Here is a 230686-nt window from a genome sequence, read left to right as displayed (position 1 = left end):
GGGCGCCGCAGCACCACGAGGCGGCGCAGCACCACGAGGCGCCGGAGCGGCCCGACGGGGCGGCGGACGCGCACGGCACCGGCGGGTGGACGATCCCGGGGGCCGAGGGTGAACAGCAGGACGATTCGGGCGAGTTCGCGTTCACCGACACGGGCGGGCCCGTTGCGCCTGGGGCCTCCTCCTCGCCCGTTTCATCCGCCTCGTCTGCCGGACCGGGTGCCAACGGCCTCGCGGCCGCCTTCCCGGAGCGCGTGAAGCACGGCGAGCACACCGAGTCCGGTCGGCCCACCGGCCCCGACGACCTCGCGGGTCCGGCGGGTGCCGGACACGTCGGCGAGGATGCCGGGGCGGACGAGGGCGCCGGGACGAATGAGAGCGCCGGGACGGACGAGAGAGCCGACGGACTCCGTCGTGCCGGCATCGCCGGCCGGGCGGAGCCCACCGAGGGTGCCGGAGCCACCGGTAACGGGGGCCCCGCCGACGCCGAGGGCTCCGCCGATCCCGGGGGCTCCGCTGACACCGGGGGCTCCGCTGACACCGGGGGCTCCGCCGACACCGGGGGCTCCGCCGAGCTCGTCGACGCCGCCTCCGCATCCGCCTCCGCTTCCGCATCCGTTTCGGACCTCGCGGACGACCCCGGCATCGACACCCACGACGAACACCCCGCCGCCTCCTACGTCCTGCGGGTGAACGGCATCGACCGCCCGGTCACCCACGCCTGGATCGGTGAGTCCCTGCTCTATGTGCTGCGCGAGCGGCTCGGCCTGGCCGGTGCCAAGGACGGCTGTTCGCAGGGCGAGTGCGGGGCCTGCTCCGTCCAGGTGGACGGGCGGCTGGTGGCGTCCTGCCTGGTGCCCGCGGCCACCACCGCCGGCAGTGAGGTCCGTACGGTCGAGGGGCTCGCGGAGAACGGTGTGCCCTCCGACGTGCAGTGCGCGCTCGCCGCCTCCGGTGCGGTGCAGTGCGGCTTCTGCGTACCGGGGATGGCGATGACCGTCCACGACCTCCTGGAGGGCAACCACGCCCCCAGCGAGCTGGAGACCCGTAAGGCGCTGTGCGGCAACCTCTGCCGCTGCTCCGGCTACCGGGGCGTGCTGGACGCCGTCGACGAGGTCGTCAAGGCCCGCGCGGCGGCCGCGGAGGCCGCGGAGGCCGCCTACGCCCCGGCGGACGACGCCGAGGGGGCGGCGCCGCCGGACACCGCCCGTATCCCCCACCAGGCGGGCCCCTCCGACCCCACGGGCCACGCCCCGCACGACCAGGATCCGCACACGGGAGGCTCCGCATGAGTGGCACGTCCGATGGCGCAGGTGCCGTCACCGCGACCCCTGCGGCGGGCGTCCAGATCCCCGACGAGCAGCCGGCGCACGGCCTGGGCGTCTCCCTGCCGCCCGCCGACGCGTCGGCCAAGACGGAAGGCACCTTCCCGTACGCCGCCGACCTGTGGGCCGAGGGGCTGTTGTGGGCCGCGGTGCTGCGCTCACCGCACCCGCGCGCGCGGATCCTGTCCCTCGACACCAAGCAGGCCGAGGAGATGCCGGGCGTCCGGGTCGTCGTCACACACGAGGACGTTCCCGGTGACGCGGGGCACGGCCGGGGCACCGCCGACCGCCCGGTCTTCGCCAAGGACGAGGTCCGCCACCACGGCGAGCCGATCGCCGCGGTGGCCGCCGACCACCCCGACACGGCGCGGCTGGCCGCCGCCGCCATCGCCGTCGAGTACGAGATCCAGGAGGCGGTCACCGACCCCCAACTGGCTTTCGAGGCGGAGCCGTTGCACCCGGACGGCAACCTCATCCGGCACATCCCGCTCCGCTTCGGCGACCCCGATGTCGTGGGCGAGGTGATGGTCGAGGGGCTCTACCGGATCGGCCGCCAGGACCCGGCGCCCATCGGGGCCGAGGCCGGGCTCGCGGTGCCGCGCCCCGATGGCGGCGTGGAGATCTACACCGCCTCCACGGACCCGCACACCGACCGTGATCTGGCCGCCGCCTCCTTCGGCCTGGAACCGGAGCAGGTCAAGGTCGTGGTGACCGGCGTGCCCGGTGCCACCGCCGACCGCGAGGACCCCGGCATCCAGCTGCCGCTCGGCCTGCTGGCGCTGCGTACGGGCTGCCCCGTCAAGCTCGCCGCCACCCGCGAGGAGTCCTTCCTCTCGCACGCCCACCGCCACCCCACGCTGCTGCGCTACCGCCACCACGCGGACGCCGACGGCAAGTTGCTCAAGGTGGAGGCGCAGATCCTCATGGACGCCGGCGCCTACGCCGACACCTCCGCCGATGCGCTCGCCGCCGCCGTCTCCTTCTCCTGCGGCCCGTACGTCGTCCCGCACGCCGTCGTCGACGGCTGGGCGGTGCGCACCAACAACCCGCCGTCCGGCCATGTGCGCGGCGAGGGCGCGATGCAGGTCTGCGCCGCCTACGAGGGCCAGATGGACAAGCTGGCCGCCCGGTTGGGCCTGGAGCCCGCCGAGATCCGGCTGCGCAATGTCATGGCCACCGGCGATCTGCTGCCCACGGGGCAGACCGTGACCTGTCCGGCTCCGGTCGCCGAACTCCTGCACGCCGTCAAGGAAGCGCCGCTTCCCGAGCTGCCCAAGGACGCGCCCGAAGCGGAGTGGCTGCTGCCGGGCGGCCCCGAGGGTGCGGGCGAGCCGGGCGCGGTGCGCCGCGGCGTCGGCTACGCGCTGGGCATGGTGCACATGCTCGGCGCGGAGGGCACCGACGAGGTCTCCACCGCGACCGTCAAGGTCAGCGGCTCGGTCGCCACCGTCATCTGCGCCGCCGTCGAGACCGGATCCGGGTTCTCCACGCTGGCGCGGCAGATCGTGCAGGAGACGCTCGGCGTCGAAGAAGTGCATGTCGCGGGCGTCGACACCGACCAGCCGCCGGCCGGCCCGGCCTGCCACGGGCGGCACACCTGGGTCTCCGGTGGAGCCGTCGAGCGCGCCGCCAAGATGGTCCGTACGCAGCTGTTGCAGCCGCTGGCCCACAAGTTCGGGATGTCCCACGAGCTGCTCCAGATCAACGACGGCAAGATCACGTCGTACGACGGGGTGCTCAGCACCACCGTCGCCGAGGCGCTGGACGGCAAGGAACTGTGGGCGACCGCCCAGTGCCGTCCGCACCCGACCGAGCCGCTGGACGAGGGCGGCCAGGGCGATGCGTTCGTGGGGCTCGCCTTCTGCGCGATCCGCTGCGTCGCCGATGTCGACATCGAGCTGGGCACCATCCGGGTCGTGGAGATGACCGTCGCCCAGGACGTGGGCCGGGTGCTCAACCCCCGCCAGCTGCGGGCCCGTATCGAGGCCGGCGTCACCCAGGGCCTGGGCGCCGCCCTGATGGAGAACCTGCGCACCACCCGCGGTCAGGTCCGCCATCCCGACCTGACCGGCTATGCGCTGCCGACCGCCCTCGACGCTCCGGACATCCGCATCGTCAAGCTCGTCGAGGAACGGGACGTGATCGCCCCCTTCGGCGCCAAGCCCGCCAGCGCGATCCCGGTCGTCACCTCACCGGCCGCCGTGGCCTCCGCTGTCCGCGCCGCCACCGGCCGCCCCATCGGCCGCCTCCCGATCCGCCCGCAGGCGGCGGTGGCGCAGGTGGTGCAGCAGTAGGAGGGGGTGGGGGAGGCCGGTGCGGGGCGGGCCGGGACTCGGGCTGGGTTGGTTGGGGTGGGTCCCGGCTGATCTGGGGCTGAAGGTTCGTGACCGCAGTGCGTGACCGCAGTTCGTGACCGCGGTGCGCGACCGCAGCGCCCGACGGCGTGGGCGCTCACAGGTCGCGCAGGCTCTCCTTCTCCGCTGCGTTCTGCCGCGCGTGCACCAGCCCGGCAACAAGGTCCGCCCGCTCGGCCATGGCGCCGATCACCAGATACTCGTGGTCGGCGTGGGCGCCGCCCCCGACTGCTCCGAGGCCGTCGAGGGTGGGCACCCCCAGCGCGGCCGTGAAGTTGCCGTCGCTTCCGCCGCCGACTGCCATGCCTTCGATGCCGGGAAGCAGTCGCCGTGCCACCGCAAAGAGTTCTGCCGCCGCCGACTCGGGCATCGGGGGCCGGCTGACGGCTCCCTGAACCGCGATCTCCGCCTCGTCGAGATGCGGAGCCAGTCCCGCGAACGCCGCTTCGATGCGGTCCTTCTCGTCGGCCGACTCGACCCGGACGTCGACGATGACGGTCGCCTCCGCGGGAACGACGTTGTCCAGGGTTCCTGCGGACGCGACGGTCGGGGTGACGGTCGTGCCGATGTCGGGCCTGTCGAGCGCTGCGATATCCAGTACCTGGTGGGAGGCCTCGATCAGGGCGTTGACCCCGGCCGCGGGCTCAAGGCCTGCGTGCGACGCCCGGCCCGTGACGGAGACTTGGAACGTGCCGCAGCCTTTACGGCCGGTCTTCAGGCCGCCGCCCTCGGCAGCGCCCTCGCACACCAGTACCGCGCCGCAGGCAAGGGCTCGTTCTTCGATGAGGGCTCGGGAGGAGCGGGAGCCGACCTCTTCGTCGGCGGTCACCAGGATCTCGACGCCCGACCGGTCATCGAGCGTCGCCAGGCCGTGAATGGCCTGCACCAGACCGCCCAGCATGTCAAAGACCCCGGGGCCGGTGGCATGCCCGTCTTCGACCGTGAACGGGCGCCGTTCAAGGGTGCCGAGGGGAAACACCGTGTCATGGTGACCGAGGATCAGCACTGCGGGATCGCCACCGGCCGACCAGTGGACGTGCGGCCCGGCGTCGCTCGCAATGAGGTTGGACCGCCCGCCCAGACGGCTCTCGATGACGGCGGCGACGGCTTCGGCCGAGGCCGTCAAGGCGTGGAGATCGCGCGAGGGAGACTCGATTTCGACGAGTGTCCTGAGGTCCGCAAGCATCGCGTCAACACTCACGTTTACGGTCTTGTGCATCGTCACGCCGCAAGGGTACGCGGCGCGCTGCCTGCCACTTGTGCACAGGCCGACACCAACTCCGTGTGCCTGACGCTGATTTCCTTCTCTCTCTCCGTGCAGGAGCCGGTGATTGCCAGGCTCAGGACGTGAGCCGTTGCCGGAGTGCCGGCCGGGGTGCGTCTTTAGATGAAGTCGCATACTTGCCTTACGAGACAGCTGTATTGGGTCCAGCGAAGCCAGCTTGCGGGCCGTGAAGCGTAGGTGGAGCCTGGAATTACAGCACGTTCAGGAATATTTCCCAAGAGATGGAGCCGTTGCCATGGCCAGCAAAATGTGGCGGCGAATAGCCGGAGTCCTTGGCGCCTGTTGCGCAGCGTCGGCAATTGCCTTTTCAACAGCAGCCCCGATGGCTAGTGCAGTTTCCCAAGAGCGAACGGTAGCCGCCTCCTCTGACTCACCGAACAGAAGCTGGTGCGATCGCCACCCGGGCAGGTGCGGTCAGAACCAGAGGAATAACCAGCGGGATAACAACCAGAGGGATAACCAGAGGGAGAAGCCGCCGAGGTGCTTCACGACTGAGAGGTTCGACTCCGCCACGGGTCGGGTCGTGTCGAGCAAGGTGTGCATCCCGCAGTGACGAAGTCCGCCAGAGGACGGCTTGTCCCGCCCGCCGGGTGTCAGTTGGGATTTAATGGCAAATCCCCGCTCGCCCCGGCGGGTTGGTTGCGTTCCGGGGGATCGTCATAGGGATTGCGGTGAGGGAGGCCCTCCGTTGGGAGAGCCTCCCTACTTGCAGCCTGTGCAGGGGCGTTGGAGGCCGTGGCGGGAATCGAACCCACGTAACTCGCTTTGCAGGCGAGTCCCTAAACCACTCGGGCACACGGCCGGGTTGCTGTGCTGATCCCGACTGTAGGCCGCCGAGTGGGGTGTCCGGCAAGGGGACGGGGCGGGGTGCCATGGAGCTGTCATGCGGGGCAACAGGGGGCAACATGCCGTTCATGAAGCCGGGCCTGTGCCGTCGGGGCGGGGCTCCGGTGGGGCTCCGGTGGGCGCCCCTGTCCCTCAAGGCGTCGTCCCTCAAGGCGTCGTCCCTCAAGCCGTCCCTCAGGCCGTGTGCAGGAACTCCTCCACCACCGGTCCGAACATCTCCGGTGCATCCACCCATGGGTAGTGGCCCACCTCGTGCAGCTGCCGCACCCGCGCGTCCGGGAACGACGCGGCCACCAGCTCGCCCGCCCGCATACCGGTCACCGCGTCCCGGTCACCGGTCACCACCAGCACCGGGCAGGTCACCTCCCGCAGCCCGGCCGCCAGCGCCGTCCGCAGCTGCTCGTCCACGCCCTGCCAGAACCCGGCCCGGGGTACCGGCCCCAACTGCTCGCCCTCCGTGGCGGCATGGGCCCGCTGCGGCTCGTCCCACCGTCCGTAGGCGAGCGGTGCCGCGGCGAACAGCAGCTCCCGTACTTCGCTCAGATCGGACGCGTCGGCCAGCTGCTGTACGGCCGCCGAAGCCTGCGGCCACCACTCCTCGTGCGCCCGCGACGCGAAGATCTCCTGTGCGTCGTCGGGAAGTTCGCCCTGGAGACGGGAGCCGGGGCAGACCAGCACCAGCCGGCTCAGCCGTTGCGGATGCCCCGCCGCGTACGCCTGCGCGACCGCGGCACCCGCGTCGTGCGCGAGCAGCGCGAACCGCTCCAGGCCCAGGTGCTCGCGGAGCGCTTCGACATCCTCGGAGAGCTGCGGGAAGGCATAGCGGGACGGGTCGGCGGCGGACGGGGAGTCGCCGGTGCCGCGGCTGTCCGGGATGATCAGCTGCCGGTGTGCGGCCATCCCGCCGAGGTCGCCCAGGTACGCGGCGTCCCGCCCGGGGCCGCCGGCCAGGCACACCAGGGGCGGCAGGGGCGAGTCGGCCGGTCCGAGGACGCGGTAGTGGAGCTCGACATCGTCGTATGTACGGAAGTGCGGCATACGGACAGCTTGCCCGGCGTGCGGCAAGGAGAACTCGCGGCAACGACGACGAAGGGGCGCGCGGCGTCGGAGGCGAGGGAGAGCCGCGCCGGCCACCGCGAGGCATCGCCGACCACCGCGGCGCAGGACCGACGGCCACCGCGACGTAGGACCGACGACCGACCCGATCCCCGTCTCCCGACAGGGGCACAGCCGCCATACGGCCCTTACGCTGGCTCGATGACCGCTGACCGCCCCCGCGGCGCCGACCCCGACCCCGGCGCCGAGATCGATCCCCCCGCTGCCCCCGCCCCCGACTCCGCCACCAGCACCGTCGTCGCCGCCACCACCACCCACCCGACCCACTCCGCGCCCCCCGGCGACGCGCCCGATGGCGCCGGCATCCTCGGCCGTGCCCACCGCGCGCTCACCTTCGGGATCATCTCCGTCGTCTCGGTCGTCGCCTTCGAGGCGAGTGCCGTGAACACCGCGATGCCCGTCGCCGCCCGCGCCCTGGACGGCATCGGTCTGTACGCCTTCGCCTTCTCCGCCTTCTTCACGGCGAGCCTGTTCGCGATGGCGCTCGCGGGGGAGTGGAGCGACCGGCGCGGCCCGCTCGGACCGCTGTTCGGCGGGATCGCCGCGTTCGGGGTGGGGCTGCTGGTGGCGGGCGGTGCCCCGAGCATGGGGATGTTCATCGCCGGCCGCGGGGTGCAGGGCATCGGCGGCGGGCTGGTGGTGGTATCGCTGTATGTGGTCGTCGGCCGTGCCTATCCCGAGCGGTTGCGCCCGTCGATCATGGCGTCGTTCTCGGCGGCCTGGGTGGTGCCGGTGATCGTCGGTCCGCTGGTCGCGGGGGCCGTCACCGAACAGCTCGGCTGGCGCTGGGTCTTCCTCGCCATCCCCCTCCTGATACTGCTGCCGCTCGCGGTGATGCTGCCCGCGTTGCGCAAGCTGCCCCGTACACCGCCCGGCCCGCGCGGCGGCGCGCGGCAGGTGCTGGGCAACCGGCGCTGTCTGCTCGCGCTGGCCGTCGCCGTGGGCGCCTGCCTGCTCCAGTACGCGGGCCAGCATCCGGCCTGGTTCGCGCTGCTGCCCGCGGGCGCCGGACTGGCCCTGCTGGTACCGGGCATCGTGCGGCTGCTGCCCCGCGGCACGTTCCGGGCGGCGCGCGGTCTGCCGAGCGTGGTGCTGATGCGTGGGCTGGCCGCGGGCGCGCTGGTCGCCGCCGAGAGCTTCATCCCGCTGATGCTGGTGACCCAGCGCGGACTGTCCGCCACCCTCGCCGGCCTCTCCCTCACCGGCGGCGGACTGACCTGGGCGCTCGGTTCGTACGTCCAGAGCAGGCCGCGGATGGAGCCGTACCGGGAGCGGCTGATGGGCCTGGGGATGGTCCTCCTGGCGGCGGCCATCGTGACGGTGCCGCTGGCCCTGCTCGACGGCGTGCCGGCCGCGATCGTCGCGGCGGGCTGGACGGTCGGGGGGTTCGGCATGGGCCTGAACATCTCCAGTGGCGGCGTCCTGCTGCTGAAGCTGTCCCGGCCGCAGGAGGCGGGCAGCAACTCCGCGTCCCTCCAGATGTCGGACGCACTGGGCAATGTCACCTTCGTCGGCCTCAGCGGTGTGCTGTTCGTGGCGTTCGGCGGTGGCTCGATCGCGGTGGACGGGCCCGCGGCCGCCGCCGGTGCCGGTTCGGTGAGTCATCCGGCGGCCTTCGCGGCCGTGTTCGCGGCGATGGCGGTGGTGGCGCTGGCGGGCGCCGGTGTAACAACCCGGTTGCGGCCGGAGCGGGGTTGAGGGAGCGGCGCCGACGGCCGCGGCACCGCCCCCACCACGGGAACCACCGGCATCCAGGGCCGGATGGCGACTGTGACCTCGGTCCCACCCCGGGGTGACCCGGCGTCGTAACCCCGGAGCGTGAACCGGCGCACGGGTAGGCTGACGCGGTTGCCGATCGCCGAGTTCAGCCGACGGAGACCGTGACTACCACCACCAGCGCCACCAATAACCATCATCTGTCCCCGGCCTTCCCGGGACGGGCCCCTTGGGGTACCGCGAACAAGCTGCGTGCCTGGCAGCAGGCGGCCATGGACCGCTACATCCAGACCCAGCCGAGAGACTTCCTCGCCGTCGCGACGCCCGGAGCCGGCAAGACGACGTTCGCGCTCACGCTCGCCTCGTGGCTGCTGCACCACCACGTCGTGCAGCAGGTGACTGTCGTCGCACCGACCGAGCATCTGAAGAAGCAGTGGGCGGAGGCGGCGGCGCGGATAGGGATCAAGCTCGACCCGGAGTACAGCGCGGGGCCGTTGGGCCGCGAGTACCACGGCGTCGCGATCACCTATGCCGGTGTGGGCGTACGGCCCATGCTGCACCGCAACCGGATCGAGCAGCGCAAGACGCTGGTCATCCTCGACGAGATCCACCACGCCGGTGACTCGAAGTCATGGGGCGAGGCGTGCCTGGAGGCTTTCGAGCCGGCCACCCGGCGGCTCGCGCTGACCGGTACGCCCTTCCGGTCCGACACCAACCCGATTCCGTTCGTGACGTACGAGGAGGGCAACGACGGCATCCGGCGTTCCTCCGCCGACTACACCTATGGATACGGGAACGCGCTGGGCGACGGCGTCGTCCGGCCGGTCATCTTCCTCTCCTACAGCGGCAACATGCGCTGGCGGACGAAGGCGGGCGACGAGATCGCGGCCCGGCTCGGCGAGCCGATGACCAAGGACGCGGTCTCGCAGGCCTGGCGTACCGCGCTGGATCCGCGCGGCGAGTGGATGCCCAATGTGCTGCGCGCCGCCGACCAGCGGCTGAGCGAGGTCCGTAAGTCCATCCCGGACGCCGGGGCGCTGGTGATCGCCTCCGACCAGGAGCAGGCACGGGCGTACGCCAAGCTGATCCGGGAGATCACGGGCGAGGGCGCCACCCTCGTCCTGTCCGACGACTCCGGGGCCTCGCAGCGCATCGACGACTTCGCGTACTCCCAGGACCGCTGGATGGTCGCGGTCCGGATGGTGTCCGAGGGGGTGGACGTGCCGCGGCTGGCGGTCGGGGTGTACGCCACCACGATCTCGACGCCGCTGTTCTTCGCGCAGGCCGTCGGGCGCTTCGTGCGCTCCCGCAAGCGCGGCGAGACCGCCTCCGTCTTCCTGCCCACCGTCCCGATGCTCCTCGGCTTCGCCAACGAGATGGAGGTCGAGCGCGACCACGTCCTCGACAAGCCGAAGAAGGACGGGGAGGAGGACCCGTACGCCGAATCCGAGAAGGAGATGGAGGAGGCGAACAAGGAGCAGGACGAGGACACCGGCGAGCAGGAGCAGTTCTCGTTCGAGGCGCTGGAGTCGGAGGCGGTCTTCGACCGGGTGCTCTACGACGGTGCCGAGTTCGGGATGCAGGCCCACGCGGGCAGCGAGGAGGAGCAGGACTACCTCGGCATCCCCGGACTGCTGGAGCCCGACCAGGTGCAGATGCTGCTCCAGAAGCGGCAGGCGCGGCAGATCGCCCACAGCAAGAAGCGGCCGGATGCGGAGGCGGATCTGCTGGAGCTGCCGGCCGAGCGGCGTCCCGTGGTCACGCACAAGGAGCTGCTGGAGCTCAGGAAGCAGCTGAACACGCTGGTGGGGGCGTATGTCCACCAGAGCGGGAAGCCGCACGGTGTGATCCACACCGAGCTGCGGCGGGTGTGCGGCGGGCCGCCGAGCGCGGAGGCCACCGCCGGGCAGCTGGGTGAGCGGATCAAGAAGGTACGGGAGTGGGCCACGCGGATGAAGTGAGTCCGCCTGTGGCGCGTAGGGGCGGTGTGCCGGTTGCGGCGCGCCGCCCCTTGCTCGTTCGTTCCCCTCGGTCGTTCCCCTCGGTCGTTCCTCTCGGTCGTTCCCTCCCCCCGTTCGTTCTCGCCCCGCTCGTTCTCCCCCCTCTCCTACGACGGGGCGAAGCGGAGTGACGCATTCCCATAACGCCCGGATGGCGCTGTAGCCCAACCTGAAACACAACGGGCCGTTGTGAGCGGACCTACAGGGATATTCCGGGCGGGAAAGCCCGGATTCTGGACGGACTCTTCCGCTCACCGGACTGGCTCGCTACTGTCCCGCTCACGCACACGCCCCGTGGCAGCGCCGCCGCGGAGCGCAGCCGGTGCCATGCGGCCGGCGGCCTCTAGCGCGCGCTGCTCCGGGACCCTCGTAGCGCGTCGCGTCCGAGTGCCGCCACTCACCCAGGAGGCGTCGTGACCGCAGAGACCTCCCAGACCCTCGACCGAGGGCTGCGCGTCCTCAAACTGCTTGCCGACACCGACCACGGGCTGACCGTCACCGAGCTCTCCAACAAGCTCGGCGTCAACCGCACCGTGGTCTACCGTCTGCTGGCCACGCTGGAGCAGCACGCTCTGGTGCGCCGCGACATAGGTGGCCGGGCCCGGGTCGGTCTGGGCGTGCTGCGCCTGGGCCGTCAGGTGCATCCGCTGGTCAGAGAGGCCGCACTGCCCGCGCTGCGGTCGCTCGCCGAGGACGTGGGGGCCACCGCGCACCTCACCCTCGTCGACGGTACGGAAGCGCTGGCCGTCGCCGTGGTGGAGCCGACCTGGACCGATTACCACGTGGCCTACCGGGCGGGGTTCCGTCATCCGCTGGACCGGGGCGCCGCCGGGCGGGCGATCCTCAAGGCCCGGCAGGGCCGCACCCAGGACGCCGGACTCGCCCTGACGCACGGGGAGTTGGAGGCCGGCGCGAGCGGCGCGGCGGCGCCGCTGCTCGGGGTGAGCGGCATCGAGGGGAGCGTGGGCGTGGTGATGCTCGCGGACACCGTCTCCGAGCGGATCGGACCGCGGGTGGTGGACGCGGCCCGGGAGGTGTCGGAGGCGCTGCGCTGAGGCCGTGGGTGCGCCCGGGGTCACGGGGTGTGAAGGGGCGGTGGCCGTGTCGTGAGGCCACAGCGCCTTGAGGCTCTGTTGGAGCGGCTGTCAATTAGGGTGGCGGAGTGTCCTCACGCACCCGCGCCCTGGCTTTCTGCGCCGCCCTCGTTCTCGCCCTCATCCTCGCCGCGGCGTTCGCCCCGCTGCCGTATTCGGTCGCCTATCCGGGCATGACGGCGAACGTCCTCGGCAACGACAAGGGCAAGCCGGTGATCACCATCACCGGCGCCGGGACCCGTAAGACGAGCGGGCAGCTGCGCATGACCTCGATCGTCGCCACCGGCCCGGACGCCTCGGTCCATCTGCCGGACATCCTCAAGGGGTGGCTGAGCACGGACGAGGCCGTGATGCCGCGGGAGGCGGTCTACCCGGTGGGGGAGAACACCGAGGAGATCGCCGAGCACAACGCGAAGCAGATGGAGGAGTCCCAGGACACCGCCACCAGCGCCGCGCTCGGGCGGCTCGGCAAGTCCGCCAAGGACATCAAGGTGAAGCTGAGCCTCGCGGACGTGGGCGGACCCAGCGCCGGACTGATGTTCGCCCTCGGCATCGTCGACAAGCTGGACGGCGACGGTGCGGGCCACGACCTGACCGGCGGGCGCACCATCGCCGGTACGGGGACCATCACCGCCGGTGGCAAGGTCGGCGCGGTGGGCGGGGTCCCGCTGAAGACCCAGGCCGCGCACCGGGACGGCGCCTCGGTCTTCCTGGTCCCGCGCAAGGAGTGCACGGACGCGCGGGCGGAGCTGCCGAAGGGGATGCGGCTGGTCCCGGTCACGACGCTCGACGGCGCGGTGGACGCCCTGAAGGCCCTGCGGGCCGGGGGCAAGGTTCCCAGCTGCTGAGCGGCGCCACCGCCCGCGTTCCGCCGCTCCCGTCTGCGCCGCGCCGCCCCTGCCTCACCCCTCCTTGATGAACCCCTCCTGGATCAGCCAGTTTTTGGCGACCTCGTGCGGGTCCTGGCCGTCCACGTCGACCCTGCGGTTCAGCTCCTGGGCGACGGTGTTGTTGAGGGCCTTGGTGACCGGGGCCAGGACCTCGGCGATGGCCGGGTACTTCTTCAGGGCCTCGGCGTTGATCTCGGGCGCGACGTTGTAGTTGGGGAAGAAGTGCTTGTCGTCGGCCAGGACGTGCAGATGCATCGCCTTGATCCGCCCGTCGGTGGTGAAGACCTCGCCGAACGCACAGGTGCCCTTCTGCGTCTCGGTGTAGACGACGCCGCCGGTCATCTTGCGGACATTGGCCGACGGCACCTGCATGCCGTACGCCCGCGCCATGCCCGGCAGACCGTCGTTGCGGGTGGCGAACTCGTTCTCCACGCACATCGTCACGGCGCTCGGCTTCTTGTGGGACAGCGCCGCGACATCCGAGAGGTCGCGCACCCCCAGCTTCTTCCAGTTCGCGGAGTTCAGCGCCAGCGCGTAGGTGTTGTTCAGGGTCGAGGCCGGGAGCCAGACGATGCCGTTCTTCCGGTCCTCGTCGCGGACCGCCTGCCACTGCTTCTGCGGATCGACGATCGGCTTGGTGTGGCCGAGGTAGGTGATCCAGCCGGTGCCGGTGTACTCGTACGCGGCGTCCGCCGTGCCGGACTTGACGGCCTCGCGGGCGCCGATCGAGCCCTGGATGCTGGTCTTGTCGATGACCTTGGCGCCCGCCGCCTCGAAGACGATGCCCATCATCTGGCCGAGGACGATCTGTTCGGTGAACTCCTTCGAGGTCACGGTCAGCTGCGCCCCGGTGAGCGGCCGGCCCGGGTAGCCGGCCTGTGGCCCCGGCCGCACGTTGTCACTCATCACACTGCCGCTGACCAGGCCGCATCCGCCGAGCACGGCGGTGACGAGCAGGGCGGTGGCGAGCAGGACCGCCCGGCGCCTTCCGGGGCGGCGGCGCGGATCCTGACGCGGGTGGTCCCTCATGTCGTCGCCTCCAGTCCGCGCGGCCGCAGCAGCAGTTCGGCCAGAGACGCCAGCCATTCGACCAGCAGGGCCAGCGCCACGGTGAGCACCGAACCGAGGATCAGGACCGGCATGCGCTGGGTGACGATGCCCGCCGAGATCAGGTCACCGAGGCCGCCGCCCCCGCCGAAGGTCGCCAGGGTCGCGGTGCCGACGTTCAGCACCAGCGCGGTGCGGACGCCGGCCAGGATCAGCGGTACGGCCAGCGGGAGTTCCACCTTGGTCAGCACGAGGGTGGGGGACATGCCGATGCCGCGGGCGGACTCGGTCAGCGTCGGGTCGATGCCGCGCAGGCCGGCGATGGTGTTGGCGAGGACCGGCAGCACGGCGTAGATGACCATGCCGACGATCGCCGAACGGGCTCCGATGCCCAGCCAGATGACCAGCAGGATCAGCAGACCCAGGGCCGGGATGGCCTGCCCGAGGTTGGCGAAGGCCATGGCGACCGGGGTGGCCCGGCGCAGTTTGGACCGGGTCAGCGCGATGCCCAGCGGGATCGCGATGATCAGTACGAAGAAGGTGGAGATCACGGTGAGCTGGATGTGCTGCCGCAGCGCGATCCACACCTTGCCGTTGTCCACCGCCTGGTGGGCGATGGAGTCCAGACGGGCGCCGCGGAACCACAGCCAGGTGGCGAGCAGCGCGGCCACCAGAAAGACCGGCATGAAGGTCCACTTCTGCCAGCTGATCCGGCGCCGGGCGGACGGCGCCGACGGGGTGGGCGCCTCACCGGACGCCAGCTCCCGTTCCTCCATCTCGACGTCGTCACGGAAGGCCAGGGCCTCGTGGTCGCTCGGGCGCCGCCCGTCCCGGTGCGGGCTGTCCTCGCCGCGTGGGCTCATGCCTTGACCCCCTGGCCGCCGTCCGCGCCGTCCACGCCCTCCTGCGCCAGATGTGTCTGACGGGCGCGCTGCTCCTGGAGCTGGTGCTGGTGCTCGACGGCTTCGAGGTGGTCCGCCTCCAGCAGCTCCTGGACGTTGTTCATCAGCGTCTCCATGTCGACCACGCCGATGTACTCGCCGCGCCGCCCGGTGACCGCGACCCGGCCCGCGCTGTCGGTGAGCACTGCCTCCAGCGCGTCGCGCAGTGTCGCGTCCCGGCTCACGCTGTGCTGCACCGGGGCCCCGGCCCGCGCCAGCGACCCCTTGGCGCGGGACAGATCGCCCCGGCGCAGCCATTTGTAGGGCCGGCCGTTGCGGTCCAGTAGCAGCATTTCGTTGTGCGAGCCGGAGCGCATCAGCTCGAAGATGGACTCCAGCGGGTCGTCGATCCTGGCGGTGGGGAAGTCGACCACGCCCACGTCGCGTACGCGGGTGAGGTTCAGCCGCTTGAGCGCCGCCCCCGCGCCCACGAAGCCGGAGACGAAGTCGTCGGCGGGGTTGGTGAGGATGGCTTCGGGGGTGTCGAACTGGGCGATGTGCGAGCGCTCGCGGAGCACCGCGATGCGGTCGCCGAGCTTGATGGCCTCGTCGAAGTCATGGGTGACGAAGCAGATGGTCTTGTGCAGCTCGTGCTGGAGGCGGATCAGCTCGTCCTGGAGGTGGTCGCGGGTGATCGGGTCGACGGCGCCGAACGGCTCGTCCATCAGCAGGACGGGCGGGTCGGCGGCGAGGGCGCGGGCCACGCCGACGCGCTGCTGCTGACCGCCGGAGAGCTGGCGGGGATAGCGGCCGTGGAATTCGCCGGGGTCCAGGCCGACCAGGTCGAGCATCTCCTCGACCCGGTTCTTGATCTTCGACTTGGACCAGCCGATCATCTTCGGGACCAGCGCGATGTTCTGCGCGACCGTCATGTGCGGGAAGAGGCCTGAGGCCTGGATGGCGTAGCCGATCGTGCGGCGCAGCTTGACGGGGTCCATGTCGGTGACGTCCTCGTCGCCGATCCGGATCCGTCCGGAGGTCGGCTCGATCAGCCGGTTGATCATTTTCAGGGTGGTGGACTTGCCACAGCCCGAGGGCCCCACGAGGATCACGATCTCGCCGGCCTTGATCTCCATGTCGACGTTGTCCACCGCGGGGACGGGGTTCCCCGGGTAGAGCTTCGTCAGGTTCTCCAGATGGATCCTCGCCCCGGTGGTGGCGGCGTTCTCTGGCGTCTCAGGCACGGATCCCCCTGGAGATGGTCAGGCGTCCGATCAGGACGTATGCGGCGTCGAAGAGAAGAGCGAGGATGGCGATCCCGACGGTGCCGGAGAGCACCTGGTTGAGGGAGTTGGCGCTGCCCAGCGAGGCGATCCCGCGGAAGATCTCGTTGCCCAGGCCGGGGCCGGAGGCGAAGGCGGCGATGGCGGCGATGCCCATCAGCATCTGGGTGGCGACCCGGATGCCGGTGAGGATCGGCGGCCAGGCCAGCGGGAGTTCGACGCGCAGGAGCTGGGAGGTGCGGGACATCCCGATGCCCCTGGCCGCGTCGACCAGGTCCGGGTCCACCCCGCGCAGTCCGACGATGGCGTTGCGGACCACCGGCAGCAGCCCGTACAGGGTCAGCGCGATCACCGTCGGGGGGACGCCCAGGCCGACGATCGGGATCAGCAGACCGATCAGGGCCAGGGAGGGGATGGTCAGAATGGTCGCGGTCGAGGTGGTGGCGAGATTGCCCGCCCATTCGCTGCGATAGGTCAGCACGCCGATGAGGACCCCCAGCACGGTGGCGAGCACCATGCACTGGAAGACCGCGCTGGCGTGCTGATACGTATCGGTCAGCAGCTGGGCGTGCCGGGTGCCGACGTACTCCCAGAAGCTCACTCGGTCTCCTCGGTCAGTCTCCCGATGCCTGTTTCACCAGCGGGACGATCCGCAACGGAACCGGATTTTCCATGACGATTGCCGTCGATGCCCGCACGATGCCATCAAAGCCCACAACCCGGTCGATCACACGCTGTAGATCGGCGTTGGACCGGGCGACAAGCCTGCAGAGCATGTCCCCATGTCCCGTCGTTGTATGCAGCTCCAACACCTCGGGAACGGTCGTCAAGTGGGCGCGTACGTCATTGCCTTGCCCCTGTTTGATCTCAAGTGTCGCGAAAGCGGTCACGGGATAGCCGAGCGCCGCCGGGTCCACATCCGGTCCGAATCCCCGGATCACTCCATTCGACTGAAGCCGGTCGAGCCTGGCCTGGACCGTCCCGCGGGCCACCCCCAGCCGGCGGGACGCCTCCAGGACGCCGATCCGCGGCTCCTCGGCGAGCAGTTCCAGCAGGGCTCCGTCCAAATGATCGATCGCCATTGCTCGCACCGTCCCTTTTGGTGGTCATCATGTACAGATAGCTCGGCGGCTGCGCCTTTTCGCTATACATAATGCCCAGAAAATCCGCGAACTATTGCGCACCTTGTGGATCGGAGGGACTCTGCGACCATGGCAGACACCACGATGCACACCCAGCCCACCCACCCCGGCGCGACCCGGCAGGCGGACCCCTTCCCGGTCAAGGGGATGGACGCGGTCGTCTTCGCCGTCGGGAATGCCAAGCAGGCCGCGCACTATTACTCGACCGCCTTCGGTATGCAGCGCGTCGCCTACTCCGGTCCGGAGAACGGCAGCCGCGAGACCGCGAGCTATGTGCTCGAATCCGGCGGCGCCCGGTTCGTGTTCACCTCGGTCATCAAGCCCACTACCGAGTGGGGCCACTTCCTCGCCGACCATGTCGCGGCCCACGGCGACGGTGTCATCGACCTCGCCCTGGAGGTCCCGGACGCCCGCGCCGCCTACGAGCACGCCGTCGCCCACGGCGCCACCGGCCTGGAGAAGCCCTACGAGCTCACCGACGAGCACGGCACCATCGTGCTGGCGGCCATCGCCACGTACGGCAAGACCCGGCACACCCTCGTCGAGCGCTCCGGTTACCACGGCCCCTACCTGCCCGGCTTCGTCGCCGCCGAGCCGCTGGTGGAGACCGGCCCGCGGCGCTTCCAGGCCATCGACCACTGCGTCGGCAACGTCGAACTCGGCAAGATGAACGAGTGGGTGGCCTTCTACAACAAGGTCATGGGCTTCACCAACATGAAGGAGTTCGTGGGCGACGACATCGCCACCGAATACAGCGCGCTGATGTCGAAGGTCGTCGCCGACGGCACCCTCAAGGTGAAGTTCCCGATCAACGAGCCCGCGATCGCGAAGAAGAAGTCGCAGATCGACGAGTACCTGGAGTTCTACGGCGGCCCCGGCGTCCAGCACATCGCGCTGGCCACCAACGACATCGTCGCCAGCGTCCGGGCGATGCGCGCCGCCGGCGTGGAGTTCCTGAGCACCCCCGACTCCTATTACGACACCCTCGGTGAGTGGGCCGGCGAGACCCGGGTGCCCGTGGAGACGCTCCGCGAGCTGAAGATCCTGGTCGACCGCGACGAGGACGGCTATCTGCTCCAGATCTTCACCAAGCCGGTCCAGGACCGGCCGACCGTGTTCTTCGAAATGATCGAGCGGCACGGCTCCATGGGCTTCGGCAAGGGCAACTTCAAGGCCCTCTTCGAGGCGATCGAGCGGGAGCAGGAGCGCCGCGGCAACCTCTGACCGCGGACGGCGCTGCTGACGGCCGCTCGCGCCACCCCGTCACGGGCCGTACACGATCTTCCGTGTACGGCCCACGGATGCGAGGCTGAGGGTATGGACCTCATCGCACGGCTGCGCGCCGGACTCCCGGGTGAAGCGATCCTCACCGACCCCGACGTCACCGGCTCCTACGCCAACGACATGGCGAGCTTCTGCGAGGCCGGGACACCCGCCGTGGTCGTCCTGCCGCGCACCGTCGAAGAGGTCCAGCACATCATGCGGACGGCCACGGAACTGCGGGTTCCGGTCGTCCCCCAGGGGGCGCGCACGGGCCTGTCGGGCGCCGCCAACGCCTCCGACGGCTGCATCGTGCTCTCCCTGGTCAAGATGGACCGGATCATCGAGATCAACCCCGTCGACCGGATCGCGGTCGTCGAACCCGGCGTCATCAACGCCGTCCTCTCCCGCGCGGTGAACGAACACGGCCTCTACTACCCGCCCGACCCCTCCAGTTGGGAGGAGTGCTCCATCGGCGGGAACATCGGCACCGCCTCCGGCGGGCTGTGCTGCGTCAAGTACGGCGTCACCGCCGAGTACGTCCTCGGCCTGGACGTCGTCCTCGCCGACGGGCGGCTGCTGACGACCGGCCGGCGTACCGCCAAGGGCGTCGCGGGCTACGACCTCACCCGGCTGTTCGTCGGCTCCGAGGGCAGCCTGGGCGTCGTCGTACGCGCCGTCCTCGCCCTCAAGCCGGAGCCGCCCGAACAGCTCGCGCTGGCCGCAGAGTTCCCCTCCACCGCGGCCGCCTGCCGAGCCGTCTGCGAAATCATGGCCCGCGGCCACGCCCCCTCGCTGCTGGAGCTGATGGACCGTACGAGCATCCGCGCCGTCAACGACATGGCGAAGATGGGCCTCCCGGACAGCACCGAGGCGCTGCTGCTGGCCGCCTTCGACACCCCCGAGCCGGCCGCCGACCTCGCCGCCGTCGGGGAGCTGTGCACCGCGGCGGGCGCCACCGAGGTCGTGCCCGCCGAGACCGCCGCCGAGTCCGATCTGCTGCTCCAGGCCCGCAGGCTGACCCTGACCGCGCTGGAACGGGTCAAATCCGCCACCATGATCGACGACGTCTGTGTCCCGCGCTCCCGGCTCGCCGAGATGCTCGACGGCACCGCCGCCATCGCCGAGAAGTACGGCCTGACCATCGGCGTCTGCGCGCACGCAGGAGACGGCAACACCCACCCCACCGTCTGCTTCGACGCCGCCGACCCCGACGAGTCCCGCCGGGCCCGCGAGTCGTTCGACGACATCATGGCCCTCGGCCTGCACCTGGGCGGCACCATCACCGGGGAGCACGGCGTCGGCGTCCTGAAGAAGGAGTGGCTGGCGCGCGAACTGGGACCGGTGGGCGTGGAGTTGCAGCGCGGTATCAAGGACGTCTTCGATCCGCTGGGGATTCTCAACCCCGGAAAGCTGTTCTGAAGCACGCGGCCCCCCGGCGCTGTTCCTTACCGCACGGTCGGGGAATTGGTCGCGAGTATTTTACTCGTCGTGGCGAGCGCATGCAGAAAGGGGGATTTCCCGCCGGGGTTCCGGCGTGGATCGGCGTGGCGAGAGCGGGCCTTTCCGCATACGCTGAACAGGCATATCTTCGTCCGTCGGTCTGCAGCGAGAAGTTCGGCCGCGGCGGCCATGGATGGACTCCGTCGCTTGAGGTTGCGCCGTTCCCCGCGCGCACGATTTTCGTCGTGAGGGAGATCAGTTCCCATGGACCTCAACACCATCACCGAAGTCGTCCGGCGACCGTCCGGCAGGCCAGGCGCGGACTGGCGGGCGGGCGATGCCTGGCTCGCCGGCGGGACATGGCTGTTCTCCGTCGAGCAGCCGGACCTGCGCCGCCTGATCGACCTGACGGCGTTGCGCTGGGAAACTCTCGTCCCGAGCGGAGCGGGCCTCGGGATCGGCGCCACCTGCACCATCAGCGAGCTGTATGCCTGTGCGCTGCCGGATGAGTGGATCGCCGGCAGCCTCTTCGCGAAAAGCTGCGAGGCATTCTTGTCCTCGTTCAAAGTGTGGAGTTCGGCGACCGTCGGCGGCAATATCTGCATGTCCTTGCCGGCCGGCCCGATGATCACGCTGACGGTCGCCCTTGAGGCACAGTACGAGCTGTGGGCTCCTGACGGATCCGCGCGCACCGTCGATGCCCTCGCCTTTGTGACCGGCGACCATCAGAACATTCTCACCCCCGGGGAAATCCTGCGGCGCATCGACATTCCCGCGCACGCCCTGCAAAAACGCACCGCGCACCGTCGCTTCTCGCTGACCCGCCTCGGCCGTTCGACGGTCTTCCTCATCGGTACGCAATCGCCGGGAACGAGGGACCTGCTGCTCACCGTCACCGCCGGCACCACACGGCCGGTGCGCATGGCCTTCGACACCCTGCCCGACGCCCGGACGCTGGAGCAGAGCATCGACGCCCTCCCGGCCGGCGTCTGGTTCGCCGATCCCAACGGAACACCCGGCCACCGCCGCCACCTCACACAGCACTTCGCCGAGGAGATCCGTCGCGAACTCATGGCCGGGGGCCCGGCATGAGCTACCTCGTGAACGGCAGCAGATTCGACGAAGAACCGGACCCCGGTCAGTGCCTGCGCACGTTCCTCCGCGCGCTCGGCCACCACGGCGTCAAAAAGGGGTGCGACGCGGGCGATTGCGGCGCCTGCACGGTGTGGCTGGACGGCAGTCCGGTCCACAGCTGCATCACCCCCGCCTTCCGCGCGGACGGCCATGAGGTGACGACGATCGAAGGGATCGGATCCCCCGGGAACCTGCATCCGGTGCAGCGGCAGTTCCGCGACGCCCCGGGGTTCCAGTGCGGCTTCTGCACCGCAGGGATGATCATGACGTCGGCAACGTTCACCGAGGCCCAGAAGGCGGAACTGCCACGGGCGTTGAAGGGAAACCTCTGCCGCTGCACCGGCTACCGGGCGATCGAGGATGCCGTGAAAGGCGTCGCCGGCGTGGCGCGGGCCGCGCCGGGAAAGGCCGTCGGGACGAGCGTCGGTGCGCCGGCGGCCGAGGACGTGGTGACCGGCCGCGCCGAGTTCACGATGGACACGCACCTCGACGGCATGCTGCACCTCAAGGTGCTGCACTCACCCCACGCGCACGCCCGGATCGTCTCGATCGACAAGTCCGCCGCACTCGCGGTTCCCGGCGTGCAGCGCGTCTACACCTGGGAGGACGTGCCGCCCCGGCGCTTCACCACGGCGATCCACACCGACCATCTCGTGGACCCGGACGACACCTACCTCCTCGACCACACCGTCCGCTTCGTCGGCCAGCGCGTCGTCGCGGTCCTGGCCGACTCCGTCGGGGCGGCAGAAGAGGGCTGCCGGCAGGTCGTCGTGGAATACGAGGTGCTGCCGGCGGTATTCGACCCCGAAGAGGCCATGTCCGAGGGGGCGCCGCCACTGCACGGCGCGGTGGACCCCTTCGTCCTCGACCCCGTCCACAACATCCTGGTGGAGATTCATTCGCAGATCGGTGATGTCGACGCGGGGTTCGCCGAGGCCGATGTGATCCACAAAGGCACGTACTTCTCCCCACGGGTGCAGCACGCGCATCTGGAGACCCACGGCTCGATCGCCTGGATGGACAACGGCCGCCTGAACGTCCGTACCAGTTCGCAGTCGCCGTCGATCGCGAAGGTCAAACTGGCCCATCTGTTCGCGCTGCGCCCGGACCGGCTCCGGGTGTTCTGCACACGCGTGGGCGGCGGCTTCGGCGGCAAACAGGAGGTGATCTCGGAGGACCTGGTCGCGCTCGCCGCCCTGGACACCGGGCGGCCGGTCTCCTTCGAGTACACCCGGGAGGAGGAGTTCACCACCGCTTCGCCCCGGCACCCGATGACGCTGACGGTCAAGCTCGGCGCGAAGACGGACGGCACGCTGACGGCGCTCCAGGTCCGCAACGTGTCGAACACGGGCGCCTACGGCAACCACGCCGGCGAAACGCTGTACGCGGGCGGCGCCGCCGTCATGATCTACCGCTGCCGCCACAAGAAATACGACGCGTTCTCCGTCTACACCAACACCGTGCCGAGCGGGGCACTGCGCGGTTACGGGATGACGCAACCGGCGTTCGCCGTGGAATCGGCGATGGACGAACTCGCACGCGCCCTGCACATGGATCCGCTCGCCCTGCGACGGCGCAACATCGTGCGACCGGGCGAGCCGCTCCTCGCCATGCAGGAGGGCCCTGACGACGTGGTGTTCACCGAGGACGGTCTTGCGAAGTGCATCGACCTGGTGGACGAGGCCCTGGCCCGTACCGCCGACGAGCCGCCGCCCGGTCCCGGGTGGCTCGTCGGGGCCGGTGTCGCCAGTTCCCTGCACGAGACCGCACCGCCGACCGAGCACCTCTCCGAGGCATGGGTCACGCTGGGCGACGACCTCGTCTACGAAGTGGCCGTCGGCACCGTCGAATTCGGCGAGGGCACGTCGACCGCGCATGTCCAGATCGCGGCCCACCAGTTGGGTACGACGCCGTCGCGGATCCGTCTGGTGCAGTCCGACACCGACCGCACGGGATTCGACACCGGCGCCTTCGCGAGCGCGGGCCTGTTCGTGGCAGGCAACGCGGTGCTCCGCGCGGCCGATGCCGTGCGCGACCGCATCCTGGAATTCGCCGCCGCGCACACGGGCGAGCATCTGGTGATGTGCTCGATGGACGACGAGAGCGTCCGCTGCGGTGACCGGCAGGTTCCGTTGGCGGAGCTGGTCGCCTCCGCCCGAGCGCGCGGGATCCGCTTCACCGCCGCCCGCAAGGCCCACGGCTCACCCCGCAGCGTCACCTCCAATACGCAGGGTTTCCGCATCGCCGTCCATCCGGTGACGGGCGAGATCCGCATCCTGCACAGCGTCCAGGCGACCGACGCCGCCGTCATCATCAACCCCGCGCAGGTCCGAGGACAGGTGGAGGGCGGTGTCGCCCAGGGAATCGGCTTCGCACTGACCGAGAACCACCATGTCGACGCGGACGGTGCCATGGTCAACCCGAACTTCCGCAACTACCGCATCCCCGCCTACGCCGACATCCCCCGCACCGAGGTGCTGTTGGTGGACTCGGCGGATTCCGTCGGGCCCCTGCGGTCGAAGGGGATCGCGGAATGCTGTATCAACCCGGTGGCCCCCGCGCTGGCGAACGCGCTCCATGACGCCACCGGCGTCCGCTTCCGCGCACTGCCCCTGACACCGGAACGCCTCTACCGACGGCTCGGCGACAGCGCGTCGGTGACGACGGGCCGGCGCACATGACCACCGAAAAGTCGCACGGTGCCGAGGCGACGGTCATCATCGGCCAGAAGGTCCGGCCCGGAAGGGAGCGGGAATTCGAAGCGTGGCAGGAGGATCTCAACGCCGCTGCCGCCGACTACGCCGGTTTTCTCGGCGCCGAGATCTCCCCGCCGACGCGGCTGCAACCCGACTGGGTGGTCGTCTACCGGTTCGACTCGATCGCCCATCTGCAAGCGTGGATCAACAGCTCCACCCGGCAGGGCTTCCTCGACCGTGGTGGTGCGTATCTCGACGGTCCGCCGACCCAGCAGGTCGTCAGCGGCGGGATACGGCCACCGGACCCGCTGGTGACCGTCGTGGTCACCCACCGCGTCCACCCGGATCACGTCGACGCCTTTCTCGCCTGGCAGCGCCGTATGGACCAGACGGAGAGCGCCTTCGAGGGCTTTCGCGGAACCGAACTGTTCCGCCCGGTCGAGGGGCTTCAGAACGAATGGACCACGCTGTACCGCTTCGACAGCGCCGAGCACCTCGATGCCTGGCTGACGTCGGCGGAGCGGCAGGAAGTGCTCGCCGAGGGCGAGAAGTTCCACGACTTCCGCATGCGCACGATCGACAACTCGTTCGGCAGCTGGTTCGCCTTCGAGGAGAACGGCAAGGAAGCGCCGCCGCCCTCGGAGACCAAGACCTCCGTCGCGGTCTGGGTCGGCCTGTACCCGACCGTGGTGCTGCTGACGCTCGCCCTGTCACCGCTGAAGATGCCGCTCTGGCTCGGGCTGCTCGTGGGCAACCTGCTGTCGAGCTTCATCATGAGCTTCGTGACGATGCCCTTCTATGTGAACCCGCTGCTCAGACGGTGGCTGCGGCCGCGCCCCGACGCACCGGCGGCGAAGACCCACCTCGTCGGCCTCGGCACCGTCGCCGCGGTGATGGTGTTCTGGGCCGTGGTCTTCTACCTCGTGACGACGCAGATCCTGCATCTGCCCTGACCCGGCGCCCCCGAACGCCGCCGCACGGGCCACGACCCGGATGTACACGGCACGGGAAGAACGGTTGACTGCCCTTATGACGATCAATGATCCGCACAGACCCGGCGAGGGCATGGTCACCTTCCGCGTGAGCGGCCAGGGTGTCGACGAGCTCAGCTACGCGGTGCAGGCGCCGGGCGACTCCGGCGGCGAAGAGCAGGTGCTCCGGCCCGAGTTGCCGTGGTTCGCGGTGACCGACGCGCGGGGCGTGGGCGCCATGCCGATGCTCACCCTCACCCTCGAGGGGCCCGACGCCCACGCGGAGTGCGAGATCCTCACCGACGGCGCACCGGCCGTCCGCGGCACCGTCCACGGCCCCGCGGCGACCGCCGTGTTCATGGCACGCGCCGCCGCCTCATAGAGTTCCGCCATGGACTCCTTTCTCCCCGGAATTGCCCTCCTGGTCCTCTCCATAACCCTCGTGGCCTCCACCACCGACCGCCGCTCCAAGGCGGTCGACCGCCGGCTCCAGCGGCTGGAGCGCAAAGTGGACCTGCTGCTGGCCCATGCGGGTGTCGCCGAGCCCGAGGACCCCAAGATGGCCGAGATCGACGACCTGCTCGCCCAGGGCAAGAAGATCCAGGCCATCAAGGTGCACCGCGAGGTGACCGGTTCCGACCTCGTCGAGGCCAAGGAAGCGGTCGAACGCCGGATGCGCTGACGGGCCGTTGGGCAGAGGATGGCCAGAAGGCCCCGCGGGGCCCCACCCGGCCCCCTCATGCCCACCCAGGAAGCGAGAGCCGATGGCAGCGACCGAAGCGACCAAAGCCGCTGATGAGGCGTATGACGTCATCGTGCTGGGAGCCGGGCCGACCGGTGAGAACGTCGCCGACCGGGCGCATGCCGCAGGGCTGAGCGCGGTGCTCGTGGAGAGCGAACTGGTCGGCGGCGAATGCTCCTACTGGGCGTGTATGCCCAGCAAGGCCCTGCTGCGCCCGGTCACCGCCCGCGCCGAAGCGGGCCGGGTCCCCGGCCTCAAGGACACCGCGGACGTGCCCCTGGACGTGCCCGCGGTGCTCGCCCACCGTGACGAGTTCACGTCCTACTGGAAGGACGACGGACAGGTCCGCTGGCTGGACTCGGCCGGTATCGACCTGGTCCGCGGCCACGGCCGGCTGGCCGGGCCACGGCGGGTGGTCGTCGACGGCGAACGGGTGCTCACCGCCCGCCATGCGGTCGCCGTGTGCACCGGCAGCCGCGCGGTGGTGCCCCCCGTCCCCGGGCTCGCCGAGGCCAGGCCCTGGACCAGCCGCGACGCCACCAGCGCCAAGGCCGTACCGGGCCGCCTGGTGGTGGTCGGCGGCGGCGTGGTGGGCGTCGAGATGGCCACCGCCTGGCGGGCCCTGGGCTCCTCCGTGACCCTGCTGGTGCGCGGCGACGGGCTGCTGCCCCGTATGGAGCCGTTCGCCGGCCACCTCGTCGCGGAGTCGCTGGCCGAGGCCGGTGTCTTCCTGCGGACCGGTGTCGAGGTGCGCGAGGTACGCCGGGAAGCCCCCGGCGGACCGGCCACCGTCCTGCTGGACTCCGGGGACGAGATCGTCGCCGATGAAATCCTGATCGCCACCGGCCGGGCCCCGCGCACCGACGACGTCGGCCTGGAGACGGTCGGCCTGACCCCCGGCTCCTGGCTGGACGTCGACGACAGCCTCCGGGTGACGGGGGTGACCGGCGGCTGGCTCTACGGCGTCGGCGACGTCAACCACCGCGCGCTCCTGACCCATCAGGGCAAATACCAGGCCAGGATCGCCGGTGCCGCGATCTCCGCGCGCGCCCGGGGCGTCCCGATCCTGGAGTCCGACCGCTGGGGCGCGCACGCCGCCACCGCGGACCGCCTCGCCGTCCCGCAGGTCGTCTTCACCGACCCCGAAGCCGCCTCGGTGGGCCTGACCGCCGCCGCGGCGGAGCAGGCCGGGTACCGCATCCAGGTGATCGACCAGGACGTGGCGGCCGTGGCCGGGGCCTCCCTGTACGCGGACGGCTACCGCGGCCGGGCCCGGATGGTCGTCGACCTGGACCGTGAGGTCGTGCTCGGCGCCACCTTCGTCGGGTCCGGCGTCGGCGAGCTGCTGCACTCCGCGACCGTCGCGGTGGCCGGCGAGGTCCCCATCGAGCGGCTGTGGCACGCCGTGCCCTCCTACCCGACGATCAGCGAGGTGTGGCTGCGGCTGCTGGAGGCGTACCGCGGCTGACGCGGCGCGCCCGGTCCCTCGCGGTCAGGCGCCGTCCGCGCCCAGGGCCGTGGCGATCCGCAGCTGCCCGGCGGCCTCGCCGGCCCGCCCCTGGCGCTCCAGGGTGCGGCCGAGCATCAGCCGGGCGTACTCCTCGACCGGATCGCGCTCCAGGACGGCCCGCAACTCGGCCTCGGCGCGCCCCAGTTGGGCGGAGTGGTAGTAGGCGCGGGCGAGCAGCAGCCGCGGGGCGACCGGCTGCGGGTCCTCGTCCACCAGCCCGCGCAGGATCCGGGCCGCGGCGGTGAAGTCCTTCGCCTCGAAGAACAGCTGCGCCCGCGCCCAGCGGTCGGCGGCGACGCCGTGCTCGTAATAGCCCTCGTCGTACGGCGTCGAGCCGGTGTCGTACGCCGCGACACCGGTGCCGTACGCCGTGAAGCCGGTGTCCTGACCCGTCGGTGCGCGGTAGCTCTTGCTCATACCGGGCCCAACAGCGCGGCCCGGTGGAACATTCCACCGGTCCGGCCGGCGCAGCGCAGCGCGGTGCGGCGCCCGCCTCCCCGTCGAGGCCCGTCCCCCCGGCGGCCCGGTACGTCACCCCTGCGCCCCGGGCTCGGGGGACTCCTCGGAGGGCAGGGCGCCGCCCGGCCGCAGGTCGTCCGACGACGCCATGGCGAGCAGGTCGCTCAGCCCTTTGTCGAGGCTCAGATGCCCCTGCTCGGACCCCGGCGGGACCACCCGCAGGGTGCGCTCCAGCCAGGCGGAGACCGCCGGGGCCGGTGCCTCCAGCAGCGCCCGGCCGTCCGGAGAGTCGAGCTCGACGCAGACCAGGCTGCGGCCGTCGGCCTTGGTCGGCCACACCCGCACATCACCGTCGCCGCACGGCCGGAACACCCCCTCGACGAGCAGCTCGCGGGCGAAGGTCCAGTCGACGGGGGAGTCCGAACCGATGTGAAAGGTGACATGGACGGCGTACGGGTCGTCCGTCCGGTACGTCAGCCGGGCCGGCACCGGAACGCTCCGCTCCGGCGATACGACCAGGCCCAGCTCCAGCTCACGTTCCACCACGGTGTGCATCAGGTCCGCCTCTCTTCGCTCCCCGCGGACACCCGGTACCGGGCCCGCACAGAGGAAGAGGCGCCGGACGCCGGACCATTACACGACTTCGTACAACTTTTTTCCCGCGCCTCTTCCAGGTGGTCGTGGGCGGGCATGAGCACCGATGCGACCCGGGGTCTGATAGATGTGGACGCCGCGTTGCGGCAGACTGCACCCCACACCCACCAGGCCGAGTACAGATACGGGACTTCGGACATGAGCGCCCCTACCTCAGGATCCGCCGGCGGTAGCCCCACGCCAGGCTTCTACCCGGACCCGTCCATCCCCGGCTACATCCGGTACTGGAACGGTGCCGCATGGGTGCCGGGCACCAGCCGGCCCGCCCCCGCCGAGGGCGAGGCGATGCCCGCCCCGCCGCCCGGCGTGGCCCCGTCGCCCGCCGTCGAGGAGACCGGCCCTGTCTTCTTCGACGAGGAGGAGGCGGCCGGCGGCTCCGCGGTGCCGGCCGTACGCCGGAGCGGCGAGGTCGAGGCCCGGCCCGCCATCGGCTGGGACGACCCGGCCCGGCTGCACGGCAGCGGCCCCGAACCGGCGGCCGCCTGGCAGGCCGATGCCTCCCGGCAGGGCGGGTACGGCGGCGAGAACGACCGCCGGATCTCCTGGGGCTCCCCGGACCAGCCGCCCGCCGGCACGCCGTCGGGCGGCGCCTCGTGGGGCACGGTGCCGCCGCAGCGCGAGGAGCAGGGCGGTGCCGAGGCCCCGGCCGGCGAGACGCCCGCCGCGCGCCCCGAGGGCCCGTCCGACGGGACGGTCGCCATCCGGGCCGTGAACCCGGCCGCGCGCCGCGGCGGGAACTCCGGCGACCAGGGCACCACCGCGATCCGTGCGGTACGCCCCGAGGCCGGCAAGCCCGCCAAGGGCGGCGAGACGATGGCGATCCGCGTCGCGGGCGCCGGCCGCGGCCCGTCCGCGGCGCCCGGTGACGGCTCCCCGCAGTCGCTGCCGTCCGTCGGCGACCCGCAGCAGGGCCACCCGGCCCCGCAGAGCCCCGCGCCGCAGCAGAGCACGGGCCCGGCGGCCCGGAACCAGGCCCCGCAGAACCCGGCCCCGCACAGTCCCGCACCGCGTCCCGCCGCGCAGAGCCCGGTGCAGCAGCCCCCCGCTCAGCAGGCGGCCGCGCCCTCGGCAGGCTTCCCGCCGCAGGGCGGTGCCGCACCGGCCGGGGCCGCCGCGCAGGGCACCGACGCCGACGGCGTCATCCCCTGGAAGCCGCCGGCCGCCGCCGACCCCTTCTCGGCGCTGGCGCAGGCCGCGCAGGGCCATCCGGCCGGCCTCGGCCGCAGGCTGGCGGCCCGGCTGATCGACACCCTGGTGCTGGGCGGGCTCACCGCCGCGGTCGCCGTCCCCATGTGGGGCACGGTCACCGACCACCTCGACGCAAAGGTCGAGGCGGCCAAGCAGTCCGGCCGCCAGGTGACGGTCTATCTGATCGACGGCACCACCGTCCCGGTCTTCGCCACGATCCTGGCCGTCCTGCTGATCGGCGGTGCCCTCTACGAGGCGCTGCCGACCCTCAAGTGGGGCCGCACCCTGGGCAAGAAGCTGTGCGGCGTGCGGGTCCTGGACATCGAGAGCCATGACACGCCGACCCTCGGCGCCGCGCTCAAGCGCTGGTTCGTCTACAGCGTGCTCGGCGTGCTCGTCGTCGGCGTGCTGAACGTCGTCTGGTGCCTGTTCGACAAGCCGTGGCGCCAGTGCTGGCACGACAAGCTGGCGCGGACGTTCGTCGCCTCCGGCTGAGGCCGTCCGCCGGGCCGTTCACCGGGCCGTTCGCCCGGTCCCGACTTCCGCCGGACCGCCGCGGTGGCCGAGCGCCGCCGCGGCGCACCGCGGTGCCGAGGCGGGAGGGACGTTGAAGACAGCCCTCGGGGAGCGGCATCCTTCCCCCGAACGGACTTCGCCGGATGCGGCGGGCCGCGCCAAGGGGTCGACTCGGGCCATGAGTACCGACCAGCCCCCCGGTGAGCCGCCGGAGAACGACCCGTTCCTGAAGAAGCCGCAGGAGCCCCCGGCGGGCGGCGCTCCCCGTAACAGTTCTCCCCGTGAGAACGGCGCCCCTCGTAACCACGCGCCGCGCGGCAACGGTGCGGGTGCAGGCGGTACGGGCGCTGGTGAGGGCGGTACGCCACCCCCGGGAGGCCCGCCGCCCGGTGGCACCCCGCCGCCCTATGCGGGCGACCCCTACGGCAGTGGCCCGTATGCCGGTGACCCCTACGGCGGGCAGCCCGGACCGGCCGACCCACTGGCCGGGATGCCGCCGCTGGCGAACCGCGGCCGCCGCCTCGTGGCGCGCATCATCGACGCGATCATCATCGGGGTACCGGTGTCCGTGATCATGACGCTGATCGTCGGTGGCGTGGACTACTTCAGTACCGACAGCGTGGAGGCCGGTAGGCAGTCGACGGTATCGGGCGTCACCATGCTGGCGTATCTCATCTACGACGGACTGATGATCTCCAGCCGCGGCCAGACCCTCGGCAAGATGGCGATGAAGATCCGGGTGGCGATGCTCTCGAACGGCTCGACCCCGACCGCCCAGGCGAGCTGGATCCGGGCCGCGGTCTATACGTTGCCGGAGATCGTGCCGTGCTGCGGCTTCATCTTCTGGCTGGTCAACGTCCTGTGGTGTACCTGGGACCAGCCGTATCACCAGTGTCTGCACGACAAGGCGGCGAAGACCGTGGTGGTGTCCACGGAGACGGGTGGCGCCCGCTCGGCGTGAGTTCCCGCTCGGCGTGAGTGCCCGCTCAGCGTGAGTGCTCGCCGACCCGGGCGTCCGTGGCGGCGGCCGGGCCGGTGAAGCTTCCCCAGCGGGTGCGGCGAGGTCCCGCCACGGGCCGGGCGGGCTCGGGCGGTGTCGGTACGGACCTCAAGGGGGCGGGCGCGGCGGGCGATCCGTCCCGTACGAGGCGCCGGCGGACCACCCGCGGCACCGCGGGCATCGGGACCGTCATGGCGACCAGCAGCCCGAGCCCGAGCCCGGCGATGGCGATGACCGCGACTCCGACCCCGGTCTGCGTCTGCGAGAGCAGCAGCATCGCGAGGGTGGAGAGAAAGACGGTGGCCGAACCGTAGGCGAGCTGTGCGGCAGTCGGACGAGGCATGGCGGAATCCGTCCTCGGAGGGTCGGCAGGGGGTGTCGGTCAAGGGCGCGCCATCAAACGAGCCTACGGTCCTTTTTGCCCGGGCGGAACGCCAAGTAAGCGTGACCTAACCCACGGTTCCGGTGCACAGGGGGCGCACCGAGCGGCCGTGTCTACGCATGCCCGGCGCCGTCATGGCTGTTGGGGACGGGGGCGCATGCCCGACGGGCATATACACCGGGTCCCTGCCCGCCGCGGTGACGTCCGGAGCGCCGCTGCCGCGCGGCGTCCGATACCCGTAACTCACGGACCGAGAAACGTACTTCGCTGACGTGCCCAAGTCAAGATCTGTCTTTTTCCCCGTACTTCCGGTCGAATGCCGTCGAACAGTGACCGGTTCGAAGGGGAGGACAGCGCCAAGTGAGAGACAACAGAACGGTGTTCAGATCGGCCGCCCTGGCCACGGCAATCGCCGCGATCGGGGCGGCCGCTTTGTCTTCGGGGGTGGCTGCGGCCGACGCGCAGGGACCGTCGCCCCTCGCCAGGCGCCATGACCCCGCCCCCGAGCGGACCGTGGACCACGACCTCAAGGGGCCGTTCAGCGAGCGGCAGGCGGCCGAGCGCAAGGAAGCGCTCCAGCAGGTCATCTCCGGTGACGCCAAGACGACCGAGCGGAACGGCTCCAAGGTCGTCAAGCTCGGCAAGAGCAAGTACGTCGAGCTCGCCCGGCAGAAGACCGACAAGATCTTCACCGTCCTCGTGGACTTCGGCGACAAGGTCGACGACACCACGATGTTCGACCCGGACGGCGACGGCCCGAAGCCCCCGGTGAAGAAGTACGGCGGCGACCCCGGCCCGGCGCACAACAAGATAGCCGAGCCGGACCGTGCCGAGGACAACAGCACGGCCTGGCAGAAGGACTTCAACCAGAAGCACTTCCAGGACCTCTACTTCTCGCACGACAAGAAGAAGCAGTCGCTGGCCAAGTACTACGAGAAGCAGTCCTCGGGCCGCTACTCGGTCCAGGGCGAGGTCTCCGACTGGGTCAAGGTCGACTACAACGAGGCCCGTTACGGCTCCAACTACTGCGGCCAGACCAACTGCGCCAGCGCCTGGGACCTGATCCGCGACGGCGTCAACCAGTGGGCCGAGGACCAGAAGGCCAAGGGCCGTACCGACGCCCAGATCAAGACCGACCTGGCCAAGTACGACCAGTGGGACCGCTACGACCACGACGGCGACGGCAACTTCAACGAGCCCGACGGCTACATCGACCACTTCCAGATCGTGCACGCCGGCGAGGACGAGTCCGCGGGCGGCGGGGTCCAGAAGACCAACGCCATCTGGGCGCACCGCTGGTACGCCTACGGCACCGACGCCGGCCGGACCGGCCCCGGTGCGAACAAGGCGGGCGGCACCCAGATCGGCGACACCGGGATCTGGGTCGGCGACTACACCATGCAGCCGGAGAACGGCGGACTCGGCGTCTTCGCCCACGAGTACGGCCATGACCTGGGCCTGCCGGACGAGTACGACACCAGCGGCACCGGCGAGTCCTCCGTGGACTTCTGGTCGCTGATGTCGGGCGGCTCCTGGCTCGGCACCGGCAAGAACAGCATCGGCGACCTGCCCGGCGACATGAGCGCCTGGGACAAGCTCCAGCTGGGCTGGCTCAACTACGGCAAGGCGAAGGCCGCGAAGAAGTCCACCCACAAGCTGGGCGTCGCGGAGTACAACACCAAGAACAAGCAGGCGGTGGTCGTCGAACTGCCCGCCAAGAAGGTCAAGACGGACATCGTCGCGCCCGCGGAAGGCTCCCACCAGTGGTGGAGCGGCATGGGCGACGACCTCAAGAACACGCTGTCCCGGCCGGTGGACCTCACCGGCAAGGCCAAGGCGTCGCTGACGCTCAAGGGCTGGTGGGACATCGAGAAGGACTACGACTACCTCTACGCCGAGGTCTCCACCGACGGCGGCGCCAACTGGACCGCCCTGGACGGCACCGCGAACGGCAAGGCCCTGCCGCGGGACGGCAGCGACAAGCCCGCGCTGACCGGCACCGTCGGCGCCTACCAGGACCTGGCCTACCCGCTGGACGCCTACGCGGGCAAGAAGATCGACCTCCGCTTCCGCTACCAGACCGACGGCGGCGCGGCGCAGAAGGGCTTCGCGGCCGACAGCATCGGCGTCACGGCCGACGGCAAGCCGCTGTTCAGCGACAACGCCGAGGGCGACGACAACGGCTGGACCAGCAAGGGCTTCTCGCGCATCGGTGCGTCCTTCACCAAGGACTACCCGCAGTACTACATCGCCGAGAACCGCCAGTACGTGTCGTACGACAAGACCCTCAAGGTCGGCCCGTACAACTTCGGCTGGACCACCGACAAGCCGAGCTGGGTGGAGCACTTCCCGTACCAGAACGGCGTGCTGATCTGGCTGTGGGACACCTCGCAGGCGGACAACAACGTCGGCCAGCACCCCGGCTACGGGCAGATCCTGCCGGTGGACGCGCACCCGAAGGCCGAGCGGTGGGCCGACGGCAAGCTGATGCGCAACCGCTTCCAGTCCTACGACTCGACCTTCACGCGCTACCGGACCGATGCCCTGACGCTCCACAAGGACGGCAAGCAGGTCAAGATCAAGTCGAAGCCGGGCGTGACGCTCTTCGACGACCGGCACGGCGTCTACTACGACAAGGCGAACCCGACCGGCGGTGTGATCGTTCCTGACACCCACACCCGGATCAAGATCACCAAGGAGGCCCGGGACGGCTCCACGGTGACGCTCCAGGTCGGCCGCTCCGGTAAGTAAAAGGTAAAACCACAGGTCAGATGCTATTCGGCCGTCGCCCCCTAGCGGGCGGCGGCCGATTCGCGTTTAGATGCGTTCTACAGTTCCTTGTTGACGCGAAGTCTCACGGGGGAGATATGACGATGTCCGGTGGCGGTTTCATCAGGCTTCCTGGCGGAAGCGTGGTGGTCGCCCTCTCGCTGCCCAGACCGCCCCACGGGGCGCGCGGCGGCCTCTACGACTGCGGTTGCCGGGTGCGGGTCCTGGTCCACGCCGTGAACCGACAGCGCGCCCTGACCAGGCTGCGCAACCTCGGGCTGCGGGCCGTCTACCTGCGCGGCAACAGCGAGCCGCCCACACCCGACGAGATCACGGCCGTCCTGCACCATCCGGACGGCCTGGTCTGGCGCGAGGCCCCGGAGGACGACACCGAGTCCTGGCACCCGATACGGGCGCTGCTGCGGAACCCTGCGCTCCCGGTCAGGGGGGAGGGCCCGGACGGGGACGACGAGCGCCCCGCATCGGCCGCCTGACGGGCTCCGCGGCCTCCTCAGGGCGTGTCTTCCGGATCACCCCTATCCGCCGAGGACCACCGGCTTGCCGGTCAGCTCGGCGCCGGCCGCCCGCAGCTCCTCCAGCGCCCGCTCGGTGGTGCGCGCGGCCACACCGGCGGTCAGATCCAGCAGGACATGGGTGCGCAGCCCGGCGCGGACCGCGTCCAGGGCGGTGGCGCGTACGCAGTGGTCGGTGGCGATGCCGACCACATCGACCTCGCTGACGCGGTGCGCGTGCAGCCAGTCCGCGAGCGGGACGCCGTTCTCGTCCGCGCCCTCGAAGCCGCTGTAGGCGCCGGTGTGGGAGCCCTTGTCGAAGACCGCGTCGATGGCGCCGGAGGCGAGCGCCGGGGCGAAATTGGGGTGGAAGCTGCTGCCCTCCGTGCCGGCCACGCAGTGCACCGGCCAGGAGTGCTCGTAGTCCGGGGTGTCGGAGAAGTGGTCGCCGGGATCGATGTGGTGGTCCCGGGTGGCCACGACATGGCGGTAGCAGCCGCCGGCCGCCTGGCCGATCAGATCGGTGATGGCCGCCGCGACATCCGCACCTCCCGCCACCGCGAGGCTGCCGCCCTCGCAGAAGTCGTTCTGCACATCAACGACGATCAATGCCCGGTGCATGGTGCGTGCCTTCCGGCTGGAAATCGGGGGAGGGGCGCGGAGCGGTGGTGTGACCGAGGGTAGCCACTGCAAGGGGATTGCGGGAGTGGTGCGGAGCCCGGCGGGAGGTGCGGATGCCGGGCACGGCGTCCGGCAGCCGCCGCCCGGCACCCCGCTCGCGGGCGACGGCCCCCGGTCAGACGTACTCGGTGGGCAGCACGGGCTCGCCGCGGGAGAGCTGGGTCGCCGACAGCGGCAGCCGGTCGCGGGCGGCGATGTGCCGGTCGCGGGCGGCGTCCAGCGGCTCGCGCGCGACCACCTTGCCGGCGCTCACCAGCGGCACCAGCAGCTGCCGGTCGGCCAGCTCCGCCGGGACCGGCCCGGTGCCGATGACCTCGGCCACGGCCACACCGTCCTCGTCGACCCGGCGCGCGGCCCACTTACGGCCGCCGTGCGAGGTCTTGGCGCCCATCGACTTCTTCGCGACCGGCCGCAGCGGCGTGCCGGGCTCCTCGCCGTCGGCGCGGGCGACCAGCTTGTAGACCATCGAGCAGGTCGGGTGCCCGCTGCCGGTCACCACCTGGGTGCCGACGCCGTACGCGTCCACCGGCGCGGCGGCCAGCGAGGCGATGGCGTACTCGTCCAGATCGCTGGTCACCACGATCTTGGTCTTCCCGGCGCCCAGCTCGTCCAGCTGGTGGCGCACCCGGTGGGCGATCAGCAGCAGATCGCCGGAGTCGATCCGTACGGCGCCGAGACCGGGCCCGGCCACCTCCACGGCGGTGCGCACCGCCTCGGTGACGTCGAAGGTGTCCACGAGCAGGGTCGTACCGCTGCCGAGGGTCTCGACCTGCGCGGTGAAGGCGTCCCGCTCGGTGTCGTGCAGCAGGGTGAAGGCGTGGGCGCTGGTGCCGACGGTGGGGATGTGGTAGCGGAACCCGGCGGCCAGGTCGGAGGTGGTGTGGAAGCCGCCGACGTACGCGGCGCGGGACGCGGCCACCGCCGAGAGCTCATGGGTGCGGCGGGCGCCCATCTCCATCAGCGGGCGGTCGCCGGCCGCCACCGACATCCGGGAGGCGGCCGCGGCCACCGCGGAGTCGTGGTTGAGGATCGAGAGGATCACCGTCTCCAGGAGGACCGCCTCGGCGAAGGTGCCCTCGACCCGCATGACCGGGGAGCCGGGGAAGTAGACCTCGCCCTCCGGGTAGCCCCAGATGTCGCCGCGGAAGCGGTAGTCGGCCAGCCACTCCAGCGTCGGCTCGTCGAGGATGCCGCGCTCGCGCAGGAAGCCGAGGATGGTCTCGTCGAAGCGGAAGTTCTCCACCGCGTCCAGCACCCGGCCGGTGCCGCCCACCACGCCGTAACGGCGGCCCTCGGGAAGCCGGCGGGTGAAGACCTCGAAGACCGAGCGCCGGTCCGCGGTGCCGGACCGCAACGCGGCCTGCAGCATGGTGAGTTCGTACTGGTCGGTGAAGAGCGCAGTCGACGGCACGGCCACCGGCAGCCCCAGGTCTGCTGTGTTCATGGAGGAAATGCTACCCCCGATACTCGTCACTCTGACGATAGTGCTCCGGGGCGGACAAAAGGCCGCTCCCGGCCTCGGTACGCAGCTGGCCGACGCGGCCCGCGCGAGGGGCATTTGTGCGTCGCCCGCCCCCGGGTGGCAGCATGGGGCCTGTGAGCGCCCACCCGTCCCCCACGATTACGCTCCGGCCGCATCGCTGCACCCTCAGTGTCCCGGTCGAGGTCGAGCGTCCCGAGTCGAGCGAGGCTCCCTTCGAGGTCCCCGAACCCGACCTCCCGTGGGTCACGATCGTCCACAACGACCCGGTCAACCTCATGAGCTATGTCTCGTACGTCTTCCAGTCGTACTTCGGCTACTCCAAGGACAAGGCGCACCAGTTGATGCTCGACGTCCATCACAAGGGACGCGCGGTGGTCTCCAGCGGCAGCCGCGAGGAAATGGAACGCGACGTGCAGGCGATGCACGGCTACGGCCTGTGGGCGACCCTCCAGCAGGACCGCAAATGACCGGGCACTTCGAGCCGCTGCCCGGCGGCGGCGCCGCCGTACCCCTCGACGAGGTCGAGATCTCCATCCTGCGCAGCCTCGCCGTCCAGCTGATAGAGCTGCTCGGTCCGGGCGAGGAGGCCGGGGAGAGCGAGAGCGACGACCTGCTGGCGTCGATCTTCAACGACGGCCCCAGCGAACCGCCCGCCGACCCGGTCCTGGCCCGGCTCTTCCCCGACGCCTACGGCGGGCCCGACCTCGTCCCCGACGACGACGTGCGCGCCGCCTCCGCCGAGTTCCGCCGCTACACCGAGAACGACCTGCGCTCCCGCAAGCGCGAGGACGCCCTGGCGCTGATCCGCGCGCTGGACACGCTGGCGCCCGCCGGTGACCGCGCGACGCTCCGCCTCGACCCGGGTGAGTGCCGGCAGTGGCTGGGGGCCCTCAATGACCTCAGGCTGGCCATCGGAACACGGCTTGAAGTGACCGATGAAGAGGACGGCGGCGAGCTGCTGCGGCTGCCGGACAGCGACCCGCGCAAGCCGATGGTGATGGCTTACCTCTGGCTCGGCGGGCTCCAGGAGACTCTCGTCGAGTCCTTGATGGGCTGAAATCCGGGCGTACTACCCGCTCTGTTGGCGCAGTGTTCGCTCAGCGGATGCTCAAATCCGGATAACGATCGCATCACTGCCCCCATGTGAATTGCGGCACTTAAGGGACCTTGTCCCCTTTCTCTCATGGTTTGATTCACGCCATCCCTAGGCGGTCCGCGAATCGCCGTGATACATGTTCACGACCTGCCGTGAGCGACGCCACCCCTGTCGCCGCGGGAGCGCTGTGCCGGCCGACCGTCGGCGTGCAGGAACTCCATCCGGGGGGATCGGGACCCGATCCGGACAGACCGGGTCGGTATGGAGAAAGGCGCACCACACATGACCTCTATGCAGGTCGACAAGCAACACGACGGCAATGAGGCACCTGGCGAGGCCCCCGAAGAGGGCTATCAGCGGGGTCTGGGAAACCGTCAGATCCAGATGATCGCCATCGGCGGCGCCATTGGTACCGGCCTCTTCCTCGGAGCCGGCAAGGCGATCTCCATGGCCGGGCCGAGCATCATCCTCGCCTACGCCATCGTCGGTCTGGTCATCTTCTTCATCATGCGGGCCCTGGGCGAGCTGCTCATGTACCGCCCCGTCTCCGGATCCTTCTCGGAGTACGGCCGCGAGTTCCTCGGCCCCTTCATCGGCTTCGTGACCGGCTGGACGTACTGGCTGTTCTGGGTCGTCACCGGCATCACGGAAGTGACCGCCGCGGCCACCTACGTGCAGTACTGGAACAAGGACATACCGCAATGGGCTGCGGCGCTCGTCTTCACGTGCGCGCTCTTCGGTATCAACCTGATCTCCGTGAAGATCTTCGGTGAGCTGGAATTCTGGTTCTCGATGGTCAAGGTCACCGCGATCATCGGCATGATCCTGATCGGCCTCGGCGTCATCACCCTCGGCTTCTCCGACGCCGGTGACACCGCCTCCTTCACCAACCTGTGGTCCCACGGCGGCTTCTTCCCCAAGGGCATCGGCGGCACGCTGATGACGCTGCAGATCGTGATGTTCGCCTTCCTCGCCGTCGAGCTCGTCGGCGTGACCGCGGGCGAGGCGACCAACCCCAAGAAGGTCCTGCCCAAGGCGATCAACACCGTGCCGTGGCGGATCGGCCTCTTCTACATCGGTGCGCTGATCATCATCCTGTCCGTCGTCAGCTGGACGGTCTTCGAGCCGGGCGTCAGCCCCTTCGTCGCCGCCTTCCAGCAGATCGGCCTGCCGGCCGGTGCCGGCATCGTCAACTTCGTGGTGCTGACCGCCGCACTCTCCTCCGCGAACTCCGGCATGTACTCCACCGGCCGGATGCTGCGCGACCTCGCGCTCAACGGCCAGGGCCCGAAGTTCTTCACCAAGCTCAGCAAGAACGGCCTGCCCACCTGGGGTACCGGCGTCTCGGTCGCGATGATGCTGTTCGGCGTCTACATCAACTACCAGTGGCCCGGTGAGGCGTTCAACTACGTCGTCTCCTTCGCCACCATCTCCGGTATGTGGGCGTGGATCGTCATCCTGGCCTCGCAGCTGCGCTACCGCGCCAAGGCGAACCGCGGCGAGCTGCCGCAGTCCGACTTCAAGGCGCCCGGCAGCCCCTACACCTCGATCTTCGCGCTGGCCTTCATCGCCATGGTGATCGTGATGATGGGCGTCGACCCGGACGCCAGGATCTCGCTCTACGCGGCTCCCGTGTGGGCGCTCATCCTCGGCGTGGGCTACCTCTGCATCAAGCGGCGGGACGCGGCGAACGGCCTGACGGTCGGCGAGGCACCGAAGGATGCCCCCACCAAGGACACCAAGAGCTGAGGCAGTAACGGACGGAAGAGGGTAAATCCCCCCGACAGTCCAGCATGCGGGCCCGTGCGTACCACTCTTCGGTACGTGCGGGCCCGCTGTCTATTCTTGGCGCCATGCTGACCCTCACCAAGGCGCTCTTCGACCAGATCGTCGAGCACTCCCGCCAGGACCACCCCGACGAGGCCTGCGGCGTGGTCGCGGGCCCGGCGGGCAGTGACCGCCCCGAGCGGTTCATCCCGATGCTGAACGCCGCCCGTTCGCCCACGTTCTACGAATTCGACTCCGCGGACCTGCTCAAGCTCTACCGCGAGATGGACGACCGGGACGAGGAGCCGGTGATCATCTATCACTCGCACACCGCCACCGAGGCCTACCCCTCGCGCACCGACATCTCCTACGCGAACGAGCCCGGCGCCCACTATGTCCTGGTCTCCACCGCCGACACCGACGACGCCGGGCCCTTCCAGTTCCGCTCGTACCGGATCGTGAACGGCGAGGTCACCGAGGAAGAGGTCGAGGTCGTGGCGGCGTACTCCTGAGCGCGTCCCACCTGGCGTACACCAATCGTCCACATCATGGGACGAGGTTCCAATACCCGGACCGGGAATCGATACGATGACCGCATGGTTGACCACGACGTGAGCGAGAAGAGGCCGGGCATGCTGCTGCTCGCTCCGCTCGCCACGCGTCGCTCGGCATCCGCACTACTGGGCGCGTTCGGCTGCGGAGCCGCACGGCTGCACGTGGATCTGTGCCGCCTTTCCAGCGCCATCTGTCCGCGCTGCGCCGCCGCCTGACCGGGCCCGTACCGGCCGCGCGGCGCGCGCGCCGCCCCAGCCCCGTACTTCCGGCGTCACCCGACGCCCTCCCGGCACGCCGTAGCGCCGTGCACACGGGACGCACAGCCCCCGCCACCGCACTCCGACAGGAGCACTCTCATGGCCATCGAGGTCCGAATCCCCACCATCCTGCGCACCTACACCGACGGTCAGAAGGCCGTCGAGGGCAGCGGAGAGACCCTCGCCGACCTCTTCACCGACCTGGACAGCCGGCACACCGGCATCCGTGAGCGCATTGTCGACGGCGAGCAGCTGCGCCGCTTCGTGAACGTCTACCTCAACGACGAGGACGTCCGCTTCCTGGAAGGCATCTCCACCAAGCTCGCCGACGGCGACAACGTGACGATCCTCCCGGCAGTGGCCGGCGGAATGGTGTGACGTGCGGTACGACTCCCCGCTGGCGGCGGTCGGGAACACCCCTCTCGTCCGCCTCCCGCGCCTGTCACCCTCCGACGACGTCCGCATCTGGGCGAAGCTGGAGGACCGCAACCCCACGGGTTCGGTGAAGGACCGCCCCGCGCTCCACATGATCGAACAGGCCGAGAAGGACGGCCGGCTCACCCCCGGCTGCACCATCCTCGAGCCGACCAGCGGCAACACCGGCATCTCGCTCGCCATGGCGGCCAAGCTCAAGGGCTACCGCATCGTGTGCGTCATGCCGGAGAACACCTCGTCCGAGCGGCGTGAGCTGCTCGCGATGTGGGGCGCCGAGATCATCTCCTCGCCCGCCGCGGGCGGCTCCAACACGGCCGTCCGGGTGGCCAAGGAGCTGTCCGCCGAGCACCCCGACTGGGTGATGCTCTACCAGTACGGGAACCCCGACAACGCCGGTGCGCACTACGCCACCACCGGCCCCGAGATCCTCGCCGACCTCCCCTCCGTGACCCATTTCGTGGCCGGTCTGGGCACCACCGGCACGCTCATGGGCGTCGGCCGCTATCTGCGCGAGCACGTCCCCGGCGTCCAGATCGTCGCCGCCGAGCCGCGCTACGACGATGTCGTCTACGGTCTGCGCAACCTCGACGAGGGCTTCATCCCCGAGCTCTACGACGAGTCCGTGCTCACCACCCGCTTCTCGGTCGGCTCACAGGACGCGGTCCGCCGCACCCGTGAACTCCTCGCCGAGGAAGGCATCTTCGCGGGCATCTCCACCGGCGCGGCGCTGCACGCCGCGATCGGCGTCGGCAAGAAGGCCGTCAAGGCGGGCGAGAGCGCCGACATCGTCTTCGTCGTCGCCGACGGCGGCTGGAAGTACCTCTCCACCGGCGTGTACACCGCCGAGTCCACGGAAGCGGCGATCGCCACGCTGCACGGCCAGCTCTGGGCGTAGGGGGCCGCACCTGCCCGCCGTGCCCGGCACGTGTACCGCCGGGCCCTCGCCGTCGTGGGGGCGTACCGCGGCGGCGGGACTCTTTCCCGGGGGTGCACCCGCGAACGGCGGGGCACCCCCGCACCACCTTCCGGCCGTGACGATCCGCTCTCCTGACGAGGGCCCGGCGGAATGCCCGGCGGGACCGGCGACTACGTACGGGCGTACGGGGCGACAGCCCAGACTGGTGATTCCGCCCACAGCTCGCCCCGCTGGAGGAGCCACAGGACCTTTTGCGCCTTACGCTCGTGGGCACCGCACCGACCGCCCAGGACCCGGCACCACCCGGCAAGGCCCCGCCGGGAAACCCCGCATGGACCCTTCCCCGAGCTCTCGACGGGATGCCAGCAGGGGAGACCCCTACACCGCCGCCCCCGCCCACGGAGGTTCACGCCCGCTATGAAGCTCACTGTCGTCGGATGCTCGGGGTCGTTCCCTTCCATGGAATCGGCCTGCTCGAGCTACCTCCTGGAGGCCGACGGCTTCAGGCTGCTCCTCGACATGGGCAACGGCGCCCTGGGCGAGCTCCAGCGCCACATCGGCCTCTATGACCTGGATGCCGTACTCCTGTCGCATCTGCATGCCGATCACTGCATCGACCTGTGCGGCTATTTCGTGGTGCGCTATTACCGCCCGGACGGCGGCCGTTGCGCGCCGATGCCGGTCTACGGGCCGGCCGGCACCGAGCGCCGGCTGACCGTCGCGCACGCCGATCTGCCGTACGACGGCGCGATGAGCGAGGTCTTCGGGTTCCGCACCCTGACGCCGGGCACCTTCACCATCGGGCCGTTCACGATCCGCACGGAGCGGGTCAGCCACCCGGTGGAGTCCTTCGCCTTCCGCATCGAGCACGGCGGCCGGTCCCTGACGTACTCCGGGGACACCGGCCCGTGCGACGCGCTGGAGAGCCTCGCCGCGGGCGCCGACTTCTTCCTGTGCGAGGCGTCCTTCACCTACGGCAAGGAAGACATCCCGGACCTTCACCTCAACGGCCGGGAGGCCGGCGAGATCGCCCAGCGGGCCGGTGCGGGGCGGCTGGTGCTGACCCACATCCCGCCGTGGACCGACCCGGACATCAGCGTCCGTGACGTCCAGAAGGTCTATGACCGGCCGGTCGAGGTGGCCAAGGCGGGCGCGGTCTACGAGATCTGAGCGGGCGGAGCCCCGCGGCACGGCGAAGGGCCCCGGAGTCTGTCGGCTCCGGGGCCCTTCGCCGTTCCGTACGGCTCAGGCCTTGAACTGCGCCTTGTCCAGCTCGGCGATCTCCTCGTCGGATTCGCGGCCCGGTGTGGGGAGATTGAACTTCGTGATGGCGAAGCGGAAGACCACGTAGTACAGCGCGGCGAAGCAGAGCCCCACCAGCGCCAGCAGCCACGGCTTGGTGGCGATGCCCAGGTTCAGCGCGTAGTCGATGGCGCCGGCCGAGAAGCCGAAGCCGTCCTTCATGCCCAGGGCCCAGGTCAGCGCCATCGAGATACCGGTCAGCACCGCGTGGATCGCGTACAGCACCGGGGCGATGAACATGAACGTGAACTCGATGGGCTCGGTGACGCCGGTGACGAAGGCGGTCAGCGCGAGCGAGAGCATCATGCCGCCGACGACCTTGCGGCGCTCGGGGCGGGCGCAGTGCACGATCGCCAGGCAGGCGGCCGGGAGCGCGAACATCATGATCGGGAAGAAGCCGGTCATGAACTGGCCGGCGTGCGGGTCGCCGGCGAGGAAGCGGGCGATGTCACCGTGCTTGCCGTCGAAGTCGCCGGCCTGGAACCACGGGAAGGAGTTCAGCAGGTGGTGCATGCCGACCGGGATGAGCGCGCGGTTGGCGACACCGAAGATGCCCGCGCCGACGGCGCCGGAGCCGACCAGCCACTGGCCGAAGTCGTGCAGGGCCGTGCCCAGGACCGGCCAGATGTAGCCGAAGACGATGCCGATCACCAGGCCGGCGAAGGAGGCCAGGATCGGCACGAGGCGCCGGCCGCTGAAGAAGCCCAGCCAGTCCGGGAGCTTCTTGCGGCTGTAGCGCTGGTAGAGCAGGGCGACCACGATGCCCATCACCACACCGCCGAGCACGCCCGCGTCCACCGGCGGGGCGACGTCGGCTATCTTCCCGTCGACGACCTTCTGGATCTTCGGCAGACTGGCGTCGCCGAAGGTGCCCAGCACCTTGCTGAAGACCAGGTAGCCGACGACGGCGGCCAGCGCGGTGGAGCCGTCCGCCTTCTTGGCGAAGCCGATGGCGATACCGACCGCGAAGAGCAGCGGCATGTTGTCCAGGAGCGCGCCGCCGCCCGCCGCCATGAATTCGGCGATCTTGTTCAGGAAGGCGGGGAACGACTCCCGGCCGAGCATGTCCGGCTGGCCCAGGCGGACCATCAGCGCGGCGGCGGGCAGCGTGGCGATCGGCAGCATGAGGCTGCGGCCAATGCGCTGGGCTACTGCCATGGCGCCGGAGCCGCGGCCCTTCTTCTCGGGGGCCGCCGTGGCGGTGGCCGAACTCATCGGATTCCTCCTGGTGAGGCGGGCACTCGCAAGGGGGGACGGCCCGCTCGTTTGGTCTACACCTTGGTCTACACCACTGGTGGTTTAGACCATTCTTAGCACGTAGCCCCGACATAAAGGAATCCATTCTTCCAAGTGGTGTGGACCACATGGCGACCGGCCCCTGGGTCACGGGACCCAGGGGCCGGCAGATGCGCCAACAAAGGCTGAGGTGGGGGCCGGTACGGCTGCCCCGGCGGGGAATTCCCGCGGATGGTGCGCCGCCCTATTTCACGTTCTCCTGCTCCATCGCGTCCCCCACTTCATCCGGCTCGCGGCCGGGCGTCGCCAGCTTGAATTTCGTGATGACGAAACGGAAGAGGGCGTAGTAGACCACCGCGAAACACAAACCGATGGGAATGATCAGCCAGGGCTTGGTCGCCAGTCCCCAGTTGATGACGTAGTCGATCAGACCCGCCGAGAAGCTGAAGCTGTCGTGCACCCCCAGCGCCCAGCTCACCGCCATCGACACACCCGTCAGCACGGCATGGATCGCGTACAGCGCCGGCGCCACGAACATGAACGAATACTCGATCGGCTCGGTCACACCCGTCACGAACGACGTCAGGCCGACCGACAGCATCATGCCCGCGATCTCCTTGCGGCGGTGCGGCTTGGCGCAGTGCACGATCGCCAGCGCCGCGGCCGGCAGCGCGAACATCATGATCGGGAAGAAGCCGGTGGTGAACTGCCCCGCATCCGGGTCGCCCGCCAGGAACCGGTTGATGTCACCGTGGACGACCGTGCCGTCCGGTTTGGTGAAACTGCCGAACTGGAACCAGACGAAGGTGTTCAGGAACTGATGCAGGCCGATCACCAGCAGCGCACGGTTGGCGACACCGAAGATTCCCGAACCCCCCGCGCCCAGCCCCGACAGCCACTCGCTGAAGCTCGTCAGCCCGTCACCGACCGGCTGCCAGACGAACAGGCACAGCACCGCGAACACCAGGCCCACGAAGGCCATGATGATCGGAACCAGCCGGCGGCCGTTGAAGAACCCCAGCCAGTCCACCAGCTTCACCCGGTGAAAGCGCTGCCAGAGCCAGGCCGTCAGGAACCCCATGACGATGCCGCCGAACACCCCCGGGTTCTGGAAGGCGGCCTGCGTGACCGTCTGCGTCCTGTCCACGCACACCCCGCTCCACAGGCCCGCCTGCGTGTACGTCTGGCCCGAGGCGCAGCCGGACGGGAACGCGTGCAGCACCGAGAAGTAGACGAGGAATCCGGTCACCCCGGCCAGCGCCGTCGACCCGTCCGCCTTCTTGGCCATGCCGATCGACACACCGATGCAGAACAGCAGCGGCAGCCCGAGCCCCGAATCCAGCAGCGCACCGCCCGCGGCCGCGAAGACCTTGCCGACGGCGTCCCAGCCCAGCCCGTCCGCGCCGAACACATCCGGCTGGCCAAGACGGTTGAGAATCCCCGCAGCGGGCAGTACGGCAATCGGCAGCTGAAGACTGCGCCCCATCTTCTGCAAGCCCTGGAAGAGATTCGACGCCCAGCTCTTCCACGGTGCCGCCGCCGCTGCGTTCGAACTCATCGGTGTCCTCCCGGCAGTCGGCCCGTCGGCAACCGACCTCGTGCTTGCCGCATACTGGTGGTGTAGACCACTCGTGGTGCACGCCGTCCCGGTGCGCACTCCGATGATCGCCATCCTTCGTCAGACAGCGGACAAACGCCCACATAGTTGGGCTGAACGTGCGTTACGGTGTGAAAACCGCACGGCGGGACCGCCGGCGGCCGAGACAAGCAGGAGTGGACATGGCCAGCAAGGCTGAGAAGATCGTCGCCGGGCTCGGCGGACTCGACAACATCGAAGAGGTCGAGGGCTGCATCACCCGCCTCCGCACCGAGGTCGTCGACTCCTCTCTCGTCGACGAGGCCGCCCTCAAGGCCGCCGGCGCCCACGGCGTCGTCAAGATGGGCACCGCGATCCAGGTTGTCATCGGCACCGACGCGGACCCCATCGCCGCCGAGATCGAAGACATGATGTGAGCTGACGAGCCGGCCTCCCGGCCGCTCCCGAAGGCCCCGCCCCGGACGATCCACCGCCCCGGAGTGGGGCCCTCGTCGTTCCCGATAGGGTCTACGCCATGTCTCGCATCGACGGCCGCACCCCCGAACAACTCCGCCCGGTCACCATCGAACGCGGCTGGAGCAAGCACGCCGAAGGCTCCGTCCTCATCTCCTTCGGCGACACCAAAGTCTTCTGCACCGCATCCGTCACCGAGGGCGTACCGCGCTGGCGCAAGGGCACCGGCGAAGGCTGGGTCACCGCCGAATACTCGATGCTGCCCCGCTCCACCAACACCCGCGGCGACCGCGAATCCGTACGCGGCAAGATCGGCGGCCGGACCCACGAAATCAGCCGCCTCATCGGCCGCTCCCTGCGCGCCGTCATCGACTACAAGGCCCTCGGCGAAAACACCATCGTCCTGGACTGCGACGTCCTCCAGGCCGACGGCGGCACCCGCACCGCCGCCATCACCGGCGCCTACGTCGCCCTCGCCGACGCCATCACCTGGGCCCAGGGCAAGAAGCTCATCAAGCACGGCCGCAAGCCCCTCACCGGCACCGTCTCCGCCGTCAGCGTCGGCATCGTCGACGGCACCCCCCTCCTCGACCTCTGCTACGAGGAAGACGTCCGCGCCGACACCGACATGAACGTCGTCTGCACCGGCGACGGCCGCTTCGTCGAGGTCCAGGGCACCGCCGAAGCCGAACCCTTCGCCCGCGAGGAACTCAACTCCCTCCTCGACCTCGCCGTGGCCGGCTGCGCCGAGCTCGACGAGGCCCAGCGGGCGGCGCTGGCCCGCACGCTCTGAAGCCACCCCAGGACACAGGGGGAGGGCCCGGAGGACCCGGAGGGCCCGGTGGGCCCCGGAAACCTCCCCCTGTGACCCTTTTCTCATGGGACATCCATCTCTGGAAAAGCCTCCCGGCCCCGTCGCATGGTGGAGCCATGCCCACGACTGCCGTGACCGCGCCCCGCGCCCGCGCCCGCACCGGCGGGCCCCAGGACGACTCCCGACTCCTCGAGCACGTCCTCGGCTGGACCCTCGTCGTCGTCCTCGCCATGCTGCTCACCCAGACCGGGCTCGTCTGACGGCGGGGCCTGTCCGACTGCGGGCCTTGTCTGCCCGCCTGCCTCATCTGACCGCGGGTCCTGCTTGACGGCCGGCCTCATCCGACCGCGGGTCCTGTCCGACCGCAGGCCTCAGCTGGCCGCCGATTCGTTTCGCGGCGCCCGGCTGGTCCTGCGCGGCCCCAGCGAACCGGCTCCTGTCCCGCACCGCTGCCGTCCGGTCTCCGGTCCCGCCGTCCAGCCCTGCTGTCCGGTCCTCGACCCTGTCGTGGCATCGGGGCAACCAAAACACCCCCGCCCGGCGTTTCTTCCTTTGCCCGAGCATGACCCAAGGGAAGGAACCGCACCATGGCCCCGCGTACGCGCCGGCACCGTCGCCCCGCCACCACCGCACTCGCCGCATTAGCCGCCGCCACCCTCGCGATACCGCTGCTCTCCGCCTGCGGAGCGGTCGAGAAGGCCATGGACTGCGCCAAGACCGCCACCTCCGTCGTCAACGCCGTCGACAAGCTCCAGCAGGCCGCGGACAACTCCCTCACCGATCCGCAGAAGGCCGAGCAGGCCCTCGACAACATCGACAGCAACCTGAAGAAGCTCAGCAAGGACGCGCACGACCCCGAGCTGTCCAAGGCCATCGACAAGACGAACAACGGCATCAAGGCCGCCCGCAAGGACCTCGACAACAACAAGGCCCCCGACATCCAGCCGATCGTCGACGGGACCAGTGCAATGACCAAGATCTGCACACCGGGATAATCACTCCCCATGCAGCCTCACACCGGTGGACGCCCCACAGCCCCTCGTCGCCTCATCCTCGCCACCCGTAACGCGGGCAAGGTCATCGAACTCCGGGCCATCCTGGAGGCCGCCGACCTCGACGTCGACCTCGTCGGCGCCGACGCCTACCCCGACATCCCGGACGTCAAGGAAACCGGCGTCACCTTCGCCGAGAACGCCCTCCTCAAGGCCCACGCCCTCGCCGAGGCCACCGGTCACCCCGCCGTCGCCGACGACTCCGGCCTCTGTGTCGACGTCCTCGGCGGCGCCCCGGGGATCTTCTCCGCCCGCTGGGCCGGCAAGCACGGTGACGACCAGGCCAACCTCACCCTGCTCCTCGCCCAGCTCGCCGACATCGCCGACGAACACCGTGCCGCCCACTTCGCCTGCGCCGCGGCCCTCGCCCTCCCCGACGGCACCCAGCGCGTCGTGGAAGGCAGGCTCGAAGGCACCCTCCGCCAAACCCCCGCCGGCACCGGTGGCTTCGGCTACGACCCCATCCTCCAGCCCCTCGGCGAGAGCCGTACCTGCGCCGAACTGACCCCCGACGAGAAGAACGCCATCAGCCACCGCGGCCAGGCCTTCCGGGCGCTGGCACCGGTGGTGCGGGAGTTGTTGGGCTGAGCCGGCCCGTACATGAATGGCGAAGGCCCGGCCCCGCGTTTCGGCGGGGCCGGGCCTTCGAATCCGAGGTGTGCGGCCGGAGGGACTCGAACCCTCACGGGTGTTACCCCACTGGCACCTAAAGCCAGCATGACTGCCAATTCCATCACGGCCGCTTGCCACGGCCATGATACTTGTTGGTCGGCGCAGCGGGGGGTCTACCGCCGGTGCCGACCGCCGCGACACCAAGTATCGGTCACCGCATGGCAGTTGGGGCAGAGAAGGCGCACATTCTCGGGGCGGTCGTCGCGCCAATCGCCGTTGATGTGGTCGATCTCGAGAGTCATGGGCTTGCCATGCCAGGCGGGGCCTGTCCCGCACTCGGCGCATCGCTCCGGCACGCCGATCTGCCGCAGGGCTCGCCGTAGCATCACGGTTCTTGTCCGGCGCTTCCCGCAGTGCTTCACAAGTATCTGCTCAGGACCCTTGACCGGTGTGGTCCCCGGCTTCCCGCGCATATGTGCCTGCCCCAGGAACTGGCTCGTGTCGATGCCGTAGTCGGATACCCACTGGTGGAACAGCGCGCGGGTGCGAGAGTTGTCGGGCCTCTCCAGATGCCGCAGGGCAGCAGCGATGGAGGGCGAGGCGCTGACGGCTTCCTGAAGGGCGTCCCTGCTGGGGCGGCGGAGGTGGGTGGCGCGCCGTGTGACGGGCTTGAAGTGCGATACATCGATTCCGAAGTGCTCGAAGCGCCTGAACAGGTGCCGCCGCAGCTGATGGTAGGAGCGGCCGCCGCAGAATGCGATGACTTCGTCGATGTTCGTGCAACGCCCTGCGGCTTCGGTCAGCAATTCCCGGGTGTAGCGCATGCTGTAGCTCATTGCGCCGTTCCGGTGGGGCGGGCGCGGATGCCCTTGTTGCGCCCCCGGTAAGTATCCGTGGCAGAGTGGCAGTTGGGGCACAGGAACCGCAGGTTCTCCCGACAGTTGTTACGCCAGTTTCCGTCGATGTGATCGACCTCCAGCGGCAGCGGGCGGTCGCGCCAGACGGGCCCGGTACGGCAGGCGGCGCACCGCTCGTCCGCCCCGAGCGCGAGCATTGCAGCCTTGAGGCGATTGCTCGGCATTCGTCGACCCGGGTTTTCCTCGTGCACAAGGAGCTCCTCGGGGCTGCACCGCCGACGAGCCTTGGTCTTCCTCCGGCCGACCGGAGAAAAGTGCGAAGTGTCGATCCCCAGGTTCTGGATGCGTCGGCTGATGTGGGAGTGCTGGCCCCCTACGGGGTCGAGACCGAGCCGTCGTAAGACCTCGCACACGTTCGTCGACAGTGCCACCACCTCCTCAAGGGCTTCCTTGGACCAGCGCGTCCCCTCACGCTCAAAATGTGAAGTATCTACGCCCATTGCCCTCATTCGATCATGGACGTAACGCCGCGACGCCCCCTTCGGATCCACCCCGAGTTTGATTAACGCCTCCGAGAGCGTCCGCGAAGACGAAGCCACCTCCACGAGCCGCTCCCGGGTGTACGGACTGACCGGCATGAATCCCCCCGTCCCGCGCACCAGGCCCACCCCCGCGCGCCTCTCGAACAGAACAACGATCGAACGTGGGGCCGGTTACGGCGGGTGGCGGAAAAGGAGGGGGGTCGTGGAAAAGGAGGAGGCGGAAAGGGCGAGGCGGAAAAGGAGGAAGGGGCCTCGGGAGAGGATTCCCGAGGCCCCTTGGGTGCTGTGCGGGGCAGGTCAGAAGCGCGGTTCCGGTGTCTGGGACTCGATGAGTTCGACGGCTTCTTCCTTGGTGGCCACGGAGGGCGGGGAGCCGTCGAGGGGCTGCTGGGCGGTTTCCTTCATGCAGGCCACGGCGATGACGCCGACGAGCGCGGCGCCCATCGTGTAGTAGGCGGGGACCATGACGTTGCCGTGGAAGGCATCCATGAGGGCGGTGATGACCAGGGGGGTGGTGCCGCCGAAGAGGGAGACCGCCAGGTTGTAGCCGATGGAGAGCGAGCCGTAGCGGACGCTGGTGGGGAAGAGCGCGGGCAGGGCGGCGGACATGGTGCCCAGGAGGCAGACCAGGGAGAGTCCGAGGAGGGCCATACCGCCGCAGACGGCGGGAATGCTGCCCTGCTTGACCAGCAGGAACGCCGGTATCGCGAAGATGAAGAAGCCGAGCATGCCGGCCATCAGGAGGGGCTTGCGGCCGTAGCGGTCGTTGAGTTTGCCGACGGTGCTGATGACGCACATCAGGGCGATCATCGTGCCGAGGAGGATCAGCAGACCGTGGGACTCCTCGTAGTGGAGGGTGTCCGTCAGGTACGTCGGCATGTACGACAGCAGCATGTAGTCGGTGATGTTGTACGCGCCGACCAGGGCGATGCAGAGGATGAGGGTGGGCCACTGCTGGGTGAAGATCTCGCTGATCTTCTTCTTGGGGGCGTTCTCGGAGAGGTGGGAGAACTCGGCCTCGGCCTCGACGACGGAGCCGGTGGCGCTGTGGGTGTGGGAGGCCTCGAACTTCTGGAAGGCCGGGGTCTCGTCGAGCTTGACCCGGAGGTAGAGACCCACGAGGCCGAGCGGGCCGGCGATCAGGAACGGGAGGCGCCAGCCCCAGTGGAGCATGGCGTCGTCGCCGAGGGTGGTGTTGAGCAGCAGCACGATGCCGGCGGCGCCGGTGTAGCCGATGAGGGTGCCCATCTCCAGGAAGCTGCCGAAGTAGCCGCGCTTCTTGTCGGGGGCGTACTCGGCGATGAAGGTGGAGGCGCCGCCGTACTCGCCGCCGGTGGAGAAGCCCTGGACGAGGCGGAAGAGGATGAGCAGGACGGGCGACCAGAAGCCGATGGTGTCGTAGGACGGGATCAGGCCGATGCAGAAGGTGCCCAGCGCCATCATGATCATGGTGAGGGCGAGGACCTTCTTGCGGCCGACGCGGTCGCCGAGCGGGCCGAAGTAGGCGCCGCCGAGGGGGCGTACGAGGAAGGCCACGGCGAACGTCGCGAAGGACGACAGCAGGCTGGCGGTGTCGCTGCCGCCGGGGAAGAAGACCTTGCCGATGGTGACCGCGAGATAGCTGTAGATCCCGAAGTCGAACCATTCCATGGCGTTGCCGAGCGCGGCGGCCTTCACGGCACGCTTGACGGTGGGTTCGTCGGTGACGGTGATGTCGGTGCGCCGCAGTTTGGGGTTCTTGCGCCGGGCGACGGCACGGAAGAGCACCCGGTGGCGCTTGAGCGCTTCCCGGTCCGGGTCGGGAACGGGTTCTGCTTCGGTGCTGCCGGTCGGCACGAGGCGGTCCTCTCGGTCGGTCAGCGCGCGGTGCGCGGTGGGGATACGACAGGTGCGCCTGCGCAGCGGAGCGCCACTCCAAACCCCTCTGGCCGGACGAAGCGAGATTCGTCACGCGCGGCTGGTTCTCCCGGTGCACCGGAAGGCGCTCTGAGCAGGGTGGGAGCGGGGCAGCGCCAGAGGTACGACAGGGCTTGTTACAGGACTGGTACACAGCCGAGCGGTCACCGCAGCGTTGGGGCAATCAGCCTGTGTCCGGGGCACGGGAGAGTGGGGCGCCGGGTGCGGCATGCGTGTTGCCGGGTGGGGGTACGGGGCGTGGTCCCCGGGAGGAGATCGTGATGACCGACCGCGAAGGGTCCCGCTGGATCCGGGGGCGTACCGCGCTGGTGGCCTTTGCCGTGGTGACGGCGCTGACGGCCGGCGGGGTGTGGTTCGGGCAGGCGTCGGACCGTGCGTCGGCGGTGGATGCCGCGCCGAAGACGTCCGCGGTGCAGGACGTGAAGGAGGACGGCAAGCTCTCGGGGGGCCTGCCGGGTGTCCGGGACTGCGGGATCGGCGCGCCGGAGTCCAAACCTCATGTGATTACGCTGACCTGCAAGGATGCCGGCATGGTGGCGACCGGGATCGCGTGGAAGTACTACGGTTCGCGCGAGGCTCTGGGGGTCGGTGTGGTGCAGGTGGAGAAGGCCGGTGCCGGGGTGGGCAGGGACGGTGGTTTCCCGGCGACCTTCCGGCTCTACGGGCCGAAGCCGGTCGACGGCGGGCAGGTGTTCACCGGTCTCGAGGTGACCTACGAGGGCTCGACGCCGCTCGGTGACACGACGGAGATGTACACCCTCGCGTGATGGGCATTCGAGGCCGGATCGCCCTGGCCATTTCATGTATGACGGCGCTGGCCGTGGTGGTGCTCGGGTTCGCGGTGCATCACATAGCGGATGTCGAGCGCGAGCGGTCGGCGCGGGCGTATCAGGACGACCGGCTGAGTTCGGCGCTGCAGATCTACGAGCGGGACGGCACGCGGGCGCTGGGGGCGCAGGTGGACGATGCGACCTTGCCGTCGCCGTTGCGGGAAGCGGTGTTCAAGAACCAGTCGGGGACGTACATCAGCGGCGGTGAGGACCCCCGGGTGTGGGCGGCGACCGGGGTCGGGGGTTCCGGCGAGGGCGCCCCGACGCGGACGCTGTCGGTGTCCGCGGCCTACCCGCACGACGATCCGGCGCAACTGACCCTGGACCGGGCGCTGCTGATCGCGGGGTGCGGCACGGTCACGCTGATGGCGGTGGTGTCGTGGTTCGTGTCGCAGCGGCTGTCGCGGCGGCTGCGGATGAGTGCGGCGGCGGCGCGGCGGATCGCCGCGGGGGAGGCACCCGACGCGGATGCGCTGGCGAGTCACGGCCGTGACGAGGTGGCCGAGTTGGGCCGCAGTGTGCATCACATGGCGACGTCGCTGGCGGCCCAGGCGCAGGCGGAGCGGGAGTTCACCGCGGATGTGGCGCATGAGCTGCGGACGCCGGTGGCCGGTCTGGTGGCCGCCGCGGAGCTGTTGCCGCAGCCGCGGGCGGTGGAGATGGTGCAGGACCGGGCGCAGGCGATGCGGCGGCTGGTGGAGGACCTGCTGGAGGTCTCACGGCTGGACGCGGGTGTGGAGCGGGCGGATGTGGACGCCTGTGAGCTGCCGTCGCTGGTGCGCGGGATCGTGAAGCGGGCGGCGCGGCAGCGTGGGGTGGACGAGGTGTCGGTGACCGTGGAGGGGGAGCCGCGGATCGTGGAGACGGACCGGCGGCGGGTGGAGCGGGTGCTGGTGAATCTCCTGGCCAACGCGGCCAAGCACGGGAAGCCGCCGATCGAGGTGGTGGTGGCGGGGTCGCGGATCGTGGTGCGTGATCACGGTCCCGGGTATCCGGCGGAGCTGTGTGCGGAGGGGCCGCGGCGGTTCCGTACGGCGGCGCCGGAGCGGGGGACCGGGCACGGTCTGGGGCTGACGATCGCGGCCGGGCAGGCGGATGTGCTGGGGGCGCGGCTGGACTTCGGCGCCGCCGCGGAGGGCGGCGCCGAAGCGGTGCTGGAACTGCCGGACCGGGTGGGGACGGCGTGCCCTACAGCCCCAGGTCCTTGATGATCTTGGCGACATGGCCGGTGGCCTTGACGTTGTAGAGGGCGCGCTCGACCTTGCCCTCCTCGTCGAGGATGACGGTGGAGCGGATGACGCCGGTGACGGTCTTGCCGTAGAGCTTCTTCTCGCCGAAGGCGCCGTAGGCCGTAAGGATCTGCTTGTCGGGGTCGCCGAGGAGCGTGACCCCGAGCTCCTCCTTCTCCCGGAACTTGGCGAGCTTCTCCGGCTTGTCGGGGGAGATGCCGATGACGTCGTAGCCGTGGCCGGCCAGGAAGTCGAGGTTGTCGGTGAAGTCGCAGGCCTGCTTGGTGCAGCCGGGGGTCAGGGCGGCCGGGTAGAAGTACACGATGACCTTGCGCCCCTTGTGGTCGGCGAGCGAGACCTGCTTGCCGTCCGCGTCGGGCAGGGTGAAGGCGGGGGCGGTGTCGCCGGGCTGCAGTCGCTCGCTCATGGCTCTCCTTAGCGTGGATCCGTACGCCCCCGACATTAGCCAGCCGGGGCGCGGAACGGTGCCGGGGGCGTCTCGGGGGTGCGAAACGGGGGTGCTGTGGGGCGCAGGGGGGCATGAGCTGACAGACTGTCCATCACGAATCGGCAGTCAGCCATGTGGCCGGTTCCGTACGGGGCTCGTGCCCGGCCCTCGTACGCATCGGCGCGAGACGACGGAGGCAGCGCGGTGGCGGAAGCCAGGACCCCGGCGCAGATCGAGGCGGATATCGTCCGCAGGCGGCAGGAGCTCGCCGTCACGCTCGACGAGATCGGTGTGCGGCTGCACCCGAAGACGATCATGGACGATGCCAAGGCGAGGGCGTCGGCCGCCGTGGACCGTACGGCCGGGCGGGCGTATGTGGCCGCCAATCGTGCGCTCACGGATGTGCGGGCCCAGCTGGTGTCGGAGGACGGGGCGCCGCGGCTGGAGCGGATCATTCCGGTGGCGATGGTCGGTGTGGCCGTGGTCGGCCTGCTGACGCTGCGCGCTTCCAAGCGGCGCTGCTGAGGGCTGTCCCGCAGGGCGCGCCTGACGGATCGCGGACGGCCCCGGGGCGGCCGGGGGTGCGTTCCGGGCGTCGCCGGGCAGGTACGGTCATGCCGTGAGCCCGAATAACGCCAAGGACACCCACGACAAGCTGCCGATCCGGATGCTGCACGACCGTGTGCTGGTCCGGACGGACATCCCCGAGGGCGAACGCCGCTCGTCGGGGGGCATCGTCATTCCCGCGACCGCGGCGGTCGGCCGTCGCCTGGCCTGGGCCGAGGTGGTCGCGGTCGGGCAGAACGTGCGGACCGTGGAGGTCGGGGACCGGGTGCTGTACGACCCGGAGGACCGGGCCGAGGTCGAGGTGCGCGGGGTGGCATACGTGCTGATGCGCGAGCGCGATCTGCATGCGGTGGCGGCGGAGCGGCTGGAGGGCGCGGAGGACGCGACCGGGCTGTACCTGTAGCCCCGGCACCTGCTGGCCCCGGGACCTGTAGCCCGGGGACCTGTAGCCCCGGGACCTGGAGCCCCCGGAACGGGCGGTGACCGCGGTCACCGCCCGTTCCGCTGCCGTTTGCTAGCCTCGGGACGCACCCGACGAGACGCGCCGTACCGGGTCAGGACAAGACGACGCACCCCTGTTGAAGCTCTTTTCGCGGAGGTGCCCGTCATGGCATGGATCCTGCTCATGGTCGCCGGCCTGCTGGAGGTCGGCTGGTCGGTCGGAATGAAGTTCACCGACGGTTTCACCAGGCTGTGGCCCAGTGTGTGCACCGGCGCGGGCATCGTCGCCAGCATGCTGCTGCTCTCGTACGCGGCCCGGACCCTGCCGATAGGGACGGCCTACGGCGTGTGGGTCGGCATCGGCGCGGCCGGCGCGGCGGTGGTCGGCATGATGGTGCTCGGCGAGCCGGCCACGGCGGCCCGGATCTTCTTCATCTGCCTGTTGCTCGTGGCGGTCGTCGGTCTCAAGGCGACGTCCGGGCACTGACGGTACGTCCGCGCGCTTCTGGCGGCCGCCACCCCGTCCGGCAGATCCCGCATCCCCCGTACGGCACTCCCCGCGTCCCCCGTACGGCCCCCAGCGTCCCCGTGCGGCATCCCCGCGTCCCCGCGTCCCCGTGCGGCGTCCCCCGAACGGGCGCGTGCCCTGCCCGCTGCCCTACCCGTCGCCCCACCTCCACCGCATCCGCTGCTCCAGGTCGTCGCCGCTCTGGGGCGCCACCGTCGGGAAGTCGTTGGTGGGCTCGGTGGTCGGTGCGGGCTCGGTGGCGGGGGTGGGGGTGGGCGGTTCGACGGTCGGAGGGGTCGTCGGGGCGCCGGTGGGCGGGGTGGGGAGGGTGGTGGATCCGGTCGGGCCGGTGGAGGGCGAGCCCGACTCGCTGGGCGAGGCCGAGTCGCTGCCGGACGGCGAGGGCGACACCGGCTCCGCGCCCTCCGCCAGTTGCAGGTCGAAGTCGCGGACCGGGCGCCCGTTCAGCGCGGCCGCGGTGTAGTCGGCCCAGATCTGGGCGGGGTAGTCGCCGCCGTTGACCCGGGAGAGGCCCCCCGCGCCGTACAGGGGCTCCTGGGCGGCGCTCTTCGGGTTCTGGCCCAGCACCGCGACGACCGTGGCGAGATCGGGGGTGTAGCCCGCGAACCACGCGGCCTTGTCCTCTTCGGCGGTGCCGGTCTTGCCGGCCGCGGGCCGCCCGGCGCCCTGCGCGGCGGTACCGGTGCCGCCGTCGACGACGCTGCGCAGGATCGAGGTGGTGGTGTCGGCGGCCGCGCGCGGGATCGCGGTGGTCTCCTCGCGCTCGGGGAGTTCGAGGTCCTCCTCGCTCTTGGTGACCTTGTCGACGAGGCTGTACGGCCGGTGGCTGCCGTGGTGGGCGAGGGTGGCGTAGACCTGGGTCATGTCCAGGACGCTGGGGGTGGCGGTGCCCAGCGAGATCGCGCCCTCGGACGAGGCCAGGCTGGGGGTGTCGGCGGGAATGCCCAGGTCGACTGCGGTGGCCTTGACCTTGGCGGGGCCTACGTCGATGCCCATCTGGGCGTAGACGGCGTTGACGGATTTGTCGGTGGCCTCGCTGACGGTGATCGGGCCGTAGGAGCGGTCGTCCTCGTTGGCGGGCGCGAAACCGGTGCGGGAGCCGTGACTGATCGTCATCCGCTTGTTGGTGCCGTCGTAGACGGTGTTGGGGGTGATCCGGGCGCCGTCCTGGGTGGTGGAGTTGTTCTGTACGGCGGAGGCGAAGACGATCGGCTTGAAGGTGGAGCCCACCTGGTAGTCGCGGCGGGTGGCGCCGTTGACGAACTGTTCGGCGTAGTCGATGCCGCCGTAGAGGGCGACGACCCGGCCGCTCGCGGGGTCGATGGAGGCGCCGCCGGCCCGGACGTAGCCGTCGACCTTCCGGGAGTCGTCGAGGCGGTCCATCACCCGGGTGTTGACCGCTTTGACGAAGGCGTTCTGGCGCTTCTTGCTGATGGTGGTGGTGATGCGGTAGCCGCCGGCCCGCAGGGTGTCCTCGTCGAGGATTTCGTTGTCGGTGAGGTAGTTCTTGACCGCCTCGACGAGGTAGCCGCGCTGGCCGGACAGCCCCGCGGAGGGCTTGGCGGGCTGCGGCATGGGGAACTCCAGCGCGGCCCGGTCGGCCTTGCTGAGCCACTTCTGCGACACCATGCCGTCCAGGACGTAGTGCCAGCGCGCCAGTACCCGTGCACGGTTACCGGGATGGGCGCTGATGTCGTAGGCGCTGGGGGCGTTGAGGAGGGTGGCGAGATAGGCGCCCTGGGCGAGGGTCAGCTGCTCGGCGTTCCGGCCGTAGTAGGACTGGGCGGCGGCCTGGATGCCGTAGGCGTTGCGGCCGTAGTAGCTGGAGTTGAGGTAGCCCTCCAGGATGTTGTCCTTGCTCACCTCGCGGTCCAGCTTGATGGCGATGAAGAATTCCTTGGCCTTGCGGGTGACGGTCTGTTCCTGGCCGAGGTAGTAGTTCTTCACGTACTGCTGGGTGATGGTGGAGCCGGACTGTTTGCCCTTGCCGGTCACGGTGTTCCAGGCGGCGCGCAGCATCGCGGCGGGATCGACCGCGGACTCGGAGTAGAAGTCCCGGTCCTCGGCGGCGAGTACGGCCTGCTGGACGGACTTCGGGACCTGGCTGAGGTTGACGTTCTGCCGGTTGACCTCGCCGTCGCGGGCCAGCTCGGAGCCGTCGGAGTAGAGGTAGACGGTGCTCTGGGCCTTGGCGGCGCTGTTGGCCGGCGGGATGCCGACGAGCAGATAGCCGACGACCAGTCCGCCGACGACGAGCAGCAGGAACAGCAGCACGGTACCCAGCACCATGCGCCAGGTGGGGAGGACACGGCGCCAGCCTGTGCGTTGTCCGCTCATGTCGGTAAGGACTCCTCGGCCGCCGCCGAAGGTTGTACTGCGGCGGTCGTGTCGTGTCGGGGGATTCGCGCGGTACGCCGCCAGAGCAACTGCCGCCCGTTGGGAAACTCTCGCATCTTGTGCCCCGGTCGGGCGGGTTGGCACACACCGAAGTCCGTAGGCCGACCGGCTGAACGGCCGCCACGGCTCACCCGAAGCGGTGATAATGCGATGGCGCCCGCCGCGCCCGCGACATTAGGCTCCGGTGTTTTGTCCGTCCGACGACAACGGGGCTGGGGGAACGGGTCGTGTGGTACGTCGCGGTGGCGGCCGGCAGCTTCCGGCGGTACGCCACCTATCGGATCGCCACCGTGGCCGGCGTGTTCACCAACACCGTCTTCGGCTTCATCGTCGCCTACACCTATATCGCACTGTGGGACGAGCGGCCGCATCTGGGCGGTTACGACCAGGCGCAGGCGCTGGCCTTCGTGTGGACGGCGCAGGCGCTGCTGGCCACCGCGGCGCTGATGGGCGGCGGCGGCCTGGACGAGCTCCAGGAGCGGATCCGCACCGGCGACATCGCGGTGGACCTGTACCGGCCCGCGGATCTCCAGCTGTGGTGGCTGGCCGCGGATCTGGGGCGGGCCGGGCTTCAGCTGATCGGCCGCGGGGTGGTGCCGATGGCGGTGGGCGCCCTGGCCTTTCCGCTCGCGCTGCCCGGCGATCCGCTGACCTGGGGCTGCTTTCTGCTGTCGGTGCTGTTCGGGGTGCTGGTCAGTTTCGCGCTGCGTTATCTCGTCGCGCTGGCCTCGTTCTGGCTCCTCGACGGTGCGGGGCTGGCCCTGATCAGCGGCCTGGCCTGCATGTTCTTCTCGGGGATGGTGCTGCCGCTGCGGGTCTTCCCCGGCGCCCTGGGCGAGGTGGCCCAGGTGCTGCCGTGGGCGGCGGTCCTCCAGGTGCCGGCCGATGTGCTGGTGGGCGCGCGCAGCGGGGGCGCGCTGTGGCGGGGCCTGGTGTTCCAGGCCGCGTGGGGTGTGGCGCTGCTGGCGCTGGGAAGGCTGGTGCAGTCGGCGGCGACCCGCAAGGTGGTGGTGCACGGTGGCTAGGGCGCAACGCCCTGGCGCCGGGCCGGGGGAGTGGGCCGGCGGCGGGAGGGGCCGGGTCGGCCAGGGGCTCTTCGCGTACGGGCTGATCGTACGGATGTGGGTGCGCTCGGCCCTCGCCTACCGGACCTCGTTCGTGATGATGGCGGTCGGCAACTTCGCGGCCAACGGACTGGACTTCGTCGCGATCATGCTGATGTTCTCGCGGATCGATGCCCTCGGCGGCTTCTCGCTGCCCGAAGTGGCCTTTCTGTACGGGACGTCCGGGGTCTCGCTGGGGCTGGCGGATCTGCTGCTGGGCAGCGTCGAGGGGCTGGGCCGGCGGGTGCGGGACGGCACCCTCGACACCCTGCTGCTGCGCCCCGTGCCGGTCTTCGCGCAGATCGCGGCGGACCGCTTCGCGCTGCGCAGGCTGGGCCGGATCACGCAGGCGGTGCTGGTGCTCGGCTGGTCGCTGCCCCTTCTCCCGGTGGACTGGACGGTGGGCCGGGTGCTGATGGTGCCGCTGATGGTGGTGTGCGGAGCGGCGATTTTCGCGGCGGTCTTCACGGCGGGCGCCGCCTTCCAGTTCTGGGCGCAGGACGCGGCCGAGGTGCAGAACTCCTTCACCTACGGCGGCAACGCGATGCTCCAGTACCCGCCGACGGTGTTCGCCAGGGAGCTGGTGCGCGGTGTCACCTTCCTCGTCCCGCTGGCCTTTGTGAACTGGCTGCCCGCGCTGCGGCTGCTGGGCCATCCCGATCCGCTGGGGCTGCCGGGCTGGGTGGACTTCATGGGACCCGTGGTGGCGGCGCTGATGTGTGCGGGGGCGGGGCTGGCGTGGCGGCTGGGGCTCCGGGCGTACCGCAGCACCGGAAGCTGACGGCGCGTCAAGTACGGGCGGGCGCACGCACACGAACGGGACGACGGAGGAGGGCACGTGGTGAGCGATACCGCCGGGGCACAGCAGCTGATCGAGGTGGACGGCGTCGAGAAGGTCTTCTCGGTGCGGCGCAAGGCGGGCCGGCTGCGGCGGGTGCGGCAGGAGGTCCGGGCGGTGGACGGCATCTCCTTCCGGGTGCCGCGCGGTGAGATGGTCGGCTACATCGGCCCGAACGGCGCCGGGAAGTCCACCACCATCAAGATGCTGACGGGCATTCTGGTGCCCAGCGGCGGCCGGCTGCGGATCGCCGGTATCGACCCGGCGCGCGAGCGCACCCGCCTCGCCCGCCGGATCGGGGTGGTCTTCGGGCAGCGCACCACCCTGTGGTGGGACCTGCCGCTGAAGGACTCCTACGAGCTGGTGCGCCGGATGTACCGGGTTCCGGACGCCGTCTACCGCGCCAACCTGGAGCGCTGTGTCGAGCTGCTGGACCTGGGCCCGCTGCTGGCCGTGCCGGTGCGGCAGCTGTCGCTGGGGCAGCGGATGCGCGGCGATATCGCGGCGGCGCTGCTGCACGACCCCGAGGTGCTGTACCTCGACGAGCCGACCATCGGCCTCGATGTGATCAGCAAGGCGAAGGTGCGCGGGTTCCTGCGCGAGGTGAACGCCGAGCGGGGCACCACGGTCCTGCTGACCACCCACGACCTCACCGACATCGAGCAGTTGTGCCGCCGGGTGATGGTCATCGACCACGGCCGTCTGGTCTACGACGGCGGCCTCGACGGGCTGCGGGCGGCCGGTGACGGGGAGCGGACGCTCGTGGTGGACCTGGAGCGGGAACTGCCGCCGATCGAGGGCGTACCGGGCGCCCGTACGGTCAAGGTGGACGGGCCCCGGCAGTGGCTGGCGTTCCCGGCGTCGCAGAGCGCGGCGCCGCTGGTCGCGGCGGTCGCCGCGCGCTATCCGCTGGTGGATCTGTCGGTGCGGGAGCCGGACATCGAGACCTTGATCGCCGAGCTGTACGCGGGCGGCGGGATACGGGCGGATGCCGGGCAGCGCGGGAGCAACGGGGGCTCGGCGCTCTAATGTGTCCGTATGACTGAAGACCTCCCTGAATTGCGCGCCTCCGACGCCGACCGTGAGCGGGTCGCCGAGATCCTGCGGGACGCCGTCGCGGAAGGGCGGCTGGCGATGGAGGAGTTCGACGAGCGGCTCGACGCGGCGTACAAGGCCCGCACCTACGGGGAGTTGGAGCCGCTCACCGCCGATCTGCCGGTGGCCGCGGCGGGCCCGGCGCCGCTGTCGTTGCGCAAGGAGAGCGGGGCGCCGACGCCGTGGTCGGAGCGGATCGTCAGCGGCACGGAAGGTTCCGCGGTCGGTATCGCCCTCCTGGGCGGCTTCCAGCGCAAGGGCCGGTGGACGATCGGGCGCCGGTTCACGGCCGCCTGCCTCATGGGCGGCGGGGAGATCGATCTGCGCGAGGCGGACTTCGCCGGGCCCGAAGTCGTCATCACCTGCTGGGCGGTCATGGGCGGGGTGAACATCGTGGTGCCGCCGGGCGTCGAGGTCGATGTGCGCGGACTGGGCATCATGGGCGGTTTCGACGCGGGTGAGGACGGGGTGCCGGGTGACCCCGGCGCGCCCCGGGTGATCGTCAGGGGGCTGGCGCTGATGGGCGGCGTCGGCGTCGAACGCAAGCTGCTCAGGGCCGAGAAGCGCCGTCTGAAGGAGGAGCGGCGCCGCCTGGCGGACAACCCCCGCAAGGAGTTGGACTGAGGCGGCGTCTGCTCCGTTCGCGTTACAGCGAGGCGGGCGCGGCCAGCTTGAGGTGGGCGAGGTTCACCGCGTCGGCCATCGCCCGGAAGCCCTCGTCGCTCGGGTGGAGATGGTCACCGGAGTCGTAGGAGGGCCGCAGCCGCACCGGTGCCGACGGGTCGCGCAGCGCCTTGTCGAAGTCCACGACCTCGTCGTAGACGGTGCCGGAGCGGATGATGCGGTTGACCCGTTCGCGCACCGAATTCAGCAGGTCGGAGTAACCGCGGTGCCCCCCGAACGGCGTAAGGGTGCTGCCGGTGACGCGCAGCCCGCGCGCGTGCGCCTCCCGGACGACCTGCCGCATGCCCTCGGCGACCTTCTGCGGGTCGAGCTGGCGCGGCGTCTTGAACAGGTCGTTCAGCCCGATCTCGACGATCACCGCCTTCACCCCGGTACGCGACAGCGCGTCGCGTTCCAGGCGGGAGAGCACGCTGGGCCCGTTGTTCGGGGAGAACTTGGAGCCGTTGACCAGCAGACGGTTCCCGCTGATGCCCTGGTTGAGGACGCCGTAGCGGGGCGCGCCGGGCTCGGTGCGCAGCCGCGCCGCGAGGAAGTCCGTCCAGCGGTGGTTGGCGCCGGCGGTGGAGGTGATGCCGTCGGTGATCGAGTCGCCGATCGCGACGACCGAGCCGCGGGCCTGGGTGCTCCACACGTCCACACCGGTCAGATAGCGCCAGTACGGGCTCTGCTCGGTGTAGGCCGCTCCGGTGGCGTCCTCGGCGCGGTCGCCGCGCGCCAGGTAGGAGGTCTGCCGGGCGTACGGGTGATAGGTGGCGGGCCCCGAGGGGGACGGGGAGTACGTCGTGACCAGCAGGTCCGCGTCGCCCGGCACCTTCAACCGGGTCGGGTCGCTGGTGACCGCGCCGCCCGCCGGGATGGTCACCGCCGGCTTGCTGCCGAAGGACAGCCGCCGCATGGTGCCGCTCGCGGCCGTGGGGTTGCTGGGGGCCGCGGCCAGCGCCAGGGTGGCATGGCTGACCACCAGCGGGCGGGTGCCGTAGAGGTTGGAGAGCTGGATGCGGACACCGGAGCCGCCGACGCTGGTGTGCACGACGTTGCGTATCGACATCCCCGCGTAGCCGTTGAGGGTGCCGGGCTCGGCCGCCGCCGCGGCCGCCGACCACGTGCCGACCCACTGTCCGGAGACCGCCGGCGCCGCCGGGTCGCGCGGCTTGTGCGAGGAGCTGCCCAGCCCGTCGTCATCGCCGCCGAAGCCCACGAATATCGCGGTCGAGATCAGCACCACCACTGCCGCCAGACCGGCGAGCAGGGAGTAACCCACACTTTTCTTCATGCGGGAGGGGTCTCCTGGGTAAAGCGGAGCGGCGCGCTCCGGGCGGGCAAGGGCAGCGGATGATCAGCGGCACCGTTGCGGTCCGATCGGTCCCTCATGATCCCACGGACCTCAGGTGTGCCGCAGGGCGCCCCGTCGGTCCTCCATGGCATGGACGCGGGGAACTCGTGGTTCGTTCCAGGAGTAGGTCACAGTGGGACTACGACCGGACCGTCGGCCGGTGTGCGGAGCAGGACGGTCCGGATGGATGGCGGGGGGCACGGTGGGAGCGGTGGAGCGGATGGAACGCACAAAAGCGGATACGGCGCCGAGAGCGGAACGGGTGCGGGCGCCGGACGTGGCGTCGGCGGGCCGGCCCGCGGCGGCCGGCGGTTTCTCCTACGGCGCCGCCGACGAGGAGCGCCGGCGCGCCGTACGCCGGATGAAGACACTCGCCACCGGTCTGCTGCTGGCCGTCGCGCTGGTCTACGTCCTGGCGAAGTGGGCCGGGGCCTCCGGGGCGGGCGGCTGGACCGGGTTCGTCGCGGCGGCCGCGGAGGCCGGGATGGTCGGTGCGCTGGCCGACTGGTTCGCGGTCACCGCGCTGTTCAAGCGGCCGATGGGGCTGCCCATCCCGCATACCGCCATCATCCCCACCAAAAAGGACCAACTGGGTCAGAGTCTGGGTGATTTCGTCGGGGAGAACTTCCTCTCCGGTGAGGTCGTCCGCCACCGGCTGCGCTCCGTCGGCATCGGCCGCCGGGTCGGCGGCTGGCTCGCCGAACCGAGGAACGCCGACCGGGTCACCGCCGAGCTCTCCACCGCGCTGCGCGGCGCGCTGACCGTGCTGCGCGACTCCGATGTGCAGGCGGTGGTCGGCGAGGCGATCACCCGCCGCGCCAACGCCCAGGAGATCGCGCCCGGTATCGGCACGATGCTGGAGAAGATCGTCGCCGAGGGCGGCCACAAGCGGGTGGTGGATCTGGTCATCTCCCGCGCCCACGACTGGCTGGTCGAGCACGGCGACTCCGTCATGAGCGCGGTCTCCGGCGGTGCGCCCGGATGGACCCCGCGGTTCGTCGACCGCAGGGTGGGCGACCGGGTCTACAAGGAGCTGATGCGCTTCGTCACCGAGATGCGGGACATGCCCGAGCATCCGGCGCGCGGCGCGATCGACCGTTTCCTGCGGGACTTCGCGGGTGATCTTCAGTCCGACGCGGAGACCCGGGCCAAGGTCGAGCGGCTGAAGTCCGAGGTGCTGGGACGCGGCGAGGTGCAGGACCTGATCGCCTCGGCCTGGGGCTCGGTGCGCGCGATGATCGTCGCCGCCGCCGAGGACGAGCGCAGCGAACTGCGGCTGCGGGTGCGGGCGGGGCTGCTGTCCCTCGGCCGGCGGCTGGCCGCCGAGGAGCGGCTCCAGAACAAGGTGGACGGCTGGCTGGAGGGCGCGGCCGTCTATGTGGTGACGACCTATCAGAGCGAGATCACGTCCCTGATCACCGACACCGTCGCCGGCTGGGACGCGGAGCACACATCGAAGAAGATCGAGGCACACATCGGCCGTGACCTTCAGTTCATCCGCATCAACGGCACCGTCGTCGGCGCACTGGCCGGGCTCGCCATCTACGCCGTCTCGCAGGCCTTCGGCGGCTGACCCCCGTCCCCGGCCGGACCGTGCGCCGCCTCTGGTGGCTTGTGCCCGCAGGGCTTACGGTGCCCGCGTGCGGGAGCGGATACCGGTAGTCGTACAGGGGCGGCGCACCCGTCGCTCCCGTGCCGCGCGGGCGCTGTGGACGGGTGCGGAGCTGGCCGTGACGCTCGGCGTCGTCCTCCTGCTGCTCGTGGTCCACCAGCTGTGGTGGACCAACCGTCAGGCGCAGCACGCGGCACACGACCAGGTGGCGCGGCTGGAGCGGCAGTGGGACGCCGGGCCGCCGTCACCCGCCGCGCCCCCGGCGGGCGGTGACGACGGGGCAGCGGCGCGGACGCCGGAGAGCGCCCCGCCGTCCGGCAGGCCCGCCCACCGCACCGCCGGCCGGCCCCCGCCGCCCGGCCGGAACCCCGCCTACGCCGTCCTGCGCATTCCCCGGATCGGCCTCACCGCGCCCGTCGCCCAGGGCGTCGGCAAGACCGCGGTCCTCAACAAGGGCTATGTCGGCCACTATCCGCACAGCGCGCAGCCCGGCGAGGCCGGCAACGTCGCGCTGGCCGGGCACCGCAACACCCATGGCGAGCCGTTCCGCCACCTCGACCGGCTGCGCACCGGCGACACCGTCCTCCTCGACACGGCCGAGGCCCGCTACACCTATGCCGTCCGGCGCACCCTGGCGCGGACCACACCGGCCGACGGCACGGTCCTCGCCACGGTCCCATACAGCAGCGTGCACCCCTCCTACCGCTTCACGGCGCCCGGCGCCTATCTCACCCTGACGACCTGTACGCCCGCCTACACCTCCACCTACCGGCTGGTGGTCTGGGGAGTGTTGCGGTCGACACAGTCACGGTGAGGGCGGCGGCGCGTCGCCTAGGCTCTCGCCCCGTGCGAAACGAGTCCCGCGCCGGGCGGCCCCCGGGTTCGAGAAAGCGCCCCGCGCTGCTGTGGCTGCTGCTGCCGTATGTGCTGTTCCTCGCGGTGCTGCCGCTGGTGAACCGGGTGACACCGACCATGCTCGGTCTGCCGTTCCTGTTCTTCTGGATGCTGGTGGCGACGCTGGCGACACCGCTGTCGGTGTGGCTGGCGCGACGCGGCGACATAAAGCGGGGCCGGGTATGAACGCCACGGTGGCCACCGCCGTGTTCGGCGGCTTCATGCTGCTCACCGTCGTCCTCGGCCTGCTCGCGGTGCGCGGCCGCGGCTCCGGCGGGGGGCTGACGGAGTGGTCGGTGGGCGGCCGGAGCCTGGGGACCGTCTTCATCTGGGTGCTGATGGCCGGGGAGAGCTATACGAGCTTCAGCTACCTCGGCGCGGCCGGCTGGGGCTACAACTCCGGTGCCCCCGTGCTCTACGTCCTGGCCTATATGTCCTGCGGCTATGCGCTCGGGTACGTCGTCGGGCCGATGCTGTGGGCCTACGCCCGCCGGCACGGCCTGGTCGGCATCACCGACATGATCGCGCACCGCTACCGGTCGCCCTGGCTCGGCGCCGCCGTCGCCCTGCTGGCCACCGTCTGCCTGCTGCCGTACATCCAGCTCCAGATCACCGGCATGGGCGTGGTCGTGTCCACCATTTCCTACGGAGCGATCAGCCTCAACTGGGCCTATTTCCTCGCCTTCGCCGTCACCACCGGCTTCGTCGTGGTCAGCGGACTGCGCGGCAGCGCCTGGGTGTCGGTGCTCAAGGACATCCTCGTCATCGGCACCCTCGGCTTCCTCGCGGTCTATGTGCCGCTGCACTACTTCGACGGCTACGGCCCCTTCCTGGACCGGATCGTCGCCGAGAAGCCGCAGTGGCTGACCTTCCCGGGCCATGCGTCGGGCGGACTGGGATCGGTCTGGTTCGTCACCACCACCGTGGTCAACTCCCTCACGGTGGTCATCTTCCCGACGACCGTGGCGGGCTATCTGGGTGCCCGCAACGCCGATGCGCTGCGCCGCAACGCGATGTACCTGCCCTTCTACAACGTGCTGTTGTTCGTGCCGATGCTGCTGGGGATGGCGGCGCTGTTCGTGGTGCCCGGGCTGGTGGGCGCGGACTCCAATCTCGCGCTGTTCAAGCTGGTGGTGGACTCCCTTCCGGCCTGGGCCGTGGGGCTGATCGGGGCGGCCGCCGCCCTCTCCTCCATCGTGCCGATGGCCGTATTCATGCTGGTCATCGGCACGATGTGGGGGAGGAGCGTGCTGGGTGCGCTGTCGCGTACGGGCGGCGGGGCAGCCGGGGAGGCTTCCGGGGAAGGACGCCCGGGGGCGTCGGGCGGGCGGCAGAAGCTGTGGTCACAGCTGGTCGTGGTGGTGGCCGGCGCGCTGGCGCTGCTGCTGACCTACACCGCCCCCGACACCCTCGTCCGGCTGTCCTTGATTTCGTACGAGGGCATGGCGCAGCTCGTGCCGATGCTGCTGCTGGGGCTGGTGTGGCGGCGGCTGACGCGAGGCGCCGTGGTGAGCGGCCTGGTGGCGGGCTTCGCTCTCGTCTGTGTCCTGGTCTTCGGGGGACACGACCCGGTCTGGGGGATGAACGCGGGGATCGTCGCTCTCGCCGTGAATGTGGCGGTGGCGCTCCTGGTCACCTGGCTGGGGCCGCGCGATACGGACGAGAGGCCGGACGCCGAGGTGCTGGCGCTGGAGGACGAGTTCCCCCGGGACGGCGCGTTGCCGCAGGGCGGAGCGGTCAGCCCTCCGGTGTCGTCGTGATCTTCTTGCCCTCCTTGGAGACCGCGAACCACAGGCCCATCTTGCCCTGGCCGTTGATGTCACCGGGCTGCTCGTCGCCGGTGAACCAGTAGACCGGCCAGCAGTCGACGGCCAGCTGACGGGTGCCGTCGGGGCGGGTGACGGTGCTGATGAGCTTGGGGGCGATGCCGTTGAGCTTGGAGCGGTCGGCAGGCTTGGCGGGCTTCCAGGTGTCCAGGCAGGCGTCGTTGCAGCCGAACTTCATCGGCCAGGCGCTGTCCTTGTTGAAGCGGTAGAGGGTGCGGCCCTTGCCGTCGACGAGGATGGAGCCGAGCTGGGGGTGGTCGAACACCGAGACGTCGCCGGGCTTCTGGGCGCCGGCCTTCTTGCCGTCGGCGGCCAGCGCGTTCCATGTGCCGCCCACGCCCTGGCCCTTGGTGTCGCCGGGCTTGGTGTCCTTGGCGAAGCGGTAGGCGGGCCAGCCGCCGATGGTGAGCTGCTTGGTGCCGTCGGCGCGGGTGACCGAGCCGAGCTTGCTCTTGTCGATACCGGCCGGGGCGCTGGCGCCGTCGGCGGGGACCACCGGCCAGGTGGTGGCGCAGGAGCCGGAGCAGTTGGACTTCGACGGGTCCGGGGTGTCCTTGTCGAAGCGGTAGAGGGTCATGCCCTTGGAGTCGGTGACGACCGGGCCGAGCGTGGCGTCCTGGTGCAGGGCCAGCGTGCCGGCGCTGGGCGCCGCCTGCGGGGCCTTGCCACCGGTGTTGGCGGTGTCGCCGCCCGCCTGGCCGCCGCCGGAGGAGCCGTAGCCGTAGTCGCTGGTGCCCTGTCCTGCGGGCTGGACGTTGTCGGTGGTGGGGGTGCCGGCGCTCTGGTTGCCGCTGCTGCCGCAGGCGGCGGTCAGGGCCAGGGTGGCGACCGCCGTGGCCGCGAGACCCGCACGACGTCGAGTGATCATGATGTCTCCTCTGTCGGGTGGTGATTGCGTCGCTTGCTGAGGTGGTGGCTGAGAAGGTGGCCCGGGTGCCGTGGTGGCCCGGGGCCCCGGCGGGGTGCCGTCGCCGGGGGAATACGGGCTACGGGGTGCCGGGCGTTCAACGGAGCCGAAGAATTTTCTCCGTGGGCAAAAACCCTGCCCGGCACCTCAGTTGCCGCCCTGTACCCGCAGCGCGAGCGCCGGGCAGCGGCGCACCGCGAGCTGTGCACGACGCCGCATCCGGGCCGGCAGCGGCATGCTGGCCTTCTCCGGATAGCCGTCCGGGCCCAGCTTGATGATGCCGGGCACCACATCCGCGCACAGGCCGTGGCCGCGGCACAGCGTCCAGTCGACCAGCAGTCTCTCCTGCGGCGGCGCGGCCGCCCGGGAGGGGGCGGACGCCGGCTGGGGAACGGTGGACGACAGCGGCCGGCTCCCGGTGACCGGCAGCGCACCGGTCACCGGGCGGCCGCATCCGAACCCCTGCGCATGCCGCTCGAACTCCTCGGGAAAGGCGCCGAGGGCCGAGGCGACGAAGCGCGAGGTGCCGTCCGGATGGCTGCACGCGCCGCGCTTCTCGACGGCCCGCATCCGCGCCTGTACGGCTTCCAGGGCGCCGGCACCGCCGCCCCGTACGGCGCGGTCGAGCTGCTCGGCGAGCGCGGGCAGCCCCAGCACGCAGGGGCCGCACTGGCCGGCCGATTCGGCGCCCATCCACTGTGCGACGCGTACCGTCTCGCCCGCGGGGCAGGTGTCGTACGGCAGCGGCAGCACCGCACCGGCACCGAGCACCGCCTTGTACTCCGCCAGCGACTCCTTCGACAGCTTCGCGGTCAGTGCGTCGGTCGGGGAGACGAAGGTGCCGTGGTAGCCGCCGATCAGCACGCCCTGACCCTGGTCCATGCCGCACAGCGCCAGGACCCGGGCCAGCGAAACCCCGTAGGGGACCTCCACGACCATGCTGCCGGCGACGGTCAGCAGCAGCGTGCCGGGCTCCGTCGGCAGGCCGACGGTGCGGTAGCCGAGCGCACCGAGCCGGGCGGCCACGGCGAGCTGGGCGTAGGTCTCGGTGTTCGACAGCAGGGTCGGTACACCGTTCAGGCCGCGCTCGCTGGAGCGGATCTTGCGGCCCGAGGGGAGGCCGGGGCCGCCGCTCAGCCCGTTCGTCATCGCGGAGCCCTCGCCGGTGACGAAGCGTTCGGTCAGCAGGCTGACCCGTAACGTCGGCCGCACCGGGCCGCGTTCGTCGATCGCGCGCTGCACGGAGCTCAGGACGTCCATACGGGTCACCCCGATGGCGACCTCGTGGGCGCCCAGGGCGTCGGCGGCCAGCAGGGCGCCGTCGATCACCAGGTGCGGTGCGTGCAGCAGCATCGCGGTGTCCTTGAGGCAGCTGGGCTCGCCCTCGCTGCCGTTGACGACCACCGCGCCCTTGCCGTCTGCCTTGCGCATCCCGTCCATGACGGCGGTCAGCTTGCGGGCGAAGGGGAAGCCCGCACCTCCCCGGCCGCGCAGATCGATGTCCTCGGCCAGCGCCACCAGCTCCGTGGAGTTGAGCTGCGGCAGGCTGCCGTGCCGGGCCAGATGCGCCACCCGGTCCATGCGCGGCATCTCGTCGAGGCCGGCCAGCAACCGGGGCGGGCCGAAGGACGCCAGCGTCGGTACGGGCTCCGGGCCGGGGACGGCCGGGAGCGGGCGGGTCGGGGCGGGGGCGGTCATGGGAGTTCTCCTGTGTTCCTGCGTGAGTCGCGCATCCGCAGCGCGAGTCGTACGGCCACCGCGACAAGGCAGATGGCGTAGCCGACGAGGGCATAGCCGGCCGCGGGGCGGCCCGCCCTGAGGCCGTGCACCAGGGCCATCCCCCAGGCGGCGTACGCGCTCATGTGCAGCCCCCGCCACCACCGGGAGGCGGTGATGCCGGTGAAGGCGCCGCGCACCGCGCCGGTCACCGCGACGGCGATGAACACGTAGGCGGCGAGGGTGCCGAGGCCGATGAGGCCGGGGCGGGCGCCGTCGGTGAAGGGCACCGCGGCGGCCGCCGCATCGGTGTGGCCCTCGGTGACTTTGACCCAGATGTGCAGTCCGAGGAAGCCGAGGCCCGCGACGCCGGTGCCGCGGTGCACGGCCTGGGCGAGCAGCCGGTGGCCGGACTTCAGCACCATCCGGTCGGTGGCGGCCAGGCCCCACAGCACGGTGACCGACAGGGAGACCAACGCGAGTACCCCGGCGCCGAAGTCGAGGAAGTTCAGCAGGCCGTCCATCGCGCCGGAGCGCAGCATGACGGCGAGGAAGAGCAGCAGTGCGGCCGGAAGCGCCGGGCGGAGCACGGCAGTTCCGGCGAAGCCGCCGGCCGGTCGGCGGGCCGACGGCCCGGGTTCGTTCGGGGGGCGCCGGGGGCGAGGCACGAAAGGCGAAGGCCGGGCTCGGTGTGCGGCGCGTCGGCTCTGCATACGCGGTGCGGACATCGGACCTCCCGGTGTCAGGGCGCGGGTGCGGGATGCGAATTTCGATGAAATCTCCCGGGGGCGTAATTTGCCCGGGGCTTTTGTTCGGGTGACCCCCGGTAACACTAAACATTCTGTAACCGGTCGGATACGCAGGGCCGTAATCCGGATGTGTAAAAGCATCTCCGAACGCGTTCAGGCTTTCGTAAGGTTTATCGCGCTGTGACAAATTCCTGCACTGGCATCGCGGTCCCGCGGGGTGACTCCGGATGATGCCGACTCAGGCGCACGGGGGGCGCCAATCCCCAGTAACAGCCGCATCCCCGCCAGGATCGAGGTAGCGATGTGTGATCTCCTGAACCGCATCTGGTCGCGTCCACGAGGCGAGTGGAACCGGGTAGTCAGAAATGAACTTCCGGATCTCGCCGACAAGTTGGTCGCGGAGTTGCAACGCGGATTTCCCGCATTGTCCGCACTTCTCGGGGATACTCCCGTAGAAGAGGCACAATGGGCACTTGAACAGGCCTTGCTGACAGTTCTTGGGTACCAAAAAGAGTCGGAGAGTAAACCTCGGGCAGTACCCTCCGTTGTGACTCCGATGCCGGTGGCCCGGGCCCGCCAGGACCTGTTCGATGTGCTCGCCGGACAACGGGAGCTGCCGGAGGAGGGCTTGGCCGACCTGTCCCGCGCTGCGGGCTGGCCGGTCCCCGAGACCCTCCAGGCCGTTGTCCTCGCCACTCCCGCAGAAGCCGCCCAACTCGCCGCGGCGCTCGGGCATGCCCTCATCGGCTCCGTCGACGGGTACACCTGTCTGTTCGTCCCCGACCCGGCCACCCAGACCCGGGCCCGCCTGGAGGCGGCGCTCAAGGGCAGGCCGGCCGCGGTCGGTCACGTCGTTCCGGCCACCGACACCGCGTCGTCGCTGCGTTGGGCCCGCTATCTGCTGACGCTGGCTCCGGGCCGGGTCGGCCCCGAGTCACGGCCCGCGTTCGTCGACGACCACCTCTCGGCGCTGCTGCTGCTCCAGGACGAGTCGCTGGCGGACGCGCTGACGTCCCGCTGGCTGGGCCCGCTGGAGGAGCTGACGCCCCGGCAGAGCGAGCGGCTCGAAGTCACGCTGCTGGCGTGGCTGGAGGGCGGCGGAGCACCGGAGGCGGCCAAGCTGTTGCATGTGCACCCGCAGACGGTGCGCTACCGCCTGCGCCAGATCGAGAAGCTCTTCGGTCCGGTGCTGCGTGATCCGCGTACCCGCTTCGAGCTGGAGATGGCGCTGCGCAGCCGCCGTCTGATGGCGCACGTCCGCAGCTACCGCGCACGGGCCGGCCGCCGGGCGCGGGCCGTCGCCTCGTCCATACGCCCGCTGGGCGTTGCCCGGGAGGCCCGCGTCAACGGTCTTTGAGGCACGGTTGACCCACCGAGCCCGTTGAGCTGACGGCCGGCCGGTACGGCGAGAGCCCTCCGGTACCGCGACAGCCTCCAGGTGCAGAGCGGCGGCCCCGACCCCCGGGAATCCGGGTCGGGGCCGCCGCTTTGTGATGCCCAGGGGGCCGTGAGTCTCTCAGGGGGCACCGCTCCGGGGGCGCTCCCTCAGGGGATACCTCTCCGGGGAAGCCCCTGAGTCCCTCAGAGGGCGCCTCTCCGAGGTAGCTCGTGGGCGCCCCCAGGGGACACCTCCCCCAGGGCGCCCGTGAGCCCCTTGGGGGATACCTCCTCCAAGGGGCTCACGGGCGGGACCCTCAGGTGCAGTTACGGCCGCCGTTGATGCAGTCGACGGCCTTGCTCATCAGCTGGTCCGGCATCACGTTGATGAAGTCACCGTGGTCGGTCACCGGTTTGTGCAGCTGTTCGGGGAAGCTGTCCACCGCGAAGCTCTGGCCCTGCGGGACGTCGTAGGTGATCCGCTGGACGAGCTGCGGGATCGCCTTGAAGCCTTGGGGGCAGGCGCCGTTCTGGTCCGAGAACGTCACGTGGTCACGGTGGTTGCCGCTGTCGATGTCCTGGCCGTTCCAGCAGTTCTGGAAGGCGAAGGTCCGCACGACCTGCGAGCCCTGCGGGCACAGCGGGTACTTGTCCTTCAGCTGCCGGTCCTCGAAGCCGGTGCAGCTCCAGGAGGCGTTGGCGTTCTTGGTGCCGTTGGTGAAGGCTTTGGCGTCGCCGGTGATGATCTTCATGAAGCGCGGCATCGCCTCGACCTGGCCGACCTGGCTGCCGCGGAACGTCAGGGTCACCGTGGCCGGGGTCAGCGTCGTGCCGACGTTGGCGTCCTGCGCGGCTCCCGGCTTCTGCTCCGCGTTCCCGTCCAGCTTGCGCAGCACGGGCCAGTAGTGGGTCGACTGGTCGCCGTTGTCGCAGGTGGTGTCGGAGGCGGCGAGCTTGTTGTCGTCGGAGAAGGCGTCGGTGGCCTTGTTGCCGACGTAGTCGTGGGTGTGGTGGGCGCCGTTGCTGACCCCCGGCGTCACGATGACGTTGTCGGAGTTGAAGTGGCCGTCCTCATTGCGGCCGCACTCGGTGGTGAAGGTGCCCGTCGAGGCGTTGCCTCCCTGGGGGGCGGCGAACGGCGGGGCGTCCGCGTTCGGCTGGACGTTGTTGATGTCGACGAAGTCGTCGGGGGAGGGACCGCCGACCTGGCCCTGCTGGCCGCCGTCCTGACCCTGCTGACCCTGCTGGTCCTGGCCCTGCTGGTCCTGCCCCTGCTGGTCCTGGTTCTGGTTCTGGTCCTGGTTCTGATCCGCGCCCTGGGTCTGGTTCTGCCCCTGGTACCAGCCGTCCTGCACGGACTTGGTGGAGTCACTGCCGCCCGCGCCGGCGCCCTCGTCCACCGGCTTGGTGGTACAGCCGCTCATCTTCAGCAGGTAGCTGGGCCGCTTGGTGTTCTTGGCTATCGCGGTGACCATCATCTTGATGGTCTTCTGCCGCTGCGCCTTGAGCGGGTTCAGCACGTCGGCGCCGCTGCCGCCCATCATCTTGTGGTAGGCGTCGTGCACCTGCTTGTCGAGCGAGGACAGCCCCTTGGAGACCGAGAGCTGTGCACTGCGCGGAACGGTGCGCAGCCGTTCCCCCACATCGGGGCAGGAGATGGTGATGGCGGACGCGGTGTGCTGCTGGTGGCCGGACATCGTGCCCGGTGTGTTGTTGCCGGCCAGCGCCGTGGTGGCGTAGGCGGCCAGTCCGCCGCCGCCCAGCAGCAGGGCGGTGCCGCCGATGAGCATTCTGTTCGTCAAACGCGAGCGTTTATGGGCCTGTTGCCGTTGCCTCATGAGATCACTTCGCTTCGTCCGATGTGAGGGGTGTCGTCCTGCTTCGGTTCACAGAGGGTCGTGATGGGCGCCTCCCAACGGGGTGCCTGCACCAGGTCAGCTGGAGTGCAGGGTGTTGAAGTCGACCTGGCCGGTCTTCTCCAGGAACGTGATGTGGTCCAGCACGACATCGTTGGCGCGGTCGGCCAGAGCGCGCACCATCGTGTTCGTGGTCTGGTCACGGACCAGGGCCACCAGCCCGAAGACCTTGCCGTGGGCCCGGCGCAGCAGCTCCGCGAACAGCGCCTCGAACTCCTTGCCCTGGGCGGCGTTGAGCTGCCCGAGCCAGCCCTGCTGGGCGGCGTTGGGCTCAGTGGGCAGGTCGACGCCCAGCGCCCGCCCGGCCTCGTTCGACCGCCGGTCCAACTCGGTGTGTCCCGCCACGAGATGGTTGCCGGCCGTGCGCACGGCGGCAGTCGTCCCGCGCTGCTGCGCCATCCGGCCCGAGGGCAGCTCCCACAGCCCGGCCAGCTTGACCTTGCGTACGAAGTCCCGGTCCATCGCGGTGAGCGGACCGTAGCGGGTGTCGACCGTGCCCCCGCCGTCGTCGTCGTACGTGAGGGTGGTGGTCGCCGCGGCTGCGGACTCGCCGAAGAGCTGGACGGGCAGCAGCAGCGCCGCGAGCGTGGCCACGAGCGCAGCTACCACCAGTCCCGTGGCGATGGTCCGCCCGGATGTTGCGGAATTGCTGAGGATGGACCGCACACGGCCTCCCGGTTCGTCACTACTGGAATCCCACCGGACGCTAAGTGCCGTACCGGGCCCGCGGGCCGGTCTCCTCACCCCTGGACAAATAACGGCCGGGCCCGCCGCGGCACTGCTACGGTGCGCGGGCGGGCCCGGCCGGGATGCGGGTGACGTGCGCCGGATGCCGTATGCCCGGCCGGGCCCGTCCAACCCACGGCGCTCAGCGCGCGTACAGCCCTGCCGTCGCCCATCTGCGACGGTCCCGCCGCGTTCCGGGCTCCTCGTGCTTGCCCTCCGCGTACAGGGCGTCGATCTCCGCCGCGTACGTCCGCACGATCGCCGCGCGCCGCAGCTTCAGCGACGGTGTCACCAGCCCCGACTCCTGGCTGAACTCGCCCGGCAGCACCCGGAAGGCGCGGATCGACTCGGCCCGCGACACCGACGCGTTCGCCCGCGCCACCGCCCGTCGTACCTCCGCCTGCAACTGCTCCTCCGGCGACGGTGCCGTGCTGTCCGCGCCGGGCTCGTCACGCAGCCTGCGCCAGTGCGCCAGCGCCTCCGGGTCCAGCGTGATCAGCGCGGTGACGTACGGCCGGTTGTCGCCGACCACCACACACTGCGAGACCAGCGGATGGGCGCGCAGGCGCTGCTCCAGCCCCTGCGGGGCCACGCTCTTGCCGTTGCTGGTGATGATGACGTCCTTCTTGCGGCCGGTGATGACGAGATAGCCGTCGTCGTCCAGATGCCCCAGGTCGCCGGTCGGCAGCCAGCCGTCGTACAGCCCGCTGCCCGGTGAGCCGCCCTCCTCCAGGTAGCCGGCGAACACCACCGCACCGCGCACCCACACCTCACCGTCCAGCGCCAGATGCACCGCGCTGCCCGGCAGCGGCAGGCCCACCGTCCCGAACCGCACCCTGCCGGGCGGCTGTACGGTGATCGCGCCGCTGGTCTCCGTCAGGCCGTAGCCGTCGTAGACGGTGATACCGATCCCGGCGAAGAGCAGCCCCAGCTCACGGAAGAGCGGCGAACCGCCGGAGACCGCGGTGCGCACCCGGCCGCCCAGCGTCTCCCGGATACGGGAGTACACCAGCCGGTCGTAGAGTGCGTGCCGGGCCCGCAGGAACGGGTCGGGACCGCGCCCGGTGCCCCGCGCCTCCTCCGCGAGCGCCTCCGCGTAGCGCACCGCCACCGTCATCGCCGCGTCGAACGTCCGCTGCCGGCCCGCCGCTTCCGCCGCGAGCCGGGCACGGGCGCAGATCTTCTCGAAGACGTACGGCACCGCGAACAGGAACGTCGGACGGAACGAGGCGAGGGCCGGCAACAGCTCCTCCGACGTCACATCCGGCTGATGGGCGAGCTTCACCCCGCCGCGCAGACACGCCACCTGCACCATCAGCCCGTAGATGTGGGCGAAAGGCAGAAACGCCAGCAGCGACGGCCGCTCGCCGGGCGGGGCCAGCAGTCCGCCCCAGCCCGCGTAGAGGGTGTCGCACTGGGCGGCGAGATTGGCGTGGGTGATCACACAGCCGCGCGGCCTCCCGGTGGTCCCCGACGTGTACACGATCGCCGCGACACTGTCCGGGGAGACCAGGTGTCGCATCCGGTGCACATCCGCCTCGGGCAGCCGGGTGCCCTCCTCCGTCAGCCGCCGGACGCAGTCCAGGTCCAGCTGCCAGAGCCGGCGCAGCGTGGCCCGCTCGTTGCAGGCCTCGGCCACGGTCATGGCCTGCGCCTCGTTCTCGACGACGATCGCGGTGACCTTCGCCCCGACGAGGATGCAGCGCAGCTGTTCGGCCGATGCGGTCGGATAGACCGGTACCAGCTGCGCGCCCACCGCCCACAGCGCATAGGTGAACAACGTCCACTCGTAACGCGTCCGGGACATCACCGCGACCCGGGTGCCGGGCCGGACCCCGTCCGCCAGCAGCCCCCTGGCCAGGGCCATGACTTCGTCCCGGAATTCCGCCGCGGACACCTCCTGCCAGCCGCCGGACGCTCTGCCGTCACGGCGGGCGAGCTGAGCGAAGTCCGGCTGGTGCGTGGCGGTGTCGAACACGGAGTCGGCGAGACCGCCGGTCCGCAGTGGCGCCGCCAGGGCCGGAACGCTGATGTCGCGCACAGCACCTCCTAGGTGTTCCCCCTTGGTCCCCCTGCTCCGCCGTCCGTCCCGACGGCAGGGGGGCAAGTTATCGGCCGGTCTCCCGGCTGCCCAGATGTGTGGCTACTCTTGAGCGGAAGCCGATAAGTCTTGACGACCGGACAACCTGAGGAGGGCGCTGGATGTACCGCATCGTCGATTCCTGGCGCCTGTACACCTCAGCGCTCTTCTTCGTCCTGGCCGGCTTCCTGCTCACGCAGACCGGCCTCACCACGGCCCTGACCGCCGCCGCGACCACCGGCGCGCTGCTGCTCCTGTGCCGCGCCTTCCTGATCGCGGCCTGCGCCCGGCCCGTACCACCGGGCCGGATCCGTACGGCCCTGCGCGACCGCGAGCGGCGTACGGCATTCCTGCCCCAACGTGATCCCGACGCGGCCGGCCGGCCGCGCCCCCGAGCACCGGGCCGTCCCCTTCCGACGGCCGCGTAGGCGCACGGTCAGGTCACCGCACCGCACCGCAATGCGCGTCCGCGCGGCTCGTCACGCCGAATCCACATCCCGGCACGACGAGACCCGTGGAGGGCTCACCCATGTCCATGTTCGGCTTTCTCGGCGACGCGCTGGCGCACGGCGCCGAGGCGCTCGCCCCGCTCTTCGGCCCCGCGGCCATGGCCGCCACCATCGTCCTGTGCACCCTCGGCGTCCGCGCCGCGCTGCACCCGCTCGCCCGCGCCGCGGCCCGTGGCGAGAAGGCCCGCTCGGCGCTCGCCCCGCAGCTCGCCGAACTCCAGCGCAAGCACAAGGGCAACCCCGAGCGGCTCCAGAAGGCGATGTCCGAGCTGTACGCCGAGACCGGGTCCTCGCCCCTGGCCGGCTGTCTGCCGACCCTGCTCCAGCTGCCCGTCTTCTTCGTGATGTACCACCTGTTCTCCACCGGGGGCGGCGGTCTCCTGGACCACACGCTGCTGGGCGCGCCGCTCGGCGGTCACTGGAGCGAGGCGCTGGCGGACGGCGGGGTCTTCGGGCCGCACGGGCTGGTCTATCTCGCGCTGTTCGTGGTGATCGCGGTGGTCGCCACCTGGAACTTCCGGCGGGCCCGGGCCACGATGGCCAAGACCCCGCAGCCGGCCGCGGGCGGCAGTGCCGCGGTGCCCGGCATGGCCTCCATGGCCAAGGTGATGCCGCTGCTGTCCTTCGGCACACTGATCACGGTGGCCGTGGTGCCGCTGGCCGCCGGGCTCTACATGGTCACGACGACGGCCTGGACGGCGTGCGAGCGGGCGCTGCTGCACCGGGACCGGGGGAGCGGCGACCGGGAGGCGGCCCCCGCGGCAGCCTCCGCGGCGGCCCCCGCCAAGGGGAAGCCGGCAGGCGGCAAGGGGAAGCGGGCTGCGGCCCCTGCCAAGGGGGCGCCGGCCCGCGCCGGGAAGACGGCGGAGGCGGGCGTGGCCCGGACGGCGCCGTCCGGTGCGCAGGCGCCCGTACCGGCTGACGGTGCGTCGGGCGCCGGCGATCCGCGGCAGGGCCCGGCGCCGCAGCGTGCGGGCCGTAAGGGTGCGCCGAAGAGCCGCGCGGCACGGCAGCGGGCGGCCCGGGCGCGGGCCAACTCCCGGGCCACCGCCCGCCCGGCCGACGGGGCGAAGCCGCAAGGGGGCGGGGCTCCCGGGGAGATCGTTACTACCGCTCAGTAACGGTCCAGTCCTTGAACGGGGTCTTGCAGACTGGACCCCGTTCTTGGACGATCAGCCAAATCGCTCGATGGCCGTCCCCCATCGGCCGGCCCGGAAATCCCTTTCCAGGGCCGACCCTTCGACCACGGGAGTGCAATCGATGAAGCTGCTGCGTGTCGGAACTGTGGGGGCGGAACGCCCGGCGCTGCTCGACGGGAACGGGGTCCTGCGGGACCTGTCCGGCCTGGTGCCGGACATCGACGGAGCGCTGCTCGCGGAGGACGGGGCGCTGGCCCGGATCCGTACCGCGGCCGCGTCCGGTGACCTGCCACGGCTCGACGCGGCCGGGCTGCGCACCGGTCCGCCGCTGGCCCGGATCGGCAAGATCGTGTGCATCGGGCTGAACTACCACGACCATGCCAGGGAGACGGGGGCCGCGACCCCCGAGGAGCCGATCCTCTTCATGAAGGCCCCGGACACGGTCATCGGCCCCGACGACACGGTGCTGGTCCCGCGGGGCAGCGTGAAGACGGACTGGGAGGTCGAACTGGCCGTCGTCATCGGCCGCAGGGCCCGCTATCTGGAGAGCGACGAGCAGGCGCTGGCGGCGGTGGCCGGCTATGCGGTGGCGCACGACGTCTCCGAGCGCGCCTTCCAGATCGAACGCGGCGGCCAGTGGGACAAGGGCAAGAACTGCGAGACGTTCAACCCGCTGGGGCCGTGGCTGGTGACCGCCGACGAGGTGCCCGACCCGCAGGCCCTCGGCCTGCGGCTGTGGGTCAACGGCGAGCTGAAGCAGGACGGCACGACCGCCGAGCAGATCTTCCCGGTGGCCGAAGTGGTCCGCTACGTCAGCCAGTTCATGACCCTCCACCCGGGCGATGTCATCAACACCGGCACCCCGGCCGGCGTCGCCATGGGCCGGCCGGAACCCAAGCCGTATCTGCGGGCCGGTGATGTGGTGGAGCTGGAGATCGACGGCCTGGGCCGCCAGCGCCAGGAACTCAAGGACGCCTGAGCGGAAGGCGGTGCGGCAGCACGGCGGTGCGGCAGCACGGCGGTGCGGCAGCACGGCGGTGCGGCGGGGAGAGGCCCCGGCCTGCCCGGGTTCTCTCTCTCGCCGTGCACGGGCAGTCGGGCCGTCCGTGCCCACGACGGGCAGTCGGGCCGTGTCCACGACGGGCAGTTGGGCCGCCCGTGCCCATGACGGGCAGTGGGGCCGTCTCCACGACAGGCAGTTGGGCCGTGCCCCCTCAGCCCGCCGCCAGGAACCGCTCCAGCCCCTCCATCACCAGCGCGTGATCGTCGGCCTGGGGCAGCCCCGACACCGCGACCACGCCGACCACACCCGTCCCGCGCAGCCGGACCGGGAACGCCCCGCCGTGCGCGGCAAAGCGGTCCGGGTCCAGCCGGGAGGACTCCTCGAAGGTGCGGCCCTTGGCGCGGAACCGGGCGCCGACCAGGTAGGAGGACTCGCCGTAGCGTTCGACGACGGCACATTTGCGGGCGATCCAGGCGTCGTTGTCGGCGGAGGTGCCCGCCAGCGCGCAGTGGAACAGCTGCTGGGTGCCGCGCCGGATCCCGACCGTCACCGCGGCGCCGCGCTCGCGCGCCAGCTCCACCAGCAGCGAGCCCAGGTGCCAGGCGTCCTCGTTGCTGAAGGCGTCGAGGACCAACCGGTCTTCCTGCGCCGCCAGTTCGCGGATCTCCTCGTCCGTCGCCCGCGGACCGGCCGGGCTCATGCGCGCTCCTCGATCCGGACCGTACGGCCTTCGGCGGCGGAGAGCTTCGCGGCCTCCAGGACGCGCAGCGCGGCCGCGGCCTCGGTGGCGGTGACCGGCGGCGGGCCGCCCTCGCGCAGCGCCCGTGCGATCGCGGCGTAGTACGCGGGGTAGTCGCCCGGCAGGGTCGGTACGGGCTCGCCGCCCCCGGCCCGCGGGGACGCCCCGGCGCCCAGTCGGCCGTATGCGGACTCCGGCTCCACGCCCCACTCGGCGCCCTTGTCGCCCGGGCGGCGGCCCTCGCGCAGCGCGGCCTCCTGCGGGTCCAGACCGTGCTTCACATAGCCCGCCCTGCTGCCCAGCACCCGCAGGCGCGGGCCGAGCATGGCGGTGGTGGCGCTCATCCACAGGTGGGAGCGGACGCCGCCGGCGTGGGTGAGGGCGATGAAGGAGTCGTCGTCGGCCTCCGCTCCCGGGCGGCGGACCTCGGACTCGGCGTAGACGGAGACGGCCGGGCCGAACAGGACCAGCGCCTGGTCGACGAGGTGGCTGCCGAGGTCGTAGAGGAGTCCGCCGATCTCCGCCGGGTCGCCGGACTCGCGCCAGCCGCCCTTGGGCTCGGGCCGCCAGCGCTCGAAGCGGGACTCGAAGCGGTAGATGTCGCCGAGCGCGCCCTCCTCGATCAGCTTGCGGGCGGTGCGGAAGTCGTTGTCCCAGCGGCGGTTCTGGAAGACGGAGAGCAGCAGGCCGCGGTCCTCGGCGAGCGCGGCGAGCTGCTCGGCCTCGGCGGCGGTCGCGGCCAGCGGCTTGTCGACCACCACCGGCAGACCGGTCTCCAGCGCGGCGGTGGCGAGCGGCACATGCGTCTTGTTCGGCGTCGCCAGCACGATCAGATCGAGGTCCGCGGCGCGCGCGAGCACCGCCTCGGGGGTGCCGACCGTACGGACTCCCGGGTGCTCGGCGCGGGCCTGCGCCTGCCGCTCCGGGTTGGCCGTCGAGACGGTGTCGAGCTGAAGTCCTTCGGTGGCCGCGATCAGCGGGGCATGGAAGACCGAGCCCGCCAGCCCGTAGCCGAGGAGGCCGACGCGGAGCGGTTCATGGGGGGCGGCGGTGCCGGGGGAGTCGCTCATCTCGCTCATGGCTCCCACTTAAGCAACGGTGTTGCCAAAGTGCAAGCGATGCGGACAATGGGTGGGTGAGCAGCAACGACATCGCCCACGGCGGCTTCGCCGGCAACCCGGGCGCCAACCTTCCCGCGCTGCGCGGCCACAACGCCGCACTGGTGCTCGGGCTGCTGCGCGCGGCCGGCGAGGAGGGCGTCAGCCGGCTGGAGCTCGCCGGCCGCATCGGGCTGACCCCGCAGGCCGTCAGCAAGATCACCGCCCGGCTGCGGGCCGACGGCATGGTCGCCGAGGCGGGCCGCCGTGCCTCCACGGGCGGGAAGCCCGCCACCGTCCTGCGGCTGGTCCCCGGCGCCCGGCACGCCGTCGGGCTGCACCTGGACCGCGATGAGCTCACCGCCGTACTCGCCGACCTCGCGGGGGAAGCGGTCGCCGTACGCCGCGCCCCGCTCGCCTTCGAAGCGGGCGCCGGGCAGGTGCTCGCCACCGCCGAACGGGAGGTCGCTGCGCTGCGCGCGGAAGCCGGCGGGCCGCCGGTCCTGGGCGCCGGGGTGGCCTGCCCCGGCCCGCTGGACCACACCACCGGCGTCCTGCACCGGGTCACCGGCGCGCCCCGGTGGGACGGCTTCCCCCTGCGGGACGCTCTCGCCGAACGACTCGGCCTGCCCGTCGTCCTCGACAAGGACACCAATGCGGCGGCGCTCGGCCTGGCCCATGACAACGACGTACTGTCGGGCGCCGGCTCGTTCGGATATCTGCATCTGGGCACCGGACTCGGCGCCGGGCTCGTACTGGGCGGCAGCCTCTACCGCGGCGCGCGCACCGGCGCCGGGGAGTTCGGCCACCAGATCGTGCAGTGGGACGGGCCGATTTGCGGCTGCGGGCGGCGCGGCTGCATCGAGGCGCTGTGCCTGGCCGCGGTGGCGCGCGGCGACCTGCCGGGCGCGGCGCGGGCGCTGGGTGTGGGCGCCGCCAACCTCGTCGAGCTGCTGGACATCGACCGGGTGCTGCTCGGCGGGCGCACCGTCCTGGAGCATCCCCAAGCCTTCCTCGGGGGCGTGGCCCAGGCGCTCGACGAGCAGGCCGGCACCCGCGGCAGAGCCGGTGCCGGGCGCGCGGTGCCGGTGGCGCTCGCCCGGGGCGGTGCGCGGACGGTCGCGGACGGGGCGGCGGAACTGGTGCTGGCACCCCTGTTCGGGGCGCGGCAGTCGTGAGCCTGGGGGCTGCGGGCGGGAGGGCCGGGCGGCTGGGGCGCTGGGGGGCGGGGGCGCAGATCGCCGCGCCACGGCGCTCGGCTGCCGCCCCCCGCCTCGCGCCGTAACGCGAAGATCGCGGCGTGGAGTTCCCGTACGGCCAGGATCCTGGCGCACCCTTCCGGTCCGGCGGGTCCGGCGTCCCCGAGCACGGCCGCATTGCCAAGCACTACAGCGCCAAGGTGGGAATCGCCGAGCTGCTGGGGGAGTCGGGCGAGGGGGAAGTGCTGCCCGCCGAGCGCGAGCCGGCGCAGCGCTTCGAGGTCTCCCGCGAGACCCGGCGCCAGGCGTTGCGGGAGAGCGGCTCACCGAGGCGCTCTGTGACGTACTGCGGATCGCCGAGAGCCGGGGCGCGGAGGTTCCGGTGGCCGCGGAAGATCACGAGTGATTGCCGGGGTCAGGGGTATGGCCTGCTGACCTAGGGTGGGGGTGTCGGTCGTACGTACGGCAAGTGGACCATGTCCGCATGGGCCACGACGTGTGCGGGAGCGGGCCGACGCCCCTGGTCAACGCGTAGGCAGGAGTCCGGCAGTGGCAGAGCGCAAGCCGATCGAGTCATGGCTCACCGACATGGACGGCGTCCTGATGCACGAGGGCGTTCCGGTCCCCGGGGCGGACGCCTTCATCAAGCGGCTGCGCGAGTCGGGCAAGCCCTTTCTCGTACTGACCAACAACTCCATCTACACCCCGCGTGACCTGCACGCCCGCCTGAACCGCATCGGGCTGGAGGTGCCGTGGGAGTCGATCTGGACGTCCGCACTGGCCACCGCCCAGTTCCTGGACGACCAGCGGCCCGGCGGCACCGCGTACGTCATCGGGGAGGCGGGCCTCACCACCGCCCTGCACGACATCGGCTACGTCCTGACCGACCACTCCCCGGACTACGTCGTCCTCGGCGAGACCCGCACCTACAGCTTCGAGGCGCTGACGAAGGCGATCCGGCTGATCAACGACGGGGCGCGGTTCATCGCCACCAACCCCGACGAGACCGGCCCCTCCCCGCAGGGCGCGCTGCCCGCGACCGGCTCGGTGGCCGCGCTGATCACCAAGGCGACGGGCGTCGAGCCGTACTTCGTCGGCAAGCCCAACCCGCTGATGATGCGGCACGGGCTGAATGTCATCGGCGCCCACTCCGAGACCTCCGCCATGATCGGCGACCGGATGGACACCGATGTACTGGCCGGCCTGGAGGCGGGCATGGAGACCTTCCTCGTGCTGACCGGGCTGACCCGCCCCGACGAGATCGAGCGCCACCCGTTCCGGCCCTCCCGCGTGGTGGACTCGATCGCGGACCTCATCGACCTGGTGTGAGCGGCGCCCGGGGCGCATGACCTGGGGAGGCGGCGAGGCCGCATGACCTGGGGGAGGCGAGGCCGCATGACCTGGGCGGTCGACGTCGGGCGTGGGGCGGGGTGAGGCCGGCCGGGGCGATCCGGATCACTGGGTGCCCGACTCCTCCCGGTTCATTCGGCGCCCGGCCCCTCCCGGGGCACCCACGCCCGAACCCCCACCCGAACGGCGCAGCCTCGGACCGCACCGGATGCGGCCGGGCTCGTGCGGGCGGACCTTCGGAATTATCGGAGGTTCACCATGCGCTCACGGCAACTTGCTCTCTGTGCCACGGTCGCGGCTTGCGCGGTGATGACGACGCCCGCCCACGGCGGAGAGGCACGCGCCACCGGGACCGGAACGGTCTCCGTCACCCCCGCGTCGGCCGCCCCCGGCGGCGCGGTCGCCCCGCGGCTCGCCGGCCGCACTGACGGGCGGGCCGCCCTGCGACCGACGGCATTCGTCGACGCGGTACCGCACGCCCGGCCGGCGACGGGGCCGACCGGCCGCGCTTGGATACGTCCCGACGCCGCTCCACCCGCCCACCCCGCTCAGGCCGACCCCGTCGCTGCCCCAGTCGCCGCGCCCGTACACCCCGCTTCCGTCGCCGAGGCCTCCCCGCGTCGCGAGCTGAGCAGCACCTCGGCCGTCGGCCTGGTGCTGGCCGGCGGCGCCATCCTGGTCATCGCGGGGCAGCTGCTCCGGCTCCGGCTCCGGCTGCGCCGCGAACGGCGGGGCGACGAAGTCGATGAGCGCTGAGGACCGGGGGCGGGCCGAGGCCGCGGTCGGGGTGCCTGCCCTGTCCGGTGCGGGCGGCAGGAGCGGTGTACGGAGCAGGGGCGGTGTACGTGGCGCGGACGGTGTGCCTGCCACGAGCGTCGTATCGGGCACTACCGGCACGTCAGTATCTGGACCACCTCGCGCACCACATACATGCGGCACCTACGGCTCCCACGGCACCCTCGTCCGTCCCGATACCAGGATCAGCCCCGGCCACACCCACACCCCAACCCCAACCCCAACCCCAACCCCAACCCCCACCCCCACCCCCACCCCCGCAAGGCTCCTCGCCGGTGTGGCGTGGGCCGTGCTGTTGCTGGGGCTGTGGCTGTGGGGCCGCGATCTGGCGGAGGGGGTGGCCGCGCAGCTCGCCACGACCGGTGATGTCGCTGCCGTCGGGCGCCCGTTGGGCCGTCAGACGCCCCTGCATGCGCACGCCCCGGTGCCCACCGCCGTGACCGCGAGGCCCGTGGGGATCACCATCGGCGCACTCGGTGTACGAGAGGCCGGTATCACCGAACGGGGCCTCGACGAGCACGGCATCCTCACCCCGCCGCCGGACAACTCCCCGTCCCCCGTGGGCTGGTACGCGGCAGGGCCGCAACCGGGCGAGGCGGGTGCGGCACTGCTCGTGGGCCGGGCCGGCTCCGTCCGCGACCCGCGCGTCCAGGGGGCCGTCGTCCACCGTCTGGCCGGTCTCAAGCCGGGGGAGCGGCTGGACATCCAGCGCTCCGACGGCAGTACCGCACGCTTCACCGTCGAGGACGTCCAGCTCTACGACCGGGACCGCTTCGACGCGCGGAAGGCCTACGCCGCCCGCGACCGGGGCCGCTCCGAACTCCGGCTGATCGTCGCGGACGGCGGCCACAGCCGGGCCACGGACCGGTCTCGCGGCGGCGCCTCGAACGTGGTCGTGGTGTCGGCCTACTTGACGTCCCTTCAGCCCGCCGGCGCGAGGGGCGAACGAACCACCACAACCACCATTCGTCAAGCGCCTTAGCAGCCTGTGGACAGCCCCCTCCACAGGCCGACCCCGGCGGGTGGCCGTGTGCCACGATGGATCTCGTCGGCGGCCTCCGCCGACCGTGTTCGATGCTCCGAGGGGGGAGTGGATGTACGGCAATCTGCGACGGACGGCCGGGGTCGGTCCGCCGGGCGGGCCCCGTGAGGGCCGGCGGCGCACCGGGCATGCCAGGGCCGCATCGGCGGGGGCGGCGGTGGGGGCGCTGGCCCTGCTGCTCGTCGGCTGCTCCTCATCCGGCGACGACGACAGCGTCCCGTCCAAACCGGGCCAACGGCCCAAGTCCGTGGCGCCGTTCTGGGTCAATCCGGACAGCAAGGCGGCCCGCCAGGTGTCCTCGTACGGCGACGACGACAAAGCCTCGGACGCCCGCCTGGCCAACAAGATCGCGGCGCAGCCGGTCGCGGAATGGATAGGTGTCGACGACCCGCAGGGGGAGGCGCGCGGCTTCACCCAGGCGGCCGCCAAGGCCGACCGCGAGGCGCTGCTCGTGCTCTACAACATTCCGCACCGCGACTGCGGCAAGTACTCCCAGGGCGGCGCCGCCGACGGGAACGCCTACCGGGCCTGGCTGGACGGGGTGCTCAAAGGCATCGGCGACCGCGCCACCACCGTCGTCCTGGAGCCCGACGCGCTGCCGCACATCGCGGACAAGTGCACCCCGCAGCAGTTCCACGAGGAGCGTTACGCCCTGCTGACGGAGGCGGTCGGCAAACTCAAGGCGCTGCCGCACACCAAGGTCTATCTGGACGCCGGCAATCCGCACTGGATCAAGGATGCGGGCCAGATGGTCGAACCGCTCAAGCGGGCCGGCATCGACCGCGCCGACGGCTTCGCCCTCAACATCTCCAACTACCAGACCACCGCGGAGAACAAGAAGTACGGCAAGCGGCTGTCCGCCATGGTCGGCGGCAAGCCGTTCGTCATCGACACCAGCCGCAACGGCAACGGCCCGGCCCCGGGCGGTGACGACCCGGAAAACTGGTGCAACCCGCCCGGCCGCGCCCTGGGCACCCCACCGACCACCAAGACCGACGACCCCCTGATAGCCGCCTACCTGTGGATCAAGCGCCCGGGAGAGTCGGACGGGACGTGCAAGGGCGGCCCCAAGGCGGGCACCTGGTGGCCCGAGTACGCCCTGGGGCTGGCGCGTAGCGCGAAGTAGCGTCGTGCCGTGACGGCGACCGCAACCGGTCGCCGTCACGGCGGACGAACATGCCGAGCGCCAGCCTGTGGCGCCCCGGCGGACGAACATGCCGAGCGCGAGCATCTGGCGCCCAGGCTGGCGAACATGCCGAGCACACGAGCATCTGGCGCCCCGGCTGCCCGGCGGATCAGGGCCGGGCAGGGTCGGACAGGGGCGGACAGACCGCCCTCGGGGAGACGCCCCTAGCCGCGCTGCGCCGGCACCTTCACCCACACCGCCTTCGAGGGCGTCCCCTGCCCGTCGACCGCGTTCAGCATGTACCACCCGGGCGGCACCAACGACGGGTCCTTCGGCAGCGTGACCGTCACACCGTCCCCGCCCTTCGTCACCGTGAAGTCCAGTGCGATCGAGCGCTGTTCCACGTTGGTGACATGGGTGAACGAGCCGGGCCGCATCAGCCGCATCTTCTTGATGGCGGCGGCGCGCGGGGAGCCGAAGGTCGCGCTGCTGCCGAGGGAGAGCGTCTTCGGCCCCTTGTCCGTGAGCTCGGGCCGGGACTTCCGGTAGAGATACGGCGGGGTGTAGAGGTCGATCTGCTGCTGGAAGACGCCCGGCTTGGTGTTGTCCTTGTCCGCGTAGAGGGAGTCGGAGCCGAAGGTCATCACCCGGCCGTCGGGCAGCAGCAGCGCACCGGAGTGGTAGTTACGGCCCACCAGCGGGTCGGCCACCTGGTGGGCGGAGTTGGTCGCCGGGTCGTACAGCTCCGCCTTGAGGACGTTGGAGTCGCTGCGGCCGCGGTAGTCGCCGGAGCCGTTCGTGGTCAGCACGGTGTCGTCCGGCATGATCACGCTGCTCGGGTAGCGGGCCTTGGCGTACAGCGGCGGCCCGTCCTTGAAGCGCGGCGACGGGGCGTGCAGATCCACGATCCGGGTCTTGTCCGTGGCCTTCGGGTCCTCGCCGACCCCGCCCCCGCCCAGCACCATGTACCGCTGTTCCTGGGCCGGCGGCAGCAGCACCGACATCGACGTCTCCAGGATCTTCGGGTCGCTCATCCCGGGGACGACCTGGAACTTGTTGGACTTCAGGTCCCAGATGCCGGGCGTGCGGCCGATGTTGTCCGGGCCGTAGCCGGCGTTGGAGCCGGTGTAGAAGATCCGGCCCTGGTCGGTGAGGAAGAGCGCAGGGTAGGTCGGGAAGAAGCGCCGCTTGGGCAGATAGCGCCACTTCTTCGTCTTCGGGTCGTAGATCTCCTGCTTGCCGGGGACGACCTGCCCGATCTCGTCCAGCCCGGAGACGGAGAGGACCTTGCCGTCCTGAAGCGTGGTGAGCGTCGGATACCAGCGGGCCTCGTTCATCGGGTCGACGGGTATGTAGCGCTCGGCCACCGGGTCGAACTCGAAGGAGTCCTTGATCCCCTGGAAGTCCTTCTTGTCGAAGGACAGCTTCTGCGCGATGCCGTAGAAATTACGGGCGTCCGCGCCGGTGAGGCCGTGGATGCGGTAGTTGTCCTGGGCGCCCGTGGAGTGGGAGGGGCCGTCCTTGAGGGCCTCGACGTAGACCCGGGCCTCGCTGTGCACCACGGTGACCTTGCCGGTCGCCGGGTCGGCCTTCTTCTTCGCCCGCGGCACCACGACCGGGTCCTTGGAGGCGAAGGTCTTGCCGTTCTTCTTGCCGGTGAAGAGCGTGCCGGCCGGGAACGTCTTCGGGCCGTCCGGGTTCTCGTTGTAGAGGATCATGAGGCCGCCGGCCTTCTTCACATCGCCGTTCAGCTTCTCGTAGCGCTGGGTGCCGCCGGCCACCAGCAGCTTGCCGTCCGGGAGCTGGGTGTGCCCGGAGCAGAAGAGGTCCTTGGGCGTGGGGATGTTCTTGAAGGTGTTCTTCTCCGGATCCCACAGGACCGTACGGAACGACTTGGCCTTGAAGTTCGCCGCGTTGTTGCCGGAGCCCGCGACCAGCAGCACCTTTCCGGTGTGCAGCAGGGCCGCGTGGATGGTGTTGATGCGGTACTTGTCCGGTACATCGACGACGTCCCAATGGCCGTTCGCCGCCTTGTACTCGGGCTTGTTGATCTTGTACTGGTGGTACTGCTCCGACGCGAAGCCGTAGAGGGCCGGCCCGTTCATCGCTGCCAGCGCGAGCACCACCGCCGCCGCTATCGCCACTCGGCGGGTGCGACGGCTCGGACGGTACTTCATGTGTGACGTCCCCCAAGGGCGATCTGCAAGGTCTGTTCGGCGGTGAAGGCCGGGTCGGAGGCCTGGTCAACGGCTTGGTCGGCGGCCGGAGCCGGGGCAGCGGCCCGTTGCTCCACGGTCTGGTCGGCGGCCGGAGCCGGGGCAGTGGCCCGCTGCTCCACGGTCTGGTCGGCGGCCGGAGCGGGCGCGAGTCCGGGGAGGGGACGGGTATCCGGAGCGACGGCTTCCGCGACCAACGTGTCCGCTGAGCCCCCACCGCCGGCCCTGCCCCCGGCCGGGGCACCGGCAGCGGTGGCGGCGGTGGCAGAGGCGGCGGCCGCCTCCCCCCGCCCCTGCTTCTCCTTCCGTACGCTCAGCCGCCAGGCGAAGATCGGCGCTGCGGTGATCAGCATCGCGAGTACGGCCCAGGTGACCATCGCCGGATGGCTGTGCCCCAGCACGAACGAGGCGACCAGCGAGCCCCCGAAGACGAGCAGGAAGAACAGGTGCACCCGGAACGTTCCGAAGAGCGTGTCCGGACTGGACGAGTCGCCCTTCGGCGTGACCACGAACTTGCTCTTGCGGCGCAGTACGGTGTCGAACAACGACCGGGCGTAGATCGGCGCGGACAGCGCGGACATCACCATGCCGGCGACGCCGCCGGAACCCTCCGGCTCGTGCGGCGAGACATTGTGCCGCCGGTTCCAGATGTACAGACCGATCTGGAGCGCCGAGGCATTGCCGTAGAGCATCATCCACACCGACGGATCGATCTGCACACCCGAGGCCCCCAGCCCCAGGAACAGCGCACAACTGAGCGCCGCCAGAATCCAGTTCAGCGCCGACATCGGGTAGAAGATCACCATCATGGTGTAGTTGAAGAGCCGGCCCGCGGGCAGCGTGAACGGCGCCTTCCAGAACTGCTTGAGGATCGTCTCGTACGTCCCGCGCGACCAGCGCAGCTGCTGGGTGAAGAAGTCGGTCCAGGCCGTGGGCCCCTCGCCGACCGCGAGCACATCCGGGGTGTAGACCGAGCGCCACTTCTTCCCGGTCTGCGGATTGCTGTGCCGGTGCATCTCGAAACCGGTCGCCATGTCCTCGGTGATCGAGTCGTACAGCCCGCCGATCTGCTTGAGCGCGCTGATGCGCACGGCGTTGGACGTGCCGACGAACATCGGCGCGCCATAGCGGTTGCCGGCCCGCTGGACCAGCGCATGGAAGAGGAACTGCTGTGACTCGGCGGCCTTGGTGACGAAGGTGTCGTAGTTGCCGTACACCTGCGGTCCGATGACAAAGCCGACGTCCGGGTCGCGGAAGAAGCCCAGCATCCGCTCCAGGTAGTTGGGCAGCGGGACATGGTCGGTGTCGACGGAGGCGAAGTAGTCGTAGGCGTCACCGTGCGCCTGTAGCCAGGCGTTGTAGTTGCCGTGCTTGGTCTTGGCGCGGTGCGGGCCCTTGGCCTGGTTCCACTCCGGGACGCCCTTGCGGCTGAAGTGATGGACGCCCAGGCGCCGGCAGACTTCCTTGACGTCGGGGTCGTCGCCCTCGTCCAGCAGCCAGATGTGCAGCAGACCGCGGTGGCGGATCTTGACCGCCGCCTCCAGCGTCTTCGTCACCATGGCGAGAGGTTCCTTGCCGGGCACGAAAGAGGTGAGGAAGGCGACGCGGGTGCCGCTCTCGGGAATGACCGGGATGGGGTCGCGGGCGACGAGGGTGGCGTGCGCGTTGGAGAGCACATTCATGCACCGGAAGAGCTCGATCAGCCCGATCGAGACCAGCATGACGACGTCCAGCACGGGAAGGAAGTCGTAGGCGGGGTAGTCGCGTTCGGTCCAGTGGCTCGGCTGCATCAGCCAGACCAGCAGCCCGAAGGAGACCAGCGGCGCGGCGCCGAGCAGCAGGGCCGCCCGTATTCGGTGCGGTTCGTCCGCGAGCAGCGAGCGGTAGCGAACCGTGTAGGGCTTGTCCGGGTCGGGCCGGGTGAGCGGTCCGGCCAGCCGGCTGTAGTGCTCGTAGTCGTAGCGCGGCAGCGGTTTGCGCTGGTTCCGCCGCTGCCAGTGCTGGCGTGGCACGCGCAGGCGCGTCGTGGCCGACGGGTCGTACGGACGCTGCGGCCGGGAGCCGTCAGGCGGCGACGTCATGAGTCCATCCCCCCGCACGCAGCGTGCACTGCGTGCCGTTTGCTGATGGCCCGGGTCCACGGTCCCCCGCGGCCGACCCGGGCGCTGTGATGTCGACCGCCTGCACCGTCAGATGGCGGCGACCATCTTCCGGTTGCGTATGCAACGCTGCCGCGATCCTGCCAAGCGGCGATTTCCCCGTGGTCACATCACGCCAACTGGCGGACCTGACTGTTACCACTCGGCTATGCGGTCCCTCATTTCACCGAGTTGCCAGGTCAGGGTCCCTAACCGCCGTGGTGATGGCAAGACTTGCCAAGGGAATTGTGCACAAGACTACGTAAGACGGTGCGGCGTGTGGCGCAGAGCACATCACTTTGATACGGACCTGGTGCCAAATTTCCCGCTGTCGGCGGATATCGGAGTAATGGCCAGGACGGCCCTGCCGCGCGGGGAAGGGGGAGAACACGGTGCGTAAAGGGGTCATCTCCCACGGGTAATGTTCCCCGTCGACCGGCTGTCAACCGGCAAAGAAAATGTGCGCACCGAGAAAATCTCCGGCGGCATGGCGGACGGCGTGACGGACGACGTGCGGACGGCAAGGACGCAGCATTGACGCGAACGACCGGCCTGGTCAAGGGACTTGAGGACCCATGTGTGCGGCGCGCCCACTGTATCCGAACGCATTCACCGGGAAGCGGGTGCGGGGCAGGTCCGCGACGGGTTCAGCCGTTTGTCGACTCGGGTGAAGTTACCTGCGCGTACGCCAAATTGGCCGAAGCTGAAGCCCCGCTCCGGGGGCGTCTCGTTCTGCCTGGTGGCGACCGGTGGGGGAGCGTCACGGCTATCCCTCCGCGGGTCGTGGATCGCGGTACCGGGATTTGTGCCTGCTGCCTTGTCTGCCGTCACGGCGTCTGCCGTCACGGTGTCGGTGCCGACGTCGATGCCCGCATTGGCCGCCGGGGTGGTGGTCGCCGGCCGTGGGTAGATCCGGGGCGGCCCGGTAAATCGTGAGACAGCGGAACGGAGGGCCCATGGAAAAGGGTAGGGAGCCTCCGGTGAACGAATCCCTAGGTGATCCGGGAATTACTGTTTGTGATCGCACAGATCTCGATTGTTGCCGTTCGGGGCATCGTCGCCGGGGGTGTCGCCGTGCGGGGCATTGCCGTCCGGGGGCGTCGCCGTCCGGGGCATCGCCGTCCGGGGCGTCGCCGTCCGGGGTGACGCGAAGATCGGGCTCCGGGGGTGTTCCCGCGGGGCGGCGGAGCCGGTCATCCGTTCGGCCGACCGCATGACTGAGGCCCCCCGCATGGCGAGGGGCCTCAGTCTGACGTGCGCCGCCAGGGACTCGAACCCCGGACCCGCTGATTAAGAGTCAGCTGCTCTAACCAACTGAGCTAGCGGCGCGCGCTGACCTGAAGAACTTTACACGAACTCGAGATGTGCTCTGTACCCCCGGCCAGGCAGATCACGCACTCGGGCCATGTGATCCCGGCCACTCGCAATGGCGTCCGGCCCGTCCGCGTTACCGCACGAGAATCCTGCCCCGTATGGGGCAAAGGTCCCTTGATCTTGGGACTTTCGACCGGCAGTTCGCCCCGATTGCTCTGTGAAGATCGAGTTCATCGGTTCCATGGCGGTAGATCATCAGTTGCGCCGTCAACATGCGATATCTCCTGCCGGTTGAGAGGCTGAAGCGAGCTTCGCGGCGAAACAACTCCATACGTCCGGAGGGTGCCGGCCATGGCGTCCGTCACTCCTCCTCCGCCTCCCGCAACCCCACCCTCCACAGCAACGTCTGCCAGGACGCGCGCCCCGGACCGGGTCCCCGGGACTCGCCCCTCCGTCGGAAAGGTTGATCGTCGTGGTGTCGACAGCCAAGCGCACCCTTGAGATGCAGCTCCTCCTCGGGCCGGACGAAGCAGTTCCGGTGGCCGGCCGGTTCAGCTATCGCAGCGACCGCCCGTACGAGGTCGAGGTTGCCTTCATCAGCCGTGGCCAGAAGGTGGCCACGTGGCTGTTCGCCCGCGATCTGCTGCTGACGGGGCTGCACGACGAAGCAGGCGAGGGGGACGTACGGGTGTGGCCCTTCCGCCGGCCGGGCGAATCGCGCCGCGTGCACATCGAGCTGTCCACCGATGACAGCGTGTGCGAGCTGTCGGTGCGCGCGACGGAGCTGACTGCGTGGCTGGAGCAGACCGTGGCGATCGTCCCGCCCGGCCATGAGGACCGCTACCTCGACATGGACACCCACCTGGCCCGGCTGTTCGCCGGGAAGTGCTGATGGGGGACAGGCGATCATGACCACGACCACGACCACGACCACGATGGCAGTCACGAGCGCGACGGCGAGCGCGACGCCGGGCGCGACGCCGGGCGCGACGCCGGGCGCGACGCCGGGCGCGACGCCGGGCGCGACGGTGACGGGGAGCACCGGCGCGGCTGCGGGTGTGCCTGCGGCCAGGCCCGCGGCCGCGGGTGAGGCCGGCCCGTCGGCCAGGCCCGCGACCGCGACCGAGCCTGCGGCTGAGGGTGCGCCCGCGACCGCCCCCGGCTCCCGTATACCGACCGGCGTGTCCGGCCCGTGTGCCGCGTCTGCCCCCGGCCCCGGCCTGCCGCCGACCGCTGCCGCCTCCGCGGAAAACTCCGCCTCCGCGGAAAACTCCGCCTCCGCGGAACCCGCCACCGCCTCCCCGCACGACCCCTGCGCGCACGGCTTTCTGCCCGAGCGGCCGCCCGTCCGTTCCATGATCGGAACCTGGACCCGGCTGGACGCCATGGCGCGCGCGGCCGCGATCGCGCCCGACCGGGAGGCCGCCATTGCCCTCGTCGAACGAGCCCATCGCGCCGACGAGTTGTCCGCCCTGCGGCAACGTGTCTCCCGCCTCTCCCTGCGCAATGCGGAGGCCGCCGCCATGCGGATCGCGGTGATCGCGGTGTCCTGTGGCTGGTGCGGGCTCGACCCGCAGGCACCGGCCGCCCGCGAGGTCGCCGACGGGGCATTTCTCGATCTGTGGGCGGCGATCGCGCACCGTATCGACCACGATCAGTTCGTCGCCCTGCCGACCCTCGCGCTCCACAACTGGGTCCCCGAACGCAAGCCCCGCCGCCACATCCCCATCGATCAACTGGCCCGCACCGAAGTGCTCGTCCCGATCGTCCGCTGGGCCCCGGAGGGACAACCGCTCAGCCGCCTGGACCGGTTGATGCTGGCCGCGACCCGCCTGGAGGCACACGGGATCTGGCTCTTCCGGCTCGCCGAGACCCTTGCGGGCCGGTCGCCCGACGACTCCTCCACCCCGACGGCGCTGCGCCGCCTGGTGCGCGTCCAGCATGCGCTGCGCACCCAGCTCCTCGCCGAGGCGGCGGAGCTGACGGCCGCGCCGGCCACGCCACAGCAGCGCGCGGTACTCGGCGCGCTCGCCGAACAGGGCGCCCTGGAGCCGCCGGTACTCCAGGCCGCCGAGGCGGTGCTGGGCATCGGCGGCCGCCGGATGGGTGAGGGCAGGCGCCAGATGATGCGACGCCATCTCCCGGCGCAGCACCGTGCCTGGCTCAGCGCGATGGACCGTCACTGTGCACCCGTGCGCACTCTCGCCCACCGCGGCGGCCCGGACGCCGCCGTCTACCGCGAGGCCCAGGAGTCCCTGATAGCCCTCCGCCGCACGTACACCGCTCTAGTGCAGGCCGCCGCCCGCCCCACCACGGGCCCGCTCACGGCGGCAGCCTGACCGACCCGACCCGCCCCCGAATCGGCCCCCCGGCGGCGGGACCCGCCCCGACCCGACTCGCCCCCCGGCGGCGGGACCCGCCCCGACCTGACGCGACTCGACTACGACGTGCCGCGACCGACTATGGCGTGCCGCGACCGAATACGACGTGCCGCGCCCGACCGCGACGTGCCCACGCCCGACCGCGACGTGCCGCGCCCGACTACGACGTGCCCACGCCCGACCGCGACGTGCCGCGACCCGGTGTGATCCGACCCGCCCGGGTGACCCGACGCACCCTGGCCCGGTCATTGGTATGGACATGCTCAGCGCTGCGCCCTTAGTCTGCCGTTTGGTCTAGACCGCACCATCCGGAACCATCCCGCACCATCCGGCACCGCCCGCAGTGCACTGCCTTTCACCTGGCTCATGGAACTCCCCCCACGTTCTTCAGGAGCGAAGCATGCGCAAAAAGATCAGTGCCGCCGTGATCGGCCTCGGCGTCCTGGGTGTCTCCCTGCTCGCGACGGGCAGCGCCTCCAGTCACGGCTACAGCGACGCACCCCCCAGTCGTCAGGCGCTCTGCGCCAACGGCACCGTCAAGGACTGCGGCGCGATCCAGTACGAACCGCAGAGCGTCGAGGCCCCCAAGGGCTTCCCGGCCGCCGGCCCCGCGGACGGCAAGATCTGTTCCGGCGGGCACGAGAACTTCGCCGAGCTGGACGATCCGCGCGGCGGCTCGTGGCCCGGCACCAAGCTCTCCCCCGGGCAGGGCTACACCTTCACCTGGCGCCTGACGGCGCGGCACGCCACCACGGACTTCGAGTACTTCATCACCAAGGACGGCTACGACCCCGGCAAGCCGCTCACTCGCGCCGACTTCGAACCCGAGCCGTTCATGACGGTCCCCATGGGTGGCGCCCAGCCCGGCTCGACCGTCCAGCACCAGGGCACCGTCCCCACCCAGAAGTCCGGCCGCCACCTCATCCTCGGCGTCTGGAACATCGCCGACACGGGCAACGCCTTCTACGCCTGTTCGGACGTCGACCTCTCCTGAGCCCTCCGACGCCGGACCACGACCCCACCCCTCACCCCCACGGGCCTCGCCGAGAACATCCCTCGGGGAGGCCCCGGCCGGTCCCCGCGCCCCTCGCCCCACCCGGGTCCACATCTGACGGGACGTCAGCTACCCTCCCTCGTCATGGCAGCCAACGGCACCAGCAGGCAGGGAAGTTCCGGCGCCGCCACCGTCGCGGAACTCGTACAGGCGCAGTGGGGCGATCACCGGGTGGGTGCGAAGTACGGGGATCTCGTGCTCAGCCACCACGAGCTGGCGGGCGGTGCCGCCGCGCGGGCCGCGCTACTGGGGGAGCTGCTGCCGCATGATGCGCAGGCGCACCTCGGGGTGCTGCTCGGCAATGTGCCCGAGTATCCGCTGTGGCTGAGCGCGGCGGCACTCGCCGGGGCCGCGGTCGCCGGGATCAATCCCACCCGTCGCGGGCCGGAGCTCGCCCGCGACATCAGCCATACCGACTGCGCGCTGCTGATCACCGAACGCGCCCACCTGCCGCTGCTGGCCGGCCTGGACCTCCCCGTCCCGCCCGAGCGGATCCTCGTCGTGGACGACCCGGCCTACCGGGAACTGCTGGGGCCGTACGAGGGCACGACGCCCGACGAGATCGCCGCCGGCTCCGGTGGCCTCCGTACCCCGACGCCCGCCACCCGGATGCTCCTCTACTTCACCTCCGGCTCCACCGGCGCGCCCAAGGCAGCCCTCTGCACCCAGGGCCGGCTGGCCGCCGCCGGACACTCGCCCGCCGGATTCTTCGGAGTGCGCAGGGACGACGTCCACTACCTCTGTATGCCGATGTTCCACGGCAACGCGGTGATCGCCGGTTGGGCTCCGGCGCTGGCCGGCGGTGCGGCCGTGGCGCTGCGCCGCCGCTTCTCGGCCTCCGCCTTCCTCCCCGACGTACGCCGCTACGGGGCCACCTACTTCACCTACGTCGGCCGGGCCGTGCAGTATCTGCTCGCCACCCCGCCCTCCCCGGACGACCGGGACCATCCGCTGCGCGCCGGGTTCGGCACCGAGGCGGGTGCCGTCGACGCCGCCCGCTTCGCCGCACGGTTCGGCGTCCGCCTGACCGAGGGGTACGGCTCCTCCGAGGGCGGCGCCGCGATCCAGCGCACACCGGACACCCCGCCCGGCGCCATCGGGCGGCCCGCGCCAGGAGCTGATCTCGCCGTCGTCGACCCGGAGACCGGCGCCGAGCTGCCGCGCGCCCGTCTCGATCCGGCCGGCCGGCTGCTGAACGGGGAGCAGTCGATAGGCGAGCTGGTCAACCGCGGCCGCAGCTCCTTCGAGGGCTACTGGCGCAACCCCGAGGCGACCGCCGCCCGCACCCGCGGCCGGGGCGAGGGGCGGGTCGGTGCGGGCTGGTACTGGACCGGTGATCTCTTCTTCCGGGACACCGAGGGGTTCTTCCACTTCGCCGGGCGCTCGGACGACCGGCTACGGGTCGACAGCGAGAATCTGGCCGCCGGGGTGATCGAGAACATCCTCGCCCGTTACGCCCCGGCCGAGGGAGTGGCCGTGTACGCGGTGCCCGACCCCGTCGCCGGGGACCAGGTCATGGCGGCCCTGGCGCTGAGGGAGGGCGCCGTGTTCGACCCGGACGACTTCGTGGCCTTTCTCGCCGCCCAGCCCGACCTCGGGACGAAGACGGCGCCCCGGTTCGTACGGACGGTGGCCGCGCTGCCGGTGACCGCCACGAACAAGGTGCATCGGGCCGCCCTGCGACGGGCCGGTTTCCGCTGCCCGGATCCGGTCTGGTGGTCGCCGCTCGGCTCGGCGGACCCCACGACCCATGCCACACCTGACAGACCTGACACGTCTGGCGTTCCCGGGGCCCCCGGCACCCCTGCCGTTCCCGCGACTCCCGCAGGTCCCGCGGTTCCTCCTGCTCGCGCCGTTTCCCCCGCTCCGGCCGGAAGCGCGTACCGCCCGTTCACCGCCGGGGACCGGGCCGCTCTCCTGGCGCTGTACCGCGATCACGACCGGGCCCATCTCCTGGACCGATGATCCCGTCCTGGACCGATGGTCCCGGGGGCCGGCCCGGCTGCCGACCGTGAGCCGTGAGCCGTCGACCGCGAGCCGTCGACCACAGGCCGTCGACCACGGACCGTCGGCTTGAGGGCCCCGGCGGCCCCACCCACCCCGTCACGACAAACAAAGTGGGCGTTCCCGGAGAACCGGAAACGCCCACTCGATACGTGCGCCGCCAGGGACTCGAACCCCGGACCCGCTGATTAAGAGTCAGCTGCTCTAACCAACTGAGCTAGCGGCGCGCGCTGACGAAAGAAATACTACCTGGTCGAGAGGGGTGCTCGTGACCACAGCCGCGGCGGAGGACGGAGGGGCGGCGCCACTCCCGGCGCGAGCCCGGCCGGCCGGCGCCCACCTGGCTCACACCCGCCCGGCTCACGCCAGCCTGGCTCCCACCCGCCCGGCTCCCGCCCCGCTCAGATCGCCAGCGACAGCAGAACCGGAGCGGCCCGGCGGTTGAGGGTGTCGGCGGCCTGGCGCAGACGGTGGGCGTGCTCCAGCGGCATGGACAGGGCGAGGCAGCCGACCGTCGAACCGGCGGTGATCGGGACGGCCGCGCAGACCGTGCCGACGGCGTACTCCTGGAGGTCGAGGACGGGGACCGTGGGCGGCTGGCTGTCGAGCTTGTGGAACAGGACCTTCTCGTTGGTGATCGTCCGGGAGGTGAGCCGGGCGGTCTTGTGACGGGAGAGGTGGTCCTTGCGGCCGTCGTGGTCGAGCTGCGCCAGCAGACATTTGCCGACCGCGCTGGCGTGTGCCGTGCGGTGGAACTCGGCCCACTCGTTGACCTTGGGTGCCAGCGGTCCGTCGGCGTAGTGGAGGATCTTCACCTCGCCGTCGATGTACCGGCTGATGTAGACCGCCGCGCCGACCGAGTCGCGCAGGTGGTCGAGGGTGAGCTGGAGCTTGTCGCGCAGGGCCTGGTCGCGGTCGCCGCCCGTTCCGAGGAGCAGGAGCGATTCGCCGACGACATACGCCCCGTCGGTGACCTGCTCGACATAGCCCTCGCGCCGGAGCATCGACAGCATCTGGGCGAGCTGGCCCGGGGACAGGCCGGTCTCGCGGGCGATCTGCGCATCGGTCACGCCGTCGGCGTGCCTGGAGATCGTTTCGAGCACGCGAAGGGCGTACTGCACCGAATGGAACGGCGCGGTCGGCTCGGGCTTCAGCGCCACGGTGTCCCCCTAGCAGGTTGTTACCGCTTGCGTCATGAGCGTCGTCGGTGGTCACGTCCGGCGCTTGCGCGGCCGATCCCGGACAACGGCGTGACTCTCACGATAGCGGTCAACGGCCCTCGGCGGAGGGGGTCTTGACTGAAAAGAGGTGTGCCCGGCGTTTCTGTACTGGGGCTTGAGACTTTGGCATATGCCAAGGTCATGGGGCTTCCGGTGTCCTGGTGTTTTGCGGCCCATGGCACCCGGATACCCCGGCCCAGGGGCGGGGGAGCGCCCCGGAAGGGTGCGGAACCGGCCACATCTGTGGCCGGTTCCGCGAGACGGCCCGGCAGGAGGGCGCTCGGCCCCTCGCTACAGGGGATCTGAATCCGGCCTCATGGCACCGGGAACGGTTCCGGTGCCGGCAACGGCCATGACGTCACGAGCGGTTCGGACGTCGGCAACGGCCATGGCGTCACGAGCGGTTCGGACGTCGGTAACAGCCATGACGGCACGCGCGGTTCGTGACATCCGGGGGCCGCTCAGGAGGTCACCATCATCTTCTCGTCGCTGGTGCCCTTCAGCTTGTTGCCCTTCCACTTGTTGACGTACCAGAGGAAGACATGGCCCTCGGCCATCTTGCGGTCGAAGTTGCAGACCTGCCAGCCGCCCTTGTAGTTGCCGTAGCAGCGGTAGCCGGGCTGGCCCTTGCTGTTGACCGAACCGCGCACCTCGATGCGCATACCGTCGCGGGCGGTGTCACGGATCCAGACCCGGTCGCCGTTTTTCTTGAAGCAGGCCTGGCCCGCCTTCTTACGGCCGTTGCTGATGAAGTTGCAGCCGGCGTCGAGCCTGATCGACTTCGTGGTGGGCTTCGCCTTCTGGCTGTACACGGTCTTCTTGGTGTGCACGGTCTGGGCCGAGGCGGTCTTCTTGGTGTGCACGGTCTGGGCCGAGGCGGTCTTCTTGGTGTGGGCGGTCTGGGCCGAGGCGGAGCCCGCGAGGGACCCGGCCAGGGCGGTGGCGGCGAGAGCGGCCACCGCGCCGCGCGCGATCATGGTGCGCATACGCATCTGCCTTTGCTGGTCGTGGCGGTGATGAGGCCTCAGCGGGCCCGAGGCCGGTGAGCGTGGGGCGCGTCCGGCTCAGCCGTGCAGCGGCTTGCTCCACACGGTCTTGTGCTTTCCGGAGCCCCAGGCTCCGGTGACCTTGGTGCGCCACGTCTGGACGGGCATGTCGTCCTTGATTTCCTTCGTGGCGACGAAACAAGACCTCTTGTGATTGGCGCACTTGGCCGTCGCCATCTTCTTCTTGCCCTTGTAGAGGGTGACGACGATCTTGGTGTAAGCCGGCTTGTAATTGCACTGGATCGCGCCGTTGCCGAACTTGTCCGTCCTCCGGTCGACACGGTCGGTGTAGGCGGAGACCTTGCAGGTCCTCTTCAGCGCTGCGGAGCCGTGGTCCGCGGCCACCGCGGCATGGGAAGCCATTCCCGTCGTTCCGAGAATGCTCACGGTGGCGGCACTCGCCAGGAGTGCGCGAGATGTCTTGAGTGCGCGCATGCTGCCTCCCCTTCGGATGGTGATGAGGAAGCGAAGACGCCGTCTGGCTGCGGAATTCCCAGGAGTTGGGAAAAGGCGTCCCCGCCGGAGATGCGCCTCATATTCTTGAGGAATCCGGCGGGGCGGCCAATGTCAGGTTGATGTCAGTTCACTGACGGTTGCTGACCCTCGTACGCGATCCGCAGACCGTAACCGCGGACCGACTCGATCTCGACGTCGACACCGGCCTTTTCCAGCTTCCGGCGCAGTCGTCGTACGGCGCTGTGAATCACCGTCGTGTCCACTCCGCAGGACGCTCCCCAGACGTCCTGGACGAGTTCCCGGTAGGAGGCCACGCTGCCGCCGTGTCCGGCGAGGCAGCCCAGCAGGCCGATCTCCTGTGCGGTCAGCTCCAGCGGCGCGCCCCGCCACAGTGCCCGCTGTTCCTCCGGCCGGACCTCCAGCCGGCCGACCCGGAGCCGGGCCGGCCGCGGGGTGTCCGCGGCGGACCCGGCGGCCGGTTCGCCGTCCATCAGGCGTCTGGCCTGGTCGAGATCGCGGACGAGCAGGACCGGCAGATTGCTGTGCAGCAATTCGTTGAGCTGCTCGATGTCGTCGACGGATTCCGTGACGACGACCGCGTATGCGTCCTGTTGCCGCAGTGGCGGATCCTGGTGCCGCAGTGACGGGTCCTGAGTATGCGTGCTCACATCAGCTCCTCAGGGATGCACCAGGAGGGGCAATACGCCGGGCCCGTGCGGGCGTTTCTGACTGTTTTCCGGTATGCGCAGACTCCCGTGGCAATACATGAGACGTTCACGTCTCCACTGTCCTTCCCATGAAAAAGGGACCCCGTTGTTGTGCTCGCGGACAGAATTCTGTGGCGTGAAAGCCGAGGTGCGACACCTGGGGCGGGCACCCGGGCGAGACGCCGGTACGGCCCGACTCCGCGCTCCCACTCCGGTCATGAGGTGGTGTCATGCGCGGCGCGCGGACCGTCCCTAGACGGTAGACCGTAGGTCTGACATCAGCCATAGGTCACCGACTTGAGGAACTGTTGAGCCTGCGGCGGCGGCCGGGCGAGCGATTTCCCGCAGTCGCCGAGGGGCCGCGGGGTGATATTCCGGAATTCGGCCGCCATGGCTCCGGTGTGGGGAAATGAGAAAGGGTGGCGGCCCCCCGGACGGGGATCCGCCACCCGAACTCACGGCCTAACGGCCGCCCCTCACAGCACGGCGCTCAGGAATTCCCGGGTGCGCTCGTGCTCCGGCTCCGTGAAGATCTTTTCCGGGGAACCGGATTCGATGACCCGGCCGGCGTCGAACATCAGGACGTCGTCGGAGATGTCCCGGGCGAAGTTCATCTCGTGGGTGACGCACAGCATGGTGATGTCCGTGGTGTGCGCGATGTCCCGCAGTACGTCCAGCACCCCGGCCACCAGCTCCGGGTCGAGCGCGGAGGTCACCTCGTCCAGCAGCAGCACCTGCGGGCGCATCGCCAGCGCCCGGGCGATGGCGACCCGCTGCTGCTGGCCGCCGGAGAGCTGGGTGGGGTACTTGTCGAGGTGCTCGGTCAGGCCCACCAGGTCGAGGAGTTCGCGGGCCCGCTCCTCGGCGGCGTCCTTTTCCATCCCCAGGACGTGCACCGGCGCCTCGGTGATGTTCCGCAGCACCTTCATGTTCGGGAAGAGGTTGAACTGCTGGAACACCATGCCGATGTTCTTGCGGACCTCGCGGATGTGCTTCTCCCCGGCCGGGACGAGCTTGCCGCCCTTCTCCTCGTGCGTCAGGTACTCGCCGCCGACCTTGATGGTGCCCTCGTCGGGCTTCAGCAGCGTCATCAGCAGCCGCAGGATCGTGGTCTTGCCGGACCCGGACGGGCCGATGAGGGTGACGTGCTTGCCCGACGAGACGGTGAAGTCCAGGGAGTCCAGGACGGTGTTGGTCCCGAACCGCTTGGTGACGTTGTCGAAGCGGATCAGCTCGGTGCCGTCGACCGCCGGGTTGGCCGTTTCTTTCGAGGGGGTGCTGTCAGCGGACAAGACGACGCTCCAGGGCTCGCAGGAGGAGAGAAGTGGGGTAGGAGATGACCACGAAGAGGATGCCGACGATGGTGATCGGCTCCAGGTAGTCGAAGGTGGTGGCGCTGATGCTGTTCGCCTGGAAGAGCATGTCGGCGACGGTGATACCGGCCAGCAGCGGCGTGTCCTTGAACATGGCGATGACGTAGTTGCCCAGCGCGGGAACCACCCGGCGGAACGCCTGCGGCAGGATCACCGCGGTCCAGGTGCGCCGGCGCGGCAGGCTCAGCGCCGTGGCGGCCTCCCACTGGCCGGGCGGCACACCGTCGATACCGGCGCGGTAGACCTCCGAGGTGTACGTGGAGTAGTGCAGGCCCAGGCCGATGACGCCCGTGGTCAGCGGCGAGAAGGCCAGCCCCCAGCCCGGCAGGACGAAGAACAGGAAGAACAGCTGCACCAGCAGCGGGGTGTTGCGGATGAACTCGACGAAGATGCTGACCGGCCAGGTCACCCAGCGGCTCCGCGAGCGCAGCGCCACCGCCCACACCAGCCCGAGCGCGAAGGAGACCAGCGAGCCGTAGATCGTCGCCTGGATCGTGATCCACAGCCCTTTGAGGATCTCGGGCATGATCTCGCCGACGTAGCTCCATGACCAGTTGTTCACGGCTTTCCTCCGGTGGCCAGCGCCTCGGGGCCCTGCTTCTCGACGGGCAGTTTGCGGGAGAACCAGCCCTCACCCTTGGGTACCGCCCGGCCGACCGAGGCCTTGGCGCGGCGCTCCAGCACCCGCATGATCCGGGTCAGTACGAACGCGACCGCGAAGTAGAGGACGAGGATGATTCCGTAGATCTGGGCGCTCTCGCCCGTGGACAGCCGGGCGAGCTTGGCCTGGAAGGTGAGTTCGCCGATGGACAGCAGCGAGGCCAGCGCGGTGCCCTTGAGCAGCTCGATCAGCAGGTTGTTGAACGGCGGCATCATCTCGGGGACGGCCTGCGGCAGCAGCACCTTCCGCAGCCGTTGCCAGGGCGTGAAGCTCAGTGCGATGGCCGCCTCCTGCTGGGCGGGTGCCACCGACTGGAGGGCGCCGCGGACGACCTCGGAGCCGTACGCCCCGTAGGAGAGGCCCAGCGCCAGGGTGCCCGCCCAGATACCGACCAGCTGCCAGCCCAGCAGCGGCAGCGCGAAGAACAGCCAGAACATCAGCACCAGGGCCGAGGTGCCGCGGAAGAACTCCACATAGACACCGGACAGGAAGCGGACGATCCAGAAGCGTGAGGTGCGGGCCAGACCGATACCGAAGGCGACGGCGGCGGCCAGGGCGGCGCTGTAGACCATCAACTGGATGGTGATCCACAGTCCTTCGAAGAAGAGTTGCCATAGGGCGCCGGTCACTTTTTACAGAGCTCCTTCGCCGTGAGGTCGGTCATGAACTCCTCGGTGAAGCCGTACGGCTTGGCGATACGCAGGAGTTCGCCGCTCTTCTTCATCTTCTGGAGTTCGCGGTTGAACGCGTCCCGCAGATTGGTCTCGCCGATCCGGAAGCCGTAACCGCCGCCGTCGCGCTGGGGCTTCCCGTCGACCACCGGCGTGAACGGCTCGGTCATCTCCACCTTGGGATGCTTACCGGCCTTCAGCGCCTCGATCATGGTCAGCGCCGTGCCGGCGAAGGCGTCGATACGGCCCGCTTCCAGAGCCTCCATACCGGCGATCTGGTCGCCGTAGGTCTGGATCGTGTCCTTCTTGACACCGTTGCCGACCGCGTAGTCGATCTCCGCATAGCCGATTCCCGAGCCCATCCGGAATTTCCCCTTGGCGATGTCCGCATAGGAGTGGATTTTCTTCGGGTTGCCCTTGAGTACGAGAAAGGCGTCCTTGTTCTCGTAATCCGGGTCGGAGAAGAGGACGGCCGCGCAGCGGGCTTTGTTGATGAACATGCCCGCGACGATCACGTCGTACTGGAAGGAATGGAGTCCCGGCACCAATGCGCCGAACTCGACCGGCACCGGCTCGAAATTCTTGATGCCCAGCCGGCGGAAGATGGTCTTGGCGACCGCGGGTGCCTCACCCGTCAGCTCACCCTTGCTGTTGATCGAGGCATAGGGCGGTTCGCTCGCGATGCCCATGCGGATGGTGCCCTTTTTCCGCAGGTCCTCCAGCTGGTGTCCGCCTCCGGTCGCGCCGGAGATATCGACCCGGGAGCAGCCCGTCGCCGCTCCCACCGCACCCGCTGCGCCGAGCGCCGCTACCCCCGCGAGCAGCGAGCGGCGGCGGATGCCGCTTGCCAATTTTCTCTTGATCATTTTGGTGTTCTCCTGTGGTGGAGCCATGGGCGCGCGGCTACCCGAACGCCTGACAGATATGCCGATCGTTTCCAGCCCTTGATAGAAGCGCCTCGGACTTGTTCCGTACGCCGGTATTGCCCACCTACGATCGGGGCATGACCGATCGCTTCATCGAAGTCTCCCTGGACAAGCGCGGCGTGAGCTGCACGGCCAAGTTGCTCGACGACCGCGCGCCGATCACCTGCAATGCCGTGTGGGATGCCCTCCCACTCGGCGGCGACGTCTATCACGCCAAATACGCCCGCAACGAGATCTACGCCCTGCTTGCGCCGTTCGCTCCCGAGGAGCCGCCGCTGGAGAATCCGACGATCACCCCGATCCCCGGCGATCTGTGCTACTTCACCTTCACCGACACCCAACTGGGTACGAAGTCCTACGGTTACGAGACCCAGGCCCAGCACCAGGGCCGCGCCACCGTCGTCGATCTTGCGCTGTTCTATGAGCGCAACAATCTGCTGATCAACGGTGACGCGGGCTGGGTGCCGGGCATCGTGTGGGGCAGCGTCGTCGACGGCCTGGACCGGATGGCCGACGCCTGTCAGGACCTGTGGCGGGCCGGAGCCCTGGGGGAGACCCTCAACTTCCGGCGGGCCTAGAGCGGGTGCACGCGGTCACCTCAGAGGGCAGGCGGCGCCGGGATCTGCGCGGTCCCCGCCTCGTAGAGGGCGTGCGCGGCACGCAGGACGAGCGCGTCCGCGTGCCGCGCGCCGACCAGCTGGACGCCGATCGGCATCCCGTCTCCGTCCACCCCGCAGGGCAGCGTCGCGGCCGGCTGCTGGGTGAGGTTGAAGGGGTAGGTGAACGGCGTCCAGCCCGTCCAGCGGGTGTGGCCGGATCCGGCAGGGACCTCGACGCCGGCCTCGAAGGCAGTGATCGGCACGGTCGGCGTCACCAACAGGTCGTAGGCGCTGTGGAAGCGGCCCATGGCCTGACCGAGCGCCATCCGCGTGTCGACCGCGGCCAGGTAGTCCAGCGCGCTGTACCGGGCGCCCTGCTCGCAGATCTCCCGCAGCCCCGGGTCCAGCAGCTCCCGGTCCGCGTCGTCCAGGTGCTGCACCACCCGTGCCGCGCCGCTGAACCACAGCGTGTGGAAGGCCTCCACCGGGTCCGCGATGCCCGGGTCGATCTCCTCGACGACCGCGCCGAGCCCGGCCAGCGTGCCGACGGCCGACCTGACCGCCGCGGCGATCTCCGGGGCCACCGCCACGTCCCAGCCGAGCGAGGGGCTGAAGGCCACCCGCAGCCCGGAGACCGGACCGGCCAGCGCCTGACGGAACGGGCCTGCGGCCGGACCGAGCTGGGACCAGTCCCGCCAGTCCGCGCCGCAGATCACCTCCATCATCAGCGCCGCGTCCGCCGCGTCCCGGGTCATCGGCCCGACGTGCGCCAGCGTCCCGAACGGGCTCGCCGGATACAGCGGCACCCGCCCGTAGGTCGCCTTGAGGGCGAAGATCCCGCAGAAGGACGCCGGGATACGGACCGAACCGCCGCCGTCCGTGCCCAGGGACAGCGGCCCGGCGCCCAGTGCCACCGCCGCCGCGCTGCCGCCGCTGGAGCCGCCCGCGGTGCGCCCCGGGTCGTACGGATTGCCCGTCACCCCGTGCCGTGGACTGTCGGTGACGCCCTTCCAGCCGAACTCCGGGGTGGTGGTCTTGCCGACGAACACCGCACCGGACTCCCGCAGCCGGGCGACCGACGGGGCGTCCTCCTCCCACGGGCCCTCGGCCCGCACCGTCCGCGAACCGCGCAGCGTCGGCGTGCCCCGGGTGAGGATCAGATCCTTGACGGTGACGGGCACCCCGTCCACCGGCCCGGCCGGAGTACCGGCCCGCCAGCGCTCCGCCGACTCCTTGGCGCCCGACAGCGCCTCGTCCGCGTCGATCCGGGTGAAGCAGTTCGTCGCGTCCTGTGCGGCCTCGGCGCGCTCCAGCACCGCCCGGACCGCCTCGACGGGGGAGAATTCGCCGGCCGCGTACCCGGCCGTGAGACGGGTGGCGGTGAGGTCGGCGAGCTGGGTCGGTTCGGTGGTCATGCGTCCTCCGAGCGTTGGCCGCCCCCGGGCGGGGCGGCGGCGGGGGCGCGGCTGCCGGGGCGGCGGGCCCCGGCGGCCGCGCCGTCACTGCACCGGGACGTACCCGAGCCGCTTGTCGACGAGGTTGTGCAGCGGCCGGCCGGCCGACCACTGGTCGAAGTTGTCCTGGAACTGCTCGGCGAGGGCGTCCCGCCAGCCCAGCGTGTCGCCGCTCATGTGGGGCGAGACGATCAGATGCGGGACGTCCCACAGCGGGCTGTCCGTGGGCAGCGGCTCCTGCTCGAACACGTCCAGCGCGGCCGCCGCGATCCGCCACTCGCGCAGCGCCGCCACCAGAGCGTCCTCGACGACCAGCGGCCCGCGCCCGATGTTGATGAACCGGGCCCGCGGCGGCATCCGGGAGAACGCCGCCTTGTCGAACAGGCCGCGGGTGGCCTCGGTCAGGGGCGCCGCGCAGACCACCCAATCCGCCTGGGGAAGGAGGCCGTTCAGCGCGTCACTCGCATGGACGAGGCCGAATTCGGGGTCGCCGGAGCGCTCCCGGCGGCCGACCAGATCGACCTTGACACCCAGTGCCAGGAGGGTGGTGCCGATGGCCCGGCCGATCGGCCCGGAGCCCACCACGACGGCCCGGCTGCCGGCCAGCCGCAGCGTCTCGCGGTGCTGCCAGCGCCGCTGCCGCTGAAGCTCCCAACTTCCGTAGAAGTCCTTGGCCATGGCGATCACCAGCCCGGCGACATATTCGGCGATCGGCTGCTCGAAAACGCCCCGGGCGTTGGTCACCAGGGTGTCGTCGGCGACCAGCGCCGGGCACAGCAGCTGATCCACACCGGCGCTGGCGGTGTGCACCCAGCGGGGCCTGGGGCCCTTCTCCGGCCAGGCTCTGCGGATCGCATCGGAGGTGAAGTCCCAGGCCAACAGCACGTCGGCGGAGGGGAGTCGGTCAGCGAGCGAGTCCTCATCGGTGAAGATCACCCGAGCCCGCCCGGTGAGCCGGTCGAGCTTCGGAGGCGGGTCGGAACCGAGGACGAGGACGGTGCTTTCGGACATAGCCAGAAACCGTTCTGAAACGTGAGTCCCTTTCAATGGAAAGGGGCGCCGACAGATGCCTGGGATGCGAGGATTGACCACGCTAAGAAGTCGTATCTACCGTGTCAACAACGGCTCTGTTCCGACGTCCCGGCTTGATCCGGCTGCACCTCATCCTCGGCCACTGGCCTGGCCATTCCAGCCCTTCGTTTTTGTTCTAGGGGCCTTCATGGACGTCTCTTTTCTGGGTGGCCCACAGCCGCAGCTCGGCGTGGGTGTCGTCGCTCCCTTCGACTTCGCGCTCGACCGAGAGCTGTGGCGCTGGGTACCCGACGATGTGTCCCTCCACCTCACCCGCACCCCTTTTGTGCCCGTCGAGGTCAGCCTCGATCTGGCTCGTCTGGTCAGTGAGCACGAAACGCTGCACGCCGCCGTCCAGGCGCTGTGCGCGGTATCACCGCAGGTCATCTCCTATGCCTGCACGTCCGGCAGCTTCGTCGCCGGGGTGGCGGGCGAGCGGGCCATGTGCGCCGCCATGGCCCAGGCGGGGGAGGTTCCCTCCCTCACGACATCGGGCGCACTGATCGAAGCGCTGCGCGAGATCGGCGCACGGCGCATCGCCGTGGTCACGCCCTACACGAAATCGGTCACCGACTCCCTGGAGGACTTCCTCGGTGAAGCCGGCATCACGGTCACCGGCCGCGCCTACCTCGGGCTGACCCGGCACATCTGGAAGGTGCCCTACCGCGACGTCGTCGACATGGCCCGCGCGGCCGTGGTCGGCTCCGCCGATGCCCTCTTCATCAGCTGCACGAATCTGCCGACCTACGACGTCATCCCGCAGCTGGAGGCCGAGCTGCGGATGCCGGTGCTGTCCGCCAATCAGGTCACGATGTGGGCCGCGCTGCGCGCCATCGGCGTCCAGGCGGTGGGCCCGTACCAGGCGCTGCTCGATCCGGTGGCGCGCCGCGGCCCGGCCGCGATGTCCGGTTCGGAGCCGGCGGTGCCGACGGATGGGCTGCCGCGGGCGACCCCCGAGGCCGCCTTCGCCGCCTCCTCCGTGCCACCGGACGGGGAGGCCCTCGACGGCCTGGAACCCCCGCCCTACCCGCCCGAGGACACAGGAGGTCTGCCCCCGGTGTGAGACCGGCCGGTCCGGGCCCGGCTCTCACCCAGGATGCTGCCGGCGTCGCCCCACTCGCCGGCAGCGCCCCTTCCGCACCTCGCCGCACCACCTGTGACGCACCCGCACCCACGAACGCCCCTGCACCCGCAGCCGTACACGCAAGGGAGATCTGCATGGCATCGGTCGGCTTCCTCTACCCCGGCTACTCCGCGGAGGACGACTACCCCCGGCTCGAATCGCTCCTGGGCGGCGCCGTCCAGCTGCCGCTCGTGCACACCGACATCGGCGAGGACGCCCACCGGGTCGACGCGCTGCTGGAGATGGGCTCCGCGGCGCGGCTGGCGGCCGGCGTCGACACCCTCAAGGAGCGCGGTGCCGAGGCCGTCGTCTGGGCCTGCACGAGCGCCAGCTTCGTCTTCGGCTGGGAGGGCGCCCACGAACAGGTCCGGGAGTTGTCCGTCACCGCCGGCCTGCCCGCCTCCAGTACGTCCTTCGCCTTCGCGCATGCCGTGCAGGCACTCGGCGCCCGGCGGGTCGCGATCGCCGCCACCTATCCGGACGATGTGGCCGAGCGCTTCCACGCCTTCTTGAAGTCCGCCGGTACGGAGGTCGTCTCGACCCGCGGCAGCGGCATCATCACGGCCGCCGAGGTCGGCACCTGGGGCCGGGAGGAGGTGCTGGCGCTGGCACGGGCCGGCGACCATCCCGATGCCGAGGTGGTGCTGCTGCCCGACACCGCACTGCACACCGCCGAACATCTGCCGGCCCTCGAAGCGGAGCTGCGCAAGCCGGTGCTCACCGCCAATCAGGTGACGGCCTGGGAGGGCCTGCGGCTGCTCGACCGCACGATCTCCTGCCCGGTGCTCGGCACCCTCTTCTCGCGGACGGCGCACGTCTAGCGGCGCATGTCCGGCGGCACCGGCGTATGTCCGGCGGCGGGCGCCCGCCGCCCGCCGGTGCCGGCCCCGGATCTGACCCGGGAATAAGTGGAGAGCCTCTCCGGTTACCCTCCTCGCAGACCACTGACGCGAGGAGGACCCGCACCGTGAGCGGCGAGAGTGACCAGACCCGGGGCAGCGAAGAGGCCAACAGTGAAAGCGGCGACGGGATACGGGGCGCGGCCCTGGGCAGCGCCCCGGTCCCGCTGTCCGTGCTCGACCTGGTGACGGTCGGGGCCGGCCACACCGCTTCCGGCGCGGTCCGTACGGCCGTCGACATCGCCCGTACGGCCGAACGCCGTGGCTTCCACCGCTACTGGGTCGCCGAGCACCACTCCATGCCCGGCGTCGCCTCCTCCTCGCCCGCCGTGCTCCTCGCCCACCTCGCCGCCCACACCGAGCGCATCCGTCTCGGCTCCGGCGGCGTGATGCTGCCCAACCACGCCCCGCTGGTGATCGCCGAGCAGTTCGGCACCCTGGAGGCGATGGCCCCCGGCCGGGTCGATCTGGGCCTGGGCCGTGCGCCGGGCACCGACGGCGCCACCGCCGCGGCGCTGCGCCGGACCGAGCGGCTGCACGAGGGCGCGGACGATTTCCCCCAGCAACTGGCCGAGTTGACCCGCTTCCTCGACGACTCCTTCCCCGACGGCCACCCCTACGCCAAGATCCACGCGGTCCCCGGCCCGGTCCAGGCCACCTCGCCCGGCGGCGTCCAGTCCGCTCACCGGCCGCCCCTGTGGCTGCTGGGCTCCTCCGGCTTCAGTGCCCGGCTCGCCGGCTCCCTCGGCCTGCCGTTCGCCTTCGCGCACCACTTCTCCGCGGCCAACACCGTCCCCGCGCTGGACCTCTACCGCGCGTCCTTCCGCCCCTCCGAGGTGCTGTCGGAGCCGTACGCCCTGATCGGGGTCGCGGCGCTGGCCGCCGAGGAGGAGCACGAGGCCCGCCGCCAGGTGCTGACCGGCGCGCTGTCCATGGTCCGGCTGCGCACCGGCCGCCCCGGCCTGGTCCCGAGCCCCGAGGAGGCCGAGGCGTACCGCTTCAACGAGTTGGAGCGGGGCTTCGTCGACAGCTGGCTCGGCAATGTCGTCCACGGCACCCCGGACGCCGTCCGCCAGGGCCTGGACGAGCTCGCCAAGCGCACCGGCGCCGACGAGCTGATGATCACCGCCAACGCCCACGGCGGCGCGGCCCGGCTGCGCTCCTACGAGCTGATCGCGGACGCGTACGGCTTGCCGCGGGGCTAGGTACTCGTACGCGGTGGCTGCCGCTGCCGTCGATTCCGCCGGACCCTCGCCGTGGGGGGTGCGCGCCGTCGCGGCGGGATTCTTTTCCGGGGCGGGCGGAACTGCGTTCCACTCGCCCCGGGTCCGGCTGCGCGGGGCCCTCAGGCGCCCGTGTGCCGGCCCGCGTCGAGCAGGGCCTCGACCCGTTCGGGGGCGACGGGGCGGGAGTAGAGCCAGCCCTGGCCGGTGTCGCAGCCGATCCGGCGGAGCCGCTCGGCCTGCTCGGCGCTCTCCACGCACTCGGCGGTGACCGTGAGGCCCAGCCGGTGCGCCAGCGCCACCAGCGCCTCCACGATCATCTCGTCCGCCGGGTTGGGGTGCTCCTGCGAGCGGAAGCCGCGGACGAAGGACCCGTCCAGTTTCAGTACGGACACCGGGAGGCGGCTGAGGTAGGCGAGGTTGGAGTAGCCGGTGCCGAAGTCGTCGATGGCGATCCGTACGCCCATGTCGCTGAGGGCCTGGAGGGCCTGGAGCGGCCGGCCGGCCGAGCCCATCACGGCCGACTCGGTCAGCTCCAGCTGGAGCAGCCGCGGCGGCAGCCCGGTCTCCGCCAGAATCCCGGCGACATCCGCGACCAGGTCGGAGTCCCACACCTGACGCACGGCCACATTGACACTGACGAACAGCGGCTGGCCGGGGTGCGCCAGCTGCCAGGCCCGTGCCTGGTAGCAGGCCCGCTCCAGGACCCAGCGGCCCAGCTCGACGATCGCGCCGTTCTCCTCCGCCAGGGCGATGAACCGATTCGGCGACAGCGTCCCGAACTGCGGATGCCGCCAGCGCACCAGCGCCTCCACGCCCTGCGCCCGGCCGTCACCCAGTCCGACCAGCGGCTGGTACTCCAGGGTGAATTCGCCGCGGTCCACGGCGGGCCGCAGGGTGCTGGAGAGCGCCTGCCGGGTCATCCGGTGGGCGTTGCGCTCCGGGTCGAAGAGCGTCCAGCGGGCCTTGCCGTCCTCCTTCGCCCAGTACAGCGTGGTGTCGGCGGCCTGCATCAGACCGGTCGCGGTGGTGCCGGTGGCGGCCCGCTCCACCACGCCGATGCTCGCCGACACCGACAGCCGCTGCCCGGCCAGGTCGAACGGGCGCTGTAGCGCGTCCAGGACGGACTGGGCCAGCTCGGCCAGCTGGTCGGTGCCGGTGGAGTCCTCCACCAAAAGAGCGAATTCGTCACCGCCCAGTCGTGCGACGAGGTGCCCGGCGTGGCCCGGCCCGCGGTCCGCCGCGCTCTCCGCGCAGCGTGTCAGCCGCTGCGCCACCGCGCTCAGCAGCCGGTCGCCGACGCGGTGCCCGAGGGTGTCGTTGACGGCCTTGAAACCGTCCAGGTCGAGGTAGCACAGCCCGATCCGGCCGGTGCCGGACGGTTCGAAGGAGGCGGTCTCCAGTGCGGTGGAGAGCCGCTCGAAGAACAGCGCCCGGTTGGGCAGCCGGGTCACCGGATCGTGCATCTGGAGATGCCGCAGCCGGGCCAGCAGATCGTGCCGGTCGCTGATGTCCGCCACCGACAGCAGCATCCGCTCCTCTCCGCTGAGCGGCTCCGGGGTCAGCGGCTCGACGGTCACCTCCACCCAGATGGAGTGCCCTTCGGGGTGTTTGAGGCGGCGGGTGCAGCGCAGCCGGTCGCTGCGGCCGCACAGCACCTCGCGGTAGGCGGTCCACACCCGGGGGTCGGCACCGAGGTCGGTGAGGTCCGCCGCGGTGGCGGCGACCAGCTCGGCCGGGTCGGCGCCGACCAGTTCGCCGAAGGCGGGGTTGGCGGCGAGGACCAGGCCGTCGCGGTTGAGGACGGCCATCGCCAGCCGGGCGGCGTAGAAGGTGGCGCGGTAGTCGCCGAGGGAGGCCGCGGTGTCATCGCAGCGGCCGGCCGGGGCGTGCCTGGCTTCGGCAGATCCTTTGGTCGTACCGTTACGCTCCGTCACTGAGGGGAGCGTCGCTCCGGGCGTGCGGCCCGGACTGTCGGGGTGTCCGCTCACTGCTCGCTCCCGCATGGCGCTGTCTCGTGATGAAGGGGGGATCTCGCGCTGGAAAGTGTGGCGATCATAGAGGCTGGCGCAACGGCCGAGCCAGCGACGCAGCCGTGATCGTCCGCCCGCATGACGGAACTTCAGCCATTTCTGCGCGGCTCTGTTCGTACTGAATGCCCCATTGGCTGTTTGTGACTTTCCGTTACGGGGTGACCAAGACGCGCCGGTCACTCTTCCGGGGCTGCAAAACAGGACGAATAGCATTAAATCGCCACAGGGTAGGTGAGGTCTCCGAATCCGTCCCTGGAGGTAGATGTGCCGCGCGCTCAGACACCCGACGGGGTGGATCGCCGCCGTCTGCGGCGCGTCGCGGCCGTCGCCACCTCCCTGAGTGCGCTCATCGCGACGTCCATCGTCGCCGGACCCGCCACCGCCTCCGAGGCCGCACTCCCGTGCGCCCTAGGACGCACCGACGCGCACCACTCCGAGGGCGTCGACAGCTGGAACAGCGCCTATCCACGCCCGGACCGGCCGCTCGACGCCGTCATGATCTACCTGTCCTTCCCGGACGCCCGGCCGTCCGCCGACCCGGAAGAGCTCTCCCGCGACTACTTCCCCGCCACCTCCGGCTTCTTCGACCGCGCCTCGTACGGGAAGTTCCGGCTGCGCCCGCGCGTCCACCGCTACTGGATCCGGATGCCGCACCCGTCCGGCTCCTACGGGATACAGCGCGACTGGGACGCCGGCCGGCGCTCCTCCTATCTGCGCGACGCGGTCGCCGCCGCCGACCCGTTCGTGGACTTCGGCCGCTTCGACGTGGTCTATTTCGTCGCCGACCCGGACGCCCCCGGCGTCGACTCGGACGCCACCAAGGTCGTCAACCTCGACCGCCCGATGCACGCCGACGACCGCGATCTGCGCCGGTTCGTCACCGTCTTCGAGCAGAGCCCGCCGGACCGCAATGTCCTCGCCCACGAGACCGGGCACGTCTTCGACCTGCCGGACCTCTACCACCGGCCGGAGGACGGCAAGGGCGACTGGGACACCTACGTCGGCGACTGGGACCTCATGGGCAGCCAGTTCGGTCTGGCGCCCGACCCCTTCGCCTGGCACAAATGGAAGCTGGGCTGGATCTCCGACAACCAGGTCGACTGTGTCGATCTGACCCGCCCGGCCGTGCACTCGCTGCGCACGCTGTCGGCCCCCAAGGAGCCCCGGGCCCAGCGCCGGACACGGCTCCTGGTGGCCCGTACGGGGCCCGAAAGCGCCGTCGCCATCGAGGCACGCGGTGCCATGGGCAATGACCGCTCCATGTGTGCCGAAGGTGTCCTGGTCTACCGCGTGCGCAGCCGGGCGCCCTCCGGGACGGGACCCGTGCAGGTCCTCGACGGGCACCCCGGTACCTCGGCCTGCCGGGGCTCCTCCGTCTATCCGCCGCTCGCGGACGCGCCCCTGGGCGTGGGGGAGAGCATGAACGACGCCGAGGACGGCGTACGCATCCAGGTGGAGGGCCGGACGACCGACGGGGACTGGGCGGTCAAGGTCGGGCGCGACTGACGCCCCGCGGATGCCCGGCGGTCCCGAGGCCGCGGCGGACGGCCGGCAGTGCGCGCGAGGGAACCGGCATACGACGAAGGCCCCCACCGCGGTGGAGGCCTTCGACTGTCTGTGCGCCGCCAGGGACTCGAACCCCGGACCCGCTGATTAAGAGTCAGCTGCTCTAACCAACTGAGCTAGCGGCGCCTGCTGACGGGGAAAACATTAGCATCATGGTCGGGGAGGACAAAAATCGGTTTGTCTCAGCCCCGGGTCAGCGCCGAAACGGGGTGCTGAGCTGCGGTTTCCTTCTCGGGACCGGCCACGGAGCGGGCGGCGCGGACACAGGCCCACAGCAGTACGTCCGGTCCCGGCAGCCAGGGGTCGCGGACGTCCGGCGCCACCAGCCAGCGGGAGCCGGCCGGGCCGGACGGTTCCTCGGCGGCCAGGAAGGGCGGCTCCGCGGCGGCCAGGAAGGGGGCGTTCGCGGGTGCGTCCTCGGTGGCGCCACGGGGCGGGTGCAGCGGCGGGACGGTGACCGCATCGCCGCTGCCATGGCACAGCAGCGGGGGGACGGCGGTGGCCCACTCCTCCCAGCCGAGCAGCGCGGGCAGCCGCTGGGCCGTGCCCGGCGCGGCGAAGAGCAGGATCCGGCCGCGGTGCGCCGCCACCGGGCCCGAGCCGGGACCGTCGGACCATAAACGGTCGGCCATCCGCCGCCCGAACAGCGCGGGGGCGTTGATCACGTCGAAGGCGGTGCCGCACGGCAGCACGCTCGGGGCGGCCGGGCGGGTGGCCCACAGGGCGTGCATCTCGTCGGGGTGGGGGCTGGCGGAGGCGAGCCAGTCGGCGCCCGCGAGGGTGACATACGCGGCGGTGGGAAAGGCCAGGGTGCGGGGGGTCTCAGGCAGCCATTCGCTCATGGGGGACAGGTCTACCGAGCCGGCGCGTGCGCGTTGAGCTGATTGACGGAAAACGGGACGGAGTGGTGGGGGAGCCGGTATCTTACGCCTCTTGCATATGCCAGCGGCCCATGGTCATGGACCATGAGCCGTAGCGGAGCGCGTGGTGCGGATGTGACGCCTGGGACGGTCGGCGGGACCGGGGGCGCTCAGTCCATGTCGCCCGGCAGTGCGCTGCTGCTGCGCATCAGACTGGCGCCGAACTCGATCATTTTCTGCGCATAGTCCTCGGTCCACTCCGCCTGCTCCGCCAGCACGGCCGGCGGCATCCGGTCGAACCGGCTGGGGTCGGTCAGCTGGGCCGCGGCCAGTGCCTGGAATTCCGTGGCGCGGTCGGCCGCGGCGCGGAAGGCCAGGGCCAGCTCCGTGGCACGGTTGAGCAGCTCGCGCGGGTCCTCCATCGACTCCAGGCCGAAGAAGTGCTCGGGGTCGGAGACGGCCTCGGGCGGCTCGAAGAGCAGCTGCGCGGGCTTCATCCGCCGTGGTCCCGGCGCCGTACCACGCGGGTCGGGAGCCGGTCGCGGCTCGGACATGTACCTACCTCCAGATCGTGTGCCGCATTCCATTGTCCCGCCCCGCGCAAGGGGGCCGGAGGCCGTGCCGTGCGGGGGCCGGCCGCCGTCTTCCCTTCCGCCCGCGGCGGCAGGTGGTGGGCAACTCCCCCAGGGACCCATGCCACCCCGTTACGGGCGCCATGCCACCCGGTGTTCCGCCAGGTGGGCGAGGACGGCGTGGTTGGCCTCCCAGCCGTCCGGGAACTTGACCGTGACGCCCAGCCGGACCGGCTCGGTCGAGGGGTGTTCGTCGAGCAGGCCGGCGACGCCCGCCCGGCAGACCACGATGCAGGCGTGCCGGTGGCGGGAGGCGAGCACGCACAGCCGTCCGGTCTCCAGATGGAACGCGGTGGCGTCGGGGCGGCCGGAGAGCGGGTGGAGCACGACCGTGACATCGAACTCGCGGCCCTGGAGACGGTTGGCGGTGTCCACCGCGACCCCGGTCACGCCGAGGCCGGCGAGCGCGGAGCGGACGGCCGCCGCCTGGTCGCGATGGGCCGTGCCGACCGCGATCCGGCCCGCGGTCAGCGGCACCGGGACCGGCACCCCGTCCGGATCGTGCCGGCCCTCGCTGGTCGCGGCGCCCCCGCGGTCCAGGAGCCGGCGCACCACCTGCGCCACCGCGCGGACCGCCTCCGGGTCCGTGCGCGGCGTACGGCGGGCGGGGAGTTCCAGCAGGCCCCAGCCGGACTCCGCGGCCTCGTCCAGGACGCGGTCCACTCCCGAGCCGTCGCCCGGCACCCCGAACGCCAGCCGGCGGTCGCCGTGGCCGGTGCCGCTGCGGAAGGGGGTGAACGGATAGAAGGCGGCGGAGACCAGCGGCGCGGCCGAGGCGGGCAGCCGCCAGGAGACCGGCAGCCGGTGCTGCGGCAGATCGGGGTTGTGGGCCAGGAGGGTGGACACCGCGCTCGCGGACGGGTCGTAGGCCAGCCCCGCCCACTGCTCCGCGCCGACCACGCTGAACGGGTCCAGCTGGCCCGGGTCGCCGACGAACAGCGCCCGCTCGAAGAGCCCGGCGACGCTCAGCAGCGCGTCGGAGCGCATCTGGTAGGCCTCGTCCACGATGGCGTGCCGCCACGGCTCGTCGACCTTCGTGTACGCCCATTTCGCGGCCGTCGAGACCACGATGTCCATCCCGGCGAGATCCGCGGCCTTCGCGGACGTACGGACCGCGGGCAGCTCGGCCAGCGCCGGGTCGAACGCGCCGGGCTCGTTGCTGTGCAGCCGGCCGACCGGCAGCTGCGGGTCCTTCTCGGCGAGCCGCAGCACGAGGTCGTCGACCTGGGCGTTGGTCTGCGCGATCACCATCAGCGGGCGTCCGGCGGCGGCCAGTTCGCGGGCCGCCCGCACCACGAGGGTGGACTTGCCGGCGCCGGGCGGGGAGTCCACGACCACGCCGCGCCGGGAGCCGTGCAGCGTGTCGTGCAGGATCGCCTCGGTCGCCGCGGCGGCCGCGGCGGCGGGATCGAAGGAGCCGGTGGTGGTCGCGTGGGGATCCTGAGTGGCCGTCATACGGCGGTGTTCTCCAGGGCGGTCGCATACCGGGCGCGGGTCACAGGAAGTCCTCCGGGGTCACGGGGTCGGGGGAGGCGTGCGGTGCGTCCGCGGCGCCGGGCGGGGGGCCGCCGTGGGTCCACGGGGTGTCCTCGGGGTCCGGGAGCTCCGGGCCGCCGCGCGGCGCGTGCTCGAACAGCGTCCAGCACACGGTCTCGTCCGGCTCCGGCACCGAACCGGGCTCCGGTGTCTTCCCGCGCCCCATCCCGCCCGTCAGCCGCACCACCAGCGCGCCCGGCTCCTCGCCCACGGCCGCCACGAATTCGGCGGTCTGGGTCCTGCCGTCTGCCAGGGCGCGGTAGAGCTTGCCACCCTCGGACAGCTGCGGACGGTCGGCCGTGCGCAGCGTGACCAGCGGGCGGGGCATCGGCCGCTTGCCCTCGGAGAACGCCATTTCGACGGCGGTGACCGTGCCCTGGAACGCCTCGCCGGCCAGCCGGCGCCCCGCCATCACCAACGGGTCGTCCAGGGCTTCCTGGGCGTCCAGTTGGGCCTGTGCGGTCTCCCGTGCGGACAGCTTCTGCGCGGCGGTGACCGCGTCGTCCTGACGGGGCTGCGGGGGCTCCCCGGCGCGCACCCGGTCGCGGTGCGCCGTGTACGACCAGCGGTCGCGCTTCCAGCGGTCGGGGACCCGGCTGCCCGCGGGGAGCGCCCGCAGCAGGTCGAGGCCGTGCCAGACGGCGTCCCAGGTCGGCCGCAGCTGCCCCTCGACCAGGGCCCGGAGCGCGTCCTCGGCGCCCGGCAGCCCGGCGTCGTAGCGGGCCATCGCGGGGGCCAGCAGCCGGTTGTCGAACGCCGGGTCGGTGGCCGGGCCGGCCGGCGGGCACAGCAGCTGCCCGTCCGCGCCGCGCGCCGACTCGGCGCGCTCGGCCGCCTCCTGGCCCGACAGCCCCGGCGGCGGGTCGATCCAGGACAGCAGCGCGCCCAGATGCTGGTCCTCCAGCACGCTCTGGCCGCTCGCCCAGTGGCGGGTCAGCAGGCCCGTCATGGACAGCAGCAGGCTCGCGCCCGGGACCCGCGCCCGCTCGCCGAAATGGGTCAGCCAGCGGCCCAGCAACGGGACGTGCGGGGGTGCGGGGTACGGCGTCTCCGGCTCCTGCTCGGCCGTCCGCCGGAACCGCATCGAGCGGCCCAGCAGCCGGACGAACTCGATACCGGCGGCGCTCGGAACGATCAACTGGGGTGCGTCCGCGCACAGTTCGACCTGCACCGGAACCTTCTTGCCCGTCTCCGGATCGGTCTCCTTGCGCTCCTCCCACTCGATGGCGTCCGCGAAGCCGTCCACATACGGCAGCACCGTCTCGGCCAGCTCGGCGAGGAACGCGAACCGCAGATCGCGGTCGCGCGGCTGCGGAACGGCCAGCAGCTGCGGCTTCTCGCGGTCCGTGCCGACCAGCGCGCCCAGCGGGGCACCGGCCTCGCCCGCGGTCGTCAACAGGACGAGGACCAGGGGGCGTTCGGACAGATGGCGGTGCCGGACCGTGCAGCGCGGCTGCGCGCGGCCCGTGGCGACCGCCTCCATCCGGGCCAGCGTCTCGATCAGTGACATCCCGGCTCCTCCGCTCGCTGCGCCGGCACGGCCGCCAGCGCCTCGGCGCGCAGCGTGGCGGCCCGTCGCAGCGCCACCACGGCCGGGTCGTGTGGACCGTCCGGGTCCGCGGGGGGCTCCGGGCCGTCCGGTCCGGCCGCCGCCAGGACCTCCTCGATGGTGCGCAGCCCGCCCAACTCGCCCCGTACGCCGCGCCCCAGCGCCTCCACCGCGCCGTCCTGACGGGACCGCTTACGGCAGTGGAAGGCCAGCTCACAGGCGGCCAGGCACTCGGGGGCGTAGGCCGCACCGACCGCTTCGACGGCCTCGGCCAGCTCCTCGGGCGGGCGGGTCGCGGTCTTCCCGTCGTCCGCGAGCCGGAGGTCGAAGGTGGTCCGGGCGGGGAGGGCGGCGGCGATCTCCTCGACCCGGGTGAGGCGGGCCAGCTGCCGCCGGGTCGTGGCCAGCTGTTTGCGGACGTCGACCGCCGCGGCCGTGGGGAGGTTGGAGAAGTCCTTCGGGCAGACCAGCAGCACCCGGTCGCGGACCCGGACCGTGCGGCCGGTGTGCGCGCCGACATGCCCCGCGACCGGCTCCAGGGCCAGCACGTAGACCGCCGCCTGCCGCGCGGCGGCGCCCACCTTGGCGGCGTCCGCCGAACCGTCGATCATCGGGAAGGACTTGATCTCGACGACCGTCCAGCCGCCGTCCGGATGCACCACCACCGCGTCCGGCTCCACATAGGCGGGCGAACCGGCCACCTCGACGGCCAGCAGCGGATGGTCGAGCAGGGCCCAGCCGCCGCCCGCGGTCGCCTCGCGCAGCGCCAGTGCCGTACGCGCCGCCCGGCCCTCGGGCCCGGCCGCGGACAGATCCGGGGTGGCCACCTCATCGGGCGAGGGGGCGGGGGTGCCGGGCGCCAGCCGTTCGTGCAGCAGCCGCAGCAACTCCGTGCCGCCGTCGGCTTTCACCCGGGCCTCGAACGCATTGCCCCGGACGAACGCGAACTGGGACTGCCCGTACGCCGCGGGCGAGCCCAGCGCCTGGGCCAGCGCGCCCTTGTCGATGCCCGCGCCGTCCAGCAGCGCACGGCGCCGGCAGCCGGGGTTGGCGGCCAGCGCGGCGAGCGCGCGGGCGTCGAGGGAGCGGGGGCGCACCCCGGGGCCGCGCAGTTCGGTGAGCCTCTGCCGCAGGCCCGGTGTCGCCACCGGCTGCTCCGCCCCGGGGGCGGCCGGTGCGGGTCGGCTGTCGCGGAAAACGTTCACCTGCGGAAGTCTCGCATCCGGCACCGACATGTGGGGCGACCGGCCACGGACCGGCCGTCTGCGGGTGCCGCTCCCGCGCGCCCCTACGCTGTACGGTCGGCGCGCCCCCGGCAGGCCCCGGCAGGCCGGGGCCGAACGGCATCCCCGCTCACGGACCGGGCGACGTCCCCGGTCAGCGGCATGACGGCCTCCCCGGTCAGGGACAAAACGACCCGATGCGCGATGATGGAAGGCCCGCGGTCGACGCCGCCCGCACCGAGCAACGAACAGCCGAGAAGTCGGCGAGAGGTACGACCATGGCAGCGCGCATATTCCTGGCCAGGCACGGGCAGACCGAGTGGTCGCTGTCCGGCAGGCACACCGGCCGTACGGACATCCCGCTGCTGGACGAGGGCCGGCGCGGCGCCAAGCTGCTGGGCGAGCGGCTGCACCGCGCACCCTGGGACGGCCTGCCGGGCGTCGAGGTCCGCACCAGCCCGCTCGTGCGGGCGAAGGAGACCTGTGAGCTGGCCGGTTTCGGGGACCGGGCGCAGCAGTGGGATGCGCTGATGGAGTTCGACTACGGCGCGTACGAGGGCCTGACACCGGCCGAGATCAAGTCGGGGCGGCCGGACTGGCTCATCTGGCGCGACGGTGTGCCGGAGGGCGAAACGCTCGCCGAGGTCACCGCGCGGGCCGACGAGGTCATCGGCTGGGCGCGCTCGGCCGACCGGGATGTGCTGGTCTTCGCGCACGGCCACATCCTGCGCGCCCTGGGCGCCCGCTGGCTGGGCCTGGACATCTCCTTCGGCGCCCGGATCCGGCTGGAGCCGACGTCCCTGTCGGTGCTCGGCTGGGCCTACGGGGAGCCGGCGATCGAGCGCTGGAACGACACCGGACACCTCGGCTGAGGGCAGGCACGAGACGCGAATCGGCCCGAAGGCGCGGGCTCCGGGGACCGTCCGAGGGCCCGAAGGTGCGGGACCCGAGGACCGTCCGACGGCCCGAAGGTACGGGCTCCGCAGGCCGCCTGACAGCCCGTAGGCGCCCGCCCGTCGGGCGTGCGCCGTCAGCCGGCGGAGTCCGGGGCCGCCGTCCCGTCCTCGGACGCGGCCGATGCCGCGTGCCGCTCCAGGAAGTCGGCGACCGCGCCGCAGTCGCGATGCGCCCACAGCGTCCGGGCCGTGCCGTCGAGCATCGAACGGATACGGGCCGACCGGACCTGGGCCAGCAGCGCCAGCACCCGGACCCCGGCCGCGGCTGCCTCCTCGGGCGCTCCGCTGTCCGCGAGGTCGCCCGCGAGCTCCGCGGTGAACAGGGCGATATTGCGCGTGAAGTGGGGATCCTGGAGAGCCACCGCCCGGCGCGCGTGCTCCACGGCGCGCCCCGCTTCGCCCATTGCCGACCAGCACTGCGCCTGGAGGCCCGCCAGTTCGGCCTCGCCGTAGAACGTCATCCACTCCGGGTCGCCGTCCCGCGGCCCGCCCGCGAACAGCCGCTCCGCCCGGACCAGCGCCTGCTCGCAGCCGGAGCGGTCCGCCAGCCCCGCCCAGCCGCCCGCCTCACGCAGCGCCAGCAGTGACAGCAGCCGCGGCGAGGCCAGATGTCTCGCGGCCTGTTGTGCGGCCTGCGCGGCGCGCACCGCCTCGCGCGGCCGGCCGGCGTCGCGGGCGAGGAACGCCGTGTTGCAGAAGGCGTGGGCCTCCAGGGCGGCATCGCCGCAGACCCGGGCGGTGGCCAGTGCCTCCGCGTAGTGCGAGCGGGCGTCCTCGAAACGGCCCGAGTCATGTGCCAACCAGCCGACGGTGATGGCGAGTTCACCGGCCCCGGCGTGCAGCCGGTCGGCCACCGATCTGCGCTGTACGCCCGCGTCCAGCAGCTCGTAGGCGGCACGCAGCGGCTGGGCGGCGCGGCGGTAGATGCCCTCGGCGCCGTGCCGGTCGTCCAGCAGCCGGATCTGGCGGACGGCCTCCTCGACGGCGGCGGCCTCGGCGGCCCCGGCCCGGCCGGTGGCCGATGCGCGGGGGCCCGGCACCCGGGCGGATGCGGCGGCGGCAGTGGCCTCGATGGGATGCAGGGCGGCAAAGCCCAGGGCCGCTGCCGGGCCGCCGGTGATGAACGCGCGACGCAGCACGTCGCTCTCCTCGCAGATCTGGATACAGGTATCGCGGTGGTCGGGGTCGGTTGCCAGGGGCGCGGCGCTGACCGCCGCCGTACGCGCCCCCCGTCCGCGTACCGCCTCGCGCGGCGCGAAGCCCATGTCGGGCAGCGTCAGCCCCGGGAACATGTGCCGGAACACGCGCTCGTAGGCGTAGTTCGGACACCTGATCTCCCCGGACTCGACGCGGCCCACATAGCGGGCGTCGCACGAGACCTGTTCGCCGATCTCACGGGCGGACCGTCGGACCGCCGCCGCGAACTCGCCTGGCGACAGCCGGCCGCGCAGCTGTCGGAAAGCGAGGTTCGGGCGGACGGGTACGGTGCGGGACGACGCTGAACTTGCTGCTGGCGACGCCATGGCGGACCCTCTCCGTGCCCTCTCCGTGCCATCAGGTGGCGATGCCGCCTCCTGGCGGTGCGGCGGGATGACCGTACCGGCTGTGATGGCTCCGATACGGAGAGTTTGCCTACAAATCGGATATCTCGCGCACGATCTGCCATGAACTGCCATCCTTTGCAGCGTTACGCCGCCGTAGCTGTTGACACGCCTGACCGTTGAAGACGGTGTAAAGGGTCTGGTGCGTGCAGGAGGAGGGGTTCTCCGTGTGGGAGACCGGCGTGAGCAGGGGCGGCAACGGGTCCGCGGGCCAGGCCGTCGCAGGCGGGGCACCGGCCGTACCGGCGCAGTCGTGCGACCTCGTGACGGTGCCGGCCCGGCAGGGGCTGGAAGCCGTCGACATCCTCCGGCTGCGGGACGGCGTCGGCCCGGTCCTGCACGACGGCACCTGCGACACCCTGGGCTTTCTGGTGCCCGCGGGCACGGCAGCGGGCTGGGACGTGCCGGGCAGCGCCTGTACCCAGACCTCCGGGCGGGGCATCGCGCTGGGTGCGCTGTGCGGTGAAGGGACCGCGGCACAGCCGCCGGTGACCGGCACCGGCTGGCTGGTGCCCCCGGAGGGCGCGGGCGCCGCCGCCACCGACCCGGCCGTGCTGCGCGCGGCGCTCGGCGAGGCGGCCCGCACGATCGAGGCCGTCGACCGCTGCCAGTGAGCAGCGCAGGGGCCGCCCGGCCGGTGCCGGGCCCTGCGGCGTGGGAAGCCCGCGTCCTACGTGCCCTGCGCGGCCGGTGCGCCGTCCCTCGCCGGGCGGGGGATGGTGGTGGCGCCGCGCCGGTCGCCCAGCCGGCGCTGTACGCCGCGCAGCAGCCGCGCCGCAGTGAAGTCCGCGCCGTACACGAAGCGCATCGACGGGCCGAACGACGGGGCGGTCAGCAGCCCCGCGAAGAACAGTCCGGGCCACGACGATTCGAAGCCGGAGCTCAGCTCGGGCGCCCGGCTGCCGCCCACCGTCCGCAGGGTGGTGCGCACTTGGGGAACGAGCAGCCGCAGCCGCCCGAGGTCGGGGCGGAAACCGGTGGCCGCCACCACGTGGTGGGTGTCCACGGTCTCGGTACCGCCCTCCGTATGGGTGAGGTGGAGTCGCACCCCGTCGTCGTGCGGGACCGCCGCCCGGAGCCGGTGGCTCAGCAGGACCGGCACGGTCGGTTCGAAGCGCTCCCGCAGCCACCAGGCACCGGACGGGCCCAGCGCGGTCTCGGCGATGCGTACCCGGGTCGCCGAGGGCAGCCGGCGCACCGCCCAGGGCATCTCCGACCACAGCCGGCTCGGCCAGCCGGTGCCGAGCCCGGAGTGCGGATCGCGCAGCGCACGCAGCCGGCCGCGCTCCAGTGGCTGGGGCGGGGCGTTCCAGCGCAGCCGGTCGGCGCGGGCCACGACGCGGGGCCGGGCGCCCTGTTCGGCGAGCAGGGTCGCGGTCTCCAGCGCCGCCTGCCCGGAGCCGATCACGGTGACGTCCTGGCCGCGGAAGCGGCGCAGGTCGCGGTGGTCGCTGCTGTGCGAGGCGAGCTCGGGGGGCAGTTCGAGCAGCGGCCAGGGGCGGTTGACGAACGGCATCACGCCGACGGCGAGCGCCACGGTCCGGGCCGCGATCTGCTCGCCGGTGTCCGTCTCCACGTGGAAGCCGTCACCGTCCGGGCGGACGCCGGTGACGGTGACCTCCTCGACCTGTGGCACCGCCCGTTCGCCGAACCATCTGCCGTATGCGGTGAAGGTGTCGAGGGGCAGCGGGACGCCGTGCTCGGCGGTCAGGTCGTGGGCGGCGCAGTAGTCGGCCAGGGTGTGGCCGCCCGACGGGTCGGAGAGATCGGAGGACCAGGGCTCGGACTTGAGGAGCATGCCGTCGGGCATGTGGTCGCGCCAGGAGGCCATCGGCCGGCCCAGGACCCGCAGCCGCAGTCCGGCCGCCGCCGCATGTGCGGCGATCGAGAGTCCGTAGGGGCCGGCGCCCACCACCACGAGGTCGTACATGGAAGTTCCCTGCTCTTTCTCTTTGTGCGGTGCGGGTTGTCGGTGCGGCATGGGGTGCGAGGGGTGCGGGCCCTCAGGGCCGTTGCGACACCCCGAGCGGTCGCGCCGGCATCGGGCGGGCCGGGAGCGGGGTGCGGGCACCGCAACCGGGCGATGGCGATTTGTCTGTCCGCCGCCGGCCGCTCCGTCTCCGCGACCGGCCCCACCGGCGCCCTCGCGGACGGGCGGCTGCCGGACCGCCGCCCGCTGCCGTATTTCCGCTCTCTCCTCTTTGGCCGGGCGCTTTCCCGGGGCCGAGGCGGAGGGCGGGCGGCGGCCGGCCGGTCTGCACGCCGGCTCGGCGGGACGGACGTCCGGGTCGGTCACACCTCGCTGCCCGGCGGGCGCTGGGCGGACACCGAGGGGCGCCGGAGCCCCCGCTCCCCGGTCCGCCCGGCAGCTACCTCTTCGAGAGCTGGGACGGGTCGGGCGACCGGGACGGGTCCGGCAGCGACACGGCCGCCGCGGGGAGCGCGGCCGTCCGGCCCTGGGGCGGGGGCACCGCCGCAGGGTTGCGGCGCCGTACCGGGGTGGCGGCGGCCACGGCCTGCTCGTACACGGACATCAGCGCCTCGGCGCTGCGGGTGATGTCATAGCGCCGCACCACCGGCGGGACCGGCAGCCGGCCCGGCCCGCCACGCCGCAACTCCCGCAGTGCCGTGGCGAGTTCATGGACTCCGAGGCTGAAGTGGCGGGCGCCGGGCGCCTGGTCGGCGGGCAGTTCGTCGACCGCCGGGCAGCTCCCGTAGAGCACATGCAGCCCGGACCCGAGCGCCTCCAGGACGGCCAGCCCGAACGCCTCGTCCGGGGAGGGCGAGACGAAGACGTCGATGGCCGAGAGCAGGCCGGGGATGTCGGGCCCGTCGGCCGGGCGGCCGTCAGCCGCTCGTCCGCCGACCGTGGCGTCGACGGCCCCGTCACGCTCGCCCAGCAGGTGGATCCGGTCGCCCGAGCCGAACTGCTCCGCCATCCGCCGCAGCATCTCCCGCTCCGGCCCCGCGCCCGCCAGCAGCAGGTGCACGCCCGGCAGTTGGGTCACCGCGCGGACCAGTACGTCGAACCGCTTGCCGGGCACCAGCCGGCCCACGCCGCCCACCACGAAGGCGTCCAGCGGCAGCCCCAGCCGGGTGCGGACCAGGGCACGGGCGGCGGGGTCGAAGGCGAAGCGGTGCGCCTCGATGCCGTTGGGCACCACATGGATCCGCTGCTCCGGCACGCCCCAGCGGCGCAGCCGGGCGGCGACGGTGTCCGAGACGGCGACCGTCGCCGTGCCCAGCCGTTCGGTGGCCCGGTAGAGCGTGCGGACGCCACGGGTCAGCCGGCGCCCCTCCATGACCGCATCGCCGAGCGAGTGCTCGGTGGCGACCACGGCCCGTACACCGGCCATCCGGGCGGCGATCCGGCCGTAGACGCAGGCCCGGTAGAGATGGGTGTGCACCAGGTCGTAGCCGCCGCCACGGATCAGTCCGGCGAGACGGGGGAGCGCGGTCAGGTCCCGGTTGCCGGTCATGCCGAGGTGGGTCACGGGGGTGCCGTCGGACTCGATGCCATGGGCGACCGGGCCCGGATTCGTCAGGGTGATGACCTCGCAGTGTGCGGGCAGCCGGCGCAGCAGCAGTCGCAGCTGCTGCTCGGCGCCGCCCACGTCGAGGCCCGTAATGATGTGCAGAACCTTCACCGGATGCCTCCTGGGGTAGCGGCCGGGGTGGTGGTCTCGTCGAGGGGCGGCGCAGGGCGGCGCAGCGGGTGCGGCGCGCGCTGGAGGTGCGGCCGCCAGGGGGTGTCCGCGGCGCCGATGTGGAACCGCGGCAGGGCGTGCCGGCCGGCCGGCGGGCCGGAGTCGAGGGCGCAGGCAGAGCCGTAGCCGGCCGCGCGTACCGCCGCGACGGGCCGGGTGCCGACGGTGCCGTACGCCGAGCAGAGGCCGTTGCGCCACCGACGCCCGCTGCCCCGGCCGGCCGTGCGCCACGGCCCGGGCAGCGCGGACGCCGGTGCGCCCGCGCTCATCTGCCCTCCGGCCGCACCAGGCGGGCCACGGTGCGCAGCAGGATCCGGATGTCCTGCCACAGCGACCAGCTGTCGATGTAGAGGTTGTCGAAGCGGACCCGGTCCTCGACGGAGGCGTCGCCGCGCAGCCCGTGCACCTGCGCAAGTCCCGTGATGCCCACCGGCATCCGGTGCCGGGCGGCGTACTCCGGGTGGGCCTGGGTGCACTGCTGGACGAAGCAGGGGCGCTCCGGGCGCGGCCCGACCAGGCTCATGTCGCCGCGCAGCACGTTCCACAGCTGCGGCAGCCCCTCCAGCGCGGTGCGCCGCAGCAGCCGGCCGACCCCGCTCGTCCCGCCGACCCCGCTTGTCCGGCCGACCCCGCTTGTCCCGCCGACCCCGCTTGTCCCGCCGGCACCGGTTGTCCCGCTGACCCCGCGCGTCCGGCAGACCCCGCTCGTCCGGCCGTCGTCCGTCACGTTCCCCTGCGTCGACGCCTCGTCCGCCTCGTCCGCCTCGTCCGCCTCGTCCGCGTCGCACGCGCGCAGGGTGCGGAACGTCAGCAGGGTGAAGCGGCGCCCGCCCCGGCCGATATGTTCCTGCCGGCAGAGCACGCCGGGCCCGTCGGCGAGCCGTACCGCGAGCGCACAGCCCAGGAGCACCGGGGCCGCGACCACCAGCGCCGGGACGGCCAGCGCGAGGTCCAGCGCCCGCTTGCCCCGGCCGCCGTGCCGCGGCGGGGCGGTCTCCAGCCGCCGGCAGGCGAAGCCCCACAGATGGTCGGTGTCCGCATGCGGCGTACGGCCCTCCCGGGCGGCCGCGGCACCGGCCAGCCAGATCGCCGAGCCCTGGTCGATGAAGCGGCGCAGCAGCGCGGCGGTGTGCGGATCGCCGTACGGCGGCAGCGTGAACACCGCGTCCCGCACGGTGTTCTGGATGACGGCCCGGGTGATCTCCTGCGCGGAGGTGAGCCGCGGCAGCGGGAGCCGCCCGCGGGCCGGGGGCGTGTCGGGCCCGCCGGGCAGCAGGGACGGCGGCGTGACCAGACCCACCGGACGCATGCCGTACTCGGGGTGGGCGTGCAGGACGGCGGCCAGCTGCCGGGCGGCCGGGTCGGTGCCGACGATCAGGGTGGCGCGTGGTCTGCGGCGGGCGGCGGCGCGGTGCGCCCGGTAGACCGTGGCCCGGCCGCCGAAGGCCAGCAGGGTGTGCACCGCCACCGCGCACCCCAGCAGGGTCGGCGGCAGCGCCTGCCCGGGGTCCGCGGCGGCGAGCACAGCGGCCACCGCGCACCAGCAGACCGCGGCCCGGCCCAGCAGCACCCGCAGGTCGTTCAGCGCGACGGGGGCGGGCCCGGGCCGGTAGAGCCCGGCCCCGTGGTGGAGCAGCAGCAGGCCCAGCACCATGGCGGCGAGCGCCGTCGGCGCCGTACCGGTGCCGAGGGCGAGCAGGGCGGTGCCCACGGTGGCCAGGGCGTCGGCGGCCACCAGCGGGGCGACGGTCCGCCGACGGGCACCGCGGCCTGGCCGGGGCGGGGGCAGGGTCTCCCGCCCCGGCCCGCGGGGCGGATGGACCGCGACGGCCGCCGGCCGGGGTGCCGCCGACGGGAGCGGGACCCGGGCGGAATGGGGCGCGTCCGCGCTGTCCGTCGTCATCGGCTGATCCGCTCCCTGCTCCCGGGGCACGCCACATCGAGCAGTTCGCGGTACAGGCCGAGGACCGCCGCGGCGGTGTGCCGTACGTCGTACGCCGCCCGCATGTGCTCCAGGGACCGGTGGGCCAGCTTCCTGCGCAGCTGAGGGTGGGTCAGCAGACCGAGTACGGCCTGCGCGAGGGCGGCCGGATCGGTGGGCGGCACCAGACAGTGCGGTGCGGCTCCGGGCGGCAGGCTCTCCCGGGCTCCGCCGACATCGGTGACCACCACGGGGCGGCCGCAGGCCATCGCCTCCAGAGGGGCCAGCGCCATGCCTTCCCAGCGTGACGGCAGGACGACCAGGTCCGCCGCCCGGTACCAGGGGACGGCGCTGCGGGCCCGGCCGGCGAAGCGCACGCCGGGCGGTGCGGCCGCATGCAGCAGCTCCCGGTCCGGGCCGTCGCCGACCAGCACCAGCCGGGCGTCCGGCAGGGCCGCGACGACCGCGGGCCATGCGCGCAACAGCGACAGCTGGCCCTTTTGCGGGCACAGCCGCCCCACGCACACCACCAGCGGCCCGTCCGGCGGCAGATCGCCGAGTGCGGGCAGGTCGCGGCGCAGCGCGCGCCGTGCCGCGTCATCGCGGTACGCGGGCGCACAGCGGTCCAGGTCCACTCCGTTGCGGATCACCGCCCACCGGGCCGGCACCCCCGCTTCGGCTCCCCGCAGCCGCTCCGTCTCGCTCACACACAGCACCCGGTCCGCCCAGCGCGCGGCATACCGCTCCCAGCCGAGCGCCAGCCGCCCCGCCGTCCCGCCGGCCGCCTCGAAGGACCAGGCATGCGGCTGATGGACCGTCGGGATCCGGCCGCGGACGGCCAGCCGGGCGGCGAGCCCGGCCTTGGCGCTGTGCGCATGGACGAGGTGCGGGCCGGTCCGCCGGACCAGCCGGGCCAGCCGTGCGGTCTCACCGGCGAGTGCCGGGCCGGGGGAGCGGCGCGCGGGCCAGGGGACGACCTCGGCGCCCGCCGCGGCGGCGTCGCGGTGCAGCTCCCCGCCGGACGGTGCGGCGACCACGGCCCGCAGTCCCGCCGCCACCTGGGCCCGCACCAGGTCGGTGACGACCCGGGCGACCCCGCCGTCGACGGGCTGGGAAACATGGAGAACCGTTGGCCGCTCTTGGCACTGCAGGTCTTGCGGCAGCACGCACTGCTCCCCTGATTACCGAGCTGACAGAACTCTGCGAGAATTTCCGGCGCGCGCCGCTCAGTGCCTGGTATCGGTCCGGCCGAAGAGCGCGCCGAGTAGATATCCCGGATTGCGGGTGGTGAAGCGGAAAGCGAGCCGATCGCCGCCGGACCGCAGTGCGGGGCCGATGTCGAATACGGCGGAATCAAATGCGAGCGTGTTGCGGCAGGCGGGACACCGCTTCGCCGGGCGGCCCGATTCGGTGATGGCCGAGTTCATCACGTCGTCCGCCGGACCGGCGGAATCGTCTGCTTTCCGCGCGCGGTGCCGGCCCGCCCGGACGGAGAGCGCGACATTTCCGCGGCCCCGGTCGCCGTCGTATGCCACCGCGCCCGCGCGGCCATGTGAATGCGCCGGGATGCGCAGTCCGTTCAGCCGTACCGAAAACGAGCGGCGGTGCGTTCCCAGCGACTGGAAACCGTCCCGCAGTGCGATGCCGTGCAGCGGCTGCTTGCTGTTCCGGTATGCGGCCACCAGCGTCCGGCCGCCCCTGGCGTCGGCCCGGGGCGAATAACCCCTCGCGACATTGATCTGGGCCACCGTGCGGGCGCCCGCACCGCTTTTCCGCACGAGTTCGGTGACGTCCGCGGAGGCCTGGAAACCGTCGGTCGCGGCGGTGGTGCGATGACCGGTCGACGGGTCGGCGCGAGAGGTGCGGGCGTCGGAGCCGACGCCGGGGTACGCCGTCCGGTCGTGGCCGTTCGAGCCGGCGCAGCCCCGCTGGGCCGCGGTGCACGGAGTGGCCGCGGGGCGGGCCGCCCGTCTGCGGGTGACCGAGGTGTGGGCGGCACGCGTGATACCGCCGTGCCGGGTCACGTGAAAGCGCTCGCTGAAAGGAATGCACGGGGATTCCTCGGGAGCCGGTGCCGCCGACGCCGAAGACTGGGAGGCCGGCAAAGCCAGGGAGGCCGGTGCGCTTACGACGCCGCGCGCGGTGCGGTCCATCGACTTCCGCATGTCTTCCTCTCCGACTTCAATCAGTCAAACTGCAGAACACTCTGACAGAAATCATGTTGGAAACCGCGGCAGGCACGCCGGATGCCCGTCGGGGGCCCCGTTCAGCGGAATACCGGGCCGTAGGTACAAACGCCGTTACTGCCAGAAGGCCTAATATATTCCCGGAAGAGGGAACGCCCGCATCTCTGACTCATTTCGTTCGTTGTGACCGGTTGCCCCATTCACGAACTGAAAGGAGAATGGGATGAAGCGCTTTGTCAAGGCCGCCGCGATGACTGCGGCCAGCTGCGCCGTGGTGCTGAGTGGCGCAGGTGTGGCATCGGCTAGCGACGGAAACCACGGTAGCCGTCACCACAATCACAACCGCCACTACCACGACCACTACCGCAACGACCACCGCGGTCTCTACAACCACCGTTCCGGTGCCAACGCGGCCGGCTTTGCAGCGGGCTCTCCTGGCATCCTCAGTGGTAACAATGTCCAGGTGCCGATCAACATTCCGATCAACATCTGCGGCAACAGCCTCAACCTTCTCGCGGCGCTGAACCCGGCGTTCGGGAACGCATGCGTCAATAGGTGACCCGCCCGCCGGTCCGGATGGACATCGGGCCGGCACGGGTCATGGTGTGCAGTTGGCGGATCACCCGGGACCTCGGTCGTGGGTGGTCCGCCGCTCTGACCCGTACGTCCGGGCGCCCCACGTCGCCCCTCCGGCCGGCCGCACCTCGCTGACCAGCGGATACGGCCTCCGAGGCAGGGGCCATACTGGAGGGCATGGCGAAGAGCAGGCGCGCGCGCGGCGGACCGGAGTCCGTCATGGAGACGGTGGACGGCGGGCTTGCCGAGCTACGGCCCGACCGGGACCGGCCGCGCGGCTGGACGCTGCTGCTCGACGGTGCCCCGCAGTCCCATGTGGACCTCGACGACCCGGCGTACCTCGACTTCTCCTATCAGCGGCGGCTCGGGCACGTCGCCGACCTGGCCGGACCGCCGGGCAAACCGCTGCGCGTGGTCCATCTGGGCGGCGGCGCCCTGACCCTGGCCCGCTATGTCGCGGCGACCCGCCCGCGGTCCACCCAGCAGGTCGTGGAGATCGACGCCCCGCTCGTCCACCTCGTGCGCCAGAACCTGCCGTTGGACAGCGGCTGGCGGATACGGGTGCGCGGCGGCGACGCCCGTACCGGCCTGGCGAAGATCCCGGACGGCTGGGCGGATCTGATCATCGCCGATGTCTTCGGCGGCGCCCGTACGCCGGCCCACCTGACCAGCACCGAATTCCTGACGGAGATACACCGTGCGCTGCGGCCCGGCGGGTTCTACGCGGCGAACCTCGCCGACGGGCCGCCGCTGCGGTTCCTGCGCGGCCAGATCGCCACGGCCCGTACGGTCTTCCCCGAACTCTGTCTGACCGCCGACCCGGCCGTACTGCGCGGCAAGCGCTTCGGCAACGCCGTCCTGCTGGCTGCCGACGGGGAGCTGCCGGTCGCCGAACTGACCCGGCGGGCGGCCACCGATCCGCAGGCAGGACGCGTCGAACACGGCCGGGCGCTGCTGGACTTCACCGGCGGAGCGGCACCGGTCACCGACGACACGGCCCTCGCCTCGCCCGCCCCGCCGGCCGAGGCCTTCGACTGACGACGGGCCGCGCCGGCACGGGGCGGTGCTACGTCGCGTCGTCGCTGGTCTGCACGGTCGGCGGATGGCCGTTCCAGGTGCAGAACACGGACGTGTGGGCGCTGCCGCCGGAGAAGTCGACCCGGATCCACCCGTCCTGCTTCCACACCTGCATCTCCCAGCCCGAGTTCGGCGTCGCCGACACCAGCTCGGCCGAGCGGCCGCCCATGGCGAAGACCACCCGGCCGCCCGCCGTGGAGTAGCTCTTGACCTGGCCGCCGGTGCCCGGTGCGGAGCCGCCCGGCGAGTTGGTGCCCGGGTATCCCGACCGGGGCGTACCGCTGTGCGACGGCCTGCCGGAGTGGGACGGGGTGCCGTCGGGGGACGCCGTGCCGCGGGCGGGCGAACGGGACGGCTTGGGGCGGTGGGTGGAGGAGACGCGCGGTGCGGCGCGGTCGTCCTCAGGCGCCTTCGAGGAGGTCACCTGGTCGGAGATGGGCAGCGCGCGGGGCGCGTCATACGCCGTGCCGGACAGCACGGTGTGCACGCCGAACCACGACAGGGTGACCGCGGCGCCGGTCGCCAGCGTCCAGGCCGCCGCGTGAACCAGTCCTCGTTGCATCCGGCTCATACTGCACCACCGGCCCGCCCCGTTGCAGCCCGTCACGCATGCCGGAGTGCGCCGCCCAGGTGTCAACCTCGGGCCGGGAACCCTCCCCGAATGGCGTACGGTGCCGCCCATGGCACGTGTGCTCGTCGTCGAGGACGACCAGTTCGTACGCTCGGCACTCATCCGGCATCTGACCGAGGCCGCCCACACGGTACGCAGCGTCGGTACCGCCCTGGAGGCGCTCCGCGAGGTGGCGCACGTCGGCTTCGACGTCGTCATCCTCGACCTCGGGCTGCCCGATCTGGACGGGGGAGAGGCGCTGAAGATGCTCCGCGGCATCACCGATGTCCCCGTGATCATCGCCACTGCCCGGGACGACGAGGCCGACATCGTACGGCTGTTGAACGACGGTGCCGACGACTACCTCACCAAGCCGTTCTCCGTCGAGCACCTCTCGGCCCGGATGACGGCCGTACTGCGCCGCTCCCGGGCCGCCGCGGCCGGCGCGGAACCGCCCTCACGAGTGATCCGGGTCGGCGGGCTGTCCATCGACCCGCTGCGCCGACAGGCCGAACTCGACGGCGTCGCCCTCGATCTGACCCGCAGGGAATTCGATCTGCTGGCCTTCCTCGCCGGGCGCCCCGGCGTCGTCGTCGCCCGCAGGGAACTCCTCGCCGAGGTCTGGCAGCAGTCCTACGGCGACGACCAGACCATCGACGTCCATCTTTCCTGGCTGCGCCGCAAGCTGGGCGAAACCGCTGCGAAACCGCGCTACTTGCACACTCTGCGGGGTGTCGGAGTGAAGCTGGAGCCGCCGCAGTGAGCTGGGGGTACCTCCCGGCGGTAGCGGGGGGAGCAGGCGAGGCCGCCGGGCTGCGGACAACGGCGCATGCCGCACCTCTGCGCCTCGCGGGCGGAGCTGGGGGTGCCCCCGGACGGAGTCCGGGGGAGAAGGGTGGGACGCAGTGAGATGGGCCCTGGTCAAGGTAGCGCTGGCGGTCACCACGATGGTCGTGGTCGCCTTCGCCGTCCCCCTCGGACTGGTCGTCAAGGAGCTGGCCCGCGACCGCGCCTACGGAAGCGCCGAGCGGCAGGCCGCCACCATCGGCCCGGTCCTCGCCATCACCACCGACCGCCCCCAGCTGGAGCGCGCCGTGGCCAGCGCCGAGACCGGTGCCGGCGGCCGGATCGGAGTCCATGTCCCGGCGAGCGGCAAGAACGGCAAGCCCGCCGAGATCGGCTCCCGGCGCGCCGCGCAGAAGGACGTCGAGGCCGCCGCCAAGCTCGGCCGGGCCTCCATCTCGCCGGTCACCGGCGGCTCCTCGCTCCTCCAGCCGACCGCCGTCGCCTCCGGCATCGCCGTCGTCGAGGTCTTCGTCCCCGACGCGGCGCTCACCAACGGCGTCACCACCTCCTGGGTGGTGCTCACCGGGGTCGGCCTCGCGCTGGTCATCGGCTCGGTCGCCGTCGCCGACCGGCTCGGCACCCGGATGGTGCGGCCCGCGGAACGGCTGGCCGGCGCCGCCCACGACCTCGGCAAGGGCAAGCTCGGCGTCCGCGTCCCGGAGGACGGCCCCAAGGAACTGCGGTCCGCGGCCAGCGCCTTCAACTCCATGGCCGACCAGGTCGTCCAACTGCTGGCCAACGAACGCGAACTGGCCGCCGACCTCTCGCACCGGCTGCGCACCCCGCTGACCGTCCTGCGGCTCAACGCCGCCTCGCTCGGCGACACCCCGGCCGCCGAACAGACCCGGGCCGCCGTCGAACAGCTGGAGCGCGAGGTCGACCAGATCATCCGCACCGCCCGGGAACAGAAGGCCCAGACCCGGCAGGCGGCCGCCGCGGCCGGCTGTGACGCCGCCGAGGTGATCCGTGAGCGGATGGGCTTCTGGTCGGCGCTCGCCGAGGACGAGGGCCGCACCGTACGCATCGCCGGCGCGGACCGCCCCGTACGCGTCCCCGTCGCCCGCCCCGAACTCGCCGCCGCCCTGGACGCGATGCTCGGCAACGTCTTCCGCCACACCCCCGAGGGCACCGCCTTCGCGGTCGACGTCCACAACGCGGAGGAGGCGGTGATCGTGCTGGTCTCCGACGCCGGCCCCGGCATCGCCGACCCGGACGCGGCGCTGCGCCGCGGCTGGTCGGGCGGCGGGCGGGGGCAGCGCCCGGCGGAAGCCGGGGGCGGCTCCACCGGCCTCGGCCTGGACATCGTGCGGCGGCTGGCCGAGTCCACCGGCGGCGATGTGCGCATCGGCCGCTCCGTCCTCGGCGGCACCGAGGTACGGGTCTGGCTGGCGCTGGACGACCGGCGCGCCCGCCCCGGCACCCGCCGCGGCCACCGGCTGCGCCGCACGCTCGGCGGCCGGCGCCGGCGGACCGCGCGCACCGGCTCCTGAACGTCCGCCCCGCCGGGCATGTGCCCCCGGCTCTTAACCACTCCCTTCCGCTTCCTTAAGGCGTTCATAAGTCCCCCAACCTCCGCACCATTACCGACATTTGTCCGTTTCCCTGCCGCTAGCGTGCGGGACGCACCACGGTGCACTCCACCCCCCCATGTGACGACAGGCAGGCACGCGATGAGTTCCTCGGTACACCGCCGGCGCAAGAGCCGCACCACCAAGCTGATCGTGAGCGGCGCGGCCGCCGTGGTCGCGGCCGGCGGCGCCTTCGCCGTCGCCGGTTCGGCCCTGGCCGCCAAGGCACCGCAGGGCGGCTCCACGAAGGCCCCGAAGGCAGCGGCTGGCTTCGCCCCGTACGTCGACACCTCGCTCGCCCCCGCCTACGACCTGGCCGGCACCGCCCAGAAGACCGGGGTGAAGAACTTCACCCTGGCGTTCGTCACCTCCGGCGGCGGCTGCACCCCCAAGTGGGGCGGCTCCGGCGAGCTCGGCAACGACGCGGTGGCCCGGCAGATACCCGCCCTGCGCAAGGCCGGCGGCGACGTCCGGGTCTCCTTCGGCGGCGCCAACGGCTCCGAGCTCGGGGTCGCCTGCGGCTCCGCGGACGAGCTGGCCGCCGCGTACGGCAAGGTCATCGACCAGTTCGAGCTCACCAAGGTCGACTTCGACATCGAGGGCGGCGCACTGCCCAATACCGCCGCCAACACCCGCCGCGCCCAGGCCATCACCCAGCTCCAGAAGAAGCACCCCGGTCTGGACGTCTCCTTCACCCTGCCGGTCCTGCCCGAGGGCCTGACCCAGGACGGGGTGAACCTGGTCGCCGACGCCAAGAAGAACGGCGTCAAGATCTCCGCCGTGAACATCATGGCGATGGACTACGGGCCCTCCTACAACGGCGACATGGGCACCTACGCGACCCAGGCCGCCACCGCCACCCAGGGCCAGCTCAAGAAGGCGCTCGGCCTGAGCGATGCGGCCGCCTGGAAGACCGTGGCCGTGACCCCGATGATCGGCGTCAACGACGTCCAGAGCGAGGTCTTCAAGACCGACGACGCCACCGAACTGGTGAAGTTCGCCCAGGACAAGCACCTGGCCTGGCTGTCGATGTGGTCCGGGACCCGGGACAAGGCCTGCCCGGGCGGCGCGGGCAATTCCGCGCAGCCGACCTGTAGCTCCATCGAGCAGAGCCCGCTGGACTTCACCAAGGCCTTCGGCGCGTACACCGGCTGACCCCCACCGGCGGTCCGGGCCCCCAACCGGGCCGCTCGTCCCCGAGGCGGGGCGCAGCGGACAGTTCCCCCACCCGCTGCGCCCCGCCGTCCGCCGCGCGGACGCCGCAACTCCCCGTGTACGGCGCGTCCTCAGCCCACGCCGCCGCGAACCGCCGTGCGGAAGGCGATCGGGGTGGTGCCCGTCTGCCGCTGGAAGAACTTGCTGAAGTTGGTGGCGTCGGCGAAGCCCAGCCGGTCCGCGATCCGGGCCGCGGACTGATCGCCGTGCGCCAGCAGCCGCTTGGCCTCCAGCGCCACCCGCCGGTCGATGAACTCCTTCGCCCCCACCCCGGCGGACGCCTCGGTGGCCCGGGAGAGGGTGCGCGGCGCATAGCCCAGCGAGCGGGCGTAGTCGGCGACCCGGCGGCTGCGGGTGAAGCCCCGTTCCACCGCGTCCCGGAAGCGCAGATAGGCCGCGCTCGCCGTACAGGACCCGTCCCCGTCCGGCTCCCCGCCCGGATACGCGGCCCGCAGCACCAGTACGGCCAGCAGATGCCGCAGCACGTCCAGATGGATCTCCAGCGGCAGTCCGCCCAGCGCCCCGAACTCCCCGTGCAGCTGCCGCATCGCCTCGTCCACACCCCGGGCCGCCGCGCCCTCGGGACGCCGTACGGGCGGCCCGTACCAGTCCTCGATCCGGGCCGCGGCCGCGGTCGCCGGGTCCAGAAAGCCGGCCTCGAAGAGCACCAGCCGCCCCTCCGCTTCCGTCAGATCACCGAAGTGCTGGACCTGCCCGGGGCGCGACCACAGCAGATCGCCCGGCGCGAGGACGTGCTCCCGGAAGTCGACGCTGTGCACCAGCCGGCCGCTGTCCAGCATCAGCAGATGGTGGAAGCCGGGGCGGTGCGGGGCGGACAGCTGGCAGGCGTCCGCGCGCGCCCGCAGCTCCGCGAGCGTCATCACCTCCACCCCCGTCGGCCGCCCGGCCGGCGCGGAGAACGCCACCTCCGGGATCTCCGGAACGGGCTCCCTGCCCTCCTGTCGCATTCTGACCATCACTGGTCCCCTCGCTACCCCGAAATGCCCCGCTGGTCCCCCTAGCGTAGAAGACGTCAGCGAGGCCGCTGACGGAAAACGGAAGTCCTTCCCCGGACGCACAGAACAGCTGGGAGACCACCATGTCCACGATCGCTCTCTTCGGGGCCAACGGCACCATCGGAAGCCGCATCCTCCACGAGGCCCTCCGGCGCGGTCACCAGGTCACCGCGGTCGTCCGCGACCCCGCGAAGATCACCACGACGCATCCGGACCTGACCGTGACCACCGGCGACGTCCTCGATCCGGCCTCCGTCGCCGCCGCGGCCAAGGGCCAGGACGTCCTGGTCAGCGCGGTCGGCGGTGGCGACGGACCGGGCCATGTCGCCACGATCGGGCCCGCCGCCGAGTCCCTCGTCGCCGGTCTGCGCACCCTCGGCGACACCGCGCCCCGGCTGATCTCCGTCGGCGGCGCCGGCTCGCTGCGCACCCCGGACGGCAAGCAGGTCTGGGACGCGGAGGGGCTCCCCGAGTTCCTGCTGCAGATCATGCACGCCCACGGTGACGCGCTCGACTACTTCCGCTCCGTCTCCGGGGTGCGCTGGACCAGTCTCAGCCCGGCCGCCACCATCGAGCCCGGCGAGCGCACCGGCAGCTACCGCACCGCGCTCGATGAACTGATCACCGACGCCGGCGGCACCAGCCGGATCACCACCGAGGACTACGCGGTCGCCGTCCTCGACGAGATCGAGCGGCCCCGCCACCTCGGCGAGCGCTTCACCGTCGGCTACTGAGCCGCCGGCACCGGCTCCTTATATATACGCCCGCATAACGCCAAGGCCCCCGACCTGAGGTCGGGGGCCTTGATGTGGGGTGAGTAACGGGACTTGAACCCGCGACATCCTGGACCACAACCAGGTGCTCTACCAGCTGAGCTATACCCACCATGACCGGTGCTGTGTGGTTCTTTTTCCCCACCGGCTGAGAAAAAGTGTACAGGGTCCGGAGGGGTGCTCGCGCCCAGGTTTCGTGTCCCGGGACCGAGGGCGTGTCGTGCGGGCCACGGCGGACCCCGCCGGGACCCGCACGACACGCGCCCTGTGCCTCACTACGGTGTGGACTCCTGCTCAGCAGGAAGGACGTGCTTGGCGGCGATGGCCTTCGCGGTGTCCGAGTCGGGGCCGGGCTGCGGCACGAAGACGGCCTCGCGGTAGTAGCGCAGTTCCGCGATGGATTCGCGGATGTCCGCCAGCGCCCGGTGATTGCCGTTCTTGTCCGGACTGTTGAAGTAGGCCCGCGGGTACCAGCGCCGGGCCAGTTCCTTCACGGACGAGACATCGACGATCCGGTAGTGGAGATACTCCTCCAGCGTCGGCATGTCGCGCAGCAGGAAGCCACGGTCGGTGCCGACGGAATTGCCGCACAGCGGCGCCTTCCGCGGCTCCGGCACATGCTGCTTGATGTACGCAAGCACCTGCGCCTCGGCCGCCTCCAGCGTCGTCCCGCCGTCCAGCTCCTCCAGCAGTCCGGAGGCGGTGTGCATCTGGCGCACCACTTCCGGCATGGTGCCGAGTGCCTCGGCCGGGGGGCGGATCACCACATCCACCCCGTCGCCCAGCACATTCAGCTCCGAGTCGGTGACCAGTGCGGCCACCTCGATGAGCGCGTCATTCGCCAGCGAGAGTCCGGTCATCTCGCAGTCGATCCACACCATGCGATCGTTCATACATCTCACCCTACGGGGCGCTCGCGCTGTCCGGGCAGCACGGGGCGGGCGGCTCCCCTCCCCACCGCGGTCTCCGGCAGCCGGGAGGCGTAGACATCCGACTGCGGTTTGCCCGCTTCGCCCGTTTCGGCGGAGGCCAGGCCGTGGCCGGCCAGCGCGGCGGCGGAGAACCGCTCCGCACCCGCCCCCAGGGCCGCCCGCTCGCGCTCCGGCCGCTCGGCACGCTCGGCCCGCTCCGGTCTGAGCGCGGGGTCGGGCGACCCGTTCTGCGGCCGGCGGGCGCGGTAGGCCGCCCGGTAGGCCGCGGGCGAGGCGCCCAGCTGCCTGCGGAAGTGGCCGCGCAGGGCGACCGGCGAGCGGAACCCGCAGCGTCCCGCGACCTCGTCCACCGAATAGTCGGAGGTCTCCAGCAGCCGCTGGGCCTGCAGCACCCGCTGGGTGATCAGCCACTGCAACGGAGCGCTCCCCGTAAGGGACCGGAAGCGCCGGTCGAAGGTGCGGCGGCTCATGTACGCGCGCGCGGCCAGGGTCTCCACATCGAACTGCTCGTGGAGGTGCTCCAGCGCCCAGGCGACGACCTCGGCCAGCGGGTCGGCGCCGATCTCTTCAGGTAATGACCTGTCGAGGTAGCGCTGGTTCCCCATGTCGGACGCGGTGCGGCGGGGCGGCACGACGAGCCGGCGGGCCAGCGCGTTCGCGGCGTCCGCGCCGTGGTCGGTGCGCACGATGTGCAGACACAGGTCGATGCCGGCGGCCGTTCCCGCGGACGTGAGCACATCGCCGTCGTCGACGAAGAGCTCGCGGGGGTCCACATGGACGGACGGGTAACGCTTGGCGAGCGTCGGTGCGTACATCCAATGGGTCGTGGCCGGGCGGCCGTCGAGCAGTCCGGCCGCGGCGAGGACGAACGCCCCCGTGCACAACCCGACGATTCTGGCCCCTTCTTCATGCGCGCGGCGCAGCGCATCGAGCGCCGCGGGCGGCGGGGCCTGCGTGATGGAACGCCAGGCCGGTACGACGACCGTCCCGGCACGGGAGATCGCCTCCAGCCCGTAGGGGGCGGATAGTTCGAGCCCCCCGGTCGTGCGCAAAGGCGCATCTTCGCCCGCGCACACAAGTAGCCGGTACCGCGGAACGCCTGCGTCTTGGCGGTCGATGCCGAAGACCGAGAGCGGAATGGAGCTCTCGAAAATGGGGCCGCCGCTGAAGAGGAGCACCGCGACTATTTCGCGGCGTCGTCGGGCGGCGAGCTTGCGTGCGGCATCTGGTACGGCAGCGGAGTCCTGGCTCATGGCACTTAAGCCCCCCTCGGTCGTCTCGCCCTCTCGGTCCTGCACAGTTCCCCCGCCGTTACTACCAAGATCGAATCTACTGTGTTCCGTGAGGATGGAGTGCCAAGTTCACCACCCGCTGGTATGTCGATATGGCAACTTGGCGCGAAGCATTCGATCACGAAGCGTTCCACTCGTCGGGCCTACATGGGAAGTACGCGTCTCGGCTCTGCCCGTTCGCAGTAGGGCACAACCATGCCCAGCGGTCCTTTCCTCCCAGCTCACACCAGGGTTGAGGGGGGCTGGGGACAAGGTGTGGACCTCGGCCGGAAGTTGGCTGAAAACGGTCGCGCGCAGACTTGCAAGCGCCTCAATCGACCGGCGTACGCCCTTCGGAGTGCCGACCGCCCCCGTGCGCCGCTGACCCCAAATAATCCCTTCTGTCCCGGTGCCTTCCGGTCTCGCGTACGCGGATCCGCGCGGCGGTCCGTTCGGATTGCCGCAGCAGGGCGCGGCAGGCGCAGGTCACCGCGGCCAGACCGGCTGCGGTGCCCGCCGCGCCGGCCCAGGAGGCGCCGCTGATGATCAGTACGAAGGGCACCAGGGCGCAGCTGAAGGCGCCCCAGCGCATGACATCGCTCACTGGGTCGGGTGATCTGTCGGACGGCAACGGCACCGTGCACTCCCCTCGGACTGGCTGCTACTACAACGCCGTCGGCGATCATGGGTCACCGCGAGGGGTACGTACGGGGGCAGGCCGGGGCATTGCCATCCGCGCCACGCTCCGGCATGCTCCGGGGAACGTTCGAGGCCCCACCCCACCTCGCACGGGCGCCCCGCGTCCGTGGTGAGCTCTGGGCAGCGGGGGTCTGGCGCCGTACTCTTGGGGTATCAGGTTGGGAAGATGATTCCCGGTCTTATCGTTCCTCTTTGAACTATGGCGCTCGCACCTCGAGCGAGCCAGCTCAGTCAACTGCCGGATCAAGTCAATCGCCGTTCCCCGTTCGCCCCTCCGCAAGAGGACGTCCTCGCCGAGACACCAATGGCCGGTCACGAAATCCCCGAACCCGCGGACCGCAAGCAGGTCGCCGATCCGATGGCGGACCTCGAAGCGGCGGAAAAGACGCGCCACTCCTGCGACCCCGCCTTCCGGCACGGCGTCGTGGTCGGCTTCGACGGCTCCATGTCGAGCGAGCGAGCGTTGGCGTATGCAATCGGTATGGCCCGGCGCCTCGGCTCCGGTTTGATCATCGTCCATGTGGCCAACCGGCTGCCGACGACCGTCTGGGCGGGCTGTGAGCCCCCGGTCTTCGTGGACGTACCGGATCACCGCACCGAAGTGCTCGGCCTGGAGCTGGCCTGCGCCGACCACCTCAGCGAGGTCTCCTGGATCCTCGTCGAGCGCGGCGGCGACATCTGCCATGAGCTGGAGGAGGTCGGCCGGGAGTACGAGGCCGACGCGATCGTGGTCGGCTCCACGCACGGCATCGTCGGCCGGATCTTCGGTTCGGTGGCCGGCCGGCTGGCCCGCCGGGCGCAGCGCCCGGTGATCGTGATTCCCTGACGCCTTCTCGGCGCAGCCCAACTCCCCTCGCCGCGCGGCCCCTTCGCGCCTCGTGCACGATCGGTTCTTCGCGGCATGCGCACAGTTGAGGGGGCGTCATGGGGATTGCGCGCAGCCGCATTTCTCCCGGCCCGCGCAGGTGAATTGTGCGCCGGCGAGGGGTAGAAAACGGTCACGTGGGCGCGCCGCGTCACGGGCCCGGCGGACGCGCGCACGACAACTTCGTGCCGCCGGCCGGGAGATGACGGCTCCCGGGGAGGCGGCATCCTGCCGGCGTATGGGCGACGCCGGCCAAGGGAGGCGGCGGCTCCGCGCGCGTATGGTGGCACGCGCGCGGAGCCGCTTGCCTGCTTTTGCGGCTGAACCGCCGCCGCTCTCGCGGAGGTGGCTGGGCGCCCATGGGGGTTGCTCAAGTGTCGCTGCGGTGGGTGGATTGCCTTGCCGTGATCCTGGGGCCCGACGCGTGCCCCAGGGCGGCCATCCCACCGCGGCCCACGGGTTCTACTCCACCGTCACGGACTTGGCGAGGTTGCGGGGCTTGTCGATGTCCCGGCCGAGGGCCAACGCCGTGTGGTAGGCGAGCAGTTGCAGCGGGATGCCCATGAGGATCGGGTCCAGCTCGGGCTCGTTCTTCGGGACGACGATGGTGTGGTCGGCCTTCTCCTGCTCCTGGTGCGCGACGGCCAGGATGCGGCCGCTGCGGGCCTTGATCTCCTCCAGCGCGGCGCGGTTCTTCTCCAGCAGGTCGTCGTCGGGGACGATCGCGACGGTCGGCATGGCGGGCTCGATGAGGGCCAGCGGGCCGTGCTTGAGCTCCGAGGCCGGGTAGGCCTCGGCGTGGATGTAGGAGACCTCCTTGAGCTTCAGGGAGGCCTCGCGCGCCACGGGGTAGCCGCGCACCCGGCCGATGAACATCATCGACTTGGCGTCCGCGTACAGCTCGGCCATCTTCTTGATGTCCGCCTCGGTTTCGAGGATCTCGTCGATCTGGGCGGGCAGCTTGCGCAGGCCCTCGATGATCCGCTTGCCGTCCGCGACGGACAGGTCACGGATCCGGCCGAGGTGCAGGGCGAGCAGCGCGAAGGAGACCACCATGTTGGTGAAGCACTTGGTGGAGACCACGCAGACCTCGGGGCCCGCGTGCACGTAGATGCCGCCGTCGGTCTCCCGGGCGATCGCCGAGCCGACCACGTTCACCAGGCCCAGCACCCGGGCGCCCTTGCGCTTGAGCTCCTGGACGGCCGCCAGCACGTCGTAGGTCTCGCCGGACTGGGAGACCGCCACGTAGAGCGTGTCGGGGTCCACGACCGGGTTGCGGTAGCGGAACTCGGAGGCCGGCTCGGCGTCCGAGGGGATACGGGCCAGCTCCTCGATCATCTGCGCGCCGATCTGGCCCGCGTGGTACGAGGTGCCGCAGCCCAGGATCTTCACCCGGCGGACCCCGCGCGCCTCGCGGGCGTCGAGGTTCAGACCGCCGAGGTGCACGGTGGAGAAGCGGTCGTCGATCCGCCCGCGCAGCGCGCGGTCCACCGCGTCGGCCTGCTCGGAGATCTCCTTGTGCATGTAGGTGTCGTGGCCGCCCAGGTCGTACGACTCGGCCGCGTACTCGACGGTCTCCGGAGCGGACGTGGTCCGCGAGCCCTCGGTGGTGTACGTGCGGTAGTCGTCGGCCTTGAGGGTGGCCATCTCGCCGTCGTCGAGGGTGACGACCTGGCGGGTGTGCGAGACCAGGGCGGCGACGTCCGAGGAGACGAACATCTCGTGCTCGCCGATGCCGAGCACGACCGGGGAGCCGTTGCGGGCGACGACGATCCGGTCGGGGAAGTCGGCGTGCAGCACGGCGATGCCGTAGGTGCCCTCGATGTGCCGCAGTGCCTCGCGGACCCGCTCCTCCAGCTTCTCGGCCGTGGAACGGCCGATCAGGTGGGCCAGGACCTCGGTGTCGGTCTCGGAGGCGAAGGTGATGCCCTCGGCGGTCAGCCGGGCGCGCAGGTCGGAGGCGTTGTCGATGATGCCGTTGTGGACGACCGCGACCTTGCCCTCGGTGTCGAGGTGCGGGTGGGCGTTCTCGTCGGTGGGCGCGCCGTGGGTGGCCCAGCGGGTGTGCGCGATGCCCGTGGTGCCCGCGAAGCGCTTCGGCACCCGCGACTCCAGCTCACGGACCCGGCCCTTGGCCTTGGCCGTCTTCAGGCCGCCTGCGGCCTTGCCGGTGCCCTTGGCGTGGATGGCGATGCCCGCCGAGTCGTAGCCGCGGTACTCCAGGCGCTGGAGGCCCTCCAGGAGCAGCGGAGCAACATCACGTTTGCCGATATAGCCGACGATCCCGCACATACAGTGACCCTCCGAGAAAACGTTGTGGCAATGGTTCGTGCCGCCCGGCGCCCCGGGCGTGGCCGTCAGCCGTAGACGAGGCGGCGCAGCTGGCGGGCCGAGAGATCGGGCGGGGCCACGGCGCGGTGCGGCATCTCGTGGCGGATCCGTTCGAAGATCTCCTCGTTGCGCAGTCCGTGGGACTGCAGCTCCCGATGGCGGCGGCGGACGAATTCCTCTGTCGTCTCGTCGAAGTACGCCAGCACATCGAGCACCACCCGGGCGGCCTCACCGCGCTGAAGCGGTGTGCTGCGCACCAGGTGGTCCACCAGGTCTTCGTGCGGCGCCTCAGCGCTGCGGTTACGGCGTTCGAGCACCAGTCGATATTGCGGGGCGGCGCGAAGTTACGCAAGAAATCTGCCCGGTATCGGGCACGTACCCGATTTGGCGGCCGGAAAGTGGTCTAAACCTTGACCGGAATCCAGGCTCACGGTACGCATGGTCACCGTTCGGTCGCTCCATGCCATGCACGACGTCATGCACGAGGTTCGCCGAAAGGGACCGTCGATGAGACGACGCAGACTGCTGTTCTCGCTGCTGCTGGCCGCGGCGGCGGGGCTGGGGACCGCCGCCGTACCGCCCATGGGCGGGCCCGGCGCCGCCGCCGCGGCCGCCACCCCACTGGACCAGGTGATCCCCGCGCCCGCTTCCGTACGCGGCGGCGGGGAGGCGTACACCCTCGGCGAGGGCACCCGGATCCGTGTGCCGGGCGGCTCCGGCGAGGCCAAGAAGATCGCCGGGTATCTGGCGGGCCTGCTGCGGCCGACCACCGGCTACGGCCTTCCGGTGACCACCAAGGACGGCCGGGACGGCATCGTCCTCCGGCTCGGCGGCAGCGGTACCAAGGGCCTGGGCGCCGAGGGCTACCGGCTGACCTCCGGCGGCCGCGCGGTCACGATCAGCGCCGCCCGCCCGGCCGGCCTCTTCCACGGCGTCCAGACCCTGCGCCAGCTGCTGCCCCCCGACGCGGAGCGGCAGCGCGACCGTTCCGGGCGGTGGCGGATCGCCGGGGGCACCATCGCCGACTCCCCGCGCTACGCCTACCGCGGCGCGATGCTCGACGTCTCCCGGCACTTCTTCACCGTCGCGCAGGTCAAGCGGTACATCGACCAGCTCGCCATGTACAAGATCAACAAGCTGCATCTGCACCTCTCCGACGACCAGGGCTGGCGGATCGCCCTCAAGTCCTGGCCGCGGCTGGCGACCTACGGCGGCTCCACCCAGGTCGGCGGCGGGCCCGGCGGCTACTACACCCAGGACGACTACCGCGAGATCATCCGCTATGCCGCCGCCCGCTATCTGACCGTCGTCCCCGAGATCGACATGCCGGGCCACACCAACGCCGCACTGGCCTCCTACGCCCCGCTCAACTGCAACGGCCAGGCACCGCCGCTCTACACCGGCACCCAGGTCGGCTTCAGCTCGCTGTGCGTCCCCAAGAAGGAGACGTACGAGTTCGTGGACGACGTCCTGCGCGAGCTGGCGGCCCTGACGCCGGGCCGCGCGCTGCACATCGGCGGTGACGAGGCGCACTCCACCAGCCATGAGGACTACGTGACCTTCATGGACAAGGTGCAGCCCTTGGTCGCCAAGTACGGCAAGAGCGTGATCGGCTGGCACCAGCTGACCGGGGCGCACCCGGCGAAGGGCGCCGTCGCGCAGTACTGGGGCTACGACAAGACCGGCACGGCGGAGCGCAACCAGGTCGTCGACGCCGCCAGGAACGGCACCCGGCTGGTCCTCTCGCCCGCCGACCGCGCCTACCTCGACATGAAGTACGACAAGAACACGCCGCTGGGCCTGTCCTGGGCCGGCTATGTCGGCGTCGAGCGGTCCTACGACTGGGACCCGGGCAGTTACCTCGACGGTGCGCCCGCGGGCTCCGTGCTCGGCGTCGAGGCGCCCCTGTGGTCGGAGACCCTCTCCACCTCCGCGCACATCGAGTACATGGCCTTCCCGCGGCTGCCGGGCATCGCGGAGCTGGGCTGGTCCCCGGCGTCCACGCACGACTGGGACGACTACAAGGTGCGGCTGGCGGCCCAGGGGCCGCGGTGGGACGCGCTGGGCATCAACTACTACCGCTCGCCGGAAGTGCCCTGGCCGGCGAAGTGAGCGATCCGGCCGGGCGGCTGCGGCCGCCCGGCCGGTTACCTTCCTAGACCCCCAGCTCCCGGGCGATCAGCATCCGCTGGACCTCGCTGGTGCCCTCGCCGATCTCCAGGATCTTGGCGTCCCGCCACATCCGGGCGACCGGGTACTCGTTCATGAAGCCGTACCCGCCGTGGATCTGGGTGGCCTCGCGGGCGTTGTCCACCGCGATCTCGGAGGAGTAGAGCTTGGCGAGGGCGGCCTCCTTCTTGAAGGGCTCGCCGTGCACCAGCCGGGACGCGGCGTCGCGCCAGGCCAGCCGGGAGGTGTGCGCGCGCATCTCCATGTCGGCGAGCTTGAACTGGATGGCCTGGTTGCTGCCGATCGCGCGGCCGAAGGCCCGCCGTTCCTTGGCGTAGCGCACCGACTCGTCCACACAGCCCTGCGCCAGGCCGGTGGCCAGCGCGGCGATGGCGATCCGGCCCTCGTCGAGGATGCGCAGGAACTGGGCGTAGCCGCGGCCCTCCTCGCCCAGCAGGTTGGCGGCCGGGACCCGGACGTCTGCGAACGACAGCTCGCGGGTGTCCGAGGCGCTCCAGCCGACCTTGGAGTACGGGGCGCCGACCGTGAAGCCGGGGGTGCCGGACGGCACGATGACCGAGGAGATCAGCGGGGAGCCGTCGTCTTTGCGGCCGGTGACGGCGGTGACCGTGACCAGACCGGTGATGTCCGTACCGGAGTTGGTGATGAAGCACTTGCTGCCGTTGATCACCCAGTCGTCGCCGTCCCGTACGGCAGTCGTCCGCGTCGCGCCGGCGTCCGAGCCGCCGTCCGGTTCGGTGAGGCCGAAGGCGCCGAGCATCTCACCGCTGCACAGCTTGGGCAGCCACGCGCGCTTCTGCTCCTCCGTGCCGAAGTGGTAGACCGGCATGGCGCCCAGGGAGACGCCGGCCTCCAGGGTGATGGCCACCGAGGAGTCGACCCGGGCCAGCTCCTCCAGGGCGATGCCGAGGGCGAGGTAGTCGCCGCCCATCCCGCCGTACTCTTCGGGGAACGGCAGGCCGAACAGGCCCATCCGGCCCATCTCCTGCACGATCTCGTACGGGAACGCATGCTGCTCGTAGTACTCGCCGATCTTCGGGGCGACGACGTCGTGCGCGAACGCCTCGACCGTACGCCGGAGTTCTTCCAGCTCGGCGGGCAGACGGTGGTCAAGGGACATGAGGGTCACTCCTGGTGGGAGAGGGCACGGAGGGTACGCGAGGGGCTCGGCCGGCCCAGGACCTCGGCCATCCACACGCTGGTGGCGGTCAGCCGGTCCAGATCGACCCCGGTCTCGATGCCGAGGCCGTGCAGCATCCACACGAGGTCTTCGGTGGCGAGGTTGCCGGTGGCGCTCTTGGCATACGGGCAGCCGCCGAGGCCGCCCGCCGAGGCGTCGATGGTGGTGACGCCGTGCTGAAGCGCGGCGAAGGTGTTGGCAAGGGCCTGCCCGTAGGTGTCGTGGAAGTGCACGCCGATACGGGAGGTGGGGATGCCGGCCTCGTTGAGGGAGGCCAGCAGGGTCTGTACGTGGCCGGGGGTGGCCACGCCGATGGTGTCGCCCAGGCTCAGCTCGTCGCAGCCCAGGTCGAGCAGCGCCCGGCAGACCCGGACGGTCTGCGCGACGGGCACCGGGCCCTCCCAGGGGTCGCCGAAGCACATCGAGAGATAGCCGCGGACCTGCACCTTGGCGTCCTTGGCCCGCGCGACGACCGGCGCGAACATCGCCAGCGCCTCGTCGACCGTGCGGTTGAGGTTGGCCTTGGCGAAGGACTCGGTGGCGCTGCCGAACACCGCGACCCGGCGGGCGCCCAGGGCGAGCGCACGGTCCAGACCGCGTTCGTTGGGCACCAGCACGGGCAGCCGGTGCGGGTCGATGCCGTCCAGCTGCGGGAACAGCTGCTCCGCGTCGGCGAGTTGGGGCACCCACTTGGGGTGGACGAAGCTGGTGGCCTCGACGGTCGGCAGGCCCGCGTCGACGAGCCGGCGGATGAACTCGGCCTTGATCTCCGTGGGCACGACGGTCTGCTCGTTCTGCAGCCCGTCGCGCGCGCCGACCTCATGGATCCGTACGCGGGTGGGCAGCCCCTCCGCGGTGACCTCCATCGGCAGTCCGGCTGCGGTCATGAGGCGCTCCCCTGCTCGTCCGCGGGTGCCGTCGCGGACGCGGCGGCCTCTTCGGGGGTCTCGTGGGGGGCGATGACGGCCAGGATCTGGTCCATGGCGACGGTGGTGCCTGCGGTGACGTCCAGTTCGGTGACGGTCCCGGCGTGCGGCGCGGAGATGACGTGTTCCATCTTCATCGCCTCGACCACCAGCAGGCCCTGGCCGGCGGCCACCTCGTCGCCGACGGCCACCTTGACGACGGTGACGGTCCCCGGCATCGGGGCGGCCAGGGTGTCCGCGCCATGTGCTCCGGCGGCTCCGCGCAGCGCCGCCGCGACCGGGTCGTACGTGGTCACCTGCCAGGAGTCGCCGTCCCGGCCGAGCCAGTCGCCGCTGTGGCGGAAGGTGTGCAGCACCCCGTCGACGGTGACCCGTACGCGGTCCGCTGCGACCTGCCCGGCCGTTTGTGCACCCGGCCGTACGTCGTGGGCGACCGGGTCGTGGCCGGGGACGCGCAGCCAGTGGCGGACGGGCGAGGGCTCGCCGCCGAGGCGGAAGCCGTTCGGCGCGGCGAACGGGTCGCGCCAGCCGTCCTCGGCCACCGCCGGTTCCAGGGCGTCCTGGCGTACCGCGGCGGCCGCCGCGTACACCTCGTCCGGCACCCCGCCGTCGACCAGACCGGCCGCCTCGCGCTCCACCAGGCCGGTGTCCAGCTCGCCGGAGACCACGTCCGGGTGGGCCAGCAGCCGCCGCAGGAAACCGGCGTTGGTGGTCACCCCGAGGGTGACCGTCTCCGCCAGCGCGGCCCGCAGCCGGCGCAGCGCGCTCGCCCGGTCGGGGCCGTGGGCGATGACCTTGGAGAGCATCGGGTCGTAGCGGCTGCCGACCTCCACGCCCTGGGACAGACCGGAGTCCGTGCGCAGCCCGTCGCCCTGCACCTCGTGGAGCGCGAGCACCGTGCCGCCGGTCGGCAGGAAGTCGCGGGCCGGGTCCTCGGCGCAGATCCGCGCCTCGATGGCGTGCCCGGTGAGGGTGATGTCCTCCTGGGCGAAGGGGAGATGCTCGCCGGCCGCGACCCGCAGCTGCCACTCCACCAGGTCGAGACCGGTGATGAGCTCGGTGACCGGGTGCTCGACCTGGAGGCGGGTGTTCATCTCCATGAAGAAGTACGAGGCGGGGTCCTTGCCCGGGACGATGAACTCGACGGTGCCGGCGCCGCGGTAGCCGCAGGAACGGGCCGCCTGCACGGCCGCCTCGCCCATCGCGGCGCGGGTCGCCTCGTCCAGCAGGACCGAGGGGGCCTCCTCGATGACCTTCTGGTGGCGGCGCTGGAGGGAGCACTCGCGCTCGCCGAGGTGGATGACGTTGCCGTGGCCGTCGGCCAGGACCTGGATCTCGATGTGCCGGGGCCGGTCGATCCAGCGCTCGACGAGCAGGGTGTCGTCGCCGAAGGAGGAGCGGGCCTCGCGGCGGGCGGCGGCGATCTCGTCGGCCAGCAGCGCCTCGTCGCGGACCAGCCGCATACCCTTGCCGCCGCCGCCCGCGGACGGCTTGAGCAGCACCGGCATGCCGATCTCCCGGGCCGCGGCGGCCAGTTGGCCGTCGTCCAGCCCGCTGCCCGAGGAGCCGGGGACGACCGGGACGCCGGCCTCGCGCACCGTCTCCTTGGCCCGGATCTTGTCGCCCATCAGCTCGATGGCCTCGGCGGACGGGCCGATGAAGACCAGCCCGGCGTCCGCGCAGGCGCGGGCGAAGGCGGCGTTCTCGGCGAGGAAGCCGTAGCCCGGATGGACTGCCTGGGCGCCGGTCCGGGCGGCCGCGTCCAGCAGCCGTTCCACGGACAGATAGCTCTCGGCGGCCGGGGCCGGACCGATCCGTACGGCGGTGTCGGCCTCCCTCACGTGCCGGGCGTCGGCGTCCGCGTCGCTGAAGACGGCGACCGAGCGGATGCCGAGGGCGCGCAGCGTACGGATGACACGGACCGCGATCTCGCCGCGGTTGGCGATGAGCACGGTGTCGAAATTGGTGGCCATTGCTGGGGACATCCCTCTCACATCCGGAAGACGCCGTAGCCGGGCGCTGTGCTGTCCTTCTGGGGCAGTGGCGCGTTGGCGCAGGCGGTCAGCGCCAGCCCCAGCACCTGCCGGGTCTCCAGCGGGTCGATGACCCCGTCGTCCCACAGCCGCGCGGTCGCGTAATAGGCGTTGCCCTGGGTCTCGTACTGCTCGCGGACCGGTGCCTTGAAGGCGGCCTCGTCCTCGGCGCTCCACTCCTCGCCGTGCGCCTCCAACTGGTCGCGCTTGACGGTGGCGAGGACGGAGGCGGCCTGCTCGCCGCCCATCACCGAGATCTTGGCGTTCGGCCACATCCACAGAAAGCGGGGGGAGTAGGCCCGGCCGCACATGGAGTAGTTGCCCGCGCCGTAGGAGCCGCCGATGACGACCGTCAGCTTGGGCACGCGGGTGCAGGCCACCGCCGTCACCATCTTCGCGCCGTGCTTGGCGATACCGCCGGCTTCGTACGAGCGGCCGACCATGAAGCCGGAGATGTTCTGCAGGAACAGCAGCGGGATGCCGCGCTGGTCGCACAGCTCGATGAAGTGGGCGCCCTTCTGGGCGGATTCGGAGAACAGGATGCCGTTGTTGGCGACGATGCCGACCGGGTGGCCGTGGAGATGGGCGAAGCCGGTGACCAGCGTCGTGCCGTACTCCGCCTTGAACTCCGCGAAGCGCGAGCCGTCCACGAGCCGGGCGATCACCTCCCGGACGTCATAGGGCGTACGGGAGTCCGCGGGCACCGCCCCGTACAGACCGGCCGGATCGGCCTTGGGCTCCTCGACGGGCCGCACGGTCCACGGGAGCGGTTCGCGTTCGCCGAGGGTGCCGACGATGCTGCGCACCAGGCGCAGCGCATGGGCGTCGTCCTCGGCGAGATGGTCGGTGACCCCGGAGGTCTTGGCGTGCACCTCGCCGCCGCCCAGCTCCTCGGCGGTGACCACCTCGCCGGTGGCGGCCTTCACCAGCGGCGGGCCGCCCAGGAAGATCGTGCCCTGGTTGCGGACGATCACGGCCTCGTCGCTCATCGCGGGGACGTAGGCGCCGCCCGCCGTGCACGAGCCGAGGACGGCGGCGATCTGCGGGATACCGGCGCCGGACATCCGCGCCTGGTTGTAGAAGATCCGTCCGAAGTGCTCGCGGTCGGGGAAGACCTCGTCCTGCATCGGCAGGAAGGCGCCGCCGGAGTCCACGAGGTAGAGACAGGGGAGACGGTTCTCCAGGGCGATCTCCTGCGCCCGCAGATGCTTCTTGACCGTCATCGGGTAGTAGGTGCCGCCCTTGACCGTGGCGTCATTGGCGACGATCACCGTCTCGCGGCCGGAGACCCGGCCGATGCCGGCGATCACGCCGGCGGCCGGTGCGGCCCCGCCGTACATCCCCTCCGCGGCCAGCGGCGCCAGCTCCAGGAACGGCGAACCGGGGTCCAGCAGGGCGTCCACGCGGTCGCGGGGCAGTAGCTTGCCGCGCGCGGTGTGCCGCGCCCTGGCCTTCTCGCCGCCGCCCAGCCGGGCCGTCGCGAGCCTCTCGCGCAGCTCCGCGGCCAGCTCGCGGTGCGCGGCCTCGTTGGTCCGCCAGGAGTCGGACGCCGGATCGGCGGTACTCCCCAGCACCGGTGCCTGCTCCATCAGTACGAGCCCCCTTGCTCGGTCAGCGCTCCCGGAGCCGCGGTCCGCGGCTGCCGGGCCATCCGGGTTAATGGGCGTTAACCTCATTGCCTTCAGGTTAACGAGCACTAACCCGGCTGTCTACAATCGACGGCATGAGTAATGCGCAGGCCTCCGCCCCGACCAGCCGCCGCGAGCAGATCCTCAAGGAGGCGGCCCGGCTCTTCGCGGAGCGCGGCTTCCACGGCGTCGGAGTGGATGAGATAGGGGCGGCCGTGGGCATCTCCGGTCCCGGCCTCTACCGGCACTTCGCCGGCAAGGACGCGATGCTCGCCGAGCTGCTGGTCGGCATCAGCGAGCGGCTGCTGGCGGGCGGCCGGATGCGGGTGGCGGAGGGCGGGGGGAGTCCCGAGGCGGTGCTGCATGCGCTGATCGACGGCCACATCGACTTCGCGCTGGACGACCGGCCGCTGATCACCCTGCACGACCGCGAGCTGGACCGGCTGCGGGAGACCGACCGCAAGCGGGTCCGCCAGCTCCAGCGGCAGTACGTGGAGCTGTGGGTGGAGGTCGTCCGGCGGGTCCACCCGGTCCCCTCCGAGTCCCAGGCCCGCGCCGCGGTGCACGCCGTGTTCGGCCTGCTCAACTCCACCCCGCACCTCGGCCGTCCGGGCGCCCTCCCGGGCCGTACGGAGATGGCGGAACTGCTGCACCGGCTGGCGCTGGGCGCGTTCGGCGCGGCGGCCGGGGAGTCGCAGGCCGGGGAACCGGTGGCGGGGGAGTCGATCGCCGCGGGGGTGCCGGGGGCGTAGCGCGTACGGGGCGGGGGTGTGGCGTCGCCCACCGGGTCTCGTCCGCCTCTGGACAGCTTTAGTGACTGGCGGGTAGCTTTCGCTTCGGAGAGAAGCTGAGCAAGCGCTTAGCCAGACGCGGCGGTCTAAGGAGGCCATGGCATGCGCCGTACGGTGTTCAACGAGGATCACGAGGCGTTCCGGGAGACCCTGCGCGCCTTCATCGAGGCCGAGGTCGTACCGGTGTACGACGAGTGGTTCGCGGCCGGCCAGACCCCGCGCGACTTCTACTACAAGCTCGCCGAGCTGGGCGTCTTCGGCATCCGTGTCGACGAGGAGTACGGCGGCGCGGGCATAGACTCGTACAAGTTCGAGGCCGTGATGTACGAGGAGACCTCGCGCGCGGGCGTCTCCTTCGGCGGCTCCGGCGTGCACGTCCTGCTCGGTCTGCCCTACATCAAGATGCTCGCCACCGACGAGCAGAAGAAGCGCTTCCTGCCGAAGTTCGTCTCCGGCGAGGAGATGTGGGCCCTCGCGATGACCGAGCCGGGCACCGGCTCCGACCTCGCGGGCATGAAGACCACCGCGAAGCTCTCCGACGACGGCACGCACTACGTGCTCAACGGCGCCAAGACCTTCATCACCGGCGGCGTGCACGCCGACCGCGTGATCGTCTGCGCCCGTACCGCCGCGCCGAAGGAGGACGACCGCCGCTTCGGTATCTCCCTGTTCGCCGTCGACACCACGTCCGCGGGCTACTCCGTCGGCCGCAAGCTGGACAAGCTCGGCCTGAAGGTCTCCGACACCGCCGAGCTGGCGTTCGTCGACGTGAAGGTGCCGGTCGAGGACCTGCTCGGCGAGGAGAACAAGGGCTTCTCCTACCTGGGCCTGAACCTCGCCTCGGAGCGCTGGGGCATCGCCTTCGGCGCGTACGCGCAGGCCGCGGCGGCCGTCCGGTTCGCCAAGGAGTACGTGCAGGAGCGCACGATCTTCGGCAAGACCGTCGCCTCCTTCCAGAACACCAAGTTCGAGCTGGCCGCCTGCCAGGCCGAGGTGGACGCCGCGCAGGCCGTCGCCGACCGCACCCTGGAGGCCCTCGACGCGGGCGAGCTGTCCCCGGCCGAGGCCGCGAGCGCCAAGCTCTTCTGCACCGAGGTCGCCCACCGCGTCATCGACAAGTGCCTCCAGCTGCACGGCGGTTACGGCTACATGAACGAGTACCCGATCGCCCGCCTCTACGCCGACAACCGCGTCAACCGCATCTACGGCGGCACCAGCGAGGTCATGAAGTCGATCATCGCCAAGTCCATGGGCCTCTAGGCCGTAAGGGCCGCACGCACGTGAACGACGCACTGGAGTCCCTGCTCGGTCTGCTCGCCCTGGAGCGGATCGAGCAGGACATCTTCCGCGGCCAGAGCCGTCCCTCGGTCGTGCCCCGGGTCTTCGGCGGCCAGGTCGCCGCCCAGGCCCTCGTCGCGGCCGGGCGGACGGTCCCCGCCGACCGTCCCCCGCACTCCCTGCACGCCTACTTCCTGCGCCCCGGGGACCCCGGCGCACCCATCGTCTACACCGTCGACCGCATCCGCGACGGCCGGTCCTTCACCACCCGCCGGGTCGTCGCCGTCCAGCACGGCCAGCCGATCTTCCACCTCTCGGCCTCCTTCCAGGTGACCGAGGACGGGCTGGAGCACCAGGAGCCGATGCCGCCGGCGCCGGACCCGCTGGAGCTGCCCACCGCCGCGGAGATGCTGCCGCGCTACGCCGACCGGTTCGTCGACCCGGGCGTTGCCGAGCGGCTGCTGGAGTCCCGGGCCGCGATCGATCTGCGGTACGTGGACGCGCCGCCGTTCGGCACCGTCGGTGAGGTACGCGACCCCCGGTCCCAGGTCTGGTTCCGCACCCAGGGCAAGCTCGACGACGACGGCGAGATCCCCCGCCCGCTGCTGGACATCTGCCTGGTCACCTACGTCTCCGACATGACGCTGCTGGACTCGATCCTGCTCGCGCACGGCCGGGGCGGCTGGGCGGTCGGCGATGTGGTCGGCGCCAGCCTGGACCACGCGATGTGGTTCCACCGGCCGCTGCGCGCCGACGAATGGCTGCTCTACGACCAGGAGTCACCCACCGCCCAGGGCGGCCGGGGACTGGGCAAGGGCCGGATCTTCACGGCCGACGGACAGCTGGCGGCCTCGGTGATCCAGGAGGGCGTCATCCGGGTACCGCGGGGCCAGGAGGCCTAGGAGGACTGGGAGGCCCGGCGTCCTGTGGTCTCCGTGGCCCTGCCGTGCCAGGCGGTGGCCCTGCCGTGCCAGGCGCCGCAGGCCCACGAGAGCGGGGCCGGGCGCCGGCGGAGCGGGCCGGCTCAGCGCAGGCCGGCGGCGTCCAGCAGATAGGCGGTCAGCGGGTCGTAGTGGCGCGGGCTCAGGACATGGTCGTCCAGGGGGATCGTCACCTGGAGGGTGCCCTCGGCCTCGGCCAGGAAGAGGGCCGGGTCGTTGCAGTCCGCGAAGCCCACCGCGTCGATACCGCGCTGGCCGGCGCAGCCCGCCCAGCCGTGGTCGGCCATCACCAGATCCGGCAGCGGCCGCCCTTCCCGCTCCAGCCCGTCCAGGATCGCGGCCATCGGCTCGGGGGAGTGGGTGTGCCACAGCGTCGCACCGCGCTCCAGCATCGCCACCTCACCGAACTGGAAGACCATCCCGTCGTCCGCCCGGAGCCCGTCCGGGACGACCATGATCTCGCAGTCCCGGGCGCGCAGCGCCTCGGCCGTCGCCCGGTGCACATCGAGCAGCCCGCCCGGGTGGCCGGTCGCGAACAGCACCCGCTGCCCGTCGGCGGCCGCCTTGCGCAGCACCGCGGCCGCCCGGTCCAGCGCATCCACCGTCAGCTCGGGGTCGATGGTGTCCTGCCCCTGCCGGTGGTGCGGATCGTCGTTCACCCCGCAGCGCTCCGCCATCACGGCCAGCACATCCTGCTCGTCCGTCCAGCGGTCGCCGAACTCCAGGCCGAACCAGTAGTGGCGCTCGCCGTTGGCGAGTCTGCGGTAGTGGGAGAGGTTGTTCTCGCGGGGGGTGGCGACGTCACCGGCGATCCGGGTCCGGACGAGATGATCGACGAGTTCGGCGCGCGAGGGTGCGGTGGCAGCAGAGGCTATCGGCATAGCGCCCATTGTGCCCGTACGCCTGTTCCGGGGCCGGGGAGTTCCGCAGCCCGGACACCGGAGTGCGGATGCCGGAGCGGCGGCACCGGGGTGCGGACACCGAGCAAGGCCCCGGGCACCGCCCGTCCCGGGGGACGCTGGCCAAAATGTCCAACGCCGCCGGCCGCATCTCCGCAAAATGTCCATGGGCCCCGCGCCCGGCCCTCCCTACTCTCACCCTCATGACCACCGCAGCCAGCGCATCCAACGGGCCCGTGGGCCCCGTCGACTCCTCCCGTATCCCGCGTTACGCCGGGCCCGCGACCTTCGCCCGACTGCCCCGTCTCGACGAGGTCGGCGGCCGGGCCGATGTGGCCGTCGTCGGTGTCCCCTTCGACACCGGTGTCTCCTACCGCCCCGGCGCCCGCTTCGGTGGCAACGCCATCCGTGAGGCGTCCCGCCTTCTGCGCCCCTACAACCCGGCCCAGGACGCGTCCCCCTTCGCGCTCGCGCAGGTCGCCGACGCCGGTGACATCGCCGCCAACCCGTTCAACATCAACGAGGCCGTGGAGACGGTCGAGGCCGCGGCGGACGACCTGCTCGCCACCGGCGCCCGCATGATGACCCTCGGCGGCGACCACACCATCGCCCTGCCCCTCCTCCGCTCGGTCGCCAAGAAGCACGGCCCGGTCGCGCTGCTGCACTTCGACGCCCACCTGGACACCTGGGACACCTACTTCGGCGCCGAGTACACCCACGGAACCCCGTTCCGCCGCGCCGTCGAGGAGGGCATCCTCGACACCTCCGCGCTCTCCCACGTCGGCACCCGCGGGCCGCTCTACGGCAAGAAGGACCTCGACGAGGACGAGAAGATGGGCTTCGGCATCGTCACCTCGGCGGACGTCATGCGCCGCGGTGTCGACGAGGTCGCCGACCAGCTCCGCCAGCGCATCGGCGACCGCCCCCTCTACATCTCCATCGACATCGACGTCCTGGACCCGGCCCACGCCCCCGGCACCGGCACCCCCGAGGCCGGCGGCCTCACCTCCCGCGAACTCCTGGAGATCGTGCGCGGCCTGTCCTCCTGCAACCTGGTCTCGGCCGACCTGGTGGAGGTGGCGCCCGCCTACGACCACGCGGAGATGACCTCGGTCGCCGCCTCCCACACGGCGTACGAGCTGACGACGATCATGTCGCGGCAGATCGCCGCCGCGCGCGGCTGAGCGCAGCACCTGGCAATGCCGCCGGCCCGCCACGGAGACACCGTGGCGGGCCGGCGGCACCATGCGGGGTCAGCCGGCATCGTCGTACAGCACGTCGGTCCAGGCCGCGGACTCCGCGCCCTCCTCGTCGATTGCCGCCAGATCGAGTTCGATGAGGTCCCGGATGCGCTTGCGCTCGGCGAGGCTCGCGGCCATGGGGAGCAGACAGCGCCCGACCAGATAGCCCTGGAGCATCGCCACGAAGGCGGGCAGGCTGCCGGCCACCAGCGGCTGTTCGTAGCCGTGGCCGTCCTCGCCGGGTACGACGTAGACGCCCCCGCCCTCGCCGTCGAGGACGAGCGGATCGCCGCCCCAGACGCCCAGCCGGTAATACGCCCCTCGGCCGGCCGGCTCGGGAACGTCCTCCTCCTCGGTGAACTCCCAGACGTCGTCCGCCGACAGCTCGGCGAGCGGCTCGTCACCGAGGGCCGTCAGGCGCATCTCCGCCCCACGGAACGCCGGCAGTCCGGTCCCGGTCAGCAGCGCGCGGGCCTCTTCGTCGGCCAGCCCCGCCGGCAGGTCTTCGGCCGCCAGGCGCCGCACGGTGCCGGGCCCGAACAGCTCCTCCAGGACCGCGCGATCGGGGGCGTCCCAGTCCGTTCCGCCGCCGACCCGGCCGAACTCCGCGAGGAACGGCTCGCCGTGGAGGTCCCCCAGGCCTTCGAAACGGTCCGGGGACGCGGGCTCGACGGCGAACACGCCGCCCAGGCCGCCGACCACCACCAGGCCGTCCAGCCGCAGGGTTTCGGTCAGCAGCTCCGGTTCGACCCCGTAGTTCGTCAGCTGCACCCACGGCTGGGTGATCTGCGGGTCGTGGTCCCGCGGCCAGAGCGGTTCCGCCTGCCCCGGCTGCGGGACGCCGTCGCTCCAGGGGCCGCCGAGCTGTTCACCGGTCTGCGCGTCCCAGATCCGTACGCGCCGGTCCCAGGCACCCTGACCGGCCACGATGCGGCGACCGACGGCCGGCACCTCGGCAGTCGCATCGAAGAGGGCCAGCAGCGGACCGGGCTGGAGGTACGAGAGGTCCCAGCCGCCCGGCGGGCGCCAGTTCGCCCAGCGGACCTTCCACGGGAGGGGCACCCCGGAACGCTCGATGCCGGCGGCGAATCCCGTGTCGCCCCGGACAGTGCTCATCAGATGCAGCCAGGACGCCCACGTCCCTTGCGGCAGGGAGTCGACCCCGCTCAGCCAGAGACTGGCCGCGTCGCCCGCGGGGGTGTTCCGGTCGAGGGAGCGCGGGGCGTGGCAGCACGCCGCGTCGAGCAGCGCCACCTGGTCGAGGTGCGCCACCAGCTCGCCGTTGTGCTGCATCTCGTCGAACCGGTCGGCCTGCACCGCATGCAGGGGCAGGGCGTGGGCGGCGTACTCCGCGACCGGCCCCGCAAAGTGGCCCGGCAGCCAGTCCGTCAACCGGTCCCCGGCCGCGTGGAATTGCTCGGGGCCGAGGCCGCGGCGGATGCGACGGGCGAAATGTTCGTCCCGGAAGGCGACCCATTCCCCGTTGCTCGATTCCCCCTCGCTCCCTTCCCCGTCGCCGTCGACCGTGAGCAACTCCGGGAATCGCCGGGCGAATTCCAGCGCGGAAGCGGAGTCCGGGAACCGCGCACCCAGTACGTCCGCCAGTTCACGCCACACGGCCACCGGGGCCCGGGGCAATTCGGCCAGGGCGAGGGCCTGTAGCTCACGGGGTACGGGCCGGTGGTCCGGCGGGCCGTCGGACACCAGGCGCAGTGCCAACAGGTTCAGCAGCCAGGGCTCTTCGGCCGGCGGATCGGCTTCCACGACGACCTTGGTGCCGGCCGTCACCGCGAGATCGAGCGCCAAGGTGCGGACCACCCGGTCCGGCTGGGCCGATCTGCGGGTGCGGCCCGCGCGGTGCGCATTGGCGAGGAACACCGGCCGATTGCCGAGGCCCGCTTTCCCCAGTTCGCTGCGCCAGCCCGCGCGCCGGTGCGGCGGGGATTCCACTCCTGCCGCGGACAGTACGCGTTGCAGGACTTCTTCGGCGGTGAGCCCGGTGGCATCCACCCATATTCCCGCGGGCAGGGAATCATGCACCCGTCGCAGCACCTGGGTTCTGCCCGATTCCGGGGGCCCGACGAGTTCGGTGACCGGCTCGCGGTGATCGTCGCGCCACCATCGGAGGATCCGTTCGACGGCATCGTCGGCGCGGATGTCCTCATAGGAGGTGCTGGGGCTCGACATCATGTCCTTTCAGAAGCTGACGATCCGCTGAGCTGACGCCCTCCCCGGAGCCCTCGGCTTCGTCCGGCCAGGGGCCTCCGAGCGGCGCCGAGCCTACACCTGGGTGGCAATCGTGGACCACAGATTCCGCACCCGGTCCACTCGGTCCTCGAACTGGCGCTCCTGGGCCACCATTGCCGGTGAATCCGGGACGCGTCGGTGTACCGCATCGTCGATTTGCTTCAGCGTTTCCCTGGGGAGTTTCCTGACTCCCAGGGCGTCGCGGGCCTGTTTCATCAGTTCCTGGCGGGCTTTGCTCCGCTCCTGGACGACATCCGCGTCAGTCCGGTACGACGTACTGTAATAGACCGGGACATCGTGCCCCTTCCCCTGTTCCTTCGCCATCTTGATCAGGTAGTCCGAGCAGTTGTGCTTGCCCAGCGCGCCCTTTTTGTTTCCGCACGGCTCGCGTTCCGTATACAGGGCGGACAGCGTGTATTTGTCGCCGGATACCTTGTTCGCTTCGTTCAGCCAGTTGCCCAGGTTCTCCTCCGAGTGCATCTTTTTCGTATCGCCTTCCTTCGGGTGTGAGGAATCGACGACATACTCGGTCCCATTGGGCCCTTCGATTTCGATGACCGCGAAATTGCGTCCGGTGAGGTCCGGGCCGTGCGAGGTGGCATGGGGCCCCTGCGGATCCACGCCCTTGAGCAGTCCGCTGAGATTCCGGTCGACATTGCGCTGGTGGAGACTGGCGCCCACCGATTCCTTACCGTCGCTCACCGGGTTCGAGTGGACTCCGTACTCCTTGTGGAAGGTGTGGCTGAGCCGGCCGAGCGAGGCGACCACCGCCATCCGTTCGCCGCGGTTCAGGTCGTGGAAACCCTGGAGATGGTGGGCCAGTTGATCGGAGTTGAGCCGCCGCGGCCCGTCCGGGTCGGGGCCGTGCCCGGTCGCGATCTGCAAGACGCGGGCGAGGCTCCCGTCGTTGGCCCACTGCCGCATCTGCTGGTCCAGGGCATCGTGCTGGATCTGGTGCACCGGCGTCCGTTCGTTCGCGCGCAGCCGGTCCTGGGCGTCGTCCGGCGGCAGGCCGTCCTGATGGGTGCCGGGCCGCTCGCCGTGCACCGGATGCCGCTGATCGTCGCGTTCGATGTCCCTGGCTTCGCCCGGGTGTTTGCGCTTCTCCCCGGCTCCTGCCGGTTCGGCGGCGGGGCGGCGGTCGCTCTCGGTGTCCTGGTTGTTGTGGGTGGGGTTGGTGGGGAGGGGGCGGCGGTTGGGGTCGAGGGGGATGGCGTGGACGCCGTTGGTGCCGTCGTGGAGGGGGGTGTTGCTGCGTTGGCCGGTCTGGGCGTCGAGGTAGGTGATTTTGCCGTGGTGGTTGACGACGTTCCAGGCGTGGGCGCGGCCGTTGCGGTCCTGGGTGACGATGACGGCTTGTGAGCCGTGGCCGGTGTTGCGGAGGTCGTTTTCGAGGCGGTGGAAGGCGTCTTTGCCGTTGCCGTAGTCGTTGAAGCGGGTGCCGAGGGTGTTTTCGATGCGGTCGCGGCCGTTGTTCTCGCCGCGGTCGGAGGGGGTGCCGTCGGGGTGGGTGTCGGGGGTGCGGTGGGCGGCGGCGGTGGGGTTGCCGGAGTAGGTGTCGGCGGCGGCGAGGGCGGCGTCGACGCAGTTGTTGTTGCGGCCGGGGGCGTCGGGGCCGGGCTCGTTGAGGGAGTTGAGCCAGTTGCCGTCGTCGGGGTCGGGGTGGCGTTGGGGCCGGCCGTTCTCGTCTCTGGGGATGGAGTTTTCGACGTGCTGCTGGTGTTCGTCGGTGGGGCCGTCGAGGCCGCCGGGGCGCTCGCGGTTACGGGTCTCGGAGGCCGGGGCGGGGTCGCGGTGGTCGGGGTCTGCGGGACCGTCGTCGGTGGGGTGTGTGTCGTCGGTGGGGTGTGCGGCGTGTGTGTCGTCGGTGGCGTGTGTGAGAGGCGTGTCGTCGGGGCGCTGGTCGGGCTGGTTGGACTGGTTGGGCTGGGCTGTGGGGTGGGCGGGGTGTGCGTGATCGGCCGGCTGGTCGGGGCGGACGTTTTGCGGGTCGAGGTTCTCGGGACGGGCGTTGTCGGGACGGCCGTTTTCGGGACGGTCGTTGGGCGGGAGGTTGTGGGCAGGCGAGTTGTCGGAGGGGGAGCCGGGAGCCGGGTTATCGCCTGTGGGGTGCTGTTGGCGCGGGTCCGGGCGGTTGTTCTGCGGTTGCGGTTGCGGCTGGTGCTGGTGCTGTTGGGGGTCGGCCGGGCGCTGCTGACGGGGGTCGGGGTGTCCGTTCCCGGGGTTGCGGGGGTCGTCGGTGCGGGGGCGTGCTCGGTCCGGACGCGGCCCGTCGGGGCGGGGGTTGTAGGCGGGGCGTTCGGGGCTGGGCTGCTGGGTGACGTCCCGGATGACCTGGGAGCCGTCGGGGCGGCGGTTGGAGGGTGGGGGCGGGTTCCCGCCGGACGGGGTGGTGCCGCGTGGCGGGGCGGAGTTCGGGGTCGCGGGGCCGCCCTGCTGGGGCACGGTGGTGGGGGGCGCCATCATCGGGCCGGCGGCCTGCGGGGTGTGCTGCGGGGACTGCTGGGGTGTGGTGGCGGCGGTGGTGCCGGGGTCCGCGGTGCGCTGGGCGGGCGCGGCCATGGTGTCGGCGGACTGGGTCCTGACCGTGGTGTCGTCGTTGTCGTCCACGGTGGGCATGGGGTCGCCGGGGGACGGGTCGCGCCGGCCGATGGGCGGGCCGGAGGAGGGTGCGTGCTGGGCCGGGGCGCCCTGGGAGGGCACGTTCACATGCGGCGTGGCGCCGCGTCCGCTACCGGCATTGTCCCCGTTGTTGTTGTTGCTGTTGCTGTTGTTGTTGCCGTCCCCGCTGCCGTTGGTGTCGGTGGAGGTGCCGCCGTGGGAGGGCGGGTTGCCGGCGACGGGGTCGGGGGAGGCCGTCGGTTGCTGCGACGGGGCCGGGCCCGCGTCCGGGTGTGACGGGGCGTCCGGGGAGGGGGAGTTGGACGGCCCCGGAGAGGGCTGGTCCGGGGTGGGGGAGGGGTGGTTCGGCCCGGGGCCCGCGTCGGGCGTCGGGGCCGCGTCGGGGTGTGGGGACGGGCCGGGGGCCGGCTGGGTGCTGAGGGTGTCGGGGTGGGGGCGTGCCGAGTCCGGGGTGTGGTCGGGTGTCGGTTGTGTGCTGACCGGGTCCGGGCCGGGGCGTGCCGAGTCCGGGGTGTGGTCCGGAGCGGGCTGGGTGCTGACCTGGTCCGGGTGGTCCGGGCGTGCCGAGTCCGGGGTGTGGTCCGGAGCGGGCTGGGTGCTGACCTGGTCCGGGTGGTCCGGGCGTGCCGAGTCCGGGGTGTGGTCCGGAGCGGGCTGGGTGCTCACCGCGTCCGGGGAGGGGCGGGAGGGGTCCGGAGTGGTGCCCGAGTCGGGGGTGGGGGAGGAGCCGTATGGGCTGTCGCTGCCGCCCTGGTAGCCGGCGTCGAAGGGGGAGCGCTGGTCCGGCGGCGGCAGGGGCTGGGCCTGGGGTGCGCTGCGGCCGCCGTCCTGGCCGGAGGGCGAACCGTCCGACGAGGTGGCGGGGTGGGTATCCGCGCCGGCACCTGCCGTGTCCGTAGGGGAATCGCCCGGCCGGGGGGAGTGGGAGGTGCCGCCGGAGCCGCTGCCGCCGCCCGCACCGTTTCCTGCGCCCGTCCCACTGCCACCGCTCGACCCACCGGAGCCGGACCCACTGCTGCTGTCGGAGCCGGAACCACCATTGCTACTGCTGCCGGAGCCGCTGGTGGAATCGCCGCCGGAGTCCGGCCCGCTGCCCGAGCCGCCGCCGTCCGTGCTGCCGCCCCCGCTGCCGCCCCCGCTGCTGGTGCTGCTCCCGGAAGCGCTCTCCGAGCCGCCTCCGTCGCTGCTTCCGCCGCTGTCCTCGCCGCCACCGTGGCCGGCGGCGGACTCCAGGCCGCCGCGCGCGTGATGGCCGGCCCTGCCGCCCGCGCCGTCGCGCAGGGACTCGGCGAAGGTCTGGCCGGAGTTCTTGAGCGCCTCCGCGCCGGCGTCCGCGCCGGTCTTGGCGCTGCGGCCGACGTCGAAGCCCTGCTGGGCCCCGAAGTTCATGTTCATGCCCTGCGCGATGGCATCGGAGATCATGGCCTCCAGCGCGGAGACGGCGGGCTCCTTGACCGTCTCGACGATCGCCTCGACCAAGGCCTCGCGCGCTTCCTTGAGGATGCGGCGCACGATCAGACGGGTGGCCTGGGTGGCGCCCGCGGCGCCGATTTCGGACAGGCCGAGGGTGAAGGGGGCGGCCGCCTGAGCTGCGATGATCTCTGCCGCAAGGATCGCCAACTGGGCGATCACCGCGACTTTCATCCCGATGATGACCCCGGAGCCGGCGTTCAGCGCGAAGGCGATGAGCTCGGCGGCCGTACGTGCATCGTCGAGGTAGCCGGAGCCGTTGCCGGAGAACTTCTCCCAGGTCCGGCTGAAGCCGTCGATGCTGTCACCGGAGTTGGCCGACAGCACGTTGCCGGCCGCCGAGACGCCCTCGGACTGCAACTGCTCGACGGCGTTCGCGAACTCCCGCCATCGGTCGGCGGACTCGTTCATCTTGTCCTCGTCGCCCGTCGGCCAGTCGTAGCCGAGCATTTCGAGGACCCACTCCAGCCAGTCCGGCAGCATGAGCGACATGGCTTCCATCCCCCGTAAAGCAATGAAGCGACGATGACCTGTGCGGCAGAGGCGTGTTGACGGTGACTCAGGCGTTTCGGGGTCTCAAGTACCTCAGGTGTCTCAAGTACTTCAGGTGTGCGGCGACTTGAGGGAGACGATCTTCTGGCCCTCCGCCTCGGCGTTGGCGATGTGCTGCTTCATCAAGGAGTCGTTGAAGTCCTCGTCGGCCTGGTGGTTGTCGGCCATGGTGTTCAGGGCGCCGCCGATCTCCTGGAGCTTGGCGGCCAGATGCCCCATCGATTCGTACATGCCGTCACGCAGGCCCTCGTAGACCACGCCGAACTTCTCGCCGATCTCGTCATCGCCCCATGGCGGGGTGTCCTGGCCCTCCAGGCCGGTCAGCGCGTTCTTGAGTTTCGTCACCGCGGACTGGTATCGCTGTCCGACGCTGGTGAAGTCCTTGCCGCCGGACTTCAGCGACGGAATGTCTGCTTGCAGTCCTTCTCCGGCCACGGCGTCCCCCGTTCCGATGATCGTCACGTACGGCACAACGTGCGACAAAGTTTAGAGGCGTACTACCCGGTTTCTTCAAGGAGTTGACTGTCACAAGGCTGTCACCGGGCGGTTCGCGGCGGACGTTTCCGGGGGTGCCCGGAGACGGCCGGGGTGGCGCCGGCGGTGGCCGGGAGTCCGGAGGCGGACGGCGGCGGACGGAGGTCGCGGGGCCACGCGCCGCTTCGCCGCAGCTCTGCCGCCGCTTCGCCGCAGCCCCGCCCCGGTCCGGTTCAGGCCGGTGAGGCGCCGCGGTCGAGCGAGCGGAGGGCGAACCACAGCTCCATGCGGACGTCGGGGTCGTCCAGATCGGTGTCGAGGAGGCCGGCGATACGGGTGATGCGCTGGCGGACGGTGTTGCGGTGGACGCCGAGGGCGGTTGCGGTGCGGTCCCAACTGCCGTGCAAAGAGAGCCAGTTGTGCAGGGTGGAAAGGAGGGGTGGGGAGTCGGCCAGCGGGGCGAGCAGGGCCTGGGCGTGCTGCCGGGCGTCCGAGGGGGCGACGAGGGAAGTGACGCTGTGGGGGCTGGGGGTGCGATGACGTACCAGGGCGGCGCGGCCGGCCAGGGCACGGCGCAGGGCGGAGGCGGCATGCCGGTCGGCGGTCGGCAGCTCCGCGACCGGGGTGGGTTCGCTGACGCCGAGCGTCCAGCCCGGCTGCGCGGTGATCTCACGGTCGGCGGGGAGCAGCGCACGCAGGGCGGGGGTGGCATCAGGGGCGGCCGTCGCCTCGGGGCCGGCGCCGGGGTGCGTCTCGGGCCCGGGGGGCGTGGTCGGCGCGGCTCCCGGGTCCGGCGCGGCTCCCGGGCCCGGGGCGACGAGCGAGGTGCCGAGAGCCGCGGCCAGTGAGGCCGCCGACTCCGTGGTGTCACGGCGGCGTGCGGCGTGGACGACGGTCCACAGGGGGTGGCCGAGGAGCGGGGCGACGTCGGCCGGGCGGGCGCCGAGGAGCATCCGGACCAGGGCCGCGGAGTGGCCGGCGGCGGCCGCGCCGTGGTCGGTGGCCGGGGCGGTGATCAGCGAGAGGAGTACGGCGGCGACGCCCGCGATGGCGTGCGCGGGCGGGTCGTGCGGATCCGCGGCGACCACCAGGGCGAGCGCCCGGCTGCCGCGGGCGCGGCCCGTCACGGCGTAGGCGGACAGTGAGCTGCCGGGGAGGTTGTCGGTGGCCGAGGACGGGCCGCCCGCGCCGACGACATGGGCGAGACGGCCGGCCGCGGCCCGGACGGAGGCGCCGGGACGGGGACCGGCGGAGCCGTGTGCCGCGCCGTCCGGGGCGAGCAGCGCGGTCCAGCCGTGCACATGGCGGGCCAGCGCGTGCAGTACGGCGGCTGCCGGGTCGGGGCGGGCGGCGGCCGCGGCCAGCGCGCGCTGTGCCTCGCTGAGCCGGGTCAGCTCACGGTGCCGGGCCTCCGTCACGGCCTGCCATACGGCGCTCTCCACTGCCGTGAACGGGGTGCCCGCCGGGACCTCGACGAGCGGCAGGCCGTGCCGGTCGCAGGCCGCCACCAGGGCGCGGGGGACGGTGTCGTGCACGGGCGCGATCCCGAAGCCGAGGGCGGCGGCTCCGGCCGCGACCGTACGGGCCGCATAGCCGTCGAGGTACTCGTCGAGGGCCGGGTGGGAGCCGGGGCCGGGGTGGGAGCCGCGCTCGGCGGCGATGTCCGTGCGGGGGGCGCCGGGCGGCGGTCCCGCCGTGTCCGGCCCGTCCGCCCGCCTCATCACCTCCGCCAGATGCACCCCCGCCGTCAGCAGCATCTCGCCGCCCAGGAGGTAGGGCACCGGGTCGGCCATCTCGGAGGTGTGCACCCAGTGGATCGCGACACCCTCGCGGGGGCCGGCGATCTGGCGCAGGCCCAGGTCCGTGCGGGCGAGGAGGTCCGCGAGCGGCACCGGCGGGGTGGACGGCGGAGGCAGGGGGTGCGGCATGTGCGGACCATCCACATCGGAGGGTGGTGAATGGAAGAAACGTACACTTCAGCGTTGCCTTCGCGCCTCCTAGGGTCAACCCCCGAGGCGAGGCGCTCGGACGGGACCCCCGCTCGCCGAGCGCCCGCCGCCTCGACGCCACCCCCTCACACCCCACCCCCCGCTTCCCCCTCTCCCCAGGCGCAGTTGGAAGGGATGGCCCATGGCTGTCGACTATGCGGTGATCGTGCTCTATTTGGCCGGAATGCTCGCCATGGGCTGGTGGGGGATGCGGCGTGCCAAATCCAAGAGCGACTTCCTGGTCGCGGGCCGCCGCCTCGGCCCCGTGATGTATTCGGGAACCATGGCGGCCATCGTCCTGGGCGGCGCCTCCACCATCGGCGGCGTGGGCCTCGGCTACCAGTACGGCCTGTCCGGCGCCTGGATGGTCTTCACCATCGGCCTCGGGCTGCTCGCGCTGAGCGTCTTCTTCTCGGCCCGGATCGCCCGGCTGAAGGTCTACACGGTCTCCGAGATGCTGGATCTGCGCTACGGCGGCTCCGCCGGGATCATCTCCGGCGTCGTCATGTGGGCGTACACGCTGATGCTGGCGGTGACCTCGACCATCGCCTACGCGACGATCTTCGATGTGCTGTTCGGCATGGACCGCACCCTCTCGATCATCCTCGGCGGGGCGATCGTCGTCGCGTACTCGACGCTCGGCGGCATGTGGTCGATCACCCTCACCGACATGGTCCAGTTCGTCGTCAAGACGATCGGTGTGCTGCTGCTCCTGCTGCCCATCGCCGTCATCAAGGCGGGCGGCTTCGCCGCGATGAAGGCCCAGCTGCCGGACGACTACTTCGCACCGCTCGGCATCGGCGGCCAGACCGTCTTCACCTACGTACTGATCTATTCCTTCGGCATGCTGATCGGGCAGGACATCTGGCAGCGGGTGTTCACCGCGCGCGGCGACAAGGTGGCGCGCCTCGGCGGCACCGCGGCCGGTACGTACTGTCTGGCCTACGCGCTGGCCGGTGCGGTCATCGGCACCGCGGCCAAGGTGCTCTACCCGCATCTGGGCAGCCCGGACGACGCCTTCGCCACGATCGTCAAGGACGCGCTGCCGGTGGGAGTGCGCGGGCTGGTGCTGGCGGCGGCGCTGTCCGCGGTGATGTCCACGTCCTCGGGCGCGCTGATCGCCTGCGCCACGGTCGCCAACAACGACATCTGGGCGCGGGTGAAGAGCGTCGCCGCGCGGCGCCGGCCGTCCGCGGGAGATGCCGCCGACGCCGGCGGTGCGCCCGGTACGGAGCAGGCCGGGAACGTGGCCGTGGAGCACGACGAGGTGCGCGGCAACCGCATCTTCATCCTCCTCATGGGCCTCGCCGTCATCGTCATCGCGATCGCGCTGAACAACGTCGTCGAGGCGCTCACCCTCGCCTACAACGTCCTCGTCGGCGGCCTGCTGGTGCCGATCCTCGGCGGGCTGCTGTGGAAGCGCGGCACCGCCGCGGGTGCGCTCGCCTCGGTCGCGGTCGGCGGGCTGACCGTCGTCGGCCTGATGGTCTCGCTCGGCGTCCTCGCCAACGAGCCGATCTACTACGGGCTGATCGCCTCGCTCGTCGCGTATGTGGCGGTCAGCCTGGCCACCGAGCCGACGGACCCGGAGGTGCTGGCGGCCTGGCGGGCGCGGCTGGCCGGCCGGCCGGACGGCGCCGCGGACGACGATCCGGAGGGGGAGGCGGCCGGGGACACGGCCGTGGCGGTGGCACGGGTACTGGCCCCCTCCTCGGTCACCGGGCGGGCCTGACCCGGACACCCCGGCCCCGAGGGGCTCCCGGACACCCCGTCGGGGGCCCGGGGGCCGCACCCGCAGCCGCTCGCGGCCAGCCCCCCGGGTCAGCCCCCCCGGCTGGCCCTCCCCGCCCCCGCCGGTCCTCCCCCCCGACGCACGCCGGCCCCTCCGCACGCCCGTCCCTCCGCACGCCCGCACCCGCAGGTCCCCCGCAAGGAAGGCAGCACGCATCCATGAGCACCACCACCCCCACGCCCACGGAGCACCGGCGCAACGGCGGTGACCTGGTCGTCGAGTCGCTGGCGGCACTCGGCGCCGACACCGTCTTCGGGCTGCCGGGGCAGCATGCGCTCGGGGTGTTCGACGCGCTGCGCCGCTCCGCGCTCCGCTATGTGGGGCTGCGGGTGGAGAACAACGCGGGCTTCGCCGCGGACGCGTACGCCAGGACCACGCACGGGGTCGCGCCGCTGCTGGTCTCCACCGGCCCCGGCGCGCTGATGACGCTGGCCGCGCTCCAGGAGGCGGCGGCCGGTTCCGCCGCCGTACTGGCCATCGGCAGTCAGGTGCCGTTGGCCGGGATCGGCGGCGGGCGCCATGGCTACCTCCATGAACTCACCGACCAGAGCGCCTCGTTCCGGGGCGTGGTCAAGTCCGTCCACACCGCGCGTACGGCCTCGCAGATCCCCTCGGCGGTGGCCGCCGCCTGGGAGTCGGCGCTGAGCACCCCGCACGGGCCGGTGTGGCTGGAGATCCCGCAGGATGTGCTGCTGGCGGAGGCCGACGTGCCGCCGGTGGCCGGACTGGACGCCAGGCCACGGGAGTTGCTGCCGCGTCCCGAGCTGATCGCGGCGGCGGCGGACCGACTCACCCGGGCCCGTCGGCCGGTGATCCTGGCCGGCGGCGGAGTCGTACGGGCCGGGGCCGAGGCGGAGCTGCTGGCGCTGGCCGAGCAGCTGCGGGCACCGGTGGCCACCACCTTCGGCGGCAAGGGCGCCTTCCCGTGGGAGCACCCGCTCTCCCTGCAGTCCTGGATGGAGGACCGCTACACCACGGCCTTCCTGGAGGACGCGGACACTCTCCTGGTCGTCGGCTCGGGGCTGGGCGAACTCTCCTCGAACTACCACACGTTCCGGCCGCTCGGCCGCGTCGTACAGATCGAGGCGGACCTCGGCAAGCTGGAGTCGAACCATGCCGCGCTGGGCATCCACGCGGATGCGCGGGCGGCGCTGGCCGCGTTGGTCAAGGAGGTGGGGGAGCGGGAGGCCCGGGAGGCAGGAGCCTCCGGGGACGACGATGCGCCCGGCTCCAAGGAGGCCGGGGCGGCCGGGCCCGAGGCCGGCGATGCGCCCTCTCCCGAGGCCGCCGTAGCCGATCTGCTGGCCCGCGTCCGTGACCGGATCGCCGGGCAGCACCTCGACCTGGAGCAGCAGGTCCTGGCCTCGGTGCGGGACGCGCTGCCCGACGGCGCGGTCAGCTGCTGGGACATGACGATCCTCGCCTACTGGGCCTGGTCCGCTTTCGACCCGCGGCGTACCAACGCGCTGCACTCGGCGCAGGGCGCCGGCGGGCTGGGTTACGGCTTCCCGGCGGCGCTGGGCGTGGCCGTCGCCGACCCGGCGCGGCCCGTGCTGGCGGTGTCCGGTGACGGCGGCGCCATGTACTCGATCGCCGAGCTGGCCACCGCCCGGCAGTACGACCTGCCCGTGACCTGGCTCATCGTGGACGACGGCGGCTACGGCATCCTGCGCGAGTACATGACCGACGCCTTCGGTGCGGCCACCGCCACCGAACTCACCCGGCCGGACTTCGTGGCCCTGGCCGAGTCGTTCGGCGTCCCCGCGCTCCGGACGAGCCCGGAGCAGCTGCGTACGGACCTGGCGGCGGCGCTGGCGGCCCCCGGCCCTTCGGTCGTCGTCCTCCCGGCGCATCTGCGGATGTTCGCGCCCACGCATCTGGATTCCTGACGGTGTCCCGGCCCGGCATCCGGGCCACGTGAGGCAGGGCCGGGGAAACCGGCCGGAAGAAACCGGCCGGGGAAGACCTACGCCCCGCCTCCGCTGACCCGCCCCTGCACCAGTCGCGACAACGCCGCGTGCACCTCTTCGACCGAGCGGTCCGGCTGGAAGGACTGCCAGTCCAGGGCGGCGACCAGGACCATGCCGAGGAGGGCGGAGGCGGTGAGGGGGATGTCGAGCTCGTCGGAGAGTTCGCCGGTGTGCACGGCGTCCTGCAGGACGGACTCGACGACGGCCTGGGCCCGGCCGCGTACGGAGGTGAGGGTGGCGCGCCAGGTGCGGTTGGTGCGCCACAGTTCGGCGACGTAGAGCTGGATGAGGGCGGGGGAGCAGGCGATGAAGTCCAGGCCCGCGCGGATCATGGCGTCCAGGGCGTCGATCCGGGTGCCGCCGCGGGCCGCCGTGGCGTCGGCGGCCCGGCGCAGCGAGTCGGCGAGCAGGTCGATGCCGTCCCGCAGCAGCTCCTCGTAGAGGACGTTCTTGCTGGCGAAGTTGTAGTAGACGGTGCCCTTGGCGACACCGGCGCGGTCGGCGATCTCATCGACGGTGGTGGCCGAGAAGCCCTGTTCCGCGATGAGGGTCACGGCCGCGTCGAAGAGCCGGCGGCGCGTGGAGGCGCGCCGGGTGACGGGGGCGGCCCCGTGGGCGGTACCGGCGACGGCACCGCCCACGGGGTCCGAGGTGACACTCACAGGCTGAGCTCCGGATGCAGATCCTTCATCCGTACGACCTGCCGGCTGCGCGCCGCGAGGGCGGTGAGGGCCAGCGCGCCGACGGTGAAGACCGCGAGCACCACACAGCCCTGCTGCACGATGGCGAGGTCACCACCGGTGATCAGCCGGCGCAGGCCGTCGACCACGTAACTCATCGGCAGGAACGGGTGGATGGCGGCGAAGAACCCGGGGCTGGTCTGCACCGGGTAGGTGCCGCCCGCCGAGGTCAGCTGGAGCATCAGGACGACCAGGGTCAGCACCCGGCCGGCCGGTCCGAAGAACGCGCCCAGCAGCTGGATGATGGCGGTGAAGCAGGCCGTGGCCAGCAGCAGGAAGCCGACGGTGCCCGCCGAGCGGGCCATCTCCAGGCCGAGGCCCCAGTGGAGGACGGCCATCAGCGCCAGCACCTGCACGACGCCGATGGCGTAGGCCGGCAGCCATGAGCCGAGGGCGATCCGCCAGCCCGGGGCGCCCGCGGCCAGTGCGCGCTTGCCCAGCGGCTGGAGCAGCATGAAGGCGACCATCGCGCCGACCCAGAGGGAGAGCGGGATGAAGTACGGCGCCAGGCCGGTGCCGTAGTTGGGCGCCTTGTGCATCGACTTGGCGGCCAGCTCGACCGGGTCGGCCATGACCTCGGTGCGGGCGTCGCGGTCCTTCTTGTTGTAGTCGGGGATCTTGGCGACGCCGTCGTGCAGGCCGTCGGCCAGCTGGTTGGTGCCGTCCTTGAGCTTGAAGAGACCGCCGGTGAGCTTGACGGCGCCGTCCTTGGCGTCGCCGACGCCGTTGTGGACCTTGCCCGCGCCGTCGGCGACCTTGCCCGCGCCGTCGGCGAGGGTGCCGATGCCGTCGGCGAACAGCCCCGCGCCCTGGGAGACCTTCTGGGCACCGGCGTTGAGCGCGTTGATCTGGCGGATCGCGGTGTCCGCGCGCTTCCCGATGCCCGGTGCCTGCTCGGCGACCATCTCCGCGCCCTGGTGCACCTCGTGCAGCTTGCTGCGGATCGGCCCGAAGTCCGCCCCGGCGACGGAGTCGTTGACCTTCTCCGCCGCGTCGGCGGCCACCTTGCTGCCGTCCGCGAGCGCCTTCAGCTTGGTGCAGTCGGGGTCGGTGTCCAGCAGCGCGCCGCAGCGGTCCTGGTAGATCTCCGCGGCGTTGTCGGCGTTCTTGCGGGCCTGGGTGGCGGCCTTGGCGGAGTCGCTCGGCAGGGTGTCGAGGATGTCGTCGAGGGTTTCGGTGGCGTGCGCGACGAAGGCCGCGCCGGCACCGATCTCCTTGCCGTGTTCGCGCAGGTAGGGCAGGTCCTTCTTGGCCAGGCCGTTGACCTTCTCGGCGAGCTGCCGGGTGCCGTCGGCGACCCGGCCCGCGCCCTGGCTGAGCTCATGGGCCTTGGCGACGGCCGTCGAGGCGCCCTTGCTCAGGTCACCGGCGCCCTGACTGACCTTGCCGGCACCGTCGTTGAGCTTGCCGAGGCCGTCCGCGAGGTCACCGGAGCCCTTCTCGGCCGAGCCGACGCCCTGGTCGACCTTCCCGGCCCCGTCCGCCGCCTCGGCGGTCTTGTCGTGCAGATCGGAGAACGAGATGAAGATCTTGTCGAGCATGGCCCGCGCCGAGGTGGCCGAGGTCTTGGCCCGGACCTCGGAGAAGACCGTCTTGGAGATCGAGCCGACGACGTAGTTGTTGGCGTCGTTCGTACGGACCTTGAGCGCGCCCGTCTGCGGGGTGTCCCCGGAGCTGGAGACGATCCGCTTGCTGAAGTCCTTCGGGACGGTCAGCGAGAGGTAGTACGTGCCGTCCTCGAGGCCCTTGGCGGCGTCCGCGGAGCTGACGTCCTCCCAGTGGAACTTCTTGCTGTCCTTGAGGTTCTCGGACAGGTCGTCGCCCGCGGTGATCTTCTTGCCGTCGGAAGTGGCGCCCCGGTCCTCGTTGACGAGAGCCACCGGGATCTTGTCCAGACGGCTGTAGGGGTCCCAGAAGGAGCACAGGTACAGGGCCCCGTAGAGCAGCGGGATCAGCATCAGGGCGACCAGGCCCAGGCGGGGAAGCTTTCCCCTGCCGAAACGCTTGAGCTCAAGCGCGGCCAGTCTCGGCGAACGCATGCGCTGCCTCCTCCTCGGTGGTGTCGTCCTGGGGCGGGGTGGGGGCGGCGGCTTCGGTGTCCGTCTGCCGGGTGCGGACGGTCAGCGCGTCCGCCGGTGCGTCACTGCCGGCCGCCACGACGGTGGTGCCCTCGCGCGTGAGGTCCCGCAGCAGCTGCCAGGCCTGGTCGCGCTCGGCCTCGGAGAGCTTGAGGTCCACATCGTCGACGGCCAGCAGCTGGGGGCCGTGCATGACCCCGAGCGCGACGGAGAGCCGCAGCGCCTCGATCCGCTCCAGGTCGCGTACGGCCGTCCGCAGCCCCTTGGGCAGGGTGGCGGGGTCGAGCCGGACGGCCGCGAGGGCGGCGTCGATCCGGGCCCGGGTGGCCTCCTTGTTCCGCTTGCCCCAGGGGAGCGAGGCGCCGAGGCCCTGGAAGCGGTGGCCCAGCAGGGCCTGTTCCCTGAGGTGTTCGCCGACCGTGAGGGCCGGTTCGAGGTCGGCGACGCCCGGTACGTGCGCGATGGCGGTACGGGCGCGCACCGAGCCCATCCGCTTGGGCAGCGGGAATCCGGCGACCTCCGCCTCGCCCTCGGTGATCCGCATCCGGCCGGTGAGGGCCAGCAGCAGACAGGTGCGGCCGGAGCCTGACGGGCCCTGGACCGCGATCAGAGCGCCCGGTTCCGCGGCGATGTCGACGCCTCTGAAGGCCCACCCCCGTGGGCCCTCCACTCCGATTCCCCTGGCGTTGACCGCCGCCCCCTGGCGGGTGGTGTTCACCGGCACCCCTCCCCTTTTGATCTGACTGGTCAGTCTAAAAGTGTGCCGTATGCGGGGCCTTCTTGGCCAATCGGGGTGGGGTGGCGAGCCCTGCGGGCAAGTTCGTACGGATCGACCCGTGACCCGGACGGGGGAATCGTCCTAAGGTGCCGTGCAGGCGGGGGCCTGATGATGTTCAAGGTGATGCCCGTGTCGCGAGGGTGCGGCACGGGCCGCGCACAGACGACGGAGAACCATGGAACATTCGGCACAGCACCCCGTGGACCCGCCCCCGCGGCAGCCCGCGGAGCAACGGACCGGGCCCGGGGCGCGCCGCTCCCGCAAGCTGGTCGCCCCGTTGCTCGCCACGGCCCTGGTCGCGGTCCTCGCGCCCGTCTCGGCCTCGGCGTCCGCACCGGTGCCCGCACCCGAACGGGCCGGCAGCGCGCAGGGTCCTTGCCTGAAGGGCGACGACCGCGACGGCTGGACCGCCACCGCCCACAAGATCGACCCCAAGGACAGCCACCACGCCTTCGTCGGCAACGGCTATCTCGGGCAGCGGGTGCCGCCCAACGGCTCCGGTTACGCCGCACCCGGCGGCGAGACCGGCTGGCCGCTGAAGACGCCCGAATACGACGGCTCCTTCGTCTCCGGCCTGTACGCCAAGGGACCCAAGGACGTGAAGGGCCGGCAGGCCGTCGCCGCCATCCCCACCTGGACCACCCTCGATGTCGCCACCGGCGGCGCGCACTCCGACACCTTCTCCTCCGCCACCGCACCCGGCCGGATCTCGCACTACCGCCAGCAGCTCTCCCTGCGCTGCGGATTCGTCCGTACCTCGCTGACCTGGACGGCCGCCGACGGCCGCGCCACCGACCTGGTCTACGACGTGCTCGCCGACCGCAACGACGGCCACACCGGCGCCGTACGCCTGCGGATGACGCCCCACTGGAGCGGCGCCGCCACGGTCACCGACGGCCTCGACGGCCGCGGCGCCCGCCGGATGACGCCGTCCGCCACCGGCGGCAAGGGCACCGGCCGCACCATGGACGTCGGGTTCCGCACGGACGGGACGAAGACCGAGGGCGCGGTGGCCTCCACCCTGCGCACCGGCCCCGGCGTCCAGGCGCAGCAGCCCCGGCGGGAGCCGCAGAAGGACAAGCTGAGCAACCGGCAGCGGGTGTCCTTCCCGGTCCGCAGCGGCCGCTCGTACGAGCTGACGAAGTACGTCGGCGTGGACACCGCGCTCACCTCCCGCTCCCCGCGCGTCGCCGCCGACGCCGCCTCGCGCCGGGCCGCCGGACGCGGGTGGGACGCCCTCTTCGCCCGGCACACCGCCGCCTGGCAGCGGCTGTGGCGCAGCGACATCGAGGTGAAGGGGCGGCGCGACCTCCAGTCCTGGGTGCGCTCGGCGCAGTACGGACTGCTGTCCTCCACCCGCGCCGGCAGCGGCAACAGCATCGGCCCCACCGGCCTGACCAGCGACAACTACGCCGGTGAGGTCTTCTGGGACGCCGAGACCTGGATGTACCCGGGCCTGCTCGCAAGCCACCCCGCGCTCGCCAAGTCGATCGTCGACTACCGCTACAAGACCCGGGCCGGGGCCCGCGCCAACGCCGAGAAGCTGGGCTACAAGGGGCTGTTCTACCCCTGGACCAGCGGCAGCAAGGGCGATCTGTGGAACGAGTGCCACAGCTGGGACCCGCCGCACTGCAAGACCCAGAACCACCTCATGGGCGACATCTCCCTCGCCACCTGGCAGTACTACCTCGCCACCAAGGACACCGCCTGGCTGAAGTCCCGCGGCTGGCCGGTCCTCAAGGGCATCGCCGAATTCTGGGCCTCCCGGGCCACCCGTAACGCCGACGGCAGCTACTCCGTCAAGAACGTCGCCGGTCCTGACGAGTACAGCAACGGCGTCAACGACGGGGTGTTCACCAACGCCGGTGCCGCCACCGCGCTGCGGCACGCCACCCGCGTCGCCGCGATCCTCGGCGAGAAGGCACCGGCCTCCTGGAAGACCGTCGCCGACAAGCTGCGCATCCCCTACGACAGCAAGAACAAGGTCTTCCAGCAGTACGCCGGATACAAGGGCACGACCATCAAGCAGGCCGATACCGTGCTGCTGATGTACCCGCTGGAATGGCCGATGTCGCAGACGAAGGCGGCCCGCACGCTGGACTTCTACGCCGGGCACACCGACCCGGACGGCCCGGCCATGACGGACTCGGTGCACGCCATCGACGCCGCCGGGATCGGCGAGGCCGGCTGCTCGACCTACACCTATCTGATGCGGTCCATCAAGCCGTTCGTCCGCGGACCGTTCGACCAGTTCTCCGAGGCGCGCGGCGACAAGGCCGGCGCCGAGGACCCGCACGCGGGCAAGCCCGCACAGGACTTCCTCACCGGCAAGGGCGGCTTCCTGCAGACCTTCACCCACGGGCTGACCGGGCTGCGGCTGCGCGAGGACCGGGTGGACCTCGCCCCGACGCTGCCGCCGCAGCTGTCCGAGGGCGTCACCCTGCGCGGTCTGCACTGGCAGGGGCGGACCTATGACGTCGCGATCGGCGCGCACCAGACCACCGTGCGGCTGACCGCCGGTGCGCCCATGCGGATCGAGTCGCCGGAGGGCGAGAAGGTCGTCAGCCGGGGAGTGCCGGCCGTGCTGAAGACCCGCCGCCCGGATCTGGCGGCGACCTCGAACGCGGCCCGGTGCATGTCCGCTTGGGCCACCTCCGAGGAGCCCGGTCTGTACGCGGCCGCGGCGGTGGACGGCAACGGCACCACCGCCTGGGTGCCCGACTCCGCGAACGGCACCCTCACCGTCGACCTCGGCCGGACCACCCGCGTCGGGCAGATCACCCCGCACTGGAACGCGACCCGGCCAAAGTCCTACAACGTCCAGGTCTCCCGGGACGGGAAGCACTGGTCGGGGACCGGATACGCGGGCCGCACCCCGGCCCGGTACGTACGGGTCGTGGTGCACGGTGACCCGGCCCCGGCGGCGGGCGGGAAGCCCGAGCCGCACCCGGGGATCTCGGAGCTGACGGTGGAGCGCGCGAAGTAGCCCGCCGGCCGCCCACGGAGACGGCCCCGCCCCGGACCACCCGGGGCGGGGCCGTCTGCGTGTGCGGGTGCGGCCGCCGTCACGGAGAATTGTTACAGCGGGATGAAATCCGCACCCCGCGGTGTTGGTGCCATGCGTTAAGTGTCGAGGCGCGGGAGGCACCGGGTGGCGGGGACGGATACGGAACGAGTGGGCTGGGCGCGGCGGCTGAGCCGCGACTGCTGGCAGTACAAGAAGGACGTGCTGCTCGCCCTCGGCTCCTCGCTGGTCGGCATGGGCGTGCTGGCCCTGGTCCCGCTCGTACCGAAGCTGATCATCGACGATGTCATCGTCCAGCACGAGCGCCCCCTCGGCCCCTGGGCCGGCGTGCTGGTCGCCGCCGCGGTCGTGGTCTACGTCCTCACCTACATCCGCCGCTTCTACGGCGGCCGGCTCGCCCTGGACGCGCAGCACGATCTGCGGACCCGGATGTTCGGCGCCATCTCCCGGCTCGACGGCCGGCGGCAGGACGAGCTGAGCACCGGCCAGGTCGTCGGCCGCGCCACCAGCGACCTCCAGCTGATCCAGGGCCTGCTGTTCATGCTCCCGATGATGATCGGGAACGTCCTGCTGTTCGTGATCTCGCTGATCGTGATGGCGGTGCTCTCGCCGCTGCTCACCGTCGTCGCGCTGGCCGTCGCCCCCGCCCTGTGGTTCATCGCCCAGCGCAGCCGCGCCCGGCTCTTCCCCGCCACCTGGTACGCCCAGGGGCAGGCCGCCGCCGTGGCCGGTGTCGTGGACGGCGCGGTCTCCGGCGTACGGGTCGTCAAGGGCTTCGGGCAGGAGGAGCAGGAGACCGGCAAGCTGCGCGAGGTCAGCCGCCGGCTGTTCGCCGGACGGCTGCGCACGGTCCGGCTCAACGCCCGCTACACCCCCGCCCTGCAGGCCGTACCGGCGCTCGGCCAGGTCGCGATGCTGGCCCTCGGCGGCTGGATGGCCGCACAGGGACAGGTCACCCTCGGCACCTTCGTCGCCTTCTCCACCTACCTCGCCCAACTGGTCGGCCCGGTCCGGATGCTGGCCGCGATGCTGACCGTCGGCCAGCAGGCGCGGGCCGGTGTGGAGCGGGTCTACGAGCTGATCGACACCGAGCCGTCGATCAAGGAGCGGCCGGACGCCCATGAGCTGCCCGCCGACGCTCCGGCCACGGTCGTCTTCGACCGGGTGACCTTCGGCTACGCGCCGCCGCACGACGGCCACGGCGAGGGGCCCGCGGAGGGCGCCCCGGACGACGGCCGCCCCGTCCGCCGCGGCCGTCCCGTGCTCGACGACTTCTCGCTGCGCATCGAGGCCGGTGAGACGGTCGCCCTGGTCGGCACGTCCGGCAGCGGGAAATCCACCGTCTCGCTGCTGCTGCCCCGCTTCTACGACGTCTCGGCCGGCCGTGTCCTGGTCGGCGGCCACGATGTGCGCGAGCTGACCCTCCCGTCGCTGCGCGCCGCCATCGGCCTGGTCCCCGAGACCAGCTTCCTGTTCTCCGACTCCGTACGCGACAACATCGCCTACGGGCACCCCGGAGCCACCGACGAACAGGTGCGCGCCGCGGCCCGCGCCGCCCAGGCGGACGGCTTCATATCCGAGCTCTCCGACGGCTACGACACCAAGGTCGGCGAGCAGGGGCTGACCCTGTCCGGCGGCCAGCGGCAGCGCGTCGCCCTGGCCCGCGCCATCCTCACCGACCCCCGGCTGCTGGTCCTGGACGACGCGACCTCGGCGGTCGACGCCCGGGTGGAACACGAGATCCATGAGGCGCTGCGCGGAGTCACGGAGGGCCGGACGACCCTGCTCATCGCCCACCGCGCCTCCACCCTGGCGCTCGCCGACCGGGTCGCCGTCCTCGACGACGGACGGCTGGTCGACATCGGCACCCAGGAGGAGCTCGAAGAGCGCTGTCCGCTCTACCGCAGGCTGCTGACCGACCCGGAGGAGCTGGGCGGCGTCGAGCGGGACCCGGCGGGCGAGCTGGCCGGGGCCTTCGACAGCGAGTTCGCGGGCGGCGGGCGGCCGGCCGGGGAGCCGGCGGCGGACGCCGACGGGGCGGCGGGCGAGGCCGAGGGGGCGGCAGGCCGGCCGGGGGCGGACGGCACCATCACCCCCGAACTGTGGGTCCGCCGCGAACAGGAGGCCGAGGAGGGCGGAGCCGGGATGGCGGCCCGTGCGGCCGTCGCGGCCGGGCCCGGTATCGGCGCCGCGATGGCCGGACTGCCGGCCACCCCCGAGCTGCTCGCCCAGGTCGCCGCCCTGCCGCCCGCCACGGACCTCCCGGACGTCGACGAGGACCAGGCCGTGCGCCCCGAGCGGTCCTACGGCCTGCGCCGGCTGCTGCACGGTTTCGGCGGGCCGCTGGTCTTCGCGCTGGCGCTGGTCGCCATGGACGCGGTGGCCGGGCTGCTGCTGCCGGTCCTGATCCGGCAGGGCATCGACGAGGGCGTCCGGCTCGGTGTGCTGGCCGGAGTCTGGACGGCGGCCGGGCTCGCCCTGCTCGTGGTGCTGGCTCAGTGGGCCGCGCAGATCGGCGGCTACCGCATGACCGGACGCATCGGCGAGCGGGTCCTCTACTCCCTCCGGCTCAAGATCTTCGCGCAGCTCCAGCGCCTCGGCCTCGACTACTACGAGCGCGAGCTGACCGGCAAGATCATGACCAGGATGACCACCGACGTGGACGCGCTGTCGACGTTCCTCCAGACCGGCCTGGTCACCGCCCTGGTCTCGATGCTGACCTTCTTCGGCATACTCGTCGCGCTGCTGGCCATCGACGTCCAGCTGGCCCTGGTCGTCTTCGCCACCCTCCCGCCGCTGATCATCGGCACGTACTTCTTCCGCAAGCAGAGCGTGAAGGCGTACGAGCTGGCCCGCGAGCGGATCAGCGTCGTCAACGGTGACCTCCAGGAGAGCGTGGCCGGGCTGCGGATCGTCCAGGCGTTCCGGCGCGAGGGGAGGGGCGCGGAGCGGTTCGCCGCCCGCAGCGACGCCTACCGCAAGGCCCGGGTGCGCGGCCAGTTCCTGATCTCCGTCTACTTCCCGTTCGTCCAGCTGCTGTCGTCCGTGGCGGCCGCCCTGGTGCTGATCGTCGGTGCCGAACGGGTCGGCTCGCACACCCTCACCGCCGGTGCGCTGGTCGCCTACCTGCTCTACATCGACCTGTTCTTCGCCCCCGTCCAGCAGCTCTCCCAGGTCTTCGACGGCTACCAGCAGGCGTCCGTCTCGCTCGGCCGGATCCAGGAGCTGCTGCGCGAGCCGAGCACCACCCCGGCCGCCGAGCGGCCCCGCGAGGTGCCCGCGCTGCGGGGCGACATCACCTTCGACGGGGTGCACTTCCACTACGGCGAGGGCGACGAGCCGGCGCTGGCCGGTGTCGATCTGACCATCCCGGCCGGCCAGACCGTGGCCTTCGTCGGGGAGACCGGCGCCGGTAAGTCCACCCTGGTCAAGCTGGTCGCGCGGTTCTACGACCCGTCAGCGGGCGCCGTCCGTATCGACGGCACCGACCTGCGCGAGCTGGACCTGACCGGCTACCGCCGCCGCCTCGGTGTCGTCCCCCAGGAGTCCTACCTCTTCGCCGGCACGGTCCGTGACGCCATCGCCTACGGCCGCCCGGATGCCACCGATGCCGAGGTGGAAGCCGCCGCGCGGGCCGTCGGGGCCCATGCGATGATCGCCACTCTCGACGGCGGCTACCTCCACGAGATCGCCGAGCGCGGCCGCAATCTCTCGGCCGGGCAGCGCCAGCTGCTGGCGCTGGCCCGCGCCGAACTCGTCGACCCGGACGTGCTCCTGCTCGACGAGGCCACCGCCGCCCTGGACCTGGCCACCGAAGCGGTCGTCAACCAGGCCACCGACCGCCTCGTCGGGCGCCGTGTCCCGTCGCCCGACCACCACCCCTCGTCGAGTGCCGGCGCACGCACCTCCCACCCGTCGCCCGGCCACGACCCCTCGTCGCGGCCCGGTGCGCGCACGATCCTGATCGTCGCCCACCGGCTGACGACCGCGGCCCGCGCGGACCGCGTGGTGGTGCTCGACCGCGGCCGGATAGCCGAGGACGGCAGCCATGACCAACTCCTGGCCCGCGACGGCCGCTACGCGGAGCTGTGGCGCACCTTCACGGGCGAGGAGGAGGAGCTCGTGGCCTGAGGCAGCGGGCCGGAATCCAGGCCCTGGCGCCGTTCGGCTGATCCACCGAACGGTGCCAGGGGCTGGTGGCACCCCCGTCGCGCCGATAGGTTCAGCCCGACCTTTGCTATCCCAAGGGGAGGGTGCATGCGCAAGGCCACCAGATGGCTGCTGTCGCTCGCGGTGCTCATAGGCACGGCGGGAGCCGGCAGCGCGTCGGCAGGGGCGGCCACCGCCGCCGAGCCGACGACCGAGGACATCAAGGACCGGATCCTGGCGATCCCGGGCATGAGCCTCATCGAAGAGAAGCCGGTCGACGGCTACCGCTACTTCGTCCTGAACTACACCCAGCCGATCGACCACCGGCACCCCTCGAAGGGGACCTTCCAGCAGCGGCTGACCGTGCTGCACAAATCGGTGGACCGGCCGACGGTGTTCTTCACCTCCGGCTACAACGTCAACACCACGCCGTCCCGCAGTGAGCCCACCAAGATCATTGACGGCAACCAGGTCTCGCTGGAGTACCGCTACTTCACCCCGTCGCGGCCCACGCCCACCGACTGGAAGAAGCTGGACATCCGGCAGGCCGCCAATGACCAGCACCGCCTCTTCCGGGTGCTGCACCGCATCTACGGCCAGAACTGGATCGACACGGGCGGCAGCAAGGGCGGTATGACGGCCACGTACTACCGCCGCTTCTTCCCGCACGACATGGACGGCACCGTCGCCTATGTCGCGCCCAACGACGTACGCAACGACGAGGACTCGGCGTACGACCGGTTCTTCAAGACCGTCGGGACCGCGCAGTGCCGCACGGACCTCGCCGCCATCGAGCGCGAGGCCCTGGTGCGCCGCAAGGAGATGGTCGGCCGTTTCCAGGCCTGGGCCGACAAGGAGAAGCAGACCTTCAACACCGTCGGCAGCGCCGACCGGGCCTATGAAGTCATGGTCACGGACCTGGTGTTCGGCTTCTGGCAGTACCAGCCGGCCGAGACCGCCTGCGCCGAGGTGCCCGAGCCGACCGTCTCCACGGACGAGCTGTGGAAGTGGATGGACACGGTCGGCGGCTTCGACAGCTACACCGACCAGGGCATGGAGCCGTACACGCCGTACTACTACCAGGCGGGCACCCAGCTCGGTGAGCCCGGGTACCGCTACCCGCAGCTGGCCGGCCTGCTGAAGTACCCCGGGATCAACAACTCCCGTTCGTTCGTGCCGAAGGACATCCCGATGCGCTTCGACAAGCGCGCGATGCCCGACATCGATCACTGGGTGCGTCACCACGCGGACCGGATGATGTTCGTCAACGGCCAGTACGACCCGTGGAGTTCGGAGCACTTCGAGGTCGGCAAGGGCGCCCGGGACTCCTATGTCTTCACCGTGCCCGGCGGCAACCACGGCTCGAACATCGCGAAGCTGAAGGAGGCCGACCGCACCAAGGCCACCGCCGAGCTTCTCGACTGGGCCGGTGTCCGCGCCCCGGACGGCCAGGCCACACCGCTGGCGCCGCACAACAAGCAGCTGGACAAGCAGGAGATCCGGCGGATGCCGATGCTGCGGCCATGAGGCCATGAGGCCGTGAGGCGTGAGGCGTGAGGCGGTCGCCGTTGAAGCGGTGAGGCCGTGACGCGCTCGCCGTGAGCCCGCAGGGCCGGCGGCCCGGAGGCCTGAGCCAGTGACGGATGCGGCGCGTTCCCCCGGACCGGGGAGCGCGCCGTACCCGTCCGCCGCACTCAGTACGTCAGACCGTGACCGATCCGGTAGAGCGGCTGCGCCGGGGCGTCGGCGCGCATTATCGCGACCGGCAGTCTGCCGGCCGGGTCCCGTCGGCCGGCGATCACCCGGGCCGCCGCCCGGAGCTCCACATCCGTCCAGGAGTAGCTCGCCAGGGCCGCCCTGACCCCGTCCAACTGGGCGATGTCATAAGGGTTGCGGACCGCGAGCTGCACCACCGGCTTGCCCGTGGCCAGCAGCGCGGCGACCAGCTTCCGCTGGCGGGAGTCCGCGCTCACGTTGTACGTCGCCACCACCACCGCGTCCCGCTCGCCGAGCGCCGCCACCGCCTCGTCGATCTGCTGCTGGGTCGGCAGCATGCCCGTGGAGAGCGCGGTGGCCGTGAAGCCGAGCTCGGTGAGGGCCTTCGCCAGGACCGTGGTGGGCGGGCCGCCGGTGCCGGACGGCGCGGCCGCATCGACGCCCGCCACCAGCACCCGGCGCTCCCGTCGCCGGGACAGCGGCAGGATCCCGGCGTCGTTGCGCAGCAGGGTGGTGGTGCGGTCCGCGATCCGGTCCGCGGTGGCGAGATGACCGCGGGTGCCGACGACCCGGTCCACCGCGCGAGGGGTGGTGTACGGGTCCTTGAACAGTCCGCGCCGCTCCTTGAGCAGCAGGATGCGCATCAGCTTGGCATCGATGTCCCGCTCGCTCAGCTCGCCCTCCGCGACCGCCTTGAGGACGGCGGCATGCGCGACGGCGAGGTCCGGAGGGTTCAGCAGCTGGTCGACACCGGCCTTGAGGGCGAGTACGGGCACCCGCGCGTCGCCGTACTTCTTCCGTACGCCCTCCATGCCGAGGGAGTCCGTCACCACCACCCCGTCGTAGCCGAGGCGTTCGCGCAGGATGCCGGTGAGGATCGGACGGGAGAGGGTGGCCGGGTCCTCGCTCGGGTCGAAGGCGGGCACGACGATATGCGCCGTCATGATCGAATCGATGCCGGCGGCGATCGCGGCCTTGAAGGGCGGCGCGTCCAGCCGCTCCCACTCCTCGGCGGTGTGGTGGATGTACGGCAGCCCGATGTGGCTGTCGGTGTCGGTGTCGCCGTGCCCGGGGAAGTGCTTGGCGCAGGCGGCGATCCCGGCGCCCTGATAGCCCTTCACCTCGGCGGCGACCATACGGGCCACGGCCTGCGGGTCCGCGCCGAAGGAACGGACGCCGATGACCGGGTTGGCGGGGTTGACATTGACATCGGCGTCCGGCGCGTAGTCCTGCCGGATGCCCATGGCGTACAGCTCCGCGCCGGCGATCTGGGCCGCCGTGCGCGCATCGTCACGGGAGCCGCCCGCGCCGAGCGCCATCGCCCCGGGGAAGAGCGTGGCGGGCGCGCCGACCCGGGCCACTATGCCGTGTTCCTGGTCCGTGGAGATCAGCAGCGGGACGGGGACGCGCTGGGCGGCCGCGGCCTTCTGGATGCCGTTGGAGAGATCGGCGATCTGGTGCGGATCACGGGTGTTGTGCGCCCAGCCGAAGTAGATGATGCCGCCGACGTGGTACTTGGCGATCAGCTCGGCGGCGTTGGCGACGCCGATCTCCTTGCGGTTGGCGTCGGCGTCGGCCGGGTCGGGGTCGGTGGCGGAGTGCCCGTAGACCCGCATGACGAAGAGCTGGCCGGCCTTCTCCTCCGGTGACATACGGGAGATGAGGCGGCGCAGCCGGGCCCGGGTGGCGGCGGAGGGGGCGGGCGTGGAGGCGGGGGAGGACTGGGGTCCGATGGCGGGCGCCGTGGCGTGCGTGGGGGCGGCGCCCGTGCCCGCGGCAGCGGCGGCGGCCGCCGCTGCCGCGGAGGTCAGGACGGTACGTCTGGAGTGCATGTGCGCTCCTTCCGGAGGGCTTCCTCGGCTCATTGAAGGAAACTTCCAAGGAGACACGGATAGCCGGAAAACTATTGTCGGTCAATGACTCGATCCGTGGTGGCGCTCAGGTATTGCGGGGCGGGCGGGGATATGTGATGGGGCGTCGGGCGGGGGGCCGGCCGAGGGGCCCGCGGTCAGGAGGCGGCGGTGGACCGGCCGAGGAGCCGCTGGAGGTGCTCACGGCCGGGGACCAGGAGGCCGGGGAGGTCGGCCGCCTCCGGGAACCAGCGCTTCTCGTACTCCCAGCAGAGCCAGCCGCCCGACCCCTGGTCGTAGGTGCCCTCCGGAGCCGGCACCGGGCCCTCGGCGCCCGCGGGCTCCCGGCCGAGGGTGCCCAGGGCGGCCGCCAGCGGCAGGGCGCCGGCCCCGAGCGGGAGGGGTGTGCGCTCTTCGGCCGAGGCGACGTCCTTGACCTGCACATAGCCCAGGTGCGGTGCGAGCGCGGCATGGGTGTCGACGGGCTCCTCGCCACCGAGCCAGCTGTGCAGCACATCCCAGAGCGCACCGATCCGGCGATGGCCCACCAGGCCCAGAACGCGGGCGGCGGCCGCGCCCGTACCGTGCGAGTCATGGGTCTCCAGCAGGACCTGGACACCCCGCTCGGCCGCCAGCGGCGCCACCGCGGCGAGACGGCGGGCGGCATCCGCGTCCGCCTCGGCCGCCGGGCGGCCCTCGCCGCCGGGGAAGACCCGGACATACGGGGCCCCCAGATCGGAGGCGAGGAACACCAGCTCCGTCAGCTCATGTGCCAGCGCCTCCTCGTCCGCCGCGTCCCGGGCGGCGGCCACCCGGGCGTATCCGGCCACGGCCAGGATCTCCACGCCGGCGTCCGCGAACTGTCCCCGCACCGCGGCGCGTTCCCGCATCCCGATCAGCGGATGCACCGGTTCCTCCGGATGGGCCCGCAGCTCCACCCCCTGATACCCGGTCTCGGTGGCCAGCCGCAGCACCTCGGGCACCGGCATCCCGGGCACACCGAGGGTCGAAAACGCATACCGCATCGCGGGGGTCCTGCCGTCCGCGCGGTCCGTGGGGGGCATGCCGGCGCTCCTTCGTGTCGCTTACGTCATCGCTGTCCTTCCCGTCCTTCCCGCCATGCCCGCCTTCATCGCTTCTCTCACCCGCCCCGTCACCCACGGCCTCACAGTGCCAGCCGCCAGTCCTGGCCGACCAGGTCCTGTCCGAAGCTGTGGTGCGCCGACTCGGAGACCAGCTCGAACCCGGCCCGCTGGTAGATGCCGCGGGCCGCGCCCAGGACGGAATTGGTCCACAGCACCATCTCGTCGTATCCGGCGCCCCGGGCGAACTCCACGCAGGAATCCACGAGTTGACGGCCCACCCCGTGGCCGCGGGCGCCGGGCTCCACGAGCAGCAGCCGCAGCCGGGCGACCCCGGGCCTGCCGTCCCGTACGCACATCACCGCGCCCACCCGGTCCCCGCCCAGCTGCGCTATCCAGGTGCGGTCCCACCGCGGGTCGAACTGCTCGGCGTACTCCGCGACGATCCGGGCCACCAGCGCCTCATAGCTCAGATCGAAGCCGTACTCGGCGGCGTAGAGCGCCGCGTTGCGCTCCACCATCCAACCCAGGTCCCCGGGTCCGGACGTGCGCAGCGCGACCTCGGGGGCACGGTCCTCGGCGCCCTGCTCCGCCCCCTTGCCGAGCAGCGCGCGGATGGTCCGCATCGAGTCCACCAGACGGGCCCGGTCCGCCGCCGGCAGCCGCTCCAGCAGCGACCCCGCGGCGTCCTGGGAGCGCTCCTCCAGCAGGCCGGCCACCTCCCTGCCGCCCTCGGTCAGCGTGATGCGCTGCCGCCGGGGGTCCTGCTCGGACTTGCCGCGGGTGATCAGCTCGCGGTCCTCGAACCTGCCGAGCAGCCGGCTGAGATAGCCCGCGTCCAGGGACAGCGAGGCGCGCAGATCGGCGGCGTCCACCCGCGGATGGTTGGCGACCTCGTAGAGCACCCGGGCCTCGGTGAGGGTGAACGGGGTGTAGAGATGGCGCCCGTAGTCGAGGGCACCGATCAGGTTCGTATAGAAGCGGTTGAACCGGCGCAGCTCGCGGACGTCGGCCGCGGCGTCGGGTCCTGCGTCGCACGCCGCGCCGGACGGCGTCGCGGACGTCGTGGCGGATGGTGTCCCGGTTGGCATCGTCGACCCCTCACCCTTGACTGAGTCAAGGATAAGCAGAGGCCGGCCGCCACCGCCAGGATCGGTGGAAAACTCCTTCTCGCGGGTTTCGTCCGGCCGTCCGGCTCACAGGTTCCTGACCTAAGAGCGCGACTCCCATCTCGGAGAGGGGACGGGCCGTGGCACACACGACCGTACGCATCGCGATGAACGGCGTGACCGGGCGCATGGGGCAGCGCCAGCACCTGGTCCGCTCCCTCCTCGCCCTGCGGGATCAGGGCGGCCTCGAACTGGCCGACGGCACGGTGATCCGGCCCGAACCCGTGCTCGTCGGCCGCAGCGCGCCCAAGCTGCGGGCACTGGCCGAACGGCACGGCCTGGCGCACTGGAGCTGCGACCTCGACGCCGTACTGGGCGACGACACCATCGGCATCTACTTCGACGCGCAGATCACCGCCGCCCGCGAGGAGGCCGTGAAGAAGGCGATCGCTGCCGGAAAGCATCTCTACGTCGAAAAGCCCACCGCCGGCAGCCTCGCGGGCGCGCTGGAACTGGCCCGGCTGGCCCAGGAGGCGGGCGTCAAGAACGGCGTCGTCCAGGACAAGCTCTTCCTGCCGGGCCTGCGCAAGCTCCGCCGCCTCGTCGAGGGCGGCTTCTTCGGCCGCATCCTGTCCGTACGGGGCGAGTTCGGCTACTGGGTCTTCGAAGGCGACTGGCAGCGGGCACAGCGCCCCTCCTGGAACTACCGGGCCGAGGACGGCGGCGGCATCGCGGCCGACATGATCCCGCACTGGGAGTACGTCCTGCACGAACTGTTCGGGCCGGTCAGAACCGTCCAGGCGCACCTGGCCACGCACCTCCCACGCCGCTGGGACGAGTCGGGCACCCCCTACGAAGCCACCGCCGACGACGCCGCATACGCCCTCTTCGAGCTGCCCGGTGGCACCGTCGCCCAGATCAACTCCTCCTGGGCGGTCCGGGTGCACCGCGACGAGCTGGTGGAGTTCCAGGTCGACGGCACCGAGGGCTCGGCCGTCGCCGGGCTGCGCCACTGCCGGGTCCAGCACCGTGCCCACACCCCCAAGCCGGTGTGGAACCCCGACCTCCCGGCCGCCGAGCCGTTCCGCGCGCAGTGGCAGGAAGTCCCCGACAACGACACCTTCGACAACGCCTTCAAGACGCAGTGGGAGCTGTTCCTGCGGCATGTCGTCCGCGACGAGCCCTGGCACTGGGACCTGGCGGCGGGCGCCCGCGGCGTCCAGCTCGCCGAACTGGCCCGGCGGTCCTCGGCGGAGGGCCGCCGCCTGGACGTACCGGAGCCGAGCCGGTGAACGCGCCCGCCGACCCCGCCCCGTCCGCGGCGCACCCCGCGCCCCGGCCGGCTTCCGCGCGGCCCCCGCTGGGCTCCCGTACGGTCCTCGCCGCCGCCCATGTGGTCGCCGATCCGCGCGCCGACACCACCCCGGACGGCCCGGCCGCCGTCGACTGGGACGCCACCCTCGCCTTCCGGCACCACCTGTGGTCGCACGGCCTGGGCGTGGCCGAGGCGATGGACACCGCACAGCGCGGTGCGGGCCTGGACTGGGGCGCCGCCGCCGAGCTGATCCGGCGCTCCGCCGCCGAGGCCAGGGCGGTCGGTGGCCTGCTCGCCTGCGGCGTCGGCACCGACCAACTGCCGCCGCACGGCGCTTCCCTGGCCGACGTCCGCGGCGCGTACGAGGAACAGCTCGGGCTCGTCGAGGACGCCGGCGCCCGGCCGGTACTGATGGCCTCCCGCCGGCTGGCTGCGGCCGCCACCGGACCGGAGGACTACCAGGAGCTCTACGGCCACCTCCTGCGCCAGGCCGCACGGCCGGTGATCCTGCACTGGCTCGGCCCGATGTTCGACCCGGCGCTGGCGGGCTACTGGGGCAGCGCGGACCCCGACGCCGCCACGGAGACACTCCTCGCGATCATCGCCGGCCACCCCGCCAAGGTGGACGGCGTCAAGGTCTCCCTGCTGGACGCCGGCCGGGAGGTACGGCTGCGCCGCCGGCTGCCCGGGACGGTGCGCTGCTACACCGGCGACGACTTCCACTACCCGGAGCTGATCGCCGGCGACGACCACGGCTTCAGCGATGCCCTGCTGGGCATCTTCGACCCGCTCGCCCCGTCCGCCGCCGAAGCCGTACGCCTCCTGGACGCCGGGGACACCGCGGGCTTCCGGGCCGTCCTGGACCCCACCGTCGCGCTCTCCCGGCACCTCTTCCAGGCGCCCACCCGCCACTACAAGACAGGCATCGTCCTGCTGGCCTGGCTGGCGGGCCACCAGTCGCACTTCACCATGGTCGGCGGTCTCCAGTCGGCCCGCTCCCTGCCGCATCTGCGGCGCGCCCACGAACTCGCCGACGGGCTCGGCCTGTTCCCCGACCCGGAGCTCGCCGCCCACCGGATGCGCACCCTGCTCGCGGTATACGGGGCGGAGGACGCATGAGCGACGGCACCCCCTCCCTCCTCGACCGACTCAGCCTCAACCAGCAGACCCTCCGGCAGTGGTCGCTGCCCGAACTCGCCGACGGCTGCGCACGGGCGGGCGTACGGGGCGTGGGCCTGTGGCGCGCCCCCGTGCAGGAGTACGGGGTGGCCGCGGCCGCCCGGCTCGTACGGGACGCCGGGCTGCGGGTCACCAGCCTGTGCCGGGGCGGGTTCTTCACCGCGCTGGACCCGGGCGAGCGGGCCGCCGCCCTGGACGACAACCGGGCGGCCGTCGACGAGGCCGCCGCCCTCGGGACGGACACCCTGGTCCTGGTCTCCGGCGGACTGCCGGCCGGCAGCCGGGACCTGCCCGGCGCCCGGGAGCGGGTCGCCGACGCCCTGGGCGAGTTGGGCCCCTACGCCGCCGAACGGGGCGTCCGGCTGGCCGTCGAACCGCTGCACCCCATGTACGCGGCGGACCGCTGTGTGGTCTCCACGCTCGCCCAGGCGCTGGACCTCGCCGAACGGTTCCCCGCCGGGCAGGTGGGCGTGATCGTCGACACCTACCACCTGTGGTGGGACGACACCGTCGGCGCGCAGATCGGCCGCGCCGGCGGCACCGGCAAGGAGAACGGTGCGCGGATCGCCGCCTTCCAGCTCGCCGACTGGGTCACGCCCCTGCCCGCGGGCGTCCTGCTGGGGCGCGGGCAGCTCGGCGACGGCGTGGTGGATCTGCGCTGGTTCAGGCAGCGGGTCGAGGCGGCCGGCTACCGGGGGCCGGTCGAAGTGGAGATCTTCAACCCGGCACTGTGGGCGCGGGACGGCACGGAGGTACTGGCCGAGATCGTGGACCGCTTCCTGACGCACGTAGGCTGACGAGAGATGCGTCGGACGACGAGAGGCGCGTCGGCTGACGAGAGACGCGTCGGACGACGAGAGGCGCGTCGGCTGACAGGAAACGCGTCGGATGACGAGGGGAAAGCGCACAGCGGGTACCGGAGAAATAACTCAGCGGATGCGCGCAACCGTTGGCCGTCCACAAAGGTCATAGCTGACGCTGGTCCCGACAGGGGAGGGGCCCGGGGGGGACCCGGGGCCGGCACGGAGGGGGAATCGAGGGGCCCGACCATCGGACGGGCCCCTCGATGGGAAGCCGGTTCTCCCGTCGAGGGGAAGCAGGTTCTCCCGCCTCCCGGCGCGGTGTCAGACCCCGGCGGTACGGTCGGTCCATGGTCAACGCAGCCGTGGTGGAAGGGGTCCTGGAGCGGATCACCTACGCCAATGAGGAGAGCGGCTATACCGTCGCGCGGGTCGACACGGGGCGCGGCGCGGGCGATCTGCTGACCGTCGTCGGCGCCCTGCTCGGGGCGCAGCCGGGCGAATCGCTGCGCATGGAGGGCCGCTGGGGCTCCCACCCCCAGTACGGCAAGCAGTTCACCGTCGAGAACTACACCACCCTCCTGCCCGCGACGATCCAGGGCATCCGCCGCTATCTGGGCTCCGGCCTGATCAAGGGCATCGGACCCCGCATCGCCGACCGCATCGTCGAGCACTTCGGCACGGACACCCTCGAGGTCATCGAGAACGAACCCGGGCGTCTGGTGGAGGTGCCCGGCCTGGGCCCCAAGCGGACGAAGATGATCGGCGCGGCGTGGGAGGAGCAGAAGGCCATCAAGGAGGTCATGGTCTTCCTCCAGGGCGTCGGCGTGTCCACCTCCATCGCCGTGCGGATCTACAAGAAGTACGGCGACGCCTCCATCTCCGTCGTCCGCAACGAGCCCTACCGCCTGGCCGCCGACGTCTGGGGCATCGGCTTCCTGACCGCCGACCGCATCGCCCAGTCCGTGGGCATCCCGCACGACAGCCCGGACCGGGTCAAGGCGGGCCTGCAATACGCGCTGTCGCAGTCCACCGACCAGGGCCACTGCTTCCTCCCCGAGGAACAACTGATCGCCGACGCCGTGAAGTTGCTCCAGGTGGACACGGGCCTGGTCATCGACTGTCTCAGCGAGCTGGCCGCGGACCCGGAGGGCGTGGTGCGCGAGAAGGTGCCGGGCGGCGCGGACGGTGCGCCGCCCGTGACCGCCGTCTACCTGGTGCCCTTCCACCGCGCCGAGATCTCCCTGGCCGGCCGGCTGACCCGGCTGCTGCGTACGGACGAGGACCGGATGCCGGCGTTCCGGGACGTCGTCTGGGACAAGGCGCTGGCCTGGCTGGCGCGCAGGACGGGCGCCGAGCTGGCCCCCGAGCAGCAGCAGGCGGTGCGGCTGGCGCTGACGCAGAAGGTCGCGGTGCTCACCGGCGGGCCCGGCTGCGGCAAGTCCTTCACCGTCCGGTCCGTCGTCGAGCTGGCCCGGGCCAAGAAGGCCAAGGTGGTGCTGGCGGCGCCCACGGGCCGGGCGGCCAAACGGCTCTCGGAGCTGACCGGCGCGGAGGCCTCCACGGTCCACCGCCTCCTGGAGCTCAAGCCGGGCGGGGACGCCGCCTATGACGCGGAGCGGCCGCTGGACGCCGATCTGGTGGTCGTCGACGAGGCCTCGATGCTGGATCTGCTGCTCGCCAACAAGCTGGTCAAGGCGGTGCCGCCGGGCGCCCATCTGCTGCTGGTCGGGGATGTCGACCAGCTGCCTTCGGTGGGTGCGGGCGAGGTGCTGCGCGATCTGCTCGACGGGGGAGGGGCCGCGCGAGGGGGGTCCCCCCGGGCGGAGTCTGGGGGAGTGTCGGACAGGGGTGGTGGTCGGGTGGCGGGAGGGACGGTGCCGGCCGTCCGGCTGACCCGGATCTTCCGGCAGGCCCAGCAGTCCGGAGTGGTCACCAACGCCCACCGCATCAACTCCGGCGTCCCGCCCCTGACGACCGGCATGACGGATTTCTTCCTGTTCGCCGAGGACGACGCCGAGGAGGCCGCCCGGCTGACGGTGGATGTCGTGGCCCGCCGGATCCCGGCGAAGTTCGGCCTCGACCCGCGCCGGGACGTCCAGGTGCTCACCCCGATGCACCGCGGCCCGGCCGGTGCGGGCGCCCTGAACGGCCTGCTCCAGCAGGCCGTCACCCCCGCCCGCCCCGATCTGCCCGAGCGCCGCTTCGGCGGCCGGGTCTTCCGCATCGGCGACAAGGTCACTCAGATCCGCAACAACTACGAAAAAGGCCTCAACGGCGTCTTCAACGGCACGGTGGGCGTGGTCACCGCCCTGGACTCCGACGAGCAGCGGCTGACCGTCCGCACTGACGAGGACGAGGAGGTTCCGTACGACTTCGACGAACTCGACGAACTCGCCCACGCCTATGCCGTGACGATCCACCGCTCGCAGGGTAGTGAGTATCCAGCGGTGGTGATTCCGGTCACCACCAGTGCCTGGATGATGCTTCAGCGCAATTTGCTGTATACCGCTGTGACCCGGGCAAAGCGTTTGGTGGTCCTGGTCGGCTCCCGCAAGGCCCTGGGGCAGGCCGTCCGCACGGTATCCGCCGGTCGGCGGTGTACAGCGCTCGATCACCGGCTCGCCGGTGCGATGTGAGGTCACCCCTCTTTCCTATTCGGGGCGAAGGGGGGCAGGATGGGCACTCAGACGGCACTGAGTGCCGCAGACAGGCTCTATAGCCGACCCCGAGTGCACAACCAAGGCCCAAATGGGGGAAGGTATAGGCAGTCAGGGCACCTCGAAGAAGAGGCACAACGTCGGTGAGGGATGACGTGAGCGACAACTCTGTAGTACTGCGTTACGGGGACGGCGAATACAGCTACCCGGTCGTCGACAGCACTGTTGGCGACAAGGGCTTCGATATCTCGAAGCTTCGCGCCCAGACCGGTCTGGTGACCCTGGATTCCGGTTACGGCAACACCGCGGCGTATAAATCCGCGATCACCTATCTCGACGGTGAGAACGGCATTCTTCGTTACCGCGGGTACCCGATCGAGCAGCTCGCAGAGCGCAGCACGTTCGTCGAGACCGCGTACCTCCTCATCAACGGCGAGCTGCCCACCGTCGATGAGCTGGCGAACTTCAAGCAGGACATCACGTACCACACCCTGCTGCACGAGGACGTCAAGCGCTTCTACGACGGCTTCCCCCGGGACGCCCACCCGATGGCGATGCTGTCCTCGGTCGTCAGCGCGCTGTCGACCTTCTACCAGGACAGCCACAACCCGTTCGACGAGCAGCAGCGCCACATCTCCACGATCCGGCTGCTGGCCAAGCTCCCGACGATCGCGGCCTACGCGTTCAAGAAGTCGGTCGGCCACCCGGTCGTCTACCCGAGCAACGACCTCGGGTACGTCGAGAACTTCCTGCGCATGACCTTCTCGGTGCCCGCCGCGGACTACGACCTCGACCCGGTGGTGGTCAGCGCCCTCGACAAGCTGCTGATCCTGCACGCGGACCACGAGCAGAACTGCTCCACCTCCACGGTCCGCCTGGTCGGCTCCTCGCAGGCGAACCTCTTCGCCTCGATCTCCGCCGGCATCAACGCCCTGTGGGGCCCCCTGCACGGCGGCGCCAACCAGTCCGTGCTGGAGATGCTGGAGGGCATCCAGGCCAGCGGCGGCGACGTCGACTCCTTCATCCGCAAGGTGAAGAACAAGGAAGACGGCGTGAAGCTCATGGGCTTCGGGCACCGCGTCTACAAGAACTTCGACCCCCGCGCGAAGATCATCAAGGCGGCGGCGCACGACGTCCTCTCCGCGCTCGGCAAGTCCGACGAGCTGCTGGACATCGCCCTCAAGCTGGAGGAGCACGCGCTCTCCGACGACTACTTCGTCGAGCGCAAGCTCTACCCGAACGTCGACTTCTACACCGGCCTGATCTACCGGGCCATGGGCTTCCCGACCGAGATGTTCACGGTGCTCTTCGCGCTCGGCCGGCTGCCCGGCTGGATCGCCCAGTGGCACGAGATGATCAAGGAGCCCGGCTCCCGTATCGGCCGCCCGCGGCAGATCTACACCGGTGTCGTCGAGCGCGACTTCGTGCCGGTCGAGGAGCGCTGACGGCCGCCCTTCGAGGGCAGCCCTGACGAGCGCAACGAGAAAGCGCCCCGCCTCCGGATCCCCCCACGGGTCCAGAGCGCGGGGCGCTTCCCCTATCCCGGCTGGATTCCCCCCACGGGATCCCTCCGGGTGTTCCGGGTTGCACCGCGATCTGCCGGGACGCGCACATTCGGGAGGGCCGCTCAAAGCTCCCCGGGCGCGTCGCCCCGGCCACGCGTAGCCGGGCACGATCCCCCAAGACCTGCACGGCTGTTGCAGTACAAGCCCCGCCGGGGTGCCTGCACTGCCCGGTTAGACTCACGACCCCCCTCAATGGTTACGTTCCGATGAGTGTGATCTGGGTCTCTTGCCATATAGGGGCGAATGCGGTCAAGGGCCTCGATCTGGAGATCGAGGCCCTTGGGTATGGGTGTTGTGTCAGTTGTAAGGGCTGTGTGAAATTTCGTGGGCGCGGGCCCTTGGTGGCCATGAAGGCCGCGGACCGCCCCTGTCCACGTCGACCCCGGCCTGCGCCGCGCGTGGTGGAACGGGGAGCCGGGATCAGGTCGCCTGGCCCACGAGTTCGTAGCCGGCCTCGTCGACGGCCGCGCGCACGGCGTCCTCGTCCAGCGGGGCCTTGGACGTGACGGTCACCAGGCCGGTGGTCGCGACCGCCTGCACCGAGCTGACCCCGGCGAGCCCGCCGAGCTCGGACGTAACCGCCCCCTCGCAGTGGCCGCAGGTCATGCCCGTGACCTTGTAGGTGGTGGTCACCTCGCCGACCTGGACGTCGGTGCCGCCGGAGTGGCAGGAGCCTTCGGGGGTGCAGCAGGAGCTGTTCTCGGCCATGGGGGATTCTCCTTGTGGTGCCGATGTGTTCCGTGTGGTGCCAAGTGTCGTGGTGCCGCAACGCACCGCGAGAGGCCCGGCGGCTGCCGGTGTCTCCCGACCCTGAGCACTTTATACCCCTAGGGGGTATCGTTTCCAGGCTCCGGCGCGCCCATCGCGTTGCCGCGCGCCCCTCCTCGCGTCAGCCTTGGGGTACGGGCTCGGGGCGGATCCGAGGAGGCGGCCGTATGGACGTACTCGCCCTCTACGGCCTGCTGGTGCTCACCACGCTGCCACCGCTGGTCCCCAACTCCGCCCTGCTTGTCACGACCGGAGTACTCGCCGCCCGGGGCGAGGTGTTCCTCCCCCTGATCCTGCTCATCGTCGGAGGCAGTGCCCTGCTGGGAGACCTCCTGATGTACCTGGCCGCCCGGCGGTTCGGCGAGCCCGTACGTGCCTGGATGCGCCGCAACCCCCGCCGCGAGGCGCTGCTGGAATGGACCTCGCGCCGGATCCAGCGCTACGGCCTGCCCTTCGTGATCGCCATACGGTTCCTGCCCAGCGGGCGGATCGCCGGCGCCCTGGCCTCCGGAGTGCTGCGCTACCCGGTGCGCAAATACGTCCTCGGTGCCGGAATCGCCGAGGCGACCTGGGCGACGTACTCGGTCGGCCTCGGCTACCTCGGCAGTGCCACCACCGGCCGCCCGCTCTACGCCGCCGGCATCGGCTTCGGCGTCTCCTGCGCGGTCGCCGCGGTCGGCGCCGCGATCCAGTGGGCCGCCCGCCGCCGCACCCTGCGCGAACCGTCGGAGGAGAACGGCGAGGGCGAGAGCGGCGGAGCCTCCAAGGGGGGCGACGGGGGGAGGGGCGAGGGGTGGGGCGGCCGGGCCTCGTCTGCGGCGACGTGACGGGGTGGGCCGTGGCCGGGCGGGCGGGCGATTCAGGCCTCACCGTGCCGTCGCTGCCGGCCCGTTGCCGCCTCTTCCGCCTCTTCCGTCCCTCCGTCCCTCCGTCCCTTCCGCCCTTTCCATCCCTTCCGCCCTTTCCATCCCTTCCGCCCTTTCCGTCTCTTCCTCCTGTTGCCGTAGCCGTGTCGCTGCCGCCCTGTTGCTGTCGGCACCGGCGTGATTGTCAGTGGGTGCCCTTACAGTTCAGACATGACGTTGATTACGGAGAGTGACGGTTCGGCTCTGCTGCGGGTGCGGATCGAGCCGTGGGCGGCGGCCGACCTCGATCTGCTGCGCAGGACCAACGCACCGGAGATGACCGCCCACCTGGGCGGCCCGGAGACCGAGGAGCAACTGCTCGCCCGGCATGCGCGCTATCTCGACCTCGACGGAGCGGGGCAGATGTTCCGCATCATCGTCGACCCGGAGGGCGCGGTGGCCGGGTCCATAGGTTTCTGGGAGCGGGGACAGCAGGGGGAGGAGGTGTACGAGACGGGGTGGGGCGTGCTGCCCGAGTTCCAGGGCCGGGGCATCGCGGTCGCGGCGGCGCGCGAGGTCATCGCGGCGGCCAGGGCCGAGGGCCGGCACCGCTCACTGCATGCCTTTCCGTCGGTGGAGCACGCCGCATCCAATGCGGTCTGCCGCAAGGCCGGGTTCACCCTCGTCGGAGAGCGCGCCTTCGAGTATCCGAAGGGGCACCTGATGCGCTCCAACGAGTGGCGGCTGGACCTGACCGCAGCGGCGGGCCCCGCACCGTCGGACCGTGCCGGCGAAGGGAGTTGAGGGGCGGGAGGGTGTGATGAAGGGGAACGTCAGAAAGTCGGGGTCGCTCACGCGCCCGGAGCCGCACCACCGGCGGTGGCCCGGACATCCGCCACGGCGACCGGCCCGCCGGTGCGCCGCGAACGCTCGCACGCCTCGGCGACATAGAGCGCCTCCAGCGCCTCCGCCGGCGAGCACGGGCTCGGCGCCCGGCCCGCCACGACCTCGGCGAAGACGCCCAGTTCGGTGACGTATGCGTCGTGGAAGCGCTCCATGAACGTGGCGTACGGGTCGGCAGCCCGCTGCCACGACAGCTTCGCCTCGGCCGACGGCAGCGGCGCCCGGTCGTCCAGGCCGACGAAGCGGGCGCCCTCGGAGCCGCAGACCTCCAGGCGGACGTCATGGCCCGCCCCGTTGTAGCGGGTCGCCGTGACGGTGGCCAGGGTGTCGTCGTCGAAGCGCAGCAGCGCCGCGCAGGTGTCCACATCGTCACCGTCGGCGAAGAAGGGCGCGCCCCGGTTGGCGCCCTGGGCGTAGACCGAGACCACCTCGCGGCCGGTGAGCCAGCGCAGGATGTCGAAGTCGTGAATGCTGCAATCCCGGAACAGCCCGCCGGAGGTGGGGATATAGCCGGCGGGCGGCGGCGTCCGGTCGCTGGTGCAGGCGCGCAGGGTGTGCAGCCAGCCCAGCTCCCCGGAGTGCAGCGCCTCGCGCGCGGCGCGGTAGCCCGCGTCGAAGCGACGCTGGAAGCCGATCTGTACGGGCACGGTGCCGGCCTGCGCCCGCTCCACCACACCGACGGTGCCGGGCACGTCCAGTGCGACCGGTTTCTCGCAGAACACCGGCACCCCGGCGTCCAGGGCCTGGTGGATCAGGCCGGCGTGGGCGCTGGTCGCGGCAGTGATCACCACGCCGTCCGGACCGTCCGCGTACATCTCCTCGATGCTCGCGGCGGCCCGTACGCCGAGGGTCTGTGCCAGTGACGCGGCGCGGGCGGTGTCCACATCCGCGACCACGATGTCCGTGACGCCCGGGACGCTCCGCAGGGTGTGGGCGTGGAACGCGCCGATGCGCCCGGTGCCGATCAGACCGATCTTCATGCCTCGGGTCCTTTCCGGAAGTACGGAGAGCGAAGAGGAGGAGGGAGGAGAGGAAGGGGGAGGAGAGGGAGAGGAAGGCGGGAGGGGAGGCGGGAGGGGGAGGAAGGCGCCCGCCCCGACCACTTTGGAACGGTCCAACCCTCGCCATACCGGCACCCTGCATGTCCTGATGTCCGCATGTCAACCGTTCTGCAGGGGCGCAGTGGCGCATTGAGGCCCACTCGCTCCCATGGATTGACGCTCACCCGCCCCGATGGAAGGATTTCCGGCTATGGAACGGTCCAACCAGCGAGCCCGCGGACGGCCCGGAGAGCGGTCCGGAGGCGGTGCCGGAGAGCCGTCCGGAGGCAAGGCCGACGACAAGGCTGAAGACAACGCCGAAGACAAGGCTGAAGAGCGACCGGGCGCGCGGACGGGCGCCCGGCCGGGAGCGGTCCCGGAAGCGGGCCGGCCTCCGACGATCCGTGGTGTCGCCGAGCGCGCGGGCGTCTCCAAGTCGCTGGTCTCGCTCGTATTGCAGGGCTCGCCGCGGGTCAGCGACGCCAAGCGGCAGGCCGTGCTGGAGGCCATCGAGGAGCTGGGCTACCGGCCGAACGCCGCGGCCCGCAGTCTTGTCGCACGCCGTACGCACACCGTCGGCGTGCTGCTGAACGATATGCGCAACCCCTGGTTCGTCGAGGTGCTCGACGGGCTGAACTCCCTGCTACAGGCGCACGGCCTGCGGATGCTGATGGCCGACGGCCGGCTGGACCGGCGGGCCGGCCAGGATTTCGCCCGCACCTTCCAGGAGCTGCGGGTCGACGGCATCGTCGTCGTCGGCACGCTCCCGGACACCGACGGCCTCGCCGAGGTCGCCGAACGGCTGCCGACCGTCATCGCGGGCAACCACGAACCCCGTTTGCCGCGCGTCGACCTGGTCGCCAACGACGACGAGCGCGGCGCCCGGCTCGCCACCGAGCACCTCATCGGCCTCGGCCACCGCCGGATCGCCCATATCGCCGGGCAGGGACTGGTCGGCGAACTCCGCCGACGCGGCTTCGAGTCCGCCGTACGCGCCCACGGCCTGGCGGCGAGCGCCGTAGTGGAGAACGGCGACGGGACCGAGGAGGGCGGCTACCGCGCCGCGGTCCGGCTGCTCAACCCCTCGCGCGGCTCCGGCGGCCCCGTTGCCGAACGCCCCACCGCCGTCTTCGCGTTCAACGACATCTCCGGCGTCGGCGCGCTGTCCGCCGCCCAGGAGCTGGGCCTGGAGGTCCCCGCCGACCTCTCCCTCGTCGGCTACGACAACACCTACCTCGCCCGCATCCGCCACCTCTGGCTGAACTCGGTCAACAACGCCAGCCACGAGGTCGGCCGACGGGCGGCGCGCTGCCTCCTGGACCGTATGGAACGCCCGGACGCCCCGGCCGGCCGGCAACTCGTGGCCCCGGAACTGGAGATCAGGGGCTCGACGGCACCACCCCGGCCCGTCTGACGCCCGCGCAGGCTGCGCCTTTCCTACCCAGCCCTCTCCGGCCCCGCGGTACGCCTTCGCGGCCCTATGCCCGCAGTCCGTACGTCCTATGGCCGCGCCCCTATGTCCGTACGCCCCCAAGTCCGTACGCCCCTACATTTCTACGCCCGTACGTCCCTGCGTCCCTTACACCTCTAGGCCCGTACGTCCCGATGTCCATGCGTGCCTTCGCGCCGCAGCTCGTGGTCCACCGCTCGCAGCAGGGTCAGCAGCATCCTGTTCAACGGGGTGGCGATGCCGTGCCGTTCACCGGCCCTGACCACCGCGCCGGTCAGGAACTCGTGCTCCAGGGGGCGGCCCGCGAGGCGGTCGTAGAGCATCGAGGAGCCGCCGTCCGGAGGTGCGGTGGCATAGAGCTCCAGCGTCCTGGTGATATCCGCTTCGCCGATGTCCGCGCCCTCGGCGCGCGCGACGACGGCCGCCTCACGCAGCAGATCGCGGGTGAGCGCGGCCATCTCCGGGTCGGCGAAGATCCCTATCCGCTGTTGGAGAAGGGCGGTGATCGGATTGGCCGCGAGGTTGGTGAACAGCTTGCGCCAGGCGGCCGTGGTGAAGTCGGAAACGCGATGCACCCGCAGCCCGCTGCCGTCCAGCACGGCGGCGAACCGGTCGGCCAACGGGCCCTCGGGCACATGCAGTTCACTGGCGACGTGATGCAGGATGCGGCCGGGCGCGGTGCGCTCCGCCGAGATGTAGACCACGGTGGGCAGGATGCGGGTGCCCCGGGGCACGAGCGGAGCGACGCGCTCCTTCAGGCCGATGCCGTTCTGCAGCACCGCGACGGCCGTGTCCCGGCCGCACAGCCGCCGCAGCCAGCCCTCGGCGCCCGCGGTGTCCTGCGCCTTGGTGGTCAGCAGCACCCAGTCGACCGGCGCCACCTGCGCGGGGTCGGTGACGATGCGTACCGCCGCGGGCCGGACCGTGCCGCCGCTCTCGACGCTGAGACCCTCCAGCGGGCTGCGGACGCACAGCGTGACGTCGAGACCGGCCCACTGGGCAAGGGCGGCGGTGTAGCCACCGATCGCGCCGCCGCCGATCACCGCGATCCGGGCGGGAGCCGCTGCCTGGGGTTTCTGGGGCATACCTCGATCGTAGGGCCGGGAGGCCTGGCGGGCGGGTGTCCCCCGGCCCCCGGCATCGCCGGAATCGCCCGGCGTCGCCCGGCGTCGCCCGGCGGGGCTGCCGGGGGTTCCGGGCCGGTTAGGTGGCTCTCAGCGCCGGCCGCGTTGGCCCGGCCGCCGCGCCACCCACGCTCTGACCGTGTCGGCGAACCAGTACGGTTTCCCGCCCTCCACCAGATCCGGTTCGGGCAGCAGCCCGTGCTTGCGGTAGGAGCGCACGGTGTCCGGCTGCACCTGGATGTGCGCGGCGATCTCCTTGTACGACCAGAGCTTGCGGTCGGTCATCTCTGCCACCTCCTGAGCGCCGTTCGCAGGGTCGGCCCGGGGGAGCCGGCAGGGGGCTGCGTACGGCCTGGTGATCACTCACCCTGTGTCTGGACAACGACACCGAGTAACCATCGGGGAGGGGCTGTTGATCGGCTGTGACGGAAGCCCCGCGTAACGGTGACAGCCGTGACGCGGGGCGGATGGCTGTGACGGGGGTGGGACGGACCGGAAGCGGGTCAGGGCAGTTCGGAACCGGGGCGGGATGGTCTGGAACCGGGGCGGGACGGGGCAGGACGGTCCGGAACCGGGGCGGGGTAGTTCGGAACCGGGACGGATTGGTCTGGAACCGTGGCGGGACGGGACGGTCCGGAACTGGGGCGGGACGGTTCGCCACCGGGGCGGGCCGATCGGCGTGGGTCAGGGGGCGCGGTCCGAGGAGTGCAGCGGCCCCGGGGAGTGCCGCAGCCCGAGGGCTGCCGCGGTCCGGGAAGTGCCGCGGTCCGGGATGCGCCGTGGTCCGGGAAGTGCCGTGGTCCGGGAAGTGCCGTGGTCAGGGACGTGCCGCGGTCCGGGAAGTGCCGTGCAAATGGCCGTGGGGCGGGCCGGTTCCCCAGCTGGGGAACCGGCCCGCCCCACGTAAGCCGCGAACCTGCCGGCGTCCGGCCTGCGAGCTGCCGGACCGCCGGACCGCCGGACGCGGATCAGGCGTAGAGCGCGCGCCAGGTCTTCTTGTCGACCTTGCCGTTGGAGGTCAGATGGTGCCGGGACTGGAACTTCTTCACCGCGGCCCGGGTCTTGGGACCGAAGTACCCGGTCACATCTCCCCAGGGGAGATAGCGGCGGTTCGCCAGCAGGCACTGCACCTGCGAGACGCGGTCGCCGCGCTGACCGTAGACGGTGAGGGCGTTTCCGTTGTAGTACGCGCAGGCGGCCAGAGTGCCGGGCCGGCCGCCGGCCGGACTGTCGGCGGACGCCGGACCGGTGAGCAGTCCGGCGGTCAGCAGCCCCGCGGTCGCGGTGAGGACGGCCGTGCGCTTGACGACATGGCTGAGAGTGTTGGCATTCACGAATTCCACCGTTTCCCCCGTTGGATGTGATTCCACCCGTTCCGACGCCGGGGGAGCGGTTCGCGGTTCCGCCGACGGCCCGTCACTTTTCGTACGCCGGTGGCCGCTCTCGTCGCCGCCGGCTCCCCGCCGACTCCCCTTCGGCACCGTCCGTTCGGCACCGTTCGCTCGGCACCGTCCGCTCGGCACAGTCCGTTCGGCGCCGTCCGTTCGGCGTCGTCACGCCTCGCCCGTCGCCGCCTTGCGCAGCTCGTGCTCCAGGTCCTCCAGTGCGAGCCCCTTCGTCTCCGGTGCGTACCGCTTGCAGAACACCAGGGACAGCACACACATCACGCCGAAGAACCAGAACGTGGTGCCGGCGCCGACCGCGTCGAGCAGCAGCGGGAAGGCCAGCGCCACCGCGAAGTTGACCAGCCACATCACGAACACCGCGGCGCCCATGGCCAGTCCGCGCACCTTGAGCGGGAACATCTCGGCGAGCAGCAGCCAGACACCCGTGTTGAGGGTCGCCTGCATGAAGGCCATGTAGAGGACCATCAGACCGAGAACGAGGAAGCTGACGGCGGTCGAGTGCGGCAGACGGAAAGAGGCGCCGAGCAGGGCGAGCGAGGCGGCCATACCGGCCAGCCCCGTGAGCAGCATGGGCCGCCGGCCGACCCGGTCGATCAGGGACATCCCGATCGCGGTGGCCAGGACCGAGATCACGCCGACGGCGATGGTGGCGGTGATCGAGGCGCCGGTCCCCAGACCGGTCGACGCCAGGATCTTGGGCGCGAAGTAGACCACGGCATTGACACCGGTGATCTGCTGGACGGCCGCCAGACCGATGCCGACCAGGAGCAGCCGCCGCACCCACGGCGTGCGCAGCTGCTGCCGGCCGCCGCGCCGGGCGTCGGCCTCCAGGGCACGGGCACGGTCGATACGGGCCAGTTCGGCGGGAACGTCCTCGGCGGGCAGCGTACGGTGCAGCACCCGGGCCGCGTCGTCCAGGCGGCCCTTGCTGATGTACCAGCGCGGGGTGTCGGGGAGGAAGAAGAGCCCGACGAACAGTGCCACGGCGGGCAGTGCCGCAAGGCCCAGCATCCAGCGCCAGGCCGCCCAGTGCGCCAGAACGGCGTTGATGAGATAGGCGAGCAGCTGACCGCTGACGATCATCAGTGAGTTGAACGAGACCAGCCGGCCGCGGATGTGCGGGGGCGCGATCTCGGAGAGGTAGAGCGGGGTGATGACGGAGGCGCTGCCGACGGCCAGCCCGAGAACGAAGCGCGCCACGGTCATGAAGGGGACGCTCGGGGAGAGCGCGACGGCCAGCGCCCCGCCGATGAACACGGCGCCCGCCCACAGCAGGGAGTTGCGCCGTCCCAGGGCATCGGACATCCGGCCGCCGATCAGCGAGCCGAAGGCCGCGCCGATCAGCAGCGCGCTGGTGATGATGCCTTCGCCCAGCGAGGTGAGGCCGAAGTGGCCCTCCATGAAGGGGAGGGCGCCGGAGATCACTCCGGTGTCGTAGCCGAAAAGGGCGCCGCCGAGGGCGGCAATGGCAGCGATGCCGACGATGAAGCGCTTGGCGCTGCGGGTCCGCGCACTCTCGCGCGGACCGGCGGGCGCCACCTGGCTGGTCGGAGGGGCCATCGTCAGCTCCGGTACGCCTTGCCGGCCGACCCGGCGGCCGGGGCGGGGGAGCGGCGCAGGGGTATGGGGCGGCCGGGGTGGAGCGGGGCGGCATCGAGGACTACATGCATGGTGCGGGGCCTTTCGGTGGAGCGTGCCTCGGGCGCCTCGGGGGCCTCGGCGGGGCGGGCCTCGGCGGTACAGGTACAGCGCGCCTCGGCGGTACAGCGCGCCTCAGCGGTACAGCGCGCCTCGGCGGTACAGCGCGCCTCGGCGGTACAGCGTGCCTCAGCGGTACAACGCGGGCCGCTCGATCAGCTCGACGGTCACCCGCTCGCCGGTGGTCTGTGCCCGCACGCCCGCCTCGCACACCGCCGCCGCGGCATAGCCGTCCCAGCAGCTGGGGCCCTCGACCTCGCCGCGCCGGGTGGCGTTCACCCAGCGCTGCACCTGCCGGTCGTAGGCCTCCTCGAAGCGCTCCACGAAGCCGGGGGGAACGGCGCCGCCCCAGCGGCCCGCGGCATTGCTGAACACCCCGTGGTCGTCACCGATCCGGGCGGTGCCGCCCTCGCAGACCGCCTCGCAGCTGACCTGGTAGCCGAAGCCGCAGTTGACGAAGATTTCCGTGTCCACGACCTGGCCGCCCGCGGTCTCGAAGAGGACCAGCTGCGGGTCGCTGAGGCCCTCCGGGGCGTTGCCGGTGGGGGCCGGGCGCAGCACACGGACCGCGGTGATCTCCTCCTCCAGCAGCCAGCGGGTCACATCGATCTCGTGCACCACCGAGTCATTGATCATCATCGCGTTGGTGAAGCCGGGCGGGGTGTCGGCGTTGCGGTGCTTGTTGTGCAGCATCAGCGGACGGCCGTAGGCGCCCCGGCCCAGAAGGGACTTGAGGGTGCGGTAGTCCGCGTCGTAACGGCGCATGAAGCCGACCTGGACACGGCGGTGGCCCAGCGCCTGCTCGGCCTCCAGCACGCGCAGTGCGGAGGCGGCGTCCGGCGTCAGCGGCTTCTCGCACAGCACGGGCAGGTCGCGCGCGAAGGCGTCCAGCAGGGTCGCCTCGTGCGCGGGGCCCGGGGAGGCGATCAGTACGGCGTCCACCTCGGGGTCGTCCATGGCGGCGGTCGGGTCGGTGTACGCGGTGCACCCTTCGATGCCGTCGGCGAGGTCCTTGATGCGGGCCGCATCGATGTCGACCACCGCCGCCACCCGGGCGCCGCTGATCACTTCGTTGATCCGGCGCACATGGTCGGCGCCCATCCGGCCGGTGCCGATGACCGCCACGCCGAGCACACCGAGCGTTTCGTGCGAAGTCATGTCGTCCTCAAGTCCTTACGTGCTACAGAGTGTGATGTACCCTGGGAACTGATTACTCTCCGTAATCGTTGCCGGGGTGTGAGGAGGCGTCGTGAGGCATACGCATGCGAGCCATACACGCACAAGACGCACGCATCAAGGCACCCATGAGGCGCGCCCATCAAGGCATGCACCTCGCATCGCTGCGTGTCGCGTCTCATGACTGCGTGTCGCGTGCATCGGGTGCACGCACGCGAGCTGCACGCCATACGCGACGCATGCATGCCGGATGCATGCACGTGAGGTGCACGCATGCGAGGTGCACGCACGCGAGCGCGTACGCCGAGGTGTGCGCACCCGAGCCCGGCCCACTTCTCTGGCGGGCATGCACCCGCACCCGCACCCGCACCCGCACCCGCACCCGCACCCGGGCGCGGGCGCGGCGCACGCGGCGTGGCGCGCATGAGGCGCAGGCAGCTCAGGCGCCGCAGGAGCGCAGGAAGCGGCGGGTGCGCTCGGCGATCGGGAACGGCTGGTCGGGCGGGCAGGGGTACATGTCCTGCTCGACGATGGCGAACAGGTCGACATCCAGTTCCTGGGCGGCCTGGAGGACGGGCGGCAGTGCGGGCACGCCGAGCGGCGGTTCGCACATCACGCCCTGCTTGACGGCCGGGCCGAACGGGGTGCCCTTGGCGACGACCTCGTCGAGGATGTCCGGGTCGACCTGCTTGAGGTGGAGGTAGCCGATCCGTTCGCCGTAGGTGCGGATGAGCTTGACGCTGTCGCCGCCGCAGTAGGCGTAGTGACCGGTGTCCAGGCAGAGGTTGACCAGGGCGGAGTCGGTGACGTGCAGGAAGCGCTCGACATGTTCCTCGGTGTCGATGTGGGTGTCGGCGTGCGGGTGGACGACGATGTCCAGTCCGAACTCGTCCCGGACCCGCTTGCCCAGCCGCTCCATGCCGGTGGTCAGGTGCTTCCACTGCTCGGTGGTCAGCTCGCGCGGCTCGATCTCCTCGGCGGTCTTGTCGTCCCGCCAGAAGGACGGGATGACGACGAGGTGCCCCGCGCCCATCGCCTGGGTGAGGGTGGCGACCTCGGAGACGTGCGCCCAGGTCTTGTCCCATACGGACGGGCCGTGGTGCAGCGAGGTGAAGATCGTGCCGGCCGAGACCTTCAGGCTGCGGCGGGCGACCTCGTCGTGCAGGACGGCGGGGTCGGTGGGCAGGTAGCCGTACGGGCCGAGCTCGATCCACTCGTAGCCGGCCTCGGCGACCTCGTCCAGGAAGCGCTGCCAGGGGACCTGCTGGTCGTCGTCGGGGAACCAGACTCCCCATGAGTCGGGTGCGGAGCCGACGCGGAGGCGGTCCAGGACGGGCGGGGCGGCATGGGGAACGGACATGCTGCGGCTCTCCTCTCGCCGGTCGGCGGTGACCGGGAGGCGCTGGGGTGGGTCGTGGGGCACAGCCTCTCTGGCACCCCGGGGAGTGTCAAGACTTCGTCCTGACATAAGGACTTAAGGACTTTGTCGTGTGTGGTGAACGCCGGAGAGGTGCCCGGAGGTGCGTCCATGGGCGCACCCGGAGGTGTATCCGGAGGTGTGCCTGGAGGTTGTGCCCGGGGCGTGCGTCTTTCGGGTGGGCTGGGCGGGGTGGTTGGAGGGGGTGGAGGGGATGGAGGAGGTGGAGGAGGTGGAGGGGGATTTGTGGCCGGTGGGTGGGGTGATTTGCCGGTCCGGGGTGGGGTCTCGGGGCTCGGTCGGCAGGTGGTCGACGTCAGTATGTAAGGACAAACTGTTGACAGGGTCTGACTTTCCCCGTTAGACCTTTCCTCGGAGCCGAACCCGCCGAACCCGCCGCGCCGGCCGACCCGAAGGGGCGCACATGACCGAGCCGTACGACCTGATCACCATGGGCCGCATCGGAGTCGACATCTACCCGTTGCAGACCGGTGTGCCGCTGGCGCAGGTGGAGACGTTCGGCAAGTTCCTCGGTGGTTCGGCCACCAATGTCGCGGTCGCCGCGGCCCGGCTCGGCAGGCGCAGCGCGGTCATCAGCCGCACCGGAAGCGACCCCTTCGGCGACTATCTCCACCAGGCGCTGCGCGACTTCGGCGTGGACGACCGCTGGGTGACGCCCGTCGACGCCTATCCGACGCCGGTCACCTTCTGCGAGATCTTCCCGCCGGACGACTTCCCGCTCTACTTCTACCGGCGCCCCAAGGCCCCCGACCTGGTCATCCGCCCCGAAGAGCTCGACCGGGACGCCATCGCGGCCGCCCGGATCTTCTGGATCACCGGTACGGGGCTGTGCGAGGAGCCCAGCCGCAGCGCCACCCTCGCCGCGCTGGAGGCCCGCGCCAAGAGGGGCACGACCGTCTTCGACCTCGACTGGCGGCCGATGTTCTGGGGCGGCGAGGGCGGCGCCTCCGGGGACGGCGGGACGAGCGGTGCCGCGGCGATGGCCACCGCCCGCCCGTATTACGAGGCGGCGCTCCGGCACGCCACCGTGGCGGTCGGCAATGTCGACGAGGCCGAGGTCGCCACCGGACTGCGTGATCCCAAGGCCTGTGCCCAGGCGCTGCTGGACATGGGCGTCGAACTCGCCGTCATCAAGCAGGGCCCCAAGGGTGTGCTCGCCGTGCACCGCGACGGCCGCACCGCCGAGGTCCCGCCCACCCCCGTCGAGGTCGTCAACGGTCTCGGCGCCGGCGACTCCTTCGGCGGCTCGCTCTGTCACGGCCTGCTGGCGGGCTGGGGCCTGGAGCCGATGATGCGCTACGCCAACGCCGCCGGCGCCATCGTCGCCTCCCGCCTCGCCTGCTCCTCCGCGATGCCCACGGCCGACGAGGTCGACGCGTTCCTCGCGGGCCGGTGATCCCCGATGGCCGCACTCGTCCCCGTGGCCGCATCCGCCCCTGTGGCCGTACCCGGTCCAATGGCCGCACCCGCCCCCGCACCCACCCTCGCGACCGCCCCCACCCCAGTGGTCACCCCACCCCCAAGGTCACCCCACCCCCAAGGCCACCCCCACCCCCAAGGCCACCCTCCTCCCCCCGGTCGCCCCCGCCCCACCTGTGTACTCAAGAAGGTGAGTTGAGCCTTGAACCCTCGGATCAGTGACCTTGCGACGCTGCGGGCCCGTCACCCCAAAGCCGTCGCGGAGGCCGCCGCCCGCCGCACCCGTCGTCCGCTCCTCGGCGACAGCGGCCGGCTGATGATCGTCGCGGCCGACCACCCGGCCCGCGGTGCGCTCGCTGTCGGGGACCGGCAGCTCGCCATGGCCAACCGCCTCGATCTGCTCGAACGCCTGGTCCTTGCGCTGTCCCGGCCCGGGGTGGACGGGGTGCTCGCCACCGCCGACATCCTGGAGGACCTGCTGCTGATCGGCGCCCTCGAGGGCAAGGTCGTCATGGGGTCCATGAACCGCGGCGGCATCGCCGGTGCCTCCTTCGAGATGGACGACCGGTTCACCGGCCACCGCCCCCAGGACCTCGCCCGGCTCCGCTTCGACGCCGGCAAACTGCTGCTGCGCATCGACTACAGCGACCCCGGTTCGCTCACCACCCTGGAGGCCACCGCCCGCGCCATCGACGCCATGGCCGAGCGGCAACTGCCCACCTTCGTCGAGCCGTTCCTCTCCTCCCGGATAGAGGGGGCGGTCCGCAACGACCTCAGCGCCGAGGCCGTCACCCGTTCGGTGGCCATCGCCTCCGGCCTCGGCGGTACCTCCGCCTACACCTGGCTGAAGCTGCCGGTCACCGACGACCCCGACGCCATGGCCCGGGTCTGCGAGACCACCACCCTGCCGACGGTGCTGCTCGGCGGCGACATCGGCAGCACCGTCCAGGACCAGGAAGCCGCCTACGAGAAGTGGCGCAAGGCGCTGCGGCTGCCGACGGTTCACGGCCTGGTCGTCGGCCGTTCCCTGCTCTACCCGGCCGACGGTGATGTCGCGGCGGCCGTGGACACCGCCGTAGGCCTGCTGTGAACACCGCGATTTCCGCAGGAGACTCGATACATGAGCACTGAATTCCACCTGAAGGCCGGAGCGGCGGCGGACGGCCCGTACGCGCTGGACATCGACCCGAAGCGGGCGGGCTGGGGCCACTCCTCGCTGCGCGTCCTGGACCTGCCGCCGGGTGGCTATCACTCCTTCGCCACCGGCGACAGCGAATGGATCGTGCTGCCGCTGTCCGGCGGCTGCACGGTGCTGACCGACGGCGGTGACGCGTTCGAACTGACCGGCCGGGAGAGCGTGTTCAGCGGCGTCACCGACTTCGCGTACGTACCGCGCGACGCCCAGGTACGGATCGGCACCGGCGCCGGCGGCCGCTTCGCGCTCACCGGCGCCCGCTGCGACCGCGCGCTCCCCGCCCGCTACGGCGCCGCGTCCGACGTCCCCGTGGAGCTGCGCGGTACCGGCAACTGCTCCCGCCAGGTCAACAACTTCGGTGCGGCGGGCACCTTCGAGTGCGACAAGCTCATCGCGGTGGAGGTGCTCACCCCCGGCGGCAACTGGTCGTCCTATCCGCCGCACAAGCACGACGAGTGCCGCCCCGGCGAGGAGTCCGAGCTGGAGGAGATCTACTACTTCGAGATCGAGTCCGCGCACGGTACGGAAGGCGTCGGCTACCAGCGTGTCAGCCCCTCCGGGCACGGCCGCGGCACCGATGTCCTGGCCGAGGTCCGCAGCGGCGATGCGGTCCTGATCCCCGACGGCTGGCACGGCCCGTCGATCGCCGCCCCCGGTCATGCCATGTACTACCTCAATGTCATGGCGGGCCCCGGCGAGACGCGTGAGTGGCTGATCTGCGACCACCCCGACCACGGCTGGATCCGCGGCACCTGGCCCGGTCAGCCCGTCGACCCCCGCCTCCCCCTCTACGAAGCGCCCGCAGGAGACGCCCGATGAACGCTCCGACGACACGCCGCCTGACGGTCGCGCAGGCCCTGGTCGAGTTCCTCGCCCACCAGTACACCGAGCGCGACGGCCGCCGGCACCGTCTGATCCATGCCTGCTGGGGCATCTTCGGCCACGGCAATGTCGCCGGTCTCGGCCAGGCCCTGCTGGAATCCGGTGCTGCGTCCCACCAGGGGGCAACCGCCGGACCCCCGGCGCTCCCGTACCTCCAGGGCCGCAACGAGCAGGCCATGGTGCACGCCGCCGTCGGTTACGCCCGGCAGTGCGACCGGCTCTCCGCCCAGGCCGTCACCACGTCCATCGGCCCCGGGGCCACCAACCTCGTCACCGGCGCCGCGCTCGCCACCGTCAACCGGCTCCCGGTGCTGCTGCTGCCCGGCGACGTCTTCGCCACCCGCCCCGCCGATCCCGTCCTCCAGCAGCTCGAAGTGCCCTCCGCCGGCGACATCTCCGTCAACGACGCGCTGCGCCCGGTCTCCCGCTACTTCGACCGCGTCACCCGGCCCGAGGCGCTGATCCCCGCCGCTCTCCAGGCCATGCGGGTGCTCGCCGACCCCGTCGACACCGGCGCGGTCACCCTCGCACTGCCGCAGGACGTCCAGGCGGAGGCGTACGACTGGCCGGCGGAGTTCTTCGCCGACCGGGTCTGGCGCGTCCCCCGGCCGGCCCCCGACGCCGACGCCCTCGCCGCTGCCGTACGCGCCCTGCGCGGCGCCCGCCGGCCCCTGGTCGTCGCGGGCGGCGGGGTCCACCACAGCGAGGCCGAGGACGCGCTGTGCGCCTTCGCCGAGGCCACCGGCATCCCCGTCGCGTCCACCCAGGCCGGCAAGGGCTCGCTGCGCCACGACCACCCCGCCGACGTGGGCGGCATCGGCCACACCGGCACCGCCACCGCCGACGCCCTCGCCCGCGAGGCCGATCTGGTCCTCGGCGTCGGCACCCGCTACACCGACTTCACCACCGCCTCCTCGACCCTCTTCGCCGCGCCCGGTGTCCGCTTCGTCAACCTCAACATCGCGTCCTTCGACGCCCACAAGCTCGGCGCCGCCTCCCTGGTCGCCGACGCCCGCGCCGGGCTCGAAGCGCTCACCAAGGAGCTGTCCGGCCACCGCGTCGACGCGGAGTACGAGGCGGCCTACCGGGCGGCGAAGGCCGGCTGGGAGCGCCGGGTGGACGCCGCGTACGCCGCCGAGGACCCGTCCGTACGGCCCTCCCAGACGCAGGTCCTCGGCGCCCTGGACGCCCTCGTCGACGACACCGACGTGATCATCAACGCGGCCGGTTCCCTCCCCGGTGACCTGCACAAACTCTGGCGGGCCCGGTCCCGCAGGCAGTACCACCTGGAGTACGGCTACTCCTGCATGGGCTATGAGATCCCCGCCGCGATCGGCGTCCGGCTCGCCGCCCCCGACCGGCCGGTGTGGGCGCTGGTCGGCGACGGTACGTATCTGATGAACCCCACCGAAATCGTCACCGCGGTACAGGAGGGCATCAACATCACCCTCGTCCTCATCCAGAACCACGGCTATGCCTCGATCGGCGGACTGTCCCAGGCGACCGGCGGGGAGCGCTTCGGCACCGACTACCGCTTCCGCGCCGAGGACGGCACGTACACCGGTGCGCCGCTGCCGGTCGATCTGGCGGCCAACGCCGCCTCGCTCGGCATGCAGGTGCTGCGTGCGGCCACCGTCGGTGAGCTGCGCGCCGCGCTGGCCGAGGCGCGGGGCGCGAACCGGCCCACATGTGTCTATGTCGAGACCGAAACGGCTGACACTGTGCCGGGCGCGCCGGAGGCACAGGCCTGGTGGGATGTTCCTGTTGCCGAGACCGCGACACGTCCGGCGGCGGTGGCTGCCCGCGAGGCGTACGACCGGCACACCGCCGGGCGCCGTCGCCACCTCTGACTCCGCTCGAAGTCGTCACCCAGAAAGGCCCTCCGCATGAAGACCCTCAGCCACTGGATCGGCGGGAAGCCCGTCGAGGGCGTCTCCGGCAACTTCGGCCCGGTCTACAACCCGGCCACCGGCGCCCAGGAGAAGCAGGTCGCCTTCGCCTCGGTCGACGAGGTCGACGCGGCCGTCCGCGCGGCCAAGGAAGCCTTCCGCACCTGGGGCACCAGCTCCCTGGCCAAGCGCACCTCGGTGCTGTTCAAGTACCGCGAGCTGCTCGACGCGCACCGCGAGGAGATCGCGCAGCTGATCACCGCCGAGCACGGCAAGGTGCACTCCGACGCGCTCGGTGAGGTGGCCCGCGGTCTGGAGATCGTCGAGCTGGCCTGCGGCATCCCCGAGAAGCTCAAGGGCGAGCTGTCCACCCAGGTCTCCACCCGCGTCGATGTCTCCTCGATCCGCCAGTCCCTCGGGGTGGTCGCCGGCATCACGCCGTTCAACTTCCCGGCGATGGTGCCGATGTGGATGTTCCCGCTCGCCATCGCCTGCGGTAACACCTTCGTCCTCAAGCCGAGCGAGAAGGTGCCCAGCGCCGCCTTCAAGCTGGCCGAGCTGGCTGCCGAGGCGGGGCTGCCCGACGGTGTGCTGAACGTCGTCAACGGCGACAAGGTGGCCGTCGACGCGATCCTGGAGCACCCGGACATCGCCGCGGTCTCCTTCGTCGGCTCCACGCCCATCGCCCGCTACATCCACACCACGGGTACCGCCAACGGCAAGCGCGTCCAGGCGCTGGGCGGCGCCAAGAACCACATGCTGGTCCTGCCGGACGCCGACCTCGACCTGGCCGCGGACTCCGCGATCAACGCCGCCTACGGCTCGGCCGGCGAGCGCTGCATGGCGATCTCCGTCGTCGTGGCCGTCGGCGAGACCGCCGACCCGCTGATCGGCAAGATCAAGGAGCGCGCCGACCAGCTGCGGATCGGCCCCGGCGACGACCCGGCCTCCGAGATGGGCCCGCTGATCACCAAGGTCCACCGTGACAAGGTCGCCTCGTATGTCTCCGGCGCCGCGGCCCAGGGCGCCGATGTCGTCATCGACGGCACCGGCTACACCGTCGAGGGCTACGAGGACGGCCACTGGATCGGCGTCTCCCTCCTGGACCACGTCACGCCGGAGATGGACGCCTACCGCGACGAGATCTTCGGCCCGGTGCTGGCCGTGGTCCGCGTCGAGACCTACGACGAGGCCATCGCGCTGATGAACAACTCGCCGTGGGGCAACGGGACCGCGATCTTCACCCGGGACGGCGGCGCGGCCCGCCGCTTCCAGATGGAGGTCGAGGCCGGCATGGTCGGGGTGAACGTGCCGATCCCGGTGCCGGTCGGCTACCACTCCTTCGGTGGCTGGAAGGACTCGCTCTTCGGCGACCACCACATCTACGGCAACGACGGGGTGCACTTCTACACCCGCGGCAAGGTCGTCACCACCCGCTGGCCCGACCCGTCCGACGGCGGCATCAACCTGGGCTTCCCCAGCAACCACTGACGGGCCCTCTGCCGGACCCCCTGACGGCCTCCCGCCGTCAGGGGGTCCGGCATGTCGGCCCAAGGGGGGACAGGCCGGGGCGGCAGCGATGCCGGGGCGCGGGAACCCGCAGGTCCGGAGGGAGACCGCGGCCCGGCGCGTTGCTACGGTGCTCCCTCGCGGAGCACCGACACAAAACCGGGGGACCACATGCCGCAACCCATGCCACAACCCATGGCGCTCGCCAAGGGCGTCCGCATCACCGGCGGGGCTTTTTGCCTGCTGTTCTTCCTGTTCACGGCCTACTGGCTGGCCGTGGACCTCAGCGAGTTCGGCATCGACGGCCTCTGGGATGCCTGGACCGGCCAACGCGCCGGCACGAACCAGGTCACCACCGCCTTCCATCTCGGCCTCGCCGCCGTGCAGGTGGCGGCGGTGTTCGCGGCCTTCGCCGGTCAGCGGGTGGCCGGCGGACTGCTGGCCGTCGCCACCACCCTCACCTTCGCCACCGCCCTTCAGGCCTTCATCGCCACCGGCATCCACACCAGCGACAACCGCTGGTTCCTGCACGCGGAGAACGGCACCACGACCTTCGACGGCGTATTCATCGGCAGCGCCTTCCTGTTGCTGCTGTCCTTCACCGCCGGCATCGTGCTGCTCGCCGGTATGCGCTCCTGGCCGCGCCGGCCCCCCAGTGACCCGCCGATGCGCCCGGCCCGGACGGCCGGCGTGGTGGCCGGTCTGCTGCTCGGCGTGATGGCGCTGGTGTGCCTGGTCTGGCAGGTCTACTGGCTGGTGCAGGGCGGCACCGGCTCCCTCAGCATGTATTACCTCGGCAAGGGCGTCCTCAGCGCGCTGCTGAGCCTGGCTCCCGGCTGGTCCTCCGTGGTCTTCCTCGTGCTGAGCGCGGTGGCCGCGCTCAGCAGCCTGCTGTGCGGTGCCGCGGCCCGCGGCCTGGCCTTCGGGCTGGCGATCGTCACGCTGCCCGGCGCCCTGGTGACAGTGATCGCGCTGGCCGGCGACGGCTCCCTCTTCGAGACCCGCTCCACGCCGGGCCTGACCGTCCTCTCCGACATCGGGCTGCTGCTCGACCTGCTCGGCTCGGCGGCGCTGCTCGTCCTGATGGGCCGCGGCGAGCCGGTCGCCCCCGCCTGGTACCCGCCGTCCCCGGGCCCCCGGTTCGCCGCCCCCGGCTTCGTCCCGCCGCCCGGCCCGCAGGCCCCGCCGGCCTGGCAGCCGCCCGCCGGCCCGGTGCCCCCGGTCAGCGGCCCGCCGATGCCGCCGGCCGGTGCCCCGCCGATGCCGCCCGGTGGTGCCCCGCCGATGCCGCCCGGTGGTGCCCCGCCGATGCCGCCCGGTGCCCCGCAGCCCCCGCAGGGCGGGTTCGGGCCGCCGCAGTACTGACGGGCGGACAGCGCCCCTGTTCCGGGGGCCGCGGTCCCGCCGGGCCCGTACCGCATCCGCGGTACGGCGGCGGCGGACCCTACTCCCCGGGGAGGCCACCGGGTTCCGCCCGGGGTACCGGCCGCCCGCTCCGGTCCGTACCTAGGATTCACGGTATGGATCTCCGAGGTGTCAGACCGCGCGGACGGCGCTTGTACGCCACCGTGGGTGCGCTGGCCGTCCTCATAGGAGGCGGCACCTGGACGGCCGCCTCCTCGGACGCCGCCCCTGCCGTGCACCGCGCGGACCGGGTGATGACGATGCCCGACCGGCCGGGCAGCAAGAAGGAGGTGCGGATCGACACCTCCTTCTTCACCGCCGGGGGCTCCCGCGGGCGGCGGCCCGCGGTGCTGCTCGCCCATGGCTTCGGCGCCACCAAGGCCGCCCTCCGCCCCCAGGCCGAGAAGCTGGCCCGGGACGGATACGCCGTCCTGACCTGGTCGGCGCGCGGCTTCGGCAAGTCCACCGGGAAGATCGGGCTGAACGACCCGCACGGCGAGGTCGCCGACGTCCGCCGGCTGATCGACTGGCTGGCCGAGCGCCCCGAGGTGCAGCTCGACAAGGCCGGCGACCCCCGGGTGGGCGTCGCCGGCGGCTCCTACGGCGGCGCGATCTCGCTGCTGGCGGCCGGCTACGACCGGCGCGTCGACGCCATCGCCCCGCAGATCACCTACTGGAACCTCGCCGACGCGCTCTTCCCCCACGGCGTGTTCAAGAAGCTGTGGGCGGGGATCTTCTTCACCACGGGGCCGGCGGGCACGTCCGGCGGCCCGGCGGGTGCCGCGGCCAAGGCGCCCGGCGGCTGTGTGCGCTTCGAGCCGGAGCTGTGCCGGACGTACGAGCGGGTCGCCGTCAACGGCAGACCGGACGAGGCGGCCCGCCGGCTGCTGGAGTCCCGCAGCCCGTCCGCCGTCGGCGACCGCATCAAGGTGCCGACCCTGATCATGCAGGGCCAGACCGATTCGCTGTTCCCGCTCGACCAGGCCGACGCCATGCAGCGGACGATCCGTAAGAACGGCGCGCCGGTCGATGTCGACTGGATCGCCGGCGGGCACGACGGCGGGGACCGGGAGCTCGCCCGTCTGGAGGCCCGTACGAAGGACTGGTTCGACCGCTATCTGAAGGGCGACGAGCACGCCGGCACCGGGCCCGCGTTCCGCATCAGCCGCACCGGGGGAGTGGACTCCACCGACGGCGCGGTGCGCCTGCGCGGCGCGAGCGCGGACCGCTACACCGGCCTGGAGAACGACCCCCGGCGGATCCGGCTCGCGGGCCGCACCCAGACCTTCAGCAACCCGGCCGGCGCCGGACCGCCCGCCATCTCCGCGGTGCCCGGCGTGGGCGCGCTCGGCAACCTCGCCTCGGCCGGCGCCGGCGGCCTGTCCCTGGACTTCCCGGGCCAGTACGCCGCCTTCGCCTCGGCGCCGCTGCGCCACCCCGTCCATCTCACCGGCAGCCCCACCGCCACCGTGCACCTGCGGTCCAGCTCCCGGGACGCGGTGTTCTTCGCCAAGGTCTACGACGTCGCCCCGGACGGCCGCCGACAGGTGCTGCCGTCCCAGCTCGTCACGCCCTACCGCGTCAAGGACGCCCACGACGGCAGGACCGTGCGGCTGCGGATGCCCGCCGTCGACCATGACCTCGCGGCCGGCCACCGGCTGCGGCTGGTGCTCTCCGCCACCGACCTCGGCTACGCCTCACCGGCCGAACCCGCCACCTACAGCGTCTCCCTCAAGGGCGGCACCCTCGGCGTGCCCACGGCGCCCCAGGTGCGCAGCGCGGCCGCACCGCTGCCGGCCTGGACCTGGCAGCTGCCCGCCGCGGCCGCGGCAGTCGCCGCGCTGCTGCTGCTCACCGCCCGCCGCAGGAGCGCGGTGCCCGCCCCCGACCCGGCGCTCGCCGAGGTCCCGCTCCAGATCAGCGACCTGAGCAAGCGCTACGCCAGGTCCGCCGACAGGTATGCCGTACGGGACCTCACCTTCCGCGTCGAGAAGGGGCAGGTGCTGGGCCTGCTGGGGCCCAACGGCGCCGGCAAGACCACCACCCTGCGGATGCTGATGGGCCTGATCCGGCCCGACGAGGGCGAGATCAGGATCTTCGGGCAGGCCGTCCGGCCGGGCGCCGAGGTGCTGTCGAGGGTCGGTGCGTTCGTCGAGGGCGCCGGCTTCCTGCCGCATCTGTCGGGCCGCGCCAACCTGGAGCTGTACTGGCAGGCCACCGGGCGGCCCGCCGCCGATGCGCATCTCGACGAGGCCCTGGAGATCGCCGGCCTCGGCGCCGCCCTGGAACGCGCCGTGCGCACCTACTCCCAGGGCATGCGGCAGCGGCTCGCGATCGCCCAGGCCATGCTCGGCCTGCCGGATCTGCTGATCCTCGATGAGCCGACCAACGGGCTCGACCCGCCGCAGATCCGTGCGATGCGCGACGTGATGATCCGCTACGCCGCCGCCGGACGCACCGTCATCGTCTCCAGCCATCTGCTGTCCGAGGCGGAACAGACCTGTACGCATCTGGTCGTCATGGACCACGGGCAGCTCATCCAGGCCGGTCCGGTCGCCGAGATCACCGGCTCCGGCGACACCCTGCTGGTCGGGGTCGCGGGAGTGGTGAGCGACGCCGCGGTGGAGAAGGTGGACGCGCTGCCGGGGGTCGTCTCCGCCGTACGCGCCGAGGGCGGCCTCCTCGTACGGCTGGGCGGCGCCACCACCACCGAGCTGCTCACCGAGCTCCTCCGGCTGGAGATCGCGGTGGACCGCATCGGCCCGCACCGACGCCTGGAGGACGCTTTCCTCACCCTGATCGGAGGTGACCGATGACCCCGAACGCCACGGCGCGGGCGCCGGGTTACCGCCCGCGCCGCACCCTCCCGCTGCGCGTCGAGGCGCGGCGCCAGCTGCGGCGCCGCCGCACGCTGGTGATCGCCGCCATCCTGGCGCTGCTGCCGTTCGTGCTGGCGGTGGCGTTCGCGGTCGGCGGCGACCCGAACGGGCGCGGCAACGGCCGGATCACCTTGATGGACAGCGCCACCGCCTCCGGCGCCAACTTCGCCGCCACCGCCCTGTTCGTCTCCGCGGGCTTCTTGCTGGTGGTGCCGGTGGCCCTGTTCTGCGGTGACACGGTCGCGTCCGAGGCGAGCTGGTCGTCCCTGCGCTATCTGCTCGCCGCGCCGGTCCCGCGGGCCCGGCTGCTGCTGAGCAAGCTCACCATCGGGCTGCTGTTCAGTGCCGCCGCGATGGTGCTGCTGCCGCTGGTCGCGCTGGGCGTGGGCACCGCCGCGTACGGCTGGGGCCCGCTGCAACTGCCCACCGGCGGCGCGCTGCCCGCGGGGGAGGCGGTGGGGCGGCTCGCGGTCGTGGTCGGCTACGTCTTCGTCAGCCAGCTGGTCACCGCGGCCCTGGCGTTCTGGCTGTCGACGGTGACCGACGCGCCGCTGGGCGCGGTCGGCGGCGCCGTCGGGCTGACCATCGTCGGCAATGTCCTCGACCAGGTCACCGCCCTCGGTACCTGGCGCAAGGTGCTGCCCGCCCACTGGCAGTACTCCTGGGCGGACGCGCTCCAGCCCACGATGGAGTGGGCCGGGATGATCCAGGGCGTGGCGGTGTCGGTGGCGTATGCGCTGGTGCTGGGCGCGCTGGCGTTCCGGGGGTTCGCGCGCAAGGACGTGGTGTCGTGACGCCGGGCTCGTCCGGTGCCGTGACGGCGGGCTCGGTGCCGTGACGGCGGCCTGACCGGGAGCGGTGGCGTGGTCGGGGGCGGTGGCGTGACCGGGTGCGACGGCGTGACCGGGTGGTCCGCCGTGACCGGGGCCACGGCGGACCGCAACCATTCGGTGCGGCCGGGTGTCCAGGTGGGCACAGCGTTCAAAAGCCCGAAGTCTGAGGACATCACATGCTCCGTACCGCTTCGCGTAAGCCCGCCGCCGTTGCCGTAGCCGGTGCCGCCGCGCTCGGCCTGACCCTCACCCTCGCCGCCTCCGGCCCGGCAGCCGCGGCCGCGCCCCCTCGGCCGGCGCCGGCCGCCGACACGGTCCGCACCGACCCCAACGGCCGGCACACCGCCGCCGAGATCCACCGCTTCCTGACCTCCTTCTACGGTCATCACGGCCCCGGCGCCTGGGCGCGCGAGCACCAGGTCTCGGACTACCTCAAGGACCGTGCCGCCCACACCGAGGGCTATGACCTGCTGCTGTGCGCCCAGAACACCCCGCGGGAGATCACCATCGGCAAGGTGACCACCGCCCAGTCCGCCGGCGTCGGCCGGGCGACGGTCACCACCCTCTGGGACGGCGGGCACCGCAGCTCCTTCACCGCCTATGTGGGCCTGGAATCCCGTCCGATCGTGCTTCAGGACGTCGACTGCGGGCAGTGAGGCGCGCGGTGACGCCTGGGCCGGCCGCTGTCAGGCGGTCGGCCCCTGCATCCGCGCACTGACCCAGCGCATCGTGCCCTCGCCCAGCCCCCGGACATACGTCGCCGCGCTGTGCGTGCCGCCCGGCACTATCTGAAGCCGGGTGTGCACCGGGCCGTGCCCGTAGCGGTCGATGAACTTCCGCACCTTCGGCAGCACGGTGTTCTCCTGGGAGCCGTCCTGGAAGGCGAGGTAGACCGGCGGTCCGCCGCGCGCTATCAGGCGGCGGGCCAGCACCTCCGGGTTGTTCTCCCGCTCCTCCTTGGCGTGGCCGTTCCACAGCGGTGAGTCGGGCACGATGTCCGGCCCGTTGGGAATCGCCACCTTGAAGGTGTCCGGGTGCTGGAGCACGTTCTTCAGGGCCGCGAACCCGCCCGAGGAGGAGCCCATGACGGCCCAGGCGTCACGGGTCCTGAGGGTGCGGAAGTTCTGCCGTACGAGATCGGGCACGTCCTGGCTGAGCCAGGTACCCATCTTCGGCCGGCCGGGTATGTCGCTGCCGTCGTGGTACTGCTTGTCGTTCGGGTTGAGCACCGGCATGACGAGGATGAAGGGCAGGCTGCTGCCGTTCTTGGACCACTGGGCGAGGCTCTCCTGCAGTTTGAGGTCGGAACCGGTCCAGTAGTTGGAGGGGAAGCCGTACGAGCCGGGCAGCACCTCCATCACCGGGAAGCCCTTGTTCGCGTTCCGCTTCTCGTAGTACTCCGGTGGCGCCCACACCCACACCTTCCCGGTGAAGCCCGACTTCGGGCCGTGCAGGGTGGTCACGCCTATCGGGGTGTTCCGGCCGGCCCCGCCGACCCGGCTCTCCTCCTCGAAGCTGATCGGACGCGTGGGCCACTGCACCAGCGACCGCTTCCCCGGGGGCGTGGCGTGCAGCGCGGCATCCGTCCTGGGGCCGCCGAACCGCAGAGGGGAGGCCTGGGTGGCGCCGGTGCCGCAGCCGGCCGTGGCGACGAGAACGGTCAGGGTGATCAGCGCGATCACCGGAGGGAACAGGGCTTTGCGCACGGGGCCTTCTCCTTGGCGGACACCCGGGAGTGGTCCCGGCTGACCAGCAAGAGGGTGCCGGTGCGGGCCATGGTTTCCGTTCCGGGGTGTCGGCTTCCTCGCACCGCTGCCCGGAATCCGGGCATCCCCTTCGTGACCTGGGACGTTCTACGCACGTCGGAAGGCTGGTTTACCGGGATTTTCCCGGTGGCGGTGCGGTGGGACGCGCGCAGGCCACACCCGCTCCGGCCAGGCAGGAATGCCCGACTTCGGACCGTATCCTCTCGCTATGACCTGGTCGCGTGCGCTCAAGGAGGCCGCTCGCTCGGGGCTGGCCATCGAGCGGACCAAGCTCACCCCGCTGATCGCCATCCGGGGCGCCGCGGGCGTCGCCCTCGTCATCGGCCTGTGCCTGTGGCGCGGCGACCCGACCCTCGCGGTGTCCGCCGCCTTCGGCGCGTTCTCCTCCGGGATCGTCACCTTCCAGCGCAGCATGCGGCCCCGCCCGGTGCTCGCCCTCGTCGTCGCCGGTGCGCTGGCGGTCTCCACCTTCCTGGGCTATCTGGCCGCCGCCCACCTCCTGGCCTTCCTGCTGCTGCTGGCCGGCTGGACCCTCCTGGCCGGGATGGCCTGGGCGATCGGCCCGGTCGCCGGGCTGATCGGCACCCAGACCGTGGCGATCATGCTGGTCACCGTCACCCTGCCGACGTCCGTCCTCGGCGCCCTGGAACACGCCGCCCTGATCTTCTTCGGCGGCCTCGTCCAGGCCACCTTGATCGTGGTCTTCCCGGTCCGCCCCTGGGGCGTCCAGCGCGATGCGCTCGCCGACGCACTGGCCGACGAGGCGGACTACGCCCGGCGGCTGCGGCACGACCCGGTCGCCCCGTTCGACCCGTCCCCCCTGATGGACGCCCGGCTCGCCTCCGCGGTGACCGCGCGTCAGGCCAGGCGCCGCCCCGTACAGCTGCACGGCCCCCGGGGACTTGCCGAACGCGTCCGGCCGGTCCTCGCCTCCCTCGCCGACCCGGTCGTCGGCCCCCCGCTGGAAGGGCCCGAACGCGAACGGGCCCGCGATCTGCTGGGCGCCGCCGCCACCGTCCTGGACGCCGTCGCCCACGCGGTACGGCACGCCGAACCGGTCCGGCTGCCCCCCGAGGCGATGGCCACCCTCGAAGTCCCCGCCACCGGCCCGATGCTGCACGGCGCCGCCCGCCGCTCCGCGTACCGCCTGATCTCGCTGCTCGCCGACGCCGTGGAGCTCACCGACGAGCCGGTGCGCGCCACCCGCCCCACCACCGAGGCCGAACGCGGCCATCTGCTGCGCCCCAGCGTTCCCCGGCTGGTGCCGGGCGCGCTGCGCTCCCTGCACCGCGAGACGCGCTGGTCCTCGCACATCCTCCGGCACGCCCTGCGGATCGCCGCGGTCGCCGACGCCGGCTATCTGCTGGGCACCGTGCTCCCGTTCGGCCACGGCTACTGGGCGCCGCTCGCCTCGGTCATGGTGATGCGCCCCGACTTCGCGCAGACCTACTCCCGCGGCATCGCCCGCTTCGCCGGCACCCTCGTGGGCGTCACCGTCGCGGGCGCGCTGATGGCGCTGGCGCATCCGGGCACCTACGTCAGCGCCGGGCTCGCCGTGGTCTGCGTCTGGCTGATGTATCTGCTGATGCGCACCGGCTTCTCCGTGACCTCGGCGATCGTGGCCGCCTATGTCGTCTTTCTGCTCGGCATCGCCGGTGCGGGCTGGGAACAGACCGTCCAGGAGCGCATCGTGCTCACCCTCCTCGGCGGACTGCTCGCGATGCTGTCGTACGCGCTGTTCCCCGCCTGGGAGACCCCCAAGCTCCGCGACCGCCTCGCCGAGTGGCTGGAGGCCAACGGGCGCTATGCGCTGGCCGTTTTCGACCTGTACGCGCAGCCCGCCGAGCGCCGCCCCCGGCAGGTCCGCGACGCCCTGCTGGACTCCCGGGCCGCCCGCGTCGCCTGGGAGGAGAGCGAGGCCCGCGCCGAGAAGGAACCCGTACGCCACCGCGGCCTCTCCCTCGCCTCGGCGCAGGCGGCCAGCGCCGCGCTCGCCACGATGGGCCGGGTCACGATGATCCTGGAGGTCCATCTCCCCGAGCGGGACGCCGCGTCCTCGCCCGGTGCCACCGCCTTCGCCTTCGAACTGCGCTCCTCCCTGGAGGAGGCCACCCGCGCCGTGCGGGAGCGGGGCCAGGTGAACTGGAGTGATCTGCGGGCCGTATGGGAGAGGTGGGACGCGGAGGACGAGAGCCGCGGTGTCGCCTTGCGCGTCGCCGACCTCCAGCTCGACGCCCTCGATGATCTGGCGGAGGCGCTGTCCCGGGAGCCGGACGAAGTCCGGGAGGCGGAGAGCAACGGCAGCGGGTAAGGGGGCCGGGGACGGGCAGGAGCAGTGGTGAAGTACCGATGGGCCGGTGTAAGGGGAACCATTCCGGCCCCTCAGTAGTCTTATCAATTGCCCGCAATGAACGCCATTGCTCGCCCATGGGGTTGTCTGCGGCGCAATGCCCCCAGGATCCCCGTCCGTCGCGAGAGAGCACACGAACCCCCCATGGCGTCCAGCACTTCGTCCGGTACGTACGACATAGGCATCGACCTCGGCACGGCCAACACCCTGGTCTACGCCCGCGGCAAGGGCGTGGTGCTGAACGAGCCGTCCGTCGTCGCGGTCAACGCCGCGGGCGAGGTGATCGCGGTGGGCGCGGAGGCCAAGCGGACCATCGGCCGTACACCGTCCGGGATCACCGCGATGCGTCCCCTGCGGGAGGGCGTCATCGCCGACTTCGACGCCGCCGAGCAGATGCTCCGCGCCCTGATGAAGAAGGCCCTGCCCAGCCGCCGTTTCTCCCGGCCCCGGGTGGTCATCTGCGTCCCCTCCGGCATCACGGGCGTCGAACGACGCGCGGTCATCGATTCCGCCCGGGGCGCCGGCGCCCGCGAAGTGCACCTCATCGAGGAGCCGATGGCCGCCGCGATCGGTGCGGGGCTCCCCGTGGACGAGCCGGTCGGCTGCATGGTGGTGGACATCGGCGGCGGCACCACCGAGGTCGCCGTCGTCTCCATGGGCGGCCTGGTCACCGCCCAGTCCGTACGGGTCGCCGGTGACGCCCTCGACGCCGCCGTCAGTTCCTACATCAAGAAGAAGCACGCCCTGGACATCGGGGAACGCACCGCCGAGGACATCAAGATCGCGATCGGCTCGGCGGTCTGGACCCCGGTCGACGTCGACGAGGACGGCGCGCCGGAGCGCCCGTCCACCTACACGGTCCGCGGCCGCGACCACGTCAACGGCCTGCCCCGCATCCAGGAGATCACCGAGGAGGAGATCCGCGAGGCACTGGCCGAGCCCGTCGAGGCGATCGTCCGCGCCGTCCACCGCACCCTCGACGACTGCCCCCCGGAGCTCTCCGGCGACATCGTCGAGCGCGGTATCGCCCTCACCGGCGGCGGCGCCCTGCTCCGCGGCCTGGACCGGCGGTTGCGCCAGGAGATGGGCGTCCCCGTAATGGTCGCCGACGATCCCCTGGACTGCGTCGTCAACGGCACCGCCAAGTGCGTCGACGAATTCGCCACCCTGCACGGCCTGCTGACCGGCGCGAAGGAACAACCGCGGCGGACGGTGCGGCTGTAGGGGCGGGACCCGGGTGTCCCGGCGGCGTTTGCCGTCCCGGCAAGAATCCTCGCGCGTGCGGTGACGACGCCGCCATGATCGTGGGGGAGCGGTCACGGGGACCGCGGGCCGGCCGCCGGCCCGCGCCCTTCCGCGCCGCCCGCACGCCGCACTCCCCAGGAGGATGCATGCCGCAGCCCGCCAAGACGCCGTCCACGCCGCCCCCTTCCCCGGCCGGCCCGGCCCAGGCGCCGCACCCGCCCTCCGGTCCGCTGCCGGAGGCGGTCCCTCGCTCGGTGGAGGTCCCCGGTGGCCGCATCCACCTCGTGGAGCAGGGCAGCGGGCCCCTCGTCCTGATGGTCCACGGCTTCCCCGAGTCGTGGTACTCCTGGCGCCACCAGCTCCCCGCGCTCGCCGCCGCGGGCTACCGGGCGGTCGCCATCGACGTACGGGGCTACGGGCGTTCCTCGAAACCCCGTGACGTGGCGGCCTACCGGATGCTGGCCCATGTCGCCGACAACGTCGCGGTGGTACGCGCCCTCGGCGAGGAGAGCGCGGTCATCGCCGGCCACGACTGGGGCTCGCCCATCGCCGCCAACTCGGCGCTGCTGCGGCCCGACCTCTTCACGGGCGTGGCGCTGCTGAGCGTGCCGTACGCGCCCCGCGGCGGACTCCGGCCCACCGACGCCTTCGCGGGGCTCGGCGGCGCCGGGGAGTTCTACATCAGCTACTTCCAGGAGCCGGGCCGGGCGGAGTCGGAGATCGAACCCGATGTCCGCGGCTGGCTCGCGGGCTTCTACGCCATGGCCTCGGGCGACGCCGAGGCCCGAGCCGACCGGGACCACATCGGGCAGTTCTCGGTGCCCCCGGGCGGAAAACTGTCCGACCGCTTCCCGGCCGGCCTCCCCCGGCCCCTGCCCTGGCTCACCGACGCCGATCTCGACTTCTACGCGGGCGAGTTCGAGCGCACCGGCCTGACCGGCGCACTGAACCGCTACCGCAACGTCGACCGGGACTGGGAAGACCTCGCCGCCTGGGACGGCGCCCGGGTCACCCAGCCGTCCCTCTTCATCGGCGGCGAACACGACGCCACCACCCACTGGATGGCCGACGCCATCAAGGCGTTCCCCCACACCCTCCCCGGCCTGTCCTCCTCCCACCTCCTCGAAGGCTGCGGCCACTGGGTCCAGCAGGAGCGCCCCGAGGAGGTCAACCGGCTCCTCGTCGACTGGCTGCGGTCCCTGCCTGCGGGGTCCGTGAAGCCGACACCGTCCGCCTGATCCCCGAACCCGCTGCGCTTCCTGTCGTCTCCGGCCACCTCCGCATGCAGGGGCAGGGTGACGGCAGGAGGCAGGAGGCAGGAGGCAGGAGGCAGGAGGCAGGACGCAGGAGGCAGGAGCGGCCCCGGCGCCGTAGAGGTGGTGAAACCGCCGGGCTTCGCGCTGCGCCGTATGGGTGTTCCGGCGTCAACGCGATTGTCCGGTGCCCCCTCTTCTGGGTTACTGGTGGTGCCTGGTCGGTGGGCCGTCCATCCCCCTCGGGTTTCAGCAGTCGGCCCACCCTCCAGCCCTCTTCGCTGTGGGGCCCTGAAGGGCGGCCGGCAGCACGACGGCCCTTGCACCGCCACGGTGTGAGCAGGCCACTGTGCGCCGTCTGTGCCGTCCTCCCGTACGGCCGGCTGCTGCCAGTGCTCGGGTCCCGGTCCGTGAGCCATGTCTGTCACGGGCGGGCCGAGCAACGAGCTCACACAGCAGGAGGACCTCCATGTCCACACCCACACTTCAACCGGCTCTGCCTGCCCTCGCGTTGCCTTTCGGGCCCGTGCTGCTCGGCGTGCTGCCGGGCACGGGGCCGACCACGGGCGGCAACACCGTGCAGCTCATCGGGCTCGGTCTGGCCGGCGCCACCAGTGTCTCCTTCGGGGGCACTTCGGTGACCATCGTCGGGCAGGACCCGCTTGGGCTGACCGTCACGGTGCTGGCCCCGGCGCACGCCGCCGGTGCCGTGCAGGTCACCGTCACCACCAGTAGCGGTACCAGCAACCCGGCGACGTACGTCTACGTTGCCGCGGGCGCGCCGACCGCCGCGGTCATCACCCCCTCGTCGGGGCCGGTCGCGGGGGGCACCTCGTTCGTCATCGCCGGTGCGAACCTGCAGAACGCCACCGTCACCTTCGGGACCAGTACGGCCACCGTTCTGGGCACGGACCCCACGGGCACCGTCCTGTTCGGTGTCACCCCCGCAGGACCCCCCGCGGGAGGCAACGTCCCGGTCACCGTGACGACCCCGGGCGGCACCACGACCGTCCCCGGCGGGTACACCTACCTTCCGCCGGCACCGGCGGTCACGGGCACGGTGACACCGTCCACGGCGGCAGCGGGAGCCACGTTCACCATCGTCGGGACCAACCTCTTCGGGGCGAGCGTGCTCTTCGGGGCCGCGCCCGCCGCCGGTGTGGTGGTCAACGGCACCGGAACCTCCCTGACCGGGGTCGTTCCGCCGGGAACGAGCGGGTCGACCGTGCAGGTGACCGTGCAGACTCCGGGCGGCAGCGCCAACGCCGGGTCGTTCACCTACCTGTGACCGCCCGCCCCACCGGATGACGGCCCGCCCCGGCTGGGAGCCGGCGGTCGTAGGTGACCCGTCCGGACCCGTCCGGGAACCCGGTGCCGTCACTCCGCGGGGGAACGCCGGAAAGCGGCTCGGCCCCCGCCCGTCATACGGGCGGGGGCCGAACTCGCCGGTGGCTCCCCATGGATCGCTGCGGACCGCAGAGGCCCGTCAGGGGGCAGGTACCGCCGGGCGTCCTGCGGAGGGCGCCCGGCGGCGCCGCACAGCAAGGGCAACGGAAGCCCCGCGTCCGCCATCCAGGTCAGGCCGGTGTGGCGCAGATCCTGGCGCCGGAGGTACTCGTGACCGAGTTCGGCCACCACGTCGTCCCAGCGGGTCGTGTCCCGCAGCACCGCAGCGGTGAACCGGCTCCGGTGCGGGCCGGTGAACAGCCGCGCCACGGGGGTGTGACGCGCCGCCTCCAGCCGTCCGGCCGCCAGTTCCCGCACGGCGGGGCGCAGTGGCACGACCCGCTGGTGTCTGCCTCTGCAGGCGCGGTCGTCCAGGCCCTCCGGCTCGGACACGGTGTAGCGCTGGACCTGCCAGGTCCAGGTGCTCATATCGATGTCCTGGGCCTGGAGGGCGGACACTTCACTGAAGCGGGTACCGGTCCAGGCGGCGAAGCGGACGATGTCGCCCCACCCCTCATAGCCGTCCGACGACCGCTGGACGAGTGTGGCCGCCAGCCGCTCCAGTGCCTCCGCGTCCGGCAGGGCCAGCGCTCTCGGCGTGGTGCGTTCGCTCTGCGCCCGCTGGTACTCCTGCTGCCAGCCGGCCACCCGGGCCGGATTGGCGTCCAGCACCCCGTCGCGCACGGCCTGTTCCAGGACCCGCACGAGGACGGCAAGGCTGTTCTTCACCGTCGACAGCCCGCATTCGTCGGCGATCCAGCAGTGCAGCGCACGGTTGACGACGCGGCGGGTGACCTTCCGGACGGGGACCTGCCCGATGCTGGGAACGACGCGCAGACGCCACCCGGCCAGGTAGGGGGACATGGTCAGGGGTTCCAGGCCGTGCATCGCTGCCGGCCACCTCCGTTCCCCGTAGTCGGCGAGTGTCATCGTCTGGGTGTCGGTCTCCTGCGGAAACCGCCCCCCGTCGTTATGGTTCATTATCGAATCACCCTTGTCTGCTGAGGAGTTATTCGGTCGGCCGCTACTGATGGCGTGATTCGCTCTTGAGCGTGAAAGCGGCGTCGAGGAATCGTGATGACTTCATGTCTGTGGACGGTGTGGTGAACTGCGGGCCCCGGGGGAGAGCGCTTTGGCGTGCTGTCCGCTGCGGAGGGGAACAACAGCCGGCCAAGGTCAACAAAAGGGCCGGTCTCTCCGGCACGGCCGGGCCGTTCCGGCGCCTCCCATGACTCCGTCACCGATACGGGAGAATGGTGGACGTATCGCCAACTGAGTTATGGCGGCAGGCAGTTGTGCATGCGGTGCGAGGGTCGCCGATGCCGCGGCGACTTCCGGTGTCCGGGCGGCACCGTCCCGATGCCGCCGCCTATTGACGGCACGTCGGTTGCCGCTGCGTTCCACACACAAGAATGACAAGCGGCGAGCTTGTTGCTGCACACGGTTCTCCCGCGCGACCGAGCGGCAGCAGTGAGCAATCAAACGCTTCATCAGTCATGTGTCGAATAAAGGCATCTCCTCAGGCCATTGCGCAAGTTGGTACGAGTTTGTTCTTTTCGCGCTGCTCCGAACGGGTGGCCTTATCGGTTGACTGTTGTAGCCCGGCGAGCCGCGTGGATAACTAGTCGCATCCAACCGGTGGGCCGCCCATCCTCTCCGGGGAGCGGCACCTGGCCTACCCGTTGGCCCGGCTCAGCGCCTGGTTGCGGTCAGACCGAGATGCCGTATGGGCGTCCCCGGTAGAGGGTTTTGGATCCGTCAGCCGGTGCCGATTCGTCGGCACCGGCTGATCGGCCCCCACATTCGGTCAGGGGGCTTCATGCGAACCATTTCCATCATTCGCTGGGTCAACGGTCTACGCGCCTTGACCCCGGGCCTCACCGTGACAGCGCCGGCACCTGCCCGGTCCGGCGGTGACACGACCCTCACGACCCCGGTTCCCGGCGAGGAAGCGACGCTCGCCACCACGGTCGCCATGGCACACGCAGCCGGCAACGGCACGTGGACGCCGGCACCGATCCGCAACTCCCTCCGCAAGGCTCCGTGCGACGGCAAAAGCACGGCTCGCGCAGGACTCCCGGACCGCACCATGACGGTCTCCCCGGCCGAGCTGCCTGCCGCCACCGTCTCCCACGGCCCTGCGACGACCCCCGACTCCACTGCCGCGGCCGGGACTTCCCTGACCCGCGGCTCAGGCCTTGCCGCCGACGACGGCAGCGTTCCGGCTGCCGCCGGCGGCGCCTCCGGTCCGTTCGCCGGCCAGGTCGCCGGTCATGGTGGCCGGCCGGTCGTCTGAGACCGGCCGGCCACCGTTCCGTAACCCCCCGGGCCGAGCGGGCCCGCTTCCCGCAGTCGGCCGGGCCGGCCCCGGTAATCGCCTCCGCCATGACGTGCCCCGGGTTCCCCCGACCGCACATCTGAAGCCTGCCCCCCACAACCCACTGCGACAGAACACCGGAGGACGGCATGCCGAAAAGAAGAATGGTGATCCTCGTCGACGGGCCGGAAGGTACTGCCCTGCCGCAGCATGCGCGCGACAACGCGGGCGATCCGATAAGGCTCCTGCGGGGCAACGGGTACGAGCGTTTCGAATTCTACGGCGAATACGCGGAGTTGGGCGGAGAGCCGGTGCCCGTGTACCGCTGGTGTTACCGCACAAGAATCGCCGAATAGGTGCTGTGCGTCCCGAAGAAGAAAGCGATGTGCAGAGGAGAACGATCATGTTGAACCTGGTGAGGAACGGAGTCCTGTCGTGAACCGAGAAGCTGGTAAGGATGAGAACGGAAGTGACGGCCGGAATGTTGTGGTGACCGGTGTCGGATTCTGTCTGCCCGGTCGCACCGAGCCGGTCTTCACGGCCGACGACATGTGGGACGTCGTCTCCAGCGGCCAATCCTGCCTCAAGCGTGACGAGGTCTACTACGGCTCGGTCGAGCTCACCCAGGAGATGTTCGACGAACGCCTCCCGGACGTCCCGCCGTTCTTCTCCCGGCATTACACCGCGGCACACCGTTTCGGCCTGGTGTCGATGGCGGAGGCCACCACCGATGCCGGGCTGACTTTCTGTGGCGGTGCGCTGCGTGAAGCAGCGATTCTGGTCGGACGCGGGGGTGTGGACTCCAATGTCGAAAGTTATCTTTCGGTGCTGGGCGCCGACCCCGGAAAAACCTCCGCACCGGAAGCCATGGAGTTGTTCGTCGCGGCCGAACAAGCCGTGACACCCTCCGATGTCGCACTCGTGCAGGCGGCGCTGACCCAGTCCAACGGCCCCTGCTACACCGTCTCGTGCGGCTGTGCCTCGTCCGCTGTGCAGATCGGCAACGCCCAGCGGATGA

At 71.5% G+C, this 230686-nt stretch carries 189 protein-coding genes, 6 tRNA genes, 2 pseudogenes and 1 riboswitch (2 of these 198 only partly in view); of the genes and pseudogenes, 106 read left to right on the top strand and 91 right to left on the bottom strand.

The window, feature by feature from the left end:
- Both K7C20_RS13995 and K7C20_RS13990 read left to right on the top strand, forming a co-directional pair.
- Positions 1–1289 carry the 3' portion of a (2Fe-2S)-binding protein gene (locus tag K7C20_RS13995; protein WP_053209748.1) on the top strand. 1111 nt of this gene lie to the left of the window's left edge, so only the last 1289 of its 2400 coding nucleotides appear in the window; the start codon falls outside the window, past its left edge; it ends in the stop codon at positions 1287–1289.
- On the top strand, positions 1286–3616 hold the full coding sequence (locus K7C20_RS13990) for a xanthine dehydrogenase family protein molybdopterin-binding subunit (protein WP_053209749.1): 2331 nt from the start codon (positions 1286–1288) through the stop codon (positions 3614–3616). The genes K7C20_RS13995 and K7C20_RS13990 overlap by 4 nt, the downstream gene beginning before the upstream one ends.
- A 157-nt stretch (positions 3617–3773) precedes the next feature.
- On the opposite strand, the gene K7C20_RS13985 is transcribed toward K7C20_RS13990, so the two are convergent.
- From K7C20_RS13985 to K7C20_RS13975, 3 genes are all read right to left on the bottom strand, one after another.
- The gene (locus tag K7C20_RS13985; RefSeq protein WP_078953416.1) at positions 3774–4895 is read right to left on the bottom strand and encodes a M20 family metallopeptidase; all 1122 of its coding nucleotides are present in this window, start codon (positions 4893–4895) and stop codon (positions 3774–3776) included.
- 793 nt (positions 4896–5688) lie between these two features.
- Positions 5689–5763 (bottom strand) — tRNA-Cys (locus tag K7C20_RS13980).
- A gap of 218 nt (positions 5764–5981) precedes the next feature.
- Complete coding sequence (locus K7C20_RS13975; RefSeq protein WP_030077443.1) at positions 5982–6845, bottom strand: alpha/beta fold hydrolase; 864 nt, start codon at positions 6843–6845, stop codon at positions 5982–5984.
- A gap of 219 nt (positions 6846–7064) precedes the next feature.
- On the opposite strand from K7C20_RS13975, the gene K7C20_RS13970 reads away from it, so the two are divergent.
- The 4 genes from K7C20_RS13970 to K7C20_RS13955 all read left to right on the top strand — a co-directional run bounded on the left by K7C20_RS13970 (position 7065) and on the right by K7C20_RS13955 (position 12581).
- Positions 7065–8621: an MFS transporter gene (locus K7C20_RS13970; RefSeq protein ID WP_246655302.1), complete on the top strand. Its 1557-nt coding sequence runs from the start codon at positions 7065–7067 to the stop codon at positions 8619–8621.
- A gap of 182 nt (positions 8622–8803) precedes the next feature.
- A complete protein-coding gene (locus K7C20_RS13965; protein WP_030077439.1) occupies positions 8804–10600 on the top strand; it encodes a DEAD/DEAH box helicase in 1797 nt (598 codons plus the stop codon).
- Positions 10601–11052: 452 nt separating this feature from the next.
- Positions 11053–11694 (top strand): IclR family transcriptional regulator, encoded by a 642-nt coding sequence (locus K7C20_RS13960; protein WP_030077437.1) that lies wholly within the window; start codon positions 11053–11055, stop codon positions 11692–11694.
- Positions 11695–11801: 107 nt separating this feature from the next.
- A complete protein-coding gene (locus K7C20_RS13955) occupies positions 11802–12581 on the top strand; it encodes a S16 family serine protease (protein WP_030077436.1) in 780 nt (259 codons plus the stop codon).
- 54 nt (positions 12582–12635) lie between these two features.
- On the opposite strand, the gene K7C20_RS13950 is transcribed toward K7C20_RS13955, so the two are convergent.
- From K7C20_RS13950 to K7C20_RS13930, 5 genes are read right to left on the bottom strand one after another with little or no spacing between them, the layout of a single operon-like run.
- Positions 12636–13652, bottom strand: coding sequence for a glycine betaine ABC transporter substrate-binding protein (locus K7C20_RS13950; RefSeq protein WP_030077435.1), 1017 nt, complete (start codon positions 13650–13652; stop codon positions 12636–12638).
- Entirely contained in the window at positions 13649–14533 is an 885-nt protein-coding gene (locus K7C20_RS13945; protein WP_030077434.1) for an ABC transporter permease, read from the bottom strand. Before K7C20_RS13945 ends, K7C20_RS13950 begins: the two co-directional genes overlap by 4 nt.
- The gene (locus tag K7C20_RS13940; RefSeq protein ID WP_053209750.1) at positions 14530–15795 is read right to left on the bottom strand and encodes a betaine/proline/choline family ABC transporter ATP-binding protein; all 1266 of its coding nucleotides are present in this window, start codon (positions 15793–15795) and stop codon (positions 14530–14532) included. The genes K7C20_RS13945 and K7C20_RS13940 overlap by 4 nt, the downstream gene beginning before the upstream one ends.
- On the bottom strand, positions 15788–16435 hold the full coding sequence (locus K7C20_RS13935) for an ABC transporter permease (RefSeq protein WP_030077433.1): 648 nt from the start codon (positions 16433–16435) through the stop codon (positions 15788–15790). Before K7C20_RS13935 ends, K7C20_RS13940 begins: the two co-directional genes overlap by 8 nt.
- Before the next feature lie 13 nt (positions 16436–16448).
- A complete protein-coding gene (locus tag K7C20_RS13930) occupies positions 16449–16916 on the bottom strand; it encodes an Lrp/AsnC family transcriptional regulator (protein WP_030986863.1) in 468 nt (155 codons plus the stop codon).
- Between the two features lie 129 nt (positions 16917–17045).
- On the opposite strand from K7C20_RS13930, the gene hppD reads away from it, so the two are divergent.
- The 8 genes from hppD (at position 17046) to K7C20_RS13890 (ending at position 26690) form a co-directional block, all read left to right on the top strand.
- Positions 17046–18200, top strand: coding sequence for a 4-hydroxyphenylpyruvate dioxygenase (hppD, locus tag K7C20_RS13925; RefSeq protein ID WP_030077431.1), 1155 nt, complete (start codon positions 17046–17048; stop codon positions 18198–18200).
- Positions 18201–18293: 93 nt separating this feature from the next.
- The gene (locus K7C20_RS13920; RefSeq protein WP_053209751.1) at positions 18294–19658 is read left to right on the top strand and encodes an FAD-binding oxidoreductase; all 1365 of its coding nucleotides are present in this window, start codon (positions 18294–18296) and stop codon (positions 19656–19658) included.
- Between the two features lie 285 nt (positions 19659–19943).
- Positions 19944–20771, top strand: coding sequence for an FAD binding domain-containing protein (locus K7C20_RS13915; protein WP_030077429.1), 828 nt, complete (start codon positions 19944–19946; stop codon positions 20769–20771).
- On the top strand, positions 20768–23494 hold the full coding sequence (locus tag K7C20_RS13910) for a molybdopterin-dependent oxidoreductase (protein WP_030077426.1): 2727 nt from the start codon (positions 20768–20770) through the stop codon (positions 23492–23494). Before K7C20_RS13915 ends, K7C20_RS13910 begins: the two co-directional genes overlap by 4 nt.
- Entirely contained in the window at positions 23491–24462 is a 972-nt protein-coding gene (locus K7C20_RS13905) for an antibiotic biosynthesis monooxygenase (protein ID WP_030077424.1), read from the top strand. The genes K7C20_RS13910 and K7C20_RS13905 overlap by 4 nt, the downstream gene beginning before the upstream one ends.
- Positions 24463–24538: 76 nt before the next feature.
- Positions 24539–24862, top strand: a complete 324-nt coding sequence (locus K7C20_RS13900; protein WP_048828915.1) for a hypothetical protein — start codon at positions 24539–24541, stop codon at positions 24860–24862.
- 9 nt (positions 24863–24871) lie between these two features.
- Entirely contained in the window at positions 24872–25162 is a 291-nt protein-coding gene (locus K7C20_RS13895) for a ribosomal protein L7/L12 (protein WP_053209752.1), read from the top strand.
- 82 nt (positions 25163–25244) lie between these two features.
- Positions 25245–26690 carry a dihydrolipoyl dehydrogenase family protein gene (locus tag K7C20_RS13890; protein ID WP_030077420.1) on the top strand — a complete coding sequence of 482 codons (1446 nt, stop codon included), beginning with the start codon at positions 25245–25247 and terminating at the stop codon, positions 26688–26690.
- Positions 26691–26714: 24 nt separating this feature from the next.
- Here the strand turns inward: K7C20_RS13890 and K7C20_RS13885 are convergent, their stop codons facing one another.
- Entirely contained in the window at positions 26715–26999 is a 285-nt protein-coding gene (locus tag K7C20_RS13885; RefSeq protein ID WP_053209765.1) for a tetratricopeptide repeat protein, read from the bottom strand.
- 264 nt (positions 27000–27263) lie between these two features.
- A complete protein-coding gene (locus K7C20_RS13880; RefSeq protein ID WP_030077416.1) occupies positions 27264–27746 on the bottom strand; it encodes an SsgA family sporulation/cell division regulator in 483 nt (160 codons plus the stop codon).
- Positions 27747–27983: 237 nt separating this feature from the next.
- On the opposite strand from K7C20_RS13880, the gene K7C20_RS13875 reads away from it, so the two are divergent.
- Entirely contained in the window at positions 27984–29528 is a 1545-nt protein-coding gene (locus K7C20_RS13875; protein WP_053209753.1) for an RDD family protein, read from the top strand.
- Between the two features lie 199 nt (positions 29529–29727).
- Entirely contained in the window at positions 29728–30510 is a 783-nt protein-coding gene (locus tag K7C20_RS13870) for an RDD family protein (RefSeq protein ID WP_053209754.1), read from the top strand.
- 25 nt (positions 30511–30535) lie between these two features.
- On the opposite strand, the gene K7C20_RS13865 is transcribed toward K7C20_RS13870, so the two are convergent.
- Positions 30536–30892 carry a hypothetical protein gene (locus K7C20_RS13865; protein WP_053209755.1) on the bottom strand — a complete coding sequence of 119 codons (357 nt, stop codon included), beginning with the start codon at positions 30890–30892 and terminating at the stop codon, positions 30536–30538.
- Positions 30893–31291: 399 nt separating this feature from the next.
- Between K7C20_RS13865 and K7C20_RS13860 the strand changes: the two genes are divergently transcribed.
- A complete protein-coding gene (locus K7C20_RS13860) occupies positions 31292–33682 on the top strand; it encodes an immune inhibitor A domain-containing protein (RefSeq protein WP_030077408.1) in 2391 nt (796 codons plus the stop codon).
- 122 nt (positions 33683–33804) lie between these two features.
- Positions 33805–34194 carry a hypothetical protein gene (locus tag K7C20_RS13855; RefSeq protein WP_048828910.1) on the top strand — a complete coding sequence of 130 codons (390 nt, stop codon included), beginning with the start codon at positions 33805–33807 and terminating at the stop codon, positions 34192–34194.
- A gap of 42 nt (positions 34195–34236) precedes the next feature.
- Here K7C20_RS13855 and K7C20_RS13850 read toward each other — a convergent pair whose 3' ends face one another.
- Positions 34237–34833, bottom strand: coding sequence for an isochorismatase family protein (locus K7C20_RS13850; RefSeq protein WP_053209756.1), 597 nt, complete (start codon positions 34831–34833; stop codon positions 34237–34239).
- A gap of 175 nt (positions 34834–35008) precedes the next feature.
- Positions 35009–36337, bottom strand: coding sequence for a nicotinate phosphoribosyltransferase (locus K7C20_RS13845; RefSeq protein ID WP_053209757.1), 1329 nt, complete (start codon positions 36335–36337; stop codon positions 35009–35011).
- A 152-nt stretch (positions 36338–36489) separates the two neighbouring features.
- Between K7C20_RS13845 and clpS the strand changes: the two genes are divergently transcribed.
- From clpS to K7C20_RS13805, 8 genes are all read left to right on the top strand, one after another.
- Positions 36490–36843 carry an ATP-dependent Clp protease adapter ClpS gene (clpS, locus tag K7C20_RS13840; RefSeq protein WP_107083467.1) on the top strand — a complete coding sequence of 118 codons (354 nt, stop codon included), beginning with the start codon at positions 36490–36492 and terminating at the stop codon, positions 36841–36843.
- The gene (locus K7C20_RS13835) at positions 36840–37433 is read left to right on the top strand and encodes a DUF2017 domain-containing protein (protein WP_053209758.1); all 594 of its coding nucleotides are present in this window, start codon (positions 36840–36842) and stop codon (positions 37431–37433) included. Before clpS ends, K7C20_RS13835 begins: the two co-directional genes overlap by 4 nt.
- Positions 37434–37754: 321 nt before the next feature.
- Positions 37755–39221 (top strand): amino acid permease, encoded by a 1467-nt coding sequence (locus K7C20_RS13830; protein ID WP_030077392.1) that lies wholly within the window; start codon positions 37755–37757, stop codon positions 39219–39221.
- Between the two features lie 104 nt (positions 39222–39325).
- Entirely contained in the window at positions 39326–39751 is a 426-nt protein-coding gene (locus K7C20_RS13825; RefSeq protein ID WP_030077390.1) for a M67 family metallopeptidase, read from the top strand.
- Between the two features lie 84 nt (positions 39752–39835).
- Positions 39836–40009 (top strand): putative leader peptide, encoded by a 174-nt coding sequence (locus tag K7C20_RS13820; RefSeq protein ID WP_107426016.1) that lies wholly within the window; start codon positions 39836–39838, stop codon positions 40007–40009.
- 141 nt (positions 40010–40150) lie between these two features.
- Positions 40151–40429: a MoaD/ThiS family protein gene (locus tag K7C20_RS13815; protein WP_030077388.1), complete on the top strand. Its 279-nt coding sequence runs from the start codon at positions 40151–40153 to the stop codon at positions 40427–40429.
- 1 nt (position 40430) lies between these two features.
- Entirely contained in the window at positions 40431–41381 is a 951-nt protein-coding gene (locus K7C20_RS13810; RefSeq protein ID WP_030077387.1) for a PLP-dependent cysteine synthase family protein, read from the top strand.
- A 438-nt stretch (positions 41382–41819) separates the two neighbouring features.
- Positions 41820–42572 carry an MBL fold metallo-hydrolase gene (locus K7C20_RS13805; protein ID WP_030077382.1) on the top strand — a complete coding sequence of 251 codons (753 nt, stop codon included), beginning with the start codon at positions 41820–41822 and terminating at the stop codon, positions 42570–42572.
- Between the two features lie 75 nt (positions 42573–42647).
- On the opposite strand, the gene K7C20_RS13800 is transcribed toward K7C20_RS13805, so the two are convergent.
- Positions 42648–43919, bottom strand: coding sequence for a PTS transporter subunit EIIC (locus tag K7C20_RS13800; RefSeq protein WP_053209759.1), 1272 nt, complete (start codon positions 43917–43919; stop codon positions 42648–42650).
- Positions 43920–44184: 265 nt separating this feature from the next.
- Entirely contained in the window at positions 44185–45498 is a 1314-nt protein-coding gene (locus tag K7C20_RS13795) for a PTS transporter subunit EIIC (RefSeq protein WP_030077378.1), read from the bottom strand.
- Between the two features lie 215 nt (positions 45499–45713).
- Here K7C20_RS13795 and K7C20_RS13790 point away from each other — a divergent pair, with 215 nt between their 5' ends.
- The 5 genes from K7C20_RS13790 to rdgB all read left to right on the top strand — a co-directional run bounded on the left by K7C20_RS13790 (position 45714) and on the right by rdgB (position 48444).
- Positions 45714–45953, top strand: coding sequence for a glucose PTS transporter subunit EIIB (locus K7C20_RS13790; RefSeq protein WP_208683897.1), 240 nt, complete (start codon positions 45714–45716; stop codon positions 45951–45953).
- A 98-nt stretch (positions 45954–46051) separates the two neighbouring features.
- The gene (gene rph / locus K7C20_RS13785; protein WP_030077374.1) at positions 46052–46783 is read left to right on the top strand and encodes a ribonuclease PH; all 732 of its coding nucleotides are present in this window, start codon (positions 46052–46054) and stop codon (positions 46781–46783) included.
- Between the two features lie 137 nt (positions 46784–46920).
- Complete coding sequence (locus K7C20_RS13780; RefSeq protein WP_107083468.1) at positions 46921–47064, top strand: SCO1431 family membrane protein; 144 nt, start codon at positions 46921–46923, stop codon at positions 47062–47064.
- Positions 47065–47391: 327 nt separating this feature from the next.
- Positions 47392–47799 carry a hypothetical protein gene (locus tag K7C20_RS13775; RefSeq protein ID WP_030077371.1) on the top strand — a complete coding sequence of 136 codons (408 nt, stop codon included), beginning with the start codon at positions 47392–47394 and terminating at the stop codon, positions 47797–47799.
- 9 nt (positions 47800–47808) lie between these two features.
- Positions 47809–48444 carry an RdgB/HAM1 family non-canonical purine NTP pyrophosphatase gene (gene rdgB, locus K7C20_RS13770; RefSeq protein ID WP_053209760.1) on the top strand — a complete coding sequence of 212 codons (636 nt, stop codon included), beginning with the start codon at positions 47809–47811 and terminating at the stop codon, positions 48442–48444.
- Positions 48445–48515: 71 nt separating this feature from the next.
- Here the strand turns inward: rdgB and K7C20_RS13765 are convergent.
- From K7C20_RS13765 to proP, 4 genes are all read right to left on the bottom strand, one after another.
- A tRNA-Leu gene (locus K7C20_RS13765) sits at positions 48516–48599 on the bottom strand.
- Positions 48600–48641: 42 nt separating this feature from the next.
- Positions 48642–49304, bottom strand: a complete 663-nt coding sequence (locus K7C20_RS13760; protein WP_030077369.1) for an HNH endonuclease — start codon at positions 49302–49304, stop codon at positions 48642–48644.
- Positions 49301–49963 carry an HNH endonuclease signature motif containing protein gene (locus K7C20_RS13755; RefSeq protein WP_030077368.1) on the bottom strand — a complete coding sequence of 221 codons (663 nt, stop codon included), beginning with the start codon at positions 49961–49963 and terminating at the stop codon, positions 49301–49303. The genes K7C20_RS13760 and K7C20_RS13755 overlap by 4 nt, the downstream gene beginning before the upstream one ends.
- A 201-nt stretch (positions 49964–50164) precedes the next feature.
- Positions 50165–51703: a glycine betaine/L-proline transporter ProP gene (gene proP, locus K7C20_RS13750; protein WP_053209761.1), complete on the bottom strand. Its 1539-nt coding sequence runs from the start codon at positions 51701–51703 to the stop codon at positions 50165–50167.
- A gap of 341 nt (positions 51704–52044) precedes the next feature.
- On the opposite strand from proP, the gene K7C20_RS13745 reads away from it, so the two are divergent.
- Entirely contained in the window at positions 52045–52551 is a 507-nt protein-coding gene (locus tag K7C20_RS13745) for a hypothetical protein (protein WP_030077364.1), read from the top strand.
- The gene (locus K7C20_RS13740) at positions 52551–53822 is read left to right on the top strand and encodes a sensor histidine kinase (RefSeq protein WP_053209762.1); all 1272 of its coding nucleotides are present in this window, start codon (positions 52551–52553) and stop codon (positions 53820–53822) included. Before K7C20_RS13745 ends, K7C20_RS13740 begins: the two co-directional genes overlap by 1 nt.
- On the opposite strand, the gene bcp is transcribed toward K7C20_RS13740, so the two are convergent.
- Positions 53803–54270 (bottom strand): thioredoxin-dependent thiol peroxidase, encoded by a 468-nt coding sequence (gene bcp, locus K7C20_RS13735; RefSeq protein WP_030077358.1) that lies wholly within the window; start codon positions 54268–54270, stop codon positions 53803–53805. The two genes, K7C20_RS13740 and bcp, sit on opposite strands and share 20 nt — an antisense overlap.
- 225 nt (positions 54271–54495) lie before the next feature.
- Between bcp and K7C20_RS13730 the strand changes: the two genes are divergently transcribed.
- The 3 genes from K7C20_RS13730 to K7C20_RS13720 all read left to right on the top strand — a co-directional run bounded on the left by K7C20_RS13730 (position 54496) and on the right by K7C20_RS13720 (position 55786).
- Complete coding sequence (locus K7C20_RS13730; protein WP_030077356.1) at positions 54496–54816, top strand: DUF3618 domain-containing protein; 321 nt, start codon at positions 54496–54498, stop codon at positions 54814–54816.
- Between the two features lie 142 nt (positions 54817–54958).
- Positions 54959–55261 carry a GroES family chaperonin gene (locus K7C20_RS13725; RefSeq protein WP_048828920.1) on the top strand — a complete coding sequence of 101 codons (303 nt, stop codon included), beginning with the start codon at positions 54959–54961 and terminating at the stop codon, positions 55259–55261.
- Positions 55262–55370: 109 nt separating this feature from the next.
- Positions 55371–55432, top strand: a riboswitch (guanidine-III (ykkC-III) riboswitch).
- Positions 55433–55465: 33 nt separating this feature from the next.
- Entirely contained in the window at positions 55466–55786 is a 321-nt protein-coding gene (locus tag K7C20_RS13720; protein ID WP_053209763.1) for a DMT family transporter, read from the top strand.
- 171 nt (positions 55787–55957) lie between these two features.
- On the opposite strand, the gene K7C20_RS13715 is transcribed toward K7C20_RS13720, so the two are convergent.
- The gene (locus tag K7C20_RS13715; protein ID WP_052414260.1) at positions 55958–58165 is read right to left on the bottom strand and encodes a transglycosylase domain-containing protein; all 2208 of its coding nucleotides are present in this window, start codon (positions 58163–58165) and stop codon (positions 55958–55960) included.
- Positions 58166–58452: 287 nt separating this feature from the next.
- Between K7C20_RS13715 and K7C20_RS13710 the strand changes: the two genes are divergently transcribed.
- The 4 genes from K7C20_RS13710 (at position 58453) to K7C20_RS13695 (ending at position 61885) form a co-directional block, all read left to right on the top strand.
- Positions 58453–59250: an ABC transporter permease gene (locus tag K7C20_RS13710; protein ID WP_030986935.1), complete on the top strand. Its 798-nt coding sequence runs from the start codon at positions 58453–58455 to the stop codon at positions 59248–59250.
- 94 nt (positions 59251–59344) lie between these two features.
- The gene (locus K7C20_RS13705; RefSeq protein ID WP_048828907.1) at positions 59345–60109 is read left to right on the top strand and encodes an ABC transporter permease; all 765 of its coding nucleotides are present in this window, start codon (positions 59345–59347) and stop codon (positions 60107–60109) included.
- A gap of 60 nt (positions 60110–60169) precedes the next feature.
- A complete protein-coding gene (locus K7C20_RS13700) occupies positions 60170–61195 on the top strand; it encodes an ABC transporter ATP-binding protein (protein ID WP_107083548.1) in 1026 nt (341 codons plus the stop codon).
- Between the two features lie 9 nt (positions 61196–61204).
- Complete coding sequence (locus tag K7C20_RS13695) at positions 61205–61885, top strand: DUF1707 SHOCT-like domain-containing protein (protein ID WP_053210546.1); 681 nt, start codon at positions 61205–61207, stop codon at positions 61883–61885.
- Between the two features lie 22 nt (positions 61886–61907).
- Here the strand turns inward: K7C20_RS13695 and K7C20_RS13690 are convergent, their stop codons facing one another.
- Positions 61908–63218 (bottom strand): SGNH/GDSL hydrolase family protein, encoded by a 1311-nt coding sequence (locus K7C20_RS13690; RefSeq protein ID WP_030077336.1) that lies wholly within the window; start codon positions 63216–63218, stop codon positions 61908–61910.
- Between the two features lie 280 nt (positions 63219–63498).
- Here K7C20_RS13690 and K7C20_RS13685 point away from each other — a divergent pair, with 280 nt between their 5' ends.
- The 4 genes from K7C20_RS13685 (at position 63499) to K7C20_RS13670 (ending at position 67544) form a co-directional block, all read left to right on the top strand.
- Positions 63499–64851 carry a DUF445 domain-containing protein gene (locus tag K7C20_RS13685; protein WP_053210554.1) on the top strand — a complete coding sequence of 451 codons (1353 nt, stop codon included), beginning with the start codon at positions 63499–63501 and terminating at the stop codon, positions 64849–64851.
- A gap of 67 nt (positions 64852–64918) precedes the next feature.
- On the top strand, positions 64919–65704 hold the full coding sequence (locus K7C20_RS13680) for a class E sortase (RefSeq protein WP_150127352.1): 786 nt from the start codon (positions 64919–64921) through the stop codon (positions 65702–65704).
- 32 nt (positions 65705–65736) lie between these two features.
- Positions 65737–65970, top strand: a complete 234-nt coding sequence (locus K7C20_RS13675) for a DUF3311 domain-containing protein (RefSeq protein WP_048828905.1) — start codon at positions 65737–65739, stop codon at positions 65968–65970.
- Positions 65967–67544 carry a sodium:solute symporter family protein gene (locus K7C20_RS13670; RefSeq protein WP_030077330.1) on the top strand — a complete coding sequence of 526 codons (1578 nt, stop codon included), beginning with the start codon at positions 65967–65969 and terminating at the stop codon, positions 67542–67544. Before K7C20_RS13675 ends, K7C20_RS13670 begins: the two co-directional genes overlap by 4 nt.
- Here K7C20_RS13670 and K7C20_RS13665 read toward each other — a convergent pair.
- The 3 genes from K7C20_RS13665 to K7C20_RS13655 form a co-directional block, all read right to left on the bottom strand.
- A complete protein-coding gene (locus tag K7C20_RS13665) occupies positions 67522–68478 on the bottom strand; it encodes an SCO0930 family lipoprotein (protein ID WP_053210548.1) in 957 nt (318 codons plus the stop codon). The two genes, K7C20_RS13670 and K7C20_RS13665, sit on opposite strands and share 23 nt — an antisense overlap.
- A 186-nt stretch (positions 68479–68664) precedes the next feature.
- Positions 68665–70215: an NADH-quinone oxidoreductase subunit NuoF family protein gene (locus K7C20_RS13660; RefSeq protein ID WP_030077326.1), complete on the bottom strand. Its 1551-nt coding sequence runs from the start codon at positions 70213–70215 to the stop codon at positions 68665–68667.
- The gene (locus K7C20_RS13655; protein ID WP_053210549.1) at positions 70212–70823 is read right to left on the bottom strand and encodes a hypothetical protein; all 612 of its coding nucleotides are present in this window, start codon (positions 70821–70823) and stop codon (positions 70212–70214) included. Before K7C20_RS13655 ends, K7C20_RS13660 begins: the two co-directional genes overlap by 4 nt.
- Positions 70824–71538: 715 nt before the next feature.
- On the opposite strand from K7C20_RS13655, the gene K7C20_RS13650 reads away from it, so the two are divergent.
- Positions 71539–72339: a PucR family transcriptional regulator gene (locus K7C20_RS13650; protein WP_078953657.1), complete on the top strand. Its 801-nt coding sequence runs from the start codon at positions 71539–71541 to the stop codon at positions 72337–72339.
- A 337-nt stretch (positions 72340–72676) separates the two neighbouring features.
- On the opposite strand, the gene K7C20_RS13645 is transcribed toward K7C20_RS13650, so the two are convergent.
- The 3 genes from K7C20_RS13645 to K7C20_RS13635 all read right to left on the bottom strand — a co-directional run bounded on the left by K7C20_RS13645 (position 72677) and on the right by K7C20_RS13635 (position 77042).
- Positions 72677–74149 carry a DUF1996 domain-containing protein gene (locus tag K7C20_RS13645; RefSeq protein WP_030077318.1) on the bottom strand — a complete coding sequence of 491 codons (1473 nt, stop codon included), beginning with the start codon at positions 74147–74149 and terminating at the stop codon, positions 72677–72679.
- A 144-nt stretch (positions 74150–74293) separates the two neighbouring features.
- Positions 74294–74941 carry a DUF4142 domain-containing protein gene (locus K7C20_RS13640; RefSeq protein ID WP_030077316.1) on the bottom strand — a complete coding sequence of 216 codons (648 nt, stop codon included), beginning with the start codon at positions 74939–74941 and terminating at the stop codon, positions 74294–74296.
- Between the two features lie 202 nt (positions 74942–75143).
- A complete protein-coding gene (locus K7C20_RS13635; RefSeq protein WP_030077313.1) occupies positions 75144–77042 on the bottom strand; it encodes an AMP-dependent synthetase/ligase in 1899 nt (632 codons plus the stop codon).
- 161 nt (positions 77043–77203) lie between these two features.
- Between K7C20_RS13635 and K7C20_RS13630 the strand changes: the two genes are divergently transcribed.
- From K7C20_RS13630 to K7C20_RS13620, 3 genes are all read left to right on the top strand, one after another.
- Entirely contained in the window at positions 77204–77509 is a 306-nt protein-coding gene (locus tag K7C20_RS13630; RefSeq protein ID WP_030077311.1) for a DUF6412 domain-containing protein, read from the top strand.
- Positions 77510–77610: 101 nt separating this feature from the next.
- Complete coding sequence (locus K7C20_RS39270; protein WP_053210550.1) at positions 77611–78711, top strand: YidC/Oxa1 family membrane protein insertase; 1101 nt, start codon at positions 77611–77613, stop codon at positions 78709–78711.
- 139 nt (positions 78712–78850) lie between these two features.
- Positions 78851–79708: a fumarylacetoacetate hydrolase family protein gene (locus tag K7C20_RS13620; RefSeq protein WP_053210551.1), complete on the top strand. Its 858-nt coding sequence runs from the start codon at positions 78851–78853 to the stop codon at positions 79706–79708.
- Positions 79709–79943: 235 nt separating this feature from the next.
- Here K7C20_RS13620 and K7C20_RS13615 read toward each other — a convergent pair whose 3' ends face one another.
- Both K7C20_RS13615 and K7C20_RS13610 read right to left on the bottom strand, forming a co-directional pair.
- Positions 79944–80432: a heme-degrading domain-containing protein gene (locus K7C20_RS13615; RefSeq protein ID WP_030077297.1), complete on the bottom strand. Its 489-nt coding sequence runs from the start codon at positions 80430–80432 to the stop codon at positions 79944–79946.
- Positions 80429–81541 (bottom strand): Gfo/Idh/MocA family oxidoreductase, encoded by a 1113-nt coding sequence (locus K7C20_RS13610; protein ID WP_107083547.1) that lies wholly within the window; start codon positions 81539–81541, stop codon positions 80429–80431. Before K7C20_RS13610 ends, K7C20_RS13615 begins: the two co-directional genes overlap by 4 nt.
- Before the next feature lie 65 nt (positions 81542–81606).
- On the opposite strand from K7C20_RS13610, the gene K7C20_RS13605 reads away from it, so the two are divergent.
- The 6 genes and pseudogenes from K7C20_RS13605 to K7C20_RS13580 all read left to right on the top strand — a co-directional run bounded on the left by K7C20_RS13605 (position 81607) and on the right by K7C20_RS13580 (position 87080).
- Positions 81607–82746: an ROK family transcriptional regulator gene (locus K7C20_RS13605; RefSeq protein ID WP_078953656.1), complete on the top strand. Its 1140-nt coding sequence runs from the start codon at positions 81607–81609 to the stop codon at positions 82744–82746.
- A gap of 122 nt (positions 82747–82868) precedes the next feature.
- A pseudogene (locus tag K7C20_RS13600) lies at positions 82869–83084 on the top strand (GntR family transcriptional regulator); the annotation flags it as partial.
- A gap of 232 nt (positions 83085–83316) precedes the next feature.
- A complete protein-coding gene (locus tag K7C20_RS13595; protein WP_030077287.1) occupies positions 83317–84096 on the top strand; it encodes an HAD-IIA family hydrolase in 780 nt (259 codons plus the stop codon).
- 330 nt (positions 84097–84426) lie between these two features.
- The gene (locus K7C20_RS13590) at positions 84427–84873 is read left to right on the top strand and encodes a hypothetical protein (RefSeq protein ID WP_053210553.1); all 447 of its coding nucleotides are present in this window, start codon (positions 84427–84429) and stop codon (positions 84871–84873) included.
- Between the two features lie 316 nt (positions 84874–85189).
- Positions 85190–85894, top strand: a complete 705-nt coding sequence (locus K7C20_RS13585; RefSeq protein WP_053208809.1) for a sortase domain-containing protein — start codon at positions 85190–85192, stop codon at positions 85892–85894.
- Positions 85895–86006: 112 nt separating this feature from the next.
- Positions 86007–87080: a glycoside hydrolase family 6 protein gene (locus K7C20_RS13580; protein WP_053208810.1), complete on the top strand. Its 1074-nt coding sequence runs from the start codon at positions 86007–86009 to the stop codon at positions 87078–87080.
- A gap of 224 nt (positions 87081–87304) precedes the next feature.
- On the opposite strand, the gene glxA is transcribed toward K7C20_RS13580, so the two are convergent.
- The 3 genes from glxA to K7C20_RS13565 form a co-directional block, all read right to left on the bottom strand.
- Entirely contained in the window at positions 87305–89257 is a 1953-nt protein-coding gene (glxA, locus tag K7C20_RS13575; RefSeq protein ID WP_053208811.1) for a radical copper oxidase GlxA, read from the bottom strand.
- A complete protein-coding gene (locus tag K7C20_RS13570) occupies positions 89254–91377 on the bottom strand; it encodes a glycosyltransferase family 2 protein (RefSeq protein WP_053208812.1) in 2124 nt (707 codons plus the stop codon). The genes glxA and K7C20_RS13570 overlap by 4 nt, the downstream gene beginning before the upstream one ends.
- 1312 nt (positions 91378–92689) lie before the next feature.
- Positions 92690–92763: transfer RNA gene (locus K7C20_RS13565), tRNA-Lys, on the bottom strand.
- 457 nt (positions 92764–93220) lie between these two features.
- Between K7C20_RS13565 and K7C20_RS13560 the strand changes: the two genes are divergently transcribed.
- The 4 genes from K7C20_RS13560 to K7C20_RS13545 all read left to right on the top strand — a co-directional run bounded on the left by K7C20_RS13560 (position 93221) and on the right by K7C20_RS13545 (position 98148).
- A complete protein-coding gene (locus K7C20_RS13560; protein ID WP_030081101.1) occupies positions 93221–93640 on the top strand; it encodes an SsgA family sporulation/cell division regulator in 420 nt (139 codons plus the stop codon).
- A 16-nt stretch (positions 93641–93656) separates the two neighbouring features.
- On the top strand, positions 93657–95087 hold the full coding sequence (locus tag K7C20_RS13555) for a hypothetical protein (RefSeq protein WP_245171004.1): 1431 nt from the start codon (positions 93657–93659) through the stop codon (positions 95085–95087).
- 442 nt (positions 95088–95529) lie between these two features.
- Positions 95530–96123 (top strand): lytic polysaccharide monooxygenase auxiliary activity family 9 protein, encoded by a 594-nt coding sequence (locus tag K7C20_RS13550; protein ID WP_030081100.1) that lies wholly within the window; start codon positions 95530–95532, stop codon positions 96121–96123.
- A gap of 144 nt (positions 96124–96267) precedes the next feature.
- Positions 96268–98148 carry an AMP-binding protein gene (locus K7C20_RS13545; RefSeq protein ID WP_053209978.1) on the top strand — a complete coding sequence of 627 codons (1881 nt, stop codon included), beginning with the start codon at positions 96268–96270 and terminating at the stop codon, positions 98146–98148.
- 192 nt (positions 98149–98340) lie between these two features.
- Here the strand turns inward: K7C20_RS13545 and K7C20_RS13540 are convergent.
- The 9 genes from K7C20_RS13540 to ehuB all read right to left on the bottom strand — a co-directional run bounded on the left by K7C20_RS13540 (position 98341) and on the right by ehuB (position 105214).
- A tRNA-Lys gene (locus tag K7C20_RS13540) sits at positions 98341–98414 on the bottom strand.
- Positions 98415–98588: 174 nt separating this feature from the next.
- Entirely contained in the window at positions 98589–99347 is a 759-nt protein-coding gene (locus tag K7C20_RS13535; protein WP_030081094.1) for an IclR family transcriptional regulator, read from the bottom strand.
- Positions 99348–99868: 521 nt separating this feature from the next.
- On the bottom strand, positions 99869–100393 hold the full coding sequence (locus K7C20_RS13530; protein WP_150127316.1) for a hypothetical protein: 525 nt from the start codon (positions 100391–100393) through the stop codon (positions 99869–99871).
- 78 nt (positions 100394–100471) lie between these two features.
- The gene (locus K7C20_RS13525) at positions 100472–100816 is read right to left on the bottom strand and encodes a hypothetical protein (protein WP_030081090.1); all 345 of its coding nucleotides are present in this window, start codon (positions 100814–100816) and stop codon (positions 100472–100474) included.
- Between the two features lie 215 nt (positions 100817–101031).
- On the bottom strand, positions 101032–101577 hold the full coding sequence (locus tag K7C20_RS13520) for a winged helix-turn-helix domain-containing protein (RefSeq protein WP_048829403.1): 546 nt from the start codon (positions 101575–101577) through the stop codon (positions 101032–101034).
- A 515-nt stretch (positions 101578–102092) separates the two neighbouring features.
- The gene (ehuA, locus tag K7C20_RS13515; protein WP_030081087.1) at positions 102093–102908 is read right to left on the bottom strand and encodes an ectoine/hydroxyectoine ABC transporter ATP-binding protein EhuA; all 816 of its coding nucleotides are present in this window, start codon (positions 102906–102908) and stop codon (positions 102093–102095) included.
- Positions 102898–103515, bottom strand: a complete 618-nt coding sequence (gene ehuD, locus K7C20_RS13510; RefSeq protein ID WP_030081085.1) for an ectoine/hydroxyectoine ABC transporter permease subunit EhuD — start codon at positions 103513–103515, stop codon at positions 102898–102900. Before ehuD ends, ehuA begins: the two co-directional genes overlap by 11 nt.
- Before the next feature lie 32 nt (positions 103516–103547).
- Positions 103548–104279 carry an ectoine/hydroxyectoine ABC transporter permease subunit EhuC gene (ehuC, locus tag K7C20_RS13505; protein ID WP_030081083.1) on the bottom strand — a complete coding sequence of 244 codons (732 nt, stop codon included), beginning with the start codon at positions 104277–104279 and terminating at the stop codon, positions 103548–103550.
- Positions 104276–105214 (bottom strand): ectoine/hydroxyectoine ABC transporter substrate-binding protein EhuB, encoded by a 939-nt coding sequence (gene ehuB, locus K7C20_RS13500; RefSeq protein ID WP_030081081.1) that lies wholly within the window; start codon positions 105212–105214, stop codon positions 104276–104278. The genes ehuC and ehuB overlap by 4 nt, the downstream gene beginning before the upstream one ends.
- Before the next feature lie 110 nt (positions 105215–105324).
- On the opposite strand from ehuB, the gene K7C20_RS13495 reads away from it, so the two are divergent.
- Positions 105325–105825: a DUF3830 family protein gene (locus tag K7C20_RS13495; RefSeq protein WP_030081080.1), complete on the top strand. Its 501-nt coding sequence runs from the start codon at positions 105325–105327 to the stop codon at positions 105823–105825.
- A 20-nt stretch (positions 105826–105845) separates the two neighbouring features.
- Here the strand turns inward: K7C20_RS13495 and K7C20_RS13490 are convergent, their stop codons facing one another.
- Positions 105846–107261 carry an amidase gene (locus K7C20_RS13490; protein ID WP_030081076.1) on the bottom strand — a complete coding sequence of 472 codons (1416 nt, stop codon included), beginning with the start codon at positions 107259–107261 and terminating at the stop codon, positions 105846–105848.
- A gap of 84 nt (positions 107262–107345) precedes the next feature.
- Complete coding sequence (locus tag K7C20_RS13485) at positions 107346–108311, bottom strand: D-2-hydroxyacid dehydrogenase (protein ID WP_053209976.1); 966 nt, start codon at positions 108309–108311, stop codon at positions 107346–107348.
- Positions 108312–108519: 208 nt separating this feature from the next.
- Between K7C20_RS13485 and K7C20_RS13480 the strand changes: the two genes are divergently transcribed.
- The 3 genes from K7C20_RS13480 to K7C20_RS13470 all read left to right on the top strand — a co-directional run bounded on the left by K7C20_RS13480 (position 108520) and on the right by K7C20_RS13470 (position 111598).
- Positions 108520–109434, top strand: coding sequence for a maleate cis-trans isomerase family protein (locus K7C20_RS13480; RefSeq protein WP_030081073.1), 915 nt, complete (start codon positions 108520–108522; stop codon positions 109432–109434).
- 155 nt (positions 109435–109589) lie between these two features.
- On the top strand, positions 109590–110315 hold the full coding sequence (locus K7C20_RS13475; RefSeq protein WP_030081072.1) for a maleate cis-trans isomerase family protein: 726 nt from the start codon (positions 109590–109592) through the stop codon (positions 110313–110315).
- Between the two features lie 146 nt (positions 110316–110461).
- Complete coding sequence (locus K7C20_RS13470; protein WP_053209975.1) at positions 110462–111598, top strand: LLM class flavin-dependent oxidoreductase; 1137 nt, start codon at positions 110462–110464, stop codon at positions 111596–111598.
- Positions 111599–111738: 140 nt separating this feature from the next.
- On the opposite strand, the gene K7C20_RS13465 is transcribed toward K7C20_RS13470, so the two are convergent.
- Positions 111739–113553: a putative bifunctional diguanylate cyclase/phosphodiesterase gene (locus K7C20_RS13465; protein ID WP_053209974.1), complete on the bottom strand. Its 1815-nt coding sequence runs from the start codon at positions 113551–113553 to the stop codon at positions 111739–111741.
- Between the two features lie 360 nt (positions 113554–113913).
- Here K7C20_RS13465 and K7C20_RS13460 point away from each other — a divergent pair, with 360 nt between their 5' ends.
- A complete protein-coding gene (locus K7C20_RS13460; protein ID WP_030081069.1) occupies positions 113914–115155 on the top strand; it encodes a M6 family metalloprotease domain-containing protein in 1242 nt (413 codons plus the stop codon).
- Between the two features lie 112 nt (positions 115156–115267).
- On the opposite strand, the gene K7C20_RS13455 is transcribed toward K7C20_RS13460, so the two are convergent.
- The 6 genes from K7C20_RS13455 to K7C20_RS13430 all read right to left on the bottom strand — a co-directional run bounded on the left by K7C20_RS13455 (position 115268) and on the right by K7C20_RS13430 (position 121027).
- Positions 115268–115341: transfer RNA gene (locus K7C20_RS13455), tRNA-Lys, on the bottom strand.
- A gap of 56 nt (positions 115342–115397) precedes the next feature.
- The gene (locus K7C20_RS13450; RefSeq protein WP_053209973.1) at positions 115398–116057 is read right to left on the bottom strand and encodes a bifunctional DNA primase/polymerase; all 660 of its coding nucleotides are present in this window, start codon (positions 116055–116057) and stop codon (positions 115398–115400) included.
- 188 nt (positions 116058–116245) lie between these two features.
- Entirely contained in the window at positions 116246–116572 is a 327-nt protein-coding gene (locus K7C20_RS13445) for a hypothetical protein (protein ID WP_053209972.1), read from the bottom strand.
- A 207-nt stretch (positions 116573–116779) separates the two neighbouring features.
- Positions 116780–118162, bottom strand: coding sequence for an AAA domain-containing protein (locus K7C20_RS13440; RefSeq protein ID WP_053209971.1), 1383 nt, complete (start codon positions 118160–118162; stop codon positions 116780–116782).
- 40 nt (positions 118163–118202) lie between these two features.
- On the bottom strand, positions 118203–119753 hold the full coding sequence (locus K7C20_RS13435) for a hypothetical protein (RefSeq protein ID WP_030081056.1): 1551 nt from the start codon (positions 119751–119753) through the stop codon (positions 118203–118205).
- Positions 119744–121027, bottom strand: coding sequence for a hypothetical protein (locus K7C20_RS13430; RefSeq protein WP_409351306.1), 1284 nt, complete (start codon positions 121025–121027; stop codon positions 119744–119746). Before K7C20_RS13430 ends, K7C20_RS13435 begins: the two co-directional genes overlap by 10 nt.
- A 266-nt stretch (positions 121028–121293) precedes the next feature.
- Between K7C20_RS13430 and K7C20_RS13425 the strand changes: the two genes are divergently transcribed.
- Positions 121294–121887 carry a histidine phosphatase family protein gene (locus tag K7C20_RS13425; RefSeq protein ID WP_030081052.1) on the top strand — a complete coding sequence of 198 codons (594 nt, stop codon included), beginning with the start codon at positions 121294–121296 and terminating at the stop codon, positions 121885–121887.
- 158 nt (positions 121888–122045) lie between these two features.
- Here the strand turns inward: K7C20_RS13425 and K7C20_RS13420 are convergent, their stop codons facing one another.
- Entirely contained in the window at positions 122046–123494 is a 1449-nt protein-coding gene (locus K7C20_RS13420) for a hypothetical protein (protein ID WP_053209970.1), read from the bottom strand.
- Positions 123495–123718: 224 nt separating this feature from the next.
- Here K7C20_RS13420 and K7C20_RS13415 point away from each other — a divergent pair, with 224 nt between their 5' ends.
- Positions 123719–124186, top strand: a complete 468-nt coding sequence (locus K7C20_RS13415) for a hypothetical protein (protein WP_246655301.1) — start codon at positions 123719–123721, stop codon at positions 124184–124186.
- A gap of 56 nt (positions 124187–124242) precedes the next feature.
- On the opposite strand, the gene K7C20_RS13410 is transcribed toward K7C20_RS13415, so the two are convergent.
- The 6 genes from K7C20_RS13410 to K7C20_RS13385 form a co-directional block, all read right to left on the bottom strand.
- A complete protein-coding gene (locus tag K7C20_RS13410) occupies positions 124243–125502 on the bottom strand; it encodes an NAD(P)-binding domain-containing protein (RefSeq protein ID WP_053209969.1) in 1260 nt (419 codons plus the stop codon).
- Between the two features lie 439 nt (positions 125503–125941).
- On the bottom strand, positions 125942–127219 hold the full coding sequence (locus tag K7C20_RS13405; RefSeq protein ID WP_053209968.1) for a glycosyltransferase: 1278 nt from the start codon (positions 127217–127219) through the stop codon (positions 125942–125944).
- Positions 127216–127548 carry a polysaccharide deacetylase family protein gene (locus tag K7C20_RS13400; RefSeq protein ID WP_053209967.1) on the bottom strand — a complete coding sequence of 111 codons (333 nt, stop codon included), beginning with the start codon at positions 127546–127548 and terminating at the stop codon, positions 127216–127218. The genes K7C20_RS13405 and K7C20_RS13400 overlap by 4 nt, the downstream gene beginning before the upstream one ends.
- Positions 127545–129182, bottom strand: coding sequence for a sugar transferase (locus K7C20_RS13395; protein WP_053209966.1), 1638 nt, complete (start codon positions 129180–129182; stop codon positions 127545–127547). The genes K7C20_RS13400 and K7C20_RS13395 overlap by 4 nt, the downstream gene beginning before the upstream one ends.
- On the bottom strand, positions 129179–130366 hold the full coding sequence (locus K7C20_RS13390) for a glycosyltransferase family 4 protein (RefSeq protein WP_048829401.1): 1188 nt from the start codon (positions 130364–130366) through the stop codon (positions 129179–129181). Before K7C20_RS13390 ends, K7C20_RS13395 begins: the two co-directional genes overlap by 4 nt.
- A 60-nt stretch (positions 130367–130426) precedes the next feature.
- Positions 130427–131224 (bottom strand): hypothetical protein, encoded by a 798-nt coding sequence (locus K7C20_RS13385; protein ID WP_245171619.1) that lies wholly within the window; start codon positions 131222–131224, stop codon positions 130427–130429.
- Between the two features lie 385 nt (positions 131225–131609).
- Between K7C20_RS13385 and K7C20_RS13380 the strand changes: the two genes are divergently transcribed.
- Positions 131610–131945, top strand: coding sequence for a chaplin (locus K7C20_RS13380; RefSeq protein WP_030081027.1), 336 nt, complete (start codon positions 131610–131612; stop codon positions 131943–131945).
- Positions 131946–132139: 194 nt separating this feature from the next.
- Positions 132140–133000: a spermidine synthase gene (locus K7C20_RS13375; protein WP_053209965.1), complete on the top strand. Its 861-nt coding sequence runs from the start codon at positions 132140–132142 to the stop codon at positions 132998–133000.
- A gap of 28 nt (positions 133001–133028) precedes the next feature.
- On the opposite strand, the gene K7C20_RS13370 is transcribed toward K7C20_RS13375, so the two are convergent.
- Entirely contained in the window at positions 133029–133601 is a 573-nt protein-coding gene (locus K7C20_RS13370; RefSeq protein WP_030081022.1) for a hypothetical protein, read from the bottom strand.
- A gap of 118 nt (positions 133602–133719) precedes the next feature.
- Here K7C20_RS13370 and K7C20_RS13365 point away from each other — a divergent pair, with 118 nt between their 5' ends.
- From K7C20_RS13365 to K7C20_RS13355, 3 genes and pseudogenes are all read left to right on the top strand, one after another.
- Entirely contained in the window at positions 133720–134412 is a 693-nt protein-coding gene (locus K7C20_RS13365; protein WP_030081020.1) for a response regulator transcription factor, read from the top strand.
- A gap of 142 nt (positions 134413–134554) precedes the next feature.
- The gene (locus K7C20_RS13360) at positions 134555–135985 is read left to right on the top strand and encodes a HAMP domain-containing sensor histidine kinase (RefSeq protein ID WP_053209964.1); all 1431 of its coding nucleotides are present in this window, start codon (positions 134555–134557) and stop codon (positions 135983–135985) included.
- Positions 135986–136321: 336 nt separating this feature from the next.
- Positions 136322–137218, top strand: a pseudogene (locus K7C20_RS13355) (chitinase); the annotation flags it as partial.
- A 131-nt stretch (positions 137219–137349) separates the two neighbouring features.
- Here the strand turns inward: K7C20_RS13355 and K7C20_RS13350 are convergent.
- The gene (locus tag K7C20_RS13350; protein WP_030081013.1) at positions 137350–138255 is read right to left on the bottom strand and encodes a helix-turn-helix domain-containing protein; all 906 of its coding nucleotides are present in this window, start codon (positions 138253–138255) and stop codon (positions 137350–137352) included.
- A gap of 122 nt (positions 138256–138377) precedes the next feature.
- On the opposite strand from K7C20_RS13350, the gene K7C20_RS13345 reads away from it, so the two are divergent.
- A complete protein-coding gene (locus tag K7C20_RS13345) occupies positions 138378–139028 on the top strand; it encodes an NAD(P)-dependent oxidoreductase (protein WP_030081011.1) in 651 nt (216 codons plus the stop codon).
- 75 nt (positions 139029–139103) lie between these two features.
- On the opposite strand, the gene K7C20_RS13340 is transcribed toward K7C20_RS13345, so the two are convergent.
- From K7C20_RS13340 to K7C20_RS13325, 4 genes are all read right to left on the bottom strand, one after another.
- A tRNA-His gene (locus K7C20_RS13340) sits at positions 139104–139179 on the bottom strand.
- Positions 139180–139342: 163 nt separating this feature from the next.
- Positions 139343–139960, bottom strand: a complete 618-nt coding sequence (gene orn, locus K7C20_RS13335; protein WP_030081009.1) for an oligoribonuclease — start codon at positions 139958–139960, stop codon at positions 139343–139345.
- 5 nt (positions 139961–139965) lie between these two features.
- Complete coding sequence (locus tag K7C20_RS13330) at positions 139966–141252, bottom strand: GlxA family transcriptional regulator (RefSeq protein WP_053209962.1); 1287 nt, start codon at positions 141250–141252, stop codon at positions 139966–139968.
- A 349-nt stretch (positions 141253–141601) separates the two neighbouring features.
- Positions 141602–141874, bottom strand: coding sequence for a hypothetical protein (locus K7C20_RS13325; protein ID WP_078953458.1), 273 nt, complete (start codon positions 141872–141874; stop codon positions 141602–141604).
- 399 nt (positions 141875–142273) lie between these two features.
- On the opposite strand from K7C20_RS13325, the gene K7C20_RS13320 reads away from it, so the two are divergent.
- Complete coding sequence (locus tag K7C20_RS13320; protein WP_030081002.1) at positions 142274–142795, top strand: universal stress protein; 522 nt, start codon at positions 142274–142276, stop codon at positions 142793–142795.
- 501 nt (positions 142796–143296) lie between these two features.
- Here K7C20_RS13320 and glmS read toward each other — a convergent pair.
- Together glmS and K7C20_RS13310 are read right to left on the bottom strand one after the other, a co-directional pair.
- The gene (gene glmS, locus K7C20_RS13315) at positions 143297–145126 is read right to left on the bottom strand and encodes a glutamine--fructose-6-phosphate transaminase (isomerizing) (RefSeq protein WP_053209960.1); all 1830 of its coding nucleotides are present in this window, start codon (positions 145124–145126) and stop codon (positions 143297–143299) included.
- Between the two features lie 65 nt (positions 145127–145191).
- Positions 145192–145482 (bottom strand): hypothetical protein, encoded by a 291-nt coding sequence (locus K7C20_RS13310; RefSeq protein WP_053209959.1) that lies wholly within the window; start codon positions 145480–145482, stop codon positions 145192–145194.
- A 190-nt stretch (positions 145483–145672) separates the two neighbouring features.
- Here K7C20_RS13310 and K7C20_RS13305 point away from each other — a divergent pair, with 190 nt between their 5' ends.
- On the top strand, positions 145673–147277 hold the full coding sequence (locus tag K7C20_RS13305) for a beta-N-acetylhexosaminidase (RefSeq protein ID WP_030080997.1): 1605 nt from the start codon (positions 145673–145675) through the stop codon (positions 147275–147277).
- Between the two features lie 43 nt (positions 147278–147320).
- On the opposite strand, the gene K7C20_RS13300 is transcribed toward K7C20_RS13305, so the two are convergent.
- From K7C20_RS13300 to K7C20_RS13285, 4 genes are read right to left on the bottom strand one after another with little or no spacing between them, the layout of a single operon-like run.
- The gene (locus tag K7C20_RS13300; RefSeq protein WP_030080995.1) at positions 147321–148475 is read right to left on the bottom strand and encodes an acyl-CoA dehydrogenase family protein; all 1155 of its coding nucleotides are present in this window, start codon (positions 148473–148475) and stop codon (positions 147321–147323) included.
- Positions 148476–148480: 5 nt separating this feature from the next.
- Positions 148481–149422, bottom strand: coding sequence for a hydroxymethylglutaryl-CoA lyase (locus tag K7C20_RS13295; protein WP_030080993.1), 942 nt, complete (start codon positions 149420–149422; stop codon positions 148481–148483).
- The gene (locus K7C20_RS13290; protein ID WP_053209958.1) at positions 149419–151434 is read right to left on the bottom strand and encodes an acetyl-CoA carboxylase biotin carboxylase subunit; all 2016 of its coding nucleotides are present in this window, start codon (positions 151432–151434) and stop codon (positions 149419–149421) included. Before K7C20_RS13290 ends, K7C20_RS13295 begins: the two co-directional genes overlap by 4 nt.
- A gap of 17 nt (positions 151435–151451) precedes the next feature.
- On the bottom strand, positions 151452–153083 hold the full coding sequence (locus tag K7C20_RS13285) for a carboxyl transferase domain-containing protein (protein ID WP_053209957.1): 1632 nt from the start codon (positions 153081–153083) through the stop codon (positions 151452–151454).
- Positions 153084–153217: 134 nt separating this feature from the next.
- Here K7C20_RS13285 and K7C20_RS13280 point away from each other — a divergent pair, with 134 nt between their 5' ends.
- The 3 genes from K7C20_RS13280 to K7C20_RS13270 all read left to right on the top strand — a co-directional run bounded on the left by K7C20_RS13280 (position 153218) and on the right by K7C20_RS13270 (position 156093).
- Positions 153218–153874, top strand: coding sequence for an SACE_7040 family transcriptional regulator (locus K7C20_RS13280; protein ID WP_030080989.1), 657 nt, complete (start codon positions 153218–153220; stop codon positions 153872–153874).
- Positions 153875–154015: 141 nt separating this feature from the next.
- The gene (locus K7C20_RS13275) at positions 154016–155173 is read left to right on the top strand and encodes an acyl-CoA dehydrogenase family protein (protein ID WP_030989475.1); all 1158 of its coding nucleotides are present in this window, start codon (positions 154016–154018) and stop codon (positions 155171–155173) included.
- Between the two features lie 20 nt (positions 155174–155193).
- Positions 155194–156093, top strand: a complete 900-nt coding sequence (locus K7C20_RS13270; RefSeq protein ID WP_030989477.1) for an acyl-CoA thioesterase — start codon at positions 155194–155196, stop codon at positions 156091–156093.
- A 122-nt stretch (positions 156094–156215) separates the two neighbouring features.
- On the opposite strand, the gene K7C20_RS13265 is transcribed toward K7C20_RS13270, so the two are convergent.
- On the bottom strand, positions 156216–157013 hold the full coding sequence (locus K7C20_RS13265) for a phosphatase (RefSeq protein ID WP_030080981.1): 798 nt from the start codon (positions 157011–157013) through the stop codon (positions 156216–156218).
- A 221-nt stretch (positions 157014–157234) separates the two neighbouring features.
- On the opposite strand from K7C20_RS13265, the gene speB reads away from it, so the two are divergent.
- Positions 157235–158215: an agmatinase gene (speB, locus tag K7C20_RS13260; RefSeq protein WP_030080979.1), complete on the top strand. Its 981-nt coding sequence runs from the start codon at positions 157235–157237 to the stop codon at positions 158213–158215.
- Positions 158216–158284: 69 nt separating this feature from the next.
- Here speB and K7C20_RS13255 read toward each other — a convergent pair whose 3' ends face one another.
- From K7C20_RS13255 to K7C20_RS13240, 4 genes are all read right to left on the bottom strand, one after another.
- Positions 158285–160459 carry an SUKH-4 family immunity protein gene (locus K7C20_RS13255; protein ID WP_053208863.1) on the bottom strand — a complete coding sequence of 725 codons (2175 nt, stop codon included), beginning with the start codon at positions 160457–160459 and terminating at the stop codon, positions 158285–158287.
- Between the two features lie 93 nt (positions 160460–160552).
- Entirely contained in the window at positions 160553–165103 is a 4551-nt protein-coding gene (locus K7C20_RS38990) for a toxin glutamine deamidase domain-containing protein (RefSeq protein ID WP_222892595.1), read from the bottom strand.
- A gap of 111 nt (positions 165104–165214) precedes the next feature.
- A complete protein-coding gene (locus K7C20_RS13245; RefSeq protein WP_342452560.1) occupies positions 165215–165625 on the bottom strand; it encodes a WXG100 family type VII secretion target in 411 nt (136 codons plus the stop codon).
- A gap of 245 nt (positions 165626–165870) precedes the next feature.
- Positions 165871–167565, bottom strand: coding sequence for a PucR family transcriptional regulator (locus K7C20_RS13240; protein WP_222892591.1), 1695 nt, complete (start codon positions 167563–167565; stop codon positions 165871–165873).
- A 202-nt stretch (positions 167566–167767) separates the two neighbouring features.
- Between K7C20_RS13240 and K7C20_RS13235 the strand changes: the two genes are divergently transcribed.
- Together K7C20_RS13235 and K7C20_RS13230 are read left to right on the top strand one after the other, a co-directional pair.
- Positions 167768–169357 (top strand): sodium:solute symporter family protein, encoded by a 1590-nt coding sequence (locus K7C20_RS13235; RefSeq protein ID WP_030074420.1) that lies wholly within the window; start codon positions 167768–167770, stop codon positions 169355–169357.
- 218 nt (positions 169358–169575) lie between these two features.
- A complete protein-coding gene (locus K7C20_RS13230; protein WP_053210376.1) occupies positions 169576–171306 on the top strand; it encodes a thiamine pyrophosphate-binding protein in 1731 nt (576 codons plus the stop codon).
- 77 nt (positions 171307–171383) lie between these two features.
- On the opposite strand, the gene K7C20_RS13225 is transcribed toward K7C20_RS13230, so the two are convergent.
- Genes K7C20_RS13225 through K7C20_RS13215 form a run of 3 tightly spaced genes read right to left on the bottom strand, consistent with a single transcriptional unit; the run spans position 171384 to position 174923 of the window.
- A complete protein-coding gene (locus K7C20_RS13225; RefSeq protein ID WP_048830300.1) occupies positions 171384–172028 on the bottom strand; it encodes a TetR/AcrR family transcriptional regulator in 645 nt (214 codons plus the stop codon).
- Positions 172029–172045: 17 nt separating this feature from the next.
- A complete protein-coding gene (locus K7C20_RS13220) occupies positions 172046–174166 on the bottom strand; it encodes a YhgE/Pip family protein (RefSeq protein ID WP_030088364.1) in 2121 nt (706 codons plus the stop codon).
- On the bottom strand, positions 174138–174923 hold the full coding sequence (locus K7C20_RS13215; RefSeq protein ID WP_030088365.1) for an ATP-binding cassette domain-containing protein: 786 nt from the start codon (positions 174921–174923) through the stop codon (positions 174138–174140). Before K7C20_RS13215 ends, K7C20_RS13220 begins: the two co-directional genes overlap by 29 nt.
- Before the next feature lie 235 nt (positions 174924–175158).
- Between K7C20_RS13215 and K7C20_RS13210 the strand changes: the two genes are divergently transcribed.
- From K7C20_RS13210 to K7C20_RS13200, 3 genes are all read left to right on the top strand, one after another.
- Entirely contained in the window at positions 175159–177969 is a 2811-nt protein-coding gene (locus K7C20_RS13210; RefSeq protein ID WP_107083533.1) for a discoidin domain-containing protein, read from the top strand.
- 165 nt (positions 177970–178134) lie between these two features.
- Complete coding sequence (locus K7C20_RS13205; RefSeq protein WP_053210375.1) at positions 178135–182139, top strand: ABC transporter ATP-binding protein; 4005 nt, start codon at positions 178135–178137, stop codon at positions 182137–182139.
- Positions 182140–182265: 126 nt separating this feature from the next.
- The gene (locus K7C20_RS13200) at positions 182266–183684 is read left to right on the top strand and encodes a S28 family serine protease (protein ID WP_053210374.1); all 1419 of its coding nucleotides are present in this window, start codon (positions 182266–182268) and stop codon (positions 183682–183684) included.
- A gap of 167 nt (positions 183685–183851) precedes the next feature.
- Here K7C20_RS13200 and K7C20_RS13195 read toward each other — a convergent pair whose 3' ends face one another.
- From K7C20_RS13195 to K7C20_RS13185, 3 genes are all read right to left on the bottom strand, one after another.
- A complete protein-coding gene (locus K7C20_RS13195; protein WP_222892589.1) occupies positions 183852–185705 on the bottom strand; it encodes a glycoside hydrolase family 3 protein in 1854 nt (617 codons plus the stop codon).
- A 176-nt stretch (positions 185706–185881) separates the two neighbouring features.
- A complete protein-coding gene (locus tag K7C20_RS13190; RefSeq protein WP_053210378.1) occupies positions 185882–186748 on the bottom strand; it encodes a sugar phosphate isomerase/epimerase family protein in 867 nt (288 codons plus the stop codon).
- Between the two features lie 140 nt (positions 186749–186888).
- Entirely contained in the window at positions 186889–187896 is a 1008-nt protein-coding gene (locus K7C20_RS13185; RefSeq protein WP_245171841.1) for a bifunctional helix-turn-helix transcriptional regulator/GNAT family N-acetyltransferase, read from the bottom strand.
- Positions 187897–188081: 185 nt separating this feature from the next.
- Between K7C20_RS13185 and K7C20_RS13180 the strand changes: the two genes are divergently transcribed.
- The 5 genes from K7C20_RS13180 to K7C20_RS13160 all read left to right on the top strand — a co-directional run bounded on the left by K7C20_RS13180 (position 188082) and on the right by K7C20_RS13160 (position 195313).
- Complete coding sequence (locus K7C20_RS13180; RefSeq protein WP_053210377.1) at positions 188082–189206, top strand: Gfo/Idh/MocA family protein; 1125 nt, start codon at positions 188082–188084, stop codon at positions 189204–189206.
- Complete coding sequence (locus tag K7C20_RS13175; RefSeq protein ID WP_053210372.1) at positions 189203–190348, top strand: dihydrodipicolinate synthase family protein; 1146 nt, start codon at positions 189203–189205, stop codon at positions 190346–190348. The genes K7C20_RS13180 and K7C20_RS13175 overlap by 4 nt, the downstream gene beginning before the upstream one ends.
- Complete coding sequence (locus K7C20_RS13170; RefSeq protein ID WP_030087804.1) at positions 190345–191205, top strand: sugar phosphate isomerase/epimerase family protein; 861 nt, start codon at positions 190345–190347, stop codon at positions 191203–191205. Before K7C20_RS13175 ends, K7C20_RS13170 begins: the two co-directional genes overlap by 4 nt.
- A gap of 353 nt (positions 191206–191558) precedes the next feature.
- The gene (gene recD2, locus K7C20_RS13165; protein ID WP_030087806.1) at positions 191559–193847 is read left to right on the top strand and encodes an SF1B family DNA helicase RecD2; all 2289 of its coding nucleotides are present in this window, start codon (positions 191559–191561) and stop codon (positions 193845–193847) included.
- 176 nt (positions 193848–194023) lie between these two features.
- On the top strand, positions 194024–195313 hold the full coding sequence (locus K7C20_RS13160; protein ID WP_030087808.1) for a citrate synthase: 1290 nt from the start codon (positions 194024–194026) through the stop codon (positions 195311–195313).
- A gap of 540 nt (positions 195314–195853) precedes the next feature.
- On the opposite strand, the gene K7C20_RS13155 is transcribed toward K7C20_RS13160, so the two are convergent.
- Positions 195854–196141: a heavy-metal-associated domain-containing protein gene (locus K7C20_RS13155; protein WP_030087810.1), complete on the bottom strand. Its 288-nt coding sequence runs from the start codon at positions 196139–196141 to the stop codon at positions 195854–195856.
- 227 nt (positions 196142–196368) lie between these two features.
- Between K7C20_RS13155 and K7C20_RS13150 the strand changes: the two genes are divergently transcribed.
- Positions 196369–197028, top strand: a complete 660-nt coding sequence (locus tag K7C20_RS13150) for a DedA family protein (protein ID WP_053210371.1) — start codon at positions 196369–196371, stop codon at positions 197026–197028.
- Between the two features lie 249 nt (positions 197029–197277).
- On the top strand, positions 197278–197850 hold the full coding sequence (locus K7C20_RS13145; protein WP_048830258.1) for a GNAT family N-acetyltransferase: 573 nt from the start codon (positions 197278–197280) through the stop codon (positions 197848–197850).
- A 47-nt stretch (positions 197851–197897) separates the two neighbouring features.
- Here the strand turns inward: K7C20_RS13145 and K7C20_RS13140 are convergent, their stop codons facing one another.
- The gene (locus K7C20_RS13140; RefSeq protein WP_030088072.1) at positions 197898–198929 is read right to left on the bottom strand and encodes a Gfo/Idh/MocA family protein; all 1032 of its coding nucleotides are present in this window, start codon (positions 198927–198929) and stop codon (positions 197898–197900) included.
- 271 nt (positions 198930–199200) lie between these two features.
- Between K7C20_RS13140 and K7C20_RS13135 the strand changes: the two genes are divergently transcribed.
- On the top strand, positions 199201–200403 hold the full coding sequence (locus K7C20_RS13135) for a LacI family DNA-binding transcriptional regulator (RefSeq protein ID WP_030088071.1): 1203 nt from the start codon (positions 199201–199203) through the stop codon (positions 200401–200403).
- A 173-nt stretch (positions 200404–200576) separates the two neighbouring features.
- On the opposite strand, the gene K7C20_RS13130 is transcribed toward K7C20_RS13135, so the two are convergent.
- From K7C20_RS13130 to K7C20_RS13105, 6 genes are all read right to left on the bottom strand, one after another.
- Complete coding sequence (locus K7C20_RS13130) at positions 200577–201524, bottom strand: 2-dehydropantoate 2-reductase (protein ID WP_048830257.1); 948 nt, start codon at positions 201522–201524, stop codon at positions 200577–200579.
- 129 nt (positions 201525–201653) lie between these two features.
- Complete coding sequence (locus tag K7C20_RS13125; protein ID WP_030088067.1) at positions 201654–201848, bottom strand: helix-turn-helix transcriptional regulator; 195 nt, start codon at positions 201846–201848, stop codon at positions 201654–201656.
- A gap of 683 nt (positions 201849–202531) precedes the next feature.
- Complete coding sequence (locus K7C20_RS13120) at positions 202532–202897, bottom strand: peptidoglycan-binding domain-containing protein (protein WP_030088065.1); 366 nt, start codon at positions 202895–202897, stop codon at positions 202532–202534.
- A gap of 219 nt (positions 202898–203116) precedes the next feature.
- Positions 203117–204529, bottom strand: a complete 1413-nt coding sequence (locus tag K7C20_RS13115) for a sugar porter family MFS transporter (RefSeq protein WP_053210370.1) — start codon at positions 204527–204529, stop codon at positions 203117–203119.
- A gap of 267 nt (positions 204530–204796) precedes the next feature.
- Positions 204797–205825 carry a Gfo/Idh/MocA family protein gene (locus K7C20_RS13110; protein ID WP_030088060.1) on the bottom strand — a complete coding sequence of 343 codons (1029 nt, stop codon included), beginning with the start codon at positions 205823–205825 and terminating at the stop codon, positions 204797–204799.
- 457 nt (positions 205826–206282) lie between these two features.
- Positions 206283–207203, bottom strand: a complete 921-nt coding sequence (locus K7C20_RS13105; RefSeq protein ID WP_030088057.1) for a sugar phosphate isomerase/epimerase family protein — start codon at positions 207201–207203, stop codon at positions 206283–206285.
- Between the two features lie 481 nt (positions 207204–207684).
- Here K7C20_RS13105 and iolC point away from each other — a divergent pair, with 481 nt between their 5' ends.
- The 9 genes from iolC to K7C20_RS13060 all read left to right on the top strand — a co-directional run bounded on the left by iolC (position 207685) and on the right by K7C20_RS13060 (position 219947).
- The gene (gene iolC / locus K7C20_RS13100; RefSeq protein ID WP_030088054.1) at positions 207685–208677 is read left to right on the top strand and encodes a 5-dehydro-2-deoxygluconokinase; all 993 of its coding nucleotides are present in this window, start codon (positions 207685–207687) and stop codon (positions 208675–208677) included.
- Positions 208678–208902: 225 nt separating this feature from the next.
- Positions 208903–209790, top strand: coding sequence for a Cgl0159 family (beta/alpha)8-fold protein (locus K7C20_RS13095; RefSeq protein WP_053210325.1), 888 nt, complete (start codon positions 208903–208905; stop codon positions 209788–209790).
- Between the two features lie 30 nt (positions 209791–209820).
- Entirely contained in the window at positions 209821–210714 is an 894-nt protein-coding gene (iolB, locus tag K7C20_RS13090) for a 5-deoxy-glucuronate isomerase (RefSeq protein WP_053210326.1), read from the top strand.
- Complete coding sequence (gene iolD, locus K7C20_RS13085) at positions 210711–212627, top strand: 3D-(3,5/4)-trihydroxycyclohexane-1,2-dione acylhydrolase (decyclizing) (RefSeq protein WP_053210327.1); 1917 nt, start codon at positions 210711–210713, stop codon at positions 212625–212627. The genes iolB and iolD overlap by 4 nt, the downstream gene beginning before the upstream one ends.
- Positions 212628–212663: 36 nt before the next feature.
- Positions 212664–214157, top strand: a complete 1494-nt coding sequence (locus K7C20_RS13080) for a CoA-acylating methylmalonate-semialdehyde dehydrogenase (RefSeq protein WP_030088511.1) — start codon at positions 212664–212666, stop codon at positions 214155–214157.
- A 201-nt stretch (positions 214158–214358) separates the two neighbouring features.
- A complete protein-coding gene (locus K7C20_RS13075) occupies positions 214359–215540 on the top strand; it encodes a hypothetical protein (RefSeq protein ID WP_150127336.1) in 1182 nt (393 codons plus the stop codon).
- A gap of 155 nt (positions 215541–215695) precedes the next feature.
- A complete protein-coding gene (locus K7C20_RS13070) occupies positions 215696–218395 on the top strand; it encodes an alpha/beta fold hydrolase (protein ID WP_053210329.1) in 2700 nt (899 codons plus the stop codon).
- Positions 218392–219252 (top strand): ABC transporter permease, encoded by an 861-nt coding sequence (locus K7C20_RS13065; RefSeq protein WP_053210330.1) that lies wholly within the window; start codon positions 218392–218394, stop codon positions 219250–219252. Before K7C20_RS13070 ends, K7C20_RS13065 begins: the two co-directional genes overlap by 4 nt.
- Before the next feature lie 215 nt (positions 219253–219467).
- Positions 219468–219947 (top strand): hypothetical protein, encoded by a 480-nt coding sequence (locus tag K7C20_RS13060; protein ID WP_030082271.1) that lies wholly within the window; start codon positions 219468–219470, stop codon positions 219945–219947.
- Between the two features lie 30 nt (positions 219948–219977).
- Here K7C20_RS13060 and K7C20_RS13055 read toward each other — a convergent pair whose 3' ends face one another.
- On the bottom strand, positions 219978–220997 hold the full coding sequence (locus tag K7C20_RS13055) for an alpha/beta hydrolase (protein WP_030082269.1): 1020 nt from the start codon (positions 220995–220997) through the stop codon (positions 219978–219980).
- Positions 220998–221265: 268 nt separating this feature from the next.
- Between K7C20_RS13055 and K7C20_RS13050 the strand changes: the two genes are divergently transcribed.
- The 4 genes from K7C20_RS13050 (at position 221266) to K7C20_RS13035 (ending at position 227193) form a co-directional block, all read left to right on the top strand.
- Positions 221266–223368, top strand: coding sequence for an FUSC family protein (locus tag K7C20_RS13050; protein ID WP_048829538.1), 2103 nt, complete (start codon positions 221266–221268; stop codon positions 223366–223368).
- A 183-nt stretch (positions 223369–223551) separates the two neighbouring features.
- Positions 223552–224631, top strand: a complete 1080-nt coding sequence (gene mreB / locus K7C20_RS13045) for a rod shape-determining protein (protein WP_030082265.1) — start codon at positions 223552–223554, stop codon at positions 224629–224631.
- Positions 224632–224798: 167 nt separating this feature from the next.
- A complete protein-coding gene (locus K7C20_RS13040; RefSeq protein WP_030082263.1) occupies positions 224799–225890 on the top strand; it encodes an alpha/beta fold hydrolase in 1092 nt (363 codons plus the stop codon).
- Positions 225891–226374: 484 nt separating this feature from the next.
- Positions 226375–227193 carry an IPT/TIG domain-containing protein gene (locus K7C20_RS13035; RefSeq protein ID WP_053210331.1) on the top strand — a complete coding sequence of 273 codons (819 nt, stop codon included), beginning with the start codon at positions 226375–226377 and terminating at the stop codon, positions 227191–227193.
- Positions 227194–227282: 89 nt separating this feature from the next.
- Here K7C20_RS13035 and K7C20_RS13030 read toward each other — a convergent pair whose 3' ends face one another.
- Positions 227283–228332 carry a tyrosine-type recombinase/integrase gene (locus K7C20_RS13030; protein ID WP_030082259.1) on the bottom strand — a complete coding sequence of 350 codons (1050 nt, stop codon included), beginning with the start codon at positions 228330–228332 and terminating at the stop codon, positions 227283–227285.
- A gap of 838 nt (positions 228333–229170) precedes the next feature.
- Here K7C20_RS13030 and K7C20_RS13025 point away from each other — a divergent pair.
- The 3 genes from K7C20_RS13025 to K7C20_RS13015 form a co-directional block, all read left to right on the top strand.
- A complete protein-coding gene (locus K7C20_RS13025; protein ID WP_150127338.1) occupies positions 229171–229647 on the top strand; it encodes a hypothetical protein in 477 nt (158 codons plus the stop codon).
- 185 nt (positions 229648–229832) lie between these two features.
- The gene (locus K7C20_RS13020; protein ID WP_030082257.1) at positions 229833–230024 is read left to right on the top strand and encodes a DUF5988 family protein; all 192 of its coding nucleotides are present in this window, start codon (positions 229833–229835) and stop codon (positions 230022–230024) included.
- A gap of 130 nt (positions 230025–230154) precedes the next feature.
- On the top strand, positions 230155–230686 hold the 5' portion of the coding sequence (locus tag K7C20_RS13015) for a beta-ketoacyl synthase N-terminal-like domain-containing protein (protein WP_245171825.1). 752 nt of this gene lie beyond the right edge of the window; only the first 532 of its 1284 coding nucleotides appear in the window; it begins with the start codon at positions 230155–230157; its stop codon lies beyond the right edge, outside the window.

This window comes from Streptomyces decoyicus, from assembly GCF_019880305.1.
GTDB lineage: Bacteria > Actinomycetota > Actinomycetes > Streptomycetales > Streptomycetaceae > Streptomyces > Streptomyces decoyicus.
The sequence above is the reverse complement of the archived record's forward strand: the minus strand, read 5'-3'. Positions and strand labels throughout refer to the sequence as shown.

What these genes read in the sequence shown, in the direction of transcription:
- K7C20_RS13990 (WP_053209749.1), top strand. Translation starts at nt 1,286, where the DNA reads ATGAGTGGCACGTCCGATGGCGCAGGTGCCGTCACCGCGACCCCTGCG.
- K7C20_RS13985 (WP_078953416.1), bottom strand. Translation starts at nt 4,895, where the DNA reads ATGCACAAGACCGTAAACGTGAGTGTTGACGCGATGCTTGCGGACCTC.
- K7C20_RS13975 (WP_030077443.1), bottom strand. Translation starts at nt 6,845, where the DNA reads ATGCCGCACTTCCGTACATACGACGATGTCGAGCTCCACTACCGCGTC.
- K7C20_RS13970 (WP_246655302.1), top strand. Translation starts at nt 7,065, where the DNA reads ATGACCGCTGACCGCCCCCGCGGCGCCGACCCCGACCCCGGCGCCGAG.
- K7C20_RS13950 (WP_030077435.1), bottom strand. Translation starts at nt 13,652, where the DNA reads ATGAGGGACCACCCGCGTCAGGATCCGCGCCGCCGCCCCGGAAGGCGC.
- K7C20_RS13945 (WP_030077434.1), bottom strand. Translation starts at nt 14,533, where the DNA reads ATGAGCCCACGCGGCGAGGACAGCCCGCACCGGGACGGGCGGCGCCCG.
- K7C20_RS13930 (WP_030986863.1), bottom strand. Translation starts at nt 16,916, where the DNA reads ATGGCGATCGATCATTTGGACGGAGCCCTGCTGGAACTGCTCGCCGAG.
- hppD (WP_030077431.1), top strand. Translation starts at nt 17,046, where the DNA reads ATGGCAGACACCACGATGCACACCCAGCCCACCCACCCCGGCGCGACC.
- K7C20_RS13920 (WP_053209751.1), top strand. Translation starts at nt 18,294, where the DNA reads ATGGACCTCATCGCACGGCTGCGCGCCGGACTCCCGGGTGAAGCGATC.
- K7C20_RS13915 (WP_030077429.1), top strand. Translation starts at nt 19,944, where the DNA reads ATGGACCTCAACACCATCACCGAAGTCGTCCGGCGACCGTCCGGCAGG.
- K7C20_RS13910 (WP_030077426.1), top strand. Translation starts at nt 20,768, where the DNA reads ATGAGCTACCTCGTGAACGGCAGCAGATTCGACGAAGAACCGGACCCC.
- K7C20_RS13905 (WP_030077424.1), top strand. Translation starts at nt 23,491, where the DNA reads ATGACCACCGAAAAGTCGCACGGTGCCGAGGCGACGGTCATCATCGGC.
- K7C20_RS13900 (WP_048828915.1), top strand. Translation starts at nt 24,539, where the DNA reads ATGACGATCAATGATCCGCACAGACCCGGCGAGGGCATGGTCACCTTC.
- K7C20_RS13895 (WP_053209752.1), top strand. Translation starts at nt 24,872, where the DNA reads ATGGACTCCTTTCTCCCCGGAATTGCCCTCCTGGTCCTCTCCATAACC.
- K7C20_RS13890 (WP_030077420.1), top strand. Translation starts at nt 25,245, where the DNA reads ATGGCAGCGACCGAAGCGACCAAAGCCGCTGATGAGGCGTATGACGTC.
- K7C20_RS13880 (WP_030077416.1), bottom strand. Translation starts at nt 27,746, where the DNA reads ATGCACACCGTGGTGGAACGTGAGCTGGAGCTGGGCCTGGTCGTATCG.
- K7C20_RS13875 (WP_053209753.1), top strand. Translation starts at nt 27,984, where the DNA reads ATGAGCGCCCCTACCTCAGGATCCGCCGGCGGTAGCCCCACGCCAGGC.
- K7C20_RS13870 (WP_053209754.1), top strand. Translation starts at nt 29,728, where the DNA reads ATGAGTACCGACCAGCCCCCCGGTGAGCCGCCGGAGAACGACCCGTTC.
- K7C20_RS13865 (WP_053209755.1), bottom strand. Translation starts at nt 30,892, where the DNA reads ATGCCTCGTCCGACTGCCGCACAGCTCGCCTACGGTTCGGCCACCGTC.
- K7C20_RS13855 (WP_048828910.1), top strand. Translation starts at nt 33,805, where the DNA reads ATGTCCGGTGGCGGTTTCATCAGGCTTCCTGGCGGAAGCGTGGTGGTC.
- K7C20_RS13850 (WP_053209756.1), bottom strand. Translation starts at nt 34,833, where the DNA reads ATGCACCGGGCATTGATCGTCGTTGATGTGCAGAACGACTTCTGCGAG.
- K7C20_RS13845 (WP_053209757.1), bottom strand. Translation starts at nt 36,337, where the DNA reads ATGAACACAGCAGACCTGGGGCTGCCGGTGGCCGTGCCGTCGACTGCG.
- K7C20_RS13835 (WP_053209758.1), top strand. Translation starts at nt 36,840, where the DNA reads ATGACCGGGCACTTCGAGCCGCTGCCCGGCGGCGGCGCCGCCGTACCC.
- K7C20_RS13830 (WP_030077392.1), top strand. Translation starts at nt 37,755, where the DNA reads ATGACCTCTATGCAGGTCGACAAGCAACACGACGGCAATGAGGCACCT.
- K7C20_RS13825 (WP_030077390.1), top strand. Translation starts at nt 39,326, where the DNA reads ATGCTGACCCTCACCAAGGCGCTCTTCGACCAGATCGTCGAGCACTCC.
- K7C20_RS13820 (WP_107426016.1), top strand. Translation starts at nt 39,836, where the DNA reads ATGGTTGACCACGACGTGAGCGAGAAGAGGCCGGGCATGCTGCTGCTC.
- K7C20_RS13815 (WP_030077388.1), top strand. Translation starts at nt 40,151, where the DNA reads ATGGCCATCGAGGTCCGAATCCCCACCATCCTGCGCACCTACACCGAC.
- K7C20_RS13805 (WP_030077382.1), top strand. Translation starts at nt 41,820, where the DNA reads ATGAAGCTCACTGTCGTCGGATGCTCGGGGTCGTTCCCTTCCATGGAA.
- K7C20_RS13800 (WP_053209759.1), bottom strand. Translation starts at nt 43,919, where the DNA reads ATGAGTTCGGCCACCGCCACGGCGGCCCCCGAGAAGAAGGGCCGCGGC.
- K7C20_RS13795 (WP_030077378.1), bottom strand. Translation starts at nt 45,498, where the DNA reads ATGAGTTCGAACGCAGCGGCGGCGGCACCGTGGAAGAGCTGGGCGTCG.
- rph (WP_030077374.1), top strand. Translation starts at nt 46,052, where the DNA reads ATGTCTCGCATCGACGGCCGCACCCCCGAACAACTCCGCCCGGTCACC.
- K7C20_RS13780 (WP_107083468.1), top strand. Translation starts at nt 46,921, where the DNA reads ATGCCCACGACTGCCGTGACCGCGCCCCGCGCCCGCGCCCGCACCGGC.
- K7C20_RS13775 (WP_030077371.1), top strand. Translation starts at nt 47,392, where the DNA reads ATGGCCCCGCGTACGCGCCGGCACCGTCGCCCCGCCACCACCGCACTC.
- rdgB (WP_053209760.1), top strand. Translation starts at nt 47,809, where the DNA reads ATGCAGCCTCACACCGGTGGACGCCCCACAGCCCCTCGTCGCCTCATC.
- K7C20_RS13760 (WP_030077369.1), bottom strand. Translation starts at nt 49,304, where the DNA reads ATGAGCTACAGCATGCGCTACACCCGGGAATTGCTGACCGAAGCCGCA.
- K7C20_RS13755 (WP_030077368.1), bottom strand. Translation starts at nt 49,963, where the DNA reads ATGCCGGTCAGTCCGTACACCCGGGAGCGGCTCGTGGAGGTGGCTTCG.
- K7C20_RS13745 (WP_030077364.1), top strand. Translation starts at nt 52,045, where the DNA reads ATGACCGACCGCGAAGGGTCCCGCTGGATCCGGGGGCGTACCGCGCTG.
- K7C20_RS13740 (WP_053209762.1), top strand. Translation starts at nt 52,551, where the DNA reads ATGGGCATTCGAGGCCGGATCGCCCTGGCCATTTCATGTATGACGGCG.
- bcp (WP_030077358.1), bottom strand. Translation starts at nt 54,270, where the DNA reads ATGAGCGAGCGACTGCAGCCCGGCGACACCGCCCCCGCCTTCACCCTG.
- K7C20_RS13725 (WP_048828920.1), top strand. Translation starts at nt 54,959, where the DNA reads ATGCTGCACGACCGTGTGCTGGTCCGGACGGACATCCCCGAGGGCGAA.
- K7C20_RS13720 (WP_053209763.1), top strand. Translation starts at nt 55,466, where the DNA reads ATGGCATGGATCCTGCTCATGGTCGCCGGCCTGCTGGAGGTCGGCTGG.
- K7C20_RS13715 (WP_052414260.1), bottom strand. Translation starts at nt 58,165, where the DNA reads ATGAGCGGACAACGCACAGGCTGGCGCCGTGTCCTCCCCACCTGGCGC.
- K7C20_RS13705 (WP_048828907.1), top strand. Translation starts at nt 59,345, where the DNA reads ATGTGGGTGCGCTCGGCCCTCGCCTACCGGACCTCGTTCGTGATGATG.
- K7C20_RS13695 (WP_053210546.1), top strand. Translation starts at nt 61,205, where the DNA reads ATGACTGAAGACCTCCCTGAATTGCGCGCCTCCGACGCCGACCGTGAG.
- K7C20_RS13690 (WP_030077336.1), bottom strand. Translation starts at nt 63,218, where the DNA reads ATGAAGAAAAGTGTGGGTTACTCCCTGCTCGCCGGTCTGGCGGCAGTG.
- K7C20_RS13685 (WP_053210554.1), top strand. Translation starts at nt 63,499, where the DNA reads ATGGAACGCACAAAAGCGGATACGGCGCCGAGAGCGGAACGGGTGCGG.
- K7C20_RS13670 (WP_030077330.1), top strand. Translation starts at nt 65,967, where the DNA reads ATGAACGCCACGGTGGCCACCGCCGTGTTCGGCGGCTTCATGCTGCTC.
- K7C20_RS13665 (WP_053210548.1), bottom strand. Translation starts at nt 68,478, where the DNA reads ATGATCACTCGACGTCGTGCGGGTCTCGCGGCCACGGCGGTCGCCACC.
- K7C20_RS13660 (WP_030077326.1), bottom strand. Translation starts at nt 70,215, where the DNA reads ATGACCGCCCCCGCCCCGACCCGCCCGCTCCCGGCCGTCCCCGGCCCG.
- K7C20_RS13650 (WP_078953657.1), top strand. Translation starts at nt 71,539, where the DNA reads ATGCCGGTGGCCCGGGCCCGCCAGGACCTGTTCGATGTGCTCGCCGGA.
- K7C20_RS13645 (WP_030077318.1), bottom strand. Translation starts at nt 74,149, where the DNA reads ATGCTCATCGGCGGCACCGCCCTGCTGCTGGGCGGCGGCGGACTGGCC.
- K7C20_RS13630 (WP_030077311.1), top strand. Translation starts at nt 77,204, where the DNA reads ATGTACCGCATCGTCGATTCCTGGCGCCTGTACACCTCAGCGCTCTTC.
- K7C20_RS39270 (WP_053210550.1), top strand. Translation starts at nt 77,611, where the DNA reads ATGTCCATGTTCGGCTTTCTCGGCGACGCGCTGGCGCACGGCGCCGAG.
- K7C20_RS13620 (WP_053210551.1), top strand. Translation starts at nt 78,851, where the DNA reads ATGAAGCTGCTGCGTGTCGGAACTGTGGGGGCGGAACGCCCGGCGCTG.
- K7C20_RS13615 (WP_030077297.1), bottom strand. Translation starts at nt 80,432, where the DNA reads ATGAGCCCGGCCGGTCCGCGGGCGACGGACGAGGAGATCCGCGAACTG.
- K7C20_RS13610 (WP_107083547.1), bottom strand. Translation starts at nt 81,541, where the DNA reads ATGAGCGACTCCCCCGGCACCGCCGCCCCCCATGAACCGCTCCGCGTC.
- K7C20_RS13590 (WP_053210553.1), top strand. Translation starts at nt 84,427, where the DNA reads ATGACGACGCCCGCCCACGGCGGAGAGGCACGCGCCACCGGGACCGGA.
- K7C20_RS13580 (WP_053208810.1), top strand. Translation starts at nt 86,007, where the DNA reads ATGTACGGCAATCTGCGACGGACGGCCGGGGTCGGTCCGCCGGGCGGG.
- glxA (WP_053208811.1), bottom strand. Translation starts at nt 89,257, where the DNA reads ATGAAGTACCGTCCGAGCCGTCGCACCCGCCGAGTGGCGATAGCGGCG.
- K7C20_RS13570 (WP_053208812.1), bottom strand. Translation starts at nt 91,377, where the DNA reads ATGACGTCGCCGCCTGACGGCTCCCGGCCGCAGCGTCCGTACGACCCG.
- K7C20_RS13555 (WP_245171004.1), top strand. Translation starts at nt 93,657, where the DNA reads ATGACCACGACCACGACCACGACCACGATGGCAGTCACGAGCGCGACG.
- K7C20_RS13550 (WP_030081100.1), top strand. Translation starts at nt 95,530, where the DNA reads ATGCGCAAAAAGATCAGTGCCGCCGTGATCGGCCTCGGCGTCCTGGGT.
- K7C20_RS13545 (WP_053209978.1), top strand. Translation starts at nt 96,268, where the DNA reads ATGGCAGCCAACGGCACCAGCAGGCAGGGAAGTTCCGGCGCCGCCACC.
- K7C20_RS13530 (WP_150127316.1), bottom strand. Translation starts at nt 100,393, where the DNA reads ATGCGCACCATGATCGCGCGCGGCGCGGTGGCCGCTCTCGCCGCCACC.
- K7C20_RS13525 (WP_030081090.1), bottom strand. Translation starts at nt 100,816, where the DNA reads ATGGCTTCCCATGCCGCGGTGGCCGCGGACCACGGCTCCGCAGCGCTG.
- ehuD (WP_030081085.1), bottom strand. Translation starts at nt 103,515, where the DNA reads ATGCCCGAGATCCTCAAAGGGCTGTGGATCACGATCCAGGCGACGATC.
- ehuB (WP_030081081.1), bottom strand. Translation starts at nt 105,214, where the DNA reads ATGGCTCCACCACAGGAGAACACCAAAATGATCAAGAGAAAATTGGCA.
- K7C20_RS13495 (WP_030081080.1), top strand. Translation starts at nt 105,325, where the DNA reads ATGACCGATCGCTTCATCGAAGTCTCCCTGGACAAGCGCGGCGTGAGC.
- K7C20_RS13490 (WP_030081076.1), bottom strand. Translation starts at nt 107,261, where the DNA reads ATGACCACCGAACCGACCCAGCTCGCCGACCTCACCGCCACCCGTCTC.
- K7C20_RS13485 (WP_053209976.1), bottom strand. Translation starts at nt 108,311, where the DNA reads ATGTCCGAAAGCACCGTCCTCGTCCTCGGTTCCGACCCGCCTCCGAAG.
- K7C20_RS13480 (WP_030081073.1), top strand. Translation starts at nt 108,520, where the DNA reads ATGGACGTCTCTTTTCTGGGTGGCCCACAGCCGCAGCTCGGCGTGGGT.
- K7C20_RS13475 (WP_030081072.1), top strand. Translation starts at nt 109,590, where the DNA reads ATGGCATCGGTCGGCTTCCTCTACCCCGGCTACTCCGCGGAGGACGAC.
- K7C20_RS13450 (WP_053209973.1), bottom strand. Translation starts at nt 116,057, where the DNA reads ATGAGCGAATGGCTGCCTGAGACCCCCCGCACCCTGGCCTTTCCCACC.
- K7C20_RS13445 (WP_053209972.1), bottom strand. Translation starts at nt 116,572, where the DNA reads ATGAAGCCCGCGCAGCTGCTCTTCGAGCCGCCCGAGGCCGTCTCCGAC.
- K7C20_RS13440 (WP_053209971.1), bottom strand. Translation starts at nt 118,162, where the DNA reads ATGACGGCCACTCAGGATCCCCACGCGACCACCACCGGCTCCTTCGAT.
- K7C20_RS13435 (WP_030081056.1), bottom strand. Translation starts at nt 119,753, where the DNA reads ATGTCACTGATCGAGACGCTGGCCCGGATGGAGGCGGTCGCCACGGGC.
- K7C20_RS13430 (WP_409351306.1), bottom strand. Translation starts at nt 121,027, where the DNA reads ATGTCGGTGCCGGATGCGAGACTTCCGCAGGTGAACGTTTTCCGCGAC.
- K7C20_RS13425 (WP_030081052.1), top strand. Translation starts at nt 121,294, where the DNA reads ATGGCAGCGCGCATATTCCTGGCCAGGCACGGGCAGACCGAGTGGTCG.
- K7C20_RS13420 (WP_053209970.1), bottom strand. Translation starts at nt 123,494, where the DNA reads ATGGCGTCGCCAGCAGCAAGTTCAGCGTCGTCCCGCACCGTACCCGTC.
- K7C20_RS13410 (WP_053209969.1), bottom strand. Translation starts at nt 125,502, where the DNA reads ATGTACGACCTCGTGGTGGTGGGCGCCGGCCCCTACGGACTCTCGATC.
- K7C20_RS13400 (WP_053209967.1), bottom strand. Translation starts at nt 127,548, where the DNA reads ATGAGCGCGGGCGCACCGGCGTCCGCGCTGCCCGGGCCGTGGCGCACG.
- K7C20_RS13395 (WP_053209966.1), bottom strand. Translation starts at nt 129,182, where the DNA reads ATGACGACGGACAGCGCGGACGCGCCCCATTCCGCCCGGGTCCCGCTC.
- K7C20_RS13380 (WP_030081027.1), top strand. Translation starts at nt 131,610, where the DNA reads ATGAAGCGCTTTGTCAAGGCCGCCGCGATGACTGCGGCCAGCTGCGCC.
- K7C20_RS13375 (WP_053209965.1), top strand. Translation starts at nt 132,140, where the DNA reads ATGGCGAAGAGCAGGCGCGCGCGCGGCGGACCGGAGTCCGTCATGGAG.
- K7C20_RS13370 (WP_030081022.1), bottom strand. Translation starts at nt 133,601, where the DNA reads ATGCAACGAGGACTGGTTCACGCGGCGGCCTGGACGCTGGCGACCGGC.
- K7C20_RS13365 (WP_030081020.1), top strand. Translation starts at nt 133,720, where the DNA reads ATGGCACGTGTGCTCGTCGTCGAGGACGACCAGTTCGTACGCTCGGCA.
- K7C20_RS13350 (WP_030081013.1), bottom strand. Translation starts at nt 138,255, where the DNA reads ATGGTCAGAATGCGACAGGAGGGCAGGGAGCCCGTTCCGGAGATCCCG.
- K7C20_RS13345 (WP_030081011.1), top strand. Translation starts at nt 138,378, where the DNA reads ATGTCCACGATCGCTCTCTTCGGGGCCAACGGCACCATCGGAAGCCGC.
- orn (WP_030081009.1), bottom strand. Translation starts at nt 139,960, where the DNA reads ATGAACGATCGCATGGTGTGGATCGACTGCGAGATGACCGGACTCTCG.
- K7C20_RS13330 (WP_053209962.1), bottom strand. Translation starts at nt 141,252, where the DNA reads ATGAGCCAGGACTCCGCTGCCGTACCAGATGCCGCACGCAAGCTCGCC.
- K7C20_RS13320 (WP_030081002.1), top strand. Translation starts at nt 142,274, where the DNA reads ATGGCCGGTCACGAAATCCCCGAACCCGCGGACCGCAAGCAGGTCGCC.
- glmS (WP_053209960.1), bottom strand. Translation starts at nt 145,126, where the DNA reads ATGTGCGGGATCGTCGGCTATATCGGCAAACGTGATGTTGCTCCGCTG.
- K7C20_RS13305 (WP_030080997.1), top strand. Translation starts at nt 145,673, where the DNA reads ATGAGACGACGCAGACTGCTGTTCTCGCTGCTGCTGGCCGCGGCGGCG.
- K7C20_RS13300 (WP_030080995.1), bottom strand. Translation starts at nt 148,475, where the DNA reads ATGTCCCTTGACCACCGTCTGCCCGCCGAGCTGGAAGAACTCCGGCGT.
- K7C20_RS13295 (WP_030080993.1), bottom strand. Translation starts at nt 149,422, where the DNA reads ATGACCGCAGCCGGACTGCCGATGGAGGTCACCGCGGAGGGGCTGCCC.
- K7C20_RS13290 (WP_053209958.1), bottom strand. Translation starts at nt 151,434, where the DNA reads ATGGCCACCAATTTCGACACCGTGCTCATCGCCAACCGCGGCGAGATC.
- K7C20_RS13285 (WP_053209957.1), bottom strand. Translation starts at nt 153,083, where the DNA reads ATGGAGCAGGCACCGGTGCTGGGGAGTACCGCCGATCCGGCGTCCGAC.
- K7C20_RS13280 (WP_030080989.1), top strand. Translation starts at nt 153,218, where the DNA reads ATGAGTAATGCGCAGGCCTCCGCCCCGACCAGCCGCCGCGAGCAGATC.
- K7C20_RS13275 (WP_030989475.1), top strand. Translation starts at nt 154,016, where the DNA reads ATGCGCCGTACGGTGTTCAACGAGGATCACGAGGCGTTCCGGGAGACC.
- K7C20_RS13265 (WP_030080981.1), bottom strand. Translation starts at nt 157,013, where the DNA reads ATGCCGATAGCCTCTGCTGCCACCGCACCCTCGCGCGCCGAACTCGTC.
- speB (WP_030080979.1), top strand. Translation starts at nt 157,235, where the DNA reads ATGACCACCGCAGCCAGCGCATCCAACGGGCCCGTGGGCCCCGTCGAC.
- K7C20_RS13255 (WP_053208863.1), bottom strand. Translation starts at nt 160,459, where the DNA reads ATGTCGAGCCCCAGCACCTCCTATGAGGACATCCGCGCCGACGATGCC.
- K7C20_RS38990 (WP_222892595.1), bottom strand. Translation starts at nt 165,103, where the DNA reads ATGTCGCTCATGCTGCCGGACTGGCTGGAGTGGGTCCTCGAAATGCTC.
- K7C20_RS13240 (WP_222892591.1), bottom strand. Translation starts at nt 167,565, where the DNA reads ATGCCGCACCCCCTGCCTCCGCCGTCCACCCCGCCGGTGCCGCTCGCG.
- K7C20_RS13235 (WP_030074420.1), top strand. Translation starts at nt 167,768, where the DNA reads ATGGCTGTCGACTATGCGGTGATCGTGCTCTATTTGGCCGGAATGCTC.
- K7C20_RS13230 (WP_053210376.1), top strand. Translation starts at nt 169,576, where the DNA reads ATGAGCACCACCACCCCCACGCCCACGGAGCACCGGCGCAACGGCGGT.
- K7C20_RS13220 (WP_030088364.1), bottom strand. Translation starts at nt 174,166, where the DNA reads ATGCGTTCGCCGAGACTGGCCGCGCTTGAGCTCAAGCGTTTCGGCAGG.
- K7C20_RS13210 (WP_107083533.1), top strand. Translation starts at nt 175,159, where the DNA reads ATGGAACATTCGGCACAGCACCCCGTGGACCCGCCCCCGCGGCAGCCC.
- K7C20_RS13200 (WP_053210374.1), top strand. Translation starts at nt 182,266, where the DNA reads ATGCGCAAGGCCACCAGATGGCTGCTGTCGCTCGCGGTGCTCATAGGC.
- K7C20_RS13195 (WP_222892589.1), bottom strand. Translation starts at nt 185,705, where the DNA reads ATGCACTCCAGACGTACCGTCCTGACCTCCGCGGCAGCGGCGGCCGCC.
- K7C20_RS13190 (WP_053210378.1), bottom strand. Translation starts at nt 186,748, where the DNA reads ATGCGGTATGCGTTTTCGACCCTCGGTGTGCCCGGGATGCCGGTGCCC.
- K7C20_RS13185 (WP_245171841.1), bottom strand. Translation starts at nt 187,896, where the DNA reads ATGCCAACCGGGACACCATCCGCCACGACGTCCGCGACGCCGTCCGGC.
- K7C20_RS13180 (WP_053210377.1), top strand. Translation starts at nt 188,082, where the DNA reads ATGAACGGCGTGACCGGGCGCATGGGGCAGCGCCAGCACCTGGTCCGC.
- K7C20_RS13170 (WP_030087804.1), top strand. Translation starts at nt 190,345, where the DNA reads ATGAGCGACGGCACCCCCTCCCTCCTCGACCGACTCAGCCTCAACCAG.
- recD2 (WP_030087806.1), top strand. Translation starts at nt 191,559, where the DNA reads ATGGTCAACGCAGCCGTGGTGGAAGGGGTCCTGGAGCGGATCACCTAC.
- K7C20_RS13155 (WP_030087810.1), bottom strand. Translation starts at nt 196,141, where the DNA reads ATGGCCGAGAACAGCTCCTGCTGCACCCCCGAAGGCTCCTGCCACTCC.
- K7C20_RS13150 (WP_053210371.1), top strand. Translation starts at nt 196,369, where the DNA reads ATGGACGTACTCGCCCTCTACGGCCTGCTGGTGCTCACCACGCTGCCA.
- K7C20_RS13145 (WP_048830258.1), top strand. Translation starts at nt 197,278, where the DNA reads ATGACGTTGATTACGGAGAGTGACGGTTCGGCTCTGCTGCGGGTGCGG.
- K7C20_RS13140 (WP_030088072.1), bottom strand. Translation starts at nt 198,929, where the DNA reads ATGAAGATCGGTCTGATCGGCACCGGGCGCATCGGCGCGTTCCACGCC.
- K7C20_RS13135 (WP_030088071.1), top strand. Translation starts at nt 199,201, where the DNA reads ATGGAACGGTCCAACCAGCGAGCCCGCGGACGGCCCGGAGAGCGGTCC.
- K7C20_RS13130 (WP_048830257.1), bottom strand. Translation starts at nt 201,524, where the DNA reads ATGCCCCAGAAACCCCAGGCAGCGGCTCCCGCCCGGATCGCGGTGATC.
- K7C20_RS13125 (WP_030088067.1), bottom strand. Translation starts at nt 201,848, where the DNA reads ATGACCGACCGCAAGCTCTGGTCGTACAAGGAGATCGCCGCGCACATC.
- K7C20_RS13115 (WP_053210370.1), bottom strand. Translation starts at nt 204,529, where the DNA reads ATGGCCCCTCCGACCAGCCAGGTGGCGCCCGCCGGTCCGCGCGAGAGT.
- K7C20_RS13110 (WP_030088060.1), bottom strand. Translation starts at nt 205,825, where the DNA reads ATGACTTCGCACGAAACGCTCGGTGTGCTCGGCGTGGCGGTCATCGGC.
- K7C20_RS13105 (WP_030088057.1), bottom strand. Translation starts at nt 207,203, where the DNA reads ATGTCCGTTCCCCATGCCGCCCCGCCCGTCCTGGACCGCCTCCGCGTC.
- iolC (WP_030088054.1), top strand. Translation starts at nt 207,685, where the DNA reads ATGACCGAGCCGTACGACCTGATCACCATGGGCCGCATCGGAGTCGAC.
- iolB (WP_053210326.1), top strand. Translation starts at nt 209,821, where the DNA reads ATGAGCACTGAATTCCACCTGAAGGCCGGAGCGGCGGCGGACGGCCCG.
- iolD (WP_053210327.1), top strand. Translation starts at nt 210,711, where the DNA reads ATGAACGCTCCGACGACACGCCGCCTGACGGTCGCGCAGGCCCTGGTC.
- K7C20_RS13080 (WP_030088511.1), top strand. Translation starts at nt 212,664, where the DNA reads ATGAAGACCCTCAGCCACTGGATCGGCGGGAAGCCCGTCGAGGGCGTC.
- K7C20_RS13075 (WP_150127336.1), top strand. Translation starts at nt 214,359, where the DNA reads ATGCCACAACCCATGGCGCTCGCCAAGGGCGTCCGCATCACCGGCGGG.
- K7C20_RS13070 (WP_053210329.1), top strand. Translation starts at nt 215,696, where the DNA reads ATGGATCTCCGAGGTGTCAGACCGCGCGGACGGCGCTTGTACGCCACC.
- K7C20_RS13065 (WP_053210330.1), top strand. Translation starts at nt 218,392, where the DNA reads ATGACCCCGAACGCCACGGCGCGGGCGCCGGGTTACCGCCCGCGCCGC.
- K7C20_RS13060 (WP_030082271.1), top strand. Translation starts at nt 219,468, where the DNA reads ATGCTCCGTACCGCTTCGCGTAAGCCCGCCGCCGTTGCCGTAGCCGGT.
- K7C20_RS13050 (WP_048829538.1), top strand. Translation starts at nt 221,266, where the DNA reads ATGACCTGGTCGCGTGCGCTCAAGGAGGCCGCTCGCTCGGGGCTGGCC.
- mreB (WP_030082265.1), top strand. Translation starts at nt 223,552, where the DNA reads ATGGCGTCCAGCACTTCGTCCGGTACGTACGACATAGGCATCGACCTC.
- K7C20_RS13040 (WP_030082263.1), top strand. Translation starts at nt 224,799, where the DNA reads ATGCCGCAGCCCGCCAAGACGCCGTCCACGCCGCCCCCTTCCCCGGCC.
- K7C20_RS13035 (WP_053210331.1), top strand. Translation starts at nt 226,375, where the DNA reads ATGTCCACACCCACACTTCAACCGGCTCTGCCTGCCCTCGCGTTGCCT.
- K7C20_RS13030 (WP_030082259.1), bottom strand. Translation starts at nt 228,332, where the DNA reads ATGAACCATAACGACGGGGGGCGGTTTCCGCAGGAGACCGACACCCAG.
- K7C20_RS13025 (WP_150127338.1), top strand. Translation starts at nt 229,171, where the DNA reads ATGCGAACCATTTCCATCATTCGCTGGGTCAACGGTCTACGCGCCTTG.
- K7C20_RS13020 (WP_030082257.1), top strand. Translation starts at nt 229,833, where the DNA reads ATGGTGATCCTCGTCGACGGGCCGGAAGGTACTGCCCTGCCGCAGCAT.